The 230,686-nt window shown below is 43.5% G+C and carries 202 protein-coding genes, 36 tRNA genes, 6 rRNA genes, 1 pseudogene, 2 riboswitches and 4 other annotated features (2 of these 251 only partly in view); of the genes and pseudogenes, 167 read left to right on the top strand and 78 right to left on the bottom strand.

The window, feature by feature from the left end; translation table 11 throughout:
- The 3 genes from menA to pplA form a co-directional block, all read right to left on the bottom strand.
- Positions 1-320, bottom strand: the start of a protein-coding gene (menA, locus tag EFB00_RS06360) for a 1,4-dihydroxy-2-naphthoate polyprenyltransferase (protein WP_122646028.1). Its footprint begins 640 nt before the window's first position; the window shows 320 of its 960 coding nt (coding positions 1-320); the start codon lies at positions 318-320; its stop codon lies beyond the left edge, outside the window.
- 10 nt (positions 321-330) lie between these two features.
- A complete protein-coding gene (locus tag EFB00_RS06355; protein WP_122646027.1) occupies positions 331-1,404 on the bottom strand; it encodes an FAD:protein FMN transferase in 1,074 nt (357 codons plus the stop codon).
- A gap of 343 nt (positions 1,405-1,747) precedes the next feature.
- Positions 1,748-2,707 carry an extracellular electron transfer flavoprotein PplA gene (gene pplA, locus EFB00_RS06350; RefSeq protein ID WP_122646026.1) on the bottom strand — a complete coding sequence of 320 codons (960 nt, stop codon included), beginning with the start codon at positions 2,705-2,707 and terminating at the stop codon, positions 1,748-1,750.
- A gap of 254 nt (positions 2,708-2,961) precedes the next feature.
- On the opposite strand from pplA, the gene EFB00_RS06345 reads away from it, so the two are divergent.
- The 4 genes from EFB00_RS06345 to EFB00_RS06330 all read left to right on the top strand — a co-directional run bounded on the left by EFB00_RS06345 (position 2,962) and on the right by EFB00_RS06330 (position 7,087).
- Positions 2,962-5,001 (top strand): NAD(P)/FAD-dependent oxidoreductase, encoded by a 2,040-nt coding sequence (locus EFB00_RS06345; protein WP_122646025.1) that lies wholly within the window; start codon positions 2,962-2,964, stop codon positions 4,999-5,001.
- Positions 5,002-5,098: 97 nt separating this feature from the next.
- Entirely contained in the window at positions 5,099-5,515 is a 417-nt protein-coding gene (locus EFB00_RS06340) for a NusG domain II-containing protein (RefSeq protein ID WP_122646024.1), read from the top strand.
- Positions 5,516-5,530: 15 nt separating this feature from the next.
- Complete coding sequence (locus EFB00_RS06335; protein WP_122646023.1) at positions 5,531-6,079, top strand: Gx transporter family protein; 549 nt, start codon at positions 5,531-5,533, stop codon at positions 6,077-6,079.
- A 21-nt stretch (positions 6,080-6,100) separates the two neighbouring features.
- Positions 6,101-7,087 carry a polyprenyl synthetase family protein gene (locus EFB00_RS06330; protein ID WP_122646022.1) on the top strand — a complete coding sequence of 329 codons (987 nt, stop codon included), beginning with the start codon at positions 6,101-6,103 and terminating at the stop codon, positions 7,085-7,087.
- Positions 7,088-7,189: 102 nt separating this feature from the next.
- On the opposite strand, the gene gor is transcribed toward EFB00_RS06330, so the two are convergent.
- The 18 genes from gor to EFB00_RS06240 form a co-directional block, all read right to left on the bottom strand.
- Positions 7,190-8,533, bottom strand: a complete 1,344-nt coding sequence (gene gor, locus EFB00_RS06325; RefSeq protein ID WP_122646021.1) for a glutathione-disulfide reductase — start codon at positions 8,531-8,533, stop codon at positions 7,190-7,192.
- A 171-nt stretch (positions 8,534-8,704) separates the two neighbouring features.
- Entirely contained in the window at positions 8,705-9,946 is a 1,242-nt protein-coding gene (locus EFB00_RS06320) for a peptidase U32 family protein (protein WP_122646020.1), read from the bottom strand.
- 13 nt (positions 9,947-9,959) lie between these two features.
- Positions 9,960-10,883, bottom strand: coding sequence for a peptidase U32 family protein (locus EFB00_RS06315; protein ID WP_122646019.1), 924 nt, complete (start codon positions 10,881-10,883; stop codon positions 9,960-9,962).
- A gap of 135 nt (positions 10,884-11,018) precedes the next feature.
- A complete protein-coding gene (locus EFB00_RS06310; protein WP_122646018.1) occupies positions 11,019-13,505 on the bottom strand; it encodes an ATP-dependent Clp protease ATP-binding subunit in 2,487 nt (828 codons plus the stop codon).
- A gap of 6 nt (positions 13,506-13,511) precedes the next feature.
- Positions 13,512-13,979: a CtsR family transcriptional regulator gene (locus tag EFB00_RS06305; RefSeq protein ID WP_122646017.1), complete on the bottom strand. Its 468-nt coding sequence runs from the start codon at positions 13,977-13,979 to the stop codon at positions 13,512-13,514.
- 115 nt (positions 13,980-14,094) lie between these two features.
- Positions 14,095-14,168: transfer RNA gene (locus tag EFB00_RS06300), tRNA-Arg, on the bottom strand.
- A 66-nt stretch (positions 14,169-14,234) separates the two neighbouring features.
- A tRNA-Pro gene (locus EFB00_RS06295) sits at positions 14,235-14,308 on the bottom strand.
- Between the two features lie 30 nt (positions 14,309-14,338).
- Positions 14,339-14,412 (bottom strand) — tRNA-Arg (locus EFB00_RS06290).
- 11 nt (positions 14,413-14,423) lie between these two features.
- Positions 14,424-14,509 (bottom strand) — tRNA-Leu (locus EFB00_RS06285).
- 14 nt (positions 14,510-14,523) lie between these two features.
- A tRNA-Gly gene (locus EFB00_RS06280) sits at positions 14,524-14,595 on the bottom strand.
- A 9-nt stretch (positions 14,596-14,604) separates the two neighbouring features.
- Positions 14,605-14,677 (bottom strand) — tRNA-Thr (locus EFB00_RS06275).
- A 9-nt stretch (positions 14,678-14,686) separates the two neighbouring features.
- Positions 14,687-14,768 (bottom strand) — tRNA-Leu (locus tag EFB00_RS06270).
- A 10-nt stretch (positions 14,769-14,778) separates the two neighbouring features.
- Positions 14,779-14,851, bottom strand: a tRNA-Lys gene (locus EFB00_RS06265).
- Between the two features lie 3 nt (positions 14,852-14,854).
- Positions 14,855-14,927 (bottom strand) — tRNA-Val (locus EFB00_RS06260).
- Between the two features lie 15 nt (positions 14,928-14,942).
- Positions 14,943-15,058: ribosomal RNA gene (gene rrf / locus EFB00_RS06255) — 5S ribosomal RNA — on the bottom strand.
- Between the two features lie 74 nt (positions 15,059-15,132).
- Positions 15,133-18,047 (bottom strand): 23S ribosomal RNA (locus EFB00_RS06250).
- A 179-nt stretch (positions 18,048-18,226) separates the two neighbouring features.
- Positions 18,227-18,299 (bottom strand) — tRNA-Ala (locus tag EFB00_RS06245).
- Between the two features lie 80 nt (positions 18,300-18,379).
- A 16S ribosomal RNA gene (locus EFB00_RS06240) occupies positions 18,380-19,939 on the bottom strand.
- 655 nt (positions 19,940-20,594) lie between these two features.
- On the opposite strand from EFB00_RS06240, the gene croR reads away from it, so the two are divergent.
- The 4 genes from croR (at position 20,595) to EFB00_RS06220 (ending at position 25,648) form a co-directional block, all read left to right on the top strand.
- The gene (gene croR / locus EFB00_RS06235) at positions 20,595-21,284 is read left to right on the top strand and encodes a response regulator transcription factor CroR (protein ID WP_122646016.1); all 690 of its coding nucleotides are present in this window, start codon (positions 20,595-20,597) and stop codon (positions 21,282-21,284) included.
- Positions 21,274-22,449 carry a sensor histidine kinase gene (locus tag EFB00_RS06230; protein WP_122646015.1) on the top strand — a complete coding sequence of 392 codons (1,176 nt, stop codon included), beginning with the start codon at positions 21,274-21,276 and terminating at the stop codon, positions 22,447-22,449. The genes croR and EFB00_RS06230 overlap by 11 nt, the downstream gene beginning before the upstream one ends.
- Before the next feature lie 77 nt (positions 22,450-22,526).
- Positions 22,527-22,738: a binding site (T-box leader), on the top strand.
- 56 nt (positions 22,739-22,794) lie between these two features.
- The gene (serS, locus tag EFB00_RS06225; RefSeq protein ID WP_122646014.1) at positions 22,795-24,066 is read left to right on the top strand and encodes a serine--tRNA ligase; all 1,272 of its coding nucleotides are present in this window, start codon (positions 22,795-22,797) and stop codon (positions 24,064-24,066) included.
- A 109-nt stretch (positions 24,067-24,175) separates the two neighbouring features.
- Complete coding sequence (locus EFB00_RS06220; protein WP_122646013.1) at positions 24,176-25,648, top strand: polysaccharide deacetylase family protein; 1,473 nt, start codon at positions 24,176-24,178, stop codon at positions 25,646-25,648.
- Positions 25,649-25,729: 81 nt separating this feature from the next.
- Here EFB00_RS06220 and EFB00_RS06215 read toward each other — a convergent pair whose 3' ends face one another.
- Positions 25,730-26,389, bottom strand: a complete 660-nt coding sequence (locus EFB00_RS06215) for a Crp/Fnr family transcriptional regulator (RefSeq protein ID WP_122646012.1) — start codon at positions 26,387-26,389, stop codon at positions 25,730-25,732.
- A gap of 227 nt (positions 26,390-26,616) precedes the next feature.
- On the opposite strand from EFB00_RS06215, the gene EFB00_RS06210 reads away from it, so the two are divergent.
- Together EFB00_RS06210 and EFB00_RS06205 are read left to right on the top strand one after the other, a co-directional pair.
- On the top strand, positions 26,617-26,949 hold the full coding sequence (locus EFB00_RS06210; protein WP_122646011.1) for a hypothetical protein: 333 nt from the start codon (positions 26,617-26,619) through the stop codon (positions 26,947-26,949).
- A gap of 43 nt (positions 26,950-26,992) precedes the next feature.
- Positions 26,993-28,192 carry an MFS transporter gene (locus EFB00_RS06205; protein ID WP_122646010.1) on the top strand — a complete coding sequence of 400 codons (1,200 nt, stop codon included), beginning with the start codon at positions 26,993-26,995 and terminating at the stop codon, positions 28,190-28,192.
- Positions 28,193-28,387: 195 nt separating this feature from the next.
- On the opposite strand, the gene EFB00_RS06200 is transcribed toward EFB00_RS06205, so the two are convergent.
- The 9 genes from EFB00_RS06200 to rsmG form a co-directional block, all read right to left on the bottom strand.
- Positions 28,388-28,621, bottom strand: coding sequence for a hypothetical protein (locus EFB00_RS06200; RefSeq protein WP_122646009.1), 234 nt, complete (start codon positions 28,619-28,621; stop codon positions 28,388-28,390).
- 247 nt (positions 28,622-28,868) lie between these two features.
- A complete protein-coding gene (guaB, locus tag EFB00_RS06195; protein ID WP_122646008.1) occupies positions 28,869-30,353 on the bottom strand; it encodes an IMP dehydrogenase in 1,485 nt (494 codons plus the stop codon).
- A 105-nt stretch (positions 30,354-30,458) separates the two neighbouring features.
- Positions 30,459-32,201: a DNA helicase RecQ gene (gene recQ / locus EFB00_RS06190; RefSeq protein ID WP_122646007.1), complete on the bottom strand. Its 1,743-nt coding sequence runs from the start codon at positions 32,199-32,201 to the stop codon at positions 30,459-30,461.
- A 130-nt stretch (positions 32,202-32,331) separates the two neighbouring features.
- The gene (locus EFB00_RS06185) at positions 32,332-33,024 is read right to left on the bottom strand and encodes a DUF1129 domain-containing protein (RefSeq protein ID WP_122646006.1); all 693 of its coding nucleotides are present in this window, start codon (positions 33,022-33,024) and stop codon (positions 32,332-32,334) included.
- Between the two features lie 73 nt (positions 33,025-33,097).
- Positions 33,098-34,198 carry a redox-regulated ATPase YchF gene (ychF, locus tag EFB00_RS06180; RefSeq protein ID WP_122646005.1) on the bottom strand — a complete coding sequence of 367 codons (1,101 nt, stop codon included), beginning with the start codon at positions 34,196-34,198 and terminating at the stop codon, positions 33,098-33,100.
- Positions 34,199-34,206: 8 nt separating this feature from the next.
- Positions 34,207-34,389 (bottom strand): DUF951 domain-containing protein, encoded by a 183-nt coding sequence (locus tag EFB00_RS06175; RefSeq protein ID WP_122646004.1) that lies wholly within the window; start codon positions 34,387-34,389, stop codon positions 34,207-34,209.
- A 12-nt stretch (positions 34,390-34,401) separates the two neighbouring features.
- A complete protein-coding gene (locus EFB00_RS06170; RefSeq protein WP_122646003.1) occupies positions 34,402-35,289 on the bottom strand; it encodes a ParB/RepB/Spo0J family partition protein in 888 nt (295 codons plus the stop codon).
- Positions 35,279-36,043 carry a ParA family protein gene (locus tag EFB00_RS06165; RefSeq protein WP_122646002.1) on the bottom strand — a complete coding sequence of 255 codons (765 nt, stop codon included), beginning with the start codon at positions 36,041-36,043 and terminating at the stop codon, positions 35,279-35,281. Before EFB00_RS06165 ends, EFB00_RS06170 begins: the two co-directional genes overlap by 11 nt.
- Before the next feature lie 73 nt (positions 36,044-36,116).
- Positions 36,117-36,833 (bottom strand): 16S rRNA (guanine(527)-N(7))-methyltransferase RsmG, encoded by a 717-nt coding sequence (gene rsmG, locus EFB00_RS06160; RefSeq protein WP_122647053.1) that lies wholly within the window; start codon positions 36,831-36,833, stop codon positions 36,117-36,119.
- 388 nt (positions 36,834-37,221) lie between these two features.
- Here rsmG and EFB00_RS06155 point away from each other — a divergent pair, with 388 nt between their 5' ends.
- The gene (locus EFB00_RS06155; RefSeq protein WP_122646001.1) at positions 37,222-37,419 is read left to right on the top strand and encodes a hypothetical protein; all 198 of its coding nucleotides are present in this window, start codon (positions 37,222-37,224) and stop codon (positions 37,417-37,419) included.
- 90 nt (positions 37,420-37,509) lie between these two features.
- On the opposite strand, the gene EFB00_RS06150 is transcribed toward EFB00_RS06155, so the two are convergent.
- From EFB00_RS06150 to EFB00_RS06140, 3 genes are all read right to left on the bottom strand, one after another.
- Positions 37,510-38,148, bottom strand: coding sequence for a FusB/FusC family EF-G-binding protein (locus EFB00_RS06150; RefSeq protein WP_122646000.1), 639 nt, complete (start codon positions 38,146-38,148; stop codon positions 37,510-37,512).
- Between the two features lie 290 nt (positions 38,149-38,438).
- Complete coding sequence (locus EFB00_RS06145; RefSeq protein ID WP_122645999.1) at positions 38,439-38,846, bottom strand: DUF4809 family protein; 408 nt, start codon at positions 38,844-38,846, stop codon at positions 38,439-38,441.
- A gap of 223 nt (positions 38,847-39,069) precedes the next feature.
- Positions 39,070-39,396, bottom strand: a complete 327-nt coding sequence (locus tag EFB00_RS06140) for a hypothetical protein (protein WP_241153412.1) — start codon at positions 39,394-39,396, stop codon at positions 39,070-39,072.
- Positions 39,397-39,692: 296 nt separating this feature from the next.
- Here EFB00_RS06140 and EFB00_RS13430 point away from each other — a divergent pair, with 296 nt between their 5' ends.
- A complete protein-coding gene (locus tag EFB00_RS13430) occupies positions 39,693-39,857 on the top strand; it encodes a DUF6019 family protein (protein WP_164709401.1) in 165 nt (54 codons plus the stop codon).
- Positions 39,858-39,905: 48 nt separating this feature from the next.
- On the opposite strand, the gene EFB00_RS06135 is transcribed toward EFB00_RS13430, so the two are convergent.
- From EFB00_RS06135 to EFB00_RS06085, 10 genes are all read right to left on the bottom strand, one after another.
- Positions 39,906-40,607 (bottom strand): B3/B4 domain-containing protein, encoded by a 702-nt coding sequence (locus EFB00_RS06135; protein WP_122645998.1) that lies wholly within the window; start codon positions 40,605-40,607, stop codon positions 39,906-39,908.
- The gene (locus EFB00_RS06130) at positions 40,604-41,134 is read right to left on the bottom strand and encodes a GNAT family N-acetyltransferase (RefSeq protein WP_122645997.1); all 531 of its coding nucleotides are present in this window, start codon (positions 41,132-41,134) and stop codon (positions 40,604-40,606) included. The genes EFB00_RS06135 and EFB00_RS06130 overlap by 4 nt, the downstream gene beginning before the upstream one ends.
- A gap of 14 nt (positions 41,135-41,148) precedes the next feature.
- On the bottom strand, positions 41,149-41,601 hold the full coding sequence (locus EFB00_RS06125; RefSeq protein WP_122645996.1) for a MarR family winged helix-turn-helix transcriptional regulator: 453 nt from the start codon (positions 41,599-41,601) through the stop codon (positions 41,149-41,151).
- 195 nt (positions 41,602-41,796) lie between these two features.
- Positions 41,797-42,357, bottom strand: coding sequence for a GNAT family N-acetyltransferase (locus tag EFB00_RS06120; RefSeq protein ID WP_420889750.1), 561 nt, complete (start codon positions 42,355-42,357; stop codon positions 41,797-41,799).
- Between the two features lie 130 nt (positions 42,358-42,487).
- The gene (locus EFB00_RS06115; protein WP_122645994.1) at positions 42,488-42,757 is read right to left on the bottom strand and encodes a hypothetical protein; all 270 of its coding nucleotides are present in this window, start codon (positions 42,755-42,757) and stop codon (positions 42,488-42,490) included.
- Between the two features lie 76 nt (positions 42,758-42,833).
- Positions 42,834-43,100 carry a hypothetical protein gene (locus tag EFB00_RS06110; protein WP_122645993.1) on the bottom strand — a complete coding sequence of 89 codons (267 nt, stop codon included), beginning with the start codon at positions 43,098-43,100 and terminating at the stop codon, positions 42,834-42,836.
- A gap of 655 nt (positions 43,101-43,755) precedes the next feature.
- On the bottom strand, positions 43,756-44,214 hold the full coding sequence (locus EFB00_RS06100) for an SgcJ/EcaC family oxidoreductase (RefSeq protein ID WP_122645991.1): 459 nt from the start codon (positions 44,212-44,214) through the stop codon (positions 43,756-43,758).
- Between the two features lie 224 nt (positions 44,215-44,438).
- Positions 44,439-44,813, bottom strand: a complete 375-nt coding sequence (locus EFB00_RS06095) for a DUF805 domain-containing protein (protein ID WP_164709435.1) — start codon at positions 44,811-44,813, stop codon at positions 44,439-44,441.
- Positions 44,814-45,053: 240 nt separating this feature from the next.
- A complete protein-coding gene (locus EFB00_RS06090; protein WP_122645989.1) occupies positions 45,054-45,419 on the bottom strand; it encodes an HIT family protein in 366 nt (121 codons plus the stop codon).
- A 132-nt stretch (positions 45,420-45,551) separates the two neighbouring features.
- Positions 45,552-46,274, bottom strand: coding sequence for a MerR family DNA-binding transcriptional regulator (locus tag EFB00_RS06085; protein ID WP_122647052.1), 723 nt, complete (start codon positions 46,272-46,274; stop codon positions 45,552-45,554).
- 150 nt (positions 46,275-46,424) lie between these two features.
- Between EFB00_RS06085 and EFB00_RS06080 the strand changes: the two genes are divergently transcribed.
- Complete coding sequence (locus EFB00_RS06080) at positions 46,425-47,300, top strand: alpha/beta fold hydrolase (protein WP_122645988.1); 876 nt, start codon at positions 46,425-46,427, stop codon at positions 47,298-47,300.
- Between the two features lie 493 nt (positions 47,301-47,793).
- Here the strand turns inward: EFB00_RS06080 and EFB00_RS06075 are convergent, their stop codons facing one another.
- From EFB00_RS06075 to rpmH, 11 genes are all read right to left on the bottom strand, one after another.
- The gene (locus EFB00_RS06075) at positions 47,794-48,930 is read right to left on the bottom strand and encodes a 5-methyltetrahydropteroyltriglutamate--homocysteine S-methyltransferase (protein ID WP_122645987.1); all 1,137 of its coding nucleotides are present in this window, start codon (positions 48,928-48,930) and stop codon (positions 47,794-47,796) included.
- 539 nt (positions 48,931-49,469) lie between these two features.
- The gene (mnmG, locus tag EFB00_RS06070) at positions 49,470-51,368 is read right to left on the bottom strand and encodes a tRNA uridine-5-carboxymethylaminomethyl(34) synthesis enzyme MnmG (RefSeq protein ID WP_164709434.1); all 1,899 of its coding nucleotides are present in this window, start codon (positions 51,366-51,368) and stop codon (positions 49,470-49,472) included.
- A 102-nt stretch (positions 51,369-51,470) separates the two neighbouring features.
- Positions 51,471-52,868: a tRNA uridine-5-carboxymethylaminomethyl(34) synthesis GTPase MnmE gene (gene mnmE / locus EFB00_RS06065; protein WP_122645985.1), complete on the bottom strand. Its 1,398-nt coding sequence runs from the start codon at positions 52,866-52,868 to the stop codon at positions 51,471-51,473.
- Positions 52,869-53,131: 263 nt separating this feature from the next.
- Entirely contained in the window at positions 53,132-54,388 is a 1,257-nt protein-coding gene (gene tyrS / locus EFB00_RS06060) for a tyrosine--tRNA ligase (RefSeq protein WP_122645984.1), read from the bottom strand.
- A gap of 97 nt (positions 54,389-54,485) precedes the next feature.
- Positions 54,486-54,687, bottom strand: a binding site (T-box leader).
- A gap of 220 nt (positions 54,688-54,907) precedes the next feature.
- Positions 54,908-56,770, bottom strand: a complete 1,863-nt coding sequence (locus EFB00_RS06055; protein WP_122645983.1) for an ABC transporter ATP-binding protein — start codon at positions 56,768-56,770, stop codon at positions 54,908-54,910.
- Between the two features lie 15 nt (positions 56,771-56,785).
- Positions 56,786-59,194, bottom strand: a complete 2,409-nt coding sequence (locus tag EFB00_RS06050; protein ID WP_122645982.1) for an ABC transporter ATP-binding protein — start codon at positions 59,192-59,194, stop codon at positions 56,786-56,788.
- The gene (locus EFB00_RS06045) at positions 59,181-59,639 is read right to left on the bottom strand and encodes a MarR family winged helix-turn-helix transcriptional regulator (protein WP_122645981.1); all 459 of its coding nucleotides are present in this window, start codon (positions 59,637-59,639) and stop codon (positions 59,181-59,183) included. The genes EFB00_RS06050 and EFB00_RS06045 overlap by 14 nt, the downstream gene beginning before the upstream one ends.
- A gap of 482 nt (positions 59,640-60,121) precedes the next feature.
- Positions 60,122-60,889 (bottom strand): RNA-binding cell elongation regulator Jag/EloR, encoded by a 768-nt coding sequence (gene jag, locus EFB00_RS06040; RefSeq protein ID WP_122645980.1) that lies wholly within the window; start codon positions 60,887-60,889, stop codon positions 60,122-60,124.
- Positions 60,890-60,906: 17 nt separating this feature from the next.
- Entirely contained in the window at positions 60,907-61,734 is an 828-nt protein-coding gene (locus EFB00_RS06035) for a YidC/Oxa1 family membrane protein insertase (protein ID WP_420889759.1), read from the bottom strand.
- A gap of 14 nt (positions 61,735-61,748) precedes the next feature.
- Complete coding sequence (gene rnpA, locus EFB00_RS06030; protein WP_122645978.1) at positions 61,749-62,093, bottom strand: ribonuclease P protein component; 345 nt, start codon at positions 62,091-62,093, stop codon at positions 61,749-61,751.
- 122 nt (positions 62,094-62,215) lie between these two features.
- Complete coding sequence (rpmH, locus tag EFB00_RS06025) at positions 62,216-62,350, bottom strand: 50S ribosomal protein L34 (protein WP_006703104.1); 135 nt, start codon at positions 62,348-62,350, stop codon at positions 62,216-62,218.
- Between the two features lie 522 nt (positions 62,351-62,872).
- On the opposite strand from rpmH, the gene dnaA reads away from it, so the two are divergent.
- The 7 genes from dnaA to EFB00_RS05990 all read left to right on the top strand — a co-directional run bounded on the left by dnaA (position 62,873) and on the right by EFB00_RS05990 (position 72,657).
- On the top strand, positions 62,873-64,207 hold the full coding sequence (gene dnaA, locus EFB00_RS06020) for a chromosomal replication initiator protein DnaA (protein WP_122645977.1): 1,335 nt from the start codon (positions 62,873-62,875) through the stop codon (positions 64,205-64,207).
- A gap of 157 nt (positions 64,208-64,364) precedes the next feature.
- Positions 64,365-65,495: a DNA polymerase III subunit beta gene (gene dnaN / locus EFB00_RS06015; protein ID WP_122645976.1), complete on the top strand. Its 1,131-nt coding sequence runs from the start codon at positions 64,365-64,367 to the stop codon at positions 65,493-65,495.
- A 217-nt stretch (positions 65,496-65,712) separates the two neighbouring features.
- Entirely contained in the window at positions 65,713-65,952 is a 240-nt protein-coding gene (yaaA, locus tag EFB00_RS06010; RefSeq protein WP_122645975.1) for a S4 domain-containing protein YaaA, read from the top strand.
- Complete coding sequence (recF, locus tag EFB00_RS06005; protein WP_122645974.1) at positions 65,939-67,051, top strand: DNA replication/repair protein RecF; 1,113 nt, start codon at positions 65,939-65,941, stop codon at positions 67,049-67,051. Before yaaA ends, recF begins: the two co-directional genes overlap by 14 nt.
- On the top strand, positions 67,052-68,998 hold the full coding sequence (gene gyrB, locus EFB00_RS06000) for a DNA topoisomerase (ATP-hydrolyzing) subunit B (RefSeq protein ID WP_122645973.1): 1,947 nt from the start codon (positions 67,052-67,054) through the stop codon (positions 68,996-68,998).
- 210 nt (positions 68,999-69,208) lie between these two features.
- Positions 69,209-71,662: a DNA gyrase subunit A gene (gene gyrA / locus EFB00_RS05995; protein WP_122645972.1), complete on the top strand. Its 2,454-nt coding sequence runs from the start codon at positions 69,209-69,211 to the stop codon at positions 71,660-71,662.
- 266 nt (positions 71,663-71,928) lie between these two features.
- Positions 71,929-72,657 carry an alpha/beta hydrolase gene (locus EFB00_RS05990; protein ID WP_122645971.1) on the top strand — a complete coding sequence of 243 codons (729 nt, stop codon included), beginning with the start codon at positions 71,929-71,931 and terminating at the stop codon, positions 72,655-72,657.
- A 99-nt stretch (positions 72,658-72,756) separates the two neighbouring features.
- Here the strand turns inward: EFB00_RS05990 and EFB00_RS05985 are convergent.
- Positions 72,757-72,927: pseudogene (locus EFB00_RS05985) on the bottom strand (iron-containing alcohol dehydrogenase family protein); the annotation flags it as partial.
- A gap of 176 nt (positions 72,928-73,103) precedes the next feature.
- Between EFB00_RS05985 and EFB00_RS05980 the strand changes: the two are divergent.
- The 11 genes from EFB00_RS05980 to EFB00_RS05930 all read left to right on the top strand — a co-directional run bounded on the left by EFB00_RS05980 (position 73,104) and on the right by EFB00_RS05930 (position 83,049).
- Positions 73,104-74,117, top strand: coding sequence for a branched-chain amino acid aminotransferase (locus EFB00_RS05980; RefSeq protein WP_122645970.1), 1,014 nt, complete (start codon positions 73,104-73,106; stop codon positions 74,115-74,117).
- A gap of 277 nt (positions 74,118-74,394) precedes the next feature.
- Entirely contained in the window at positions 74,395-74,601 is a 207-nt protein-coding gene (locus tag EFB00_RS05975) for a hypothetical protein (RefSeq protein WP_122645969.1), read from the top strand.
- Positions 74,602-74,609: 8 nt separating this feature from the next.
- Positions 74,610-74,834: a DUF2922 family protein gene (locus tag EFB00_RS05970; protein WP_122645968.1), complete on the top strand. Its 225-nt coding sequence runs from the start codon at positions 74,610-74,612 to the stop codon at positions 74,832-74,834.
- A 307-nt stretch (positions 74,835-75,141) separates the two neighbouring features.
- Complete coding sequence (rpsF, locus tag EFB00_RS05965; protein WP_122645967.1) at positions 75,142-75,441, top strand: 30S ribosomal protein S6; 300 nt, start codon at positions 75,142-75,144, stop codon at positions 75,439-75,441.
- A gap of 47 nt (positions 75,442-75,488) precedes the next feature.
- On the top strand, positions 75,489-76,004 hold the full coding sequence (gene ssb / locus EFB00_RS05960) for a single-stranded DNA-binding protein (protein ID WP_122645966.1): 516 nt from the start codon (positions 75,489-75,491) through the stop codon (positions 76,002-76,004).
- Between the two features lie 26 nt (positions 76,005-76,030).
- A complete protein-coding gene (rpsR, locus tag EFB00_RS05955; protein WP_122645965.1) occupies positions 76,031-76,267 on the top strand; it encodes a 30S ribosomal protein S18 in 237 nt (78 codons plus the stop codon).
- A gap of 293 nt (positions 76,268-76,560) precedes the next feature.
- Positions 76,561-78,516 (top strand): DHH family phosphoesterase, encoded by a 1,956-nt coding sequence (locus EFB00_RS05950; protein WP_122645964.1) that lies wholly within the window; start codon positions 76,561-76,563, stop codon positions 78,514-78,516.
- Entirely contained in the window at positions 78,513-78,965 is a 453-nt protein-coding gene (rplI, locus tag EFB00_RS05945) for a 50S ribosomal protein L9 (RefSeq protein ID WP_122645963.1), read from the top strand. Before EFB00_RS05950 ends, rplI begins: the two co-directional genes overlap by 4 nt.
- Before the next feature lie 220 nt (positions 78,966-79,185).
- Entirely contained in the window at positions 79,186-80,550 is a 1,365-nt protein-coding gene (gene dnaB, locus EFB00_RS05940) for a replicative DNA helicase (RefSeq protein WP_122645962.1), read from the top strand.
- Positions 80,551-80,757: 207 nt separating this feature from the next.
- Complete coding sequence (locus tag EFB00_RS05935; RefSeq protein WP_122645961.1) at positions 80,758-82,050, top strand: adenylosuccinate synthase; 1,293 nt, start codon at positions 80,758-80,760, stop codon at positions 82,048-82,050.
- A 129-nt stretch (positions 82,051-82,179) separates the two neighbouring features.
- The gene (locus tag EFB00_RS05930) at positions 82,180-83,049 is read left to right on the top strand and encodes a DegV family protein (protein WP_122645960.1); all 870 of its coding nucleotides are present in this window, start codon (positions 82,180-82,182) and stop codon (positions 83,047-83,049) included.
- Between the two features lie 103 nt (positions 83,050-83,152).
- On the opposite strand, the gene EFB00_RS05925 is transcribed toward EFB00_RS05930, so the two are convergent.
- On the bottom strand, positions 83,153-84,781 hold the full coding sequence (locus tag EFB00_RS05925; RefSeq protein ID WP_122645959.1) for an ABC-F family ATP-binding cassette domain-containing protein: 1,629 nt from the start codon (positions 84,779-84,781) through the stop codon (positions 83,153-83,155).
- A 377-nt stretch (positions 84,782-85,158) separates the two neighbouring features.
- Here EFB00_RS05925 and EFB00_RS05920 point away from each other — a divergent pair, with 377 nt between their 5' ends.
- Complete coding sequence (locus EFB00_RS05920) at positions 85,159-85,977, top strand: ZIP family metal transporter (RefSeq protein ID WP_122645958.1); 819 nt, start codon at positions 85,159-85,161, stop codon at positions 85,975-85,977.
- A gap of 65 nt (positions 85,978-86,042) precedes the next feature.
- On the opposite strand, the gene EFB00_RS05915 is transcribed toward EFB00_RS05920, so the two are convergent.
- Positions 86,043-86,228: a hypothetical protein gene (locus EFB00_RS05915; protein WP_122645957.1), complete on the bottom strand. Its 186-nt coding sequence runs from the start codon at positions 86,226-86,228 to the stop codon at positions 86,043-86,045.
- Positions 86,229-86,363: 135 nt separating this feature from the next.
- On the opposite strand from EFB00_RS05915, the gene EFB00_RS05910 reads away from it, so the two are divergent.
- Complete coding sequence (locus EFB00_RS05910; RefSeq protein WP_122645956.1) at positions 86,364-86,789, top strand: GNAT family N-acetyltransferase; 426 nt, start codon at positions 86,364-86,366, stop codon at positions 86,787-86,789.
- A gap of 83 nt (positions 86,790-86,872) precedes the next feature.
- On the opposite strand, the gene EFB00_RS05905 is transcribed toward EFB00_RS05910, so the two are convergent.
- Positions 86,873-88,117 carry a glutamate-5-semialdehyde dehydrogenase gene (locus EFB00_RS05905; protein WP_122645955.1) on the bottom strand — a complete coding sequence of 415 codons (1,245 nt, stop codon included), beginning with the start codon at positions 88,115-88,117 and terminating at the stop codon, positions 86,873-86,875.
- Position 88,118: 1 nt separating this feature from the next.
- A complete protein-coding gene (gene proB / locus EFB00_RS05900; RefSeq protein ID WP_122645954.1) occupies positions 88,119-88,934 on the bottom strand; it encodes a glutamate 5-kinase in 816 nt (271 codons plus the stop codon).
- Positions 88,935-89,160: 226 nt separating this feature from the next.
- Between proB and EFB00_RS05895 the strand changes: the two genes are divergently transcribed.
- The 12 genes from EFB00_RS05895 (at position 89,161) to EFB00_RS05840 (ending at position 99,531) form a co-directional block, all read left to right on the top strand.
- Positions 89,161-89,682, top strand: coding sequence for a dCTP deaminase/dUTPase family protein (locus EFB00_RS05895; RefSeq protein ID WP_122645953.1), 522 nt, complete (start codon positions 89,161-89,163; stop codon positions 89,680-89,682).
- 35 nt (positions 89,683-89,717) lie between these two features.
- Positions 89,718-91,088: a DNA repair protein RadA gene (gene radA / locus EFB00_RS05890; RefSeq protein WP_122645952.1), complete on the top strand. Its 1,371-nt coding sequence runs from the start codon at positions 89,718-89,720 to the stop codon at positions 91,086-91,088.
- Between the two features lie 81 nt (positions 91,089-91,169).
- Entirely contained in the window at positions 91,170-92,297 is a 1,128-nt protein-coding gene (locus EFB00_RS05885; RefSeq protein WP_122645951.1) for a PIN/TRAM domain-containing protein, read from the top strand.
- Positions 92,298-92,550: 253 nt separating this feature from the next.
- Complete coding sequence (gene gltX / locus EFB00_RS05880; RefSeq protein WP_122645950.1) at positions 92,551-94,008, top strand: glutamate--tRNA ligase; 1,458 nt, start codon at positions 92,551-92,553, stop codon at positions 94,006-94,008.
- Positions 94,009-94,207: a binding site (T-box leader), on the top strand.
- Positions 94,208-94,348: 141 nt separating this feature from the next.
- A complete protein-coding gene (epsC, locus tag EFB00_RS05875) occupies positions 94,349-94,879 on the top strand; it encodes a serine O-acetyltransferase EpsC (RefSeq protein WP_122645949.1) in 531 nt (176 codons plus the stop codon).
- Positions 94,876-96,285: a cysteine--tRNA ligase gene (gene cysS / locus EFB00_RS05870; RefSeq protein WP_122645948.1), complete on the top strand. Its 1,410-nt coding sequence runs from the start codon at positions 94,876-94,878 to the stop codon at positions 96,283-96,285. Before epsC ends, cysS begins: the two co-directional genes overlap by 4 nt.
- Entirely contained in the window at positions 96,282-96,689 is a 408-nt protein-coding gene (locus EFB00_RS05865; protein ID WP_122645947.1) for a Mini-ribonuclease 3, read from the top strand. Before cysS ends, EFB00_RS05865 begins: the two co-directional genes overlap by 4 nt.
- Positions 96,690-96,726: 37 nt before the next feature.
- Complete coding sequence (rlmB, locus tag EFB00_RS05860) at positions 96,727-97,503, top strand: 23S rRNA (guanosine(2251)-2'-O)-methyltransferase RlmB (protein ID WP_241153446.1); 777 nt, start codon at positions 96,727-96,729, stop codon at positions 97,501-97,503.
- Entirely contained in the window at positions 97,500-98,042 is a 543-nt protein-coding gene (locus tag EFB00_RS05855) for an NYN domain-containing protein (protein WP_122645945.1), read from the top strand. Before rlmB ends, EFB00_RS05855 begins: the two co-directional genes overlap by 4 nt.
- Before the next feature lie 60 nt (positions 98,043-98,102).
- A complete protein-coding gene (locus EFB00_RS05850; protein WP_122645944.1) occupies positions 98,103-98,669 on the top strand; it encodes a sigma-70 family RNA polymerase sigma factor in 567 nt (188 codons plus the stop codon).
- Between the two features lie 110 nt (positions 98,670-98,779).
- A complete protein-coding gene (locus EFB00_RS05845) occupies positions 98,780-99,025 on the top strand; it encodes a Veg family protein (protein WP_122645943.1) in 246 nt (81 codons plus the stop codon).
- 71 nt (positions 99,026-99,096) lie between these two features.
- Positions 99,097-99,531: a GNAT family N-acetyltransferase gene (locus EFB00_RS05840; RefSeq protein WP_122645942.1), complete on the top strand. Its 435-nt coding sequence runs from the start codon at positions 99,097-99,099 to the stop codon at positions 99,529-99,531.
- Positions 99,532-99,663: 132 nt separating this feature from the next.
- Here EFB00_RS05840 and mscL read toward each other — a convergent pair whose 3' ends face one another.
- Positions 99,664-100,104, bottom strand: coding sequence for a large conductance mechanosensitive channel protein MscL (gene mscL, locus EFB00_RS05835; RefSeq protein WP_122645941.1), 441 nt, complete (start codon positions 100,102-100,104; stop codon positions 99,664-99,666).
- Positions 100,105-100,237: 133 nt separating this feature from the next.
- Between mscL and yfmF the strand changes: the two genes are divergently transcribed.
- The 9 genes from yfmF to mprF all read left to right on the top strand — a co-directional run bounded on the left by yfmF (position 100,238) and on the right by mprF (position 112,203).
- On the top strand, positions 100,238-101,506 hold the full coding sequence (gene yfmF / locus EFB00_RS05830) for an EF-P 5-aminopentanol modification-associated protein YfmF (protein WP_122645940.1): 1,269 nt from the start codon (positions 100,238-100,240) through the stop codon (positions 101,504-101,506).
- Complete coding sequence (gene yfmH / locus EFB00_RS05825; protein ID WP_122645939.1) at positions 101,499-102,794, top strand: EF-P 5-aminopentanol modification-associated protein YfmH; 1,296 nt, start codon at positions 101,499-101,501, stop codon at positions 102,792-102,794. Before yfmF ends, yfmH begins: the two co-directional genes overlap by 8 nt.
- Positions 102,795-102,800: 6 nt before the next feature.
- The gene (ymfI, locus tag EFB00_RS05820; RefSeq protein WP_122645938.1) at positions 102,801-103,526 is read left to right on the top strand and encodes an elongation factor P 5-aminopentanone reductase; all 726 of its coding nucleotides are present in this window, start codon (positions 102,801-102,803) and stop codon (positions 103,524-103,526) included.
- A 22-nt stretch (positions 103,527-103,548) separates the two neighbouring features.
- Entirely contained in the window at positions 103,549-104,457 is a 909-nt protein-coding gene (locus EFB00_RS05815) for a helix-turn-helix domain-containing protein (protein ID WP_122645937.1), read from the top strand.
- An 88-nt stretch (positions 104,458-104,545) separates the two neighbouring features.
- Complete coding sequence (gene pgsA / locus EFB00_RS05810; RefSeq protein WP_122645936.1) at positions 104,546-105,124, top strand: CDP-diacylglycerol--glycerol-3-phosphate 3-phosphatidyltransferase; 579 nt, start codon at positions 104,546-104,548, stop codon at positions 105,122-105,124.
- Between the two features lie 97 nt (positions 105,125-105,221).
- Positions 105,222-106,463, top strand: a complete 1,242-nt coding sequence (locus tag EFB00_RS05805) for a competence/damage-inducible protein A (RefSeq protein ID WP_122645935.1) — start codon at positions 105,222-105,224, stop codon at positions 106,461-106,463.
- 117 nt (positions 106,464-106,580) lie between these two features.
- Positions 106,581-107,627, top strand: coding sequence for a recombinase RecA (recA, locus tag EFB00_RS05800; protein ID WP_122645934.1), 1,047 nt, complete (start codon positions 106,581-106,583; stop codon positions 107,625-107,627).
- 313 nt (positions 107,628-107,940) lie between these two features.
- Positions 107,941-109,497, top strand: coding sequence for a ribonuclease Y (rny, locus tag EFB00_RS05795; RefSeq protein ID WP_122645933.1), 1,557 nt, complete (start codon positions 107,941-107,943; stop codon positions 109,495-109,497).
- Positions 109,498-109,641: 144 nt separating this feature from the next.
- Positions 109,642-112,203, top strand: coding sequence for a bifunctional lysylphosphatidylglycerol flippase/synthetase MprF (gene mprF, locus EFB00_RS05790; protein ID WP_122645932.1), 2,562 nt, complete (start codon positions 109,642-109,644; stop codon positions 112,201-112,203).
- Positions 112,204-112,297: 94 nt separating this feature from the next.
- On the opposite strand, the gene treR is transcribed toward mprF, so the two are convergent.
- Genes treR through EFB00_RS05775 form a run of 3 tightly spaced genes read right to left on the bottom strand, consistent with a single transcriptional unit; the run spans position 112,298 to position 116,358 of the window.
- Positions 112,298-113,014, bottom strand: a complete 717-nt coding sequence (gene treR, locus EFB00_RS05785) for a trehalose operon repressor (RefSeq protein WP_122645931.1) — start codon at positions 113,012-113,014, stop codon at positions 112,298-112,300.
- A 54-nt stretch (positions 113,015-113,068) separates the two neighbouring features.
- Complete coding sequence (pgmB, locus tag EFB00_RS05780; RefSeq protein ID WP_122645930.1) at positions 113,069-113,719, bottom strand: beta-phosphoglucomutase; 651 nt, start codon at positions 113,717-113,719, stop codon at positions 113,069-113,071.
- Positions 113,716-116,358 carry a glycoside hydrolase family 65 protein gene (locus EFB00_RS05775; RefSeq protein WP_122645929.1) on the bottom strand — a complete coding sequence of 881 codons (2,643 nt, stop codon included), beginning with the start codon at positions 116,356-116,358 and terminating at the stop codon, positions 113,716-113,718. Before EFB00_RS05775 ends, pgmB begins: the two co-directional genes overlap by 4 nt.
- Before the next feature lie 338 nt (positions 116,359-116,696).
- Here EFB00_RS05775 and treP point away from each other — a divergent pair, with 338 nt between their 5' ends.
- On the top strand, positions 116,697-118,688 hold the full coding sequence (treP, locus tag EFB00_RS05770) for a PTS system trehalose-specific EIIBC component (protein ID WP_122645928.1): 1,992 nt from the start codon (positions 116,697-116,699) through the stop codon (positions 118,686-118,688).
- Between the two features lie 101 nt (positions 118,689-118,789).
- On the opposite strand, the gene EFB00_RS05765 is transcribed toward treP, so the two are convergent.
- Positions 118,790-119,206, bottom strand: a complete 417-nt coding sequence (locus EFB00_RS05765; protein ID WP_122645927.1) for an Hsp20/alpha crystallin family protein — start codon at positions 119,204-119,206, stop codon at positions 118,790-118,792.
- A 174-nt stretch (positions 119,207-119,380) separates the two neighbouring features.
- On the opposite strand from EFB00_RS05765, the gene ispE reads away from it, so the two are divergent.
- The 16 genes from ispE to EFB00_RS05685 all read left to right on the top strand — a co-directional run bounded on the left by ispE (position 119,381) and on the right by EFB00_RS05685 (position 133,136).
- Complete coding sequence (gene ispE / locus EFB00_RS05760) at positions 119,381-120,232, top strand: 4-(cytidine 5'-diphospho)-2-C-methyl-D-erythritol kinase (protein ID WP_122645926.1); 852 nt, start codon at positions 119,381-119,383, stop codon at positions 120,230-120,232.
- Positions 120,233-120,528: 296 nt separating this feature from the next.
- Entirely contained in the window at positions 120,529-121,464 is a 936-nt protein-coding gene (locus EFB00_RS05755; RefSeq protein ID WP_122645925.1) for a metal ABC transporter substrate-binding protein, read from the top strand.
- Between the two features lie 15 nt (positions 121,465-121,479).
- Positions 121,480-122,160 (top strand): metal ABC transporter ATP-binding protein, encoded by a 681-nt coding sequence (locus tag EFB00_RS05750; RefSeq protein WP_122645924.1) that lies wholly within the window; start codon positions 121,480-121,482, stop codon positions 122,158-122,160.
- The gene (locus tag EFB00_RS05745; protein ID WP_122645923.1) at positions 122,133-122,966 is read left to right on the top strand and encodes a metal ABC transporter permease; all 834 of its coding nucleotides are present in this window, start codon (positions 122,133-122,135) and stop codon (positions 122,964-122,966) included. The genes EFB00_RS05750 and EFB00_RS05745 overlap by 28 nt, the downstream gene beginning before the upstream one ends.
- Positions 122,967-123,128: 162 nt before the next feature.
- A complete protein-coding gene (purR, locus tag EFB00_RS05740) occupies positions 123,129-123,947 on the top strand; it encodes a pur operon repressor (RefSeq protein WP_122645922.1) in 819 nt (272 codons plus the stop codon).
- A gap of 140 nt (positions 123,948-124,087) precedes the next feature.
- On the top strand, positions 124,088-125,461 hold the full coding sequence (gene glmU, locus EFB00_RS05735; protein ID WP_122645921.1) for a bifunctional UDP-N-acetylglucosamine diphosphorylase/glucosamine-1-phosphate N-acetyltransferase GlmU: 1,374 nt from the start codon (positions 124,088-124,090) through the stop codon (positions 125,459-125,461).
- Positions 125,462-125,581: 120 nt separating this feature from the next.
- On the top strand, positions 125,582-126,553 hold the full coding sequence (locus EFB00_RS05730) for a ribose-phosphate diphosphokinase (protein WP_122645920.1): 972 nt from the start codon (positions 125,582-125,584) through the stop codon (positions 126,551-126,553).
- 335 nt (positions 126,554-126,888) lie between these two features.
- Positions 126,889-127,830, top strand: a complete 942-nt coding sequence (gene comGA / locus EFB00_RS05725) for a competence type IV pilus ATPase ComGA (protein WP_122645919.1) — start codon at positions 126,889-126,891, stop codon at positions 127,828-127,830.
- Positions 127,802-128,854, top strand: coding sequence for a competence type IV pilus assembly protein ComGB (gene comGB / locus EFB00_RS05720; protein WP_122645918.1), 1,053 nt, complete (start codon positions 127,802-127,804; stop codon positions 128,852-128,854). Before comGA ends, comGB begins: the two co-directional genes overlap by 29 nt.
- Positions 128,851-129,207 carry a competence type IV pilus major pilin ComGC gene (gene comGC / locus EFB00_RS05715; protein ID WP_122645917.1) on the top strand — a complete coding sequence of 119 codons (357 nt, stop codon included), beginning with the start codon at positions 128,851-128,853 and terminating at the stop codon, positions 129,205-129,207. The genes comGB and comGC overlap by 4 nt, the downstream gene beginning before the upstream one ends.
- On the top strand, positions 129,200-129,640 hold the full coding sequence (gene comGD, locus EFB00_RS05710) for a competence type IV pilus minor pilin ComGD (RefSeq protein WP_122645916.1): 441 nt from the start codon (positions 129,200-129,202) through the stop codon (positions 129,638-129,640). The genes comGC and comGD overlap by 8 nt, the downstream gene beginning before the upstream one ends.
- Before the next feature lie 106 nt (positions 129,641-129,746).
- Positions 129,747-129,935 (top strand): hypothetical protein, encoded by a 189-nt coding sequence (locus EFB00_RS05705; RefSeq protein WP_164709433.1) that lies wholly within the window; start codon positions 129,747-129,749, stop codon positions 129,933-129,935.
- Entirely contained in the window at positions 129,925-130,389 is a 465-nt protein-coding gene (gene comGF / locus EFB00_RS05700) for a competence type IV pilus minor pilin ComGF (protein WP_122645914.1), read from the top strand. Before EFB00_RS05705 ends, comGF begins: the two co-directional genes overlap by 11 nt.
- The gene (gene comGG, locus EFB00_RS05695) at positions 130,361-130,720 is read left to right on the top strand and encodes a competence type IV pilus minor pilin ComGG (RefSeq protein WP_122645913.1); all 360 of its coding nucleotides are present in this window, start codon (positions 130,361-130,363) and stop codon (positions 130,718-130,720) included. The genes comGF and comGG overlap by 29 nt, the downstream gene beginning before the upstream one ends.
- A gap of 178 nt (positions 130,721-130,898) precedes the next feature.
- A complete protein-coding gene (locus EFB00_RS05690) occupies positions 130,899-131,903 on the top strand; it encodes a class I SAM-dependent methyltransferase (RefSeq protein ID WP_122645912.1) in 1,005 nt (334 codons plus the stop codon).
- A gap of 27 nt (positions 131,904-131,930) precedes the next feature.
- Complete coding sequence (locus EFB00_RS05685) at positions 131,931-133,136, top strand: acetate/propionate family kinase (protein ID WP_122645911.1); 1,206 nt, start codon at positions 131,931-131,933, stop codon at positions 133,134-133,136.
- Between the two features lie 470 nt (positions 133,137-133,606).
- Here the strand turns inward: EFB00_RS05685 and EFB00_RS05680 are convergent.
- Positions 133,607-133,688, bottom strand: a tRNA-Leu gene (locus EFB00_RS05680).
- Between the two features lie 132 nt (positions 133,689-133,820).
- A complete protein-coding gene (locus EFB00_RS05675; RefSeq protein ID WP_122645910.1) occupies positions 133,821-134,180 on the bottom strand; it encodes a DUF4180 domain-containing protein in 360 nt (119 codons plus the stop codon).
- Positions 134,181-134,458: 278 nt separating this feature from the next.
- Here EFB00_RS05675 and EFB00_RS05670 point away from each other — a divergent pair, with 278 nt between their 5' ends.
- From EFB00_RS05670 to EFB00_RS05655, 4 genes are read left to right on the top strand one after another with little or no spacing between them, the layout of a single operon-like run.
- On the top strand, positions 134,459-134,782 hold the full coding sequence (locus EFB00_RS05670) for a PadR family transcriptional regulator (protein WP_122647051.1): 324 nt from the start codon (positions 134,459-134,461) through the stop codon (positions 134,780-134,782).
- Position 134,783: 1 nt separating this feature from the next.
- On the top strand, positions 134,784-135,119 hold the full coding sequence (locus EFB00_RS05665; RefSeq protein ID WP_122645909.1) for a DUF1048 domain-containing protein: 336 nt from the start codon (positions 134,784-134,786) through the stop codon (positions 135,117-135,119).
- Positions 135,119-136,042 carry an ABC transporter ATP-binding protein gene (locus tag EFB00_RS05660; RefSeq protein ID WP_122645908.1) on the top strand — a complete coding sequence of 308 codons (924 nt, stop codon included), beginning with the start codon at positions 135,119-135,121 and terminating at the stop codon, positions 136,040-136,042. The genes EFB00_RS05665 and EFB00_RS05660 overlap by 1 nt, the downstream gene beginning before the upstream one ends.
- A complete protein-coding gene (locus tag EFB00_RS05655; protein WP_122645907.1) occupies positions 136,039-136,812 on the top strand; it encodes an ABC transporter permease in 774 nt (257 codons plus the stop codon). The genes EFB00_RS05660 and EFB00_RS05655 overlap by 4 nt, the downstream gene beginning before the upstream one ends.
- Positions 136,813-136,878: 66 nt before the next feature.
- On the opposite strand, the gene EFB00_RS05650 is transcribed toward EFB00_RS05655, so the two are convergent.
- A complete protein-coding gene (locus EFB00_RS05650) occupies positions 136,879-139,308 on the bottom strand; it encodes an ATP-binding cassette domain-containing protein (RefSeq protein ID WP_122645906.1) in 2,430 nt (809 codons plus the stop codon).
- Positions 139,309-139,517: 209 nt separating this feature from the next.
- Complete coding sequence (locus tag EFB00_RS05645; protein WP_122645905.1) at positions 139,518-140,378, bottom strand: AraC family transcriptional regulator; 861 nt, start codon at positions 140,376-140,378, stop codon at positions 139,518-139,520.
- Positions 140,379-140,565: 187 nt separating this feature from the next.
- On the opposite strand from EFB00_RS05645, the gene EFB00_RS05640 reads away from it, so the two are divergent.
- The 10 genes from EFB00_RS05640 to EFB00_RS05595 all read left to right on the top strand — a co-directional run bounded on the left by EFB00_RS05640 (position 140,566) and on the right by EFB00_RS05595 (position 152,988).
- Complete coding sequence (locus tag EFB00_RS05640; protein ID WP_122645904.1) at positions 140,566-141,210, top strand: response regulator; 645 nt, start codon at positions 140,566-140,568, stop codon at positions 141,208-141,210.
- Positions 141,197-142,303, top strand: a complete 1,107-nt coding sequence (locus EFB00_RS05635) for a sensor histidine kinase (RefSeq protein ID WP_122645903.1) — start codon at positions 141,197-141,199, stop codon at positions 142,301-142,303. Before EFB00_RS05640 ends, EFB00_RS05635 begins: the two co-directional genes overlap by 14 nt.
- A gap of 93 nt (positions 142,304-142,396) precedes the next feature.
- A complete protein-coding gene (locus EFB00_RS05630) occupies positions 142,397-143,338 on the top strand; it encodes an ABC transporter ATP-binding protein (RefSeq protein WP_122645902.1) in 942 nt (313 codons plus the stop codon).
- 9 nt (positions 143,339-143,347) lie between these two features.
- Entirely contained in the window at positions 143,348-144,439 is a 1,092-nt protein-coding gene (locus tag EFB00_RS05625; RefSeq protein WP_122647050.1) for an ABC transporter permease, read from the top strand.
- Positions 144,440-145,582 (top strand): ABC transporter permease, encoded by a 1,143-nt coding sequence (locus EFB00_RS05620; protein WP_122645901.1) that lies wholly within the window; start codon positions 144,440-144,442, stop codon positions 145,580-145,582.
- 96 nt (positions 145,583-145,678) lie between these two features.
- Positions 145,679-146,701 (top strand): LacI family DNA-binding transcriptional regulator, encoded by a 1,023-nt coding sequence (locus tag EFB00_RS05615; protein WP_122645900.1) that lies wholly within the window; start codon positions 145,679-145,681, stop codon positions 146,699-146,701.
- A 136-nt stretch (positions 146,702-146,837) separates the two neighbouring features.
- Entirely contained in the window at positions 146,838-148,172 is a 1,335-nt protein-coding gene (locus EFB00_RS05610) for a PTS sugar transporter subunit IIC (RefSeq protein WP_122645899.1), read from the top strand.
- A gap of 4 nt (positions 148,173-148,176) precedes the next feature.
- Positions 148,177-148,617, top strand: coding sequence for a DUF3284 domain-containing protein (locus EFB00_RS05605; RefSeq protein WP_122645898.1), 441 nt, complete (start codon positions 148,177-148,179; stop codon positions 148,615-148,617).
- Positions 148,618-148,665: 48 nt separating this feature from the next.
- Positions 148,666-150,885 (top strand): alpha-galactosidase, encoded by a 2,220-nt coding sequence (locus EFB00_RS05600; protein WP_122645897.1) that lies wholly within the window; start codon positions 148,666-148,668, stop codon positions 150,883-150,885.
- 57 nt (positions 150,886-150,942) lie between these two features.
- Positions 150,943-152,988: a beta-galactosidase gene (locus tag EFB00_RS05595; protein WP_122645896.1), complete on the top strand. Its 2,046-nt coding sequence runs from the start codon at positions 150,943-150,945 to the stop codon at positions 152,986-152,988.
- A 61-nt stretch (positions 152,989-153,049) separates the two neighbouring features.
- Here the strand turns inward: EFB00_RS05595 and EFB00_RS05590 are convergent, their stop codons facing one another.
- Positions 153,050-153,892 carry a MurR/RpiR family transcriptional regulator gene (locus tag EFB00_RS05590; protein WP_122645895.1) on the bottom strand — a complete coding sequence of 281 codons (843 nt, stop codon included), beginning with the start codon at positions 153,890-153,892 and terminating at the stop codon, positions 153,050-153,052.
- A gap of 157 nt (positions 153,893-154,049) precedes the next feature.
- On the opposite strand from EFB00_RS05590, the gene gnd reads away from it, so the two are divergent.
- From gnd to thiT, 13 genes are all read left to right on the top strand, one after another.
- Positions 154,050-154,946, top strand: coding sequence for a phosphogluconate dehydrogenase (NAD(+)-dependent, decarboxylating) (gene gnd / locus EFB00_RS05585; protein ID WP_122645894.1), 897 nt, complete (start codon positions 154,050-154,052; stop codon positions 154,944-154,946).
- Between the two features lie 13 nt (positions 154,947-154,959).
- Positions 154,960-155,799 carry a PTS mannose/fructose/sorbose/N-acetylgalactosamine transporter subunit IIC gene (locus tag EFB00_RS05580; RefSeq protein ID WP_122645893.1) on the top strand — a complete coding sequence of 280 codons (840 nt, stop codon included), beginning with the start codon at positions 154,960-154,962 and terminating at the stop codon, positions 155,797-155,799.
- A 14-nt stretch (positions 155,800-155,813) separates the two neighbouring features.
- The gene (locus EFB00_RS05575; protein ID WP_122645892.1) at positions 155,814-156,674 is read left to right on the top strand and encodes a PTS system mannose/fructose/sorbose family transporter subunit IID; all 861 of its coding nucleotides are present in this window, start codon (positions 155,814-155,816) and stop codon (positions 156,672-156,674) included.
- Positions 156,675-156,716: 42 nt separating this feature from the next.
- Positions 156,717-157,211: a PTS sugar transporter subunit IIB gene (locus EFB00_RS05570; protein WP_122645891.1), complete on the top strand. Its 495-nt coding sequence runs from the start codon at positions 156,717-156,719 to the stop codon at positions 157,209-157,211.
- 12 nt (positions 157,212-157,223) lie between these two features.
- Positions 157,224-157,667, top strand: coding sequence for a PTS sugar transporter subunit IIA (locus tag EFB00_RS05565; RefSeq protein WP_122645890.1), 444 nt, complete (start codon positions 157,224-157,226; stop codon positions 157,665-157,667).
- An 18-nt stretch (positions 157,668-157,685) separates the two neighbouring features.
- Complete coding sequence (locus tag EFB00_RS05560) at positions 157,686-158,345, top strand: HAD family hydrolase (RefSeq protein WP_122647049.1); 660 nt, start codon at positions 157,686-157,688, stop codon at positions 158,343-158,345.
- Entirely contained in the window at positions 158,346-159,176 is an 831-nt protein-coding gene (locus EFB00_RS05555; protein ID WP_122645889.1) for a hypothetical protein, read from the top strand.
- A gap of 563 nt (positions 159,177-159,739) precedes the next feature.
- Entirely contained in the window at positions 159,740-159,895 is a 156-nt protein-coding gene (locus EFB00_RS13425; protein WP_164709432.1) for a hypothetical protein, read from the top strand.
- Positions 159,896-160,160: 265 nt separating this feature from the next.
- Positions 160,161-161,135, top strand: a complete 975-nt coding sequence (locus EFB00_RS05550; protein WP_122645888.1) for an AraC family transcriptional regulator — start codon at positions 160,161-160,163, stop codon at positions 161,133-161,135.
- A gap of 198 nt (positions 161,136-161,333) precedes the next feature.
- Positions 161,334-162,653 carry an MFS transporter gene (locus EFB00_RS05545; RefSeq protein ID WP_122645887.1) on the top strand — a complete coding sequence of 440 codons (1,320 nt, stop codon included), beginning with the start codon at positions 161,334-161,336 and terminating at the stop codon, positions 162,651-162,653.
- A gap of 62 nt (positions 162,654-162,715) precedes the next feature.
- Complete coding sequence (locus tag EFB00_RS05540; RefSeq protein ID WP_122645886.1) at positions 162,716-164,296, top strand: alpha-L-rhamnosidase-related protein; 1,581 nt, start codon at positions 162,716-162,718, stop codon at positions 164,294-164,296.
- 18 nt (positions 164,297-164,314) lie between these two features.
- Positions 164,315-165,577, top strand: coding sequence for an MFS transporter (locus tag EFB00_RS05535; RefSeq protein ID WP_122645885.1), 1,263 nt, complete (start codon positions 164,315-164,317; stop codon positions 165,575-165,577).
- Between the two features lie 205 nt (positions 165,578-165,782).
- A riboswitch (TPP riboswitch) is annotated at positions 165,783-165,884 on the top strand.
- A 56-nt stretch (positions 165,885-165,940) separates the two neighbouring features.
- On the top strand, positions 165,941-166,522 hold the full coding sequence (thiT, locus tag EFB00_RS05530) for an energy-coupled thiamine transporter ThiT (protein ID WP_122645884.1): 582 nt from the start codon (positions 165,941-165,943) through the stop codon (positions 166,520-166,522).
- A gap of 49 nt (positions 166,523-166,571) precedes the next feature.
- Here the strand turns inward: thiT and EFB00_RS05525 are convergent, their stop codons facing one another.
- Complete coding sequence (locus EFB00_RS05525; RefSeq protein WP_122645883.1) at positions 166,572-167,345, bottom strand: hypothetical protein; 774 nt, start codon at positions 167,343-167,345, stop codon at positions 166,572-166,574.
- Positions 167,346-167,597: 252 nt separating this feature from the next.
- Between EFB00_RS05525 and EFB00_RS05520 the strand changes: the two genes are divergently transcribed.
- From EFB00_RS05520 to EFB00_RS05425, 20 genes are all read left to right on the top strand, one after another.
- On the top strand, positions 167,598-168,317 hold the full coding sequence (locus EFB00_RS05520; protein ID WP_122645882.1) for a class A sortase: 720 nt from the start codon (positions 167,598-167,600) through the stop codon (positions 168,315-168,317).
- 179 nt (positions 168,318-168,496) lie between these two features.
- Positions 168,497-170,143 (top strand): patatin-like phospholipase family protein, encoded by a 1,647-nt coding sequence (locus tag EFB00_RS05515; protein ID WP_164709431.1) that lies wholly within the window; start codon positions 168,497-168,499, stop codon positions 170,141-170,143.
- 6 nt (positions 170,144-170,149) lie between these two features.
- Positions 170,150-170,365, top strand: coding sequence for a YdbC family protein (locus EFB00_RS05510; RefSeq protein ID WP_122645880.1), 216 nt, complete (start codon positions 170,150-170,152; stop codon positions 170,363-170,365).
- Positions 170,366-170,388: 23 nt separating this feature from the next.
- Positions 170,389-171,273, top strand: a complete 885-nt coding sequence (locus EFB00_RS05505) for a YicC/YloC family endoribonuclease (RefSeq protein ID WP_122645879.1) — start codon at positions 170,389-170,391, stop codon at positions 171,271-171,273.
- Between the two features lie 12 nt (positions 171,274-171,285).
- On the top strand, positions 171,286-171,567 hold the full coding sequence (locus EFB00_RS05500) for a hypothetical protein (protein ID WP_122645878.1): 282 nt from the start codon (positions 171,286-171,288) through the stop codon (positions 171,565-171,567).
- Positions 171,568-171,789: 222 nt separating this feature from the next.
- Entirely contained in the window at positions 171,790-172,404 is a 615-nt protein-coding gene (gmk, locus tag EFB00_RS05495; RefSeq protein ID WP_122645877.1) for a guanylate kinase, read from the top strand.
- A gap of 4 nt (positions 172,405-172,408) precedes the next feature.
- Positions 172,409-172,714: a DNA-directed RNA polymerase subunit omega gene (gene rpoZ, locus EFB00_RS05490; protein WP_122645876.1), complete on the top strand. Its 306-nt coding sequence runs from the start codon at positions 172,409-172,411 to the stop codon at positions 172,712-172,714.
- Positions 172,715-172,904: 190 nt separating this feature from the next.
- Entirely contained in the window at positions 172,905-175,307 is a 2,403-nt protein-coding gene (gene priA / locus EFB00_RS05485; RefSeq protein ID WP_122645875.1) for a primosomal protein N', read from the top strand.
- An 11-nt stretch (positions 175,308-175,318) separates the two neighbouring features.
- A complete protein-coding gene (gene def / locus EFB00_RS05480; protein WP_122645874.1) occupies positions 175,319-175,810 on the top strand; it encodes a peptide deformylase in 492 nt (163 codons plus the stop codon).
- The gene (gene fmt / locus EFB00_RS05475) at positions 175,803-176,756 is read left to right on the top strand and encodes a methionyl-tRNA formyltransferase (RefSeq protein ID WP_122645873.1); all 954 of its coding nucleotides are present in this window, start codon (positions 175,803-175,805) and stop codon (positions 176,754-176,756) included. Before def ends, fmt begins: the two co-directional genes overlap by 8 nt.
- The gene (rsmB, locus tag EFB00_RS05470) at positions 176,749-178,104 is read left to right on the top strand and encodes a 16S rRNA (cytosine(967)-C(5))-methyltransferase RsmB (RefSeq protein WP_122645872.1); all 1,356 of its coding nucleotides are present in this window, start codon (positions 176,749-176,751) and stop codon (positions 178,102-178,104) included. Before fmt ends, rsmB begins: the two co-directional genes overlap by 8 nt.
- Before the next feature lie 15 nt (positions 178,105-178,119).
- Positions 178,120-178,863 (top strand): Stp1/IreP family PP2C-type Ser/Thr phosphatase, encoded by a 744-nt coding sequence (locus EFB00_RS05465; protein ID WP_122645871.1) that lies wholly within the window; start codon positions 178,120-178,122, stop codon positions 178,861-178,863.
- Positions 178,856-181,030, top strand: coding sequence for a Stk1 family PASTA domain-containing Ser/Thr kinase (pknB, locus tag EFB00_RS05460; RefSeq protein ID WP_122645870.1), 2,175 nt, complete (start codon positions 178,856-178,858; stop codon positions 181,028-181,030). The genes EFB00_RS05465 and pknB overlap by 8 nt, the downstream gene beginning before the upstream one ends.
- Positions 181,031-181,428: 398 nt before the next feature.
- Complete coding sequence (locus EFB00_RS05455; protein ID WP_122645869.1) at positions 181,429-182,316, top strand: SDR family oxidoreductase; 888 nt, start codon at positions 181,429-181,431, stop codon at positions 182,314-182,316.
- A gap of 11 nt (positions 182,317-182,327) precedes the next feature.
- On the top strand, positions 182,328-182,885 hold the full coding sequence (amaP, locus tag EFB00_RS05450) for an alkaline shock response membrane anchor protein AmaP (RefSeq protein WP_122645868.1): 558 nt from the start codon (positions 182,328-182,330) through the stop codon (positions 182,883-182,885).
- A 14-nt stretch (positions 182,886-182,899) separates the two neighbouring features.
- On the top strand, positions 182,900-183,085 hold the full coding sequence (locus EFB00_RS05445; protein WP_122645867.1) for a DUF2273 domain-containing protein: 186 nt from the start codon (positions 182,900-182,902) through the stop codon (positions 183,083-183,085).
- A gap of 16 nt (positions 183,086-183,101) precedes the next feature.
- The gene (locus EFB00_RS05440) at positions 183,102-183,638 is read left to right on the top strand and encodes an Asp23/Gls24 family envelope stress response protein (RefSeq protein WP_122645866.1); all 537 of its coding nucleotides are present in this window, start codon (positions 183,102-183,104) and stop codon (positions 183,636-183,638) included.
- Positions 183,639-183,695: 57 nt separating this feature from the next.
- Entirely contained in the window at positions 183,696-183,941 is a 246-nt protein-coding gene (locus EFB00_RS05435) for a GlsB/YeaQ/YmgE family stress response membrane protein (RefSeq protein ID WP_122645865.1), read from the top strand.
- A gap of 40 nt (positions 183,942-183,981) precedes the next feature.
- Entirely contained in the window at positions 183,982-184,479 is a 498-nt protein-coding gene (locus EFB00_RS05430) for an isochorismatase family protein (protein WP_122645864.1), read from the top strand.
- A 32-nt stretch (positions 184,480-184,511) separates the two neighbouring features.
- Positions 184,512-185,351 (top strand): manganese catalase, encoded by an 840-nt coding sequence (locus tag EFB00_RS05425; RefSeq protein ID WP_122645863.1) that lies wholly within the window; start codon positions 184,512-184,514, stop codon positions 185,349-185,351.
- A 119-nt stretch (positions 185,352-185,470) separates the two neighbouring features.
- Here the strand turns inward: EFB00_RS05425 and EFB00_RS05420 are convergent, their stop codons facing one another.
- Positions 185,471-187,273 (bottom strand): M3 family oligoendopeptidase, encoded by a 1,803-nt coding sequence (locus tag EFB00_RS05420; protein WP_122645862.1) that lies wholly within the window; start codon positions 187,271-187,273, stop codon positions 185,471-185,473.
- A gap of 300 nt (positions 187,274-187,573) precedes the next feature.
- On the opposite strand from EFB00_RS05420, the gene EFB00_RS05415 reads away from it, so the two are divergent.
- On the top strand, positions 187,574-188,071 hold the full coding sequence (locus tag EFB00_RS05415) for a VanZ family protein (protein ID WP_122645861.1): 498 nt from the start codon (positions 187,574-187,576) through the stop codon (positions 188,069-188,071).
- A gap of 80 nt (positions 188,072-188,151) precedes the next feature.
- The gene (locus EFB00_RS05410; RefSeq protein ID WP_122645860.1) at positions 188,152-188,877 is read left to right on the top strand and encodes a YebC/PmpR family DNA-binding transcriptional regulator; all 726 of its coding nucleotides are present in this window, start codon (positions 188,152-188,154) and stop codon (positions 188,875-188,877) included.
- Between the two features lie 95 nt (positions 188,878-188,972).
- Here the strand turns inward: EFB00_RS05410 and EFB00_RS05405 are convergent, their stop codons facing one another.
- Complete coding sequence (locus EFB00_RS05405; protein ID WP_122645859.1) at positions 188,973-190,373, bottom strand: L,D-transpeptidase family protein; 1,401 nt, start codon at positions 190,371-190,373, stop codon at positions 188,973-188,975.
- A 212-nt stretch (positions 190,374-190,585) separates the two neighbouring features.
- A complete protein-coding gene (locus EFB00_RS05400) occupies positions 190,586-191,581 on the bottom strand; it encodes an L-lactate dehydrogenase (RefSeq protein ID WP_122645858.1) in 996 nt (331 codons plus the stop codon).
- 320 nt (positions 191,582-191,901) lie between these two features.
- Here EFB00_RS05400 and pth point away from each other — a divergent pair, with 320 nt between their 5' ends.
- The 43 genes from pth to EFB00_RS05185 all read left to right on the top strand — a co-directional run bounded on the left by pth (position 191,902) and on the right by EFB00_RS05185 (position 218,183).
- A complete protein-coding gene (pth, locus tag EFB00_RS05395) occupies positions 191,902-192,462 on the top strand; it encodes an aminoacyl-tRNA hydrolase (protein ID WP_122645857.1) in 561 nt (186 codons plus the stop codon).
- A 12-nt stretch (positions 192,463-192,474) separates the two neighbouring features.
- Entirely contained in the window at positions 192,475-195,993 is a 3,519-nt protein-coding gene (gene mfd, locus EFB00_RS05390) for a transcription-repair coupling factor (RefSeq protein WP_122645856.1), read from the top strand.
- Positions 195,994-196,005: 12 nt separating this feature from the next.
- On the top strand, positions 196,006-197,592 hold the full coding sequence (locus tag EFB00_RS05385) for a putative polysaccharide biosynthesis protein (RefSeq protein ID WP_122645855.1): 1,587 nt from the start codon (positions 196,006-196,008) through the stop codon (positions 197,590-197,592).
- A 4-nt stretch (positions 197,593-197,596) separates the two neighbouring features.
- The gene (locus tag EFB00_RS05380) at positions 197,597-197,866 is read left to right on the top strand and encodes an RNA-binding S4 domain-containing protein (protein WP_122645854.1); all 270 of its coding nucleotides are present in this window, start codon (positions 197,597-197,599) and stop codon (positions 197,864-197,866) included.
- Between the two features lie 68 nt (positions 197,867-197,934).
- The gene (locus EFB00_RS05375) at positions 197,935-198,342 is read left to right on the top strand and encodes an FtsB family cell division protein (RefSeq protein ID WP_122645853.1); all 408 of its coding nucleotides are present in this window, start codon (positions 197,935-197,937) and stop codon (positions 198,340-198,342) included.
- A gap of 45 nt (positions 198,343-198,387) precedes the next feature.
- Complete coding sequence (locus EFB00_RS05370; RefSeq protein ID WP_122645852.1) at positions 198,388-198,834, top strand: S1 domain-containing RNA-binding protein; 447 nt, start codon at positions 198,388-198,390, stop codon at positions 198,832-198,834.
- Between the two features lie 85 nt (positions 198,835-198,919).
- Positions 198,920-200,302 (top strand): tRNA lysidine(34) synthetase TilS, encoded by a 1,383-nt coding sequence (tilS, locus tag EFB00_RS05365; RefSeq protein ID WP_241153411.1) that lies wholly within the window; start codon positions 198,920-198,922, stop codon positions 200,300-200,302.
- 18 nt (positions 200,303-200,320) lie between these two features.
- A complete protein-coding gene (gene hpt / locus EFB00_RS05360) occupies positions 200,321-200,866 on the top strand; it encodes a hypoxanthine phosphoribosyltransferase (protein ID WP_122645851.1) in 546 nt (181 codons plus the stop codon).
- 73 nt (positions 200,867-200,939) lie between these two features.
- A complete protein-coding gene (gene ftsH, locus EFB00_RS05355) occupies positions 200,940-203,024 on the top strand; it encodes an ATP-dependent zinc metalloprotease FtsH (RefSeq protein ID WP_122645850.1) in 2,085 nt (694 codons plus the stop codon).
- A 138-nt stretch (positions 203,025-203,162) separates the two neighbouring features.
- Complete coding sequence (gene hslO, locus EFB00_RS05350) at positions 203,163-204,050, top strand: Hsp33 family molecular chaperone HslO (RefSeq protein WP_122645849.1); 888 nt, start codon at positions 203,163-203,165, stop codon at positions 204,048-204,050.
- Positions 204,050-205,057 (top strand): tRNA dihydrouridine synthase DusB, encoded by a 1,008-nt coding sequence (gene dusB, locus EFB00_RS05345; protein WP_122645848.1) that lies wholly within the window; start codon positions 204,050-204,052, stop codon positions 205,055-205,057. Before hslO ends, dusB begins: the two co-directional genes overlap by 1 nt.
- Before the next feature lie 96 nt (positions 205,058-205,153).
- Positions 205,154-206,647, top strand: coding sequence for a lysine--tRNA ligase (gene lysS / locus EFB00_RS05340; protein WP_164709430.1), 1,494 nt, complete (start codon positions 205,154-205,156; stop codon positions 206,645-206,647).
- 591 nt (positions 206,648-207,238) lie between these two features.
- Positions 207,239-208,798 (top strand): 16S ribosomal RNA (locus EFB00_RS05335).
- A gap of 231 nt (positions 208,799-209,029) precedes the next feature.
- Positions 209,030-211,944: ribosomal RNA gene (locus tag EFB00_RS05330) — 23S ribosomal RNA — on the top strand.
- A gap of 74 nt (positions 211,945-212,018) precedes the next feature.
- Positions 212,019-212,134: ribosomal RNA gene (gene rrf, locus EFB00_RS05325) — 5S ribosomal RNA — on the top strand.
- Between the two features lie 15 nt (positions 212,135-212,149).
- Positions 212,150-212,222, top strand: a tRNA-Val gene (locus EFB00_RS05320).
- A gap of 3 nt (positions 212,223-212,225) precedes the next feature.
- Positions 212,226-212,298, top strand: a tRNA-Lys gene (locus EFB00_RS05315).
- Between the two features lie 10 nt (positions 212,299-212,308).
- Positions 212,309-212,390 (top strand) — tRNA-Leu (locus EFB00_RS05310).
- A gap of 9 nt (positions 212,391-212,399) precedes the next feature.
- Positions 212,400-212,472, top strand: a tRNA-Thr gene (locus EFB00_RS05305).
- A gap of 9 nt (positions 212,473-212,481) precedes the next feature.
- A tRNA-Gly gene (locus EFB00_RS05300) sits at positions 212,482-212,553 on the top strand.
- A gap of 14 nt (positions 212,554-212,567) precedes the next feature.
- A tRNA-Leu gene (locus EFB00_RS05295) sits at positions 212,568-212,653 on the top strand.
- 11 nt (positions 212,654-212,664) lie between these two features.
- Positions 212,665-212,738: transfer RNA gene (locus EFB00_RS05290), tRNA-Arg, on the top strand.
- Positions 212,739-212,748: 10 nt separating this feature from the next.
- A tRNA-Pro gene (locus EFB00_RS05285) sits at positions 212,749-212,822 on the top strand.
- A gap of 15 nt (positions 212,823-212,837) precedes the next feature.
- Positions 212,838-212,910: transfer RNA gene (locus EFB00_RS05280), tRNA-Ala, on the top strand.
- 21 nt (positions 212,911-212,931) lie between these two features.
- Positions 212,932-213,005, top strand: a tRNA-Met gene (locus tag EFB00_RS05275).
- Positions 213,006-213,020: 15 nt separating this feature from the next.
- Positions 213,021-213,094 (top strand) — tRNA-Ile (locus EFB00_RS05270).
- Positions 213,095-213,121: 27 nt separating this feature from the next.
- Positions 213,122-213,211, top strand: a tRNA-Ser gene (locus tag EFB00_RS05265).
- A gap of 12 nt (positions 213,212-213,223) precedes the next feature.
- Positions 213,224-213,297, top strand: a tRNA-Met gene (locus EFB00_RS05260).
- 14 nt (positions 213,298-213,311) lie between these two features.
- Positions 213,312-213,387: transfer RNA gene (locus EFB00_RS05255), tRNA-Asp, on the top strand.
- A 1-nt stretch (position 213,388) separates the two neighbouring features.
- A tRNA-Gly gene (locus EFB00_RS05250) sits at positions 213,389-213,459 on the top strand.
- A gap of 18 nt (positions 213,460-213,477) precedes the next feature.
- Positions 213,478-213,551, top strand: a tRNA-Ile gene (locus EFB00_RS05245).
- Positions 213,552-213,584: 33 nt separating this feature from the next.
- Positions 213,585-213,672 (top strand) — tRNA-Ser (locus tag EFB00_RS05240).
- 8 nt (positions 213,673-213,680) lie between these two features.
- Positions 213,681-213,752, top strand: a tRNA-Glu gene (locus EFB00_RS05235).
- A gap of 11 nt (positions 213,753-213,763) precedes the next feature.
- A tRNA-Ser gene (locus tag EFB00_RS05230) sits at positions 213,764-213,853 on the top strand.
- A gap of 12 nt (positions 213,854-213,865) precedes the next feature.
- Positions 213,866-213,939: transfer RNA gene (locus EFB00_RS05225), tRNA-Met, on the top strand.
- A 14-nt stretch (positions 213,940-213,953) separates the two neighbouring features.
- Positions 213,954-214,026: transfer RNA gene (locus EFB00_RS05220), tRNA-Asp, on the top strand.
- Positions 214,027-214,031: 5 nt separating this feature from the next.
- Positions 214,032-214,104 (top strand) — tRNA-Phe (locus EFB00_RS05215).
- Between the two features lie 5 nt (positions 214,105-214,109).
- Positions 214,110-214,180: transfer RNA gene (locus EFB00_RS05210), tRNA-Gly, on the top strand.
- Between the two features lie 17 nt (positions 214,181-214,197).
- A tRNA-Ile gene (locus tag EFB00_RS05205) sits at positions 214,198-214,271 on the top strand.
- 19 nt (positions 214,272-214,290) lie between these two features.
- Positions 214,291-214,362 (top strand) — tRNA-Glu (locus EFB00_RS05200).
- 106 nt (positions 214,363-214,468) lie between these two features.
- A riboswitch (SMK box riboswitch) is annotated at positions 214,469-214,547 on the top strand.
- Complete coding sequence (gene metK / locus EFB00_RS05195; RefSeq protein ID WP_122645847.1) at positions 214,545-215,750, top strand: methionine adenosyltransferase; 1,206 nt, start codon at positions 214,545-214,547, stop codon at positions 215,748-215,750. (Overlaps the previous riboswitch by 3 nt.)
- Before the next feature lie 151 nt (positions 215,751-215,901).
- Positions 215,902-217,374 carry an MDR family MFS transporter gene (locus EFB00_RS05190; protein ID WP_122645846.1) on the top strand — a complete coding sequence of 491 codons (1,473 nt, stop codon included), beginning with the start codon at positions 215,902-215,904 and terminating at the stop codon, positions 217,372-217,374.
- 26 nt (positions 217,375-217,400) lie between these two features.
- Positions 217,401-218,183: an alpha/beta hydrolase gene (locus tag EFB00_RS05185; RefSeq protein ID WP_122645845.1), complete on the top strand. Its 783-nt coding sequence runs from the start codon at positions 217,401-217,403 to the stop codon at positions 218,181-218,183.
- Between the two features lie 91 nt (positions 218,184-218,274).
- Here the strand turns inward: EFB00_RS05185 and mnmM are convergent, their stop codons facing one another.
- The 3 genes from mnmM to EFB00_RS05170 are packed head-to-tail and all read right to left on the bottom strand — an operon-like array spanning position 218,275 to position 220,462.
- Positions 218,275-218,832, bottom strand: a complete 558-nt coding sequence (gene mnmM, locus EFB00_RS05180) for a tRNA 5-(aminomethyl)-2-thiouridylate-methyltransferase MnmM (protein WP_122645844.1) — start codon at positions 218,830-218,832, stop codon at positions 218,275-218,277.
- Positions 218,832-219,794, bottom strand: coding sequence for a tRNA modification radical SAM protein MnmL/YtqA (mnmL, locus tag EFB00_RS05175; RefSeq protein ID WP_122645843.1), 963 nt, complete (start codon positions 219,792-219,794; stop codon positions 218,832-218,834). Before mnmL ends, mnmM begins: the two co-directional genes overlap by 1 nt.
- A 17-nt stretch (positions 219,795-219,811) precedes the next feature.
- Positions 219,812-220,462, bottom strand: coding sequence for a phosphatase PAP2 family protein (locus tag EFB00_RS05170; protein ID WP_122645842.1), 651 nt, complete (start codon positions 220,460-220,462; stop codon positions 219,812-219,814).
- A gap of 457 nt (positions 220,463-220,919) precedes the next feature.
- Here EFB00_RS05170 and EFB00_RS05165 point away from each other — a divergent pair, with 457 nt between their 5' ends.
- The 3 genes from EFB00_RS05165 to EFB00_RS05155 all read left to right on the top strand — a co-directional run bounded on the left by EFB00_RS05165 (position 220,920) and on the right by EFB00_RS05155 (position 227,704).
- Positions 220,920-222,707, top strand: coding sequence for a muramidase family protein (locus tag EFB00_RS05165; RefSeq protein WP_122645841.1), 1,788 nt, complete (start codon positions 220,920-220,922; stop codon positions 222,705-222,707).
- 50 nt (positions 222,708-222,757) lie between these two features.
- Positions 222,758-222,961 (top strand) — a binding site (T-box leader).
- A gap of 55 nt (positions 222,962-223,016) precedes the next feature.
- The gene (gene leuS, locus EFB00_RS05160; protein ID WP_122645840.1) at positions 223,017-225,431 is read left to right on the top strand and encodes a leucine--tRNA ligase; all 2,415 of its coding nucleotides are present in this window, start codon (positions 223,017-223,019) and stop codon (positions 225,429-225,431) included.
- A 143-nt stretch (positions 225,432-225,574) separates the two neighbouring features.
- The gene (locus EFB00_RS05155) at positions 225,575-227,704 is read left to right on the top strand and encodes a HelD family protein (protein WP_122645839.1); all 2,130 of its coding nucleotides are present in this window, start codon (positions 225,575-225,577) and stop codon (positions 227,702-227,704) included.
- Between the two features lie 46 nt (positions 227,705-227,750).
- On the opposite strand, the gene EFB00_RS05150 is transcribed toward EFB00_RS05155, so the two are convergent.
- Positions 227,751-229,250: a UDP-N-acetylmuramoyl-L-alanyl-D-glutamate--L-lysine ligase gene (locus EFB00_RS05150; protein WP_122645838.1), complete on the bottom strand. Its 1,500-nt coding sequence runs from the start codon at positions 229,248-229,250 to the stop codon at positions 227,751-227,753.
- 199 nt (positions 229,251-229,449) lie between these two features.
- Here EFB00_RS05150 and EFB00_RS05145 point away from each other — a divergent pair, with 199 nt between their 5' ends.
- A protein-coding gene (locus EFB00_RS05145; protein WP_122645837.1) for a putative polysaccharide biosynthesis protein crosses the window boundary here: on the top strand, positions 229,450-230,686 show its 5' portion. 404 nt of this gene lie beyond the right edge of the window; only the first 1,237 of its 1,641 coding nucleotides appear in the window; its start codon is at positions 229,450-229,452; the stop codon falls past the right edge of the window.

Below are 230,686 nucleotides of genomic sequence, written 5' to 3'. Positions count from 1 at the left end.
AACAGAATCCCCATCACCAAGACAAAGGCCAGCATCCCAAGAATCATATTGCGGATCATGCTGGGTTTCAGCCCTTCTCTGCCGATGACATTTTGCTGGAATTTATATTCTTGCGACTTGGCTTTTTCAAAATCCATATAATTGTTGATAGCGGTCGTCGTCAAATCAAAGATCAGCATCCCGATAAAAAACAATACTGTATTCAGCACGTTAATTTGATGAAAGAAATTGATCGAAAACAACACTCCGATCAAAAACGGAAAAAGACTGGCGATTTTCGTCTTGATCTCTACGACTTCTAAAAATACTTTCAGCGACATGCCGCGCCTCCTACTTCAATTCATCCCGGTTACCCATCGTATAACCAGAATTTTTATCTAATTCGAAATTATTTTGGATCCCTTTTGTAACATAGACCTTGTCTTCTTTAGTGATAAAGATCGCGTTGGTACCATCGTCCATGTCTTCAATGTATTCCAGCCCTTCTTTGACTCCCATTGCAAACACTGAAGTAGACAAACCGTCGCCATCGATGGATTTATTCGTAATGATCGAAACACCAGCTATATCATTGTCGTAAGGATAGCCGGTTTTGGAATTGAAAATATGATGATATGTCTTTCCATCGACTTCTAAATAGCGTTCATAAATACCAGAAGTTACCACCGTTTTATTGGTTTCTTTGATGCTGCCGACGATCGAACCTCGTGATTTGTTCGGATCTTGGATACCGATGTTCCAAGGTGTTTTTTCTCCCCGCGGACTGTGACCTAAGACATATACATTACCCCCAAGATCGACGATCGCAGAAGTCACGCCTTCTTTTTTCAAGACTTTAACGACTTCATCTGTGATATATCCTTTAGCGATCGCTCCCAGATCGACGATCATGCCTTTTTCTTTTAGAAAGACTGTCTGATCCTTATCATTGAATTCGATCTTGCGATAATCGATGTGTTTCAATGCCTCATCGATCTCTGCTTGAGACGGTTTGCGGGCATCGTCAAATCCGATCCGCCATAATTGCGTGATGGCACCGATCGCCATATTGAAGGCTTCATCTGTTTCTTCCGTATATTCATAAGCTTCTTTCAGCAAATAGTAAATGTCTTTTGAGACTTTCACCGGCTTGATCCCCGCCTGTGCGTTCAGTTCGTCGATCTCGGATCCTTTTTGATTGATAGTGATCTTGTCGCCGAGTTCTTTGATTCGCGCAAATGCCGGTTTCAGTGCTTCTTCTTTTCCTTCATCATAAACCCGGATACGTGTATAGGTACCTAAAAGAAATTTTTCCTGATAATAAGGTTCCTCCAGCAGCTTGGGCGCTTCTTTCTGTCCACAGGCGCCTAAAACCATCAGTGCCATCATCAATAAGATGCCGACTAAACCAATCTGTTTCTTCATATCGTTCCCCTTTTCATTTCTGTGCTTTTGACCTCCTTATGATAGCTTCTTTTGGTACTGTTGAAAAGCCTTCTCTCTCATTCTTCTGCCTTTTATGTGAAAAAACACGCATAGCTAAAGAGAATCCTCTTGAAAATGAGAAAATTATACGGTAGTTTTTTGTTTTTTTATAAAAAAAAGCCTGAAACATAAGTCTATCACGCTAATCTTTCCGAACCACCTGGAACGCTTCTGCTAGATAACAGCTTCACACTGCATCTTCGTGTGCACTTGCGTATTTTGTGATTCGGATAGTTTGATTAGCGTTGAACTTATGCCCCAGCCTCTTTTAAGCCAGTCGCTTTTATTCAGTTACGAAGTTATCAACTTCGATAACAGCTGTGTCGCCTTTTTCAGCGGCATTCAGCAATTGTTGTGCGTAGATAACGAAAGTATGGAAGCTGTGAGTTGCGCCGGAAACAACATCCATGTTCGCAGGACTGCCTTCTTCTTCACCCATTGCTGCAACTAATTCTTCGTTGAATTTAGGAATGAATTCTTCTGGTGCGATCCCTGCTTTGTCTTTCATGTTTTTATTGTAGTCAGCATCGTCTTTTTTCGATTCGCCGTCTGCATTCACGTTGTCATAGTTTGATTCTGTCACTTTTCCGTCTTTGACAGTGATTGAAAATTCAACATGATAACCGTTTTTATCATTCTTTTCTTTCAATGTGTAAGTGCCGTCTTTAAGTTCTGCACCATTATCGATCTCGATCACATCTGTGTTGCCTGCTTGCGCTGCTTGGATCAATTGTTGTGCGTAGTTTTGGAAAGAATCAAATGAATGAGTTGCGCCAGAAACGACTTCGATAGCAGAAGGATCTTGTTTTGCAACTAATTCTTCGTTGAATTTAGGGATGAACTCTTCTGGTGCGATCCCTGCTTTGTCTTTCATATTTTTATTGTAGTCAGCGTCATCTACTTTCGATTTGCCGTCTGCATTCACGTTGTCATAGTTTGATTCTGTGATCTTGCCGTCTTTGACAGTGATCGAGAATTCTGTATGGTAGCCGTTTTTGTCATTTTTTTCTTTCAATGTGTAAGTACCGTCTTGCATTGGTGCTCCTGCAATGACTTTGGCCGCTGATTCTTCAGTAGCAGCTGATTCTTCAGTAGCAGCTGATTCTTCAGTGTCGGCTGTTTGTGAAGTATTTGTAGTAGTCGCTGCTGTATCGTCTGATGCGTTGTCAGCACCGCACGCTCCCAATAATAATGCTGAGAAAGCCAACGTTGTAACCCCTACCATAAATTTTCTTGATTTCATCTCTATTCCTCTTTTCCTCTAGATAAGTTCGCTCACAAACTTAACATTGTGATACAATTAACATTTTAAATCATATTAAAAATAAGTCAACCGTTTTCTTACAAAAGGTGTCAGCATGGGTGTTTTGCAAGATATGATTGAAAATCCCGCATTTTTTTGCAAAATGAATTAGACAAATGAGTAAGATGTCTATATAATGTAATAGATTGTGTACTAATTATCATAATTCAATATTTCTAAGGAGCGGATTACCAATGGCAAAGAAAAATATTGTCGTTGTCGGTGCTGGTTATGCAGGAGTTTCAGCTACCAAATACATGGCGAAAAAGCTGAAAAAAGACAATGATGTCGAGATAACTTTGATCGATCGTCATTCTTACCACACAATGATGACCGAATTGCATGAAGTAGCTGGCGGACGTGTGGAACCAACAGCAATTCAATATGATCTTCAACATTTATTCTCACGTAAGAAAAACGTGAAACTAGTCACTGATACAGTTACTGGAATCGATAAAGATAAAAAGATCGTCCAAACAAAAAATGGCGCATATCCTTTCGACTATGTCGTGATCGGCATGGGGGGCGAACCTAACGACTTCGGCACACCTGGTGTTAAAGAACACGGCTTCACATTATGGTCTTTCGAAGATTCTGTAAGAATTCGTGAACATATCGAAACAACAGTTGCCAAAGCAGCGTTAGAACCTGACGCAGCAAAACGCAAAGCAATGCTGACATTTGTGGTCTGTGGTTCCGGCTTTACCGGGATCGAAATGATCGGCGAGCTGATCGACTGGAAAGATCGCTTAGCACAAGATTATAAATTAGACCCAAGCGAATTTACATTGAAAGTCGTTGAAGCAATGCCAACGATCTTGAACATGTTAAACCGCAACGATGCAGCAAAAGCTGAACGTTTCATGAAGAAAAAGAACGTTGAGTTGGTATTGAACTCACCGATCGTCGAAGTTGATCACGATCATATCAAATTAAAAGACGGCTCAACGATCCCAACGTATACATTGATCTGGACAGCCGGCGTCAAAGGTACATCTGACGCAGCAGATTTCGGGTTGGAAGCAGCTCGAGGCAATCGTTTAGTTGCTAACGAATTTATGCAAGCAAAAGGCTATGAAGACAAAAATATCTATATCATCGGCGACTTGGTATATTACGAAGAACATCCAAATACACCAACACCGCAAATCGTCCAAGCTGCTGAACAGACTGGACATTGCGCAGCTGCCAATATCGTTTCTCAAGTCAAAGGCGATAACCAAAAACATACATTCAAGAGCAACTATCAAGGTTTCATGGTTTCTGTCGGTTCAAAATGGGGCGTGGCGGAATTATTCGGCAAAATCCATTTAAGCGGATTTTTAGCGATCGTCATGAAACATATCGTCAACTTGAAATACTTCTTTGATATCCGTTCAGGTTATTACATGTTCCAATACATGATGCATGAATTCTTCCATATCAAAGACGACCGCAACGTTACTCGCGGACATTCTTCACGTTACGGCAATGTTTTGTGGAGTGTGCCATTACGTATCTTCTACGGTTTAGTCTGGTTCGTGGAAGCCTTCAAAAAAATCGTCGGCAACGGCGAAGTGTTGAAACCAAGTACTTGGTTTGGTGAAGGTTCATGGTTTACTGGAAACAGCGTCTTCCCTTGGACTTGGGAATATGCGAAAGAAGCAGCTGCAACAGCTTCAAGCGGTGCGGACGCAGTCGGTGGTGCTTCTGCTACAGGTGCCAGCACAGTCGCTTCAAGTGTCGCTGATGCAGTCGGCGGGGCTTCCGCAACAGTTGCCAGCTCTGCTGATGCCGCAGCCGGTGCTAGCGGTGCCGCAGCGTCAGGCGGCGGCGAAGCAGCCGCTCATGCTGCTCACTTCGGTTTAAGTTATGCATACGGTGAAGATCCAATGGTCGTGATCGAAAAATCACCTGATTGGTTCACCAGAATCATGCAAACGATCATGCCGAACAATGATGTCGCAATGTTCTTCCAAAAATTCATGGTCTTCTTCGAGATCGCATTAGCGTTAGCGTTGATGGCTGGATTGTTCACTTGGTTGTCTAGTGCGACAACGATCGTTTTAGTAGCTACTTTCTGTATGTCTGGTATGTTCTACTGGGTCAACATCTGGTTCATTCCTGTCGCATTCGCGTTGATGAATGGTTCCGGACGCGCGATCGGTTTAGATCGTTGGGTGATCCCATGGTTGCAACGTACATTAGGCAAATGGTGGTACGGCACGCCGAAATCGCTGTACGGCCAAAAATAAATCTGACTACTTTTACTTGTCCTAGGTTGCAGAACCTAGGACTTTCTTTTGACCTATGCTAAAATAAGGAGGTCATTAAGTAGAAAGGAGCGCCCTTGTGAAAATCAAAGCGTTCATAAAAGCTAGCCGTTTGAAGCCTTGGGACGTGATCATCATCTTATTGTTGATCGCAGCTTCTTTTATTCCCGTGCTGATTTTCAGCAATCAAAACAGCAGTCAGACCGTTGCGGCCAAAGAAGCTGTTTTAAGGATCGATGGCGTCGAAAAGAAAACTTTTTCTTTAGACGAGGGAGAAAAATACACGTATCGTTATGAAAACGAAGACGGTGATTATAATGTGATCGAAGTCGATAACGGTCGAATTCGGATCACCGAAGCCGATTGCGGCGATCAAATTTGTGTACGACGAGGCTGGGCCTCGGAAAATGGCGAAACGATCGTCTGCCTGCCTCATAAATTAGTCATTGAGATCAAAGCTGCGGATGGAGGTGGAGCTGACGATCTGATCTATTGATCTTTCGTCATTGTTATGAGTCGTTTGCAAAAACTTATCTTCATCTCGTTATTAGTCGCTCAAGGCGTGGTGATCGGTTTAGTAGAAAACATGATCCCTTACCCGTTTGCTTTTGCTCCCGGCGCTAAACTAGGGTTGGCCAATCTGATCACCATCATCGCATTATTCACGCTGCCGAAAAAAGACAGCTTTTTGCTGATCTGGCTGCGGCTGATTTTGACCACTCTGTTAGGCGGAACGATCTCGACGTTTTTATACAGCATGAGCGGTGCGATGCTCAGCTATTTCGGGATGCTGCTGGTGAAACTATTGGGACCTAAACGAGTGAGTATCGTAGGTATCAGTGCTACCGGCGGTTTTATGCATAATGTCGGACAACTGGTCACCGCCTCTTGGATCGCTCAGTCTTGGAGCGTGATGCTTTATCTGCCGGTCTTGTCTTTTTTAGGGATCTTATCAGGGATCGCTATCGGGATCGCCGCTAATTTCTTGTTGCATCGCGTCCAAACGCTGAATAAATTTCAAGCTGATTATGAAAGAAAAACCAAGCAACATTGGCAGTAGTTATTTGAAAAGGAGTTACCCATGAAACTTCATCCAATTTGGAATGATTATCCAACAGTAAAAAAAGAACTGATCGATACGCTGGCTCTAATGGAGAAAACGGTCAAGATCAAAAACAAATCCGTTGAAAAAGCCGTCTTAGAAATGATCCACTCAGGCGGAAAATTACTGCGTCCGGCTTATCAGCTGCTTTTTTCGCAATTCGGGCCAGAACAAGACCGGCAAAAAGCGATCGCATTATCCGCGTCTATCGAGATGCTCCACAACGCGACTTTGATCCACGATGATATCGTCGATCAGGCTGATATCCGCCGCAATCTGCCAACGATCGCCGCTGAATTCGGCAATGATGTAGCGGTATATGCCGGCGATTATCTGTTCGTCTGCTGTTTCAAACTGATGGCAGATTACGCCAGTTCATTACGAAGTCTGCAGATCAATTCCCGCAGCATGGACAAAATCTTATCTGGTGAATTGGGACAAATGGATGACCGCTATGCAATGGACATGTCCATTGACCAATACATTGAAAACATCTCCGGTAAAACCGCTGAATTATTCGCTTTGAGCTGTTCCGTAGGTGCTTTGGAAAGCGGCACGACAGAAAAGTTCGCCAAAAACGCCGCTGAGATCGGCTTGAATATCGGGATCGCTTTTCAAATCATCGATGATATCTTGGATTACAGCCAAGAAGAAAGCCATATCGGCAAGCCTGTCTTAGAAGATGTTCGGCAAGGTGTCTACTCACTGCCGCTGCTTTATGCTTTACAAGATGGACGGCAACAATTGGAACCGCTGCTGACCAAAAAAGACGCTATGACAGACGCTGATACCCAAGCGGTCTATCAATACGTTCAACAGTTCCAAGGTGTCCAAAAAGCGCAGGAATTAGCCGAAAAATATACGAACAAAGCCTTGCGGGCGATCCAAAAATTACCGGAAACACCGCAGCAAACTAAACAACTATTAGAAAAACTCACCCGTGAGATCCTTGCCCGCACCAATTAATAAACAGCAAAAGACATCCGAACATCAGTGAAGCTGCCAAAGCAGTCTTTCCAATGTTCGGATGTCTTTTTATACTATTCTTTTATCTTGGATGCCTGTTGCTCAGCGCATCGTCACGAATTCTTCCGCGCCAGTCGGATGGATCGCAACCGTGTTGTCAAAATCTGCTTTGGTGGCGCCCATCTTGATGGCTACAGCAAAGCCTTGCAGCATCTCATCGACACCGACACCGATGCCGTGCAGACCGATAATCTTTTCTTCTTTGCCTAAGCAGACCAGCTTCATCTCACATTTTTGACGATACTCATTCAATGCAAAATACATTGGTGTAAAGCGGGAACGATAGATCTTCAATTCTTCTTCCGGATAAAGTGCCCGTGCTTTTTCTTCCGACAATCCAATGGTCGCGATCGGCGGATGAGAAAAGAGGACAGTCGGTACCATTTCATAATCCAAATATAAATCTTTACCGTTGAACAAACGCTCGGACAAACGGCGCCCGGCTGCGATCGCTACTGGGGTCAAATCCAGCTTGCCGATCACATCTCCTACCGCATAGATCCCTTGAGCAGTGGTGTTTTGATAACGATCGACTTTGATAAAGCCCCGCTCATCCAGTTCTACTCCGGTATTTTCCAAGCCAAATCCGTCTGTATTCGGTATACGACCGCCGGCAAAAAGGACAAAATCAGCAGAAAGCGTTGAACCATTTTCAAAAAAGACCATGTAATCTTCGCCATTTTTTTCAATTCGCTCAGCTACATATTGCGGATAAACTTCGATCCCCGCTTCTTTATACATCTCCACCAGATTGCGTCCCAGCATCTCGTCAAAAGCCCGTAAAGGTCGTTCATTGCGATACGCCCATGCGACTTCGATCCCCATCTGCTGCGCTAATCCGGAAAATTCAACAGCGATATAACCGGCACCTAGAACCACCATGCGTTTTGGTTTTTCTGTCAAACGGAAAAAGTCATTGGAATCTTTCGCGTATTCGCCGCCGGGGATCTGCAATTTACCAGGACGTCCCCCAGTTGCGATCAAAATATTCGGCGCTGTAAAATGTTCTTCGCCGACTGCTACTGTTTCTTTATCAATAAACTGAGTATATCCGCGGATCACTTCAACATGGTTGCTGTCCAAGCCTCGTTGATAGGCTGTATGCAAGAAATGGATATATTTTTCCCGCCGTGCCACCAATTCAGCAAAATCAAATTCTTTGATCTCCGCATCGATCCCGTAGCTTGGCGCATCCCGCCGAATCATTTCCAGCATTTCGCTGGCTTGCCACATTACTTTTTTCGGTACACAACCGACATTGACACAAGTCCCGCCCAGCTGGTTGCCTTCGATCAGCAATACTTTTTGTCCATACATTCCTGCACGATTAGCAGATGCGATCCCGCCGCTGCCGCCGCCGATTACGATATAATCATATTGTTTCATGTGCGTTTCTCCTTACTTTCGTTTTTCTCTGCGCTATAAGTCCATCAAAACTAGTAAAATATCCGAACGATAGTCCTGCTGCGCCTGTTACATTTGTAACAAGGACCTGTTGGATCGCAGCCTCTAACGTCCGGATATCTCTTTTTTCAAATTTGTTTCTTACATGTTGAATTATTTTCTTTTACGGATCATATCTCCTGGATTGACTGGCTGTGCCACTGGCATCGTAACGATCATCATCGGATTTGGTGCCCGATCGATCATTTCGCCCTCTTCATTATGCATAACTGTTACTTGTTGTTCAAAATGTTGGAATCCAGGACCGTAAAATTCGATCTCATCACCTACTGAAAACAGATTCCGCTGACGGATCGTAGCGATCTGAGTTTCAGGATCATAGGCCATGACTTCACCGACGAATTTATATTGAGGGATCTTACGGCGTGCGCCGAATAATTGTTCATTTTCTGTCGGTGTTTGATAGTAAAATCCTGTGGCCAATTCCCGCTGTGCGACTTTCCATAATTCGTCGATCCATTCTTGTTTGCAGACATAGTTTTCCGGATCTTCCATATAGCTGTCGATCGCTGCTTTGTAAACATTAGAAACGGTTGAAACGTAATGGATGGATTTCATTCGTCCTTCGATCTTCAAGCTGTCTACGCCGTTTTGAATCAAATCAGGGATATGTTCAATCATAGTCATATCCACTGCACTCATAGAAAATTCTTCATTCACTGCGCCTTTGTCGGTCAAGCTTTGATGCTGCTCTGTTCCAAAAGGCATGTCGAACAGATCATATTTCCAACGGCATGATTGAGAACAGCCGCCGCGGTTGGCATCTCTCATGGACATATGATTAGACAGCGTACAACGACCGGAATACGAGATACACATCGCGCCATGGATAAAGGCTTCGATCTCGATATCGGTATTTTTGCGGATCTCCGCTACCTCTGCCATCGAAACTTCCCGTGCCAACACGACACGTTCCAATCCTTCTTCCTTCCAAAATTCCAATGTCTCGAAATTTGTCGCGGAAGCTTGTGTCGATAAATGGATCGGCAGTCCCGGCGCTTCGGTGGCGCAGATCTCGATCAATGCCGGATCGGAAACGATAACTGCTGAGATCCCTACATCCCGCAATTCTCGGAAAAATTCGCCGGCACCGGCTTGATTGCCTTCATGAGTCACCATATTAGCCGCTACATAAACTTTCGCGTTATGAGCTTTCGCATAGGCGACACCTTCTGCCATTTCCTCGTAGCTGAAATTGCCGGCTCGGCTTCTAAGACCATAAGCGTTCCCGCCGATATAAACTGCATCAGCGCCATAATGGATCGCTGTTTTGAGTTTTTCCAACGTCCCGGCTGGTGCCAATACTTCTGGACGTTTTAATTGTTGCTTGCTCACATTCTACACCTTCTTATTTAATCTCATCGGGATCGACATAATAAAATCCTGTGTCTAATCCTCGTTGTTGCGGATGATTGGCGATCACTTGCTGATTCAAGTTCTCCGCGGCTTCTTCTGTCCACTCGCCGGCTTCCAGTAGTGTGCGCGCCTGTTGAAAGGCTTTGGCAATCTCTACAAAGGCCTCTCCCGGACAGAAGATCCCGTCTAATTTCCATGTTTGGAAACGATTAGCCGCTAATTGATCCAATTCCAGCATCAAGTCCACATCGTTATCCGCAAAAATATGCGTACCATGACTGTCTTCATAGATGGAATAATGGGTCTCGTCTTTTTTCGGCTCTGATAAAAAGAGTCCCCGCTGACGGTTGGTTTCTTCTTCCTGCTGGGTATAATTATAGTAATTTTGCAATAATGGCCGTTTTGAATGATGGATGCAGGTAGCACCGTACACTAAGACTTCCACCGGGATCGTTAATTCTTTTGCCATGATCTCCATCTCGCCGAAAGGTACTTCCCGTGCTAAAACAGCGCCCACAGCATTTCTTTTAGCCCAGAAATTGATTTGACGGGCACTGGTCACCAATGTTTCCCCATCATAGATGAAAGGGATCTGCAATTCCGGATTTTTTTTCATCACAAACACGATCCCAGGATCGCCGATCACGATTTGATCCACATTGATGGATTTCAAGAAAGCCAGATAATCAGGGATCAGTTTCATTTTTTCAGGATGCATAATACCATTTACTGCGATGGATGCTTTTTTTCCTGCGGCGTGAGCCAAATCTACTAGTTCTTTTTGTTCTTGACGGCTGAAAGAAGCCGGCAAGCGCAAACCAAACTCTTCTTCCCCGAAAACGATTGTATCTACACCAACAGCCAGTAACGCTTGCGCCTGTGCCAGCGATTCCACTGTTGCGATCAATTCACTCATAATGTACCTCCTTTATAACTCAATAATAGTATCACAGGAATTTCCACTTTCCAAGTAGCAAACGGACGTTATCTTATAGGAAAAAAAGAAAAAGATACCCACCACCGGAGTGATGAGTATCTTCTGTTTTGCTGATCAGACTTTTTGTAATTTTTTCGGTGCTTTCGGTTCTTTGACAGACAATGTGATCTTGCCTTTTTTCGCACCGATCGTTACATGATCGCCTAAGTGGATCATCCCTGAAAGCAATGCTTCACTGAGTCGATCTTCAACTTCTTTTTGCAACGCGCGACGGATAGGCCGTGCACCATATTCCGGATCAAAACCGGCTTTGCCGATCACATCGATAGCGCTTGGCGTGATCTTCAAGTGAATCTCTTGATCTGCCAGACGTTTGATGATCAGCTTGCTCATGATCTTGACGATCTTATGGATCTCGGCTTCGTCTAATGAGCGGAAGACCACTGTTTCATCGATCCGATTCAGAAATTCCGGACGGAAGGCTTTTTTCAATTCTTCCAAGATCCGTTTTTGCATCGCTTTGTGATCTTTCGTCAAATCCGTCACATTGAAGCCGACACTTTTTTCTTCACGGATCTGAGTCGCTCCGATATTAGAGGTCATGATCAAGATCGTATTGCGGAAATCAACTTTTCGGCCTTTCGAGTCAGTCAAATGACCGTCATCCAAAACCTGCAGCAAGATATTGAAAACATCTGGATGGGCTTTTTCCACCTCGTCCAATAAGATCACTGAGTAAGGTTTGGAACGGATCTTTTCAGTCAATTGTCCGCCTTCTTCGTAACCTACATATCCTGGAGGTGAACCGATCAGACGGCTAGTGCTGTATTTCTCCATAAATTCGGACATATCGACACGAACTAATGAATCTTCGCTGCCAAACATCGCTTCTGCCAATGCCTTTGCCAGTTCAGTCTTCCCGACACCAGTAGGTCCCAAGAACATAAATGAACCGATCGGGCGATTCGGATCTTTCAATCCGCTGCGGGCACGACGAATAGCTCGCGCCACTGCTTTGACAGCTTCATCTTGTCCTACTACGCGCTGATGGAGAATCGATTCCAATTCCAACAGACGTTCGCTTTCTTTCTTTTCCATTTGCTGCAGCGGCACACCCGTCCATTGGGAAACTACTGTGGCGACATCTTCTGCCGTCACGCGGTCTGCAAAGCCGGAAGCTTCTTTTGTTTCGGCAAATGAAAGCTCAGCTAAACGTTGACTCAAGCGTTTTTCCCGTTGGCGCAATCGAGAAGCCGTTTCGAAATCTTGATTTTGGATCGCACTTTCTTTTTCATGCATCAAACGAGCGATCTCTTCTCTAAGATTAAGCAGCTCTGATGGTTCATCGGCTTTGTCCAAACGAACTTTTGCCGCTGATTCATCCATCAGATCGATGGCTTTGTCCGGCAATTGTCGGGAGTTGATATAACGTACTGACAATTGGACCGCCGCATGCAGCGCATCATCGGAGATCTCAACACCATGATGTTTTTCATAGCGCGGACGCAAGCCCCGCAAGATCTCTTCAGCTTCTTCCGGTGTCGGTTCATCTACTTGGACTCGAGCAAAACGCCGCTCTAAAGCAGAATCTTTTTCGATATATTTTTGGTATTCATCTAATGTCGTTGCACCGATCGTTTGCAATTCGCCGCGAGCCAATGCCGGCTTCAAGATATTAGAAGCGTCGATGGCACCTTCAGCGCCTCCTGCTCCGATCAATGTATGCAGTTCATCGATAAAGAGAATGATCTGTCCGTCTTGATAGATTTCATCAATGACTTTTTTCATACGGTCTTCAAATTCACCGCGGTATTTCGTACCGGCGACCAATGCTCCCATATCCAGCATCATCAAGCGTTTTTCCCGCATGTCTTCAGGAACTTCCCCGTTGATGATTCGTTGAGCCAAACCTTCAGCGATCGCTGTTTTACCTACACCTGGTTCTCCTACCAGCACGGGATTGTTCTTCGTGCGGCGGCTCAAGATCTGGATCAGACGTTTGACTTCTTTGGCACGACCAACTACAGGATCTAAGCGATTATCGCGAGCAAGCTTCGTCAGGTCACGGGCCAGATTATCCAGTGTCGGAGTTCCCTGGGTCTGCGCTGCTTTATTTTGCATTTGACGACGCCGATTGCCATTGTTTTGATTTTTTTCATTCAATCCAAGTTTCTTTTTCAACGTTTGACGCATCTTAGGCAAACTCAATCCGAGATTTCCCATGATTCGTGAAGCTAGGATCTCTTCATCACGCAATAATCCTAATAACAAATGCTCCGTGCCGATCTGAGGAGCACCTAAACGCTTCGCTTCATCTCCCGCATAAGCAAAGATCTGTTTCGCCCGCGGAGAATAAGGCAGGTAGACACCTTCTGGATAACGAGCAACTGTTCCATAACCTGTTAAATGTTCGATCTCTTCACGGATATCTATTTCACTGGCATGCATTTCCCGCAATGTTTTCCCGGCGATGCCTTCTTGTTCCAACACCAGCGCCAGCAAGAGATGTTCCGAACCGACTGACTGATGCTTAAAATTCTTGGCTTCTTCTTGAGCGATAGCTAATACCGCTTTTGCTCGTTCTGTAAATAATTCATCCATGGAAAATCACTTCCTATCTTTATAACTTAATCGTTTCAATACTGAATGCAGTATGCTTGCCCGAATCGCGTCCTCTTCTTCAAATTCAGTCAGACTGTTTTTAGAGACCGCCGCTAAAAGCAGATTGCCTTCATTTCTGCTGACTATCGCTTCTTCGAACAGCTTTTGAATAATTTCAAAAGCGTCTTTTTCGCTGATTTTCTTATCGAACAATTGATTCACTTGCTCTAAGAAATGGTGTTTATCCGAAATCTTCACTTTTTCAATACGAATATATCCGCCGCCGCCGCGCTTGCTTTCGACTGCATAGCCGCGTTGGATAGTAAAGCGGGTGTTAATAACATAATTGATTTGAGAGGGCACACAATTAAAAAGATTGGCCATTTCAGCTCTTCTAATTTCGATCATTTCGCTGTCTTCGAGAATTTTTTTCAAATAAGCTTCAATCAAATCGGAAGTATTATGATGATTCATCCTTCATTCCTCCCTTGACTAATACTGACCTTAATTATACCTAATTTCGCCTAATAATCAAAGAATCATGTATTTGGATAAACAAAAAAACGAAATCAGTACGATTTCGTTCCAACGCGCCCAAGAGGAGTCGAACCCCTAACCTTTTGATCCGTAGTCAAACACTCTATCCAGTTGAGCTATGGGCGCATAATATTAAGTTAATATTTTCTTAATCTCAGTATAGCCTAAAATAAAAAAGAAATAAAGTAAAAATCGGGAAGACAGGATTCGAACCTGCGACCCCTTGGTCCCAAACCAAGTGCTCTACCAAGCTGAGCTACTTCCCGGAAACTAGTCCTTATATATCAAAAAGACTACGCGCCCAAGAGGAGTCGAACCCCTAACCTTTTGATCCGTAGTCAAACACTCTATCCAGTTGAGCTATGGGCGCATGTTGTGAAATGCCGAGGACCGGAATCGAACCGGTACGGTGATCACTCACCGCAGGATTTTAAGTCCTGTGCGTCTGCCAGTTCCGCCACCCCGGCGCGTTGTGGCAAAAAGCGGAAAACGGGGTTCGAACCCGCGACCCCCACCTTGGCAAGGTGGTGCTCTACCACTGAGCTATTTCCGCATCTTCAGATGCCGGCTAAAGGACTTGAACCCTCGACCCTCTGATTACAAATCAGATGCTCTACCAACTGAGCTAAGCCGGCTTTTTTTAATGCGGGTGAAGGGACTTGAACCCCCACGCCGTAAGGCGCTAGATCCTAAATCTAGTGCGTCTGCCAATTCCGCCACACCCGCATATACGAAATGAGCCGTACAGGGCTCGAACCTGTGACCCTCTGATTAAAAGTCAGATGCTCTACCAACTGAGCTAACGGCTCATATGGAGGTTAACGGGATCGAACCGCTGACCCTCTGCTTGTAAGGCAGATGCTCTCCCAGCTGAGCTAAACCTCCATGATCTATAAAACAGCGTGGCGACGTCCTACTCTCACAAGGGGCAACCCCTCACTACAATCGGCGCTAAGAAGCTTAACTTCTGTGTTCGGCATGGTTACAGGTGTATCCTTCTCGCTATCGCCACCACACTATTTAATTGAGTAAGTCTTGCTCACTCAAAACTGGATTTGAAGAAAGTCTCAAAACTCTTCCGAGTTTCATTTTGGTTAAGTCCTCGATCGATTAGTATCAGTCCGCTCCAACCATCACTGGTCTTCCACTTCTGACCTATCTACCTGATCATCTCTCAGGGATCTTACTTTCTTAAAGAAATGGGAAATCTCATCTTGAGGTGGGCTTCACACTTAGATGCTTTCAGCGTTTATCCCTTCCCTACATAGCTACCCAGCGATGCCTCTGGCGAGACAACTGGTACACCAGCGGTAAGTCCATCCCGGTCCTCTCGTACTAAGGACAGCTCCTCTCAAATTTCCAACGCCCGCGACGGATAGGGACCGAACTGTCTCACGACGTTCTGAACCCAGCTCGCGTGCCGCTTTAATGGGCGAACAGCCCAACCCTTGGGACCGACTACAGCCCCAGGATGCGACGAGCCGACATCGAGGTGCCAAACCTCCCCGTCGATGTGGACTCTTGGGGGAGATAAGCCTGTTATCCCCAGGGTAGCTTTTATCCGTTGAGCGATGGCCCTTCCATGCGGAACCACCGGATCACTAAGCCCGACTTTCGTCCCTGCTCGAGTTGTTGCTCTCGCAGTCAAGCTCCCTTCTGCCTTTACACTCTTCGAATGATTTCCAACCATTCTGAGGGAACCTTTGGGCGCCTCCGTTACCTTTTAGGAGGCGACCGCCCCAGTCAAACTGCCCATCTGACACTGTCTCCCACCACGATTAGTGGTGCGGGTTAGAGTGGCCATAACGCAAGGGTAGTATCCCACCAGCGCCTCCGTCGAAACTAGCGTCCCGACTTCTACGGCTCCTACCTATCCTGTACATGCGGTACAGACACTCAATATCAAACTACAGTAAAGCTCCATGGGGTCTTTCCGTCCTGTCGCGGGTAACCTGCATCTTCACAGGTACTAAAATTTCACCGAGTCTCTCGTTGAGACAGTGCCCAAATCGTTACGCCTTTCGTGCGGGTCGGAACTTACCCGACAAGGAATTTCGCTACCTTAGGACCGTTATAGTTACGGCCGCCGTTTACTGGGGCTTCAATTCGTACCTTCGCTTGCGCTAAGCACTCCTCTTAACCTTCCAGCACCGGGCAGGCGTCAGCCCCTATACGTCATCTTTCGATTTTGCAGAGACCTGTGTTTTTGATAAACAGTCGCTTGGGCCTATTCACTGCGGCTGCTCGTTAGAGCAGCACCCCTTCTCCCGAAGTTACGGGGTCATTTTGCCGAGTTCCTTAACGAGAGTTCTCTCGCTCACCTTAGGATTCTCTCCTCGACTACCTGTGTCGGTTTGCGGTACGGGCCGTTCAATTCTCACTAGAAGCTTTTCTCGGCAGTGTGACATCAGAAGCTTCGGTACTTAAATTTCCCTCCTCATCACAGCTTGTCCTTAACAAAAGCAAGCATTTGACTCACTTTCAGACTTACTGCTTGAACAGACATATCCATCAGTCTGCACTTCTTAGCCTCCTGCGTCCCTCCATTGCTCAAACAAATTGAACGGGTACAGGAATATCAACCTGTTGTCCATCGCCTACGCCTGTCGGCCTCGGCTTAGGTCCCGACTAACCCTGGGCGGACGAGCCTTCCCCAGGAAACCTTAGTCATTCGGTGGACAGGATTCTCACCTGTCTTTCGCTACTCATACCGGCATTCTCACTTCTAAGCGCTCCAGCAGTCCTCACGATCTGCCTTCAACGCCCTTAGAACGCTCTCCTACCATCGTACCAAAGGTACGATCCACAGCTTCGGTAATATGTTTAGCCCCGGTACATTTTCGGCGCAGGGTCACTCGACTAGTGAGCTATTACGCACTCTTTAAATGGTGGCTGCTTCTAAGCCAACATCCTAGTTGTCTGTGCAACCCCACATCCTTTTCCACTTAACATATATTTGGGGACCTTAGCTGGTGGTCTGGGCTGTTTCCCTTTCGACTATGGATCTTATCACTCACAGTCTGACTCCCGGATATGAATGAATGGCATTCGGAGTTTATCTGAATTCGGTAACCCGAGATGGGCCCCTAGTCCAAACAGTGCTCTACCTCCATCATTCTTAATTCCGAGGCTAGCCCTAAAGCTATTTCGGAGAGAACCAGCTATCTCCAAGTTCGTTTGGAATTTCTCCGCTACCCACACCTCATCCCCGCACTTTTCAACGTACGTGGGTTCGGTCCTCCAGTGCGTTTTACCGCACCTTCAACCTGGACATGGGTAGATCACATGGTTTCGGGTCTACGACTACATACTCATTCGCCCTATTCAGACTCGCTTTCGCTGCGGCTCCGTTTCTTCCACTTAACCTCGCATGCAATCGTAACTCGCCGGTTCATTCTACAAAAGGCACGCTATCACCCATTAACGGGCTCTAACTTGTTGTAGGCACACGGTTTCAGGATCTATTTCACTCCCCTTCCGGGGTGCTTTTCACCTTTCCCTCACGGTACTGGTTCACTATCGGTCACTAGGGAGTATTTAGCCTTGGGAGATGGTCCTCCCGGATTCCGACGGAATTCCTCGTGTTCCGCCGTACTCAGGATCCTCCTAGGTGCTTTCCAAATTTCGTCTACGGGGTTTTTACCCTCTTTGACGGACTTTTCCAAGTCCTTCGACTATCTGAAAAAACTACCAGATCGGAGTCCTACAACCCCAAGATGCAAGCATCTTGGTTTGGGCTTTTCCCGTTTCGCTCGCCGCTACTCAGGGAATCGAATTTTCTTTCTCTTCCTGCAGGTACTTAGATGTTTCAGTTCTCTGCGTCTACCTCGAATGTGCTATGTATTCACACAAACGTAACATCCTATCAAAGATGTTGGGTTCCCCCATTCGGAAATCTCTGGATCATAGCTTACTTACAGCTCCCCAAAGCATATCGGTGTTAGTCCCGTCCTTCATCGGCTCCTAGTGCCAAGGCATCCACCGTGCGCCCTTATTCACTTAACCTAATACAACCTTGCGGTTGGGTTTTGAGTCGTTTCTCTAGCGATAGAGGCGTACTCAAGAATAAGCTTTGAAAAAACTTCTTAAAAAACTCTTTTCAACGCGGTGTTCTCGGTTTGTTTTGATTCTTTTCTTCAAATATCCAGTTTTCAATGAACAAGGTTAACGACTAATGTCGTTAATGGAGCCTAGCGGGATCGAACCGCTGACCTCCTGCGTGCAAAGCAGGCGCTCTCCCAGCTGAGCTAAGGCCCCGGGGGTATTTAATTAAGAGTAGACCTCTCAAAACTGAACAAAGGCAAACGATGTGTAAGTTTCCGTAATAATTTCCTTAGAAAGGAGGTGATCCAGCCGCACCTTCCGATACGGCTACCTTGTTACGACTTCACCCCAATCATCTATCCCACCTTAGGCGGCTGGCTCCAAAAAGGTTACCTCACCGACTTCGGGTGTTACAAACTCTCGTGGTGTGACGGGCGGTGTGTACAAGGCCCGGGAACGTATTCACCGCGGCGTGCTGATCCGCGATTACTAGCGATTCCGGCTTCATGTAGGCGAGTTGCAGCCTACAATCCGAACTGAGAGAAGCTTTAAGAGATTAGCTTAGCCTCGCGACTTCGCGACTCGTTGTACTTCCCATTGTAGCACGTGTGTAGCCCAGGTCATAAGGGGCATGATGATTTGACGTCATCCCCACCTTCCTCCGGTTTGTCACCGGCAGTCTCGCTAGAGTGCCCAACTAAATGATGGCAACTAACAATAAGGGTTGCGCTCGTTGCGGGACTTAACCCAACATCTCACGACACGAGCTGACGACAACCATGCACCACCTGTCACTTTGTCCCCGAAGGGAAAGCTCTATCTCTAGAGTGGTCAAAGGATGTCAAGACCTGGTAAGGTTCTTCGCGTTGCTTCGAATTAAACCACATGCTCCACCGCTTGTGCGGGCCCCCGTCAATTCCTTTGAGTTTCAACCTTGCGGTCGTACTCCCCAGGCGGAGTGCTTAATGCGTTTGCTGCAGCACTGAAGGGCGGAAACCCTCCAACACTTAGCACTCATCGTTTACGGCGTGGACTACCAGGGTATCTAATCCTGTTTGCTCCCCACGCTTTCGAGCCTCAGCGTCAGTTACAGACCAGAGAGCCGCCTTCGCCACTGGTGTTCCTCCATATATCTACGCATTTCACCGCTACACATGGAATTCCACTCTCCTCTTCTGCACTCAAGTCTCCCAGTTTCCAATGACCCTCCCCGGTTAAGCCGGGGGCTTTCACATCAGACTTAAGAAACCGCCTGCGCTCGCTTTACGCCCAATAAATCCGGACAACGCTTGCCACCTACGTATTACCGCGGCTGCTGGCACGTAGTTAGCCGTGGCTTTCTGGTTAGATACCGTCAAGGGATGAACATTTTACTCTCATCCTTGTTCTTCTCTAACAACAGAGTTTTACGATCCGAAAACCTTCTTCACTCACGCGGCGTTGCTCGGTCAGACTTTCGTCCATTGCCGAAGATTCCCTACTGCTGCCTCCCGTAGGAGTCTGGGCCGTGTCTCAGTCCCAGTGTGGCCGATCACCCTCTCAGGTCGGCTATGCATCGTGGCCTTGGTGAGCCGTTACCTCACCAACTAGCTAATGCACCGCGGGTCCATCCATCAGTGACGCAAAAGCGCCTTTCAAATATCCTTCATGCGAAGAACATTGTTATACGGTATTAGCACCTGTTTCCAAGTGTTATCCCCTTCTGATGGGCAGGTTACCCACGTGTTACTCACCCGTTCGCCACTCCTCTTTTTCCGATGAGACAAGTCTCGGTGGAAAAAGAAGCGTTCGACTTGCATGTATTAGGCACGCCGCCAGCGTTCGTCCTGAGCCAGGATCAAACTCTCATAAAAAGTTTGGAAACGATCAATTGATCGTTAAGCTCATTGAATTGATTTGCTAGCTATTGCTTGCATGTATTTTGCTTCTTGAAAGAAGCGCCCTACACATTTGGTTCGTTTGCTTGCTTTGTTCAGTTTTCAAAGGTCTACCGTGCTGTTTCAGCAACTTTTTAATCATATCAGAGCGACAAGTGTTTGTCAACTCTTTTTTTGATTTTTTCGCAGGAGCTAGAAACTCAAGAAGCGAAATGTTTAGCTGTCTGACAGCGACTTTGTTATTTTAGCAAGCTTTCGCGTTGCTGTCAATAACTTTTTTAAGTTTTTTTCAAACTTTTTTATTTGTTGTTCTCAAGCGTTGTTTCTCTCTCAGGAACATGTAATAATATACCAAGCATTCAAGTGCAAGTCAACTAAAAATTTGTTGTTCTATCAACTTTTTTGAAAGTCCGTTCGCAAATAAAAGCGACTGATTTTTTATTCGTTTTCCTTGGTTTTTTCAATAGATAAAACCGCTTTTCTTCATTTAAAGTTCGTGTTTTATTTTTGCGTTTTACAAACAGCTTTTGTTTTTTACTATTAAGGTAGCTTTAAGTGTCTACTTTTTCTTTTTTTTGATACTATTAAACTGACAGTTTCATAATTTGTATTATATAGGAGGAATTTATTTATGAAGATATTAGTTGCTGACGATGACAAAGAGATCGTGGAATTATTGAGTATCTACATCCACAACGAAGGATACGAAGTCGTTAAGGCTTATGACGGCAAAGAAGCTCTTTCGAAAATCAGAACGACACCGGATATCGCTTTACTGATCTTGGATATCATGATGCCGGAAAAAGATGGGATGCAAGTTGTTAAAGAACTGCGGAAAGAATCCCAGATCCCGATCATCATGCTGACGGCAAAAACCACTGATATGGATAAGATCAAAGGTTTAGTAGCAGGTGCTGACGACTATGTCACAAAGCCGTTTAATCCTTTAGAAGTCATGGCGCGGGTCAAATCCCTCTTACGCCGGACAAGCATGCAGACAAAACCAGATCAACCGGATATCTTGGAAGTCAGCTCACTGATCATCAACAAAGATTCTCACGAAGTCAAGACTGCTGACGGTAAAGAGATCCAATTGACAGCATTAGAATTTGGTATCTTATACTTGTTAGCTTCTCATCCTAATCGTGTCTTCAGCGCTGACGAGATCTTTGAACGGGTTTGGAAACAAGAGAGTGTCGTTTCTGCTAAAACGGTCATGGTCCATGTCAGTCATTTGCGGGATAAGATCGAAGAAGCGACCGGCGGCGAAAAAGTCATCCAAACAGTATGGGGAGTTGGCTATAAAATAGATGCAAAATAATCCAGAAAAAAAGAAACGAATCACGCTAACTTCCAAAGAAATCAGCGAACTTTTCGCGGAAGGCATCATTACGATCATTTTATTACTTCTATTAAATGTAGCGGTTTTGGTCGTGTTGTCTTCTGTCGTCCACAACTCGCCTTCTTTGAATGATGCGATCTGGGACTCTAAGAACATTTTTGCTCAGCGGCTGGATACGGATATCTTTTGGAATGGGCGCAACTTCATTTTACCGTTGTTTCTGTTTCTAGATTTAGCGGTTTTATATTGGCGCTTGATCCGCCGTTATCATCAAATGCAGCTGCGGCACATCATCAGCGAGCTGCACTACATTGCTAATGGCAATTACGATCATCGTATCCCTTTTGAACTTCGGGGCGATTTAAATCGTGTGGTGACAAGTATCAACGGTTTGGTGGACAGTACAGTAGCAGCCATCGAAGACGAGCGGCAGATCGAAAAATCAAAGGATGAATTGATCACAAACGTCAGTCATGATATCCGGACACCGCTGACTTCTATCATCGGTTATTTGGGACTGATCGAAGACGGCCAATATCGTTCGGAAGAAGATCTGCTGAAGTACACCCATATTGCATACTTGAAAGCCAAGCAGATGAAATCTTTGGTAGATGATCTCTTTGAGTACACCAAAGTCCGCCAGCCTACTGTGCCTATCAATCTTACGAGCTTTGATATGGTCCAGATGATGGAACAGATCGCTGTGGACTTCGAATTGGAGGCCCAGAAAAAAGGGATCCATATCCAAACTGTTGCGGAAACACCGCAGCTGATCATGGACGGTGACACAGAAAAACTGGTGCGTGTCTTCAATAATCTGCTGACCAACGCCTTAAAATATGGAAAAGGCGCAACTAAAATCATCATCGAAGTCCAAAAAGTCGGCACGGAAGTCGTATTGACCGTAAAAAATAATGGCGAGATGATCCCCCGTGAAGCGTTGGATTCTTTATTCGATCGGTTTTATCGGGTGGAAAGTTCTCGCAATCAGGAAACTGGCGGGACTGGATTGGGATTAGCAATCTCACAAAGCATCATCGCTTTGCATGGCGGCTATATCTACGCCAAATCCACGCCGGAGTGGACCTCTTTTATCATCCATTTGCCGATCCAACGAAATAAAAAAGTGGTATCGGAAAGTTGAAAAACTCCCTCAGCTTCCAAAAGAATCGTTTCCCCAGTTGACAATCATGACTGTTTTCAATTAGTATGAGCGTATACTTAATCGGGAAAACTAGTAATTATTTCGTTGTTTTTAGAGAGTTGACGGGTGCTGAAAGTCAACAGCAGCGAATAATGAATCCATTTTCCATTCAACGTATATGACGAAAGCTTATGCCTAAGTCATATCGGCTGACGACCGTTAGAACGTCTACAAGGGCAGTGTTGACACTGAACTTGGGTGGTACCGCGATAAATGATTCGTCCCAAGCATAGCTTTGGGACGATTTTTTTTATAGTTTTTATCAATTAATTAGGAGGATGTATCATGTTAGATGTCAAAATGATCCGTCAAAATTTTGCAGAAGTAAAAAGTAAACTAAGTACGCGTGGTGTACCAGAAGAAACACTGACTCGTTTTTTAGAGTTGGATGAAAACCGCCGCCATCTATTAGTCCAATCAGAAGAATTAAAAAAATACCGTAACGATGTTTCCGGAGAAATCGCGCAATTGAAACGCAACAAAGAAGACGCCGCCGAAAAAATCGCGGAAATGAAAGAAGTCGGCGAAAAAATCAAACACTTCGATGAACAGATCGCTGAAATCGATGAACAACTGCGGACGATCGCTACGACTTTACCGAACTTACCAGCTGATTCAGTACCAGTCGGCAAAGACGAAGATGACAACGTGGAAGTACGTCGTTGGGAAACACCTCGAACATTTGATTTTGAACCAAAACCTCATTGGGAAATCGCAGAAAATCTAGGGATCTTGGACTTCGAACGGGGAGCTAAAGTTTCCGGCAGTCGTTTCGTCTACTATCGCGGTCTAGGTGCTCGTTTGGAGCGGGCATTGTACAACTTTATGTTGGACCAGCATATTTACGAACACGGCTACACAGAAATGATCACTCCGTATATCGTCAACAGCAATTCGATGTTTGGGACTGGACAATTTCCAAAATTCAAAGAAGATGTTTTCCAATTAGCTGATACCGATCTGACATTGATCCCTACTGCTGAAGTACCTTTGACAAACTTTTATAACGGCGAGATCCTAGACGGCAAAGAATTGCCGATCTCAGTCACTGCATTGAGCCCTTCTTTCCGTTCAGAAGCCGGAAGTGCCGGACGGGACACTCGCGGTTTGATCCGTCTGCATCAATTCAACAAAGTCGAAATGGTAAAATTCAGCGATGCGGAACATTCTTATGACGAGTTGGAAAAAATGACCAACAATGCCGAAGATATCCTGCAAAAACTGAATCTGCCTTATCGTGTGATGGCATTATCTACTGGCGATATGGGCTTTTCCGCAGCGAAGACTTATGATTTGGAAGTGTGGATCCCAGCTCAAGATACTTACCGGGAAATCAGCTCTTGCTCTAACTGTGAAGATTTCCAAGCACGCCGCGCTATGATCCGTTACCGGGATGAAAACGGCAAGATCCGTTACGCTCATACATTGAACGGTTCAGGTTTAGCAGTTGGCCGGACAGTAGCCGCTGTTTTAGAAAATTACCAAAATGCAGACGGCAGTGTAACAGTTCCAGAGGTGTTGGTTCCTTACATGGGCGGCGTTACAGTCATTAAATAAGGGTCGCATTTTATAACAAGTATTCTGTGAGTTGCGGTTGTATAATTGTTACATTAATGTTACATTATTATTACAACGATAATAATTATACTTACTGGGAGGCTTAGCAATGAACAAAAGTACTTATGAACCATCCCGTAGTCGACGTCGCAATTCTCAGCCACAAAAGCCCAATCAGTCAAACAAGGGGAAAAATTTATTTACTTTGTTGAGCATCCTTTTTGTTTTAGGTGTCTTTGGCGGTGGTTATTGGATTTTTACTATAAAAAACAACGAAGTCATGGCAACAGAACACTTTGCCGATAATGCGAAGGTCTTGTTGGCAGATATCCAAGAAGAACGCGACCAAAGCGGGTTAGCTAATAAAAAGACCATTGACAGCTCCGATCAGTTAAAAGTAGTAGTTTATACACCGCAAAAAGCCAATCTGCCTTTTGAAGATTTGGAAAAAGACTTGCAAACAATCACTGAAAAAAACAAAGAGCAGACGAAGAAAGATGAAATGGCGGTCATTGTCAGCAAAGTCACACTTCGTCATTTAACAGATCAAATGGACAGATACCAAATCATTTCCGAACGGTATCGGTGGAACGAAGCGAAACGTGAATTTATAAAAGAAGAGACGTTGGAGGATTCCCCTCTTTACGCCTCTCAGCAAACCGGAAAAATGATCACCGCAAAAGATTTGATTCCTTCCGAAGCGGATCTTTTGGGGATCCAGCAAGTGATCCAGCAGAAAATATTGGACCAATCCGATGACAAAACAATGATCGACAAAGTACTGGCACTGCCTGCTATCAGTTTTGACAGTGAATTTACGTATTCACCAGAGAAACTAACAGTAGTATTGCCGAAAAACGATACTGGTGTCGATAAGATCACGTTGGATTACAAAGAGATCGCCGCATTTATCAATACCGAGTTTGTGGACCCGTCTACGATCGAAGGTGCTTTGCCGACTTTAGATCCTAATAAAAAATACGCGGCATTGACTTTTGATGATGGTCCAAATCCTGCAACGACACCGAAATTGCTGGATATTTTAAAAGAAAAAAATGTCAAAGCGACCTTTTTCATGATTGGTGAAAATGTCACAGCCAATAAGGAGATCGCCAAACGAATCCATGAGGAAGGACATGAAGTAGGCAGTCATACTTACACCCACACACCACTGCCGGGATTGTCACAAGAACAAATCCAGACAGAAGTTCGCAAGACCGATAAAGCGATCTTTGAAGCGACTGGTGTATTGCCTCAAAATATTCGCGCGCCATATGGAGCAGTGGATGTCAAAACCGCACGGATCACCGCAAAACCATTTATCGAATGGTCCGTAGATTCCGCGGATTGGCAGACTAAAAACACTGAAAGCATCAAGCGGCAAGTCTTGTCGCAAACCTATAACGGCACACTGATCTTGATGCATGATATCCATCCGGAAACAGTGGACGCTGTACCGGCAATCATTGACGGTCTGCAAAAGGAAGGTTATGAGCTGGTCACAGTCGATACATTGTTAAGCAGCCGGCAAAAACCGCTCCATCAATATTTTGGTGTAGGTGACGAACGCGTTGTTGATTGATACTGCTTAAAACAAAAAATCTCCAACTGACAGTTGAGGAAACTCACTGACAGTTGGAGATTTTTTATGCTCAATTTTTTTCTAAAAAATAATATTCTCTTTAATGATCTCCAGATTCTTGATCCAAATATGGCGATTTTTGACCTCGATAGCGCCCATTTCTTTCAGCTGCTGCATCATGCGATTGACAGAACTGGCAGAAGCGATCCCGCAAAATTTTGCGATCTCTTCGTTTGTCACGATGAAATCGATCAAGATCCCTTTGCCTTCCACTTCTACGCCAAACATATCATATAGTTCATAGATCTGGGTACAGACGGCACCGAATTTACCGTTCATCAGCATCTGCTGCATCTTTTTCATGGAATGGAGCAGACGGATCCGATAATAATCTTTTACATAATTTTGCAGATCAAAATTGCTGTTGATGTGTTTCCAAAATTCCACGCGGTCGATCCGATAGAGCTCCGCTTTCTCCGATTCCACCCGTATATTGAACGGTGCATCGATAAATTGCGAATACTCATCTTTAAGCAATGAGACGATCTCTAACCCATTGATATACTCGATATTAAATTCCCGTCCATCTTTTGAGATGACACTGGTTTTGATCACACCGCTTTTCAAAATGTAGACATGTTTGTCTTGCAACCCTTCATAAATCAAATACTTTTTCTTTCCTTTTACAATAACCGGAAATGAATGATCATTAAGATAATCACTTAAGACCTTACTATCCATTTTTGGCGCACTCCCCTACCCACTTCGTTTCTGACTCCATCATAGCAGATGTATCTTAAAGATACACTAATAATCTTTTCTGAAAATTTACAAAAATCATTAACATATGTTGTTGATTTTCGTTTTTTATTTTTGATAATAACTGAAAATACCGTCAAAGTCGCATTTTTTCTTTTCTGCTCCCTGCTATAGTTAAACACGTAAAAAAAAGAAAAGAGGTTGTTAACATGGAACAATGGACAGATTTATTGATCGAGCGACTTGAGACAGCATACCGGGCACGTTTTGACCGAGAAGCCGCATTGGTTTTTCTTAATGATGCGTACCAAGAATATCTTTTATTGCGTACCCAACAAGATACTCCTTTCAATGAAGAACAAAAAGAGATTTTGCTGCACTTCATGGAAACTCGTGATCTATTTATCCGGCAATTAGTAGATCGTTACCCTTCTAACTATGCTGATGTAGAACAAAAGATCCGCCAATTAAAAGCTGACTGCCATACAGACGAAACCGTCGCAGCAGGATCTTTCAATATGCATCTGCATCCTGCTTTCTAAAAAATTTCATATGAATCATACAATATTGGAGTGGACAATCTGAATGGAAGACAAATTATTCAACAAAGGATTTATTAGTATCACTGTTATCAATTTTATCGTATTTTTGGTTTATTATCTCTTAATGGTCATCATCGCTGTAATCGCCCAAGACCATTTAGGCGCAACTCCTGGACAAGCCGGTTTTGCTTCTGGAATCTACATCATCGGAACACTATTGGCTCGGCTTTATGTTGGTAAAAAAATCGAACTTTTCGGACGTAAAGCGGTCTTGCGTTATGGCGCAGTCTTTTATCTATTGACTACTCTTGCTTACTTATATATGCCAACGATCTATACAATGTATGCTGTCCGTTTCTTGAACGGTTTTGCTTACGGCGCTGTTTCAACTGCGACAAATGCTATCGTTACTGCTTATATTCCCGCATCTAAAAATGGTGAAGGAATCAATTATTACGGATTGAGCACCAGTTTAGCTGCTGCGATCGGACCTTTCATCGGCATGATTTTATTGAATACTACTAATTTTTATTTTATCATCGGTTTTTCAGCAGTTCTTGTAGCATTGACGACGATCGGTTGTTTCTTCATGCCAGTCAAAAATATCACATTGACGGATGAACATCGAGCACTTTTGAACAAATGGACATTGAACAGCTTCGTAGAATATAAAGTATTGTTCATCTCATTTATCGCTTTCTTGATCGGTTTGGCTTATTCCAGCGTATTGGCATTTTTATCTTCTTACGCACAAGTCATCCATTTAGTGACTGCCAGCTCATTCTTCTTTGTCGTTTACGCATCAGTCATCACTGTGACTCGTCCTTTATCTGGTCGGATCTTTGATGCCAAAGGCGAAAACTATGTAATGTATCCTAGCTATCTGTTCTTGACGTTAGGTTTGGTTGTATTAGGTTTCACTTCTTCCAGCTGGATGCTTTTATTAGCTGGTGCCTTCATTGGATTAGGATATGGAACATTTATGTCAAACGGCCAAGCTATCTGTTTGAAAAAAGTCGACAGCCATCGGATCGGTATCGCACTGTCCACTTACTTTATCGGATTAGATCTTGGATTAGGCGTTGGTCCTTATGTCATGGGTGAATTACGCAGCCTGCTGTCATTCTCCGGATTGTATCTATTTTCCGCAGTGATCCCTGTTGTCTGCGCAATTCTTTACAAACTGTTTTACAAAAAAAGCGGACCTAAACCTGAAACAGTTCCCGAATCAGTAGTGGAATAAGTTTTACCTATTCATGTAATAAACATGAGTCAGCTTTTGAGTTAGCTTTTATCATAATGTAACGACTATCAGATTCAGAATTTTTGACTGGATTTTGATAGTCGTTTTTTTGTGTGTTTCTTAATAAAAAGGCAACAGATAAAATGAAAATATTTATCCATTGCCTTTAATATAGATTCATGCCGTGATTTATTTTCAATTTTTACTGGTGATAGAGACCAGTTCAAAGTCGCTGATGAATTTGTTTAGCGAGTAAGCTGCAAATAAAATCGCGACGATGGAAGCAATCAACCCTCCCCAAAACATACTTGTAAACATTTCAGCGAAAATTCCTTCGTTGGAAAGCGTATTGGCGATCGGTGTTGGCAACAAATAAATGAACCACGCCGCACTGATGTTCACCAATAATTTTAATACTGATTTGATCATGATCTTCCTCCTACTCCTATAAGTGATATATTCGACAACAGCCGGTTTGCTATGTATTGGATCAGTTCCAAAAAAAGAATAGCATTTATAGATAACCCTTACAACGCTTTTCAAAATAAATCTGCTGTTTTGTTTAATGGTCTGCCATCAGTCTTACATACTAAAAAACGAGGATCAAAGTCATGTGTGCTGACTGTTGATCCTCGTTTTGTTTTTAGTATTGCTTTATAAGCTTACTCGTCTGATCTTAAGATTCCACTGAGTAGTTTGGTGCTTCTTTAGTGATTTGGACATCATGAGGGTGGGATTCTTTCAAACCGTTGCCGCTCATTTGAACGAATTGGGCATTTTCCCGCAATTGTCCAAGATCAGCTGCGCCAACGTAACCCATACCGGATTTCAATCCACCGATCATTTGGAAGATGATGTCTGACACACTGCCCTTGTAAGCTACTCGTCCTTCGATACCTTCTGGGACTAATTTATTGGCTTCATTGACGCCGCCTTGGAAGTAACGGTCACTAGAACCTTTTTCCATCGCACCTAATGAACCCATACCACGATAAGTTTTGAAACGGCGTCCTTGATAGATTTCAAATTCACCTGGAGATTCATCGGTACCTGCCAGCATGCTTCCCAGCATAACCGCATGTCCACCGGCTGCCAATGCTTTGACGATATCACCGGAATATTTGATCCCGCCGTCTGCGATGATTGCTTTGCCGTATTGACGAGCAACAGACGCAGCGTCATAAATAGCAGTCAATTGAGGGACTCCGACCCCCGCAACGACACGTGTCGTACAGATCGAACCTGGTCCGATCCCGACTTTTACCACGTCAACGCCGACATCATACAATGCTTTCGTTGCTTCAGCGGTCGCCACATTACCGGCGATCAATATTGCTTCTGGGAAAGTTTCGCGAATTTCTTTGATCTTACGGATCACACCAGCACTGTGTCCGTGTGCGGTATCAATGACGATCGCATCCACACCGGCTTCCAATAATGCTTCTGCCCGTTCGAATGTATCGCTGGTCACGCCGACTGCGGCAGCTACCAATAAACGGCCATGTTCATCTTTAGCCGCATTTGGGAATTCGATGACTTTTTCGATATCTTTGATGGTGATCAAACCACTTAGACGTTCGTTTTCGTCTACGATCGGCAGTTTTTCGATTTTGTGTTTTTGCAGGATGTTTTCGGCATCTGCTAATTTTGTACCCACTGGAGCGGTCACTAAGTTGTCTTTGGTCATGACTTCAGCGATAGGAATGCGATAATCTGTAACAAAACGCATATCCCGGTTAGTGATGATCCCCACTAACTTGCGGTTTTCCATCGTTTCTACGATCGGCACGCCGCTGATGCGGTATTTTGCCATCAAGTGTTCTGCATCGGCTACTAGATGTTCCGGTGTCAGGAAAAATGGATCGATGATCACGCCGCTTTCGGAACGTTTTACTTTGCGGACTTCATCTGCCTGCGCTTCGATGCTCATGTTCTTGTGGATCACGCCTAGACCGCCTTGTCTTGCCATCGCGATCGCCATCTTGCTGTCAGTTACTGTATCCATACTGGCACTGATGATAGGGATGTTCAACCGAATATTTTTAGCTAGCTGCACGTGCATATCTACCTCATTCGGCAGAACATGACTTTCTGCTGGTATCAGCAGTACATCATCAAAAGTTAAACCTTTTTTCGCGAATTTTGTTTCCCAGTTGGACATTGTGGGTACCACTCCTCTGTTTTAATTTTATCTATGAAATTAACAGAAAAAAATAAACAAGTCAAACAATTCCATAAAATTCTCATTTTTTCTTCAATAGATGCTTTATTTTTTTAAGATTTCTAAAAAGGCCGCGCCGTATTTTTCTAATTTGCTTTGTCCTACACCTTTGATTTGTAGAAATTCCAGTGTAGTCTGAGGCTGTTTCTCTACCAATTCTTGCAGTGTTTTATCGGAAAAGATCACATAAGGCGGCATATTTTGTTCTTGTGCCAATTCCGAGCGCAATGCCCGCAATTCTTCAAAGAGGGCATCATCTTTAACGATCGTGCGAACTGGCGCTTGCTTGCGAGTGACTGTCCGTTTCCCCAACAATACCTCGATACCTGTTGGCGCGATCTTCAACAGCGGAAATTGTCCTTCCGTCGGTGTCAAAAAGCCGGATGCCGTCAAATAGTCGATCAACTGTGTCACTTCTTTTTGGCTCCAGTCCTTCATCAAGCCGTAAGTCGGCAATTCATCGAAATGCCACTGGCTGATTTTTTGATCTTTGGAGCCGGTCAAGACTTTCCCTATCAATGATTTGCCGAAACGTTCCCCCATCCGTTTGACACAAGATAAAACTTTTTGTGCTTCTATGGTGATGTCGATCACTTCCCGATCATCTAGACAATTGCTGCAGCGGCCGCAATCTGGTCCATCTTCGCCAAAGTAACGTAAAATGTAGCGTTGCAGACACATCTGGGAATGTGCGTATTGACTCATTTCCCGCAGTTTCAAGTATTCGTTTTGTTTGTAATCGATCGCCATTTCCGACTGATCGATAAAAAACTGCTGGATCTGCAGATCGTGAGGCGCAAACAACAGGATCGCTTCACTAGGCAGACCGTCACGTCCGGCCCGGCCGGCTTCTTGATAATAAGATTCCAGATTGCCGGGCACTTGGGCATGGATCACAAAGCGGACGTTGCTTTTGTTGATACCCATACCAAACGCATTGGTAGCTACCATCACTTGGATCCGGTCAAAAAGAAAATCTTCCTGATTCTTTGAACGCTCTTGTTCTCCCATCCCGCCATGGTATTTTCCAACGGAGATATTTTTGCTTTTCAGCAGATGATACAAACGCTCGACTTCTTTGCGGGTACTGGCATAAACGATACCGGCTTGGTTTTGATTGACCCGTAAATATTCCAAAAGATAGGTATCTTTTTGTTCTTTGACCACTTGAAACGCCAGATTTTCTCTGGCAAAACCGGTAGTTACTTGATTTTCTTTCGGAATCAATAGCCGCTGCAGGATATCTTCTGCAACTTGCGGGGTAGCGGTGGCGGTCAATGCCACGATCGACGGTTGCTGATCAAATTGCTGGATGATATCCGCCAGTTTCAAATAACTAGGACGAAAATCGTGCCCCCATTGAGAAATACAGTGAGCCTCATCCACCGCCAATAGTTCGATCGGTACATGCCGCAGTAATTGTTGAAAATCGTAAGACTCTAAACGTTCCGGTGCTACGTATAATAATTTGATCTTGCCGTCTACCGCCAGACGCAAGCGGTCATTGATTTCCGGCATCGTCAACGAGCTGTTGATGAAAGCCGCCGGGATTCCCATCTCATTTAACGCGTCCACTTGGTCTTTCATCAATGAGATCAATGGCGAGATGACCAATGTCAGTCCCTCCAAAACCAGTGCCGGCAATTGATAACAGACAGATTTCCCGCCGCCAGTCGGCATGATCCCTAGTACATTTTGGTGATCCAAGATCTTCTGGATGATCTCCGTTTGTCCCGGCCGAAATTCATCGTATCCGAATTTTTCTTTTAATAATGTCGTTAGTTCCACTTGCTTCCCATCCTTTATCTATCTATTATACGCAAAAATGAAGCGAGGGGAATTTTTCTTTTTATAAAAAAACAGGACATAAGTCTTCTGATCGACAATAGATCGATTCAATAGACTTATGTCTTGATTTCTAATTTCTTGGCACAGATAAACTGCCGATGATATTGTATTTTTTCTTCAAATAGTAACGCACGGCAAACGAAGCGGCACCGATCACGATCAGAATGATTGGATCAACAGTCGGATTGATGGCTGATGGCAGCCATGGTGTACTGCTGAAAATCAAGATCCACAAGAAGAAAGCTGGGACTAAGATCAGCATTGTCTTCCATATCTTCGGACGTTTGCTCTTATCCGCGCCTTTTTGTTCATATTGGTAGATATACTTGTACATCAGGTAGAAGACCCAGCCTCCTGCCATCGACGCCAAGATCAGAGAAAGAAGTCCGTATAGCTGGCCTTGTCCTCTGGAGATAAATGACATCAAGCCTACCATGATCGTCAATAATCCCAGCAATAACAACGTGTTATCCAACCACATCAACACAGGGGTCGATTCTTTGACTTCTTCGGGTTTGTTCAAGATCGCTTCGGTCCGTTCGGAAACTGTTCCGAATAATTGCCGTGCAGTCTTGCCCCCTTTTTGTTCTTTTACTAAAACCGGCAGCATTTCATGCAGCGCGATCGTTTTTTCTTCTTCAGAAAGATTGGCCGCATCTAATGATTTTTTCAAATCAAAAATATACTGCTGATTTCTTTTCGTCAGTGCTTTTTCCAACTCGCGATTTTCTGAAACATACGCGCGCAGAGTTTCTGGTTCCATCGTTTTTCTCCCTTCTGCTCTTGTGTTTCCAGTGGCAATTTTACCATACAGCCTACTGGCATGAACAGTGTTTTTAGACATTAAAACGGAACAACATCACGTCGCCGTCTCGTACTTCGTATTCTTTACCTTCTAAACGCACGCGGCCGGCTTCTTTGGCGGCATGCATGCTGCCGTAGTGATCCAAATCTTCAAAAGAAACGGTTTCGGCACGGATAAAGCCGCGTTCAAAGTCAGTGTGGATGATCCCGGCTGCTTGAGGAGCTTTCATACCTTTGCGGAAAGTCCAGGCCCGCACTTCTTGTTCGCCGGCAGTAAAGTAAGTCGCTAATCCTAACAGATCATACGCCGCACGGATCAATTGATCCAATCCGGATTCTTCGATTCCCATCGCTTCCAAAAATTCCGCTTTGTCTTCGTCATCCAATTCCGCGATCTCTTCTTCAGCACGAGCACAAACCACGATGACTTCCGCGTTTTCGCTGGCAGCAAAATTACGGACTTCTTGGACATATTTGTTATTGTCCGCGTCAGCTACTTCGTCTTCGGCAACGTTGGCAACATATAATACCGGCTTGGTAGTCAACAGGAACAATCCTTTGACGATTTTTTGTTCTTCTTCGGTAAATTCCACAGAACGAGCAGAATGTCCTTCTTCAAGAGCAGCTTTGATTTTTTCCAAAACAGCCAATTCCGCTACAGCTTCTTTGTCTTTGGTTTTGGCAACTTTAGCTACACGGGTATAGCGTTTGTTGATGGACTCAAGGTCAGCTAGAACCAATTCCAGATTGATCGTATCGATATCTTCTAACGGATCTACTCGACCTTCTACGTGGGTGATGTTTTCGTCATCGAAACAGCGGACCACATGACAGATAGCATCCACTTGGCGGATATGGCTTAGAAATTGGTTCCCCAAACCTTCCCCTTTGCTGGCACCTTTAACGATCCCGGCGATATCAGTGAATTCAAAAGTCGTTGGTACGGTTTTTTTCGGATGGACAAGTTCTGTCAAACGCTGTAAGCGCCAATCCGGTACTTCTACCATCCCGACATTCGGATCGATGGTAGCAAATGGATAATTGGCTGCTTCCGCGCCTGCTTTCGTGATTGCATTAAATAGAGTCGATTTGCCGACGTTTGGCAAGCCGACGATTCCGGCAGTTAAAGCCATGGTTTACTTCACACTTTCTTTTCTAGGATTTTTTTCATTTTCTTTTCAAAATCGCGGCGGGTCATCATGACGATGTGTCCGCAATTGGTACATTTTATTTTGATATCAGCACCCATCCGAATGATCTCCCAGCGATTGGCTTGGCAGGCATGGGGCTTTTTCATTTCTACGATATCTCCCAAATCATACATAGGGATTCCTCCTTAGGCTTCATCAAAATGGATGTTCAGGATATCCAAGATCCGTGTCAGATCGTTCTGGGAAAGATATTCGATTTCGATCTTTCCTTTGCCGTCTTTTTCTTGGATCTCGACATTGGTCCCGAATTTATCCATCAAACGCTCTTCGCTTTCTCGCAAGTAGTAAGGTTTAACTTTGGCGATGCGAGGCGTTTTCTTCTCTTCTTTGGCTTCGTTCATTTGCGCGACTAATTGCTCCAATTGGCGGACAGTCAGATTTTCTTTGACACAACGGTTGGCCAGCTTCAAGATCTGGTCTTTCTTTTTCAGACCTAATAATGTCCGAGCTTGTCCCATCGACAGTCGTTCGTCTTGGACCATTTCTTTGACTAATTTCGGCAATGAAAGCAAACGCAGATAATTAGCGATATACGGACGGCTTTTGCCTAGACGTTCCGCGACTTCCGCTTGGGTCAATTTCAGATTTTTCATCAGCATGTCATACGCTTCGGCTTCTTCCAGCGGATTCAGATCTTCCCGCTGCAAGTTTTCCAAAACAGCTACTTGCATCATCGCTTCTTCGTCGAATTCACGGATGATGGCGGGGATCGCTTCTTTAGCTGCTAATTTGGAAGCACGGAAACGACGCTCACCGGCAATGATCTCATAACCTTTGACGGCGGATTTGCGGACGATGATCGGTTGGAACACGCCGGATTGGGCGATAGATGCCGCCAATTCCTGCAAGGAAGCTTCATCGAAAGTTTTCCGCGGTTGATACGGATTAGGGCGCAACTCATTCAACGGGATCTCTACGACGACTTCTTTTTTGACATCAACGTCTTCCAGATTGGCTAAATCCTGGAACAGCGCGTCGATACCGCGGCCTAAGCCCTTGCCTTTATTTTTCACGAGCTAACACTTCCTTTGCTAGAGCTTGATAAACTTCAGCACCTTTAGAACGCAGATCGTAATCAATGATCGACAGTCCGTGGCTTGGTGCTTCGGACAGACGAATGTTCCTTGGGATGATGGTGTCGTAAACTTTTTCTTGGAAATAGCGGCGAACTTCTTCCACCACTTCAGCTCCCAGATTCGTGCGGGCATCATACATGGTCAACAAAACGCCTTCGATCTTCAATGTTGGATTGAAATGCTTTTGGACCAAACGAACGGTATTCAGCAGTTGACTCAATCCTTCCAGCGCATAATACTCGCATTGGACAGGGATCAAGATAGAATCGCTGGCAGTAAAAGCATTGATCGTCAAATGTCCCAGAGAAGGCGGACAATCGATAAAGATATAATCGTAATCATCTTTGACTTCTTCCAACGCTAATTTCAAGCGGGATTCTCTAGCCATCATGGAGGTCAATTCGATTTCGGCACCGGCTAATTGGATCGTTGCCGGTACGATGTCGAGATTTTCACGCGAACTTGGCAAGATCGCGTTTTTGATCGGTTCTTCGTTGACCAATACATCATAGATATCTTTGCTGACATCTGGCTTGCGGATACCGACACCGCTTGTCGCATTACCTTGGGCATCAATATCTACCAGCAAAATCTTTTTGCCGACATATGCCAAACAAGCACCTAGATTTACAGTCGTCGTCGTTTTACCGACGCCGCCTTTTTGATTTGCGACAGAAATTATTCTTCCCATCAAATTTCCTCCTAATTATTCACCTCAACAGACGCGTCTTTTCTTTGAAGAAAAACACATGATCGCCGTCTGTTTATTTGATTGGTTGTTTATTGGGTACACCCGGTTTGCGGGGATATTTTTTGGGCGTTTCTTTTTTCTTTTCGATGACGATAATATGTCGTTCATCGCCGGTGATCGGTAAAAAGATCGCCTTTTCTTCGATAAATTTTCCACCCAGCAGCTTGATAGCTGTTTGAGCTTCTTTTAGTTCTTCTTCGCTCTTGGCTGCTTTCAAAGCAAAAAAGCTGCCGTTTTTCTTCACCAGCGGCAGGCACAGTTCTGCCAATATATTCAGTCGTGCCACGGCTCGCGCAGTCACGTAATCGAATGATTCTCGGAACTGTTTGTTTTGTCCGAAAGTTTCTCCACGGTCATGGTGAAGCTGGACATCTTTCAGATCCAACTCTGTCACTAAGTGGTCAAGGAATGTGATCCGTTTATTCAATGAATCCACGATCGTCACCGAAAGCTCTGGAAAAGCGATCTTCAATGGGATGCTGGGAAATCCAGCACCGGCACCGACATCACAAAGAGATGCTTGCGGTGTAAAATCATCAGTCATCGCCAACGTCAAAGAATCATAAAAATGCTTGAGATAGACTTCTTTTTGCTGAGTGATCGCCGTTAGATTCATTTTTTCGTTCCATTCGACTAAAAGTTCGAAATAACGTTGGAATTGCGCCATTTGTTTATCGTCCAAAACGATATTTTGCTGCGCTAGTTGTTGTCGAAATTCTTCTGGTAACATCTCGTTTTCCTCTCTTTTTTGTGAAACAAATATTTGTTTCACGACTCCTTCTACTTTAACGCAAATGGCGGTTTCTTGCAATGGTTTGAAAGAAAATTTAACAGATAGAGCTGTATTTGAGCCGTTGATATCAAGATTGTTATTCACAAAAATTTTCCTCTTCCATCAAAAGCAGAAACGATCCTTTTCTCAGCCAGTCTGACAACTCGGATTTCATCTAATACCTCAACAAGCTTTCTATAGATAATCACTGTGACTCTTTATCTTCCGTTATGTCTATCGAACTTTGGATGACTATCGCTTATACTTTTTATATAGGGATACGTTGATAAAGAATACATAGTTTTTATAGCAAGTGTTAAAAAATAGATTGGAGTGATGAATAGAAATGCTCAATTTGAAACTGCCTTTTTTGTTACCGCTGCTTGTCCTAGCTGTCGCCAACTTATTTTTGATGTTCCAATTGCCTAGAATAATTAATACACACAGAAAAATGATCGTACCGTCATTGGTGATATCCATCATTATTGAAGCTGTTTTATTGTATTTGATTCTTTTTGTCATGATCTTTGGGTTCAATCGTTAGCCTTAAAGAAAAAATTTAACGTATAGATCCTCTAAGCATAATTACCATCCAACTTAAAAAGCAGCCCCCCAAAGGACTGCTTCTGAAAAACTATTTGACTTGTTCAATGAAATGATCCAGTGTTTCCAAATCATAAAGATTGTGGTTGCATTCTTGGCTGTCGACACAAATATAGTTGCCTTTTTTCGTATAGGTGCCGTCGCCGCCGGATTTAGTAGTCGCTAAAAACATAGCGACTTCTGAAGTATGGTGGCAGATCGCACAGATATTCTTCAAATGATTCGGCGAAAATTGTCCTGAGATCCCTGTTAGTTTATCATCCTGATACAAAAGGATGAACTTTTTCTGACTGCCGGGATCGTTCCAGCCGATATATGAATTTTCCCGCAGGTCCATGCTTTCCCAATTTGGTACCTTCAGCTTTTTCGCTTTGCGGAAAACTTTTTCTACTTGTTTTGCGCTAGGTGCTTTAAATGGGATGACATTTTCTTTGAAATCATCAAAGAAACGCTCAGCTCGGGCTTTGGTCAATGAAGTATCCATGATGAATGCCAGCAATTCTTCTATGATGGCAGTCTTTTCAACAGCGATGGCTTCGATTTTTTCTACAGTCAATGCCTGCATCGTTTCGATCGTTTTCCGGTCATTAACTGATTGATACGCGTTGATCAGTTGATCGACTTGTTTTTTCAGTGCAAAATATTGGTGTGGTTTTATTGTTGGTTGCATATAATATTCCTTTCTTCAAACCTATGACACTTTGAAGAAACCAACAAAGTGTCATACTAACAGACGACACTCAATGATGCAGAAGATACAAGACGTACCATATGACCACCTCCTAAAATTTTTCCGTCCAATTTCTCTGAACAAGATAATAGCCACTTTCTTCTTAAATTGCAATAGAAATGCAACAGAAAAAACGCATCAGCTGATCGAGATGCGTTTTGTGTCTTATTAATACGAACCGTTGATAAAAAAGTTTCACATGAAACAAACTGTCTCCTGTTTCTTGCTGATCAGATCGTCTCTAATTCAAATTCAACGGCCGGAATTTCCAACATTTCTGTCAACACTTGATTCGTGGTTTCATAAATAGTTGGCAACTCACAATCTTTTTTAACAGCGGTGATGGTTTTCATCCCCTTTTTGAAGACTGTCTTGAATGAATCATCAATGATTTGGATCGCTTCTCCTTGTTTCTTCAAGAAAAAGGCTTCTTCTCCAATACCTATAGGCTCGACAGACTGACGCCAGCCATTTTTCAACGCGACGGTCATCACTAAACTTTCGGGATTTAAATCATCTAATGTTTGGCTGTGACTATCAGTAAAATGGGCCGTATACGTGCAGCAGTTCACAAAACCGCAAGCATTGCATCCGCCTTCGATCAAGAACATTTTTGCTGTGATCAATACTTTTTCCATAAGGATTCCTCCTGTTCTTTTGATGCTAGTGTAGCACGTTTTTCCCTAAAAAGACCCTTAAAATCAAAATATCAGCAATAAAATTTTCCTATGGTATCACCTTTAAAAGAAATAAATCACAAGTCCGGCAAATTTTTTCTACTCTTCTGTCTGAAAAAAACATTCTACACTAGAACTCTTCAAAAGCGGTCCAAATTCAAGCGTATTGAAAGACCGCTCAGCTTCATTCCTCCAAACCGCAAGGATCGTCATAGAAACTGTTGGCAAAAACCCTCCGGCGAAATTTTTTCGACAATGGAAATATCAGCATGCAAATCAGACACAGCAATTGGAAGCACCAGATCACTGCCAGACCTGTTCTGTGGAAACGTTCCAGCAGGTATGTATGGCTCAAAAATTCAATGCTGTTGATCATAAATAGATAACAGTAACAGAAATTTTTCAGCTTGATTTTATAAAGTAAACAATAACTGGTAAACCAGTCGATCATCGTGAAAAAAAGCAGCAGGATCTTGCTGATCATCGCCGCATGATCATGGTGTTCCGCCAATCTTTGAAACAGCAATCAAATCGTTGGCAATGGAATGTATATCGTCAACATTGTCAAAAAGAAAAAGACGATAAACGGCATTATTCCCCCCTCCTAATCGCCATTATTATAGCCGCCGCTATTATAAAAAATAAATGACTGATTTAAAATTTTTGATTTTCTTAAAAAAATAAAAAAACATTCTCTATTAATTTTTTTTCGATGATTCAAACAAATCTCTTGCTCTAGAAAGCGGTTGCTAAATAATGGATTTATCAGTACAATTTAGTTATCTTACCAGGAATGAGGAATGAACTATGGGAGACTTTATGATATTTAGTATGTTAGCGATCTATCTTGTATTGCCTTTTTTGTTTTTTGTCGTTTTGTATTTTGTAGTGAAAGCCGCTGTCAAAAACGGCATCAAAGAATCCAACACTGTTTTTATCACAAAAAAACAGCCGACCGATCCAGTCGACTGAAAAACCCTCTATTTTATTGATGATAGCAAAACGCAAGTCTGACTCCTTTTATAATTCTGCTTCCGGCTGATCTTTGGTAAGTATTTCGCTGGTACCTTTTACTTCAAAATAAGTTTCCATCAGTTGTTTCATTTCTTCCATCGCCTGATTGGCACGTGCAGCTTGCTGAGGGTTAATGGACTCGATCACTAGGATCGCTTCGGTCGTTTCTTCCGTCAGCATCGTCCGTTGTGCTTCCCGCCAATTCAGACAACGGCAGATGGCTCCGGCGTCATCATAGTAGATGATCTCTCCCGGCAAAGCAGGCGCGTCTTCTTCAGCTCCTAGAGGCAAGAAATTTTCACCGCCTGTTGCTTGCCCTAAACGCAGATTTCCTTGGATCTTTTCTAGATCTTCACCGCCACAAGGCACCGCATATTTCAGCGAGATACTGTTGTAGATATCCACCAATGGATTGATGGGTGTGAACGCTCTTCCTTGATTGACCCGCTTCAATAATGCTTCGATAGAAGAACGAGCACCTTTTTTTGTTTTAAAACGAGTGAACGCCTCCCGCCATTGCGCTACTACTGGGTTTTGGCTGAATGTTTCTTCTGTTAAGAATTTTTGTGCCTCTTTAGCAGCTTGCTTCAATAAATCACTAAAGTATTCCGTATCTTTCGTCTGATTATTGATATCTTTGATATGCAAAATGTTGATTTGCGCTTCAGGAAAAAGTTCCCAAAATTCCGATTCCACGATTACTTTCATTGTATTTCCTCCTTGATGATTTTTTCCATGATCCAATCCGTCTGTTCGTCTTGCCCTAAAAAGAAAGAGTGAGTGCCGGTTTTGACAAAGTCTCTTTTTTGATAAAAGGCGATCGCTGGTTGATTGAATTCCCAGACCCCCAGCCAGATGACTGTTTTTTGCCGCTGTATGGCAATCTTGATCGCATGTTCCATCAATGCTTTGCCGAGTCCTTGTCCTTTGAAAGATCGTCGTACATAGATCCGTTCGATCTCCAACGCGTTTTCCGCTATCGATTCCGTTTGCGCGTCGCCGCTGTTGATTTTTAAGTAACCCGCTAATTGCTCTTGAACAAAGATAAAATAAAAATCAGACTGCGGATGTTGAAGTTCCCTTGTCAGCTTCTCCAGATCATAGTTTTTCGTTAGGTAATCTTGGAGATCTTTTTCCGTATTCTCCGCACCAAAAGTATCGGTAAAAGTCTCGATGCTGATCTTTTGCAAGTCAGAAAGATCCGCTAATGTACATTTTTTGATTTGAGTCTTCATCTGCATCCCTTTTCTCAATAGTTTCTTTTGTGGCCTTTTTTTACTAGATCCCAATCCACTTCAACATTTTTTCTGATCTTTTCCAGCAACTCGGCGAATTGTTCCGCTTCTTTTGAAGTAAGACCTTTAAGTGCGGTTTGATTGGAATAGTCGTTTTCTTTTAAAATGATCGGTGCTGCCGCTTCGCCTTTTGCCGTTACGAAAAGCCGCTTGATCTTTCGATTTTGTTCATCTGGGCGCTTTTCGATGAATCCGTTTTGCTCCAGCTTCTTGATAGCCCGCGCGGCTGTCGTCCGATCGACTTTGATCATTTCCGCTAATTTATCTTGGATGATCCCGGAATTTTCATAGATCCTCACTAAATAGAGATACTGCCCTCTCGTCAGCATCAATTCCTTGAATTCGATATTAGCGATGGAATCCAACGCTCTGGCAATGATCCCGATGTCCCGCAAAATCTCTGTCATTTTTAGATTCCTCCTATCGGTAAAATCAGTATAAAACCATTTTGTTGTATTTGCAACAAAAAACTTTGTAAAAAAACAGCCGACTATTAAGCCGGCTGTCAAGAGGGGAGAAATGAAAAGTAATGAAAAAAGTTTGGTTAATTGGGTTGAATATAAGATACCGCTCCTAGCTTAAAACAAACTTAACTGAAAAAATCATTTCTTATCCTGTTCCCATGTTTCTCGAGTCAATCTTGTGAAGTGCTCGATCCGCTGTTCTTGAAGTAGCGGTACATCGACTTTTTCCTTACGTTCATAGACAAAGCCGGCTTTTTCTTGTACCCGTTTGGATTTTTCATTGCCTTCGTAATAACCGCACCACATCACTGGGATATCCAGATCCTCAAAGCCGTAACGCAAAATCTCAGCTACCGCTTCCGGTACGATCCCTTGACCCCAATAATCCGCCGCCAGCCAGTAACCGATCTCCGCATCGTGAAATCCCATGAAGGAATGCCGCTGTCCCTGCTCGTTGGTCATAATACCGATACTGCCGATTGCTTTATCAGGCGCATCTTTCAAAGCGATAGCAAACGTCAATTCATCCATCAAAACAGTCTCGATGATCTCACGACTATTTTCCACACTAGTATGTGGGGGCCAGCCCGCCACAGGACCGATCTGCGGATCTGAAGCAAAGCCATATAGATCCTCGGCATCCGTTATTTTCCATGGACGTAAAATCAACCGTTCTGTATAAAGTTCCAAACAGATCACCTTTCTTTTCTATTATCGATCACTTTTTCGCTAAAAATAAAGGAATCGTCCATAAGCCTCGCAGTTCCAAACAACACGCGCTTTTTGGCATTGTCTGTTCAACACTGGCCTATGTCACGATTCCATAGTTTTATTGATTCTTTTCATCAGATTTCCTAGCAAGCTCCTTTTGTGTTTCTGAGAAGTAATTCGCAGTTCCCAGATTCTGCCCTGTAAGATCGATCGTTCCATTTGCCGCTTGACCGCCTTTGTTCAGACCACCAAGGCCTGTATCTACCATTTTGTTCCAGCCCTTCAAAGGATCTTTGCCTTCTGCTCTAAGTTTCGCATTCTTTCTTCGCAGTTCTTCCGCCTTTTTGACTTTCCGTTCAGCTAAATCTTTCTTCACTTCCTCCAACATCTTCATCGCTCCTTCTGCTTTTTAGGGAACCTTTTTAAAAATTATACCATGGTTGCATTTTTATTGACAACGTTTGCTAAGTATTATAGTTCCAATACGCCAGCAATAAAAACCATAAGAAAAATAGCAAATCGCCGAACAACCACCATACCTTTCCATAGAGGGCTTTGGGTATAAAAAAAGCATCGATTACCGCTAGCATCAATACATACAAAACATATAGAATAGCCCAAGAAAAATCTGAGATAACTGCAACCAAAGTAAATAAGAGAATCGTGATCATAAGTACTCTTTTATATAGTTTTTGCAACTTCTCCGGCAATTTTTCGACATTCCTCCACATAAAAATACCCTCCTTTGTAAAAAGAAAATTTCTTGGTAGAACGTAGGTAAGAGAGTGATACAATTAATAAAGTATTTTCTAAAGAAACTGATTAATGAGAAACACACATCCGAAAAAGCCATAACTACGAATAAAGACTTTTTTGATCCCCAAAAGAGCTCTTATATCATTCTTTACACTAGTGTTATGTCAAATTACTATAAAATTAACAAATGTTTTACTTCTCAAATTTTCCAAATAATTACTAATAGATACGCCAAAATCAGTAAAAAATCACTAGTCAGCCAAGATATCTTTCCACCTTCAGCTCTAAAAACAAAGAAAAGATCGATTACGGTCAAAACAATAAAGAATACAAGACTGATGAGCATTTCAGAATGACCTATAAAAAATAAAGCTAAAAAAATAAAATAAATACGGCTGTAAGCAAATTATAATATATATTTTGCAACTTCTCCGGCAGCTTCTTAGTATTTCTCATCATATAAAATACCTTCTTTTTTTAAACGAATTTTCCTTGGCTAAATCATAGCTAAAAAGGATGATACAAGCAAATAAAACGCTTTCCAAAGATCCGTATTCAAATAATTATTTATAGTACAGAAAAAACTCCCAATCAAAAAGATCAGGAGTCGTAAACCCGTTAAGTCCTCTTTCAATGAGGATCAGTATTTTTTTTGAACGCTTGTAAAAGCTCTTGCGTCATTTCTTCAACAAGTTCCGGACGGCCATGAAATTGCGCTGGTGTATTTTGAAAAAGCTGGATCTTCCACTCGTTATTTATTTTGACAGCGACCAACACCTGATGAGCGTTGGCGTCTGTGTTCAACGACTGGTCTTTCCGGATCATCGTAGTAATAGCCCTCAACAAAGCTGTAGTTTCATTCAAAAGAGTGACTTCTTTAACGACGGATAGGTATTTCAATGGCTGATGATGCTGAAAAATTCCGTCAAGATGAACAAAAATCGTTTCCTTCCCGCGGGCAAAACTGCCATCAAAACCAATCATCTCCCCTTCTTCTACAAAACAATCACTGTATGCACGAGCATCCATCTGATCCCAAGCGTCAAGCAGCCGGGTATACAATATTTTGATATCTTCTGTTTCAGTCATTTTCCATCCTCCATTTCCTGAGTTCAAAAATCCGTCAAGCTAAATTATCTTTATTATACTAAGAAAAGCCAAGAAAAATAAGTAACAAACCGCACACATTTCATAGCTTGTAAGATACATGGGATAAGATAAAAAAACATTTTTTTATAGTTAATTAATTAGAATGTTTCACATGAAACATTAACAAATTTCATCGTTAGGGATAAATAGATGTACGCGTAAAATCAAGCATGCAGCATTGCTGTTTCCTTAGACTTAAAAAATAAAAATACTAAAACTACGATATTCACACCTGGGAAAAACCAGCCAATGATCCACCACGGACTGAACCCCGCATCTCTTAAACGCCGAACAATCGCGCTTAAAGACGCTAGAAAATAAAAGATAAACTCAATAACAAACAGAAACACAAAAAAATTTTCGACCGTAGCAACATCAGCATCAAAAAATCCGCCAATAAAAGCTAAAATATAGGACAGGATATAGAAAACAGCGTATAGAATCAACGCATTGGCGATACTTCCCAACCAAAAATTCTTCCGACCGCTTTTTCCTTTATAATCAAACATTTTTCTCCAATAATCAATAATTCCTAACATGGCTTTCCTCATTTCTAGTACTTAAACCCAAAATAAAAAACGTACTATTTATTGTATAACAGGAGTTTATACCACCTATTAACTCATACACAAGAAAAATGCCCATAAAAACGACTGTTCTTCTATAGTGGAAAAACACTTCAGATGAACAGTCATTGATCTTATTAGTAATTACTTTCTAAAACTATTATTTTTTTGTTTAGACACTCCCTAAAAAATCTGAAACAATCAAGATTCATCCTAATAAGACATTTTCCCCGGAATCACTCCCCGCACTCCGCCTTTAGGATCTGGTGTATCGTTGGTATAACGAGGGATCAAGTGGCAATGACAATGAAAGACTGATTGTCCCGCCGCCACACCGCAATTGAATCCAATGTTGTAGCCGTCTGGAGCATACAGATCGTCAAGGTACTCTTTCCCTTTGCGGATCAGCTTATGAGTATCTCTGATCTCAGCTTCTGACAATTCAAAATAGTCCTTCTTATGGGCTTTCGGGATGATCAACAGATGACCCCTAGCGACTGGATTTTTGTCAAAAAAGGCAAAACAAGTACTGTTCTCAAATACGACGTCGTCAATTCTACAAAATAAACAATTTTCCATTGGGATCTGCTCCTTGATGTATAGTTATTTGATAGTTGGATCGTTTTATAGCGCCAAATAAAATCGTTACTATCTCTCAAATCATTATAAGATAACATATAATCTCAATTATGCTCTGCTGTTTTCTGCCGCTCATTTATCGTATCTGTCCAATCCCTCTAAATAAAACCGCAAATACTTCATCAACGCCATGATCCCTTTGAATTGCCGTAATAGCCGCTCATTCAGATTTTCCAGTGCCAGCTGAAAAGAGCCTGCGATTTTGTCATAGTTCTGTTCGTCTAACTCATTCAGCAGTTCCTTCATATTTTCTATATAATAAACGGTTTTTCTCAAGCTGCTGATGACTAGAATTTTACGAAGTTCTGAAATGGAAAATACTCGATAACCGTTTGCGATATTTCTTTTTGAGTGGATCAGTCCTTCTTTTTCCCAGTGACGGATGGCTGAGGTTTTGATCCCGGCTATCTTAGCGGCATCTCCAATAGTCATGAATTTATTTAATTGCACATTTTGGTATTGAGTAAATTCAGTATTTTGGATCATCGTCAAAATCTCTTCCACTCGCTGTTTTTCTGTCTGCATTTGTGCTTGCTGCTGATTTATTAGCCATAGCGCTTCTTCAAATCGGGATTCCTTGATCTCCCTCATAGCTTCATAAACCACAGGTATATCATAGCCTTTCAACAAGACTCTGATAGTCGTAAAAGCTTGTAAATGAATTGCGGTATAGATACGATGACCGCTGTCTGTTCTCGGTACAACAGGTATCAGACCTTGTTCTTCATATCTTCTCAAAGTTGTCGTACTGACATTCAAACGGTTTGCGATCTGCTTTGGGGTATAGGTTTCCATTTCCTGCTCCTTGATTAAAGTAAAACCTTCAAGTGCTACGATAACATATTTCAAATAAAAACACCTATATAAAGAGAAAGCCTGACGAAAAAGCGAAAGATTGCATGAATGTTATATGATAAGAGTAGAAATGATTTAGGAGGAATGAATATGGAGAAGATCATCAGACTGACAGACGGAACAGAATTGAAGGCTGGTCTGACTGGAGATTCAAATGCACCAACATTGATGCTTCCGGTCGCCAAAGAGTCTGTATACGGACAAGAGGCGGAGACCTTAAAATTATGGGGTGTCGATCCTGAATCAGGAAAACATTTTATTGAAGGTCTCGCGGACGATTTTCAAGTTCTTTATTTTGATTACGAAGGACACCGGCTGAAACACCCAAGCCCAGAAAACCTTACTCCAGAACAGTTGGCAAATGATTTTTTGACGATCGCCGATGAGATGGATGTTACGCGATTCAGCTATTACGGTTATTCTTGGTTGGCATTAGCTGGATTGCAGTTAGCCATTCGGACAGATCGTTTGGAAACTTTGATCATGGGCGGTTTCCCCCCGTTAGATGGGCCTTACAAAGAAATGTTGATCGTAACCAATAAAACGCACGAACAGGCTTTGTATAACCAAAAAACACCGAATATTAAAGCCAGTCCTGATGATCCTGAAAAGATCGACTGGGACAATGTACAAGTAAAGATCGATACGGATCAAACAAAACAATTCGTTACGATGTACAAACATTTGATGGACTTTGATGATCGGAACATCCAACAGCAATTAACCATCCCAAGATTGGCATTTGCCGGTGAAAAAGACACGATCGTTTACGGAGAAAACTTTGGCAACGTAACAGTAGATATTGTTGGTCTCCTTCAAAAAAATAAGGACGAGTTAGAAAAACTGGGGTGGGATATAGCGATCCTAAAAGGAACCGACATGGATCACACCAAAGCTATGCAGCCGGCAACAGTCTTGCCGTTGATCAAACCATGGCTGCTCAAAAATGCAGTTTCGAAGAAGTAAAAAATTAGTTGTAAGCATCATGATCGCAAGAAACACCAGATTGACTCCAATGGCGCCAAAAAAGACCGTAACACATGTTCAAGTCCCACAGATTTTTCCTGCGCAGACTTGTAAATCTTTTGTCAATTGGAATGGACGCACTCATCAAATCCATGTTCACCTAGCCAATACCAGCAGCTGCTTAATTTCTGTTCAATCGTTGCCTAGTTTATGGGAATAAATAGGCTATAACAACTGTCTAATAGTAAAAAAAATATCCGAACTATATAGATAATGTTACTGTGTTAAACAGACGCTTTATAATCTATATAATTCGGATATTTCATTTAGATCATCCCTATTTTAGTGCATCGTCATACCGCCAGTAACGTTGATTGCTTGACCGGTCATATAACATGATCTAAAGCTGTGATCGTTCCTTGATTACGTTTGAACGTCACCACGGCATCTTGTAATTCAATTACTGGTCGTTTCTTTGTTTCCATTTTTACCCCTACTTTTCTGTCCAAATCTCTTCTGCGATACTTTTGATCAACGCAATTTTGTTCCATTGTTGTTCTTCTGTTAAGATATTACCTTCTTCAGTTGATGCAAATCCGCATTGTGGGCTTAATGATAAACGATCTAACGGTACGTATTGAGCTGCTTCATGAATCCGGTTGATCACTTGTTGTCGATCTTCTAAGTCGCCATCTTTTGAAGTAATCAAACCTAAGACGACTTTTTTGTCCCCACTGACTTTTGCTAACGGTTCAAAACCGCCAGAACGTTCAGTGTCATATTCTAAATAATAAGCGTGGACATTTTCAGAAGTGAATAATGGATCAGCAACATCGTCATAACCACCAGACGCTGCCCAAGTAGAATGATAATTTCCACGACAAACATGTGTGTTCAAAGTCAAGTCTTCTGGCTGATCCGCTAAGACCGCATTGTTGATCGTTAAATACAGCTGTGCCAATTCTTTTCGAACTTCTTTTTCATCTTTGTCTTCTTCTGCGATGAATCCTTCTGGTAATGGAGCTACTAAAACGCCCCATGTACAATCATCCAGTTGGATCGTCCGCGCGCCAGCAGCATATAAATCAGCAATCACTTGACGGTACGCTTTGACGATGTCTTCAATCAACTGTTCATTCGTTGGGTAAATTTCACGGACTTTTTCGATGATATCTGGGCGTAAGAATTCCACTAGGATCTGTGCTGGTGCTGGAATCGTTTGTTTTACTTCGATCCCTTCACTAGTGTGAGCCCGGGTAAATTTAAAATGCTCTACAAAAGGATGATTCTCACCTGAGATTTTTCCAGTCACGATCACTGTGCCTGGACGCGTTTCTTCTCCATGGAAGAAGTAGCCGTGTTCTGGAACGAAAAATTCCACACCTTGCAGACCCCAGAAGAAATCTAAATGCCACCAACTACGACGGAATTCTCCATCTGTCACAGCTTTCAAACCAATTTTTTCTTGTTTATTGATCAAGTCAATGATGGCTTCATCTTCAACTTTCGTCAATTCTGCTTGGGTGATCTTGCCAGCTTCAAAATCTGTCCGTGCTTCTTTTAATTTATCTGGGCGTAAGAAACTTCCTACGATGTCATAGCTAAATGGCGATGTTGTACGTTTTGTCATAATAAAATTCCTCCATATTTGCTTTGAAAAGATGATGAAACGAAAAAAACATCCATCCCTTTACCTACTGTTTTTACAATAGATAAAGGGACGAATGTTTTCGCGTTACCACCCTCATTTACATTCTTCTCACGAACAATGCCTCAACGGTACCTGTTGATACCCGGTGATATATCGGTCACTTCCCGTTTAGTTTGCGTGAACAAACTAAATTGCTCAGAGCTCATCTTCACTGACTTTTACAATCCCCTTTTTCACCGGCCGGGTTCTCTGTACTCGTTACTTATCAGCTACTCTTCTCTTCAAAGCTTCATTATTTGTTCACTATAATTACATTTAATATTTATCTTGTCAATACTTTTTTCACTTGTTTTTTAAAATAATCATTACTACTCGAATTACATTATAAAAATAGTACTCTCGAAAAATTAGATTTTTTGTCTAACTTTTGGGATACCAAGACCAATTTTTCTCTAATCTCTACACAAATATTAAAAAGGAAACGCCGAAACGTTTCCTCTAAACAAATGATATTACATTTACGCTGATTCCTGTACTTTCGCGATCCGTCCTTGCTCGATATAAACCATCAAGATACTTAGATCAGCTGGGTTGACGCCGCTGATCCGGCTGGCTTGCGCGATAGTTTCCGGTTGGATTTTTTGCAGCTTTTGTTTTGCTTCAGTGGCTAGCCCGTTGATGGCTGCATAGTCGATATTTTCAGGGATTTTTTTCGCTTCCATCCGTTTTAACTTTTCGACTTTTTCCATGGCTTTTTTGATATAGCCTTCGTATTTGATTTGGATCTCGACTTGTTCGATCTCTTTACCTGTCAATTCGCCGTTTTCAGGGATGAATTGCAGCAATTCTTGGTAGCTGACTTCGGGACGGCGCAGGAATTCATTGGCCAACACACCGTCTTTCAGTAAAGCTGAGCCTTTTTCTTGTAAGAAGGCTTGGACTTCTGGTGTTGGTTTGATTCGGATCTTCGACAGCCGTGCGATTTCTTCTTCAACAGCGGCTTTTTTCTTCAAGTACGCTTGGTATTGTTCTTCTTGGACTAAACCGATCCGGTGACCCATTTCCGTCAAACGCAAATCCGCGTTGTCGTGACGCAAGATCAGACGGTATTCCGCCCGTGAAGTCAATAAACGATAAGGTTCATTGGTTCCTTTTGTCACCAAATCATCGATCATTACACCGATATAGCCGTCGCTGCGTTTCAAAATCAGCGGTTCTTTGCCTTGAACTTTTAAACCGGCATTGATTCCGGCGATCAGACCTTGGCCGGCAGCTTCTTCATAACCGCTAGTACCGTTGGTTTGTCCGGCGGTATACAGATTTTCGATGACTTTTGTTTCTAATGTCGGACGCAATTGATGAGGTACTACCACGTCATACTCGATAGCGTAGCCGGTCCGCATCATTTCTACGTTTTCCAGTCCAGCGATGGAATGCAGCATTTTAACCTGTACATCTTCCGGCATGGACGTAGACATTCCTTGTACGTAGACTTCTTCAGTATTCAAGCCTTCTGGTTCCAAGAACAATTGGTGGCGAGGCTTGTCGGAAAAGCGCACGATCTTATCTTCGATCGATGGGCAGTATCTTGCGCCTACGCCTTCAACGATCCCAGTAAACATCGGTGCCCGGTGCAGATTGGCTTGGATGATCTCATGGGTGGTTGGGTTCGTATAGGTCAACCAGCACGGTTCTTGATCCAATTTATAGGCGCTGTCTGGTGTGCTGTAACTGAAATGGTTCGGTTCTTTATCACCAGGCTGGATCTCTGTCACGCTGTAATCAATGGAGCTGGATTTGACCCGCGGCGGTGTTCCTGTTTTAAACCGCGCGATCTCAAAACCAAGTTCCTTCAAATTGTTGGCTAGACCGACAGAGGGTTGTGAATTGTTGGGACCGGAAGAATATTTCAATTCGCCGATGATGATCTCACCGCGAAGTGCGGTCCCGGCAGTGATGACTACCGCTTTGGCACCATAACGAGCGCCGGTATTGGTGACCACACCTTTACAAACGCCGTCTTCTACGATCAGTTTTTCCACCAATCCTTGACGAAGGGTCAGTTTTTCTTCTTTTTCAATAGTGTGCTTCATTTCTTCCGCATACGCGTGTTTGTCCGCTTGTGCCCGTAAAGCCCGGACAGCCGGTCCTTTACCGGTATTCAGCATCCGCATTTGGATGTAGGTTTTGTCGATGTTTTTGCCCATCTCGCCGCCTAACGCATCGATCTCTCTTACTACCACACCTTTGGCTGGTCCGCCGACAGATGGGTTACAGGGCATGAATGCTACCATATCTAAATTGATCGTCAAAAGCAGTGTCTTGTTGCCCATCCGCGCGTTGGCCAATGCGGCTTCTGAACCGGCATGTCCGGCGCCGACGACGATCACGTCATACATTTCTCCTTGATATTCCATGATTTTCTCCTTTGTTTAAAATGCTGAGTAGTTGCAGCTGAAAATTTAATAATGTACTTGCCGATCTCCGTTAAATGACTTGGGAAACTGCTGATATCTTGTTTATTTTCCTAAACAGAATTGGCTGAACAGCTGGGTGATCAATTCGTCCTGTACACTGTCACCGACGATTTCTCCTAAATAATCCCAACAGCGGGTCATGTCGATTTGGACTAGGTCTACCGGCATTCCCAGCGCGATACCGTTGCTGACTTCTCCTAACGATTGGCTGGCTTTTTCTAACAATGCGATATGGCGGGTATTGGAAACGTAAGACGCGTCCTTGTCTCCGGCTTGACCGGCAAAGAACAGATCCGCGATTGCTGTTTCCAATTGATCCAAGCCGTCGTTTTTGACAACTGAGATTTCCAAAATGCTGTCTGAACCAGTATATTCCGTCAATTCTTCCCGATCCAATCGGTTAGGCAGGTCTGTTTTGTTCAGCAAAACGATCCGCTTGCTGTCTTGGGTCAGTGCCAATAATTCACGGTCTTCTTTAGTCAATTCCTCGCTTTGATTCAAGACCAACAGTACCAGATCCGCTTCTTTCAACGCTTTTTTACTGCGTTCCACACCGATTTTTTCAACTTGGTCTTCAGTTTCCCGGATACCAGCTGTATCGATCAGCTTCAAAGGTACGCCTCGAACGTTCACGTATTCTTCGATAACGTCGCGGGTAGTCCCTTCGATGTCTGTCACGATGGCTTTTTCTTCATTCAGCAATAGATTCAGCAAACTGGATTTGCCCACGTTTGGACGACCGATGATAGCGGTGCTCAAGCCTTCTCGCAAGATCTTGCCTTGCTGAGCCGTGATCAGCAGCTGCTGGATCTGAGCCTGTACGTGGTTTGCTTTTTCTTGGAGTAATTTTGTAGTCAGTTCTTCTACATCATCGTATTCCGGATAATCGATATTGACTTCCACTTGCGCCAGTGTTTCCAAGATTTCTTGACGCAATGCCCGGATCAAATGAGACAGATTGCCGTCTAATTGATTCAGCGCCAGATTCATTGCCTTGTCGGTCTTCGCCCGGATCAGATCCATCACCGCTTCTGCCTGTGACAGGTCCACACGACCGTTTAAAAAGGCCCGCTTGGTAAATTCCCCCGGCTCTGCTAAACGCGCGCCTTGGCGCAGCAACAGTTGCAAAATCTGATTAACAACGACGATCCCGCCATGACAGTTGATCTCAACGACATCTTCTCTTGTAAAGGTCTTAGGTGCCCGCATCACAGAAACCATCACTTCATCTAAAAGCTGATCGCCCTTTGGATCAACGATATGTCCGTAATGGATGGTATGAGAAGGGACTTGGTTCAACTGTTTGCTGCCGGAACGATAAACTTCGTCAGCGATCTTCACCGCGTCATCGCCGCTTAAACGAACGATACTAATGGCGCCTTCTCCCGGTGGTGTCGAGATCGCCGCGATCGTATCAAATTCTTTGGTTATTTCAGCCATTTTCTTCTCCTTTGCACAAAAAAAGTGCCTACTCCACCCCTTGAAAAAAAGGGGTGGACTGAGCACTTTGACTGCTAGTCTGATTGAATTCTGGACATAGATTAGCATAATTTTCCGCCTGATGCAAGGGCAGCCGGCGGAAAAGCTGTTTCCCGACAGTAGTTTTAAAAAGAATTTAAACTGTCGGCTGACAGTTTGATTTTAGCTGAAAAGCTCCACGGAAAAACCGCTTTGTCAAACAGCTAAAGGCTATCTGCCGCTGACTATTCAGCTACTTCAGCCAAGAAATATTTTTTCTTACCTTTACGGATCACGACATATTTGCCATCAAACGCCGCAGACGGATCGATAGCAAACGTCAAATCAGTGATCCGGTCGCCGTTGATACTGATAGCGCCGTTTGAGACATCTTCTCGAGCTTGGCGTTTGGATGGTTCGATCTTAGTTGCTACTAACAGCTCTACGATGTTTTCCGGAGTGCTGGAGATAGTAACTTTTGGCATCTTGCCGAAGCCTTGTTGGATCTCTTTGGCAGTCAAGCTCTTGATATCGCCGGAGAACAATGCTTTAGTGATCCGTTGTGCTTCTTGCAGATCCTCTTCACTGTGGACGAAACGAGTGACTTCTTCAGCCAAACGACGTTGCGCTTCTCTTTTTTCCGGTTCTGTTTCGACTTTTTTCGCTAATTCTTCGATCTCTTCTTGTGACAAGAAGGTAAAGTATTTCAAGTATTTCACTACATCCCGGTCATCTTGGTTCAACCAGAATTGGTAAAATTCGTAAGGAGAAGTCTTCTCCGCATCCAACCAAACAGCGCCGCCGGCAGTCTTACCGAATTTCGTGCCGTCTGCTTTTAACATCAATGGGATCGTCAAACCAAACGCTTGGGCTTCCGCTCCTTCGGTTTTTCTGATCAAGTCTAAGCCGGCAGTGATATTGCCCCATTGATCCGCGCCGCCGATCTGCAATTGGACATCGTATGTCTTGTATAAATGTAAAAAGTCGACAGACTGCAGGATCTGATAAGTGAATTCAGTAAATGAGATCCCCACTTCCAAACGGCTGGCAACGATGTCTTTTGCCAGCATCGTGTTGACATTGAAGCTCTTACCGTAATCCCGCAAAAAGTCCAACAATGACATTTTAGACAGCCAGTCGTAGTTGTTGACGAAGCTGATGTTCGCGCCTTCTCCAAATAATTTGCGCATTTGTTGGGTCAATGCATCCACGTTTTGTTGTACTTGTTCCATTGTTTGCAAGACCCGCTCTGTTTTACGGCCGCTTGGATCACCGATCGTTCCAGTACCGCCGCCGATCAAAATATACGGATGATGTCCGGCTAGCTGGAATCGTTTCATCATCATGAACGGGATCAAATGTCCGATATGCATGGAATCGCCGGTAGGATCGACACCGCAATAAAGAGAGATGCTCTTTTCTTCCACCAGTTTGCGCAGCTCTTCTTCATTGGTCTGTTGGTTTATGGCGTCACGCCATGTTAATTCATCAATAATGTTCATTTTTTTGCCCTCCATTTTTTTGAAAGCAGGAATCTTATCACCTGCCGAATACTGATCAGAAAATTTACCAAATAAAAAATCCCTTAGCCAAAAACAGCTAAGGGACGAATAGTCGCGGTACCACCCAAATTGTACACTGCATCTGCAGTCTACCTCTCTAACAGTTAACGCTGTCGCGCGGCGCTGTCGCCGAAGACTCGCAAAATGTACTTCGTTTTAAAGCATGTACTAGTTTGCAGCACCACTAGCTCTCTTTGACATTGGCTTTATCCCTACTTCGTTTTGGTCGTTGTCTTTTCAGTATAATTACCTCTAATCATAGAATCCCCCGTTTCGTTTGTCAACAAATTTCTTTGATCGAAGTCTAAGGGCTGTTTTTAAAAGCGGTTGGTTTTGACCCTGGCTGGCAAGGTCCATAGCAAGAAAAAAATCCCAATGCTGTCAGAGAAAGAACGTTACGTTGTTTCATCTTTAGCATTGGGATATCTATTTTAAAGATAGTTCAAAAGGATCCTGCTTTTATGCTTCAGCAGTTTCTGCGATCGTTTCGAATTGTGAATTGTATAAAGCAGCATAGTAGCCGTTTAAAGCAATCAATTCATCATGTGTTCCTTGTTCCTTGATATCGCCGTCTTGCATGTACAAGATCTTATCGGCGTCTTTGATCGTCGACAGACGGTGAGCGATCACGAAGGATGTCCGGCCTTGCATCAGATTGTTCATCGCTTCTTGGATCATTTCTTCTGTACGAGTATCGACAGAAGAGGTTGCTTCATCCAAGATCAAAATCGGTTTGTCTGCCAAGATCGCCCGTGCGATCGTCAGCAGTTGTTTTTGTCCTTGAGAGATGTTGGAAGATTCTTCGTTCAATTCCATGTTGTAGCCGCCTGGCAATGTCTTGATAAAGTGGTCTACGTGCGCGGCTTTCGCTGCGGCGTAAACTTCTTCATCGGTTGCTTCCAAACGTCCATAACGCAGATTGTCCATGATCGTTCCTTTGAACAACCAAGTATCTTGCAAGACCATCCCGATGTTTTCCCGCAAATCAGAACGGTTGAAATCGCGGATATCATGTCCGTCAATCTTGATAGCTCCTGAATTGACGTCATAAAAACGCATCAGCAGTTTGACCATCGTGGTCTTACCAGCACCCGTTGGTCCAACGATCGCCACCGTTTGTCCAGGTTCTACGTGCGAACTGAAATCATTGATGATGATCTTATCAGGTGTATAACCGAAGTGAACGTGATCGAAATCGACCATTCCTTCTGCTTTACCGATTTTAACTGGATTTTCAACTGTTTGATCTTCTTCCTCTTCTTCCAAGAATTCAAAGACCCGTTCTGCTGCCGCAGCCATTGATTGCAACATGTTGGATACTTGTGCCAACTGAGCGATCGGTTGTGTCAGGTTGCGGACGTATTGGATAAAGGCTTGGATATCACCAACTGTGATCGATCCGTTATACGCCATCACACCACCGACGATCGCTACTGCTACATATCCTAAGTTACCGACAAAGTTCATGATCGGTTGCATCAAACCAGAAAGAAATTGTGATTTCCATGCGGATTTGAAGAGAACATTATTTTGTTCTTTAAATTCTTGCAATGCATTTTCTTCGTCATTGAACAAACGAACGATATTGTGTCCGCCGATCGTTTCTTCCACTTGACCGTTGATGACCCCAAGATATTCTTGTTGGGTCTTAAAGTGTTTTTGCGAATTTTTTACGACGATCGCGATCAAAATGATAGAGATCGGTACGATCAAGATAGCCACACCGGTCATTTTCACAGAGATCGACAGCATCATCACGATAACCCCCACCACTGTAAAGACCGAAGTAATCAATTGGGTGATGGATTGGTTCAAACTTTGTCCTAATGTGTCCACGTCATTGGTTACGCGGGAAAGAACGTCACCGATCGTCCGGCTTTCAAAGTAGTTCATCGGCATGCGGTTGATCTTTTCAGAGATTTCTTTCCGCATCCGATAAGTGACTTTTTGCGAGATTGTTGACATGATCCAGCCTTGGATGATCCCAAACAGGGAAGCCACCAGGTACAAGCCCAGCATAAACAGCAGGATACCGCCGATTTTTTCAAAGTCGATGCCGCCGGTCCCTTGATACTTCGCAACTAATCCTTCAAACAATTCTGTGATTGCTTTAGAAAGGATCTTAGGACCCCAAATGTTGAAAATAGTCGAGGCCATCGCAAAGATGATCACAAAGAAAACAGGAATTTTATAAGCACCGATATAAGATATCAGCTTTTTGACGGTTCCTTTGAAGTCTTTGGCTTTCTGTCCGCTGCCCATACGACCGCCGGGACCGCCGAAGCCGCCACGAGGGCGATTGTTTGTTTGTTTTTCACTCATTTATTTCGCTCCTCCTTACTCAGCTTCTTCTATGCCTAATTCAGAATTACTCAATTGAGATTGAGCGATTTCTTGGTAGACAGTTGATGTTTTGATTAATTCTTCATGAGTTCCTTGCGCTACGACACGTCCTTCGTCTAAAACGATGATGTTGTCGGCATGCAGGATCGTAGAGATTTTTTGCGCTACGATGATCTGTGTAGCACCATGGATATTTTCTGACAAAGCTTTACGCAACGCCACATCGGTTTTATTGTCCAAAGCAGAGAAAGAATCGTCAAAGATCAAGATCTTAGGATTCTTCGCCAATGCACGGGCAATGGAAAGCCGTTGTTTTTGTCCGCCGGAAACATTAGAACCGCCTTGTGAAATAGCACGTTCGTAACCAGCATCATTAGCGTTGATGAATTCTGTTGCTTGCGCGATCTCAGCCGCTTTTTTCATTTGTTCATCAGAGATCTCAGCGTCACCGAACTTGATGTTCGACGCGATATCGCCAGAGAATAAGATCCCTTTTTGCGGTACAAATCCCATCAATTCATGCAATTTATGCAATGAAATGTCGCGGATATCCACACCGTCGATGGTGATCCGTCCGCCGGTCACATCAAAGAAACGAGGGATCAGATTGACGATCGTTGATTTACCGGAACCGGTAGAACCGATGATCGCAGTAGTTTCTCCTGGTTTAGCGGTGAAATTGATGTGATGCAATACATCTTCATCTGCATCGCTGTAACGGAACTGCACCCCTTCAAATTTAACTTCACCTTTGAAGTCTACGTCGTTGTCTTTCACGACTGGTTTGTCTGTGATAGTAGGTTCTGTGCTCAATACTTCATCTACACGTCCTGCGGCAACGTTGGCACGAGGCAAGATGATAGAAACCATCGAAAGCATCATGAAGGCCATAACGATCAGCATCGTATACGTAATGAAGGCCATCATATCCCCTACTTGCAATTGACCGTTGTTCATGTTGTGTCCGCCGACCCAAACGATCAGAACAGAGATTCCGTTCATCATCAGCATCATTACTGGGAACATGATCGACATTGCACGGTTGACGAACATTTGAGTTTTCATCAAATTGGTATTGGCTTCATCAAATCGTTTTTCTTCAAATTTTTCGCGGGAAAAGGCACGGATGACAGACAATCCAGTCAAGATTTCCCGTGACACTAAGTTCACCCGGTCCACCAATGTTTGTAATGCCTTGAATTTCGGCATCGTGAATGTCAACAAAGTAACTACCAGCAGCAAGACTGCGCCGACTGCGACACCGACGATCCAGCCCATACCGGTCCCTGTTTTATAAACTTCATAGATACCGCCGATACCTAAGATCGGTGCGTACAATACCATCCGCATGATCATCACGATACCCATTTGGATCTGTTGGATATCATTGGTGTTTCGTGTGATCAATGAAGCAGGTGAGAATTTTTCCATTTCATTGTTAGAAAATTGCAGTGTACGTTCGTATTGAGCGACCCGTAAGTTACGACCGACAGAAGCCGCCACTAATGAAGCGATCCAGCCGACGATGATTGCTGCCGCTGCGGAAAGGAATGTCAATCCCACCATTTTCGCTCCGGTTTTGATCATATAATCTGTTTGGATTTTTTGCGTGTCCATTTTTAATGCTTTATATTCTGCTAAAACAAATTGCGTACCGACTGTCTTCATTGAATCTGCACCCAGATCCCCTAAAGACTCTTTGGTTTTCTTCCGAGCTTCTGCAACTTTTTCCGGCATCGCATCGTTGGTTTTTTCTAATTCATCAGCGATTTTTTTAGCTTGCGCACCTTTTTCTTGCGCTTGATCTGCTAATTCTTGTGCTTGCTGCCCTTTGGCTTGTGCTTGAGCAGCAGTGGCAGCTGCAGCTTGCGGATCAGTAGCACTGGCAGCCTGTTCGCCGAGTTCTTGCGCTTCCGCGCCGGCTTTTTTCGCTTCTTCACCCAGCTGTTTTGCTTCTTCGCCAAGTTTTTTCGCTTCTTCGCCTTGTTTACCCATTTGAGTGTATTCTTCAAGGATGGTTTTCGCTTCATTGCTGTTGTCTGAATCCTTCATTTGTGAAGACGCCAGCATCATCATCGGTAATTCAAATATTTTGGAAAGTTTTTCTTTCGTTACACCTTTTTGAAGATCTAACGTATACACTTTTCCATCTTTCGATAATTTATAATTATCTTCGATTTTGCTTTTTTCCGATTCCGTCATGAACATTTCAATCGCTTGAAGTGATTCTTTACGGATTTTATCCGGCGTCGCTGTTTCGATACCGCCTTGTTGGATACCGACGTCAACGATATCGGACGTTAAATTTGGTAAGTTCAAATCACTGTTGGCCTGCACTACTAATAATGCGATGACCGCAATGATCGCGTACCAATATTTGCCAAGATGTTTAAAGATCTTCACTAGATGTCACTTCCTCTTCTTTGTTGGTGTCGTGGGAGTATTTTATGAATTTTGCCGCCAGCTCAACAAATTTTTTAGTATCGGCTTCTCCCATGCGTTTAAAGACTCTGATAATTTTATCTTGCATCTTTCGCTTTTCCATCTCTGCCTGTACTTTACCCTTTTTTGTCAAAGTCACTTGGATGCGTCGTCGATCGTCTGGATCTATCGTACGGCTGATCTGTCCTTTTTTCTCTAGATTTCCCAATAAAGCCGCGATCCGTGCACTGGACACGTTCATCGTTTCCGCAAGATGCTTAGGACTTACCGCTGTGTCGATGTGATCCAAATATTTGATCACGATCAATTCACCGCGATTGCTCTTTTCCATCTCACTGAAAGCACCATGTCGATTTTCTAACATCAGCTTCTCTAACTTCCGTTCAGCTTCTTCAGCATAAGACATAAGTTTCCTCCTTCACAATTAATTAACACTATTAGTCACTAACACTATTAGTGATTTTCGCTAATAGATAATAAACCTATTTTTTGGCACTGTCAACGAATTAAAACTATGGTTTCGCTTACACTTAAAATTTTTTTAGCGATTGTTTAATAACTAGCACATTATTTATTGAAAATACTTGGAAAACGCTTGATGTAAACGAATTTAAAATTAATAGTGTTATTTAAAATTCCAAAAAAATCGGCTTGAGACTTTGGCTTCTGTGAAATATCCTCCAAAATCGGATCATGGATCTACCTACACTGATAGGGGAGAAAAAAATAAGCCGATCCCTTCCATTAGAAGAAATCGGCTTATCTTTTGATCAAAATGACATGACTCATCGTCTCTCACCTTGATAAGAATGATATAGTAAAATATACTTGGTTTCCTATTTGTTGTCAATCGCTTTTTGCCCCGCAAGGACACAAGGAGCAGATCCTTTAATAGCGTTTCTTGACAGGTTCTACTACAAGATAGCGATAAGGTTCATCGCCTTCTGAATGAGTTTTGACTTGTTCGTCTTCACTTAATACAGAATGAATCTGTTTGCGTTCAAAGGCCGGCATCGGTTCTAAAAAGACTGGACGACCTGTCCGTTTGACTTTTTCAGCTGTTCGCTCAGCCAATCGCTGCAAGATAGCTTGTCGTTTTTGACGATAGTCGCCGACGTTGATCACCACTGACAATTTGTTTTTGGCGATCCGGTGGATGAAGACTTGTGCTAAATATTGCAACGCGTTCAACATTTTACCGTGTTTGCCGATCAAGATTCCTTGTTTTTCCGTATCAAGATGGAAAACTACCAGTCCTTCTTCTCTTTCGATGCGAACTAGTGCTGGAGCGTTCAACTCTTTGGTGATATTGGTCAGATAAAGCGCCAACTGCGTCAATGCCGCGTCATCTGCTAAATCCGCTACTTCTGCGGCAGCAGACTGCGGTTCTGGAGTCACGTCAATTTCTGTCTCGATCACTTCAGGAGCAGCAGGTTCTTCAGTTATGACATCCGCCACCGTTTCAGCGACGGCTTCAGTGATCTCTTCACTGACTGTTGGTTCAATGGAAACTTTTGCTTCTTTTTTCCCCATTCCCAAGAACCCTTTTTTACCTTCTTCTAAAATTTCGATGGATGCTTCTTCTTTCGTAAGACCTAATGCGGCTAATCCTTTCTGGATCGCTTCTTCCACAGTTGTTCCTTCATAGATCGGCATCTTAGAGACCTCCTTTGTTATTTCTTGCGTTTTTTCTTCGGATTCATCGCTTTTTGCAATGCGCGTTCCCGTTCACGGATCTTGCGGGCTTCTTCTTCCCGCTCTTTACGGATCTTGAAGGGATTATTGATCAGTAATGTTTGTACCACTTGGAAAGCATTGGAAACTACCCAGTATAATGACAACCCGCTGGCTAAATTGACCCCCATCACTAAAATCATGATCGGCATAGCAAAGTTCATGATCTTCATGCTTGGATTAGATTCCAGCTGGCTCATGCTGGATAAATAAGTACTGAAGAATGTAAAGACCGCAGCTAAGATCGGCAAGATGAATGTCGGATCCGCTTCACCAAGGTTCAACCATAAAAAGTGTCCTTGACGCAATTCCGGTACCCGTTGGATCGATTGCCACAATGCCATCAAAATCGGCATTTGTACCAATAATGGCAGACAGCCGGCGTACGGATTGACATTATTTTCCGCATATAAGCGCTGAGTTTCTTCTTTTAACTTGTTTTGTGTCTCGATATCTTTGGATGCATATTTTTTTTGCAGCGCTTTTATTTTTGGCTGAAGCTCTTGGGTCTTGCGCATGCTTTTGGTTTGGAAATGCATCAGCGGCATCAAAATGATCCGGATGATCAATGTGAACAAAATGATCCCGATCCCGGAATTGCCAAAAGATAACCCTTTGATCGCCTGCGCAAAATTATAAACGATGTAACGGTCCCAGACCCCCGTACTTTGTGCGCTGACTTCTCCTGTACCGCAGGCGGATAGGAAAAGTACTAGACCCAGCAAGCTGGCTAGTAAAATGATACGTTTTCTTTTCACGAAACAAATTCCCCTCTACTATATTATTTAGTTTTGATGATCTTTGCGAGTTTCAACACATGCTCCAGATTCGCATAGACTTCTTTGCTGTCCAGACCACTGATCGCTGGTCGAGCAATGATGATAAAATCAATCTCAGGCTCTATTTTCTCTCGCATGTCATACAAGCAAGCGCGAATTTTTCGTTTTACAGCATTTCTTTCCACTGCGTTGCCGATTTTCTTTCCTACTGAAAGTCCTACGCGAAAATGTTTTTGTCCTGGTTTATCCAATCGATAAACGACAAATTTGCGATTGGCGCAAGAAACACCTTTTTGGAAAACTCTTTGAAAATCTTTTTCTTTTTTTACTCGATAGGACTTTCTCATTTCGCTTCCTTCATTTCTTTTAATCTCATTACTCACTCAACAATAATACCATAATTAAACCTCTTACTTCACCCTTTTCCCGTAAAAAAGGGTACAAAAAAAACCACTGTGGTTTCAGTGGTTTACGCTGCAAGAACTTTTCTTCCTTTACGACGACGGCTTGCTAAAACACGACGACCGTTTTTCGTACTCATACGTTTACGGAATCCATGAACTTTTTGACGTTTGCGTTTATTTGGTTGGTAAGTTCTTTTCATTGCTTCCACCTCCATCAAAATGATCTATCTACTACTAGACATACTTTGATAGTATAACGAGAATATCGGGGATTTGTCAATAAGAAAACGTCAATTCTTCTGTCTTTATTTATCCACAATCTGTTTTTCAGCTGGGGGATTTTTGTGAATTATCACCAACTATTTCAGTGTTTTTCCATATTTTCTAGTAAGTTTTCAACAAATAAACAAGCCGAAATAAGTTTTCAACATCTTTTTATTTGTCTGTGGACAATATTCTAAAAATATTATGATATCAAGCTTTAAAATCCACACTTGTCTGTGGATTACTTTGTGGTTATCCCAAAAAATCCCCAGAACTTTCTTTCTTGTGGATAACTTTTTCCCGTTTTGTGTATATCTTTTTTTTAGGTTTTGCACAACTGTGGAAAATGAAAAAAATTTTTTTATTCCTCTGCTTTTTTTCTGTTAATCTGTGGAAAACTTTTCTGATCCATGCTAAATTAGTACTAGTATTCTAAATTAGAAATAGGAGGACATTCTATGTCATCTCTTGCAACTATATGGCAGGAGCTTCAATACAATTTGCGAAAAGAACTCAATCCTCAAAGTTACGAAGTCTGGATCGAGACAGTCAAACCGGTTTCTTTTCAAAATGATCAATTAGTGATCGAAGTTCCTACAGATGTCCATAAAACATATTGGAAGAAAAATCTGGCGTCTAAAGTCGTTGAAATAAGTTTTATGCTGTACGGAAAAGAGATCATTCCGACTTTTGTGACTCCTGACGAAGTGCAAACCATCACCTCCGAAGAAAACAAACCGAAAGAAAAAGCAAAAGAAGAAAACAAACCCAACTCGATGCTGAATCCCAAGTATACTTTTGATACATTTGTCATCGGGAAAGGCAATCAGATGGCCCATGCCGCGGCTCTTGTGGTAGCGGAAGAACCTGGGTCTATTTATAATCCCCTCTTTTTCTATGGCGGTGTCGGTTTAGGGAAGACTCACTTGATGCATGCTATCGGTCATCAAATGCTGCAAAACCGGCCGGATGCCAAGATCAAATATGTCAGCAGTGAAAATTTCACTAATGATTTCATCAATTCGATCCAAAAAAATAAAATGGAAGATTTTCGTAATGAATACCGCAGCGTTGATCTGCTTTTAGTGGATGATATCCAATTTTTGGTGAGCAAAGAGGGAACACAAGAGGAATTTTTCTATACATTTGAAGAATTATATAAGAATAACAAACAAATCGTACTGACCAGCGACCGGTTGCCAAATGAGATCCCAACATTGCCGGAACGGCTGGTTTCCCGTTTCGCATGGGGACTTTCCGTAGACATCACACCGCCGGATCTTGAAACACGGATCGCGATTTTGCGGAAAAAAGCTGAAGCGGAACGTTTAGAGATCCCTGATGATACTTTAAGCTACATCGCAGGCCAGATCGATTCCAATATCCGAGAATTAGAAGGCGCACTGGTACGGGTCCAAGCATTCGCTACCATGAATAATTCCGATATCACCACCAGTTTGGCGGCTGAAGCATTGAAAGCATTGAAGGCCAATCACGGTCTGACACAAGTCTCGATTTTGCAGATCCAAGAAGAAGTCGCGAAATACTATCATATCCAATTGAAAGATCTCAAAGGAAAAAAACGGGTGAAGACCATCGTTGTCCCTCGCCAGATTGCGATGTATCTTTCACGGGAGCTGACGGACCATTCATTGCCGAAGATCGGTGCGGAATTTGGCGGAAAAGACCATACAACTGTCATCCATGCCCACGAAAAAATCGAAAAATTAGTCCAAAGCGATGCGACCATCAAGACAGAAATCAGCGAGATCAAAAATCTCCTGATGAACTAGCATGTGGACAAATGTGGAAATTAAGCAAAACTTATCCACACGTTATGCACAAGGGGAAAACTCTTGTTTCCGGCTTTTTTATAAGTTATCCACTGTTTAAACAGCCCTACTACTACTATTATTTTTTATATAACTATTAATTAAAGGAGAATCAGCTATGAAAGTCACTTTAAACCGAGCTTTATTTATCCAAGAATTGCAAACTGTCCAACGGGCGATTTCCTCTAAAACCACGATTCCCATTCTGACAGGGGTCAAGATCGTTTTGACTTCGGAAGGATTAACACTGACCGGCAGCAACGCCGATATTTCTATTGAAACTTTTCTAGCCGCTGACAATGAAAAAGCGCAGATGCAAATCGAAAAAACCGGAGCTGTTGTATTACAGGCTCGTTTCTTTAGCGAAATCATCAGACGTTTGCCGGAAGATACCTTCACAATGGAAGTTATTGAAAATAATCAAGTAGCGATCAATTCCGGAAAAGCCAACTTTACAGTGAATGGATTGGATGCAGAAAGTTATCCACATCTGCCGATCGTTGAAAGTCAAAACCAAATGAAGATCCCGGTTCATGTCTTGAACCAGCTGATCAATGAAACTGTTTTTGCCGTATCACAACATGAAAGCCGTCCGATCTTGACTGGTGTCCATTTTGTGTTGGAAGACCAAAAATTGTTGGCAGTGGCTACTGACTCTCACCGTTTAAGCCAACGGGTGATCCCCATCGAACAAGCAGCCAGCGACTTCAATATCGTGATCCCAGGCAAAAGTTTGACAGAACTGTCTCGTTCATTGAGTGATGAAGAAGAGATCGTCGAAATCAGCATCATGGAAAATCAAGTACTTTTCAAAACAGAAAACATGCTGTTTTATTCTCGCCTATTGGAAGGAAATTATCCTGACACGAATCGTTTGATCCCAGCCAGCTTCAATACTGAGATCGAATTTACGGTACCGAAATTATTGGCGGCTATCGAACGGGCTTCACTGCTTTCTCATGAAGGCCGCAACAATATCGTTCGTTTGTCCATCCGCAACGACGCGGTGACACTTTACGGAAACTCACCAGAGATCGGTAAAGTAGAAGAAGCATTGAATTATGAAAAAGTAAGCGGCGAACCTTTAGATATCTCCTTCAATCCTGATTACATGAAGGCTGCTTTGCGGGCGTTTGGTGACATGAGTATCACGATCAAATTCATTTCTGCGATCCGACCTTTCACGTTGGAACCGACAGAAGGAGAAGCGGCATTTATCCAATTGATCACCCCAGTTCGTACCAATTGATTTAAAATTAGTTGAAAAACTGCAGAAACTTTCCGAAAATGAATAATTTTAAAAAAAGGGCTTAAAATCGTTTTTAAGCCCTTTTAATTATTTTTGTCTAAAATCCTCGATTTCGCTTAAAACTTCTTAGAAAGAAAATAAACAAGATAAATTTGTTTTATTCCTTAAAAAAAGGTATAATAAGAACATATGTCTGCCATAGAATTGAGGGATGAAAATGAAAGAGAAAATCTTGTTGGAAACAGATTACATGACGTTGGGACAAGTCCTGAAAGAAGTTAATGTAATCAGCAGCGGTGGGCAAGCGAAATGGTACTTGGCGGAAAATACCGTTTTTGTAGACGGCGAACCGGAAAATCGCCGCGGACGGAAACTTTACGCTGGCATGATGATCGAGATACCTGATGCAGGTACTTTTTTTATGACTAAAAAGGAAAATCTGCATGAGGCTGAATGAGCTGCATTTAAAAAATTACCGCAATTATGATGAGCTTTCGTTGAGCTTTTCTAAAAACCTGACGCTTTTTTTAGGAGAAAACGCGCAAGGAAAGACCAATCTGCTGGAAAGCATCTATGTGTTGGCTATGACCCGCAGCCACCGGACCAATAATGAACAAGAATTGATCCAGTGGGGACATGAATTTGCCCATATCAGCGGCATCGTCAATAAAAACACCAGTCAGATCCCGTTAGAGATCACACTTTCAAAAAAAGGCCGCAAGACAAAAGTCAATCATATCGAGCAAAAAAAGCTCAGCAGCTATGTTGGTCAGCTGAATGTGATCTTATTTGCGCCGGAGGATCTTTCATTAGTCAAAGGCAGCCCGCAGTTGCGGCGGAAATTTTTGGATATGGAGATTGGCCAGATCGATCCTATCTATCTGTATGATCTGGTCCAGTATCAGCATGTCCTAAAGCAGCGCAATCAATATTTAAAACAGATGCAAAACAAAGCAGATCCCTTGTACTTGGACATTTTGACGGAGCAGCTTGTCAGTTTCGGCAGCAAAGTACTTTTGGGACGAGCTAAATTTGTCAAACGTCTGGAATATTGGGCCAATGAACTGCACAACAAAATCAGTCATGAAAAAGAAATACTTGCCATCGATTATGTCTCGAGTATCCCTTTTCAACCTTCTATGGAACTGAAAGAAATACAAGCGATTTTTTTCCAAGAAATCGAAAAAAATAAAGAAAAAGAGCGTGTACGTCTATCGACATTAGTAGGTCCTCATCGCGACGACCTTCACTTTTTCATCAATGGAAAAGATGTCCAGACTTACGGGTCGCAAGGCCAGCAGCGGACTACCGCTTTAAGTGTCAAATTAGCCGAGATCGATTTGATGAAAGAAGAGACGGGAGAATATCCGATCCTTTTATTGGATGATGTCATGAGCGAACTGGATGATTCCAGACAACTCCATCTTCTTGAAACCATCGAAGGCAAAGTCCAGACATTTTTGACTACAACTACGTTAGCACACGTGAAAAATAAAATGACTGTTGAACCAGAGATTTTTTATGTTCAGCAAGGCGAATTAAAAGGAGAAAACTAGATGACAGAAGAAGAAAAAAGTTTAGTTGAACGCGCCAAAGAGTATGATGCCAGTCAGATCCAAGTACTAGAAGGCCTAGAAGCCGTTCGTAAACGTCCTGGTATGTATATCGGTTCGACTAGTTCAGAAGGACTCCATCACCTCGTTTGGGAGATCGTTGATAATTCTATCGATGAAGCTTTAGCGGGTTTTGCTACTAAGATCCAAGTAGTGGTAGAAGAAGACAACAGTATCACAGTCACTGATGATGGTCGCGGTATTCCGGTAGATATCCAAGCAAAAACCGGACGTCCAGCGGTGGAAACTGTCTTTACAGTCTTGCATGCCGGCGGGAAGTTCGGCGGCGGCGGATATAAAGTATCCGGGGGACTTCACGGTGTAGGTTCTTCCGTGGTAAATGCATTATCGACGACTTTAGATGTCAAAGTCTTCAAAGACGGCAAGATCTATTATCAAGAATACCGTCGCGGCGCAGTCGTAGATGACTTGAAAGTTATTGGCGAGACTGATCAGCACGGGACTGCGGTCCACTTTGTACCAGATCCTGAGATCTTTACAGAAACCGTTGAATTCAATTTTGATAAATTGGCGACACGGATCCGTGAATTAGCCTTCTTGAATCGCGGTCTGCATATTTCTATCGAAGACCGCCGAGAAGAACCGGTACTTAAAGAATATCATTTTGACGGCGGGATCAAGAGCTACGTTGAGCACTTGAACAGCAACAAGACTGTCTTGTTCCCTGAACCGATCTATCTGGAAGGCACCCAACAAGATATCACTGTGGAAGTATCTCTGCAATATACTGACAGCTACCACACGAATTTGTTGAGTTTTGCCAACAATATCCATACCTATGAAGGCGGGACCCATGAATCCGGCTTTAAAACAGCTTTGACTCGCGTAATAAATGACTACGCCCGCAAACAAAAGCTGATGAAAGAAAATGACGAAAACCTGACCGGTGAAGATGTTCGGGAAGGACTGACAGCTGTCATCTCCATCAAGCATCCGGATCCGCAGTTTGAAGGACAAACCAAAACAAAACTGGGGAACTCCGAAGTACGGACGGTTACTGATCGTTTATTCTCTGAGCATTTCACGAAATTCTTGATGGAAAATCCGACAGTTGGCCGTCAAGTGGTAGAAAAAGGCTTATTAGCCTCAAGAGCCCGCTTAGCCGCAAAACGCGCTCGGGAAGTCACTCGCCGCAAAGGTGCTTTGGAAATCAGCAATCTGCCTGGTAAACTAGCTGACTGCTCCAGCAATGATCCGGAAAAAACTGAATTATTCATCGTCGAAGGAGATTCTGCTGGCGGTTCTGCAAAACAAGGACGTAATCGGGAATTCCAAGCGATCTTGCCGATCCGTGGGAAGATCTTGAACGTAGAAAAAGCCAGCATGGATAAAATCTTGGCTAATGAAGAGATTCGTTCACTATTTACTGCGATGGGAACTGGGTTTGGCGAAGACTTTGATGTATCCAAAGCTCGTTACCATAAGTTAGTCATCATGACCGATGCCGATGTGGATGGCGCTCATATTCGTACATTGCTTTTGACACTGTTTTATCGCTATATGCGGCCGATCGTCGAAGCGGGATATGTTTATATCGCTCAGCCGCCTTTGTATGGTGTCAAGCAAGGGAAGAATATCACGTACGTTCAACCAGGTAAAAACGCCGAAGAAGAACTGCAGCAAGTGATCCAATCATTGCCGGCAACACCAAAACCAAATGTCCAACGATATAAAGGTCTTGGGGAAATGGACGATCATCAGCTATGGGAAACAACGATGGACCCTGAAAACCGCTTGATGTTGCGGGTCAGCGTTGACGACGCCATTGAAGCCGATCAGATTTTTGAAATGCTGATGGGTGATCGCGTAGAACCTCGACGTGCATTTATTGAAGAAAATGCCCACTATGTAAAAAATCTTGATATCTAGATGAAGGATATCCGTTCCGCTTTACACAGTAAGTACAGTGGAACGATTTACGGCGTGATGACGGTAGAATTTTTTAAAATTCTTACCTAACTAGGAACAAGGATGTCAGTTCCACTTTGCAAGGTACATGTAGTGGAATGATATACGGCGTGACGATTAGTAGAATTTTCTCAAAATTCTTCCCCAAATAGGAACAAGGAGGAACAAATCTTGAACGAACCAAGTAAAAATATCCATAATGTCAATCTGACCAGTGAAATGAAAGATTCCTTCATCGATTACGCAATGAGTGTTATCGTTGCCCGGGCCCTTCCTGATGTACGCGATGGTTTGAAACCAGTTCACCGGCGGATCCTTTATGGAATGAATGAGTTGGGAGTCACTCCTGACAAGCCTCACAAAAAATCAGCCCGGATCGTCGGGGATGTTATGGGGAAATATCACCCTCATGGCGATAGTGCGATCTATGAATCGATGGTGCGGATGGCTCAACCTTTCAGCTATCGTTATATGCTGGTAGACGGTCACGGAAACTTCGGATCAGTAGATGGCGACGGTGCGGCGGCGATGCGTTATACCGAAGCTCGGATGAGCAAATTAGCCTTAGAGATGCTGAGAGATATCAATAAAAATACTGTCGATTTTATCAGCAACTATGATGATACCGAAAGAGAACCGGAAGTTTTGCCGGCTCGTTTCCCAAATCTTTTGGTGAACGGTACGACAGGGATTGCTGTTGGTATGGCTACCAATATCCCGCCACATAACTTGAATGAAGTTATCGCGGCTATTGATCTTTTGATGGAAAATCCTGACGTCACCACAAGTGAACTGATGGAAGTTCTGCCTGGACCTGATTTTCCTACCGGCGGTCTAGTTATGGGCAAATCCGGCATCCGCCGGGCTTACGAGACCGGTAAAGGCTCGATCACTGTGCGTGGCCGTGTGGAAGTCACAGAGATGCCAAACGGCAAGGAACGGATCTTAGTTACCGAATTGCCATACATGGTCAATAAAGCGAAACTGATCGAACGGATCTCCGAGCTGCATCGGGACAAACGGATCGAAGGGATCACTGACTTGCGGGATGAATCTTCTCGTGAAGGCATGCGGATCGTGATCGATGTCCGTCGTGATGTCAGCGCGTCAGTCATTTTGAACAATCTTTATAAAATGACTTCATTGCAAACATCATTTGGCTTTAATATGCTGGCCATCGAAAAAGGTGTTCCGAAGATCTTAAGCTTGAAACAGATCTTGGAAAATTATGTGGAACATCAACGAGTAGTCGTGACTCGTCGCACAGAATTCGACAAAAACAAAGCGGAAGCCCGCGCGCACATCTTAGAAGGATTGCGGATCGCATTGGATCATATCGATGAGATCATTGCGATCATTCGTGGATCGAATTCCGATGATGAAGCTAAAACTACCATGATGGAACGGTTTAAATTATCAGATCGGCAAGCACAAGCGATCTTGGATATGCGTCTGCGCCGTTTGACTGGTTTGGAACGGGAAAAGATCGAAAATGAATACCAAGATCTGTTAGCGTTGATCGCTGATTTGAAAGAGATCTTAGCCAATCCAGAACGGGTGAATGCCATCATCCGCACCGAACTAGGAGAAGTTGCCAGCCGTTTCGGTGACAAACGCCGGACTGAATTATTGGTAGGCGAAGTCTTGAGTCTTGAAGACGAAGACTTGATCGAAGAAGAAGATGTGGTCATCACATTGACCAATAACGGCTATATCAAGCGCTTGGCGAAAACCGAATTCAGAGCACAACGACGTGGTGGTCGCGGAATCCAAGGGATGGGCGTCCATGACGAAGATTTCGTCAAGACATTGGTTTCTTGCTCTACCCATGATACATTGCTGTTCTTTACCAATAAAGGGAAGGTCTACAAAGCAAAAGGCTATGAGATCCCAGAATACGGTCGAACAGCGAAAGGGATCCCTGTGATCAACCTGTTAGGGATCGATTCCAGCGAGAAAATCCAAACGATCATTTCAGTAGACAGTGAGCCGAAAGAAGGACGCTATCTGTTCTTCACGACTCGTTTAGGGATCGTCAAACGGACTTCCGTAACTGCTTTTGCGAATATCCGCAGCAACGGTCTGATCGCTATCGGTTTGAAAGACGAAGACGAATTGGTCAATGTATTGGAAACCAACGGCGAAAATGCAGTGATTATCGGTACACACAATGGCTATTCCGTCACGTTCCAAGAAGAAGCAGTTCGGGATATGGGTCGGACAGCTGCCGGTGTCCGCGGAATCCGTCTGCGGGAAAATGATTACGTGGTAGGCGCAGCTGTGATGACTGAGAACCGTGAAGTATTGGTGATCACGGAAAACGGCTACGGAAAACGGACTGCTACTAAAGAATATCCAATCAAAGGCCGCGGCGGTAAAGGGATCAAAACCGCGAATATCACCGCGAAAAACGGTCATTTGGCTGGTTTGACTACAGTCACCGGTGATGAAGATATCCTTCTGATCACAAATCGCGGCGTCATCATCCGCTTCAACGTAGCGACAGTTTCGCAAACCGGTCGGGCAACATTAGGTGTCCGTCTGATGAAGATGGAAGACAATGCCAAAGTCGTTACGATGGCGACTGTCGATCCGGAGATCGAAGAAACTGTGGATAACGAATAAAAGATAAAAAATCCAGCATGTGGATAAATAAAAAAAGCCAGTGAAAGTTTTCCCCAGTGGATAACTTTCACTGGCTTTTTATCTGAGCAAGAATAGAAATCTGCCATTGCTTGATGAAGGTAAAAACTATAGGCTGCTGAAACTGTGAGGGGTATAGTTTGGAAATTATTGAGAAGGCAACTATCTTACAACCTCTAAAGCCTCAGAATCCTTTCAGCTGTGGTATGATCGAAGTGACACAGCAATAGAAAGCGCAGGTAAAAATATTGAGAAAAGCAACAAAGAAGCAGAAAATCTATTACGGCATTTTATTGAGTATTTTGGTGATTTTTCTGGGTGGCTTCTTCTTTTTGAAAAGCAGCACCTATGAAGCGTCAAACCAAGCGATTGAAGCCAGTCAAAGCAGTCAGGAAACAAAGTCCTATTATTATTTTCCGGCAAAAGAAAAAAGCCGGACTAATGTGATTTTTTATCAAGGGGCGTTGGTAGAAGCGGACAGTTACAGTATTTGGGCGAAAAAAGTTGCAGAAGCAGGCTATAACGTCTATTTAATGAAGCAGCCATTGAATCTAGCGGTCTTGGGGGAAAATAAGGCCGCGGAAGTGATTAAAAAAGATCCTGATGCAACAAATATCCTTGCCGGTCATTCATTAGGCGGCGTGATGGCCAGCCGCTTTGCCAGGGAGCATAAACAAGTAGCGGGAATGATTTTTTTAGCCAGCTATCCTGATGAGAAAGGCAGTTTAGCGGATACTTCTTTACCGGTACTTTCGCTCACAGCCAGTGAAGACGGTGTGTTGGACTGGGACAATTACAAACAAGCTAAAAAGTATCTGCCTGCGTCTACCAGTTTTGAAACGATCACAGGCGGCAATCATGCCGGCTTTGGCAGCTATGGCAAACAAAAAGGAGACGATCCGGCAACTATCAAGAACCAAGAGCAGCAGGAACAAGTTGCTGAGCTGATGATCGCTTGGCTGCGAGAGCATTTTTAATAATTAATAATAGAAATAATAGACATAATAAACAACCCCATCAAGCAGAAGCCGTCACGGAAGGCTCTTTGCTTGATGGGGTTTCTTCTATTTGTCTCAGCTGATTTTTTGATAGGCTTGTTGAGATAGTTGTCCTGCGGCGTTGTCTTTCAATGCTTGCGTACCGTAAGTCAAAAGCCGTTCGGTGCACATTTTGCCTATCTGGATCCCTAAGCTGTCGGTATAGCCTAGATCATTGCCGCGGGAAGAAAAGGAGGACTTGATTTCTTTTACAGGAAGAATTCTCGAATATAAAAATCCTTCTTTTTTAACAAAATTGCCCGTCTCCTGATCGTCAGTATGAGCTTTCGTTTAGAATGACCACTTTCAAAATTATATGGATTTTATGCTGAAAGTGGTCTATGATGATAAATAAATTTAAATTTGACATCAAGGGGGCAATCGTTATGGAAAAAATCGACTGGGGCAATCTAGGATTTCAATATCGCAATATGCCATATCGTTTCGTGGCACATTTTAAAAATGGCAACTGGCAGGCTGGAGAAATCCAGGAAAAAAATGAATTGACTATCGGCGAAGCATCCACTGCGCTGCACTATGGACAACAATGTTTTGAGGGATTGAAAGCTTATCGCAGAAAAGACGGGGGCATCCAGCTCTTTCGTCCTGATCAAAACGCACAACGCTTGAACAAAAGCGCACAGCGTTTATTGATGCCGGAAGTTCCTGAAGCGATGTTTATCGATGCTGTAAAGTCGGTGGTGAAAGCCAATCAGGAGTTTGTACCGCCTTACGGTTATGGTGCGACGTTGTACATACGGCCGTTATTGATCGGCGTTGGGAATCTTTTAGGAGTCCAACCTGCGGAGGAATATTTGTTTGTGGTCTTCTGTTCTCCGGTCGGAGCGTATTTCAAAGATGGATTAAAACCTGCGAATTTTATCGTAACGGATTATGATCGCGCCGCGCCTGTGGGAACAGGTTCCAGCAAGGTCGGCGGTAATTACGGCGGCAGTCTGCAGCCGCATTTAGAAGCAGTTGAAGCAGGTTTTGCCGATTGTATTTATTTGGATCCGGCTACCCATACGAAGATCGAAGAAGTCGGCGCGGCAAATTTCTTTGGGATCACTAAAAACAATGAATTTGTAACACCTCTTTCGGATTCCATCTTGCCTTCGATCACGAAATACTCTCTGCTTTATCTTGCCAAAGAGCGGCTGGGAATGCCGACTTTCGAAGAAGATGTCCGTATTGATGATCTAGGGCGTTTCAAAGAAGCTGGCGCTTGCGGAACGGCGGCAGTCATTACTCCGATCGGCGGTATCCAGCATAAAGATGATTTCCATGTCTTTTACAGCGAGACAGAGGTAGGTCCGGTAATCCGCCAGCTTTATGATGAACTTGTAGGTATCCAATTCGGCGACGTTGAAGCACCTGACGGCTGGATCCAAGAAGTTTAGACTAGCTGACAGGCAGTAGTTGATGGTGATTGCAAGCGATCAATGCCAAAATATAGATCAGCGAATACTCCTAAATATGTCTTGTAATAACTAGAAGTTTTATGAGAATGCGGTTGGATGGAACAAGCGATCCTTGTTCTGTTCAACCGCATTTTTTGTGGCGCGAGCAGCGGTCTGGCTGGATCAAGTAATGGCGAGTGCCTTTTTTCCAAAAAATTTTGACAATCCGGCTGTTTTTTTCGTTATAAAGATAAAAGAGAAAAACAGGAGGAAGGATATGAAAACCTATCTTGACACGGAAATAGCGGTGATATTCCAAGACAAAACAAGCGGCGAACTGATCAAACAGCCCTTCAAAAAAATCATCAAAGACCCCTCAGTAGACGAGCTGCGACAATTGGCGCAAATCTGTGAGCGACTGTTTCCAAGGGAATTGAGTCCGTTGGCAATCATTGAGACGACACGCAAGATCCAAAGATTGTGAGGGATAGCATGAAAAAACTCCATTTGATATTCCTTGATGAAGAATGCCGTCCCCACACTTTTGTACCGGTGGTCTGCCGCCAAGACCTTAAAGAAGAAGAGATCCATGAAATCATGACAGACATCACTAAGTTGTCACTTTTTGAAAAGGAGGGTATCCGGTGCTTTCGCTATATGGAAGGAGCAAAGTATGTTTCTACGGTGGAATACCCGCTGTTTTCAAATGATGTATAAATATTCACCGGTGTATATTCGATGAACAGAAAATTTTAAAAAAATAGAGAAAGAATCGCGTATTTATAGGCAAAGAAACAAGCCAAAGGTTGTATATGTAATAAAACATGACATGATTTTCCGGCATAGTTTCTTTTGAGAAATGCCAATATTTCTCACATAGAAGAACCTTTTTACGATTTCAATATTCTTATTGCTTTTTATAGTAATTTCCTGTATAATTTGACTTTGTGAGTAGTCTTTTAAGACGACTCTCCTTGCTCTTAGGGAACACTAAGGGCCAAAGTCCATAGGGAGGTGAAAATCAATGGAAAACACGAAGTATGAAATCTTGTACATCATTCGTCCTAACATTGATGAAGAAGCAAAATCTGCTTTGATCGAACGTTTCGATGCAATCTTGAAAGATAACGGAGCTGAAGTTATCGAATCAAAAGATTGGGAAAAACGCCGTCTAGCGTATGAAATGAATGGATTCCGCGAAGGTATCTATCACATCGTAAAAGTTTCTTCTCCATCAACTGCAGGCGCGATCAACGAATTTGACCGTCTTGCTAAAATCAACGACGATATTCTTCGTCACATGATTGTTAAAGAAGAAGAATAATAATGTTTCACGTGAAACAAATTTTAACGATGAGGAGATGAATCGATTTGATCAATAATGTTGTATTAGTTGGAAGATTGACCAAAGATCCTGATTTACGTTATACTGCCAGCGGATCGGCTGTCGCTACTTTTACTCTTGCTGTAAATCGTAACTTCACTAACCAAAGCGGGGAACGTGAAGCAGATTTCATCAATTGTGTCATTTGGCGGAAACCAGCAGAAACAATGGCAAATTATGCACGCAAAGGTACACTTTTGGGAGTTACTGGACGTATTCAAACACGTTCCTATGAAAACCAACAAGGTCAGCGAGTGTATGTAACTGAAGTCGTTGCTGAAAACTTTCAATTATTAGAATCACGTACTGCGTCTGAACAACGTCGTTCTTCAGAAGGCGGCTATTCCAATAATTCTTTCAACAACTCTAACTCCAATTCATTTGGTAATCAAAATCAATCATCTCAACCATCAACCGGAATGCCGAATTTCGATCGGGATACATCTGATCCATTTGGGACAGATTCCTCCATCGACATTTCAGACGATGATTTACCATTCTAGTAGTTTAGTGATAGGAGGGAAATAGGATGGCACAACAAAGAAGAGGCGGACGCAAACGTCGTAAAGTAGACTATATTGCAGCAAACCATATCGAACACATTGATTATAAAGACGTTGAATTATTAAAACGTTTCATTTCAGAACGCGGCAAAATCTTGCCACGTCGTGTGACAGGTACTGGTGCTAAAAACCAACGTAAATTAACTGTTGCGATCAAACGCGCACGTATCATGGGCTTACTACCATTTGTAGGCGAAGAATAATAAATCCAAAGATGGAATGAAGATCAGCAGATCTCCATTCCATCTTTTTTATGGTTTTTGTTATTTTTAACGTTTTATATCCGTAGGCCAGAAAATTATAAAATAACTGATTTTTTATATTTTGAATGAATCGATGACAAGGGCAAAATTCCTGTCATCGATTTTTTGAAGTGAGGAAACTGATAATTTTTTCAAATAGGATGTTTCACGTGGAACATTTTCTTAAATCGCTATTACATGCCGGTTGTGATAAAATAGAGTATAAAGTGTGAGTGATTGACAAGGAGTTTACTATGAAAAAAGAAACTTTTGGGAAATTTGTTTTACTGGTCTGTATTTTACAGATACTCAGTTTTTTATTTCTAAATAAATGGATCGCAGTCGGCATCCTCATCGTTGCCAACGCGTTTCTTTTCCAAATGTATATCCGCTTGCGACGCTGGCAGAAAATCAGCGATCAAGAAAAGATCCGTATGGCAGCGAGAGTCGCACAAGACAACTCCCAGTATCTATCAGATAAATCGCCTTCAATGATCTTTATCTATAATGAACAGAAGACTGTGGAGTGGATGAACCAAAATGCGCTGCAGCTTTTGGATAAATATGATCAAGATACTTGGCAGAAGTATCTAGTAGGGCTGTTGGATCAGGAAAAAGACCAAGGATTACTGCGTTTGCCTGAAGACACCCTTACCTACTCTTTGGATCGCACGAAAAGAATCCTTTTTCTGTATAACATCACGGATCAAGAAAAAGCGAAAGAAAAACAACGTCAGATCCAGCCTGCGATCGGTATCATTGCTATCGATAACTACACAGATGTTATTGATAAAATGGGTGACAAAGAGATTTCTTATCTCAATTCCCTATTGACCACGATCGTATCTGATTGGATCAATGAGTATCATATTTTTTATAAACGATTGAATGCTGAACGCTATTTCTTCGTAGCTCATGCAGAGGACATCAAGAAGATGGAAGATGAAGAATTTTCCTTAATGGAGCGGGTCCGAAATGCTACTGAAGACCAGCCGCTACCTCTGACTGTCAGCATGGGGATCGCTTATGGTACGGAATCATTGGCCAAAATCGGAGAAGTGGCGCAAAATAATTTGGATATGGCATTGGTGCGAGGTGGGGATCAAACAGTCCTTAAATCCTCCAGTGAAGATACCAAACCTAAATTTTTCGGTGGTACGACTGCCGGCACAGCGAAGAGAACACGTGTTCGCTCTCGTGCTATGAGCACAGCGTTGAAAAATATCTTTAATGAGCATAATGATATCTATATCATGGGGCATCGTTTTCCTGATATGGACGCCATCGGTTCTGCATTTGGTGTCGCTTGTCTAGCTGATTTTCAAGGAAAAACCAACTATATCGTGATCGACGAGAATGAATTGATCCCTGATGTAGAGCGCTGCCTGGAAGAGATCCATAAGCATGAAGAGTTAGAAGCCAAGTTGATCACGGTAGACCAGGCGTTGAAACAAATCACCAAAGAAAGCTTGCTGGTGATGGTGGACTATCATAAACCGTCATTATCTATTTCACAGCCTTTGTATGAAAAATTTGAAAAAGTCGTGATCATCGATCATCACCGCCGTGGAGATGAATTCCCATCGAAACCGCTTTTGACCTATATCGAATCATCGGCTTCGTCAGCTTCGGAATTGGTCAGTGAACTGATCCAATATGAAAGCAGCCGCAAAAAACAAATGGATAAGATCACGGCGACATTGCTGCTTGCCGGCATGATCGTCGATACTAAGAGTTTTACCATACGAACCAGCAGCCGGACGTTCGATGTCGCCAGCTATTTGAAGATCAATGGGGCAGACAGCGGGATCATCCAGTACATGTTGAGTACGGATCTGACATCGTTTCTGGAAATCAGCGAGTTGGTGGCATACAGCGAATTCATCACCAGCAGTATCGTAGTGGCGGCAGGAGCGGAAGGAAAACTCTATGACAGTGTGACTGCCGCAAAAACAGCTGACACGCTGCTGTCCATGAACGGTGTGGAAGCCGCCTTTGTCATTACCAATCGTAAGGACGGCAAGGTGGGGATCAGCGCCCGCAGCAACGGGAAAGTCAATGTCCAGAAAATCATGGAGGCATTGGAAGGCGGCGGACATTTCACCAATGCTGCCACACAAATTGCGGGAAAAACAGTTAACGAAGTGAAAGCAATGTTATATAATGAATTAAATGAGTTAGACCAAGTGAAGGAGAGGACTGCTGAATGAAAGTAATCTTTACATCAGATGTCAAAGGTAAAGGAAAAAAAGGGGAAGTCAAGGAAGTACCGACCGGCTATGCCCAAAATTACCTATTGAAAAACAATTTAGCCAAAGAAGCTACTAAAGAAAGTCTTGCTGAGATGCAAGGAAAGAAAAAAGCGCAAGAAAAACATGACCAAGAGATCTTAAAAGAAGCGACAAAATTGAAAGATTTCTTTGAAAAAGAAGAAACAGTCGTCGAAATAAAAGCCAAAGCCGGTGAGGACGGCCGTTTGTTCGGTTCGATCCCATCTAAACAGATCGCGGAAGCGTTGAAACAGCAATATGATATCAAGATCGACAAACGCAAAATCGAATTGGCAAATCCGATTCGGACATTAGGTTATACGAAAATACCGGTCAAACTTCATACAGAAGTGACAGCTACTTTGAAAGTCCATGTAGCAGAACAATAAGCTGAACTGGAACAAACACATCAAGGTTGGGACATTAGTAAAAGCAAAATAAACATATCCAGATGACATTGGGCGTATGCCTGCTGTTTGAAAACCAGAAGAAAGTTTTCAAAGAGAGCTGTCGGATATCGCCTTTGCCGCTTATGTCCCAGCCTTATATTGACTTTAGCTGAATATCTTGTAGAATTAATAGACTGAAATGAATTTGGGAGAGAATAAGATGGATGAAGTATGGCAAGATCGGATGCCGCCGCAAGATATCGAAGCAGAGCAAGCCGTTTTAGGTGCGATTTTTCTTGAACCGGATGAGTTGATCAATGCAATGGAGTTGATCGAAGCCAAAGATTTTTACCAACGGCGCCATCAGCTCATTTTTCAAGCGATGATCAATCTAAGCGATCGCAATGAAGCCATCGATGTGGTTACAATGAAGGCGGAGATCGAAAAAGGCAATGCCTTGGAAGACATCGGCGGTGTCAGCTATTTAGTAGAATTAAGTCAGATCACACCCTATGCCGGCAGTATCGGTTTTTACGCCAAGATCGTCAGTGACAAGGCGCTATTGCGCAATCTGATCCACGCGGCCAATCAGATCGTTACAGAAGGTTTTGAGCAAAGCGGCGATATCTCAGCGATCGTAGAAAACGCGGAGAAAAAGATCTTGGAGGTCTCCGAACGCCGCAACAGCAGCGGTTTCCAGATGATCTCCGATGTGCTGACCCAGACGATCGAAAATATCGACATGCTGGCGCAAAACAATGAAGAGATCACAGGTCTGCCTACCGGCTATCCAGCGTTGGATAAAATGACGGCGGGACTGCAAGAAGAAGAATTGATCATTTTAGCGGCGCGTCCAGCTGTCGGGAAAACTGCTTTTGCGCTGAATATCGCGCAAAATATCGGCACCAAGACCGATCGTTCCGTGGCGATCTTCAGTTTGGAGATGGGGGCGGAATCCCTTGTACGGCGGATGCTTTGCGCGGAAGGTTCCATCGAGGCCAGCCATCTGCGGACCGGTCAATTGACAGAAGAAGAGTGGCGCAATCTGATCGTTGCGATGGGTAGTTTGTCCAAGGCCAACATCTTTATCGACGATACACCCGGGATCAAGATCTCAGAGATCCGGGCAAGATGTCGTCGTTTGGCGCAAGAAAAGAAAAATCTGGGACTGATCCTGATCGACTATCTGCAACTGATCGAAGGGACCGGACGGGAAAACCGCCAACAAGAAGTTTCTGAGATCTCTCGACAATTGAAAAAATTGGCGAAAGAATTGAAAGTTCCTGTTATCGCGTTGTCCCAGCTGTCTCGGGGTGTGGAACAGCGTCAAGACAAACGGCCGGTGTTGAGTGATATCCGGGAATCGGGTTCTATCGAGCAAGATGCGGATATCGTTGCTTTCTTGTACCGGGATGATTATTACCAACGGGAAAATGATGAAGACGCGGATGAAGAAGTCCACAATGACAACATCGTGGAAGTCATCATCGAAAAAAACCGGAGCGGTGCACGAGGCACTGTCGAATTATTGTTCATTAAAGAATACAACAAATTTTCTTCACTTTCACCAAGGGAAGAATTTTAGTTCCAGAATACTGCCGACGATCTTTTTGTATCGCCGGCAGTTTTTGCTTAACAGAAAAAAACGAACATAAAGAACAATGTTTATATAATGTTCGTGTTTTGCTTTTTAAAAACATAAAAAACAAAATAATATTCGATAATTGGTTGAAGTGCGGTAGAATTACTGGTACAATGATTCAGGATTAATTAAAAAGAATGAGGTGTTCGAATGTCATCAGTAGTTGTAGTAGGAACACAATGGGGCGACGAAGGAAAAGGAAAGATCACAGACTTTTTAAGTGAAAACGCAGAAGTCATCGCTCGTTATCAAGGAGGCGATAACGCTGGCCACACGATCAAATTCGACGGGGTCACTTACAAACTCCATTTGATTCCATCAGGGATTTTTTATAAAGAAAAAATCAGCGTGATCGGAAACGGCGTTGTTGTCAATCCTAAGTCGTTGGTTACTGAACTAGATTATCTGAAACAACACCATATCCATACTGATAATTTACGGATCTCTGACCGTGCCCACGTGATTTTGCCTTACCATATCAAATTGGATCAACTGCAAGAAGATGCAAAAGGTGAGAACAAGATCGGTACGACCATCAAAGGGATCGGACCTGCTTACATGGATAAAGCTGCCCGTGTAGGGATCCGGATCGCAGATCTATTAGATAAAGAGATCTTCGAAGAACGTTTGCGGATCAACTTAGAAGAAAAAAATCGTCAATTCGTGAAAATGTTTGATTCCGAACCGCTTGTTTTTGAAGACATTTTTGAAGAATATTACGAATACGGACAACAAATCAAAAAATACGTAACGGACACTTCTGTTATTTTAAACGATGCGTTGGACGCTGGAAAACGGGTTTTATTTGAAGGCGCGCAAGGAGTCATGCTGGATATCGACCAAGGAACGTATCCATTTGTTACATCCTCTAATCCAGTAGCCGGCGGTGTGACCATCGGCAGCGGTGTAGGACCATCAAAAATCAATAAAGTCGTCGGAGTCTGCAAAGCCTATACTTCTCGTGTCGGGGATGGACCTTTCCCAACAGAACTTTTTGATGAAGTCGGCGAACGCATTCGCGAAGTTGGACGGGAATATGGAACAACAACTGGACGCCCTCGTCGGGTGGGCTGGTTTGATTCTGTTGTGATGCGTCATTCAAAACGTGTTTCCGGGATCACGAATCTTTCATTGAACTCCATTGATGTTTTGAGCGGATTAAAGACCGTCAAAATCTGTACGGCTTATGAATTAGATGGAGAATTGATCTATCATTACCCAGCCAGCTTGAAAGAATTGAACCGCTGCAAACCAGTCTATGAAGAACTTCCAGGATGGGACGAAGACATTACTGGCTGCAAGACATTGAATGAATTGCCGGAAAATGCCCGCAACTATGTTCGCCGCGTTTCTGAACTGGTTGGCGTACGGATCTCGACATTTTCTGTTGGACCAGACCGAAATCAAACAAATATTTTAGAAAGTGTCTGGGCACAAATTTAAACCACCGTTAGTTAAACTGATCAAAAGAGTGGATGATTCTCAGAAACAGTGGAATCATCCACTCTTTGCGTTCTTTTAGAAGGATTCTGTGATAAAATAAAAAATAAATGTGTAAAGGAGGCAAACTTTATGTATCAAATAGTCACTGATTCTTGCTGTGACATTCCTTTTCAACTATTAGAAGAAGCTGGGGTCGCCTATATCCCCATGTTTGTCGAGATGGATGGGAAAGAATATATCGATGATCTCGGAAAAACATTTGATTATGAAAATTTTCTTGAAAAAATAAAGGCCAATCATCAAGCAAAAACCAGTCAGATCAATGTCGGACGCTACGTGGAATTTTTCCGTCCATACGTAGAAAAGAAGATCCCGATTTTATATCTGGCGTTTTCTTCCGGTATGAGCGGCTCTTACAATAGCGCACTGCAAGCCGTAGCTCTTTTAGAAGAAGAATATGAACAACCTCAGATCCGGGTGGTAGATACATTGGCTGCCAGTGCCGGTGAAGGATTATTAGTGATCGAAGCACAAAAACGCCAAGCTGCCGGACAGACATTGGACGAGGTGGCTGAATGGGTAGAAGACGCGAAAATGCGTCTGCATTCTTGGGTGACCGTAGATGACTTGAAACACTTGGAACGCGGCGGACGTATCTCTAAAACAGCAGCCGCAGTGGGCGGACTATTGAATGTCAAACCGATCATCCATGTAGACGAATCCGGCCATCTGCAAAATGTCGACAAAGTCCGCGGCCGCAACAAATCATTGCAGAAAGTCGCAGACGAAACGATCAACCATCTGACTTCAACAGAAGATCAGATCATCTATATCGCTTATTCCGGGGATCGCCAAAGCGCGGAAAAAGTTGCTGAATTATTGAAGCAAAAAATCACTATCAGCGATTTGAAACTTCTGCCACTGGGACCTACCATCGCCAGCCATACCGGTTACGGTTGTATCGCAGTGTTTTCATTTGGGACGGTCCGTAAAGATTAAGCACTTATTTATCATGAAGAAACGTATTATTTGTACAAAAAACAGGCTGTCTTTCTGAAATCGAAAGACAGCCTGTTTCTGTTTTAGCTGAGAAAAAAGTTGTTTAGTTTTGTCCGTATAATACCGCTACTCGTTGTTGGACGTCTTCGTTTGCCAAGAATTCATCATACGTAGTATCCATGCGGTCTACCACGCCTTTGTCGGAAACCGCAATGATGCGATTTGCAAGGGTTTGGATGAATTGGTGGTCATGAGAAGCAAACAATAATGAGCCGGTAAAGGACATCAAGCCGTCATTCAATGCGGTGATGGATTCCAGATCCAAGTGATTGGTAGGATCATCCAAGACTAAGACATTGGCTTTTGAAAGCATGATTTTTGAAAGCATACAGCGGACTTTTTCGCCACCGGAAAGGACGTTCACAGGTTTCAAAACGTCTTCGCCGGAAAACAGCATCCGACCTAAGAAGCTTCGCAAGAATGTGTTGTCGTCTTCTTCTTTTGATGCGTATTGCCGCAACCAGTCGAGGATCGTCAATTCATTAGCGAATTCTTTGGATGTATCTTTTGGAAGATAGGATTGGCTGGTAGTCACGCCCCAACGGACAGTTCCGGTATCAGGTGTCAATTCTCCCATCAATACTTTAAATAGCGTCGTTGTCACGATATCGTTGTTAGCAACAAATGCGACTTTGTCATCTTTGTTCAGTGTAAATGAGATGTTGTCTAAGATCTTCTTACCGTCGATAGTCACACTGACATTTTCCACTTGCAAAAGATCGTTGCCGATCTCCCGTTTCGGTTTGAAACCGACGAATGGATAGCGGCGGGAAGAAGGCTGGATGTCATCCAATGTGATTTTTTCCAGCATTTTTTTACGAGAAGTCGCTTGTTTTGATTTTGACGCATTGGCGCTGAAACGAGCGATAAATTCTTGCAATTCTTTGATCTGTTCTTCTTTTTTCGCGTTTTGCTGTGCTTGCAATTTCGTTGCTAATTGGCTTGATTCCAGCCAAAAGTCGTAGTTGCCGACATAAAGTTTGATCTTGCCGAAGTCTAAGTCCGCCATGTGGGTACATACTTTGTTCAAGAAGTGGCGGTCATGGGAAACGACGATCACGGTATTTTCAAAATTGATCAAAAATTCTTCCAGCCAATTGATGGATTGGATATCCAGTCCATTGGTAGGTTCATCTAAAAGTAACACGTCAGGATGACCGAACAAAGCTTGCGCCAGCAGGACTTTGACCTTTTGTCCGGCAGTCAGTTCGCTCATTTGCATCTGATGCAGGTCTTCTGAGATGTTCAATCCTTGCAGCAAGACAGCCGCTTCCGGTTCAGCTTCCCAACCGTTCAATTCTGCAAATTCGCCTTCTAATTCAGCGGCTTTGATACCGTCTTCATCGCTGAAATCTTCTTTCATGTAGATGGCGTCTTTTTCTTTCATCACGTCATAAAGGCGCTTATGGCCCATAATGACCGTTTCGATCACGGTGTATTCTTCAAAGTCGAAATGATTTTGCTTCAATACGGCCATCCGTTCATCTGGACCGATAGCCACATTTCCGGTAGAAGGTTGGATCTCGCCGGATAAAACTTTTAAAAATGTCGATTTGCCGGCACCGTTCGCACCGATCAAGCCATAACAATTGCCAGGGGTAAACTTAATATTTACGTCATCAAAAAGTTTGCGATCGGAAAACTGCAAACTTACATCACTTACTGTAATCAATGGGAATCCTCACTTTTTATATTATTGTCAAGTCTCCTAGCATTATAACGAGGAAAAATAGAAGTTTCAACAAACTTTAAGGAAATTCACAGATTCTAAAGAAAGAAGAATCATTTCATTTTTTTATAATAGAAAATAGCGAACACTTTCGATTAAAAGACGTTTGTTTTCACAAGTTTACTTTGACAAATAAATTTATTAGGTATACCATAAAAATTATATAATAGAAAAATATTTGATTAGAGAACTTATGCTTTTTTTATAAAAACAACTGATAAATGGAATAAAATCCGTCGCATTTTTTGTGGAAGCAAAAGCGTTAGTATCTCTGAAAGAGCTGTGTTAAAGTGAAAAAAAGCGTTATGGGAGGATAATTGATGATTGATTGGATAATGAGTTTGGATGCTTGGCAACAGGTATTGGTCGGTACTGGATTTACTTATTTTATGACAGCTTTAGGGGCTGCATTGGTCTTTTTCTTCAAAAATATCAAGCGAGATATCTTGAATCTGATGCTGGGATTCGCATCAGGGATCATGATCGCAGCCAGCTTTTGGTCACTTTTAGACCCTGCTATCAGCCGCGCGGAAGAAAATGGCGACATCCCTTGGCTGGTTGTCAGCGTCGGCTTTGCGTTGGGAGGATTGTTCCTGTATCTGGCGGACAAAACGATCCCCCACGTCCATTTTGGACCCAATAAAGAAAAAGAAGGTCTGCCCAGTCACTTGAAACGTACGATCTTGCTGGTTTTTTCTATCACATTGCATAATATTCCGGAAGGTTTAGCGGTGGGTGTAGCCTTTGGTGCCGCAGCCAGTGCGCCTGATCCACGGGCTGCCGTGCTGGCGGCGATCTCGGTAGCGATAGGGATCGGTATCCAAAACTTCCCGGAAGGCGCGGCTGTTTCGATTCCTTTAAGACAAGAAGGACTGAGCCGCCGCAAATCGTTTCTTTATGGACAAGCATCAGGGATCGTGGAACCGATCTCTGGAGTGATCGGCGCGTTGCTAGTTACGCGGGTGACCCCGATCTTGCCTTACGCCTTGGCGTTTGCGGCAGGAGCGATGATCTATGTCGTCGTGGAAGAGTTGATCCCAGAAGCCCAACAAACTACTTCCAGTAAGCGGCATTTCGCTGTTTTTGGAACGATGTTGGGATTTGTAGTGATGATGATGTTAGATGTGGCGTTGGGATAATAAAAAACTAGGAACCGCAGCTGTTGCTGTGTGTCCTAGTTTTTTTGTATATTAGATCCACTAACCTAGTTGCGCTTGCGATCAGACAACCAACGGACAACAAAGTAAATGATGGCCAAAGGAATCCCGAATTTGAAAACTAGCCAGATAAGGGAACCGGCAAGACCTAAAACAATTTTTAATAAAAAACTGGCAATGACTAAAAAGCCGACAAATGCTAAAACTTTATAAAGTGTGGATTGGTTATTCATGGTATTCTCCTCGTTTCCTTTTTTTTAAGCATAACAAAAAAGGCCGGCTCTGCCATCGGTCTGGGGAAGTATTCTGATACCGGGATTTGTCAGACTTTGGTATGATAAGAAAAAGAACTATGAGGAGGCAGGAAAATGAAATTAGTTGTAGGAAAACAACGATGGCAGCGTGCCGCCAGCTGTTTTATTCGGATGCAGGTTTTTGTATTGGAACAAAAGATCCCGCTGGAAGAAGAATTTGATGACAATGATCTGGATGAGACAGTTTATGCCGTTCTTTATGACGACAACAAACCGGTTTCTACCGGGCGGTTTTTACAAGAAGAAGATGCCGCACGTATGACTCGGATCGCCACATTGCCGGAATATCGCGGTCAGCATCTAGGCAGCAAGATCATTTATGCTTTGGAAGACCATGCCAAGGCGCAGGGATTAAAAAAAGTCGTCATCCACGCTGATTTGACGGCATTACCATTCTATCAAAAATTGGGGTATGTGCCTTATGGAGAAGTCTATCTGGAAGACGGCGTACCTTGTCAAAGCTTGAAAAAAACAATTTAAAAAGGAGACCTGAAAGTCCAGCAGAAGTTTGATAGATCCGCTATCAATCATACTTCTGATTCAGACTTGAGGTCTCCTTTTGATCATTCTCTGATCTGTCCATCGCCATAAATAATATATTTTGTAGAGGTCAATGCCTCCAATCCCATTGGCCCGCGAGCGTGGAGTTTTTGAGTAGAGATGCCGATCTCCGCGCCGAAACCAAAGACGAAGCCGTCAGTAAAGCGGGTAGAGGCATTGACATAGACTGCCGCCGCATCGACTTCCTTCAAAAATTTCTGAGAAGCAAAGTAGTTGTCTGTTACGATAGCTTCTGAGTGTTTCGTATTGTAGCGATTGATGTGGGCGATCGCTTCTTCTAGCGAGTCCACGACTCTTACAGCTAATGTATAATCCAAAAATTCTGTTTTCCAATCTGATTCTTGGGCAGGAACCGCTTGATCCAAATAGGTCATGCTGCGTTCATCCGCCCGCAGCTCTACTTGTTGCGCAAGGTCTGCTTCAAGAGCGGCTAAAAACGTTTCCGCAATGTCTTGATGGACTAAAACCGTTTCAGCGGCGTTGCATACAGAAGGGCGCTGTACTTTAGCGTTGCGGACGATTTTCACCGCCATGTCGATCTGCGCATCTTTGTCTACGTAAACATGATTGTTGCCGGTGCCGGTCTCGATGACAGGTACGGTGGCAGTCTCTTTGACCCGGCGGATCAATCCTGCGCCGCCTCGAGGGATCAATACATCTAAATAATCTGTCAGCCGCATCATTTCGTTGGCGACTTCATGGGAAGTATCTTCAATGAATTGGATAGCGTGAGGATCTTCTTGATTTTCTGTCAATGTGTCTTGCAAAATCTGCACCAACGCGAGATTAGAATGAAATGCTTCTTTACCGCCTCGCAGGATCACTGCATTACCTGTTTTGAAACACAGACCCGCTGCATCAGTAGTGACATTTGGACGAGATTCATAAATGATACCGATGACGCCCAGCGGTACTTTTTGCCGACCGATCATCAGTCCATCTGTATTTTTCCACATTTTTTCTACTTCGCCGATAGGATCTGGCAATTGGACGATCTGCCGCAAACCTTCTGCCATGGCGGTGATTCGTTCGGGAGTCAATCGCAGACGATCCTGCATCGTTTCTTTGATGCCGTTTTGCTGCGCTTGAGCGAGATCTTCAGCGTTGGCGGCGATGATTTTGTCGGTATTTTCTTCCAGTGCGGCGGCCATCGCTGTCAAAAGCTGATTTTTTCTTGAGGTGTCCATCAAACCCAAATGATAGGCGCTGTCTTTTGCTTGACGCCCCAAAGTCGTTAAGTCTGTCATGTTAATCCTCCTCTAGTTGTTCAGGTGCAAAAAGCGTCCCGTATTCTTTTCCTGCTAAAAGATCGAAAATGATCGACGGTTTGCGGCCGTTTGCCAAAATCATCGCCTGTTCATTCGCTAAGATCCGTTTAGCTGCTTTGAGCTTGCTGTGCATGCCGCCGGTACCGAATGAACTGCCGCTGCCGCCTGCTTGTGCCATCAAATTTTCATCGATTTCTGTGATTCTTGTGTACCGTTCAGCTTGCGGATTCACCGCAGGGTTTTCTGAATAAAATCCGTCGATATCAGAAAGCATGATCAGCAGATCGGCTTTTAAAATTTGCGCGACGATGGCAGAAAGCTGATCGTTATCGCCGAATTTTGTTAAATGATCCAATTCATCAACCGCTACGGTATCATTTTCATTGATGATTGGAATGACTTCCATAAACAACAGCTCTTCCAGTGTGTTGATCACATTTTTGCGGCTTTCTGGATATTCCACGATATCACGAGTCAGAAGTACTTGGGCGGTCTGCTGGCTGTATGTCGAAAAGCGCTGATTATAAATGTTCATCAATTCTGCTTGCCCCACTGCGGCGATCGCTTGTTGTTTGGGGATCTCTGCCGGTCGTTGGCCGATATGTAATTTATTCATTCCTACACCTACTGCACCGGAAGAAACTAAGACGACTTCTTTTCCTTGGTTGCGCAGATCAGTCAAAACAAAAGCCAGCTGATCGATGCCTGCCAGATTGATATTGCCGTTTGGATAGATCAGTGAACTTGTCCCGATCTTAACGACGATTCGTTGGACCTCTTTTAAAAATTCCCGCATGTTCTCACTCCATGATTTTTTTAAATATCGATAGTTTTTCCTATTGTACCTGTTTTTAACTTTTTTTTCATCTCTAATCATTTGTACTGAGATAGTTTTTCAATGAATTTCGACTTCTAAAAAAAACTTGAAGGAAATGTGCAAATTTACAGAATAATTGGCGGAAATCCCGTAATATATACCGAATTGTGTTAAAATTAATCTATGAAATTTTTAGGAGGTACCCATGAAAAAAAGAGGCTTTGAAGTGATCACCGATTATCAAAACGCAGCGATCACGCTGCCGCAACGGGCGACCCATCACGCGGCCGGCTACGACTTTGAAGCCGCCGAAGAGGTAGTGATCCCCAGTATTTGGAAATCCGGGATCATTGACGCTGTCAAAACGCTGACAGCTTCAGAACAGATCCACAAAAAAATCAAACCAGTCTTAGTACCCACCGGCATTAAAGCTTATATGGGAGAAGATGAATATTTGCAGCTGGCGAACCGTTCCAGCAATCCGCTGAAGCGTTTCTTGATCTTAGCAAACGGGGTTGGGATCATCGACAGCGATTACTATAATAATCCAGATAATGAAGGACATATCATGTTCCAGTTCATCAATTTTGGACTGACAGATGTAACCATCAAAAAAGGCGAACGAATCGGACAAGGCTTGTTCCTGCCGTTTTTAAAAGCGGATCAAGATGTTACGAATGCCGCACGCCAAGGCGGTTTTGGATCTTCAGATCAACCCCAGCAGTAAGAGCTATGTTAGAATGAACCATACGGGAGGCAGAAATGGCAAAAAAACCTAAAGCACAATTTGTCTGCCAAAATTGCGGCTATGTTTCCCCAAGATATTTAGGAAAATGTCCCAATTGCGGCAGTTGGAACTCAATGACTGAAGAGATCATCCAAGATACGACCGATCGTCGTGTCCGAACCACGATCACCGGTCAAAAAATGCAGCCTACTAAAATCGCGGATGTCGTGCCAAAACGAGAACCGCGGGTAGAAACCAAACTTGCGGAATTAAATCGCGTGCTGGGAGGCGGCGTTGTTCCCGGCTCGTTGGTACTGATCGGCGGCGATCCCGGGATCGGGAAGTCGACACTGCTGCTGCAGGTTTCTCAGCAGTTGGCGGAGATCGGCGGCAAGGTCTTGTATGTTTCCGGCGAAGAAAGTGCCGAACAGATCAAGATGCGGGCACAGCGGTTAGGTTCTATCGATACGGAATTTTATCTGTATGCAGAAACCGATATGCAGGAAATCAGCCGTGCCATCGAAAATATCCGTCCTGATTACGTGATCATCGACTCGATCCAGACAATGACACAACCGGATATCACCAGTGTTGCCGGCAGTGTCAGCCAAGTGCGGGAGACCACCGCGGAATTGCTGAAGATCGCCAAAACCAACGGCATCGCCATCTTCATCGTAGGCCACGTTACCAAAGAAGGCTCCATCGCCGGACCGCGGATGCTGGAGCATATGGTAGATACCGTGCTGTATTTTGAAGGCGAGAAGCACCACAGTTTTCGAATTTTGCGGGCGGTGAAAAACCGCTTTGGATCAACCAACGAGATCGGGATCTTCGAGATGCACGAAAACGGGCTGCATGAAGTCGCCAACCCCTCACAAGTCTTTTTGGAAGAGCGCTTGGAAGGCGCCACCGGATCGGCGATCGTGGTGGCAATGGAAGGCAGTCGTCCGATATTAGTAGAGATCCAAGCATTAGTCACACCGACGATGTTCGGTAACGCGAAACGGACTACCACCGGTCTGGATTTCAATCGGGTCTCACTGATCATGGCTGTTTTGGAAAAACGCGCGGGATTGCTTTTGCAAAACCAAGATGCGTACTTGAAAGCAGCCGGCGGTGTCAAATTGAATGAACCGGCGATCGATTTAGCGATCGCAGTCAGCATTGCGTCCAGTTATAAAGAAAAAGGGACCAGCCCGACGGAATGTTTCATCGGCGAGATCGGTTTGACCGGTGAGATCCGCCGCGTCAACGCCATCGAACAGCGGGTCAAAGAAGTCCAAAAATTAGGATTCACCAAAGTCTATCTGCCAAAAAACAATCTGGCGGGTTGGCAGCCGCCAAAAGGGATCGAAGTCGTCGGCGTGACGACATTAGCGGAAACCCTAAAAAAAGTTTTCCGTTGATCTTAATGAAACAAATCATGAGAGGAAAAAGCGGCACATTCCGCGTTTTCCTTTCTTAAAATAAAAACAGGAGGAATGACCATGCAAAAACGCGTTATTATGATTTTAATGGTCGTTGCCGGAGCTAGTCTGGGAATTTCGCTTTTTCCATTGGCTTGGCGGGCGATCGATCAGTATAGCAATCAATGGCTGAATAATCCGTTTACCAACAGTTTGTTAGGTGCCCTTATTTTCTTTTTATTCTCATTAGTGTTGGCTAAACATGTGGCAGCCGGTATCAAAAAAATCGAGGAAAAATTAAGCGAGCTCAGCTTGACCTATCTATTATTCGGAGCGGTAGGAGCGATCATTGGCTTGACGATCAGCGTGATCATTTCGATGGCGCTGTATAATATCCAGATCCCTTTCATCAACAGTGTCGTGCCGATCATTTTAATGATCTTGTGCGGCTATCTGGGATTTCGTATCGGTACGACTCGGATCGATGAATGGAAAAAAATCTTTGCGACAAAAAATAAAAAAACCGAGTCCAGCGAACAGGTCTTAGAGCGTAAAGCCGAAGATCATTTTCGCCGCTATAAGATCTTAGACACCAGCGTGATCATCGACGGACGGATCTATGATATCGCCAAGACCGGTTTTCTGGAAGGTACGATCCTGATCCCTAATTTCGTTCTTTACGAGTTGCAGTATATCGCCGATTCCGGAGATAGTTTGAAACGGGTGCGGGGACGTCGCGGATTGGATATCCTGAACGCATTGCAAAAAGAAGACGGCATCTCTGTTGAAATGTACGATGGTGATTTTGAAGAAATCACTGAAGTAGACAGCAAGCTGATCAAATTGGCAAAATTATTGGATGGGGTAGTCGTAACAAATGACTACAACCTCAACAAAGTATCGGAGTTCCAAAATGTACCGGTACTGAACATCAACGAGTTGGCGAATGCCGTTAAACCAGTGGTGATCCCTGGAGAAGGCATGGAAGTCTTGGTAGTGAAAGCCGGGACGGAACGTCAGCAAGGGGTTGCTTATCTGGATGACGGTACGATGGTCGTCGTGGAAGATGGTCAACATTACATGAATGAACGAATCAAAGTCATCGTGACCAGCGCGTTGCAGACTGCGGCAGGACGGATGATCTTCGCAAAACCAGCCCACTCGGGACGAGGCATTGATAACAAAGACAAAAAAGAAGCCCACGCGTAAAAGGCGGGCTCTTAGGGGACTATGATATAAGCAGGCGTACAAAGCTGAAGGTGCGAACAGATATTTGTTCTATCTATCAGTAAGATCTTTGATCACGCATCACTTATGTTATAGTCCCTACTTTACTATTCGCGGTATTGATTGTACAATTCTAACTGAAGGATTGTATTTTTGAGTTGTTTTCATTTGAAATAACTGAAAAAACAGCGAACGAACATTGTTTGCAAAACGACATCAAAGGAAGAGGAAGAAAATGACAAAAGTACGTGTACGTTATGCACCAAGTCCCACAGGACATCTACACATTGGAAACGCGCGGACAGCTTTATTCAACTATTTGTTTGCCCGTCACAATGATGGCGAATTTATCATTCGCATTGAAGACACTGACCAAAAACGCAACATTACCGATGGCGAAAAAAGCCAGTTGGAAAATTTGGCGTGGTTAGGGATGGACTGGGATGAGTCTCCGCAAAATCCGGGGGAATACGGTCCTTACCGCCAATCAGAACGTAAAGATATCTATCAACCGCTGATTGATCAATTATTGGCCAGCAATCGAGCGTATAAATGCTACTGTACCGAAGAAGAATTAGAAGCAGAACGGGAAGCACAACGAGCACGTGGTGAAATGCCTCATTACGGCGGAAAATGCGCCTTCTTGACACCAGAAGAACAAGCAGAAAAAGAAGCGCAAGGGATGGAAGCAGTAATCCGTTTCCGCGTTCCTAAAAATACTGAATACAAATTCCATGATATGGTCAAAGGCGATATCGTGTTCGAATCTGACAATGTCGGCGGCGATTTTGTCATCCAAAAACGCGATGGTATGCCAACGTATAACTTTGCCGTAGCGGTAGATGATCATTTGATGAAGATCACTCACGTCTTGCGGGGAGACGATCATATCGCCAATACGCCAAAACAATTGATGATCTACGAAGCATTCGGCTGGACACCGCCGCAATTCGGACACATGACATTGATCATCAACAGCGAAACCGGTAAGAAATTGAGCAAACGGGACGAATCGATCCTGCAATTCATCGAACAATACCGAGAATTAGGCTATCTGCCAGAAGCGATGTTCAACTTTATCGCTTTATTGGGCTGGTCACCGGTAGGAGAAGAAGAAATCTTTTCTCAAAAAGAATTGATCGAGATCTTCGATGCCAACCGTTTGAGCAAATCACCAGCGGCTTTTGACGCGAAAAAACTAGAATGGGTCAATAACCACTACATCAAAGAAATGGATCTGGATGTATTGACAGAAATGTGCCTGCCTTATCTTGTAAAAGAAGGATTGGTAGATGCGCAACCAGATGAAGAAAAAATGGCTTGGGTCAAAAAACTTGTTTCCTTGTATCAACCGCAAATGAGTTACGCTGCTGAAATCTTGGAAGTTTCCCAATTGTTCTTCAATGAACATCCAGTCTTGGACGATGCGGAAAAAGAAGTCTTGGCCGGTGAAACAGTTCCGACTGTCTTGCAAGCCTTCAAAGCAAAATTGGAAGCTATGGAAGTCGTAGACGCGCCAAGTGTCAAAGCAGCCATCAAAGAAGTCCAAAAAGAAACGGGCATCAAAGGCAAGAATCTGTTCATGCCGATCCGTGTCGCAGTTTCTGGACAAATGCACGGTCCTGAACTGCCTAATACCATTGAATTGTTAGGGAAAGAAAAAGCATTGGATCATTTGAATAAAGTATTATAATCAAACACAAAGAACAGACGAAGTACCAAATGTTCGTTTTCAGAAAGGCTCCGGTTGCTGTGAGGAGTCAGCGGACCTTGGGAAATGCATCTGGGAGTGGAACCGGCGCAAGTCGGTTACGTAGAATGAACGTTACTCATTTCAAGACAGCCTGATCTGGCTGTAAACAAAAGTGGAACCACGCGCAAGCGTCTTTTGAATAAGGAGACTTATTTGAAAGGCGCTTTTTTGTTAAAAAACTTTCGCAAGCAGTTTCGGCGGTTATTCTTTTGCTTGCCATATCAGAGAAATCTATAACGAGTCCTTTTAAGGGCTACGAGATACATAGGAGGGAATTGCTATGGGGTGGATGAAACGAGCGATCGTGGCCGCCAAGCGAAATGATCCAGCCGCCCGTTCGACACTGGATATCGTATTGACCTATCCAGGTTTTCATGCGTTGTTCTGGCATCGCTGGTCGCATTTTTTATATCGGCATCATTGGTATCTATTAGCTAAAATGAACGCGCAGTTTTGGCGTTTTATAACAGGGATCGAGATCCATCCCGGAGCTGAGATCGGTGAAGGTGTATTCATTGATCATGGTATGGGGGTCGTGATCGGAGAGACCGCTGTGATCGAAGACGATGTGGTTTTGTTCCACGGTGTGACGCTGGGCGGGACCGGCAAACATACCGGTAAACGCCATCCCACCGTTAAAAAAGGTGCAATGCTTTCTACAAACGTCCAAATCTTAGGTCCCATCACGATCGGAGAAAACGCTAAGATCGGCGCCAGCGCAGTCGTTTTGCAAGATGTCCCCGCTAACGCGACGGCAGTCGGGATCCCGGCAAAGGTCGTCAGAATCAATGGAAAGAAGGTTACAGAATGATCAAGATCTACAACACATTAACAAGAGAAAAAGAAGTGTTCAAACCAATCGAAGAACAAAAAGTCCGAATGTATGTCTGCGGACCGACTGTCTATAATTACATCCATATCGGCAATGCCCGCAGCACCATCGCATTTGATACGATCCGCCGCTACTTTGAATATCGCGGTTATCATGTGGACTATGTATCGAATTTTACTGATGTGGACGACAAGATCATCCGGGCTGCAAAGGAATTAGGAATCACGGCACCGGAAGTAGCGGATCGTTTCATCCATGCCTTTGAAGAAGATACTGCCGCACTGAATGTCAAACCGGCGACTCTGCATCCGCGAGTGATGGATCATATCCAAGAGATCATCGCGTTCATCAAGGTATTGATCGAAAAAGGCTATGCTTATGAAGCAGAAGGGGATGTCTATTATCGCACCCGCAAATTCGCTGATTACGGCGCATTAAGCGACCAATCCATCGATGAATTGGAAATCGGCGCCAGCCAGCGTACTGGCGAAGAACAAGCGATCAAAGAAGATCCTCTTGATTTTGCCCTTTGGAAGTCGGCAAAGCCTGATGAGATCTCTTGGACTTCTCCATGGGGCGACGGACGTCCGGGATGGCATATCGAATGTTCCGTGATGGCGACACAGCATCTGGGAGAGACCATCGATATCCACGGCGGCGGTCAAGATCTGGAATTTCCCCATCATGAAAATGAGATCGCCCAAAGCGAGGCGAAGACCGGTCAAAAATTCGCTAATTATTGGATGCACAACGGTTATGTGACTATCGGCGAAAATGACGAAAAAATGAGCAAATCCCTAGGAAACTTTGTGACGGTCCATGATCTGATCAAAGAAGTTGATCCTCAAGTTTTGCGTTTCTTTATGGCCACCACTCAATATCGCCGTCCGATCCGTTACAGCGAAACAACATTGAAAGAAGCGGCAACGAACTTGCAGCGTTTGCGGATCACTTTGGAAAACGCGGAATTCCGCAAACAAAGCGCAGAAGCGCAATTGGCTGACGACGCCGATCGTTTAGCAGAATTGGCAGAATTGGAAACAAGATTCATTGCGGAGATGGATGATGATTTCAATGCCGCAAATGGTATCACCATCGCTTATGAATTGGCAAAATGGCTGAACACTTACAGTGAAGGGGCAGCTTCTGAAGCGGTCCTGACCGCGGCGATCACTAAGCTGACCGACTGGCTGGCGATCTTTGGCATTTATTTCGCACCGGAAGAACTTTTGGATGATGAAGTGGAACAGCTGATCGTAGAACGGGATCAAGCACGCGCGCAACGCAATTTCCAACGCAGCGATGAGATCCGCGACCTATTAAAAGAACAAGGGATCGTTTTGGAAGATACACCGCAAGGCACCCGTTGGAGACGAGAAAAATGAGAGATTACAAACAATTGAACGGACTGGCGCTGGCATATGTCGGTGACGCAGTCTATGAAGTTTATATCCGGGATTATTTGGTATCGCAAGGACAGACCAGACCCAATCAACTGCACAAAATGGCGACCCATTACGTTTCTGCAAAAGCCCAAGCCCAATTGATCCATGAGATGATGGAAGAAGATATTTTGACGGAAGAAGAAGAGCTTTATTATCGGCGAGGGCGCAACAGTAAGAGCTATACCAGCGCAAAAAATGCCGATATCACAACGTATCGGATCTCGACTGGCTTTGAAGCGCTGATGGGGTATCTGCACCTGACCAATCAGGAGGATCGGTTAAACGAGCTGGTGGAGTGGTGTATCAAGAAAGTAGGAGAATTGAATGAAAAAAAAGCAAAATAAATACGACCAGCCCAAAGCCAAACGCAAAGAACGTCTAATGCCTGCAAAGACAAAGAAAACCAGCGAATCAGCGGCTGAGTTAGCAGAAAATTTCGTGTTCGGATTCCACGCGGTCACCGAAGCTTTGAAACAACAGCGAGGCAACAAACTGTTTCTTTGGGAAGACGGCAAAGGCGAGAAGTTCGAACAATTGAAGGAACTGGCACGGGAATCCGCGGTACCTGTGAAATGGGTACCCAAACAAAAATTAGAGACCATGAGCGATCACGGTGTCCATCAAGGGATGGTCTTAGCCATCACTCCTTATGAATATCTTTCTTTAGATGAATTGCTGGCACAAACAGAGAAAAAAGATCCTTTTTATTTGATTTTGGATAATCTTGAAGACCCCCACAATTTCGGTTCGATCTTGCGGACAGCCGATGCTAGCGGTGTGGACGGTGTGATCATTCCGAAACATCGAGCAGTCGGTATCACACCAATCGTCGTCAAAACGTCGACAGGTGCGGTAGAACATGTACCCATCGCCCGGGTGACTAATCTGAGTCAAGCGGTCAAACAATTGAAGGAAGCCGGTTTTTGGGTATTTGGGACGGGTATGTCCGGTACCAACTATCAAAAATGGCAAGCCAAAGGTGCGATCGCATTGATCATCGGCAATGAAGGCAAAGGCATGAGCGCCGGGTTGGTGAAAGAAGTCGACGAATTGTTGACGATCCCGATGGTAGGGCACGTCCAAAGCCTGAACGCCAGTGTTGCGGCAGGACTATTGATGTATGAAGCTTTCCGGCAAAGAAATGACGTGACGCAATGAAAAAAGAATTGCTGATTGTGGATGGGTATAATATGATCGGCGCGTGGCCGGAACTGGTGACACTGAAAAAACAAGACAAATTGGAAGATGCCCGGGAGGAACTGCTGACGATTTTATCCAATTACGCCAAATATGAAGGATTAGATATCATCGTCGTGTTTGACGCGCAGTTTGTGCCAGGGATCACACAGCGGTACACTAAATATCGTTTGCAAGTGGTCTTTACCGAAGAAGGCGAGACTGCTGACAGCTATATTGAACGTGTGGCGGGCGAATTGAACACGCCGTTGACACAGGTGACAGTCGCTACCAGCGATCTGGCGGAACAATGGGTCATCTTCTCCCAAGGGGCACTGCGGACTTCGGCGCGGGAACTTTACAAAGCGGTCAAGAAAACACAGGAGACCATCACCCGCCATCAAGAAGATCTGCGCTATACGAACTTTCGCCGCAACTCTCCTTGGTCTGATTATCAATTGACAGAGTTGGATCGCAAATTAAAAGAGCTCACAAATGGTAAAAAACCGCCTAAAAAATGAATAACAGACGTTTTAGTATTTGCTATGCTCCTCCTATAAACAATTAAGGAGGGGCTTTTCATGTTGTTGCAAGAAGCGAAAAAAGGTTGTGAAGAAGCGTTTATCAAGTTGTTTTATCAATATCGGCCAATCATTTATCGGGTGCAGGGAAAGTATTCCATCAAAGATTTCGACCGAGAAGATTGGATGCAGATCGGACGGATCGTGCTGCAGGAAAGTATCGAAAAGTATCAAGAGACCCGCAGTACGACATTTGGTGTTTTCTTTCGTACGAATTTTGAAAACCGCATCAAAAGTTATTTGCGCTACCAGCATGCTTCAAAACGACAAGCCCATGCAGAGGCCGTTTCTTTGGAAGAAAAGCTGGCTTATGACGGGACTGATTTTTTGAATCAATGGATGAGCCCGTCAGCCGGTGTGCTTTCCCAACTGATGATCGAAGAAGCGGTGGAGGATGTCCGCCTTTATTTCTCTTCTTTTGAGCAGGAAGTACTTTCAGCTTATATCAGAGGCAAAGAATTGAAGGAAATAGCAGAAGAAAAAGAGCTGCCTTTTCGAAAGGTCAGAGGAGCTTATGATCGGGCCAAGACCAAATTGATCAAACATATTCAAGAAAACAGTGTTTAAATGCTTTTGGAAAGGCTGTTATTTGAAAAAGCTATTGAATTAATATTTCTCTTATGATAAACTTGAATATTTCTAATAATAATGTTATAATTATTCTTGAGGTGAATGCGATGCCAACAACTTTAGCTTCAATCAAGAAAGATTTAGAGTGCCGAATCGGCAGCGAAATCATGCTAGTTGCCCAAACAGGTCGAAAACGCCAGACAGAACGTCGCGGTGTGTTAACAGAAACGTACCCATCGGTATTCGTTGTAGATTTAGATCCAGAAGAAAACTCATTTGAACGAGTGTCTTATAGCTATTCAGATGTTTTGACTCGCACCGTAGAAATTGAATTTTTATCAGAAGTAGTTTAAAAAACAAAAGAGTTTCCGCTGAGCAGTGCTGAGCAGAGACTCTTTTTTTAATCAAAATACGGAGGAAATATATGGAATACATCGTAAAAAAATTTGATGAATTGACGACGAAGGAATTTTATCAGCTTGCCAAAGTACGAGTCGCAGTCTTTGTGGTAGAGCAGAATTGTCCCTATCAAGAGATCGATGAGATCGATCCGCAAGCATGGCATACTTATTTGAGAAATGAAGAAGGCGAGATCCTGGCTTATACCAGAGTCTATCAGGAAGGGGAAGCGATCCATTTCGGAAGGGTCTTGGTTTCACCGGATCACCGCAAAGAAGGGCTGGGCAAGAAGATCGTCGGACAAACGCTGGCGTTCATCAAAGAAAAATTCCCGCAAAAATCTGTCGTGATCGGCGCGCAAGCCTATCTGAAAGAATTTTATGGAGGCTTCGGTTTTCAGGCCATCTCAGAGGTCTATCTGGAAGACGATATCCCGCATATGGATATGGAGCTGTCTTAAAGAATCCAATCAACAATGAAAGATAAAAAAACAGCGTCCGTGGTCTTGATCCAGCAAATTTACTTGCCGGATTTAAGTCACAGACGCTGTTTTTTTAGTTGTTCTGACTAGCAAAAAGCGCAGTTGCCTTTATTAAATATCTTGCTGGTTGCGGTTTTCTTTGATGTTTTTCGCGTTCTGCTCTTTCAGCAAATCCCGGATCTCTGCCAAATAGTCTTCCGCAGATGGAGCTGTTTCTTCCACTTCTTCTTTTTTGTGCAGATTTTTCGCATGGTTGACTGCCCGTACGATCAAAAATAAAACAAGTCCTGTGATCAGAAAAGTAATAATGGCACTGATAACATCACCGAAGCTGAAAACAACGCCGTCTCTGACTTTCCAATCAAGAATGGAAAGTGCCCCTTCCAAATCGCTGTCGCCGATAAATAATGAAATGACAAGTCCTACTAATGGTGTGATCAGCCCGTCGACAACTTGTTTGACGATACCGGTAAATGCACTCCCGATGACGACCCCAACGGCTAAGTCTAAAACGTCCCCTTGCATGATAAATTGTTTAAATTCTTTAATCATTTTATCTCCTCCTGCGTTTCAGTATAGCGAAAATAGGAATTATTTTGAAATATTTTGACCAAACAGCTGTGATTTATCCTTAGAAGCGGCTGTGCTATAATTGAGTTTAATGAGAAAGAAAAGAGGAGTATCAATGGCGTTAGAATTGCAAAACGGAGTCCATCTTCATGTGCTTCCCACGAAAAAATACAAAACAAACCGCATCTTTTTGCGTTTTACTGCTCGCCACGAAAAAACTGCCGCGGCGAAACGAACACTTTTGACCAGTTTATTGGAAACCAATAGTAAAAATTATCCTACTCAAACAGCCCTTAGCAGTCGGCTGGCAGAGCTTTACGGCGCAAGCTTCGGCATCAATGTAGGAAAAAGAGGCAATCTGCATCAAGTCAATGTCGGCATGACTATCGTCAACGGCAATTATGTGCAGGATCAACAAGTTTTTAAGGAAGCCGTCGCTTTTCTCAATGAGATCCTGTTTTTCCCAAATGTTCAAGAAGATGCCTTCGATGAAGGGACATTTCGGATCGAAAAGGAAAATATCTTAGCCTACCTTAAAAGTATCGGTGAGGACAAACAGACGTATGCTTCCCTGAAAATCCAACAATTGTTCTTTGGCAGCGATCCCGATCAAAAAACTCCCAGCTTCGGTACGGTCGAGGATCTGGAAAAACTGACTGCCAAAGATTTGTATCAAACTTATCAAAAGATGATGACAGAAGACCAGATCGATATTTTTGTTGTGGGAGACATCACGGAAAACGAAGCGGCTGAAGCCTTCAAACAGCTTACATTTTCAAAGACAGAACGGGTCCATCCGGAGATTTTTTATACACAAGAACGTAAGCAAGTGATCGCAGAAGAAATCGAACGAGAACCTGTCGTACAAGCGAAGTTGAATCTAGGCTATCACGTGCCAATCTATTACGATGACCGCCGTCGTTTTGCATTGATGGTCTTTAATGGCTTATTCGGCGGTTTCCCACATTCCAAGCTATTCATGAATGTACGGGAAAAATCCAGCTTGGCCTATTACGCCTCCAGCAATTTTGATTCCTTCCGAGGTTTGATGACCGTGCAAACAGGGATCGACGGCAAAAATCGTGAACGAGTTCTAGGATTGATCCACCAACAGCTCATCAGTCTGCAAAAAGGTGAGATCACCGAAGAAGAGTTGGCACAAACCAAAGCGATGCTGAAGAACCAATATTTATTATCATTGGACAATCCGCAATCCTTGATCGAGATCAACTATTTGGACAGTTGGCTTCCTCAGACCAAGCTTTCTGAGGAAGAATTTTTGCAGCGCTTGGCCGCAGTAACAAAAGAAGAAGTCCAAGAAGTTGCCGATGAGCTGGAGCTGCAGGCAGTATTCTTTTTGGATGGGGAGAATGAACATGCATAAAAAAGATTATCAAACGATCAATGAAACGTTATATACAGAAGTATTGGACAATGGTCTGACGGTGTATTTGCTGCCGAAAGCCGATTTTCATAAAACCTATGGATTATTCAGCACAGATTATGGTTCTATCGATAATGAGTTTGTTCCCAACGGACAAAAAGACTTTGTAAAAGTACCAGATGGGCTCGCCCACTTTTTGGAACATAAACTATTCGAAAAAGAGACTGGGGATGTCTTCCAAGATTTCGGCAAACAAGGGGCATCTGCGAATGCTTTTACCAGTTTTACCAAAACCAGTTATCTGTTTTCAGCAACCACGAATATCAAAGAAAACCTGCTGACGCTGCTGGATTTTGTCCAAGCACCGTATTTTACGGAAGCGACGGTTGAAAAAGAAAAAGGGATCATCGGTCAAGAGATTCAAATGTACGAAGATGATCCTAATTGGCGGCAATTTTTTGGCATCATCGGCAATCTCTATCCTGAACATCCGCTGCACATCGATATCGCCGGTACCGTAGAAAGTATCGCTGAGATCACAGCAGAAGATCTGTACCTTTGCTACAATACCTTTTATCATCCCGGCAATATGACATTGTTTGTGGTAGGCAACATCGATCCGGAAGAAATGATGACGTGGATTCGCGACAATCAAGAGCAAAAAGAATTCCCGGCGTTTCAACCGATCCAACGAAAGAAGATCGAAGAAAAACAAGCGATCATCCCGCGTTCTGATTTGAAGATGCCTGTCACACGTCCTAAAGCAGTGTTGGGGATCAAAGGATCATTGGATCATCTGCCAGAAAGCGGCAGAGAATTGCTGCGTTTCAAAACAGCGATGGATCTATTGTTCCAACTGCTTTTAGGCAATACGTCACAAAATTATCTGCGCCTTTATAATGATGGGATCATCGATGACACCTTTGATTTTGAGTACAATCTTGATCGCAGCTATCATTTTGCCGATTTTGCCGGCGATACTGATGATCCGGCAAGTTTCTTCCACGAGGTTCAAAAGATCTTACTGGGGTATCAAAAGGATCCGGAGATCAGTCAAGAAAATCTGTCATTGTTGAAGAAAAAAATGCTGGGCAAATATTTCCAATCGTTGAATTCGCTGGAATATATCGCTAACCAATTTACCCAAAATCTATTTGGCGACACTACGCTGTTTGATGTACCGGAGATCATCCAATCCATCGAGCTTGAAGACATCTATAAAGTGGGTGCGGCATTGATCCAAAAAGAGGCCTTCAGCGAGTTCGTGATCGCACCGGAAAGCGAGTGATCATTGATGAAGACCGCTTTAGTGATGGGAGCCAGCGGGGATATCGGCGAAGCGGTCTGCCGGCGTTTAGCGGCAGACGGTTGGTCCCTTTATTGCCACTATCATCAGCATGAAGAAAAAGTATTAAATTTTGTTAGCGACTTACAGAATGGCTATCCTCAGCAAGATTTTTTTATGGTATCCTTAGATATGCTGGATCATCGGAAAATCCCGCCATTTTTACAGCAATTATTTCAAGTAGACGGGATCGTTTTCGCTTCTGGATATACCAAATACGGCTTGCTGACAGAGCATAGTCTGGAAGACATCAGCGGTTTATGGAAAGTCCATATGGAAACACCGCTTTTATTGATCAAAGCTTTGCAGGATAAGCTGCAGCGATCGGAGCACTCGCGGATCGTTTTTGTCGGTTCTGTCTATGGAATCGCCGGCAGCAGTATGGAGACTGTTTACAGTGCAGTCAAAGGCGCGCAGCAGAGTTTTGTCAAAGCCTATGCGAAGGAAGTAGCGACATTGGGGATCACTGTCAATTGTATCGCGCCTGGCGCTGTGGCAACCCAGATGAACCGTTCTTGGACCGAAGCTGAATTGACCGGCTTAAAAGAAGATATACCATTAGGAAGATTAGCAATGACAAAGGAAATCGCAGCAGCTGTGAGTTATTTGTTCTCTGAAGATGCGCAATATACTACAGGGATCACATTACCGATAACAGGCGGCTGGCTGTACTAAATAGACTGGAGAAGATGTGGGAGTGGCCAACGAAGCAACAACTATTGGACAAAGATTACGACAAGCCCGTTTAAATAGAAATATATCTTTAGACGAACTGCAGCAGATCACGAAGATCCAAAAGCGTTATCTGGAAGCAATCGAAAGAGGCGATCTGGATCAATTGCCGGGAGCTTTTTACGTGCGGGCGTTTGTTAAACAATACGCGGCCGTAGTAGGAGAAGACGGCGATAGACTGGTGGCTGTTTTAGATGGGAAAGAGGACATCGTGCCGGATCTGCCGAAACGTCCAAGACCGGAGACAGTGCAAGGTTCTCGTAAATCACTGCACGTGGAAGAACCAAGCAGCCGATGGAAGAAAATGCTGCCGGTGATCGTGATGGGTCTTATCGCATTATTGATCGTCGGTTTTGTCGCTTATATGACTTGGCAAGATCGCAATGCGGATCCGATGATCGTGGAATCGTCGGTGACGGTGGAAGGTTCGCTAGCTGATTCTTCAACAAAAGAAAGCTCCAGCAAAGCCGAAAGCAGTTCTTCAAAAACAGAAGAAAGCACAACAGAAACAACGGAGTCTTCTGAAGAGAAAAAGATGGCTATCAAGATGGACAGCAATACGCAAGCAGAAGCCAATATGTCTATCACTGATGCCGAAAGTCCTATCGAATTGTCCTTTACCGGTACACAAGGACCATGTTGGGTGGGCGTGACTATCAACGGCGGTTATGTCTATCAATATACCGTCCAAGCTGGTGAGACTCAAACAACGACATTACCGGAAAATGCCGAGAATGCTACGATCATTTTGGGAGCCAGCGGCAATATGTCGATTAAAGCCAACGATCAAGATCTTGATTTTACTGATCCTAATCTGGAAGCCTTACGGAAAAATATCAATTTGACGATCCAATACCAACAGGCAGAAGACTAATTTGCAGTTTGTCAAACAAATCTGTAGCGATTAGTGGAAACAACCCTGTTCTTCAAGTAAAATAAAAGAGCAGAGAGGAGAACGTTGTGTGAATTTACCTAATAAATTAACTGTTATCAGAATCATCATGATCCCTATTTTTATTTTGGTCTTGGCAATCCCTTTTGATTGGGGAACACTGACTGCCGGCGATGTTACGCTGCCGGTGACGCATTTGGTGGCGGCGATCATTTTCGCAGTTGCCAGTCTGACAGATTGGCTGGACGGAAAAATCGCTCGTTCCCGCGGATTAGTGACAAACTTTGGGAAGTTTGCCGATCCATTGGCAGACAAGATGCTGGTTATGACCGCATTCATCTTGCTGGTCCAACAAGACAAAGCCCCGGGCTGGGTGGTAGCGATCATCGTCTGTCGTGAATTAGCAGTGACGGGATTGCGTCTGTTGTTAGTAGAGCATGGAGAAGTCATGGCGGCGGCATGGCCTGGAAAAATCAAAACAGCAACACAGATGGTAGCGATCATCTTATTGTTCATCAATAATTTGCCGTTCCAACTGATCGGATTGCCATTGGATCAAATCATGCTGTATGCTTGCTTGATTTTCACTATCTATTCAGGTGTCGATTACTTTGCCAAAAATACTGCAGTGTTCAAAGGATCGATGTAAGATTCAAATTTAGTAAAGTTCAGATTCTATCTGGACTTTTTTCTTTTATTTAAAAATTCTGCGCGGATTTGCGTAGATAGAAGTAGAGGGGATATTCATGAAAGCAGAAATCATTGCTGTCGGAACAGAAATATTGTTGGGGCAGGTGGTCAATACCAACGCGACTTTTTTATCAGAGGAACTGGCGGGATTAGGCATCGAGGTTTATTACCACAGTGTCATCGGGGATAACCGCCAGCGCTTAGAGGAGGCTTTGAAGACCGCTGAACTTCGCAGTGATCTGGTGATCTTATGCGGCGGGTTGGGACCCACTGACGATGACCTCACAAAAGATGTCACAGCGGAGCATCTTGGTCAGCGACTGATCCAAGATGAGAAAGGGTATCAGCAATTATTGGCTTTTTTCCAAAAAGCGCAGCGAGAAATGACGCCTAATAATTTACGTCAGGTATTGGTTTTTGAAGAGGGGATAGCACTGCCGAATGATACCGGGCTTGCCATGGGGATCTTTTATGAAGGGACTACCGACTACTTGTTGTTGCCGGGACCTCCCAGCGAATTGCAGCCGATGTTTTTACGCTATGTCAAACCATTGTTCCAAGAAAAATATCAGCAAAATGGCCGCTTGATCTCCCGCGTGTTGCGTTTTTATGGGATCGGCGAGTCTAACTTAGTGACCAAGCTGGCGGATTTGATCGCGGAACAAACGAATCCTACGATCGCACCTTACGCAAAACCCAATGAAGTCACGATCCGTCTGACAGTCAAAGCAGAGGAGGAACAGACCGCACAACAGCGTCTGGCGGAAGTTGAAGCCAAGATCATGGCACGAGTCGGCGAGTATTTTTATGGATATGGCGAGGAAAATTCACTGGTCGAGGTAGTAGTTTCATTATTGAAAGAACAAAAGCGCACGATCACTGCGGCAGAAAGTCTGACGGCCGGATTGTTCCAAGCGACATTAGGAGATGTTGCCGGTGTATCGACAGTCTTTCCCGGCGGATTCGTCACATATTCGCTAGACACTAAAAGCCGTTTTTTAGCGATTGATCGCAAACTATTGGAAAAATTTGGCACAGTCAGCCGAGAATGTGCGGAAGTGATGGCGGACAACGCTCGGAAAAAAGCTGGAACAGATTATGCGTTGTCCTTTACAGGTGTAGCCGGACCTGATGAATTGGAAGGACAGCCGGCGGGCACCGTGTGGATCGCATTAGCGACTCCTTGGAGTGTGAAAAGTCAACAATATCATTTTACTCGAGATCGCCGCTATGTCCGTCACAGCGCGGTTATGGCGGGATTGGATTTATTGCGCAGGGAATTATTAAGAGAGAAATAAAATGCGAAAATATGTTCGCTTTTTCTTGCTTTTTCTTCTGAGAAAAGATATGATATTCTTACGTAAGAAAGCACATTAGCATTGGACACTGGCTCAATTTTAAGGAGGATAAACAGTTTGGCAGATGAACGTAAAGCGGCGCTGGACGCTGCATTAAAAAAAATAGAGAAAAGTTATGGTAAAGGGGCGATCATGAAGCTGGGAGAAAAAATCGACCAGCAGATCTCAACGATTCCCAGCGGTTCTTTGGCGTTAGACGTGGCTCTTGGTGTAGGTGGTTTCCCTCGCGGCCGGATCGTGGAAGTATACGGTCCTGAAAGCTCAGGGAAAACAACTGTTGCACTGCATGCTATCGCAGAAGTGCAAAAAAATGGCGGGACGGCCGCATTTATCGATGCGGAAAACGCTCTTGATCCTCAATACGCACAAAAATTAGGCGTAAATATCGACGACTTGCTGCTTTCTCAACCAGATACCGGCGAACAAGGGCTAGAAATCGCTGACGCATTGGTTTCTAGCGGTGCCGTAGATATCGTGGTCATCGACTCCGTAGCGGCTCTTGTGCCTCGTGCAGAGATCGACGGTGAAATGGGAGATGCTCACGTTGGTTTGCAAGCTCGTTTGATGTCGCAAGCGTTGCGGAAACTTTCAGGCTCTATCAATAAAACGAAAACGATCGCGATCTTTATCAACCAAATCCGTGAAAAAGTCGGAATCATGTTTGGGAATCCGGAAACGACACCAGGTGGACGAGCATTGAAATTTTATGCAACGATCCGTTTGGAAGTCCGCCGTGCGGAACAATTAAAATCCGGTACCGATATCATCGGTAACCGTACTAAGATCAAAGTCGTGAAAAACAAAGTTGCACCGCCATTTAAAGTAGCGGAAGTCGATATCATGTACGGTCAAGGGATCTCTCAAGAAGGCGAATTGCTGGATATGGCTGTGGAACAAGATATCGTTGATAAAAGCGGGTCTTGGTATTCTTACCATGATGAACGGATCGGCCAAGGTCGTGAAAACGCGAAGAACTACATGAAGGAACATCCGGAAATGATGGCGGAAGTTTCAGCATTGGTTCGGGATGCTTATGGTATCGGTGATGGTTCGACTGTCATTGAAGAAACCGAAGCCCAAGAAGAATTGCCACTAGACGAATAATAGAATAATAAGCTGCTTATGACCGAGTCCTTCTCAAGGGGATTCGGTCATTTTTTGTTCCTAAAGACAGCAAATAGAGCAGAAAAAGACGTTGCCAACTTGTCCTCCTGTACCTTTCTTCAGTAAAAGGGTCGTATTAACAAAAATAGTTTCCATGGGTTTTCTCATTAAAAGTTGACAGTGCTTACGACAAACATTAGAATAAAGTTGTGTGTAAACACACCTATGCAAGTAGGCATATTGATAATTAATTCATTCATGTTTATCAAAAAACTACAGAATAATTTAATAAGATAGTATGGAGGTGGATCTAATGGGACTTACTATTCTCCTCGCTATCATCGGTTTAATTGTCGGCCTTGGATTAGGGTATTTCGCAGCAAAATCTCGTCACGATAGAGAGATTGACAGCGCTAAAAATTCAGCAACCGGAATTTTGGAAGGTGCTCGTAAAGAAGCGGAAACTCTGAAAAAAGAAGCATTGTTAGAAGCTAAGGAAGAAAATCAGAAATATCGGTCAGAAATTGAAAGTGAGTTGAAAGAAAGCAGACTTGAATTAAAATCCCAAGAAAATCGCTTGATTCAAAGAGAGCAATTGCTAGATCGCAAAGATGACTCTATTGAAAAGCGAGAGCACTCACTGGAAGAAAAAGAAGAAAAACTTAGTGCGAAACAACAATTAATTGACGAGCGAGAAAAAGAAGTTGAAAAATTGATCGACGGGCAACAGCAAGAGCTTGAACGAATCGCTGCATTGTCTCGAGATGAAGCAAAAGAAGTGATCATGAAGTCAACAGAAGAAGAATTGAATCACGAGTTGACCATCATGGTGAAAGAATCAGAACAGCGGGCAAAAGAAGAAGCTGACCGTAAAGCGAAAAATCTTTTGTCACTGGCTATTCAACGGTGCGCTGCCGATCAAGTGTCAGAGACGACGGTTTCAGTAGTCACTCTGCCAAATGATGAGATGAAAGGCCGCATCATCGGTCGCGAAGGTCGAAACATCCGCACATTGGAAACTTTGACAGGGATCGATCTGATCATTGATGATACGCCAGAAGCAGTCGTGTTGTCAGGCTTTGATCCGATCCGCCGCGAAATCGCTCGAATGACGTTGGAAAAATTGATCCAAGATGGCCGGATCCATCCAGCTCGTATTGAAGAAATGGTGGAAAAATCCCGGAAAGAAATGGATGAACGTATTCGTGAATACGGAGAGGAAGCGGCTTTCGAAGTTGGCGCTCATACCTTGCATCCTGATCTGATCAAGATTTTAGGACGTCTGCATTTCCGAACAAGTTACGGACAAAATGTGTTGAACCACTCATTGGAAGTGGCGAAACTCTCTGGTGTGTTAGCAGCTGAGTTAGGTGAAGATATCCAGCTGGCCAAAAGAGCCGGTCTGCTTCACGATATCGGTAAAGCACTGGATCACGAGATCGAAGGTTCTCACGTTGAGATCGGTGCGGAATTGGCGGCGAAGTACAAAGAAAACGCGACAGTCGTCAATGCGATCGCTTCTCACCATGGTGATGTCGAAGCAACTTCGATCATCTCAGTATTGGTAGCAGCGGCAGATGCTTTATCAGCAGCCCGCCCAGGAGCGCGTAGTGAATCATTAGAAAATTATATTCGTCGACTTGAAAATCTGGAAAATATCTCCAACAGTTTCGCCGGCGTCGAATCAAGCTTTGCGGTCCAAGCAGGGCGTGAAGTACGGGTAATGGTCAAACCGGAAGAGATTTCTGATTTAGAGGCTGTACGTTTGGTTCGTGATATCCGTAAGAAGATCGAAGACGAACTAGATTATCCTGGTCATATCAAAGTAACGGTCATTCGCGAGACTCGCGCTACCGATTACGCCAAATAAGACAACGATCCCAAATCGAAACTGATTTGGGATTTTTTTCTGGTCTTTTTATTGACGGACAAGGGATCTAAGCCATTGCAAAGCAGTTTATAGTGGCATTAATCTAGTAAGTAAGATAACATTTAGTTAAAGGAGGAATACTGAATGAGAAAATTCACCCAGCAATGTATCCAATGGGTCAAAGCCCATAGTTTCCTCTTGCGCCTGCTCTTTTTTGGCTCGATTTTGATTTTCGTCAGTATCCAAGTAGCCAATATCGCTCACGGCATGAGTTGGGAAGATGTTTTTTCGACGATGAAAGAACAAAACACCAGTACATTGGTATGGATGGCACTGATCGGACTATTGGGCATCCTTCCGATGTTAGGCTATGATTGGATCGCTATTCAGACATTAGAAGCGGCGGGCAAACCCAAAATGCCTCGTAAAGAGTGGCTGATCGCTGCTTGGACTACTAATACCATCAATAATCTGGCAGGTTTCGGCGGGATCATCGGAGCCAGCTTGCGAGCTAACTTTTATGGTAAAGGGATGGATCGCAAAAAGATTTTAGCGACAGTCTCGAAAATCGCTCTTTTCATGCTTAGCGGGTTATCATTACTGGCCCTGATGTTATTGGTGACCTTATTTATATTCCAAGGAGATACCTTTTACCGCAGCTATTGGATCTGGCTGGCGGCAGGAAGTCTCTATACGCCGTTTCTAGTGATTTTCAGTTATTTGCGGCGTAAAAAATTATTTGCTGAATTGTTTCCTAAAAAAGTATTCATATTGATAAGCACCTCATTTTTTCAATGGCTGGCAGCTTTAGCGGTATTTTTAAGTATCGGTTATCTGATGGATCTGCAAGTTTCCCTGAATCATGTGGCGCCGATGTTTTTGATCGCGACATTGATCGGGATGCTGACGATGGTACCTGGCGGGATGGGGACATTCGATGTTCTAATGATCTTAGGAATGAGCCAGATCGGTTTAGCGCAAGATCAAACTGTTGTATGGCTGTTGTATTATCGTCTCTTTTATTATTTAGTCCCGTTTTTAAGCGGACTGGTTTTATTTTTGACTCAAACCAGCGTGAAACTGAACCGTTTTTTCGACAATCTGCCGCGGATCTTTTTACAGCGGATCGCTCATAATATCGTTGTCTTGGCAGTGTACTTTGCCGGTATCATGATGGTGTTGCTGTCGACTGTTACCAATCTATCCAATATCAGCCGTTTTTTTGAATTTATTCTGCCGTTTTCTTTTAACTTTTTGGATCAGTCATTGAACTTATTGGTAGGATTTTTACTGATCGGATTGGCACGGGCGCTTTTTGCTAAAGTCAGACGAGCATATTTTCCCACGATTTTGCTTTTGCTGTTTGGTATCATCAATACTATTTCTCAAACCCGCTCTTTGCGGCTGATGGTGGTTTATTGTTTGATCCTGGCCATCGTTTGGCTGGCGCGGCATGAATTCTATCGGGAAAAATTCGTTTATTCTTGGGGAGCGCTGTTGTTTGACGGCTGCTTGTTCGGCTGTTTGTTCATCGTTTACGCTGTCGCCGGCTATCATAGCGGGCAATGGTGGAACAATCAGATCTTAGGGGAACATTTCTTTTTGTTTCCTTCTGAAGATATCTGGTTCTCAGGTCTAGTGGGACTGGCGGTATCATTAATGACATTATTAGCGTTGTATCGCTATCTGACGACGACAGAAAAAGAGCTGGGTACAGAATGGGACGAGAACCGTTTCTTGACGCTTTTGTCCCGTTATGGCGGTACTCGTTCCAGCCATCGTTTGAGATTGCCGGGGTATCAATATTTCTATTACCAAAAAGAAGGGCAAGATGAACTGGTATTCGGCTATCAGATCAAAGGCAATCGTTGTTTTGTTTTGGGGCGTCCTATTGGTAATGAACGATTATGGGAAGAAGCGACATTGGCGTTTATCAAAGAAGCCGATCTGCTGGGGTATCAATTGGCGTTTTACAAGATCAGTCAACGTTACGCCGTCTTGCTGCATGATTTGGGATTCCAATTCACAAAAATCGGTGAGACAGGAACAGTCATCTTGCGGGATAATTCTTTTGAACAAGAAGCGTGCATCAAACATTTTGAACGTCAGGACTATCATTTTACCTATTATCAAAAATTACCGGAAGAATTGTTTGCTGATGTCAAAGAAATCTCGGAGGATTGGCTGAAAGGCAATAAAGAAAAATATTTCGGCAGCGGTCGTTTTACCAGAGAGTACTTGCTGAAAAGCGGTATCGGTATCGTTCGAAAAAAACAAGAGATTGTCGGATTTATTACTGAACAGCCTATCGATCGCAATTGGGTCTCTTATGATCTGTTACGGATCAAAGAGGGCGAACCGGCTGAGATCTCCAATTATCTAGTGTTGAAGATGCTGACAGAGTGGCAGAATCAAGACTATGAATTGGCTGATTTAGGCATGGCGCCCTTTGCCCATGTGGGAGACAGCCCTTTTGCTTCTATCGAAGAACGGATCATGAATGTCATTTACAAGTACGGTACTTTCTACAGCTTCCAAATGAATGTCGCCGGCAAACAGCGTTATGTGGAACATTGGGAAAGCAGTTATTTTGCTTATATCAAAGGAGGCAGTTTCTATCTGGTCTCCTTGCAGCTGCTGCTTTTGATCGGACGGGGGAAAAATCGCGGTCCGACATTGGTAGAAGATGTGATGCTGGATGTCTGAAAATTAAAGATGAATGCTAAAAAACGAACAACAGTAATGAACCAAATGGTTTCAGCTGTTGTTCGTTTTTTTTGCGGAAAATTTGATTCAGTACTTAGACCTTACGCCGCCGGGCAAAATCTACGAAACGGAATTTATCTAATCGGTGGATCGACTCGGTGTATTCAAAACAACGAGTATCTTCCAGATAGACAAGACTGCGGACCACCACCACATGCTGATCGTCTGGCAGAAGATCCATCAGATCGCGGATCTCTTTTGTCACCGGTTCTACGGTGACTTCTTTTTGCGCATATGCGATCTCCAAGCCCAAATCATTTTCAAAATACTGATAAATGGAATCTTGGGCTTTTTTTTCAGGAAGTTCTTCAATAATCCGAGCATCCAGGTAGTCGATGTCCAAAATCACCACTTCATCGTCGATCTTTCGCTGACGGACCAATTTCCAAGCTTCGGAAGCTACCGGCCAGTCGGTGTTTTGGCTTAATTTTGGTGAAACCGCGATTTTTTTGATCTCTACCACGGTGGTCTCATTTCGGATATGCTGTGTTTCTTGCAACTCTTTAAAGCTCGTCAGTCCAGAGATCGGAAAGTCAAAACGATTTAGATCCAAAACGATAGAGCCTTTGCCTTGTTTCTTTTGGATATAGCCGGCATTGCGCAGCAGATTCAGAGCTTTTCTGACTGTTTCACGTGAAACGCCATAGATTTTTATCAGCTGGCTTTCGCTGGGCAATAATGTTTGGGGAGGGTATTCCTGGGCTAAGATCTTTTGTTCCAAATCAAGAAAAATCTCTTTGAATTTATTCATATCATTTCCTCCTCCCCACTATTATATCGGCTGAAAATTTGAAAAGCAATTTGCTTATAATTGGACCAATTCTGCGACATTCAATTCATCCAGACGTTTGACAGTCAGATCTGCGCCATGAAGCGGTTCGTCACTTAAAACACCTACCGCAAACATCCCGCAAGCTTTGATTCCATCGATCCCGGCTTGCGCATCTTCAAAACCGATCGCTTCTTCCGGCTGGATGTTCAATAATTCTGCCGCTTTGACGAAGATCTCCGGATCGGGTTTGCCTTTGTGTAACGTTGCCGGATCCACGATCCCGTCGAACAAATCAGCGACTTCCAATTTTTTCAAAATGAATGGCGCATTTTTGGAAGCCGAGGCGATAGCGCAAGGGATATTTTGTTGCCGTGCGTCATCCAAAAATTCTTTGACACCAGGTAACAGATCGGCAGGAGACAATGATTGCAAGAGTTCTACGTAATGAGTATTCTTTTTGGCAGCTAACGCTTCTTTTTCTTCTGTCGTGAAGTCATTTGCTCTATTTCCATAAGCCAAAATGCGTTCTAATGAATCCATCCGGCTGATGCCTTTTAATTGTTCATTGAATTTTAAGTCAACTTCGATCCCAATCTCTGCGGCCAGATCCCGCCACGCGATAAAATGAAATTTAGCAGTATCTGTAATAACTCCGTCTAAATCAAAAATAAATCCTTTTTTCATACGAGTAGCTCCTTATAGTAAATGGTTTGTGGTTCGTTTGCTTTTAGTGTAACAGATTTTTCAGCAACCGTTATCATAATTTCACGATTTGCGCAGATTTCTAATTCATCATGAGAAACAGCTACTTGATAAGCGACTCCGCGGATCGTCATAGAGAAACTGATTTTTTGCCATGCTTCCGGCATTTTTGGCTGAAAATGAACGTGTTCTTGTCGAATATCTAAACCTGCAAAAGTAGTCAGCGGGATAAAAAGAGTCGCTGCCATCACGCCGGCATGGATTCCTTCGGCTGTGGTTCCTCCTTGGATATCGCGATAATCGGAATACAAAGCTTCTTGATAAAGCTGCCAAGCCAACTGTTGATCGTCCACCATTGCGGCTAGTTGCGCATGGACGACACGAGATAACGTCGAGCCATGACTGGTCCGCTGTAGATAGTAGTGGAGATTTTTTTCCACGTAATCTTTTGGCAGCTGATACCCTAAATCATCTAAGATCTCCGCGACTTGCGCTTTGGAGAAGTTATAAAAAATCATCAAACTGTCCGCTTGTTTAGCGACCTTGTAGTCATCTGCGGAACGGCCTTCTGCATTCAAGATGCGATCCATTCGGTAGATATTGCCGTAAGTTTCTTTATAGTGATCCCAATCGATCTCCGCCAGATCGAAATAGCCGTCGAACTGGGCGATGATCCCATCCTCATCGATGGATAATGCCAATTGTTTTCTTATCTTCAGCATGTCGGCTAATAACTCATCATCTACACCGGTCTTGTTTTGAGCCTGTTGGAAATCTTCTTCCGGCAGGATCTCCGCTAATTTTGTTATCTCTTCAAAAAGCCAGACCACCATCATATTGGTGTAGGCATTGTTTTTCAAGCCGCCTTTATCAGCATTCGGATAGCCTTCGTGGAACTCGTCCGGCCCCATGACACCGCTGATGGAATAGCGCTGATCTTCTTCATCCCACATTGCCGCGCTTTGCCAAAAATGCGCGATCTCCAATAGCATCTCGATCCCATATTTTTTCATAAAGTCGATGTCACCGGTATTATGCCAATACTGCCAAACATTATAGGCAACAGCCAACGAGACATGACGCTGCAGGCGGCTGTGATCTTCTTTCCATTCGCCGCTGATCGGATTTAAATGCAGTTTTTGAGATTGTTCCGATCCATCCAAACCGGATTGCCAAGGGAACATCGCGCCTTGATAACCGGCTTCTTGTGCCGCTTCTTTTGCTTTGGTCAACCGCTGATAGCGATAAAGCAGGAGTTGTCGGGCAGTTTCGGGGAAATGGATGATGTAAAAAGGCAGAATAAACAACTCATCCCAGAAAATATGTCCCCGATAGGCTTCGCCATGCAGTCCGCGGGCAGTAACAGAAGCGTCCAGCTCATGATTGCCGTTAGGTGAAGCGGAAGTCAGCAGGTGATAGGTGTGGAGATTCAGCATTTTTTGCGACATCAGATCCCCTTCGACAGTGATCCCGGCTTTTTGCCAAAGCTCTTGCCACGCATTGCTAGACTCGGTGTAAAGTTCGTTGAATCTAGGAAGTACCGGCCAACTGTAAGTTTCTGCTTTTGTATTTTGAGGTTGGTGAATAAGTTGGACATCCACTGTTTTTTCTACTTCATACCATTGGTTTTCTTCAGCAGCCAAAGACAAATGTTGGGTTGCCTTTTCTGCTGTTTCAGCAGTCACTATCTGTTCCAGATCCAGCGAATCGCTGAAAAGCTCAGCGCTTTGTCGGATAGTGATTTGAGATTGTTTCGTCACAGCTTCCAAGAAGATACGCTGTTTTTCTGCGATTTTTTTTGTGATAGTCAAATGATGGGCAGTCAAACTGCGGTAACGAGCCACATTTGAATTGAATACACTGCCGTCAGCTTCGGAAACAAGAGTGATTTCTCCAGAGAAATTCAGCGGTGAAAAACGATAAAGGATGCTATATTGGTGGACGTTTTCCATGCTGGCGCTTTTTTTCGTTTGGACAGCAATTCGTTTGCCGCTTTCCAATTGGATCGTCACCCAAGATTGGAACAAACCGGTACGCAGATCCAATTGCCGTTTCATAGAAAGAACTTGATTTGCGGCGATATCGATTTTCTCACCGTCAACGATCAGATAGATTTTCTGCAGGTTCGGCGCATTGACGAAATCTTCATTGTAGATGGTTTGGCCGGAAACTTCTGACGCCGCGGTATTATAAAGACCTGCCAGATAGGTGGCTGGATAATTTTCTTCCGCGATTTCCATTTCCGGTGTAGTGCCTCGAAGACCGAGAAATCCATTTCCGACAGTCAGCAGAGATTCTACAGAATACTCGTCTTTTCCAGGCAGGTAGCCATGATAAGTCAAAAGCCAAGGAATCTCAGCGGCTTTTTCTGAAAAACTTGCTGTATTACCGTAAACAAAAGGCAGATTCAATGTTTCTGTCAGTGTTTGCGCGGCATCAGCTTTACCAGCCGCTGTCGGTATCAAGATCTCCTTTGAGGCAAGGATACCGCCGGATAGTCCTTGTTGCTTCAATTCTTCTGCATAGCTCAATACCTCAGAAAAAGTAGAAAAATCCTGTTCTTCTTCGGCAAACAGCGTCTGCCAATAAGTGTTCTTATAAGTGATAAATAAAAGTGTCATGATTATGCTCCTCTCTACTTGCCTATACATGCAAGTAGATTATAGCGGAATATGTAGGCGATTACAACTAAATAGAAGTGTTTTCTTATTTTTTTAAAAGAACAATCAGAGTGATGGGTTGTTAAAAAATCGCTCTTATATAAGAAGAAGTTTGTGAAATATATTTTTATATTACATGTAATATTTAATTTTGGTATGTGAAATTATAAGGCAAATAAATTTAATTGCAAAAAAAATAAAATCATTTTTATAAAACGCTTGCATAAATTTGTTTTAGAAGTTATTATTATCTTGTCAACAAAACATATATATACAAGTAAGGGAAAGGAGTTTTATTTATGGGTAAGTATCACGAAGATGCTGAGAAGCTTCTGGAATATGTAGGCGGGAAAGAAAATATCGCTGCAGTGACTCATTGTGCCACTAGGATGCGCTTTGTATTGAATGACCCGAAAAAAGCCGATGAAAAATCCATTGAGGATATTTCCAGCGTAAAAGGGATGTTTACAAACGCCGGTCAATTCCAAGTTATCATCGGAAATGATGTACCGACCTTTTTCAATGATTTTAAAGAGGTATCGGGGATCGAAGGGGTTTCCAAAGAACAAAGCAAGACTGCTGCAAAGCAAAATCAAAATCCGATTCAGCGAGCTATCACTGTTTTAGCAGAGATTTTTACACCGATCATTCCAGCGATCATCGTTGGGGGGCTGATTTTAGGTTTCCGGAATGTTTTGGAAGGAATTGATTTTGGTAATGGTACGATCGTCTCTCAATCGGTTTTTTGGAACGGCGTCAATGATTTTCTGTGGCTGCCTGGTGAAGCGATTTTCCACTTCTTGCCAGTTGGTATTACATGGAGTGTTACTCGTAAAATGGGAACCACTCAGATTTTAGGTATTATTCTAGGGATTACGTTAGTTTCTCCGCAATTATTGAATGCGTATGCCGTACCAGGTACCGCAGCTGCAGATATTCCGTTTTGGGATTTCGGGTTTGCGCATATCGACAAGATCGGTTATCAAGCGCAAGTCATTCCAGCGATGTTGGCCGGATTTATGTTGGCTTATCTTGAAATTTTCTTCCGAAAACATATCCCGGAAGCAGTTTCCATGATTTTTGTTCCGCTATTTGCATTATTGCCAACGATTTTAGCCGCTCACGTAGTTTTAGGGCCATTTGGCTGGTGGTTGGGCAGCGGTATTTCTTATATCGTCAATACTGGCCTAACATCTACTTTCAGCTGGCTGTTCAGTGCTGTTTTTGGATTCTTATATGCACCGCTGGTTATTACCGGACTGCATCACATGACCAATGCCATCGACATGCAGCTGATCGCCGATTTTGGTTCGACGAATCTATGGCCAATGATCGCATTATCAAATATCGCGCAAGGTTCTGCCGTTTTAGCGATTATCTTCTTGCATCGCGGCAATGAAAAAGAAGAACAAATCTCGATACCAGCAACGATTTCTTGTTACTTAGGTGTAACAGAACCAGCGATGTTCGGGATCAACTTGAAATATGTTTATCCATTTGTTGCAGCGATGATCGGTTCCGGGGTAGCTAGTATGTTCAGCAACCTGATGGGTGTTCGTGCCAATGCTATCGGTGTCGGCGGCTTGCCTGGGATCTTAGCAATCAATTCTACATTAGGCGGCGGCTGGTTGGCGTTTGTTATTGCCATGGCGATCGCAGTGGTAGTGCCATTTATCTTGACAGTGGTCTTTCGCCGTCAAGGAATCTTCAATAAGATCGATCTTGTGGATGCACCGGCTGATAACTTAGCAGTGGAAGGTTTAGCAACAGCAGGTGTCAGCGTTGGTGATATCGGAGTTGAATCTGTGGCGACCGCAACACCGGATCTAGTCACTGAAGAAGCATTGTTTGCACCAGCAGACGGGGAAGTTGTAGCAATCGGACAAGTCGCTGATCCTGTCTTTTCACAAAAAATGATGGGTGACGGTTTCGCAGTTCGTCCAACGACCAGCAAGATCTATTCACCGGTCAACGGGAAAGTCACAAGTATTTTTGAAACAAAACACGCTATTGGTATTTTGACTAATACAGGTGCAGAAGTCTTGGTTCATATGGGCTTGGATACGGTTGAATTAAAAGGAACGCCTTTTGATGTGAAAGTCCAAGAAGGTCAAGATGTGACACCGAAGACTCTGTTGGCAGTGATGGATCTGAATGCTATCAAAGCAGCCGGCAAACAGACAGATGTTCTGACAGTCATCACGAATGCTGAAAAAGTATCAAGTTTGACACTGGCTAAAACAGGAACGATCCATGCTGGTGAGAACGTAGGAAAAGCAGAGATGTTGTAAGAGGTTGATTTGAAAAGCTAGCGGTAAAAACCGCTAGCTTTTTTTAATGGATTAAAAAAACGCTCCGCAACGGAAAAGTCGTCGCAAAGCGTTTAAAAAGTCTATTCAATTGTGATATTACTGCCGGGTGCGTCTTTGTAGCCGGCTTTTGGCAAGTTCAGCGTCAATACACCATTATCGAATTTTGCTTTGATATTAGCGTCGTCGATATCTTGGATAGTGAAGCTTCGTTGATAGGAACTGCTAGAACGTTCACGGCGCAGGTAGCGTCCGGCATCATCTTTTTCTTCTTTTTCCGCTGATTGTGTCGCGGTGATCGATAAAATATTATTGACGTAACTGACTTTGATGTCGTTTTTATCGACACCTGGAAGATCCGCTTTTACCAGATAATGATCGTCGTATTCTTTGATATCAGTGGAAATCTGCCGTTCTTGCCAAAAATTATTCATCAATTTACCAAACAAATCCTCTGCATTGCCTAGATCTTTGAAATCTCTTGGAATCAAGTTAGCCATTCAATATCTCCCCGCTTTCTATTTTTTATCCATTAATATTGTAAATTGAAAACGGATTTTCGGCAAATTAAACGATTGTTTTTTGGTAAAATTAATAAAAAATCTCTTTCTATACATTTGCTTTCTGCTATGATAGAATACACAACGACTCTTTTCAGGTGAGTAGGTGAGGAAATGGAGATAATCGAGAAAGCACCGGCGAAAATCAATCTTGGATTGGATGTCCTATTCAAACGTCCAGACGGCTATCACGAGCTGGCGATGGTCATGTCCAGTGTGGATCTGGCGGATCGCTTGACTATGGAAGAAATAGCAGAAGATCGCATCATCGTCGAAACCAATAAAGCTTTTTTGCCAGTTGATCAGCGGAACAATGTTTATCAAGCCGCAGCTTTGGTGAAAAAACGTTACAAGATCAAAAAGGGCATTAAAATCAATATCACAAAACAGATCCCGGTAGCGGCAGGTCTTGGCGGCGGCAGTTCCGATACAGCGGCAGTTTTACGAGGAATGAATCGTTTGTGGAATCTGAATCTAACAGATGAAGAATTGATCGAACTTGGGATGGAAGTCGGAACAGATGTCCCTTATTGTTTATATGGTAAAACTTCTCTTGTAGCTGGGAAAGGCGAGATCGTCACAGGGATCGAACCTATGCCGCAATGTTGGGTGATCTTAGTGAAACCCAGGATCAGTGTGTCTACACGGACGGTATTTCCCGAGGTCGATGTAGACAAGATCCATCATCCGGATATCGCCAAATTGACAGAAGCGGTCCGCGCCAATGATTATGAGCAGATGATCCGCTATATGGGCAATGCGTTAGAAGATATCACGATCCAGCGTCATCCCATCATTCAGCAAATCAAAGATCGTATGATGAAATACGGGGCGGATGTTGCATTGATGAGCGGCAGCGGTCCAACAGTTTTTGCCTTGTGCCGACAACATTCCAGAGCACAACGGGTCTACAATGCCTTGAAGGGATTTTGCGATGAGGTCTATCTGGTCCGAACATTGAAATAAGCTTCAAAGACATCGGTCATTTTCAGTCGATGTCTTCTTTTTGTGGAAAATGACTACCCCGAATACGCCGATGAATCAGAAAACAGAAGGTAGTTCAGTAATGTGTTAAATACGCTAACTAAATTGGTACTTATGAACGACCAGTCCTATATCTTCCGATTTAACAATGTTTTTCAACTCTAAATCGGAAGTTTTCCGATTTTGGTTGACGGCTTTTTATTTGTTTGATACATTAGTTCCTGTCAGTAAATCGGAAGTTTTCCGATTTGTATCAAAAAATGAAAAGAGGTAGGAAGATGAAGAAATATTTTATCGGTATCAGTATTTTAGCAACTAGTTTGTTTTTGGCGGCTTGCGGTGCGAGCAATCAATCAGAACAAAGCGGAACATCAGCTTCAACAGAAAAGATCCAAGCGATCGCGACCTTTTATCCGATGTATGAATTTACGAAAGAAGTGTTAGGGGATGAAGGAGAGGTTGAATTGCTGATACCAGCTGGAACTGAACCTCATGATTATGAGCCAAGCGCAAAAGACGTCGCGAAAATTTCCCAAGCGGATGCCTTCGTGTATAATAGTGAAGAGCTGGAAACTTGGGTCGACAGCATCGAAGACAGTTTGGATGATACGACATTGGTCATTGAAGCCAGTGAAAAGATCGATCTGATCGAATCAGCAGACGATCATGACCACGACCACGATCATGATCACGAGAAAGATCCCCATGTTTGGACTGATCCAGTGATGGCGATCAAAGAAGTCGAAACGATCCGTGATCAGCTAAGCGAAAAATATCCGGATAAAAAAGCCGCTTTTGAAAAGAATGCCGCGGCTTATATCGAGAAATTACAAGAATTAGATGATGATTTCAGAGCTGCTTTTGCGGATGCTGAAAACACAACTTTTGTTACGCAACATGCTGCATTCGGCTATTTAGCGAAACAATACGGATTGACGCAAAAATCGATTGCCGGAATCTCGCCAGATCAAGAGCCTTCACCAAGCCGCTTAGCAGAGTTGAAACATTACGTGGAGGACCACGGTGTGAAAGTAATCTACTTTGAAGAAAATGCCAATAAAAAAGTCGCAGAGACTCTGTCAAAGGAAACCGGCGTAAAATTAGCTGTATTGAACCCTCTCGAAAGTTTGACGACCCAACAAATGGAAGATGGAGAAACTTATCTTACCATTATGCGTAAAAATCTCGAAGCGTTAAAAGAAAGTATTCAATAAAAGGAGGCGCCACCGTTGCGCTATATCGATGTAAAAGATTTAACATTTTATTATGATGACGAACCGGTATTGGAAGGCATCAATTATTCCGTAGATGACGGTGAATTCGTCATTTTGACCGGTGAAAATGGTGCCGCCAAATCCACGTTGATCAAAGCGACATTAGGACTGTTGAAGCCGACAAAAGGCGAAGTCACATTGTCCAAAACCAACGCGGCTGGAGGAAAACTCCATATCGGTTATATCCCGCAGCAGATCGCGTCTTTCAACGCCGGTTTTCCCAGTACGGTCTTGGAACTAGTCCGCTCTGGACGTTATCCGAGAGACCGCTGGTTCAAAAAACTGACGGAAAAAGATCATCAACACGTTCAGCGGGCCTTAGAAGCAGTCGGGATGTGGGATGTGCGTCACAAACGCATCGGTGAATTATCAGGTGGACAAAAACAACGAATCAGTTTGGCAAGGGTCTTTGCCGCTGATCCTGACTTATTTATTTTAGATGAGCCGACCACCGGGATGGACGAAGAGTCTCGCAATAAGTTTTATCGCCTGTTGCGTCACAGTGCTCATGTCCACGGCAAATCGATTTTGATGATCACTCATGATCATGAAGACATCAAAGAATATTGTGACCGCCAGATTCGTTTGGTGCGAAAGGAGGATTCCCCATGGCGCTGCTTTCATATGAATTCATGAGGAAAGCTTTTCTAGCAGTGATCTTTATTGCTGGGATCGCGCCGATGTTAGGGGTGTTTCTGGTGATCCGTCGGCAATCGCTGTTGGCGGACACATTGTCTCACGTTTCATTGGCAGGGGTCGCGTTAGGATTTTTCTTTAATTTGAACCCTAATTTGACTACACTGATCGTTGTAGTGATCGCGGCTGTCTTACTGGAATATCTGCAGTCTATGTATCGCAGTTATGCGGAGATCTCGATCGCGATCTTGATGGCAGGGGGACTGGCGTTGGCATTGGTTCTGATGAATCTCAGCGGCGGTAATTCCGCCACCAGCATTCAGTCGTATCTTTTCGGCTCTATCGTAACGATCACAACACAACAAGTCTTTATTTTAGGCGGCTTGTTCATAGTTACGCAGATCCTGTTTCTATTGTTCAAACGACCAATGTATGTCCTGACTTTTGATGAGGATACCGCTCATGTGGATGGACTGCCGATCCATTTGATGTCCACTCTCTTCAATATTTTGACCGGGGTAGCGATCGCGGTGATGATCCCGATTGCCGGAGCATTATTGATTTCAGCGATCATCGTACTGCCGGCTGCCATCAGTATGCGGATCGGCAAAGGCTTTAATGTCGTGATCTTGATCAGTATTTTGATCGGTCTGATCGGAATGCTCAGCGGGCTGACCAGTTCCTTTTATTTAGATACTCCTCCGGGGGCCACCATCACATTAGTCTTCATTGCATTGTTTTTACTTTTGAATCTTGTGAAGCAGATCATCGTATTCATCCAAAGAAAACAACGCATCAATAAGTAAACAGCAAGAAAGTGAAAAGTAAGAGGCGAAAATTATCGCCTCTTTTTTATGTCTAACATTAGAAATTACGAACTATTTTTTAAATTGGCAGGAAAATACTCGAAATATTCCAGCAAAAGCCTTATAATAAAGCGAATGTAAATTATACAAGGAGTGAAGTTTGTGAAAGTGCGTCGTAGTGAACGATTGATCGACATGACACATTATTTATTGGATCATCCCCATGAGTTGATTCCATTGACATTTTTTGCGAAACGTTACGAGTCGGCAAAATCTTCGATCAGTGAAGATCTGGCTATCGCTAAAAAAACCTTTAAAAAAAGAGGAACAGGTATTTTAGAAACGATTCCTGGTGCCGCAGGAGGCGTCGTTTTCATCCCTGAGATTTCTCCAGAAGAAGCTAAACGATACATAGAATCTTTAGCCGCACGTTTATCTGAACAAGACCGATTATTGCCAGGCGGTTATGTTTATTTGTCTGATTTATTAGGAGAACCGGATTTGTTGCGTCAAGTAGGCCGGATCATCGCTTCTAAATATCTTGGACAAAAAATCGATGCCGTGATGACGGTGGCTACAAAAGGTGTGCCCATCGCGCAAGCAGTTTCTTATTATTTGAATGTACCGTTCGTGATCGTTCGTCGGGATTCCAAGATCACTGAAGGTTCGACAGTAAGTGTCAATTATGTGTCGGGTTCATCAGAACGCATTGAAAAAATGGAATTGTCCAAACGCAGCTTGAAACGCGGGTCCCGCGTATTAGTCGTGGATGACTTTATGAAAGGCGGCGGCACCATCAATGGGATGCAAAGCCTGATCGAAGAATTTGAATGTGATCTTGTCGGTGTGACAGTTTTTGCGGAAGCTAAATTCAAAGGCAAACGTGCAGTGAACGATTACACATCACTATTGTTCGTAGAAGATGTCGATACTCAGACAAAAACGATCTCAGTCGTACCAGGAAATTATTTCGACGAATAATTTTGTAATCGATGTTCAGCAAAAGACCCGTTTTCAACGGGTCTTTTTTGATTGGTATGGTCGTTTTTTTACTGATACGGTTGCTAAGAACTAAGAATTGGGCTAAACTAAATTAGATGAAAAAGATGGGAGTGGACTACGTGACAACACGTTTTGCAATTATTTTGGCAGCGGGTAAAGGAACCCGTATGAAATCCAAATTATATAAAGTATTACATCCGGTTTGCGGCAAACCGATGGTAGAGCATATCATGAACCGAGTAATGGAAACACAGCCTCAAGAAATCGTTACTGTTGTTGGCCATGGCGCCGACAAAGTGAAGGAACAACTAGGCGAGCGCAGCCAATACGCACTGCAAGCAGAGCAATTAGGAACAGGACATGCGGTATTGCAAGTAGAGCCGTTTTTAAAAGGTAAAAAAGGCACGACGTTGGTAATCAGCGGCGATACACCTTTGTTGACTACTGAAACGCTGAATAATCTTTTTGAATACCATCAAGGAAAAAACGCCAGCGCAACGATTTTGACTGCCAAAGCAGATGATCCAACCGGTTATGGCCGGATCATCCGCGATCATGTTGGGATCGTGGAAAAAATCGTAGAACAAAAAGACGCGAATCCAGAAGAAGCGAAAGTAACAGAGATCAATACCGGTACCTATTGTTTTGACAATGAATTGCTGTTTGAAGCATTGTCCCATTTAGATACTGATAATGCTCAAGGAGAATACTACCTGACAGATATCATCGAGATCTTGAAAGCAAACGGCAAAACCGTAGCGGCTTATCAAACGGAAGATTTTGAAGAATCTTTAGGTGTCAACGATCGAGTAGCATTAGCCCAAGCCAATCAGATCATGCGCAAACGAATCAACCATCAGCACATGGTCAACGGAGTATCATTGATTGATCCTGCGGCGACTTATATCGATGCCGGAGTCAAGATCGGTGCAGAAACAGTCATCGAACCAGGCGTATATTTGAAAGGTGCTACGGTGATCGGAGAAGAATGCGTGATCACTGCGCAATCACAGATTGTAGATAGTGTGATTGAAGACGGTGTCGTGGTGAAATCTTCAGTCATCGAAGAAAGTCTCGTTAAAAAAGGCGCTGACGTGGGTCCATTCGCTCATTTACGTCCAAAAGCTGAAATCCATGAAAATGCCCATATCGGTAATTTCGTTGAAGTGAAAAATGCTCAGATCGGTGAAGGAACAAAAGTCGGACACCTGACATATGTTGGGGACGCGACACTAGGGAAAGAGATCAATGTGGGCTGTGGCGTCGTTTTTGTCAACTATGACGGCAAGCAAAAATATCACACAACTGTCGGTGATCACAGCTTCATCGGTTCTAACGCCAACTTGGTAGGTCCAGTCAATGTCGCGCAGAATACATCCATCGCGGCAGGGACGACCGTTACTCAAGATATCCCTGAATATGCTATGGCAATCGGTCGTGTTCGCCAAGAAAACAAAGAGAATTACGCAAAAAAATTGCCATTTTTGAATTAAACATTCCCAATTTTATGTGAAATAACTTGATTTATGTAACAAAAATGACTACTATTTATTAGGAAGAGTTGCTAATAAATAGTAGTTTTCTTATTGTATTGAAAGAAAGTGGAGGTTCTCATGTCAAATCAGTATTTTGATCCAAGATTGAAAATTTTTGCGTTGAATTCAAATCGTCCTTTGGCAGAAAAAATCGCGGCAGCAGTTGGTGTAGAATTGGGGAAATGTTCAGTTAATCAATTCAGCGACGGCGAAATCCAAGTAAACATTGAAGAAAGTATCCGCGGTGCCCATGTCTATGTCATCCAATCAACCAGCAGTCCGGTAAATGATAATTTGATGGAATTGTTGATCATGATAGACGCTTTGAAACGAGCAAGCGCAAAAACGATCAACGTAGTAATGCCTTATTACGGCTATGCCCGCCAAGACCGCAAAGCCCGTTCCCGCGAACCGATCACTGCGAAATTGGTTGCTAATATGCTAGAAAAAGCCGGCGCGACTCGGATGGTCACTCTTGACCTGCATGCGGCGCAAATCCAAGGTTTCTTTGATATTCCAGTGGATCATTTGATGGGAGCACCATTGATCGCTAACTATTTCTTAGAAAAAGGGATCCAAGGCGATGATGTCGTAGTTGTTTCACCAGACCATGGTGGCGTAACACGGGCACGTAAATTAGCCGAATTTTTGAAATCACCGATCGCCATCATCGACAAACGTCGTCCAAAAGCAAATGTTGCTGAAGTTATGAATATTATCGGACATGTAGAAGGCAAAATCTGTGTCTTGATCGATGATATGATCGATACTGCCGGTACGATCACATTGGCTGCTAACGCATTGAAAGAAGCCGGTGCGAAAAGTGTCTACGCTTCTTGTACACACCCTGTATTGTCCGGTCCTGCTTTGCAACGTATCCAAGATTCAGCTATCGAACGCTGTGTCGTGACGGATTCTATCTATCTGCCTGAAGACCGCCGCACAGAAAAAATCGATGAAATCAGTGTCAGCGCACTGATGGGAGAAGCAATTAAACGGATTCATGAGAACAAACCTGTAAGTCCACTTTTTGAAACAAAACCAGTTTAAAATCAAACTGAGATATAAACTGTTCTGCTAAAAATATCTGAACGATAAGCGAGCAATGAATGTTTTTGAAACTAGATTTTTCTAAGTTTTGGAAACCGTTCATCGTCTGCTGTCGTTTGGATATTTTTTTTCGTCTCATTTCCTCCTATGACAACTTATTTTTGCGTAATTCACTCCCTGTTTTCTTTCCAATTCCGATTCTTTATAAAGAATAAAATAACAATTATAGCAAAAAATAATTACATCCATTGATAAAAGTCCGAGCATTATATTTTTTCTAAAAAATATTTGGATGGATAGCGTATCTATAAACAGAGAAAGGAAAAGAAGCGAACATGGATATTGAAAAATTCACAGATGAGTTGATTTTCTTTGGGCGACAGGAAAGGATGCAAGATCTAGCGATCCATCCTTACGAAGAACACATGCGGGTCTTGTTTCGGAAAAATACGTCCATCCATCTTTATAAAGAGCTTTCTTTTGAAGATGCACATCAAGTGATCAGCCGTTTCAAATATTTGGGAAAGATGGATATAGGAGAAAAACGCAAAGTCCAGCTAGGTGCCATCACCTATCGGACAAAGGAATTCATTCAGCGTTTGCGTTTGTCGACAGTAGGAGATTATCGTTTGCAGGAGAGTTTGGTAGCACGATTCCTATATCCGTTGTCTGACGATACTCAACACTTTTTTCTGCCTGAACAATTGCTGATCGTTACCCAGCAGACGCGTCCGACCGGGCTGTATTTGTTTAGCGGACCCACTGGCAGCGGCAAAACCACATTGATGTACCATTTGGCAAAAAAGGAGGATGGACAAGTCATCACTATTGAAGATCCGGTCGAGATCGAAGAGCCGCAATTTTTACAACTGCAGACCAATGAAAAGATCCAGCAGACTTATGATCAGCTGATCCAGTTGTCGTTGCGGCATCGACCGGATTTATTGATCATCGGCGAGATACGGGATAAGAAGACGGCAGCGGCAGCGATCCGGGCGGCTCTTACTGGGCACAAAGTATTCGCGACGATCCATGCCCGCGGAGTCGCAGAAACATTGGATCGGATCCGGGACCTGGTAGGCGAGAACCAAGAGCTGGAACATTGTTTGGCAGGAGTCATCTATCAACGGCTCCTATCAGCCACAGATGGAAGGACTGGCGCGCTTTTGGCCTACGAATTTAAAGATAAAGCGGTAATGTCGGATTGGCGAGAAAATCTTACAAAATTAGCGAGGGAAGGAAGGATCGATGAAACGACTTTGCAAATTGAAAGATAAGTGTTTAAAGCTGTTTGTGAAAAAAATTGAAGCCAGAGAGCGTCAGCTTTTTGTCAAGGTGGTTGCTGTTCTGCTGGAAAATGGCTTTAGCTTGCAAGAAGCGTTGGTGGTGATCAGCCGCAGCCGGCGCTTGAAAGGAGGGATAGCTGAAAACTTTCAAAAACAGCTGTCTGTCGGAAAAACGTTGGCACAATGCTTTCAGTCAATCGGTTTTTCTCCACAAGAAATCGCTCAGATCCAATTAGCCGAAGAGCATGGCAGCGTCTGCGACACATTGCACCAAATCGAAAAACAATTGGCATTATTTTTGAAGCAACGGGAAGAATTTCGGAAAGTCGCAATCTATCCACTTTTGTTGATCTTCTTTGTCTTAGCAGTCCTTTTCAGTATGCGTCAATTTTTATTGCCGCAATTATTAGCCACCGGTATGGTAACACCTGAACATGGCGGCATCCGTTTTTTATATTGGTCACCATATATTTTAGGCGGGATAATTTTATTGATTTTTGTTATTTTAATATCGTTTAATTGTTATTTTAAGGAGAAAGACCAACTGACAAAAGCCTGTATTTGGAGTCGGCTGCCGATTATCGGAATCTATTATCGTTTATACACGGCAGCCTATTTTTCGTTGGAATGGGGTAAGCTTTTTGTACAAGGAATCGAGATTTATCAAATTATTCAATTGATGCAAAAAACAGCGGCGGATTCTTTGATGAATGAGTGGGCTCAGGATCTGAACCAGACATTGACACAAGGAAAAGCTTTAGCTGAAAAATTAGCAGAGTATCCCTTTGTGACGGAGGAATTTTCTATTATTGTCTTTCAAGGAGAGGCGAAAGGAAAGTTGGGTGAGGAACTGATCCTTTACAGCCAACTGACGAATCAGCTATTGATCAGACGGATCGAAGGCGTGATGCGTTGGATCCAACCAATCGTTTTTTTGTTCGTTACAGTCTTGATCATCAGTGTCTATGGCGCGATGTTTTTACCGATTTATAGCAATATGGGAGGAATTGGATGAAAAAAGTGAAGAATGGTTTAAAAAAGGATGTAAAAACGGCTGAAAGAGATGCAGACAAATTAGGAAGATCAAAGAGAAAATATTTAGGATTTACGTTGATCGAGATGCTTTTTGTTTTATTGATCATTAGTGTTTTAGTACTGCTTTTTGTGCCAAATCTTGCGAAACATCGCGATACTGCCGATAAGGAAAGTGATACTGCGATCATTGCGGTCGTGGAGACCCAGATGGAGCTTTATCAAATCGAGAATCCAGATAAAGCGAAGCCAGATGCGAAGAAACTTGAAGAGGAAGACTATATCACTGAAGAGCAATTAAAAAAATATCTGGCGGCGAAAGCCAGACATGAGTAAAACGGCGGGGTTTACATTAGCAGAGTCGCTGGCAGTCTTAGCGATCGTCAGCTTTTTTACACTGCTGCCGCTGCTTGCCCTGCAAAGATGGCAAGAGATCCTGAATGTACAACAGTTTTTAGCGCGGTTTGAAAAAAGTATATTGGTCACCCAGCAACTGGCAATCACTGATAAGACCCGCACGCAGTTTTTTCTCACGCCGGATCAGCGAAGTATCTATTTTTCGACCTCTCGGCAGCCGGAAAGTCAGCTGCCGACTCTGATGATTCCTCAAGAGCTGACAGTCAACAAGTTTCCGGCGATCGCATTTGTTGCTCAGACGGGAAACAACAGCAAGATGGAAACCATAACTTTTCAATGGAAAGCACAACGCCAGACTATCCAATACAAATTTCAACTTGGGAGTGGTCATTATCAGAAAGTCATCGACTAGTGGATTTATTTTATTAGAGACGCTTTTTTCATTGTTGCTGCTCAGTAGTTGTTTGCTGTTATATCTTTCTTCGGAAACAAAGATGCTGTCCCAAAGCGCGGAGATGATGGAAAAAGCCCGAACTGCCCGAATCATGTACGAAGAGACCAAAGCTTTTGCTCGTCATGGCGGATCTCTTGAACGAAAGGTGAACTATGAAAATGACTACTACGTAACCATTCAGAAAACTACGCGGATTGAAAAAATAACAGCTCGTTCTCAAGGGCAACAGTTGGTGATCTGTTTTGAAAAATGATCTGGATTCAAATAGCAGAAGAATCGGAAAAGATAGGAATGACTGGAGCAGCGGTTTTACTTTGATCGAATGTCTTTTCACATTACTTATGCTTAGCGGCTTTTTGCTGCTAGCTGCAGCGACGATCCAACATCACAAGCAGATCGAACCGCTTTTGATGCGACGCAATCGACAAGAATTCGAGATTTTTTTGATCCAATTGGAAAACGAGCTTGCTGAAAGAACCTTGCAAAAAACAGAAAACCAGCGGATCACTCTGAAAGGCACGAATGTTACGACGTTTATCAAATATCAGAATCAAAAAATCGTCAAAGAGGAAAATGGCGGACATCATCCTTTATTGATGGATGTCAAAACCGTCTTGTTCCAACAAAAGGATTCGTGTATCGAGATCACTGTCTGGTTCAACAATGGAGATATCAATTATGGGAAATGGATCATCAACGAAACATAAAGGCGGTATCATGCTTTCTGCGGTTTTTCTTGTATTTATCTTCAGTGTCTTGCTGCTGACGGCATTGGAGAATCACCGTTTGGCCACGACATTTGCCATTCGTACGCAAAAATTGTACGTAGCGAAAACCATGAAAGAAATGTTTTGGTATGAGTATCTTCGGCAAAAAGATCCCCAAAGCAGTGGCAGTGTGGCCTTTAACCAAGGTCTCCTTCGTTATCAAAGTCAATCAGAGTTACTACGGATCTGGGTGGATCATGGGGGCGGCACCTTCTATTTTGAAGAAGTACTGAAAAAAGACAAAGATAAAACAGTTTTGAAAGAAAACTAAGACAGAATGCTGGAAAGCTTTGGCATAAGCTTTTCAGTTATTTTTTTAGAAAAGATCTCACCAATTTGAATAGACCGCCGAAAAATTTACCGTGAAACCGATTGATAATTTTACAGGAATCAGCTAGAATTAAACAGGTATAAAAGTTGTTATACCTATCTATGAAATGAGGTGCGAGATGTTTCCAGAAAAAATCGAAAAAAGCTTTGAATTGAACCTTGAAGCCATCCAATTGTTACAAAATGCATTGGATTCATCTTTTCTTGATGCCTATACCGAAAATGTTGAGAACCAAATCGATCATTTTCAAGTCCGTGTAATTGATGGCGTTCCCAACGAGGAAACCACCAAAAAAATCGAAGCTCTTTATCAGCAGCTTCAAGAAATCTCTTTAGAAGATGAAGAGATCCGCAAACTTTCTCAATTGTTGTTATTAAAAGGCGGCAGGACCGAAAAATTGCAGCCTAATCATCAATTGACACCAGACGGGATCGGCTTTTTATTTGTCTATCTGATCGAACAACTCTATCCTCAAAAAGGAAAATTAGCCGTGTTGGATGTTGCTGCAGGCATGGGCAATCTGCTGTTGACAGTTTTGTTGAACTTGCAGTTGGCAAAATATGAACCTAAAGGCTACGGAGTTGATATCGACGAGACACTCTTATCTGTAGCTGCGGCGACAAGTGATTGGACACATGCAGATGTCCAACTGTTCCACCAAGACGGACTGCAGGATCTTTTAGCAGACCCAATGGATGTCGTTATCAGTGATTTACCGGTGGGGTACTATCCTCATGACGAAAAAGCGTCGAAGTTTTTGACCGCGGTGGAAGAAGAGCATAGTTTCGCTCATCATTTATTGATGGAACAAGCGATGAATTATGTTAAAGAAAACAGCTTTGGTCTCTTTTTAGTACCAAGCAATTTCTTAGAGACACAGCAAAGTGCTGCCTTGAAAAAATTATTTGTTGAAAAAGCTTATCTGCAAGCTATCATTCAGTTGCCGGACGAGTTGTTCAAAAATGAAGCGTCACGCAAAAGTATCGTTATTTTACAACAAAAGGGCGAACATGCACAGCAAGCCTCGGAAGTTTTGGTGGCAAAACTTGCTACTTTGAAAGAACCCACGAAAGTTGCTGAATTCTTTAAACAATTTGAGGCATGGAAAGCTTCAAATTTATAATAAATTAATGGAATTAAGGAGATAGTTATGTCTAAAACAATCGCGATCAATGCAGGTAGTTCAAGTTTGAAATGGCAATTGTATCAAATGCCGCAAGAATCAGTCGTTGCGAAAGGAATCGTTGAACGTATCGGTTTGAAAGATTCTATTTTTACCATTAAATACGGAGAAGGCGAAAAATTCGAAACGGTCGTAGACATCGATGATCATGAAATCGCTGTTCAAATGCTTTTAGATCAATTGATCGAATTGAATATTTTAGAGTCGTATGACGAAATTACTGGGGTTGGCCACCGGGTCGTTGCCGGCGGAGAATACTTCAAAGATTCCACGATCATTACTGACGATGTATTAGCAAAAATCGAAGAGTTGGCTGAATTAGCACCATTACATAATCCAGCTAATGCAATGGGGATCAAAGCCTTCAAACATATTTTGCCAGACATCATCAGTGTGGCTGTTTTTGATACTTCTTTCCACACAACGATGCCGAAAGTAAACTACATGTACAGCGTGCCAAAAGAATATTATGAAAAACATGCGGCACGTAAATACGGTGCTCACGGTACTAGTCACCGTTTCGTTTCACAACGCGCAATCGAATTTTTGAACAAACCTGAAGAAGAAACCAAAATCATCACTTGTCATATCGGTAACGGAGCTTCTATCACTGCTGTCAAAGGCGGTAAATCCGTTGATACATCAATGGGCTTCACACCATTAGCTGGCGTTACGATGGGTACTCGTTCTGGTGATATCGACGCTTCATTATTGCCTTATTTGATGCGTAAAGAAGGTATCGAAGACGTTAACGAAATGATCGATATTTTGAATAAAAAATCCGGTATTTTAGGTCTGTCAGGAATTTCCAGTGATATGCGGGATGTTCAAAAAGCGGCAGCCAGCCACAATGAAGACGCCGAATTAGCGATCGAGATCTACGCAGATCGTATCCGTAAATACATCGCACAATATATCGCTGTGATGAATGGCGTTGATGCGATCGTCTTTACTGCCGGTGTTGGTGAAAATGCGGCTTATATCCGTGAAGCAGTCTTGAAACCAATGACTTGGTTTGGTATCAAATTGAACCCAACAGTAAACAACTTGATCCATGGAGAAGAAGCAGAAATCACAGCGCCTGATTCCAAGGTGAAAGTTTTTGTTATCCCAACAGATGAAGAATTAGTGATCGCTCGCGACGTGCAACGTTTAAGCGCGAAATTAAACTAAGTTCTTATAAAAAGCTAAGCTGACTATACAGCGATTTTCAAAGGGTGTTAGGCGATTGCTTGACACTCTTTTTGCTATCTATGGGATCTTTAAAAGCGAGAAACAGATCTTTCGCTGCAGTCAGTGGCCGAAGTGATAATAAAAAAACAAAAATATGTCTTATAAAAAAACACTAGATGACAAAGGTCTGTAACGCCTCGACAATGTCTGGTGTTTTTTGGCAGATAAGGATGTTCCCTGAACTATTTATTGATTTTAATGATCAGCAGTAAGAGTCCCATTGCTGATCGTTGGTTTAAGTATCTGGGATATTATCAGTACGCTCTCGAAACAGAAAAAAGCGAAAATAGCATAAAATTGTTTGTCGCTGATAAATCTGTATAAATCAAAAACCACTCTGATCAATCTTTACCGATTTGGTCAGAGTGGTTTTTTCAGTTTGAGACCGATAAAATCATCAGTCGTATTTATGCGGAAGATGGGAGTTGAACCCACACGAGCTAAGCTCACACGCGCCTGAAGCGTGCGCGTCTGCCATTCCGCCACTTCCGCAGAAAGTCTTTATCGACTCAAGACTACATGTTATAGGATAATCGAAAGCGGCGGATTTTGCAAAGTTTTTTTGTAAAATCCGGCAAAAAATTTAGATTCGTCATGAAGTCAATTTCAAGTTTATCTGTAAACTTATTGGTTTTTCAAACGAGCGATTCCTTTTTCTTCTGTGCCGACAAAAAAGAAATGACTGCCTTGATTACATTCATAAATAAAGTCTTTTAGCGCATTGCTTTGATACTGACTAAAGTCACCTACGATCGCTAAACGGATTTGATATTGGACAAATTTCTGCAAGATTTCGCCAGCTAATTTACTCCGCAGATCAAAGAATGCCTCTGAAAAAGCTTCTTTACTGACAACGATATCATTTGTATCGTATTCGATGGCAAGAGAGAAGGCAAAATCTAATGCTTCTTGTGCATCTTGGATTTTTTGAGGAGTTTCAGCGAGAATTATTTTGTGCTGATGGTCTTGGTAAAGTCTGGACATTGATTTTAGTTCCTTTCGTATAATTTCAAATAAACAGCAAAACTGATACAATATGGCAGAATCACCGCTATTTTTTCCAATTATAGCATTTCCTCTTAATAAATTCTTAATTTTTATAAACAATGCTCTTGACCATTTTGCTACTTAGTAATATTATATAGCAGAACCTAGTGATAGTGAGTACCTAGGAAGGATTGCTTGTAAATGATTGTAACGTTCGTCAACTACATAGTATTACTATATAGCAGACGACAGAACGAAAAAGAAAGGAACAAATGATGAAAGGACTAACAGAATTACTCAAAGGTGTGTTGGAAGGCATTGTGCTTCAAAAGATCGCTAAAGGAGAGACATATGGTTATGAGATCACCAATTATTTAGTTGATCTTGGATTTGAAGACATTGTCGAAGGAACAGTCTACACAGTACTGTTGCGTTTAGAGAAAAAGGGGCTTTTAAATGTCGAAAAGCGTAAATCAGAATTAGGACCGCCGCGAAAATTTTATTCGTTGAACGTAGCCGGCGAAAAATATCTAGATGAGTTTTGGGAAAAATGGTTGTTTTTAGAAGATCGATTGCATGAATTAAAAGGAGAGAAATAAAATGACAAATTGGTATACAAATATGCGAAGTGAGAAAAAGAGATATAAAGACTATCAAAAGGCAAAAGCGCAACTGCCAGACGAGTATAAAAAAGCATTGACTGCATTGGATCATTACATGATGAATTTTTTTGGTAGCGGTGAATTCATGGTGATCTTTGAAGATCTGCTGCAACTGTTCGCTGATGCAGCAGCGGAAGGCAGACCGATCAAAGAGATCGTTGGGGAAGATCCGGTGCAATTCGCAGATGAGATCATGGCGGAATATCCAGAAGTATTGTGGATCAACAAGACCCGTAAAAAACTAAGAGATGAATTTGAAAGGATCGAAAAATAATGAAAACAATCCAATCACAACCCATAATCACCATAGAACATGTCAAAAAACAATTCGGGGATGTCAAAGTGTTGAAAGATATCTCCATGTCTGTTGAGAAAGGCGCGATCTACACATTACTAGGAGAAAACGGTGCTGGTAAAACTACGCTGATCAAAATGATGACTACCTTATTGCTGCCAGACAGCGGTACGATCACTATCAAAGGACTTTCTGTTCAGAAACAGCCTAATGACGTTCGTGAGTTGATCAGTCTGAACTCCCAAGAAGCAACTGTCGACATGTTTTTCACCGGCTATGAAAATCTGCGCCTGATCGCCCGTTTGCGCAATGTAAAAAATGAAAAAACAACCATTGCTCAATTAGCAAAACGATTGGGGTTAGAAGAATTTATCAATCGTCGGGTGGCGGAATATTCTGGCGGGATGCGTCGTCGTTTGGATATCGCCATGTCTTTAGTTGGTGATCCTGAGATCATTTTCTTGGATGAACCGACCACCGGTGTCGATCCAAAAAATCGTTTGGAAATCTGGCGTATCATCCAAGAATTGCGAGAAGAAGGCAAGACGATCTTCCTTACCACACAGTATTTGGATGAAGCGGATCGCCTGTCGGATCGAATCTATTTTCTCCATCACGGTGAGATCGTATTGGAAGGGACACCTGCTGAATTGAAGAAAAATACCAATCAGAAAATCGGAATCACTATCGAACCTTCGCAGCAGGAATTAGCAAATGAGTTATTAAACCAGCTGGCGATCGAGTATCAAGTAAAAGATACTGCCTACACCGTCAACGAGGCGGATCGACAAGCTGTATTGAAATTACTGGTAGACAATCATATAGCGATCACTGGGCTAAAAGCAGAAGAAGTTAGTTTGGAAACGATCTTTTTGACAATCACGAAGGAGCAAGAAAAATGAAAACTTTTAAACAATTATCTGCGTTAACAACGCGGATCTTAAGACAGAATCTAACCAATCCAGATACACTGATCACCGTTTTTGGTACACCGATCTTTATGCTGCTGTTCTTTGTCTATGTATTTGGCGGCAGCATCAGCTTGAACGGGACTGAGACCTCGACGGCTGATTATTTAAATTACGCGTTGCCAGGATTTATGCTGATCACGATGACGATGGGTTCAGCGTATACATCATTAAGAATCAATATGGACAAATCAAGCGGCTTCTTGGATCGCCTCCACACGATGCCCATACGCCGCTGGATCGTTTTAGGCTCTCACGTGGTCGCTTCGGTAATCTTTATGCTGCTGTCTGAGCTGACGACATTTGTTGTTGGTATGATCATGGGCTTCCGTCCAGAGTTCTCAGCCGGCAACATGCTGCTGTTTTTGGCGATCTCGATTCTCTTCGCATTTGCCATGACGTTGATCGCGATCCCATTTTCTATCACCGCCAAAAGCTGGGAAAGTGCGGGTAGTTTCTCTTACTTGCTGCTGATGTTATTGTTTGTCAGCTCCGCGTTCGTACCAACTGCCGGGATGGCAAAACCGATCGCTGTTTTTGCGAAACATCAGCCGATGACACCGATCGTTGAAGCAGCCCGCAATCTGTTGTTGGAAAACAACGGTATCCACAGCGGCGATCTATCCTTAGCATTCATCTGGTTGGCCGCAATCGTGGTTGTTTTCGGTATCTTCTCTTATCAAAGATACCAAAAAGTATTCTAAAAAAATCAGGAGCAGTGAAGATCTATCCGCACCAATTCGCAAGGAGATCTTCACTGCTCCTGTTTTTTAGTTCAAATGTTTGGCGGTTTGGGTTGTGCTGGTGAGGAATTCACCGATCGGACCGCTAAATGTTACATGTCCGCCGTCTTTTCCGCCTATCGGACCTAATTCGATAACGTAGTCTGCTTGTCGGATAACATCCAGATTGTGTTCGATAAAGATAAATGTGTTGCCTTCGTTCGTTAATTGTTGGATCAGCTCCATAAAATGATAGACATCGATTTTATGCATCCCAGTCGTAGGCTCGTCCATCAAGAAGAGGTTTTTATTTTGTTTTTCTTTGGCAATGGCAGCGGCTAGACGCAGGCGCTGCATTTCTCCACCGGATAATGTGTCCGTCGACTGACCCAACGTCACATAATCCAAATTGGTTTTTTGCAATAAGACCAGCGGCTTGGTGTCTATTTTTTGCCGGCTTAAAAATTCAATAGCAGTAGGTATATCCATCATTAAAACATCATAGATGGAACGGCCGTCTACTTTGATTGCTAAGACTTCTTCCTTATACCGAGTACCATGGCATTCAGGACAGGTGATCTCGATGTTTTGGAAGAAGAGCTGATTGCTTTCGATGGTCCCTAATCCTTGGCAGTTGGGGCAGCGGCCTTCACCAGAATTAAATGAGAAATCACTGCTTTTCAAATTTTTCCCTTGTTGTTTTGCAGCATCAGCAAATAATGCTCGGATCTTATCAAAAAGATCCAAATAAGTAGCAATGATCGAGCGGCGATTGCGGGCGGGGCGCTTTTGACTGATGGTGATCAGATGTCGGAAATCACTTTCCCAACGAACAGTATCAGAATCATTCAGTTCTGTTTCGGCGATTTCATTGAAAACCAGACTAGATTTTCCTGAACCTGAAACACCGGTCACCACCGTCAAACATTGCGCAGGGATCGTCAATGAGATATCTTTCAGATTATTGGTTCGTGCGTGATCTACCGTTAACGCCGGGGTATTAGTTGAGCGTGTTTGACTGTCCTGCTGATATTTTTTTTGCTGTGATCGATAAAGCAGGGAATGGGTGTCTTGCCGCAAGTGGTCATAAGTCCCTGAAGCTAAGATTTCGCCGCCTTTTACACCGGATTTTGGTCCGATCTCGATGACCCAATCAGCCTGTTGGATCACTGATTCATCATGTTCGATGACCACCACGGTATTTTGCCGATCACAGATATTTTTGATCATCTTGATCACGCCATCGGTATCATTGGGATGAAGACCGATAGTTGGTTCGTCCAATAGATAGATCAGTTCAGTCATAGGCGAATCCAAGACTGCCGCTAATTTGATCCGCTGTGCTTCTCCTCCAGACAATGTGGCATAAGAGCGATTCAATGAAAGGTAGGCTAGTCCTACTTGATCGATCCGCTTGATTTTTGTCAATATATCTTGCAGATAGTCTCGAACAAAAACAGCTTGTTTCTCAGTCATTTTCGCGGCGATTTCTTCTAACCACTCTTTCAATTGCAGCAGATCCCAGCTTTCGATTTCGGGAAGCGGCTGTTGGAAGACAGTTGCGGAACGGCTCAATGGATTGAGCTTTGCGCCATGGCAATCAGGACAGACAGTTTCCCCAACATATGGCGCAAAGGCCGCCGGTACGCCGCTGCTTTCGGAGATTTTTTGCCAGATTTTCGTATCAATGCCGTCAAAGCGGCCGTCTTGGACTTTTTTCGGCATTTTTATTTCTTGCACAAAATCAGCGTTGATCCCTTTTTTTAACAATAGCCATTGTTCTTCTGTAAATTCTGTCAACGGCTTTTGTTCAGGCACCGGCAGTTTTAAGTGGCGCAACAGATTATAGTAGATACCGGTTTGATAATCACGATATCCTTTCGCCCAGATAGTGACTGCGCCTTCTTCCAAGGATTTTGCGGAATCATAGATTTTTGATTCTTTAAGTGCCAGTGTTTTTCCTAATCCGTGGCAAGTAGGGCAGGCGCCTTCTTTGGTATTGAAAGAAAAATGAGAACGGGTCAGTTTGTCCATTCGATAATTGCAATTTGGGCAATACATGTAAACATGAAATTGACCGGCGATTTTTTCCGTTTCTTCTTTGGCGTCACTGGCGGCGATTTGTTGCTGACAATTCGGACATTGTCGTGTATGGAGTTTTTCAAAGATCATGCGCAAATCAGTGAAGATGTCAGTCTGGGTGCCTAAAGTAGAACGGGGATTTTCGTTGCGGTCTTCTTGGTCGATCAAGATCGCCGGCGACAAGTGTCGGATCTCGTCAACTTTCGGTTTTTGGATGCCTTGGTAATTCATCGCTTCCAAATATTGCCGCTGGGCTTCCATATAAAGAGTATCTTTCACCAATGTCGTTTTTCCTGAACCAGATAAACCGGTGATCACGGTGAACTGATTACGGGGAATATCTAAATCGATATGTTTCAAATTTTTTTCGTGGGCATTGCGGATCTCAATCTTCATTTTTCTCACCTCGTTACCAGTTTACTAGATTACGGCGTTACTCGATAGCAGAAAGTTATTTTATTGTTATATATAGAAAATAAATATTCTCACAATACTTGCCAAACTGTTTCACGTGAAACGTTTTTAGAAAGTGTTCAAAAAACTTTGAAATCAATGAATTGGAAAGAAAAAAACAGCGGCATAGCATAATGTCGCTGTTTTTAAACTTATTTCTTGCGAACAGGTACCCAGACTTCGCTATATGCATAGTCGCCTGTTTCAGATAGATGGGTGAATGAAAAAGATGGCGCTTTGATGACTTCATAGTCGGAAGAAGGCAGCCATTCCGAATAGATTCTTGCCATTGTATCTTGCAGCGTGAATGGGAATGGACCTTCATTTGGGAAAATCGCCCATGTAGCAGCTGCGACCGGTACTTTTGTCAATTGATCGCTGATTTCTTCTTTGGTACTCAAGACACCGATCAAATGAGTCAGTTCTCCACCTTCAATTAAAAAGTCAGTATCAGAATCAAAAGAAGCATTGACTACTTCCATTGGTTCGATATCTTGCAGGCGATGCATTTCTTCTCGTTGTGCCTGAGTGATGCTTTGTGCTAATTTGACGATTTCTTGATTGACCCCTTCAAATTGCAACGGGATACGTTTGCTGACACCCACTAAGTTAAATGCCGGTTTGTCTTCAATTCTAAATTCCATACTAGTTCCTCCTTTAACGGCTATAACAAATGAAAGTTTTGGGAACATTTTGCTGACCCGCAGCTTTATGACGTCTGACGGCAGAAATCCGCTCCATTTTTTGAATGCGCGAGTAAAGCCGTCTAATGATTGATAGCCGTATTTAAACGCGACATCAGTGACTTTTTGCCCTTGCAGCAGTTCTTTATTGGCTTCTGATAATCTGCGGTTTTTGATGTATTCGCTGAGGGTCATTCCTGACAGGTAGAAGAATATTTTTCTGAAATGATAATCAGATTCTCCGGCGTATTCAGAGATTTTTTCCAGCGACAAGTCATCGGTCAGATGTTCTTCGATATAATCAATGACGTGGTTCAATTCTTTTAGCAATCGTTGTTCCCCCTTTCTGAATCTTATCTTACTAAAAGCTGTCGATGGCTACTCGACATTTCTTGTATAAAAAATGTCGGAACCCAGACATAGAACAGTTCTTTCGATCCTGCGGTTTTCTTTCCAAAGCATTGGCAAACAAGAGCCGCTCGTTTACAATTAAAATAAAAAAGACAGGAAAAAAATTATGATCAAGATTTTATTAGTAGACGATAGCGAGATCATCACTGGCGGTTTGGCGATTTTATTAGGAACCGAACCCTCATTTGAAATCATAGATTGTGTAAATGATGGTTCATCCGCCGTTATTTATTGCCAAAATAATCCTGTAGATGTCGTATTGATGGACGTTCGGATGCCGGGAATGAGCGGAGTTGAAGCTACTAAAATCATTACCGAGACATCTTCTGCAAAGGTGATCATTTTGACGACATTCGATGAAGATAATTATATCATTGAAGGAATCAAAAATGGAGCTTCCGGTTATTTGCTGAAAAATACAGAGCCTAAGCAGCTGATCCAAGCGATCCATAGCGTGATGAACGGGCAGAGTATGTTATCTGAAGATGTATTGAAAAAGGCCGGCCGCCAATTTCAACCGCAGTTTGCACATCCAGAGCTGTCAGAATTGACGCCTCGAGAAAGCGAGATCGCGCGGTTGGTAGCGGAAGGCCTCAGCAACAAGCAGATCGCCAATAAACTTTTTCTGACGGAAGGGACAGTCAACAACAGTCTGTCTAATATTTTGCACAAGTTGGAACTGGAGCATCGAACACAGCTGGCGATCTATTATCTGACCGGCAAAAGTGGAGGGACAGATGGACACTTTTAAAATTTTTTTGAATGTTCTATCTTTGTCGGCCGTCGTTTGTCTTTTATTTTTACAATCCGATACATTAGCTGTTCCTATTATTTTACTGCTTTTTTGGTTGAGTCTGGTATTGCTGAGTATCAGTTTTACGAAACAGCAGGGGATTTTTCTGTTGTTGCAACTTTTGACGGCATTAGCGATGCCGTTTGTCCAACCGCTATTGTTTTATCTGTTGCCGAATGCGTTAGGCTGCTGTGTGGAATACCGGATCAATGGCTATACGTTGTCGGGCAGTTTAGCCATATTGTTACTATACGGTGCCTACCTGCCTTCTCATTATCTGCAATTGGCCGCTATTTTTTGGAGTATGCTGATTTTAGGTTTTTTCATTTTTATAGAAAAGTTGGAGAAAGAATATCATGGATTGAATGTTTCATCAGAACTATTGCGAGTGGAACGCAATCGTTTATCTACACTGTTTTCTCAAAGTGTCATGAACAGCGAAGCGCGGGAAAAAGAAGCTGCCCTTTCAGAAAGACAGCGTCTGGTCCATCAGATCCATGATGAATTAGGACATAAGCTCACTGGCGGTCTGATCCAAATGGAGGCTGCCAAAGCGGTATATCAAAAAAATCCAAAGCAGGCGGCGGATTTGTTGGATCAGGCGATCGCCACTACGCGCAATGGGATTGATGACATCCGTCACTTGTTGCATACGCAAGCACCGGCGACGGAGTCGTTGAATTTGAATCGCATCAAAAAAGAACTTCAGCATTTTTCCGAACGGTATCAAATCGCGGCGTCCTTTCAATATTTCGGCAAAGTCGATCAATTGGATCCTTCCCAATGGCAAGTATTATTGGGCAATCTAAAAGAGAGTCTGACCAATACGCTGAAGTACGCCAATGCCAGCGAGGTCATTGTAAGGCTTCATGTTTACAAAGGATTCCTGCGTTTTCAGATCAGCAACAATGGCCGCTCTGCCAAAGTCTATCATAAGGGACTTGGGATTATCGGAATGGAAGAACGCACGGCCATGCTGGATGGTCAGCTATTGATCGACAGCTCTGATGGTTTTACTGTCACTACGATTTTGCCGATCAGTCAGACATGAGAAATCTCATAGGATATTGATGAGAAACTACACTAGTGTGGTTTCTCTTTTTTATTTATGATGGATGTAACATAGGGTTTGGAGGGAGAAAACATGGAACGAATTGTAGAGGTCAAGCATTTAACGAAGAAATTCGGTTCGTCGATCGCGGTGGATGATATTTCCTTTTCGGTTGAAAAGGGGACGATCGTCGGTTTGCTGGGTCCCAATGGCGCTGGAAAATCTACTACGATCAATATGATCACTGGTTTATTGAAAAAGACATCAGGGGAAATCAATTTATTTGGTAAGGCGGTCACGGAAAAAAATCGCGAACTGCGGAAAAAAATCGGAGTCGTCCCTCAGGATTTGGCGATTTATTATGATTTAAGTGCGGAAGAAAATGTTCGTTATTTCGGCGGATTATACGGTCTGCGAGGAGCCAAATTGAAGGACGCCGTAGAACAAGCGCTAAAACTGGTAGGACTGTGGGAGCGTAAAAAAGACAAACCGGCGACTTTTTCCGGCGGGATGCAGCGGCGTTTGAATATCGCTATGGCGATCGTACATCAACCGGAATTCGTCATCATGGATGAGCCGACTGTAGGGATCGATCCGCAATCCCGCAATTACATCATGGAAACGATCGAGAAGATGCGGCAAGCGGGTAAGACATTGATCTATACAAGTCATTATATGGAAGAAGTTGAACGTTTAGCTGATACGATTATCATTATCGATCATGGCAAAGTGATCGCTCAAGGAACCGCAACAGAGCTGGTGAATCTGATCACGGATCAAAAGAATATCATGATCACCGTTGCTAATCCTCAAGATATCGTTTTAGAAGAATTGCAACAGCAAAACGGAGTCATTCAAGCGCAGCTTGCTGAACAGCTTTTGACAGTGACAGTGGCAAACGAAAGCAGTGTACTGAATCAACTACTGATGCACTTGATCCAGCAAGGTGTAGAGGTCGATCGGGTTCATCAGCAGGAAATCGATCTGGAAACGGTCTTCTTGAATCTGACCGGCCGCAATCTAAGGGATAGGTAGGTGAATGAGATGAATTTACCCATTGTGATTCGAACGCTTGTCCAACAATTACGGGATAAGGCGACATATATTTATTTTTTGATTTTTCCATTGTTATTGATGGTAATCTTAGGATCAGTTCTGCAAGGCGCATTCGGTGTGGAAATTGCCGATCGAGTAGAAAAGATCAATGTTCAATATGTGATCAAAGATCAAGAAACCGGTGCACAATTTGAGGCACTGCAGCAAGAACTGGATATTAAAAATATCGATTTCAAAAATGGAAAAAACGAATCCAGCGCGATAAAAGCGCTGAAAGAGCAAGAGGCGGACGTCTATTTTACGATTGGTGATAAAATCACGGTCCATACCGATAATCTGTCAGACATCCAATTTACTTTGCTGAAAAGTTATTTAGTAGAGATCTTTCAGTCTATGCGTTTGATGCAAGGTGCGGCGCAATTTGACGTTTCACCTCAAGATATCATGCTCCAGCCCTCGGAGTTGAATCAAGTAGTAAAAGAAGACCGAACGAATCTGAAGAAACCGGCAACTTCTTATCAATATTACGCGGTAGCGATGATCGGTCTGTTTATCTTATATATGGCGGAAAATGGATTGGATATGTTCGGCAAAGGACGCCGCATGAAAACATTGCAGCGAGAATTGATCAGTCCGGTCAGTCGTCAACAAATCTTCCATTCGACATTTTTAGGACATGTATTGTTGGGTTTATTGGTAGTCGGTGTTCAGATGCTGATCACCCAAGTAGTCTTTGATGTTCCTTGGCAGCAGCAATTCGGTTTTTCGTTTATCAACTTGTCTTCATTGATGGTGTTGTTTTTAGTGATCGGTGTCTTCTTGGAAATGATCGGTCAAGGAGTTGGAATGGGGATCACGCAAGTCATCATTCAAGTAGCGGCATTTTTAGGCGGCGGCTACTTTCCGGTGGATGAGCGTATGATGGCTTTTTCACCATTAGGTTGGGTGATGGGACCGATCCGCGAAGCCTTTTGGACGAGCAATCCACTGCGCTGGCACGGTGTCATATTGAATTTAGTCATTGCCGCTGTTCTATATCTGGGGACGATGCTGGCGTTGACGCGTAGGGAGGAATTCTAAATGAAAGAAATGTTATGGGTCATCCGCGAGCGGTTTATCATTTGGAAAAATCATCCTCTGCAGGTCTTGTTTCTTTTAGGAGTACCCTTTTTGAGTATCTTCATATACTTTTTCGCTTACAGCAGCGGCGATGGCGTAGCAGATTCATTGACTATCGGGATCGTGGATCAAGATCAGTCTGTTTACAGCGAGTATTTCATTTCCTCTATCGACAAACGGATCAATGTCAAAGAAATCGATGACCAGCAAGAATCAGACAAAGAGCTTGCGGCCCAAAATACGATGGTGAACCTAGTGATCCCTGCGGACTTTTCTCAAAAGATCCGAGCAGGAGAAGCAGCTGAGCTATCACTGCGAACCTTTCAAACCGGTGAAGTCATCGACACTGTCCAAACGGCAGTAAAGACCACTTACAATGAAGTACTGGTTTTTGCCGGCTTTGCGAAAAAAGCCAACGAAAAAGCTGCCGCTGATTTCCTAGCAGAAACACCGACGATCGAATTTAAATCATTTGATCAAGATTCTCGCGGGAAATCAATGAGCATACAGATTCTCGGTTTTATGTTGATGATGCTTCTGTATCAAGCAGGGAATTTCGGCGCCAATACCATCCAAAATGAACGGCGCAATAAAATCTATCATCGCCTGATGACTACACCTGTTTCTAAAACCGCCTATTTTGGCGGCACAGCGATTTTTGCTTTTTCAGCAATGCTGTTTGAAGTCATTTTTACAGTCTTGCTGATGACTCGTGTTTTTCGTATCGGCATTGGTTTGCCGGAAAGTCAGCTGATTTTTATTCTAGCAATCTTCGGATTGGTAGCTGTCGCTTGGTCTACAGCGATCGGTGTCAATTCACCAAGCTCGGGATTTGCCAGCGGTGTTCAAAGTATCCTCTTTACCGTTACCAGTCTGCTTTCCGGGGCATTGATCCCCAGCGAGGTCATGCCAAATATTATGCAGCAAATCGCACGGATCACTCCACAGTATTGGGTATTGGATACCATCAAACGATTGCAGTCCAACGCTTCTTTCTCGTCGATCTTGATCAATATCGTCGTACTGCTGGCGTTTACATTGCTGTTTCTCAGCATCTCCACTTATGGCTTTGCCAAAAAGCAAAGTATGGAAGTTTTTGATTAAGATAGATAATGGATATAGATGCTTGACTTACCAGATAAAACAGCTTACTCTGAAACAAATAAGATGTAAACAGTAAACAATATGGAGTTGTTTTAAATGGCAAGTATTCGTGATATAGCTAAAATGGCAGGAGTCTCGGCCGCAAGTGTTTCCAGAATCTTAAATAATGATCAAACCTTCAGTATCAATGAACATACCCGTCAGCGAGTGATCGAGATCGCAAACCAAGTCAACTATTCTAAAGAAAAAAACAAGCGGGGCTCTCGGAATACAGGAGATGATCTGGCAATCGCCTTGATCGTGCGGCATAGTGCAGAAAGTGAACTGGATGATCCGTATTTCCAACATATTCGCCAAGGTATCGAAAAAGAAGCAGCCAAATGGCGTTTGAAAGTAGTGCGGGTCTTTCGAATGCGGGATAAACAAAAGGACTGGCAACAGTTGCAAAAATACGGTGCAGTCATCATGATCGGGGAAATGACCACCGACGCGTTGGAAGAAGTGATGAAGTATAATCAAAAGCTCATTCTAGTGGACAACTATCAAAATGATGCTCAATATGATTGTATCCGCACTGATTTTGCGTCAAAGACGTTCGAGATCTTGGATACGCTATATGCTAAAGGTCATCGTAATATCGCATTTATCGGCGGGATTGCCAGTAAGGTAGATAAAGACGGAGAAGTACATTTCTACAAAGAAGAAGTTCGAGCGGAGCAGTATCGACAATGGATGAAGCTGAAGGATCTGGAACAGTTCAGCCACAGTTTTCAAAAAGACTGGTCTCCTGAGAGCGGTCTGCAGATGGCAGAAGAGATGTTGGCATTAAATCCGCGTCCTACTGCGGTGGTGGTCGCCAGTGACCCGATGTCAGTAGGTGTCTATCGCGCCATCAATGTCCGAGGTTTGCGAATACCGGAAGATATCTCTGTTATCAGCTTTGATGATATCGAAATGGCAAGATACATGAACCCAGCGCTGTCCAGTGTTCGGATGGAGGCCCAAGAAATGGGACGATTGGCTGTGAATATGGCGAAAGAACGAATCTTAGAAACGCGGACAATGCCGATCACTGTTATCTGTGCCAGTCAGTTGATCATCAGAGAATCAGTCGATTGAAGAAAAAAATATAAAAAAGTTTGCAAAAAAATCGTCATTTTGCAAACTTTTTTTATTTAACTATTGTGTAAACATTAACTAAGCAAATATAATAATAACCGTAAACGTTTGCAAAAAATGAAAAGGAGAATTCTATATGAAATTTGTAGATAAATTATCAGAAAAAATGGTTCCTTTCGCACAGATCATCGCCAACAACAAATATCTTTTGAGCTTGCGTGATGGATTTATGATGGCGTTTCCAGCGACGATGTTCGCATCCATCATGATCATTATCCAGAACTTGCCGACGACGTTTGGTTTTGCTAAGTATTTACCGGAGGCATTGAATACTTTTTTGAATGACTTTTTTGGACCTATCGGAAATGCCACAATGAGTATCTCGGCTGTTTTTATCGTTTACGGGATCGGTTATCATCTGGCTGGTCACTATAAACAATCGCAGCTCTTTGCCGGTGCTATTTCGCTATCATCATTCATCATGTTATTGCCGTTCGGACAAGATAAAGCGATGGGAGGATTCATCCCGATTTCAAAATTAGGTGCTGAAGGAATGTTCGTGGGAATTTTGACTGCGATCATTGCAACAGAAATTTATTGCCGGATCAGTGCAGCCGGTCTGACCATCAAGATGCCGGATTCTGTACCGCCAATGATCTCGGAATCTTTTGTAGCTATTATCCCAGGTGCAGCACCATTGTTTCTCTTCAACGTGATCCGCTACTTGTTTACTTTTACTTCATGGGGCAACGCAGTCGATTTTGTTTATGAAATCTTGCAAAAACCTTTGATGGGCTTAGGGGGCACATTGCCAGCCGTTTTGATAGCTGTTTTCTTCACACAATTTTTCTGGTGGTTCGGGATCCACGGTACATTGGTAGTCAATGCAGTGATCGATCCGATCATGAGTGCCTTGGCTATTGAAAACTACGAAGCCTATAAAGATGGCGCAGCACAATTACCTCATATCATCAATACGACGTTCATGGGTGTTTTCGTCAATCAAGGTTTGCAATTAGGGATTTCTATCACGATGGCCTTTTTTATCGCTCGTTCGATTCGTATGAAAAAACTGATGAAAACCATTATTGCACCAGCTATCTTCAACGTTTCTGAACCATTGACATTTGGTCTGCCGATCGTTTTGAACCCTATTGCGTTCATCCCATGGATCATCAGTCCATTAGTTAGTACGACGATCTCTTATTTTGCGATTGCGATCGGCTTAGTACCACGTCCGATCGGTGCCACGGTCGTTTGGACAACGCCAGTCTTCTTATCTGGATGGTTGGGAACAGGATCAGTTGCCGGTGCCATTTTGCAATTGGTCACAGTAGTAGTTATGACATTGATCTGGATCCCATTCTTGTTAGTGATGGATCGTGAATATTTGAAAGAAGAAAAAGCACAAGCAATAGAAAATCAAGAAGAACAAAACGCACAAGCAGAAACGATCCAACCGCGGAGTTAAGCAGATGAGGATAGACACATTAAGCTATAAATACCGGTCTCGGCAAAGTGCAGCGGCAATGTATCAGTCGTTGATTTCAGAGCAGCAGAAATTTTTTCAAAGCAAAGATCCTGAGATCACTCAACTGCAAGAAGGCACTGTCATTCACTATGAGATTTTTACGAAAACAGAAAGGCTGCCGGTGCCGGCGACATTGACGATCACAAAACTGAGACCAAACGAATGCTTTCAAATGCAAACTGAACATACAAAAGGCATTATTTTACAAACCTATCACTTCTCACAAGAAACAAAAACAGAGGTTCTCTATTCTGAACGAAATACGTTTGATGAGATGAGAGACCAATTTGGTTTTCTATTTATCGGTTTTTTCTACAAAATTTTGTACAACCACGGCATCAAAAAACGGATGCGCTATATTGAGCAGCTCTGTCAAGAAACGTAAAGACCTTGACCGTTGTTTGCTACTAAACATAGGGACGAGGGAAAAACAATGATTAATGTAATCGACAATCAATACTTTCATTTACAAAACAATAAAATCAGCTATTTGTTCTATGTAATGCCTAACCAGCAATTGGGACATCTTTACTATGGTCAGCCATTAGGGGATCTTTCCAACAAGGATTTAGAATATTTAGCACGAAAAGTGAATAAATCAGCGGGGACCGTGAAATTTTCAGCGGATACCGGACAATTTACATTGGCAGATCGTGGGCAAGAATATCCAGTTTACGGCAGCAGTGATTTTAAAGCCGGCGCGTTGGAGATTACAGAGGGAACTACACCTTTATACACGGATTTTCGCTATAAAAGCTACCGAATAACCAAAGGAAAGCCCCGCCGTTTGCATCAGCCGACAACATTCGGCGACGATGGCGAGACCTTGAGTATCCAATTGACAGATGAAGAGCATCAATTGGCTTTGACGCTGAATTATACGATTTTTAATGATCACAGTGTCATCGTCCGTAATCAAAGCATCACCAATCTTGGAACGGTCCCAAGAACGGTCCAAAAAATGATGAGCGGTGTACTGGAACTGGCAACAGACGACTATGAATTTTTGCATTTGTCCGGGGCTTGGTTAAAGGAACGGCATATCACCCGTCATGCGTTAGCTCAAGGAACAGTTTCCATCTCTTCATTGAAAGGAGCATCCGGGCATCAGCATAACCCATTTGTGGCGTTGCAGGAAAAAAATGGGACTATCGATCATGGTCAAGTGTATGGCGCCCAACTGATCTATTCAGGAAATTTCATCGGGCAGGCAGAAGTTGATGAGTGGTCTCATACCCGTGTGTTGATGGGCATCCATCCAGATTATTTTACCTGGGAAATAGGTGAAGGAGAAAGCTTTGAAACACCGGAAATTTTATTGGCTTATTCAGCACAAGGATTGAACGGCTTTGCCCAAGAAACAGCCTCCTTTATTGAAAAACACATTATTGATCCTCAGTGGCAAAATAAGCCTCGTCCGATCGTTTTCAATAATTGGGAAGCGACATATTTTGATTTTGATCATCAAAAGCTGATCGAGTTGGCTAAAAGCGGCAAAGAATTGGGGATGGAATGTTTTGTAGTGGATGACGGCTGGTTCGGCAAACGAGACGACGACCGCAGTTCTCTTGGGGATTGGACTGTGGATGAACGGAAATTTCCAAAAGGCATCAAAGTTTTCGCCCAAGAAATCCACCAGCTTGGACTTCAACTGGGTATTTGGTTTGAACCGGAAATGGTTTCTCCGGACAGTCAATTTTATCGTGCTCATCCGGAATGGGTGGTTCGCCATCCTTTTTCACGGATCTCCATCGGTCGAGGGCAATATGTGTTGGACTTTGCCAATCCACAAGTGGTGGATGCGATCTATGAACAAATGAAAAAAATCATTCAAGAAACTGAGCTGGATTATATAAAATGGGATATGAACCGCAATATCACAGAAGCCTATTCTGCCTATTTGAACGAAGTGGGGATCGATCAGACAGAATTTTTCCATCGCTATATCTTGGGTGTCTATCGGCTGTATGAAAAAATACTGACAGATTTCCCAACGATTTTGATCGAAGGCTGTGCAGGCGGCGGCGGACGCTATGACCTGGGTATCCTTTTTTACAGTCCACAAATTTGGCCCAGTGATGACAGCGACGCCATCGAGCGCTTGGCTATCCAAACAGGGACCTTGCTGGCATACCCCTTATCGACCTTCAGCAACCACGTATCTGCAAGTCCAAATCATCAAGTATGGCGACAGACTTCGTTAAAGATCCGCCAAGACGTGGCGATGTTTGGTCCATTAGGGTATGAATTGGATCTTAATCAGCTGACAGAGACTGAAAAAACTGCGATTCAAGAGAGAATCGCCTTTTATCAAGAAAACCGTCAGCTGCTGACATTCGGCCGCTTTTACCAACTGGCAACCGGTACTGATAATGAAGTCGCTTGGGCGGTCTATGATGAGACTGAACAAAAAGCGATCGTCGGTTTTTATCGAATCTTGTCGAAACCTAATTCAGCTGCTGATGAGTTTTTGCCATTATCATTCTTATCAGCAGATCAAACCTATCAAGTCAATGATGAAATACTTAGCGGAAAAATCTTGCGGCAAATTGGGATTCGCAAGCCATATCAATTTAATGGAGCCAATCCGGATCAAGCACAAGTGCAGGGTGATTTCCAATCCTATATTTATCAAATCGCTCTAGCCGATTGAAGTTAGACAATAAATCATTTTGTGAACAGGTAATGAATTGAAAGGAAGAATTTGAAAATGGTAAGATTTGATCTAGACCGCCGTTTTTTACACGGTGGAGACTATAATCCTGATCAGTGGCTGGATTATCCGGAGATCTTGCAAAAAGACATCCAGCTGATGAAGCAAGCCAATATCAATACGGTAACGCTAGGTGTCTTTGCGTGGAGCGCGTTAGAGCCTCGTGAAGGCGAATATCATTTTGACTGGTTGGATGATATTTTCGATCAAGTTGCGGCATTCGACGGGAACGTGATCTTAGCCACTCCTAGCGGTGGACGTCCTCAATGGTTAAGCCAGCATTATCCTGAAGTGAATCGGACCGATGCTTTGGGACAAAAGCACGTCCATGGCTTTCGCCACAACCATTGCTATTCTTCGCCTATCTACCGGGCAAAAGTCCAAGAGATCAATCGGAAATTAGCGGAGCGTTACGGCAAACATCCGGCACTTTCTATGTGGCATGTTTCCAATGAATACTCCGGCGAATGTTTCTGTGATTATTGCCAAGAAAATTGGCGCAAATGGCTGAAGAAAAAGTACGGGAGTTTGGAAGCTATCAATCAAGCATGGCTGATGAGCTTTTGGGGCAGTACTTATTCTGACTGGCGGCAGGTTTTACCACCGTCACCGCTAGGAGAACACAAGGTTCATGGGATGGATCTAGATTGGAAACGATTCGTCACTGATATGACGATCGATTTTTATCAAGCAGAAATCGAACCGTTGCGGGAAATAACGCCGGATGTGCCAGTCACCACAAATTTTATGGCAGAAGGACAAGCTAATCACGACTTTATTCCGTTAGAAGGGATCGATTATGGCAAGTTTTCTAAATACGTTGATATCGTCAGCTGGGACAGCTATCCCGATTGGAACAATAACTATGAAACGATTGCTGAAACGGCAATGAAATCAGCCTATGTTCACGATCAGTATTGGTCTTTGAAACAGCAGCCGTTTCTCGTGATGGAATCCACGCCCAGTGTGGTCAACTGGGATCAGTTCAACAAGTCGAAACGACCAGGTGTCCACATCCTGAGTTCCATGCAGCAGATCGCTCATGGTTCTGACAGCACGTTGTATTTCCAATGGCGCCAATCGCGAGGCAACTCGGAAAAATTCCATGGTGCCGTAGTCGGTCACGATGGTTCCACTAACAACAGAGTCTTTCGTGAAGTCGCTGAGTACGGTCGACGTTTAGCCAAGCTCAATGAAATCAAGGGGACGATCAAAAAAACGAAAGTCGCGATTTTATTTGATTGGGAAAGTAATTGGGCATTGAAGCGAGGCGGCGGCTTTGGCAGACCGACACGTCGTTATCCGCAAACTTTACAGGAACATTATGCTGTATTTTGGGAAAATGATATACCGGTAGATATCATTACAGTAGACCAGGATTTTTCTAAATATGATCTATTGATCGCACCGATGCTTTATCTGATGACAGAAGCTACGATGGACAAGCTGCAAGCCTATACGACAAACGGCGGCACCTTGATTTCCAGCTATTTTACCGGTATGGTGAATGAAACAGATTTATTGTATCTAGGCGGATTGCCCAAAAAACTGCAGGAGCTCTTTGGAATAGATGTCTTAGAATTGGATACATTGTATGAAGACGAGCACAATATGATTACATTTCAAGATAAAGAATTTGCGACAAAGGATTATTCTGCGATTCTTTCGGTAAAAGACGCTGAGATCCTAGGAAATTATCAGCAGGAATTTTACGCAGGTACTCCGGCAGTCGTGGGTAAAAAGTTCGGCAATGGGCAAACTTATTATTTAGCGGCGCGGACTGCTATTGATTTTCTGCGGGAATTTTATCAGGGAATCATTGAAACATTAGGGCTGAAAAATCCGTTGGTGAAAAATGGTTCACCAGCAGTTTCTATCCAGATACGTTACGACAAAAATGACAGCTATATTTTCTTGATGAATTTTTCTGAGACAGAACAAACTATCGAATTGAATCAAGCACTGACTGATGTCGAAAATCAAGGGGAGATTCCGGCACAGCTAACCTTGAAACCTTACGAAGTTCGGATCGGCAAAATATAAAACACAAAAAACTCCGAGATCAAATCAGATCTCGGAGTTTTTAGCGTTTCAAGGAGATTCTTCACAGTCGGGTCTCCTGAATGATTTCCCGAACTTTATCAATGGATTTTTGTGCTTTGGTTTTCATTTTGATGCCATAAATCAGAAAAAGCGTGTCGATGATACTCAGTTGGGAAACGACAGAAGAGATTGCTTCAGGTCGATAAAAGGTCTCTTCGGAAATAGAGATCAAAGCGATATCACTGGCTTGTGCCAGCGGTGAACCGGCGTAGCTGGTGATGCCGATGATCGGCACGTCGTTTTTCTTTAATACATTGATCAATTCCATCGTGTCTTTGTTGCGTCCGGTGTGGGAAATCACGAATGCGCAATCTTTAGCTGTCATTTTCGCCGCCTGCATCAGTTGAATATGGAAATCTTCATGGTGGAAGCAATGGATCGGCATCCGTAAAAATTTATGGTATGCATTCAACGCTACTACTGCGGATCCTCCCATCCCGAAAAAACCGCAAGTGGTTGATCCAAGCAATATGTCGATGGTCTTTTGTAAATCTTTTTCAGTGAGCATCGCTTGAGTTGCTTGGATGGAATGGATATTGATCTGACAGGTTTTTTCGGCGATCGTTAAATAATCGTCGTTATCGTTGAGGGACAGGAAAAAATCATTTGTTTCATCACTAACCTGATTGAGTGTCAATTTTAGTTCTTGGAAATTGCGGTAGCCGACTTTTTTTGCGAATCGAGAAATTGTAGCTGTTGATAATCCAGTATTTTCAGCAAGTTCTTGTATAGAATAGCGACTGGCTTCTTTAGAGTTCTCTAAAAGAAAGTCGGCTAGACGCTGGTCGCCTTTACTTAAATCCTCATAATAACTTCGAATGCGGCTGCGGAATGTGGTACTCATTTTTCTACCTCCCAATTTGTCTTGGTAACGCTATCATACCACTATTTTTCAAGAAAACAAATTTTTTTATGTAAAAAATATTACAAAAAAACTATTGTAATTTGTAAAAAAATTACATATAATGTAAACGTATTCAAAAACAAAAGGGGGAGACACAATGAAAATCGGCATGATCGGTTTGGGAAAAATGGGTTTGCATCTGACTAAAAATATGTTGGATCATCAAATTGAAGTAGCAGCGTACGATGTCTCAGAAGAAGCCGTCAATGAAGCGGTAAAATTCGGTGCTGAAGCCGCAAAGGATCTGGCAGATTTAGTGGCTAAATTGCCGACACCTAAGATCGTCTGGACGATGATCCCAGCAGGGGCGCCTACACAGGAAACTTTGCAAGCTCTTAGCAGATATTTAGAAGCAGGAGATATTCTGATCGACGGCGGCAACTCGTTTTACGAAGATTCGGTCAAAAACAGCAGAGAACTGGCGAAGAAAGGCATTCACTTTTTTGATGTCGGCTCATCAGGGGGAATGGAAGGGGCGCTGAAAGGCGGCAACTTTATGATCGGTGGTCCAAGCGAGGTTTTCTCTACGATCGAACCATTGTTTGAAAAAATCGCGGCACCTAATGGCTATCTTTATACCGGACCTGCCGGCAGCGGCCATTATCTGAAAATGGTCCACAACGGGATCGAATACGGCATGATGCAAGCGATCGGTGAAGGCTTTGATCTGTTGATGCACAGTCCGTATGATTATGATAACGAAAAAGTGGCGGAAATGTGGAACCATGGCTCAGTGGTCCGCAGTTGGCTGATGGAATTGGCTGCGAATGCTTTTCGCAAAGACAATCAGCTAGAAAGTATCAAAGGTATTATGTATTCTTCCGGCGAAGGACGCTGGACGGTTGAAGAAGCATTGAAACGACAAGTACCAATGCCGGTGATCGCGACTTCATTGATGATGCGCTATCGTTCATTAGAAGATGATACATTTACCGGCAAAGTCGTGGCTGCACTTAGAAATGAATTTGGCGGACACGCGACATCTAAAAAATAGGAGGGGTCAAAATATGTCAGAAATTACGGTTTTTCAAGCATTAGCGATCGCGATCTGGGTTGCTTTGGTTATGTCACGTTCGTTTTTTGGCGGAGCTACAACGACACTGCGTTTTACACCGATGGTCACAGGTTTAGTGGTGGGGATCGTGTTTGGGCGAGTTGCTGATGCAATGGTCATCGTAGCAGCCATCCAATTGATCTATATGGGTGTTTTCTCTCCCGGTGGACAAATGCCGTCGGAACCGGCGATTGCCGCAGCGATCGCAGTACCTGTGGCGTTGATGGGGAATATGAAACCGGAAGCCGCTATCGGGATCGCGGTACCAGTTGGACTGTTAGGGGCTTATTTATATCAATTCCGTTTCTTCATCAATACATTCGTTATGCAGAAGTATGGTGAGAAATACGCGGCGGAAGCAAACGATCGCGGGTTGACTACTGCAATTATCATTATTCCGATCATTGTCGCTTTTGTGATCTTTGTTCCGTTCATGTTTGTCGCACTTTACTTTGGTGCCCCAGTGATCGCAGACGTGGTTTCTTCCAATTCCGGTAGTATCGTTTTCCACGTTTTAGAAGTAATTGGCGGCGGTTTGGCAGCAATCGGGATCGCGGTGACGGTATATGTTATCGGTAAGAAAAACTATATCGCCTTCTTCCTGATCGCTTATTTTATGGCAACGATGCTAAAAGAATTGAACATCACGATGGTAACTTACGCGATCGTCGGCGCGTTGATCGCCTTTGTTTACATCTTAGCGAAAAATGAATCCGCTTCATCAGCTTTAGCAAATATGGGCGGGATGTTAAATGGCGGCAGCACCTTCGATGAAGACGATGACGACTATTAAAAGGAGGAAATAAAATGAATAAAGTTGTGCAAACAAGTGTGGATCTTCAGCCGGAAGAAATCACAAAAAAAGATATCGGAATTGCTTGGCTTCGCTGGTATTTCGCTAACGAGATCCCACATACTTTTGATAAATATTTGGCTCCTTCTCTTATGTGGGCGTTGATGCCGATCTTGAAAAAACTCTATAAAGATAAAAAAGATCTTGGAGAAGCTTACCAACGGCATTTGTTGTTCTTCAACACTCAGATCACATGGGGCGGCGGTACATTGACTGGGATCATGGCTTCCTTGGAACAAGCCAGAGCGCAAGAAGTTTATCACGACGCACCGATCACGATTGACGACGATTTGATCTACAATACCAAATCTGGTTTGATGGGGGCTTTAGCAGGAATCGGTGATTCTATCGATTCTGGGACCGTACAATATATTTTTATCGCGATCGCATTGCCTTGGGCGCAAAGCGGCAATCCATTAGGCGCATTGTTCCCATTCTTTGCATTTGTGATCTATCAATTGTTCCTTGGATATTATTTTGCAAACTTAGGCTTCAAAATGGGGCGGACAGCCGCTTCTGAGATCGTTGGTTCAAAAATGGAAGGGATCATCGAAGGGTTATCGATTTTGGGTCTGTTCATGATGGGGATCTTAGCGGCAAACTATGTCAAAGTGTCTTCCTCTCTGAAATTCTCCTTATCAGGAAAAGAATTTGTCATTCAAGATATGCTGGATCAGATCATGCCGGGGATCTTGCCGTTAGTTACAGTAGCCGCAGTTTATTTCTTCTTTGTGAAGAAGGGAATGAACGTTACTCGGGCATTGATCGGACTGACCGTGATCTTAGGTCTGTTGGCAGCAGTAGGTATTTTGTAAAGAAAGCGTTATACTAAAAGAAAAGCATTTGGAGGTTTTATTATGGGAAAAGTAGTAATCGCACGGGTGGACGCTCGTTTGATCCACGGACAAGTTATGACTAATCTATCAAAATCAGCAGGAGCCAACGCGATCTTTGTGGCAGACGATCCTTCTGCTCATGACGCATTTACCAAAAACATCATTTTAGGAGCAGGCGGCCGGACTGGATTGAAGGTACGGGTCTTAAAAGAAGACGGTGCGGTCCGTTATTGGAATGATCGGCAATACGATGATTACAGTGTTATTCTTTTAACAAAAAGCATCGAAGTGATGGCAAAAATCATCAAAGGCGGCGTACCTATCAAAGAATTGAATCTTGGTGGACTGCCTCAGCGTCCAGGTCTGACACCGATCATCAAAGAAGTTTCTATCAATGAAGAACAGTTGAAGCTATTGCAAGAATTACATGATGACTATGATGTAGATGTTTATTTCCAAGCGATCCCGTCTTCGAAAAAAGTATCATTAGCAGATGCGGCGAAAGAATTTAAATAAGGAGTAAAAATCATGATCGGATTATTATTAGTAAGCCACGGAAAAATGGCAGAAGGCATTTTAGACAGTATGGCATTGATCACCGGCGAACCAGAAAACACGGATTTTTCTTCTTTAGTTGCCGGGCAAGATTATGAAGTCTTCAAAAAAGATGTCGCGGAAAAAATCAAAAAACTGGATCAAGGACAAGGAGTACTGGTTTTTGTCGATCTATATGGCGCTTCTCCTTATAATGCAGCCATGATGTCCCTACAAGAATTGACGCAAGAAGGGTATAATTATCGTGTGATCACCGGTTTCAACTTGCCGATGGTTTTAGAGATCTCGGCTATGCGTGTGACGGATATGGCTTTAGAGGAATTGGCAGCACTTGCTGAAAATACCGGCAGAGAAGGAATCCAAAATCCGGTAGCAGAACTGTTGACTGCTGAAGCAGAAGACGAAGATGAATATTAGAAAGTAGGATATCAGATGATAAAAGGCGTCATTTTTGACTTAGATGGATTGTTAGTAGACACGGAGAAAACCTATCGGGACGGTTGGCTATGGACCTTCGATCAATACGGGTTGCCGATCTCAGAAAAAGAAGTCGATTCTTGGGGCGGCAGAAGCTGGTTGCAGACCGCCGACTACATCGCATCCATTGCAGGAAAAGAAAAGGTCGCGGAACTTCGCGCAAAACGCGAAGAATTCATTTATCATCAATTAGCCAACGGAGAATTACAGGCAAAACCATTTGCCAAAGAAACGTTGGAATTTTGTAAAGAGCGAGGGCTGACTGTCGGTCTGGCAACGTCGACTGTCAAAAAACGTGCGACAGATTTATTGGAACATTTCAAGCTGGCGGATTATTTTGACGCAATGACGTTTGGAGATGAGATCATGGATCACAAACCAGCGCCAACGGTTTATCTGACCGCATTGTCTAAAGCAGATTTAATGCCGACAGAAGCGGCGGCTGTCGAGGACTCCATTACAGGGGCCACGGCAGCGACCCGCGCGGGGATGGGTGTCTTTTTGATCCCTGACAGCAGCTTTACGCGTCCTGCCTCAGATCAAAAAGAAAAGCTGAACCTGATTGCAGAAGGTCCTACATTGCAAACGGTCATTGACTACTTGCAGGAGGTACAATAGATGACACAATTGCAGGATTGGCCGCTGCGTTATGGAGTGATTCTAGGCAAACGATTCACGGAAAAACAAAAAATCGCATTTTTACGGTCGTTAACCAAAGACTTTCAGGAACTGGGCTATGCCGTAGACACTACCAAAAGCTATCTGCGTTTAGGAAAAAACGAACGGCAGGTTTATTACAATCTCTACGCTGGTGATTTCAAAAAGGCCAAACAAATCATTGCTGTGTCTTACGAAACACCAGCAAAAACATTCGGACTGATCAAGAAGCGTCCCTTTCATTTGCCGACTGCTTCTCAGCAATTTATTCAAATACTGCCGGCTATTTTGCTGACAGTCATAGCGGCTATACTTTTTTGGCAACTAGTACCAAGCATCCAAGCGCATGGTTTTGTCAGTCTTTGGGGTGTATTAGCACTTATTTTGTTAGCAGGTGTCTTTTTCTTCATCGCCCGCTATCGCAGTGGCATCCCCAATCGGGTCAACTTTTCACAAAATTCAGCGGCGATCTTGGCCGCGTTGTCTTTAGCGAAAAAAAATCCTGCATTGGCATTTGTCTTTTTTGACGGCGGCGCGACAAACGGGTATGGACTTCAATTACTGGAAGATTACCTGGAAGGAAAGAAGAAGGTGGTCTTTTTAGAAGGATTGACAGATACAGAACTGACAGAAACAAAAGCAGGAAAATCATATCCTGAAACCGCCCGCTATTTTACAACAAAAGGAGCGGAAACATCATCATTGAAATTGGCAGGGACCCGCAAAGATGCTGCTTTTGATGAAGCATTGTTGGAAAAACATGTAGAAACATTACTGACTTATCTGCATTGATCAGAGAAGTTGGCGGATCATAGCGATCTTATACATAACGCTGTATGACAGCGATGTGTATGAGGTCGTTATTTTTTTGTTGGGATCAAGGAATTTTTGTGCCGGCTCGGTGTTCAAAAAATTGTTGTTCAGTTGGAAAAATCCAATAGAGCGAATTGTCTGTCGACCACTGATTCGAGTCGTTTTACGAGGTATCGACAGATGGTAAAAATACTTATATGGAGCGGTTTTTATTAGGAGTTAGCGGAAATTTGTCACAATGGGCGAAGCAAATACAATCGGCCGACAGAAAGGGCTTGCATTTCGTTGATAAATAGGGGTATTTTTATATTGGGGAATGAATCTAAAATAGTGGAATGTAAATGGGATCGGCATGGGAACACCCGGCAGCGTCGATCGTGAGTCAAAATCTAAAAATAGTGGAATGTAAATTTGATGTTAATACTAAAATGATATATAACTAATTATTTTTTTTAATGCTATATTAATTGTTTTTATGATTATACAAATAACAAAAATGCTACAATATAAGTATCAATTCTATCTACAGGAGGCGAAACAGCATGAAAAACATACTAAAAAAGATCGCTGCCATTTTTAGAAATCTGTCCTTTTTGAACGGGGATTCGTTTAATCGAGGAGCAAATTCCGAACTGTATTTGCGAGAACAAAAGCTCAAACGCCTTGAAAAAGAACGAGAACAGGAAAAAGATAATTAAATTTTGTAGATACTTTGTTTCAGAAAGAGCGGATTTATGATATATATTGTAAAATAGCTTTTTTATCAACGGATAATCGTCATACGTAGGAGTATAATTCCGAGTGAGATTTTATATTTATTATAAAACTTAAACGTCATATAAGTTATGATGTTTGTTAGTCGAGTACATAAGAGTCATAGGTAAAAACGAGAATCTAAGCGATAAAAAGCACAGTCATTTCTGATTCTGTCGACGAATTAGAATTGGAAAGAAGAGAGGTTTTATGGATTTTGAAGAATTAAAAGAACTGTTTTTTAAAGAAACAGAGATCGAACGTATTCAACGTTTGGAAGGAATCAATATAAACGATCAGCATCTTCCCTTTAACAAAGTCTTAGTTCCTAAAATGCCAAGTAAGAATTTTTTCAAAGAAGGAAATATATTTATCAATAAACATCATCGGTATTCTGCTATGCCGGCACATACTCATGAATTTGTTGAGTTCAACTATATGCTTTCTGGTCAATGCACACAATACATCAATGATGAAAAAATCACCCTAAAGCAAGGCGAGTTGTTATTGATTGATAAAGATATCGTGCAACGTATTGATCCAATAGGGTATGAAGATATTCTTATCAATATTCTTCTTAAAGACGATTCGATCACCACAGAGTTATTGACGAATATGGTGAAGGCGAATAGTTTAGTTAATGAATTTATATTGAATGCTTCCAAGAAGAATAGTGAACATAACGCCTTTATTCATTTTCAATGTGGAGGGGTAGCAGAGGTCCAGTCATTGTTGGAACGTATATTGATTGAATACTTTAAAAAAGAAAAATTTTATGAGCGGGCCTTGAATTTGATGTTGTCTCTTTTACTGATTGAGTTGACACGTCATTTAGAAGAAGAAAACCTAGAAGATTTTCGAGCTTCAGACGCCCAACTGCTTCATATATTGCAGTATATCGATATAAATTTTACAACATTGACTTTGGCGGATTTATCCAAGCATTTTGGCTATAATCCCAATTATATATCGAACAAATTGAAACAAAGTTTTGGCTATTCTTTTCAGGAAATAGTTAACCAGAAACGCTATGAATACGCATGTGAATTGATACGGGAATCAGATAAATCGTTAGAAGAAATTTCATTTGAGATTGGTTTTCAGTCGGTCCCGTCTTTGTATAAACTGTTTGCGAAATTTACAAAAGAAACACCTAAAGAATACAGAAAACGAGCAGATGCTTAAAAAGCATCTGCTTTTTTGTATGCAACCAATCTGTAATTTGGATAAGAAAAGACTGTTGTTTTGCTATAGCGAAAATGCTTTCTAGCGACTATCATATATTTTGTTAGTTGTGAAAGGGTTTTACACAAGGAGAACAGCTATGTGATACCGCTTTTAGTTAACTGATAATTTTATAGAGAAATTAGGAGGAAATAGGAAATGGCAAAAGATTCGTCAAACTTAGTAAAAGAATACCGTCCTTTAGCTACAGCTGCCGGCATTGGATCAATGCTAGGATCTGGTTGTATTGTTGGATTGTCTGCTACGATTCCGGTATGGGCTAATGGTTTGGATATGTCTGCCGGACAGGTGGGAATAGTATCAGGGGGCTTGACTTTCGCGATCGCGTTTGGGTCCTTATTAGCCGGGTATATCACAAAAGGTTTTGGATTATATAAATCATTTAATTGGTTGAACTTATTCTATGCAATTGGTGCTGGACTGTGCATGTTGTCAAATTCATTCGTCATGCTGCTGATTGGAGCAATCATAATGGGCTTTGCTTCTGGCGCAGATTTGCCAATCTCACTTACAGTTGTCTCAACAGATTCACCTGATGAAACAACTTCGGCTAAATTAGTATCATCTACACAAATTTATTGGCAAATCGGTGTTTTTATTTCTTACATTTGTTCATTCTTATTGTCAGGGATTCAAGGTGTACTTGGTGCTCGCATTGTTATGGCGATCCTCTTTACGTTCGCGGTATTCACATGGGCATGGCGCACACTTTCTAAGAAATTCGCAGCGTTTCATGAAGCAGCTGAACATCGTAATATGGAACAGCAAGCCACTCATGCGGAAGATGTGAAAAATGTCAATTTCCGTACTGTCCTTTTTGGTAAAAATAAAAATAAATATGCTGGTATGTTTGCAGTTATTTTAGTCTTTTATGTCTGCTGGAATCTGTTAGCCAATACTTGGGGACAATTCCAAACCTATGCATTAACTAATGCTGGCGCATCACAAGCACAAGCAACAGGTTTAGGAATCGTACTAAATGTTGTTTCGTTGATTACAACGATTGCATTTTCATCAGTAGCTGGTGGGAAATACCGTAATAAAGCGTTCGTCATCGGGGCACTTGTTCAGTTTGCAGCCATGATGGGTATGGCACTTTTAGGCGGTGGAGCTGGCTTCATTGCTTTGGCAATTACGATCGCCTTTTATAATTTTGGGAATCCACTTGCTGGCGAAGCAATGTATAAAGTATGGACCCAAGAGTCGTTTCCGGTTGAAGCTCGTGCTTCAATGCAAGGATTCATCAATGGTTTTTCACGGTTATGCTGCGGTCTCTTTGCTTTTGTAACCCCATTCTTGGTGGCTCCAGGTCGCATTACCACTTCGATGTACGGTTTTGCAGGAATCGTTGTGCTGGCCTTTATTTCCGGAATGATCATGATCAACCTTCAAAAAAAATACGGAACCTCTGAAACTGACGTAGAAGAAGCTCCCGTTTCTCACACAAGCAATGTATAGAACACAAATAGCCCAAAAGCTACGGCTGGCGGGCTTTTTATTAAAAGAAAAGGGTGGAAAAAATGGCATTTACTTTCCAAATCAACAATGATGTAGTATGGAATCATGATGAAAAACTTTTAAAAAAGGCGATCACTAATACACCTAAGATTTTGAAAACATTGGTCAAACCAATCGCATTAGGAATAGTGGAAAAAGATGACCAATACTTGAATGGTTACAAGGTTGTACCAAGCAGCCAATCGATCGAGAAGCTTCCTGAACAAACATTGGGACGTGATGAATCACTGATTTTAGATCTGGGGAATCATTATGTGGGAACATTCAATATTTCTATCGATTCTGTTGGTTCTCCCATGGATGCTCCATTATACTTGAAGATGAAATTCGCAGAAGTACCCGCTGAGCTTCCGGCAAATGCTGCCGATTATGATGGTTGGTTGTCACGTTCGTGGATTCAGGAAGAATATGTTCATATTGACGTTCTTCCGGCAGTCCTAGAATTACCTCGGCGGTACTCATGCCGATATATCGAACTTACAGTAATTGATTCTTCTCCTAAATGGAAAGCGTCATTTTCTAATCCTGAATTTCTTGCTGAAAGTTGTGTGTCCATGTCGCAGCTTCCAGAATTCGATATTACCGATGAAGAACTAAAAACAATTTACGACACTTCAGTGAAAACATTGCTGGACTGTATGCAGGAAGTATTTGAAGATGGACCGAAGCGGGATCGCCGTTTATGGATTGGGGATCTGCGTCTCCAAGCATTAGCAAACTACTATACATTTAATGATCTTTCTTTGGTGAAACGCTGCTTATATCTTTTTGGCGGAATGACAACAGATGAAGGGAAGATCCCGGCAAATGTTTTTACTGCTCCTAATTTGATACCTGATGATACGTTTTTATTTGATTACAGTCTGTTTTTTGCAGCAATACTTTCGGATTTTGTTGAACATACAGGAGATACCGGTGTACTGGAAGATTTGTACAGTGTAGCGAAGAAACAAATAGATTATGCGAAAAATTTAGTAGATTCAGAAGGACGATTGCAACTTACAGAAGATTATCCAGTGTTTATTGATTGGTCAAATGAATTTAATAAAGAGACAGCAGGTCAAGCTGTGTTTATTTACAGTCTTAAACGCTTCATTTCCCTTGCTGAAAAAATGGGCGAGGAAGAGCTCCCAGAATATCGCGATTTGCTTGATCGCATGATTGCTTTTTCACGCCAAACGTTATTTGATAAAGCAGCTGGGCAGTTTATCGTGGAAGAAAATGGCGAGATAAACACAGCAAGTCAAGTATGGATGGTGCTTGCCGAGGTAATGACGCCGGAAGAAAACAAAAAAATCATGCAGGAAATGATCCGTACGCAGTTCCCAATTACTGGCATTGCAACGCCGTATATGTATCACCATATCGTTGAAGCACTTTTTGTGGCTGATCTTCAAGAAGAGGCAGTTCAATTGATGAAAGATTATTGGGGAAAGATGATTTCTCTAGGAGCAGATACTTTCTGGGAAGCCTTCAAACCCGAAGAACAAGACTTTTCTCCTTATGGAAGTCCGATTGTTTCTTCATATTGTCATGCTTGGTCATGTACGCCGGCTTATTTGATACCTAAGTATCTAAGCTAAAAATCGGAGGGATATACGATGAATTTTTTGAAAAGTAAATTTCAGGATTCTTCTTCTCTGCCATTAGTTGTCGTTGCAGGGATTGCGTCTTACCTAGACTCCGCTCTGCTAGTCTCTACAGGTGTCGCGTTGCCATTATGGACCGCGAAGTTTTCTCTTAATCCGTGGATCGTTGGATTGATATCGACCCTTTTAACAGCGGCTGTTGCCCTTGGGTCGTTTGCCGGCGGATGGTTATCTGATAAATTTGGTCGTGTGCGTGTCTTCAATGTAGATATCTTTTTCGTAGCGCTCGGTTCGGTGATTTTAGCTCTTGCCCAGTCACTTCCAATGATTCTTATAGGCGTTGTTATTGCAGGGTTTGCCTCCGGAGCAGATTTACCCACATCACTTGCGGTGATTTCTGAACGAATGACAAAAGATGATTATGGAAAAGCAATTGCGGGTACTCAGCTTTTTTGGACGATTGGTATCTTGCTGTCACAATTGATCGGTTCTCTGACAGGAGGATTAGGTAATCATGCTACATTTGTGATTTTTGGAGTGATAGCAGTCATTGCCTTTATTAATTGGACTGTTCGCATGTTTTCTTCTTCTTTTAAAAATATCGAAGAAGAACTTGCTGCTAAACAACAGAAGGACCAGATTTATTCACAAGAAAAGATCCCTCTGCGTACGTTGTTCAAAGAACGTAAATATGTAGTTTCAATCCTACTGCTGACACTTTTTTATTTAGCATGGAATCTTCCAGCAAATACTTGGGGTTCATTTATCAATTATTTTCTCGTAACAGTCTCGGGAAAAACTGTTGCTACCGCATCATTGATTGCATTACTTGCTAATATTTTATGTTTTTTAGTTAATGTGTGGTATTTAAAAATAGCTGATACTAAACGACGGTATCCAATGATGTATATTGGTATTTTTGTCGCGTTTGTTTCCTTTGTAGTAGCGGGGATCTTTACGAAACAGTGGCTTATTTTTGCAGTAGCCTATATTTTTTATTCCATGTCCACTGTTTTATGCGGAGAATCTCTTTATAAAACATGGAGCCAACTTTTTTATCCAATGCATACTCGTGCATCGATGACTGGTTTTTCTTATGGTTTAGTACGCGGATGTACAGCAGTCTTTTCACTAGTTACCCCCACAGTCATGGCTATTTCGCCTAAAATGCTCATGTGGATCTTGGTAGGCTGTGTTGTGATTTTTGGGAGTTGTGGGGTGCAGATCGTCAAGTTGATAAAAAAATACAACATAGAAGATCCAACTATGATTTGAATCAGAATCATAGTATGGTAGGCATCTGGACTAGTTAATCAAGGCTGCTCAGTGGTTATTTTCATATCGTGGTTCTTAAAGAGAAAGTTACACGTGAAACATAGAAGAAATATACTAGGGTTATAAAACCCACTCAACCAAACAAATCCCTTCCATTTTCCCAAAAATGTGGTATTCTTGGTTCGTATCAAAAATTAAATAGAACGCGCTCACAAAGGGGAGTCCATTCGGGCTGAGATTGAGGAAACTCTAAACCCTTCGTACCTGTTTCGATCATTCGAACGTAGGAATTGTGACGGAGCTAGAAGTAGATGATGCTTCTCCTTTGTGAATTGTGACGGTTCTAAAAGGAGGAGCTTTTTTATGAACAAAACGATCAGGATCTGGGTGGAAGGAACGATCATCGCGGCGTTGGCGATGGTTTTATCGATGATCCCGCTAGATATAGGAGCCAGTTTTTCGATTTCGTTAGGACAGATCCCATTGACGATCTTTGCTTTGCGGCGAGGATGGAAACCAGGTCTGGCAGCAGGCGCGATCTGGGGGCTGCTGCATTTTCCTTTGGGCAAAGTGTGGTATCTTAGTGTGATCCAAGTTTTGATCGAATATCCGATCGCATTTACATTTGCCGGTTTTGCGGGGCTGTATGCTTGGAAGTTGAAGCAGGCGATTTCTGAAGGAAAAACCACCAAGGTCAAAGTAACCTTGATCCAAGGGGCATTTGTCGGCGCGCTGGCGCGATATATTTGGCACTTTATTGCCGGATGGGTCTTTTGGGGCTCTTATGCCCAGTGGGGGATGAAGCCGTGGCTGTACTCGCTTGTAATGAACAGTGCCTCAGGCTTAGCAACCGCTGTGGTGACTGCCGTGGTAGTAGTTGTCGTTTATACGATCACACCGCAATTATTTACACCTAAAACAGGAACGTCATTAACAGCCAAATAAAAAAACGTTTCTTCTGTGCTGGCACGTCGCAGCAGTGGAAGAAACGTTTTTAATTTGGCAAAAAGATCAGATCTTCATCTTCGTAGTCGATTTTCCAAGTCCGTTTGACAGTATGATAAGTCAAAGTAGCTACACGCATATCTTCAAGATACTGACTTTCCTGTTTGCGCAGACCGGCATCTTCTACGATGTAGATCGGTATACGGTACTCCTTGTCGACTAACTCGGTATGCTCAAAACAAAAGAGGATTCCTTCTTGAAACAATCCTTTTAATCCTCTCAGCAGTTCGATATCCAATTTGTCAACAGAAGTCGCTTTGCGGAAGAAAGAGCGGCGCTCATTGATCCGTTCTAATACGATCCGTGTCAATTTATCCGCTAAAATCCGGTAAAATTCATCTAAATAACGATAATAGATCCGTGTCAGATCATCTTTCAAATCGAAATAAACGAAATTATTTTGTAATTTATAGAAAAAGGGCGAATGAAGATGTGTTTTCATATGTCCAAAATACAATAGCTCTGAAATTTCCAAAGGTGTCAATTCTTTGATCATGGAGTTGTCATTGAAATCAATCCACTTGATCTCTTCTTGCACACGGCCGCGATTGATCGCATTGAAAAAATCGCCGATCGCTTCGCTGCCTCGCAAAATCTTCATACCTGTGTGGGATTCGTATTCGCCATAATCACTGGAAGGATCTAAAAGCAGGAGGTTTTTGGGTTGGTGGATGATTCCTCGCGTAAAATCTGAGGTAGTGATGCTCCTTGACAAAACGGCATTACTTGTAGTATCGATATGAACATAAACCATTTTTGTCATTTTAACCTACCCCTCCAATTCCCTGTGTGTTTTTATTTTACAACAAACCGGCGCTAAAAGCTTGTTTCTTTTCCTTTAAAATTTTATTACAAAGGTGCTATTTTCTAAAGTTCGCTGTTTTTGACAAAATATCACTGAAAAAGATGAAAGATGAACGTTTCAATGGCTAAAATAGGAAATTTGATGGCTTTTAAACGTGAAATAGAGGCGGATATGGTATAGTAAACCTATTAAAGAAATGGAGAAAAGCGTATGGCAACGAAAAAAAAATCTCGTCTTAAAAATTGGTTGATCAATTTCCTGTTATTTCTTTTGTTAGTGGTAGGATTAGCACTTATTTTCAGTGACCAGATCAAAAATTATTTGATCAAATCCAATGGAGAAAAATATGCAGTTGCGACCATCACTCATGAAGAAATACAAAAAAATCTCAAAGCCGATGAGCCTTTTGATTTTGATGCGGTCAAATCTGCCAGTCCTGAGGCTGTATTAAGAGCGCAGTTCAGCAATAAACGCTTGCCGGTGATTGGCGGTGTCTCAGTTCCTAGCGTCAAAATCAATCTGCCGATCTTTAAAGGACTCTCCAACGAAGCGCTTTTGTGGGGGGCAGGGACATTGGATCCTAATCAAAAAATGGGAGAAGGCAACTACGCGCTTGCCAGCCACCGTGCACTAGAAGAAGGCTTGTTATTTAGGCCATTGGAAGATGTCAAAGTTGGGGACCTCTTTTATTTGACCGATCTGGCTCATATATATACCTATAAAACACAGGTCAAAAAAGTGGTGCCGCCAACAGCGGTAGAATGGATCGATGTAGTTCCCGGGAAAAAATTATCCACATTGATCACCTGTAATGATGATGCCGGTACAGATCGGATCGTTGTACAAGGAGAACTGCAGGAAGTGACGCCTATCGACAAAGCAACAAAAGCGATGCAAGATGCTTTCAATTTGGAACAAAAAACGTATTGATTATTTTATGAACGGTGATAAATAAAAGCCGCGGGCAAACAAGCAGACCGCGACAGATGTACAGCTATCAGCCAAGCATCTGTCGCGGCTTTTTTGTCTTACAAGAAGTATGGTCCCCAGTCCTGTCTTTTCTCACTCTTCCTCTTTTTTGTTATACTGGAAAAGAGGGTGGTGAAGACATGATCGTTGAACAGCTATATCCTTCTGAGTTTATCGAATATCAACCGGATTTTCAAAGAAGTCAATTGATTCTTCCTTTTTTTGACAGCCATGAACAAGGACGCAGAGAATTTTTACAAGCAATCAAACGTCAAGAAGCATGGTGGATCAAAACCGGTTCACATCAGTTTTTTTTACAGTGTATTGTGGAAGCGGAAACACTGATGCTTAAAAATCTGTTGTTTTTTGGGGAGTCAGTGACATGGAAGGAAGCAAGCAATGCAGTTGAAGTCTTTGCCAAGAAGCGTTTTTTACAGAAGATCCATTTGCCTGTCGAATTGGATCGAGCCTTTCAGCAATGGTTGCAGGCTGAAGGCTATATTTCAAATTCTGACGGCATGACAAAACAATGCCGTTACCATACAGCGCTGGTATTGGGGGGCGGCGGTGCTCACGGGGCTTATCAAATCGGTGTCTGGCAAGCTTTAGAAGAAGAAGGACTTACGTTTGAACTGATTACAGGCACTTCTGTTGGGGCGTTGAATGGGGGATTGATCCTGCAAGGAGACTGGGAGGCAGCAAAAAATCTTTGGCTGCAGATCAACACGGGATCTGTTTTGCAATTTCCGGCCGCTGCGATCGAAAATCAGTCGCTGTCAGCGCTGCTGAGCCAGATCCGCTCCCTGACCCTGACAGCTTTAAAAGAAAACGGCGCGAGTACAGAGCCTTTAAAAGAATTGATCCAGCAAAATTTTTCAGCGGATAAATGTCAAGAAAATCCACCGCGTCTGCTTGTTTGCAGTACGCGCTTAACTGATTTCAAAGAAGTGGTGCAAGAGATCGATCTGCAGGATCTAAGCACAAGTATTGATTGGCTGATCGCTTCCGCTTCCTTCTATCCAGCGATGAAAACCAAGGAGATCGCCGGGGAGCTCTATATGGATGGCGGTTATCGCAATAATTTGCCGATCGATGTGGCGATTCAAGAAGGAGCGACAGAATGTATCGTTGTGGATGTTCAGAGTCCTGGTCCGGCGAAAAAAATGGAGGTACCGGAAAATATTCCTATCATCCACCTGCATTCTAAATGGACATTGGGCAGTTTTTTGGTGTTTGACGCTGAACGATCCCAGCGCAATTACCAATTAGGATATTATGAAACCAAAAAGTATTTTGCCCATTATCAAGGCGGCTGGTATACTTTCTTTAAAGAAGAGACGATCAACGAGGACTGGCAGGCGTTTTGCCGAAAGATTCGTAACGAACCGCAATTGTGGCAAATCATCAAAGGAAAAGATTTTTGGCAAAGAATGCGTAAATCCTATAAGGATAAAGTTACTTATGAAACAGCCGGGATCGCTCTGATGGAATGGGCAGGCGTGACGTTGTCATTGGACCCGACCAGAGTTTACACCAAAGCAGGATTCTGTCGGGAGATCATAGCGGCGATCGAACATCACGAGCCCATGACCGGCGCTTATTCAGTTCCCGAATGGCTGAAAATGTATCGTGAACGCTGGTTCGTTTTATCAGATGTCAATTTATTAAGCTATTGTTATCGTTTATTCGATACAGAAAACGCAGAAATGCCGTACATTCTATTTGAGCGATCGCTGATTCCACTGATCGCCGCTCGTTTTATGATCTATTTAATCAAAGGAGAATAAGTATCTATGCAAGAGTTTAGTTATGAGATTTTAGAAGAGATCGCTGTTTTATCTGAAAATCCAAAAGGCTGGCGGAAAGAATTCAATCTGATCAGCTGGAACGGACGTCCGCCGAAATTTGATTTACGGGATTGGAGTCCGGGTCACGAGAAAATGGGCAAAGGGATCACATTGAGCAACGAAGAATTCGCAGAGTTAAAAAAAGCAATCCAAGCAATGTAATGTAGAAAGGGAGTAACTTATCCATGAAAAGTATGACCGGCTTTGGCAGAGCGATCAGTGAATCAGCGAATTATCAAATCGAGGTAGAGATCAAAAGCGTCAATCATCGCTTTTTAGATATCCAGCTGCGGCTTCCCAAATCGTTAAACAGTTTCGAAGGAGCGATCCGGCAAAAAGTCAAACAATACCTGCAGCGCGGACGGACAGAGATCTATTTGACGGTGACGGAAAAGCAGGATACCGGCAAAGAGATCCATATTCAGTGGCCATTGATCCAACAGCTTGTTGATGAATTGAAAACCGGTATGAAGGAACGTTTCGGCGAGACGGATTTTTCCGCTGCCGCAATTGTAGAAAAATTGATCACACTTCCTGATTTTATCGAAGTCCAGCAAAAAAGCATCTCGGAAGATACCTTGGCAGAAGCCGTCTTGCAGACGATCGAAGAAGCATTGCAGGCAAATCTAGAGGTGCGAATGACAGAGGGCGCGGAACTGCAGCAGGTCTTAGCGGATTACGGAAAGGAATTGAGCAGATGCATCGCAGAACTTTCCCGCTTCACTGAAGAATACGAAGCGGATTTTCGTGACCGGTTCGAAAAAAGATTGCAGGAATATCTCGGCGAGACAGTGGACCAAGATCGCTTACTAACGGAAATGGTGCTATTATTGGAACGAGGAGACATCCACGAAGAGATCGATCGGATGACGATCCATTTGAAAAAATTCGCTGTTCTGCTGGAATCTGAAACGCCGGTGGGACGGGAATTGGATTTCTTGATCCAAGAAATGAATCGGGAGATCAATACCATCGGGTCAAAATCAAGCCCTATCGAGATCAAAGAATGGGTCGTCCAAATGAAGACCATCGTGGAAAAGATCCGGGAACAAGTACAAAATATCGAATAGGGAGTGAGTATTTTGAAATATTATGACGTAACATTCCACGGGCTTAGCGGACGCGGCATCATCAAACGGACCATCCCTTCGGAAAAAGAACCCTTTGATGTGTGGCAAGATGCTTGTGTCAAAATCACTGAAGACGAGTTGCAACTCTTGGTGAACGAGACCTATATCATTGTCAACAGACATCACCTGGCACGGATCGATATTGAAGAAGTCACTGATCCTACCGATGAAGCAATGAAACGCAAAGATGAATTGACAGAAGTCATCAGCGCGTTGACCAATATGGGATTTTAATTAAATGCCTCCTTTTTGATGCATGCACGCAAAATTTACGAGTCATAGCTACTGACTGCGGTGCAATGGATCAGAAACGAGGCTTTTTATTGTTCTTCATTTTTCTAAGGTAGCATTTTAACAAAAATACCGCTATAATGATAAAGTGACTTAACTATTGAAACTTACAGAAAAAAAGTGCAAAATAGACGTTAAGCAAAAGATCAGTGAAAGGACGTCCTTATGTCAGATCGAGGTTTATTAATCGTATTGTCCGGACCTTCCGGAGTTGGAAAAGGGACAGTACGCAAAGCGATTTTTGAAAGTAATGATAATGATTTTCAGTATTCTGTTTCCATGACCACCCGTAAAAAGCGGGAAGGCGAAGTCGAAGGCGTGGATTATTTTTTTCGCTCAAGAGAAGAATTTGAACAATTGATCGAAACCGGAGAAATGCTGGAGTACGCTGAATATGTCGGCAACTACTATGGAACGCCATTGTCTTATGTCCAACAAACATTGGATGCCGGCAAAGATGTCTTTTTGGAAATCGAAGTTCAAGGCGCCCGCCAGGTAAAAGAGAAAGTGCCGGACGGTGTTTTTATTTTTCTGACCCCGCCGGATCTTCAAGAATTGAAATCGCGGATCGTAGGACGAGGAACAGATGCGCCTGATGTGATCGAAGAACGAATGAAAGTTGCTCGCGAAGAAATCGAGATGATGGCGTTGTATGATTACGCAGTAGTCAATGACGAAGTACCAAATGCTGTGGAACGTATCAAAAAAATCATTGAGAGCGAACATTATCGCGTAGATCGTGTGATCGGAAAATATATCAGAATGTTAAAGGAGATGTAGTCTTATGATGTTGAAACCTTCTATCGACTCATTATTAAATCAAGTAAATTCTAAGTATTCATTAGTGATCCTTGCCAGCAAACGTGCCCATGAATTGGATGCCGGTGCGCAAGCTACCTTGGATTCATTTGAATCAGTAAAAAGCGTCGGTCAAGCGTTGGAAGAGATCGATGCGCAAATGGTGATCAATGATCCTCATCCAGAGGTCAAACGTGCTCGCTTGCAAATGGAAAAAGAAGAACAAGCAGCTATGAAGGATCGCGAGAAAAAAGAATTGGAAGCTCGGATCCAAGAAGAACAAAAACTTTAATCTGACTTTTTCAAGGTGAAAGCTGAAACTGGCTTTCATCTTTCTTTTTTGTACATAAACAGCGGCGCAAAGCAGGGCGATTCAAGCATTTTAATGAAAAAAACGTAAATTAAGTTTTTATTTCAGCTTCGTCAACTTACAGACAAATACGTTTTTCTTTAGTAAAATATAGCGAGAAGGAGGGCGTTCCATGCATGAATTAGCGGAAGTTATCGTTGATGTACCAACGATGCAGACCGATCAGCCATTTACTTATTACATTCCAGATGAACTAGCGGATGTCGTGACAGTAGGCATGCGTGTGGAGGTCCCATTTGGCAACGGTAATCGACACATCCAAGGATTTGTCGTCAACAAAATATCTGGTCAACAAGAATCACTAAAACCGATCATCCGTGTGCTGGATCTGGCACCGGTTTTAAATACTGAACTGCTGCAACTGGCAGACTATATGAAGGCATCCACATTCGCCTTCAAGATCACCTGCCTGCAAACGATGCTGCCCAGCGTCATGAAGGCAGAGTATCAAAAACAGATCGTCTTATTGGATGAGAGCAATCAGCAAGCACGTTTATTTTTTAAAAACAGTACGGAAATTACTTGGCAACAAGCAGAAGAGGACGGGAATTTACCGGCATTGATGCGTTTGCGAAAAGAGCAAGTCGTCGATGTGCGCTACCTTGTGAAAAATAAAAACCGCGTCAAGACCAAGCGGATGGTCCGCAGTTTAGTGGATCAGACAAAGGCTGCAACGTTGCAAGAAACATTGCGTTCGACGGCCAAACGCCAACAACAGTTGTTGGTGCTTTTAGCTGAACAAAACGATCTGCAGCCAGTCGCTTTTTTCACAGAGCTCGGCATTTCCACGGCTTCCTTGAACCAAGCCCAGAAAAACGGCTGGCTGGCTTTTGAAGAAGTCGAGGAGTATCGGGATCCTTTTGCGGATTATGATTTTCAAAAAACGACTGCCTTACAGCTGAACCACGAACAAGAGCAGGCGGTCGCGGCGATCTTGAATGCCGAAGAACAGCAGCAAGCTAAAACATTTTTATTAGAAGGGATCACCGGCAGCGGCAAAACCGAAGTTTATTTGCAAGCTATCGCTGCTGTTTTACAAAAAGGCAAGACCGCTATTATGCTGGTACCGGAGATCGCTTTGACACCCCAGATGGTCCACCGGTTCAAGAGCCGTCTGGGAGATGCGGTAGCTGTGCTTCACAGCGGGCTGTCTCAAGGAGAGAAATATGATGAATGGCGCAAAATCGAGCGAGGGGAAGCCCAAGTCGTAGTAGGCGCACGTTCAGCGGTCTTTGCACCATTGGAAAATATTGGTGTGATTATCGTAGACGAAGAGCATGAAGCTACTTATAAGCAAGAAGAGACTCCCCGTTATCACGCGCGGGATCTGGCCATCTGGCGGGGCAATTATCATCATTGCCCAGTAGTTTTAGGCAGTGCCACTCCTTCATTGGAGTCAAGAGCCAGAGCGCAGAAAAACGTCTATCAATTGCTGTCTTTGACTCATCGTGCGAATCCGTCAGCACAACTGCCGGCAGTTGAGATCGTTGACATGCGGGATGAATTTGCGAAGAAGAATACCAGCTCATTTTCTACACAACTGAAAGAAAAGATCGAGGAACGGTTGCGAAATCAGGAACAAGTGATCCTGCTGCTGAACCGCCGCGGCTATTCTTCCTTTATCATGTGCCGGGATTGCGGCTTTGTCTTGCCTTGTCCTAACTGCGATATTTCTTTGACATTGCACATGGATACCAAAACCATGCGCTGTCATTATTGCGGTCATGAAGAACGGATCCCTCATCGTTGCCCTAATTGCGGAGAAGATAAGATCCGCTATTACGGAACGGGAACGCAAAAAGTTGAAGAAGAACTGCGGGAAGTCTTTCCTGACGCCCGTATTTTGCGGATGGATGTGGATACTACCCGGCGCAAAGGCGCTCACGAGAAGATTTTGGAAACTTTCAGCGAAAAGAAAGCCGATATTTTACTAGGTACGCAAATGATCGCGAAAGGACTGGATTTTCCTGATGTGACATTGGTGGGTGTATTGAATGCCGATACTGCGTTGAATCTGCCGGATTTTCGTTCCAGCGAGCGGACATTCCAACTTCTGACACAGGTCAGCGGACGAGCAGGCCGAGCCCATAAACCGGGAGAAGTGATCATCCAGACTTTCAACCCTGAGCATTACGCGGTACAACTGGCCCAAGCCCAAGATTATGAAGCCTTTTATCAAAAAGAAATGATCGTGCGGCATCGCGGCGGCTATCCGCCTTATTATTTCACTGTTAAGATCACTGCCAGTCATGAAGAAGAACAGATGGCTGCGCAAAAAATGTTTCAAATCACTCGCGAGATCCAGCAGGCGATCAGTCCCCAAAGTATTTTATTAGGGCCTGCCCCCAGCGCGATCTTGCGGGTCAAGAACCGTTATTATTATCAAGTGATCATCAAATACAAAAATGAACCGAATTTGGCAAAAGTATTGCAAGAAATTTTAACTGCCAGTCAAAAAGAGCAGCGTCAAGGACTGCTGGTGACGATCGACAAAGAACCCCTAAACTTTATTTAAAGGAGCGGCAAATGCGTTATCCAATTATTCTTAATCCAGATGAACGTTTACACAGAACCAATCGTCCGGTCGAAATGATCACTGATGAAGTGATCGATCTTTTGGAGGGCTTGCGAGAAACGATGATCGCTCATGACGGCATCGGTATCGCTGCCCCTCAGATCGGAAAAAACATCCAAGTCGCTATCGTCGAAGTCGAAGAAGGGGAGTATCTTGAACTGATCAATCCAGAGATCATCGACACAAAAGGCGCAAATCGCGATGTAGAAGGCTGTTTGAGTATCCCTCATGTCTATGGCGTGGTGGAACGAGCATCAGAGATCACTGTGCGTTACTACGACCGGGAAGGCGATGAGATGGAGATCCAGGCATTTGATTACCTGGCACGAGCGATCCAACACGAGATCGATCATCTCCACGGTATTTTATTTACAGAAAAAATGATCGAACAGATTCCTGAAGATCAACTAGAAAACTATATGGAGGAGCATGAAAATGACTAAAATCGTATTTATGGGCACGCCGGCATTCTCAGTGCCGATTTTAGACGGCTTGGTGGAGCAAGGCTACGAAGTTCAAGCAGTGGTTACGCAACCGGACCGTCCTGTGGGTCGTAAGAAGACCATCACACCGCCCCCAGTCAAAGTTGCTGCATTGAAACATGATATCCCTGTTTTACAGCCGGAAAAAATCTCGGGATCGCCGGAAATGGCAGAAATCGAAAAATTACAGCCGGATCTGATCGTGACGGCGGCTTTCGGACAGTTTTTACCTGAGAAATTATTGCAGATCCCTCGATTAGGCGCGATCAACGTCCATGCGTCACTACTGCCTAAATATCGCGGCGGTGCACCGGTCCACTATTCCATCATCAATGGCGAAGAAAAAACCGGTGTCACGATCATGGAAATGATCAAAAAAATGGATGCCGGTGCGATCTACGCGCAGGCGGAAGTCCCTATCACGAAAAGCGATGATGTGGGCACGATGTTTGAAAAGCTTAGTCTGGTAGGAAGAGATCTGCTGTTACAGACATTACCGCAATTGATCGAAGGACAGTTGGAGAAAGTACCGCAGGATGAAGAGCAAGTGACATTTTCTCCTAATATCACAAGAGAGCAAGAAGAAATCAACTGGCATAAAATCGCGACAGAAATCGATCAGCAAGTGCGGGGGATGCGTCCTTGGCCGATCGCTTTCACTACCTTTGAAGGCACTCGCTGGAAGATCTGGGAAGTAACGCCATTGGATGAAACCACTGATGAAGCACCTGGTACGATCATTTATCGAGATAAAAAACAATTATGGATCGCCTGCGGTCAACAGACCGTTTTAGCTATCGATGTTTTGCAGCCGGCCGGAAAAAGCAAACAGACGATCCAAGCCTTTTTGAATGGTGTGGGACAATCTGCGACAGTTGGAAAAAAAGTAGGCGACGCCAATGGATAAATCTGCGAAAGTCCGTCATTCCGTGCGCTATGCGGCGCTTGAAGTATTGGAAAGAGTAGAAAAAGGCGGTGCCTATTCGAATCTCTTGATCAATGAATGGAATCAAAAAGGCAAGCTGAACGAAAAAGACAGCCGTTTATTGACGGAGATGGTCTATGGTACGATCAGTCGTCAATTATTGCTGGACTTTTATCTGGAAAATTTCATCAAAAACGCGAAAAAAGTCGAGCAATGGGTACGACTGCTTTTGCGGCTGTCTCTTTATCAAATGCTCTTTTTAGATAAGGTGCCTACGCATGCCATCTTGAATGAGGCAGTTGAGATCGCCAAAGCTCGCGGCAATATCGGAACCAGTAAATTCGTCAACGGCGTACTGCGGAACATTCAGCGGCAGGGAGTCGCTGACATCTCAGAGATCAGTGATCCGGCGAAACGCTTAGCGGTTGAGTTGAGTATGCCGGAATGGCTGGTGGAGAAATTCATCCAGCAAATCGGCGAAGAAGAAACCCGCCGTTTAGGTCTTTCCCTGTTTACGCCCAGCCATGTGAGTGCTCGGGTGGATCTGCGGAAGATCTCTCGGGAAGAAGCCATCGCTGTCTTGCAAAAAGAAGGGATCGAAGCCCGTATAAGTGAGGTCTCACCTTACGGCATTATTGCAGAAAAAGGCTTTTTAGCGGGCAGCTCTCTATTTAAAAAAGGGGAGCTGACGATCCAAGATGAAAGCTCGATGTTAGTGGCACCAGCTTTACAGATCGAGCCTCATCATAAAGTCTTGGATGCTTGTGCGGCGCCTGGAGGTAAAACGACGCATATCGCGACATTTTTAGAAAAAGCAGCCGGCGGTCAAGTAGTGGCGCTGGATATCCATCAGCATAAAGTACAGCTGATCGAAGAAAATGCCCAGCGTTTAGGAGTGGAAGATGTCGTCTGGGGTGAAAAAATGGACGCGCGGCAAGTCCGCGAAAACTTCCCAGCGGAATCTTTTGATCGAATCTTGGTGGATGCACCTTGTTCCGGACTGGGACTGATGCGCCGCAAGCCGGACATCAAGTATCATAAAAAACCAGAAGATTTCCAACAGCTGCCTAAAATCCAGTTAGCGATCTTAGAGAGTGTCGCCGCCGTCTTGAAGCAGGAGGGCATTTTAGTATATAGTACATGTACAGTGACCGAAGAAGAAAATCAACAAGTGGTCGCGGCATTTTTAGAAAAACACCCTGAATTTGAGCAATTGCCTGTAGCAGCGAATGAACTCGTTTCGCAAAATCTCCACGAGAAGATGCTGACGATTTATCCGCAGGAATTTATGACAGACGGCTTTTTCATCAGTTGTCTGCGAAAAAAGTAACGAAAGGTGAACATAATGGAAATTCGATTTCACAGCGATGTCGGTAAAAAGCGCAATACGAACCAAGATTACGCCGCAGTTTTCAAAAATGAAAAGGGCTATACTTTGGCATTATTGGCAGACGGTATGGGAGGACATCTGGCAGGTGACGTTGCCAGCCAGCAGGCAGTTCACGATTTAGGAGCTGCATGGGAACAATCAGCGGTCAGCGAACCGGAAACAGCCGCTCAATGGCTGATCCAGCAGATCCAAACAGAGAACGAGGTCATTTTCGAAAAAGGTCAGTTGGATATCAAATTGACTGGCATGGGCACAACGATCGTGGCAGTTGTTCTTTTTGAAGAACAGTTCACATTGGGACATGTGGGGGACAGCCGCGGATATCTGTTTCGCGAAGGCGAGCTGATCCAACTGACCGAGGATCATTCTTTGGTGAATGAATTAGTCAAAACCGGTGAGATCACACAGGAAATGGCCGCTAATCACCCTCGACGTAATGTTTTGACCAGATCGGTAGGCATGCCGGGAACAGTCGAAGTAGATGTGGACTCTCATTTTTTAGCGGCAGATGACTATTTGTTACTGGCCTCTGACGGTCTGACAAACATGGTAAGTGATGAAGAGATCGCGGCTGTCCTCAGCTCGGATCTATCATTGGATGAAAAAGTAACACTGTTGATCGAAAAAGCCAATACAGCTGGCGGTGTCGATAACATCACGGTTTTATTGATCGAGATCGGGGGACAGATCCATGATTGAGATCGGAAAAAAGTTGAGCGGACGCTATCGGATTCTTGGTAATATCGGCAGCGGCGGGATGGCGAATGTCTTTTTGGCTCGAGATCTGATTCTTGATCGGGAAGTCGCCGTTAAAGTATTGCGTTATGATTTCCAGGATAATCAGACAGCGATCCGTCGTTTCCAGCGGGAAGCATTGGCCGCCACTGAACTGGTCCATCCGAATATCGTCACCGTTTATGATGTTGGCGAAGAAGACGGCATGCAATATCTGGTGATGGAGTATGTCAAAGGGATGGATCTGAAGCGTTATATCCAAGCCCATTATCCGATCCCATATTTGACGGTCGTAGAGATCATGCAGCAGATTCTGTCGGCTATCGGTCTGGCGCATCAGCATCGGATCATTCACCGAGATTTGAAGCCGCAGAACATACTGATCAATGAAGACGGTGTGATCAAAATCGCAGACTTTGGGATCGCTATCGCATTATCTGAGACTTCTATTACTCAGACGAATTCGATGTTGGGTTCGGTGCATTATCTTTCACCGGAACAAGCTCGAGGCAGCATGGCTACCAAACAATCGGATATCTACGCGATCGGGATCATTTCATATGAGATGTTGACAGGCTCGGTGCCTTTTGATGGAGAATCAGCGGTTACGATCGCTTTGAAGCATTTTCAAGATGAGATTCCTTCGGTGAGGATGTATGATTCGAATATCCCTCAATCTTTGGAGAATATCGTTTTACATGCAACAGCTAAGGAACCTGCTGATCGTTACAAGAACGCCGAAGAAATGAGCGCGGATCTTGATACGGTATTGTCCCCTGAACGCTTGAATGAACCTCGATGGCAGCCCCACAGTATGGACGATGCGACCCGCGTTTTGACGCCGATCCCGGAAGAAGCTGTCAACAAAACGCCTACACCAATAGTTGAAGAAAAAGCGGACACTAAAGTCGAAGAGGAAAAACCAAAGAAACAGAAAAAGTCAAAAAAGCGGAAAAAGTGGTGGCTGATTTTATTAGTTTTATTCGTTTTGGCTTTAGCCGGCGGATTGGTGGCATATCTTTCCAGCGGTGGGCAGCGTGAGGTGACTGTACCCGATCTTGCCGGTATCACAGAAGCTGCTGCTCGGGACAAATTAAGAGAGAGCGGTTTGAGTGCCGCCACAGATACTGAGGAAATCGCCAGCGATGAAATCGCCGAGGGTCGGGTGGTCAAAACAGATCCTGTTAGCGGAAATGTCGTTAAAAAAGGCAGCGAAGTCACGATCTATCTTAGCTCCGGCAGTAAAACGATCGAGATGAAGGATTACAGTGATTGGGAATATGAAAGTGCACTGCAAGATCTGAAGAATCTGGATTTTCCGGAGAACCATATTCAACCAAAATATGAGTACAGCGACACAGTTGATAAAGACAAGATCATTCGGCAAACACCAGAGGCCGGCGAAAAAACATCTCCTAAAGAAGATACAGTCACACTGGTCGTCAGTAAAGGTGTAGAGCCGATCGAGATGCCAGACTTTACAAATCAAAGCTACGAAGATGCTGTCAGTACATTGACGACAGCAGGGATCGAAACGAGTCAGATCCAACGTGCTGAAGATCAATTCAGCAATGAGATCGCCAGCGGATTGATCATGGAACAATCACCAAATGCCGGCAGCGAAGTGATTGCTGGAAAAACCCAGATCACTCTGACAGTCAGCAAAGGTGTCGAACCTCCTAAACCGATCAAATTGCCGGATTATGTAGGCTCCTCTTATGAAGAAACTGTGGAAAGTCTGACTGCTAAAGGAATAGAAAAGAGTCAGATCACCCGCAAAGAAGAGTACAGTGATGAAGAAGCTGGTACCATCATCAAACAATCGCCTGATTCTGGCAGCGATGTAGTGATCGGCGATACCCAGATCACATTTACTGTCAGTCGGGGACCAAGAGAAACAGAATCCAGTGAACAATCTACTGACAGTACTACTGAAACAACATTACAAGATCTCAGCGGCTATTCGCAAAAGGACGCAGAGAACTATTTAAAGAATCTAGGAGTACAATATACAGAAGCAACGGAAAAAAATGATTCTGTCCAAAAAAACACGGTCATCCGTACCGAACCAGCAGCCGGAAAAGCCCTTAAAGCTGGTAATACTGTAAAAATAATCCTTTCAGCTGGATAATAGATAGACTGAGACGTAAATTGATACTGATGAAATACTCGAAAAGCGCCTATTCGCAAGTGAACTTCACTTGCAAATAGGCGCTTTTTCTATATATTCGGGTTAGCTATGTTGTATCAATGTCTATCTTAGATATTTTTGTATATGGAATGAGATTTAATTGTGCGGATCAAAACCATCCTTTTTTAAAAAACGTTTTTTTATATTGGAAATGTCCTCAAGTAAGAAGAGCTGAAAACTGCTGAAAGTATACCCTTAAACCATTTATTATTGATGATTCGGATACAAATGTCAAAAATAATAAATTATTTTTTTGAAAAAGATGAAAAAGAGCGTTTTGTTTTGAAAGAACTTAGATATGCTATATGCTTGTATTTAGAAAAAGGAGGGGTGAAAAAATGGGAGAACCAGTTTTGCAAGATCCGCGTTATCTTTATCAGAAAAACGCTGAAGACGATCAGCAGGAGCAGATAGATTATTCAAAATGGGCTGCTACTCCAGAGTGCGGTGAAGAAAGCTATGAGGGAAATCATAAACTTGAAAATCGACGAGTGCTGATCACAGGAGCCGATTCAGGAATCGGACGAGCGGTAGCGATCGCCTTCGCAAGAGAAGGAGCCGATATTGCTTTGCATTTTTTACCAGGGGAAGAAGATGAAGCTCAGGAAGTGGCTGAGTGCATCGAAAAAGCTGGTCGCAAAGCGTTGTTGCTGCCTTACGATTTCCGAGACGAGACAGCGCCGGCAGAACTTATCCAAAAAACTGTCGCAGCATTTGGAGGATTGGATACTCTGGTACTGAACGCAGCCCAGCAAGTTTCTCATCCGTCCATTGAAACGATCTCGATCCAGCAAGTCAAAGATACCTTTATGGTGAATATCATCTCAATGTTCGCATTAGTCAAAGAAGCAGTACCGCATTTGCCTCCTGGAAGCAGTATTATTACGACGACTTCTTTACAGGCCTACGAGCCAAGTACTAATTTCTTGGATTATGCGGCGACGAAATCTGCGATCGGAAACTTTACGATCAATTTAGCGAAACAGTTGGCAGACAAAGGGATCCGAGTAAATGGTATTGCTCCGGGACCGATCTGGACACCATTGCAGTTAGGGGATGGGCAGCCAAAAGACGGTTTATCTAAATTTGGTCAGGATTGTCTGTTAGAACGGGCTGGACAGCCAATGGAGCTGGCACCTGTTTATGTTTTTTTAGCTTCAAATGACGCTAGTTATGTAACAGCGCAAATTTATGGCGTGACCGGCGGCGCGGCAATCAATTTATAGGAGGACAAAAAATGAATCGATTGATGAAAACATTGCTTATTATTTGTTCTCTTATTCTGATAGTACTTTTTGGTGCGTTGGCGGTACTGTTCTGGCCTTGGTCAGATCCTGCTTCTCCGCTGCCTGCTGTCAGACGCTTTTTATATGATCCGAATATCCAGCAAACTATTTTCTGGATCTCGGCATTTTTACTGCTTGCTGCTTTGATAGCGATTATTGTGATCGCGGTATTTCCCAAACAAACAGGAACGTTTACTCTGAAGGAGAAACGTGGGAAATTATCTATCCACAAAAAAGCGATCGAAGGGTTTGTTCGGGAGTCTCTCCGGGAAAAAGAATTTGTTGGTACACCGAAAATATTGGTCCGTTCGTCAAACAATCAGATCAATGTCAAAGTCAGAGGCGAACTCAAACGTACATCTTCACTGATCGGAAAAACCGAACAGTGGGCGGCAAGTGTCCAAGAACAGCTGCAGCAGTTGCTTGGTGAAAAGAACCGGGTCAAAGTCAATGTAGATTTTGAGTATTGGGAAAAATCTGCTGAAAAAAGTCCGGCACGGGTAGTATAAAGGAGGCGGTTCATATGCAGGAATGGCTAAACAGATACAAAGTACCCCTTATTTTTGGGCTGTTAGGCTTTATCTTAGCTGTATTATTGGTAACGATCGGATTTTTCAAAACCCTTTTAATAATTATATTAACAGGGTTGGGTATGGTGATCGGACAATATATCGATAACAATGATCTATTAAAAAAGTATTTTAACTAACTAAGGAGGAACAAACATGGATAACCAATCATGGAATACAACAAACGCAAATGAAGGAAAAAATGTCCGAGGAGAATTGACTTACGATGACAAAGTGATCCAAAAAATCGTAGGAATCGCCTTGGAAGAAATCGACGGTCTGTTGACAGTTGACGGCGGCTTCTTCTCCAATATGAAAGACAAATTGGTGAACAGTGATGATGTGACTTCCGGTATCAATACTGAAGTCGGGAAAAAACAAGTAGCTGTCGATATGGATATCGTAGCAGAATACGGCAAAGATGTAGAAGCGATCTTTGAACAAATCAAAGAAGTCGTTACACGTGAAGTCAAAGCCATGACTCACTTGGACGTGATCGAAGTCAATGTCAATGTGTCAGATATCAAGACTCGTGCAGAATATGAAGCTGACAGCGAAACCGTCCAAGATAAAGTGACGAGCGCTGCAGAAACAACTGGCGATTTTGCTTCTAGACAAACAAATCGTGCGAAACGCGCAATGAATAAAGGCAAAAACAGAATCGAAGAAGATAGAAAACCGCGCGTGGAATAAGCGTGTGGAATAATTGAAACAAACAAGTAAAACAATATTACGAAAAGAGGAATAAATATGGGTTTAATTTGGTCATTAATTGTAGGCGGAGTAATCGGAGCGATCGCAGGTGCGATCACTAAAAAAGGTTCTTCTATGGGTATCATTGCAAATGTAATCGCTGGGTTGGTAGGATCAGCCATCGGTCAAAGTCTATTAGGACACTGGGGACCGACCGTTGCGGGAATGGCAGTCATTCCTTCGATCATCGGTGCGGTGATCTTAGTTGCGATCGTTTCATTCTTTTTCGGCAGAAATCAATAATAAATTATCCAGACCGGTTTGATAAAAAGGAGATAGCATTATGTTGGTAGTAATCGATATGCAAAATCATATTCTTGATCCTGACAGCGAATCTTATATCCCGGGTTGCGAAGCGTTGATCCCCAATATAAAAAAGCGCATCACAAAAGCCAGAACCAATAATGAGATCATTCTTTACACAAGAGACATTCCGGTGGAGATGAAAGATACGCCGAAGGAAGAAGCAGAGGAGCTGCAAATCATTTCTGACATCGCTCCGCAAGCTGATGAGATCGTCGTAAAAAAATATTATTTCACGATTCCGCCAGACAAACTTCTAGAGATCTGCAAGTCTGTGGAAGATGACTTCAAACAAAGCGAAAAGCTGGAAGTTATCGGTGTTGAAACAAGTTTATGTGTGCTTTCCAATGCGTTGGCGTTGCAAAGTGCTTTTCCGGAAGCGGATATCTTTATCGATCCGAATTTAGTCTGCGGACGCAAGCATAATGATTGTGCGCTGGCTCTTTTCAAACAATTTAATATCGAAGTCTTGAATTAGGTTTTATTATATTATTTTATAGGAGGAGCATTATGTTTAGACATCAAAAAGAATTGCAGTTTGAGGCAAAACCAGAACGGACCAATCCCCTGATCGCGAAATATCTTCAAGAATTGATTGGTGGTCAATATGGTGAAATGAGTGTGGCTATGCAGTATCTTTTCCAAGGCTGGAGCTGCCGCGGTGAAGAGAAATACAAAGACATGCTGATGGACATCGCAACAGAAGAATTGGGTCATGTGGAAATGTTGGCGACAATGGTTGCTAGACTGTTGGAAGATGCACCGGTAGAAGATCAAGAAGCAGCAATGAAAAAAGATCCGACGATCGGTGCCATCATCTCAGGTATGAATCCGCAACATGCCATCGTTGCCGGCTTAGGACCTCGTCCGGCTGACAGCGTAGGAAATCCTTGGAATGGCGGCTATATCGTAGCCAGCGGAAATCTATTGGCAGATTTTCGTGCCAATCTGAATGCGGAATCGCAAGGACGTCTGCAGGTTGCTCGTATCTATGAAATGATCGATGACCGAGGTGTTAAAGATCTGTTATCTGTTTTATTGGCACGCGACAGCTATCATCAAAACTTATGGGCTTGTGCGGTCAAAGAATTGGAAGAAAAAGAAGGGACTATTTTAGTACCAAGTACCTTCCCGCGGGACAATGAACGCTTTGATATCGCTTATGATTTTTACAATTTTTCAGAAGGCGAGCAAAGTAAAGAAGGTTCATGGGCGCAAGGCAAAGCCTTAGACGGTCAAGGGGAATATCAATGGTTGAAAGAACCTAAGATCGAAGGAAAAGCGCCAAAACTTGATCCAGTGACCCCGAAAATGTACGGCACACCGCCAATGCCGAAAAAAGAAAAATAAAAAATAAGATGATGGGACTGTGACTTGAGTCAAAAGCAAAAAATACCCGAATCTATCCGCTTTTGCGACAGATAGATTCAGGTATGATCTGCTGGACTTTAGGCACAGTCCTTTTTATTCTATTTTACATATTCTTCTGTCAAATCCATAAAGGTTTGGACATCTTTCAAGACCATATCGATCCCTGCTTGCCAGAAGTCTGGTTTAGTCAAGTCGACTTGCAGATGTTTTTCCGCCAATTCTTCTGTCGTCATGGACGCGGTATCCCGCAGCAATGCGATATAGTCATCTTCAAAGCTGGTTCCTTGTTTTGAAGCGTAGGCGTAGATCCCCATACTGAACAAGTAGCCGAATGTATAAGGGAAGTTGTAAAACGGCACATCATCAATAAAGAAGTGCAATTTCGCAGCCCAGAAATGTGGATGGTAACTAGCCAATCCATCTTGGTAGCTTTCTTTTTGAGCGGCAGTCATCATTTCGGTGATCTCTTCTGTGGAGACTAATCCTTTTTGACGTGCTTGATAGAAATTGTTTTCAAAGATATAACGAGCGTGGATATTCATGAACATCGCGATCGCGTTTTGCATCTTGGTATCCAGCAGGTTGATCTTTTCTTCTTTTGTTGTAGCTTCTTTTAAGGTAGCGTCGGCCACGATCAATTCCGCAAAGGTGCTGGCGGTTTCGGCAACGTTCATTGCATAATCCCGATTTAATGCCGGCAGATCCCACATTACGCCGCTGTGGAAGGCATGACCCAATTCATGAGCTAATGTTGCCACTTCGTTGACTGAATTAGAATAAGTCATAAAGATCCGTGATTCTTGGGTTTCCGGCAGTTCGGTACAGTAGCCGCCAGGACGTTTGCCAGGACGGTCTTCGGCTTCGATCCAGCTTTTTTCAAAGGCTTTTTTCGCGAAAGTCGCCATTTTCGGACTGAATTTATGGAAGTTTTCCAAGATAAATTCTGCCGCTTCATCAAAGGTGAAAGTCCGTTCTTCCATATCTCCTAAAATGATCGGTGCGTCTTGATCCTGCCAAGCCATTTTTTTATTTCCGAACAGTTGTGCTTTGCGGGTCAAATAGTCTACGATAGGTTGTTTGTTTTTTTGAATCGTTTCCCACATCACATCAAGGGTTTCTTTTTTCAAACGATTGTATTCCAATGGTTTTTTCAAGTAATCTTCGACACCGTGCAATTTGTAAGTCGCCAAGCGGAAGCCGTCTAAGTGGTTCAAGGTATCGCTGAAAAGTTCCGCTTTTTCGCCCCAGACTTTTTCCCATGTGTCAAACAACTGTTGACGGACAGCTTTGTCAGGATCTCCCATCATTTTATTGAAGGCTTGACCGGCAGAAAGAGTGACCTTAGTACCATCTGCTTGAGTGAATGGGATCTCGATGGTCGCTACAAGCGTATCATAGTGCTGACTCCAAGCTTCTAATCCATCCAAGGAAAGTGTGTTGATGATGTTTTCTTCGGCTTCTGATAATTGTTCTTTTCCTTCGCGGCGGATTTCTGCTAAACGAAACGCGATAGGCTGCAAGGAAGCTGTTTTCAGCAATGTTTGCCAATCATCATCAGAAATTTCTGTCAATTTTTTTGCTAAAATCGTCGCGGTCAACTGGAAACCAGGACGCAATTCGGATAATTGCCCCATCAGCAGTTTCGCTTTGGTATCATTGACATCTGCTGAAAGCAGTGCGTTGATGAAGGAACCGCATTGTGAAAAACCGTTAGTGATGGTTTCTTGGCGGTGGAAGATAGCTGACAGTGCATCCGCATCAGCCGTTGTTTGGAACGCATCAACTTGATGGTGGAATTCCGCTAATTCTTCTTTTAATTTTTCTAAACGTTGTTGCAGTTGCGGCGAATTGCTGCCGCCTGGAAAAATGGAATCAAGATCCCAATTTAGTGCATACTTCATAAAACAATCCCCTTTCGATTCTTATCTTTTTTAGTATAGCACAATTAAAAGTAGATGGAGGCAAAGAAATCTGCCGCTGTTTCGTTGGGAAAAATAGCAAGGCTGGGTTCTTTTCCAATTTAAAAGAATCAAAATCCGATCTATGCCCCGCAATATTTTTATTTGCTGACTTTTACGATGATCACTGACAACGATAAAGCAACGTAAATGGGTAATGCGGCAGCTTATTTTGATCAGTAAAATGATTTTTTCAAAAAATACGAAACATGGTAAGATAGAGCAAGAGAAGGAGCGAAGCACATGCGTATTTGGAAAAATCCTAATTTTTATTTGATCGTCGGTCTGTTAGTGATGGCGGTCTTGTTTTACAGTTCATACCAAACCTACGAGCAGCAGTCTCAGATCGGATTGTTGGAAAATGTTTTAAAAGGGGAGCCCTTTAAAGATAAATTGATGAATGTTCGATTTATGTACGCTGGCAGTGAAGTCAGCATCCAAGCAAAAGGCTATTTTTCTTTTGTGGAATTTTTTATCCGCAAAGCCGCCCACTTTATGACGTATTTTCTTTTAGGCGGTACATTTTGTTTGGCATTGTTTTATAAGCTGAAAAACATTTGGTGGAGCGCCTTTTTCGCATTATTAGCGGCTGCGGGATATGCAGGCATGGATGAATTCCATCAGATGCTGACTGGCGGTCGTACGCCGTTGTTTCAAGATGTGATGCTGGATGCCGCCGGTGCTTTGACGGCTATCTTGCTGGTCATAGTAGTGACAAGTATCAAAAAAGCCCGCCGATGAATATTGAGCGAGCTTAACTTCATTCATTGAAAAATCTCGGAGAAGTTATACAATAGAGACAGAATCAAGGAGGAATTTATATGTCAGGACATTCTAAATGGAACAATATCCAAGGTCGAAAAAACGCTCAAGATGCTAAACGAGGAAAGATCTTCCAAAAGCTTTCTCGGGAGATCTATATGGCGGCGAAAGCCGGTGGTCCTGACCCGTCAATGAATCCGTCATTGCGCTTAGTAGTAGACAAAGCCAAAGCAGCCAATATGCCTAATGACAATGTGGATCGCGCAATCAAAAAAGCGACAAGTTCCACAGAAAGCGCCAATTATGATGAAGTAACTTACGAAGGTTATGGCCCCGGCGGTGTCGCCATCTTGGTCCATGCCTTGACGGACAACCGCAATCGGACAGCTACCAATGTCCGGGTAGCTTTTACCCGTAACGGCGGCAATCTGGGAGAGACCGGTTCGGTAAATTATCTTTTTGATCGCAAAGGCTACATTGCTATCGAACGAGAAGGTCTGTCAGTCGATGAGGAGACGATGTTTGAGGATGTCTTAGAAGCCGGAGGAGAGGATCTGATCACTTCGCCGGAAGTCTTTGAGATCTATACAGCACCGGAAGATTTTACAGCGGTTAGAGATCAACTGGAAAAAGATGGATTTGTTTTAGCGCAAGCTGAATTGACGATGGTACCGCAAAACACGGTTCCTTTGACGGAAGAACAAAAAGCTCAATTGGAACAATTGGTGGAAAAATTAGAAGACGACGATGACGTGTCGGAAGTCTTCACGTCAGCCGAGGACTAAAATTTTTCAAACGAATAAAGAAAAGATCCGAATGACAACTAATGTACGCTTATACAAACGTACCAGTTGTCATTCGGATCTTTTTAGTCAACCTGTTAGAAGATAATGACTGGAGTTTTTTCTGAAACCATTTTGTAAAGTTCAGACATCACTTTTGGCGGAGTATTGACACAACCGTGGGATCCTCGCGTCTTCCAAAGATCGCCGCCGTATGCCGGTTGCCAAGGTGAATCATGGATACCGACGCCTGTCCAATCAATAGGCAGCCAGTAATCAACTGGGCTTTCGTAATCAGAACCGTCATCATTTTGACCTGTCAATGTCGCGTCTCGCTGTTTGTCCCAAATATAGAACACGCCAGCCGGAGTTGGTGTCGAAGGTTTACCGGTAACGACATCTGTTTCAAGAGCGACTTTACCGTCTTTGTAATACCACATATGCTGATTTTTCAAATCAACTTCGATATACGTATCGCCGATCAGAGGCTGATCAGCAGAAGTGCTTCCTTGTACGATCGGTGAACGGGTAAAGTTTTCGCCAGTAAGGATCGCTTGTGCCAAGGCTTCCGTTTCCGCATCTGTTTGGATCGTCCAGCTCCAAGTACCAGCCGGCACATCTACTTCGCCGCGTTTAGTACTTTGGAATTTTGAAGAAACTTTGCTGGTGTTGTATTGTTTTCCTAAATCAGCGACATAGTCACGTACTTTTTCATTATCAAGATTTGCTTTATCATCTTTATAGACTAGCCAATCCATGATTGTTTCTGTTGGAATCTGGAATGTTTCGCCATTGATAGAATAGTTCGCTTGTATTTGCGCGATTTTGTTAAGAGAAGACATCTCTTTGTTGAGATTCTCATCGTCTGAGGTCACTTTTGGTTTTTCAATGTAGTCTGCCAATTCTAAAGCGTCTTTTTGGGAAGTAACAGCAGTCTTTAATTCGGTGCTGACTTTTTCGGCGTCGATGGTATCCCCCTGGACTTCCGGGGTGATTTTGAAACCGTCTTTGTCTTTGGTTAATTTCGCGTCCTCTGTGGCAGTACGCGTCTTGTTCAGCTCACTGATCTCTGTATTCAATGCAGTCAGCTCTTGATCTAGTTTTTTCTCGTCGACTGCCACACCGTCCAGAGAGTCATTTTCAGCGGCGAAGACGTAAGCGACGCCCCATTTCCACTGGTTTTGGGAAGCAAGGATCTTTTGCAGCTCATCTGTGTAGTCTGTTTTCAATCCCAACTCGGTTTTCTTCATGGTTTTCCAAGGTTTGCCGTTGTCTGTGATGGAGAATTCCTGCTGATCGGCATTTCCTTTCAGCTTTTTATTTGCTTCAGCCACGGAAAGATTACTGATATTGATGTCATTGATCTTTGTATTAGGCAAAAAACGGTCGGCATAATGGTTTCCACGAATGGAATAGCCGGCAAATAAAGCGACAAATAGACCTAGAATTACCCAAAGGATGACTTTGGTATGAGATTTATGTCGAGATGATCGAGTCATGAGCTGTACTCCTTAAATTTTTTAATAGTTTTTATACAAAATTATGATAGCATACAAAATAACAAAAGCGAATATCATGCTCGAATCTAAAGATAAACTTAGAAAAAACTTTTAATTAATCGTTGCTTTTGTGAATGGATAAGCTGCAATCAAAAAAGAACCAAGGAACCTCAAATGAGGATCACTTGGTTCTTTTCTAAATCAAATAGTTTTTATTTACCAGCTTCTTCAGCTTCAAGTTGTTCGAAAGCTTGTGTCAAGATTTCTTTCAATTGAGAAGCGGAAGCGTTCATCCGATCTTGTTCAGAATCAGTCAATGGGATTTCAATGACTTGTTGGATACCTTGTGCGTTGATCACAGCTGGTGCCCCGATATAGATATCTTTTTGGTCATATTGGCCGTCTAAGTAAACAGACAATGGGAAGACCGCATTTTCATCATTTAAGATCGCGCGTGTAATACGTGCCAAGGCTGTAGCGATACCGTAGAATGTCGCACCTTTTTTCTCAATGATCTTATAAGCTGCGTCACGAACGCCAAAGAAGATGTTGACCATTTCTTCTTCATCAACGTCTGGATTGTTTTTGATCCATTCATAGATTTGCAATCCGGCAACGTTAGCATGAGACCAAACAGGGAATTCTGAGTCGCCGTGTTCACCCAAGATATACGCGTGAACGTTACGAGCATCAACGTTGACCAATTCAGCGATTTTTTGACGGAAACGTGCTGAGTCAAGGGATGTTCCTGAACCGATAACACGTTCTTTAGGGAATCCTGAGAATTTCCAAGTTGAGTAAGTCAAAATATCAACAGGGTTTGCTGCTACTAAGAAGATTCCGTTAAAACCAGAATCAACGATTTGAGTAACAACATCGCGGTTGATCTTCAAGTTTTTATGAACCAAATCCAAACGAGTTTCACCTGGTTTTTGAGGTGCACCCGCAGTGATCACTACTAAGTCTGCATCATGAGCATCAGCATAAGTTGCTGCATAGATTTTTTTAGGTGAAGTCCATGCAAGCGCGTCTGTTAGATCAAGCGCGTCTCCTTCTGTTTTAGCTACATTAATATCAACGATCCCAACTTCTTGAGCAATATTTTGAGTTACTAAAGCAAATGCATAACTAGAACCTACTGCGCCATCACCGACAAGGATTACTTTTTGGTGGTCTTTAAGATATTCTTTTTTTTCAACGTCTGTCATTGTTGTACCAATCCTTTCTCACATTTGTTCTATCCTACACAATCGTACCACTTCTGGTTGGCACTGTCACCCGATATGCTCTTGAATATAACAGTTTTTTAATCTGTTATATTGTGTAAAAGCTTACAATGTTAACCTGATGGGATTATCATTTTTTGCTTTTTTTAACTTTTCTCCAAGTTTAATAGAAATTTAGAATATTTTGAGTAACAGCAAGCTTTAGGACTATGTTATAATCTCTTAGAATTAGTAAAAAACGCAACTGGGTGGTAATTTTACCGTCCAGCCTTTTGTGTTTGCAGGGAAGAGTGATTAAAACAATGAAGATGATCGTTGGATTAGGAAATCCAGGGAGAAAATATGAGAATACACGACACAATGTTGGATTTATGGCTGTCGACCAGCTGGCTTCGGCGTATCAAACGAATTTTAAAGCTAATCCGTTTGAAGCAGAAGTAGCGGATTTTTTTGTTGCAGGAGAAAAAATTCTTCTTGTGAAGCCGCAAACGTTTATGAACGACTCCGGACGAGCTGTAGGCCCTTTGATGACGTATTATGGTATAGAAAAAGACGAGCTTCTGGTGATCTATGATGATTTGGATCTGGCTTTAGGTAAGATCCGTCTGCGGCAAAAAGGCAGCGCTGGAGGACATAACGGCATGAAGAGCATTATTTCCCACTTAGGAACAGACGCATTCAAACGGATCAAGATTGGGATCGATCGGCCGAAACCGGGGATGACAGTGGTAAATCATGTCCTGAATCCTTTTGCGAAAGAAGATCAGCCGGTGATTTTGGCAAGTATCGACAAAGCGGCAGATGCCTGCAAATTTTATTTAGAAAATCAAGATTTTATAGCAACGATGAATCGATTCAATTAAGGAGGAAACAAGATGAATTTGGTGGAAGCAGTCAGCCAAACGCCATTGATCAAAGAATGGCAGCAGCTGATCCAGCAACAGACGAAGCGGCAGTTGCTGACCGGTTTGTCCGGTTCGGCAAAAACACTGGCGATCGTCAGTACTTATCGTAAATTTCAAAAACAGATCATTCTTGTCACTCCCAATCTGTATTATGCCAATCAATTGACGGAAGATCTGCGGAATATCGAAGAAGATGTTTTCCTGTTTCCGGTAGATGAAGTTTTATCTGCTGAAATGGCATTTTCTTCACCAGAAGCCCGGGCAGAACGCATCGAAACACTGAATGCGGTCAGTCAGCATAAAAAAGGAATCTATGTCATACCGGTAGCTGGTTTGCGCAAACTGCTGCCTGATCCTGAGACTTGGCGGCAATATCAACTTACTTGGCAAATAGGCGACGAATTAGAACTAGAAGACCTTCCGCAAAAATTAGTATCAATGGGGTACGAGCGGCAATCCATGATCGGCAAACCCGGAGAGTTCAGTGTCCGGGGCAGTATTGTCGATGTCTATCCTATTACTTCTGAATATCCGATCCGTATAGAATTGTTCGATGTAGAGATCGATTCTATGCGTTATTTTGATGTGGAAACGCAGCGGTCAGTGGGAAATGCAGAAGAAGTGACCGTAACGCCTACGACCGAACTGGTTTTTTCTCCGGCGGATATGGAACATGGGCGCCAACGTCTGGAAGAAGCGTTGCAAAAACGCTTGGCTGTTACAAAAGAAGCGACAGACAAAGCATTTTTGCAGGATTATTTTGGTCAGCTCCTATCTTCTTGGCAAGAAGGCATACCGGGAGAAAATGCAAACTATTATGCGGATCTCTTGTTCCAAAAAGATCATACCATCGCCGATTATTTCTTGTCGGACAGTTTGTTGTTTGTTGATGACTATGCCCGGATCATGGATACGAACCGTGAGATCGAACGAGAAGAAGCAGAATGGCAGACTCAAAGGATCGAAGAGCTGCGAGTCTTTTCAGATCAGCATTTTGGCGTGGAAGTCTATCCATTTTTCAAAAAAGAACACTTTAACGCCAGCTTTTTTGCCTTGTTCCAAAAAGGGATGGGAAATCTGCGCTTCCAAGCGATCCATAACTTTCAATATCGTCCGATGCAGCAGTTTTTCAGTCAATTAGGATTATTGAAAGCCGAGATCGATCGGTGGGAAAAACAGCAGCAGACAGTAGTTTTCGTTGTTGCTGACGCTGAACGGGCGCAAAAAATGGAAAATGATTTTCGCGACCATGAGATCTATGCGGTCCAAACCGCTTCGGAAAAAATCATTTCCGGGCGGACCCAGATCATTCAAGGTGCGCTGCAAAGCGGCTTTGAATTGCCTCAAGACCGATTAGTAGTCGTTACGGAAAAAGAGATCTTCCAAAAGGTCAAGAAAAAACGAGCACGGCGCCAAACGATCTCTAATGCGGAACGGCTGAAAAGCTACAATGAATTGAAACCGGGAGATTTTGTCGTCCATGCCAATCACGGGATCGGGAAATTTATCGGGATGCAGACGCTAGAAGTCGATGGTGTTCACCAAGATTATCTGACGATCTTGTATCAAAACGAAGACAAATTGTTTATTCCTGTGACCCAGCTTAATCTGATCCAAAAATATGTTGCTTCGGAATCGAAAACTCCTAAGATCAATAAATTAGGCGGCAGCGAATGGAGCAAGACCAAGCGGAAAGTCTCCAGTAAGATCGAAGACATCGCGGATGACCTGATCTTGCTTTATGCCAAACGGGAATCGGAAAAAGGCTATGCCTTTGCGCCGGATGACGCCTATCAAAAAGAATTTGAAGATGCTTTTCCTTATACAGAAACAGACGATCAACTGCGAAGTACAGCGGAGATCAAGCATGATATGGAAAAAGCCAAGCCGATGGATCGTTTGCTAGTAGGAGATGTGGGCTTCGGTAAGACGGAAGTGGCTCTGCGGGCGGCATTCAAAGCAATCAAAGAAAGCAAACAAGTGGCTTTCTTAGTACCGACTACGATCTTGGCGCAACAGCACTATGAAACAATGATGGATCGTTTTGAAGGATTTCCTGTAAATATCGGTCTATTGAGCCGTTTTCGGACAAAGAAACAGCAAAATGAAACCATTGAACAATTACGTACGGGACAAGTGGATATCGTAGTAGGTACGCATCGCTTGCTTTCTCAAGATGTACAATTTGCGGATCTGGGATTGTTGGTGATCGACGAAGAGCAGCGTTTTGGCGTGAAACATAAAGAACGCTTGAAACAACTGCGCTCGCAAGTAGATGTACTGACGTTGACGGCAACACCGATTCCTCGAACATTGCACATGTCTATGCTGGGGGTACGGGATCTGTCGGTTATCGAAACACCGCCGGAAAATCGTTATCCTATCCAGACATACGTGATGGAGACCAATCCAGGAGCGATCCGGGAAGCGATCATGCGGGAAATGGCTCGTGGCGGTCAGGTATTCTATCTTTACAATCGTGTAGCTACCATCGAACAAAAAGTCGCAGAGATCCAAGCATTGGTTCCGGATGCGCGCATCGGTTTTGCTCATGGACAGATGACTGAGATCCAGCTGGAAAACACATTGTTTGATTTTATCGAAGGACAATACGATGTGCTGATCACTACAACGATCATTGAAACCGGGGTAGATATCCCCAACGCCAATACACTATTTGTTGAAAACGCCGATTACATGGGCTTATCGACTCTTTATCAACTGCGGGGGCGTGTCGGTCGTTCCAATCGTGTGGCGTATGCGTATTTCATGTACGAGCCGCAAAAGGTTTTGAACGAAGTCAGTGAAAAGCGCCTGCAAGCCATCAAAGATTTTACCGAATTGGGATCCGGCTTTAAGATCGCGATGCGGGATCTATCCATTCGCGGTGCCGGTAATCTATTAGGAGCCCAACAGCATGGCTTTATCGATGCAGTCGGTTTCGACATGTATTCGCAAATGCTGTCTGAAGCGGTGGCACGCAAACAAGGCAAGAATACCCAGACAGAAAAAACTTCTGTGGAGATCGATCTGGGGATCGATGCCTATCTGCCGGGATCATATATCGAAGACGAACGGCAAAAAATCGAAATCTACAAACGGATCCGCGAATTGGAAACAGAAGAGATGCTGGACGAGATCCAAGACGACTTGCTGGATCGCTTTGGTGAGTATCCAGACGAAGTGGCACATCTGCTGACAGTCGGCCAGATCAAAATGGATGGAGATCGGGCATTACTAGAATCCATCCGCAAGATCGATCAGAAGATCCGTTTTGTTTTAAGCAAGGTCGGGACGAAGACCTACTCTGTGGAACAAATATTTGAAGCATTGAGTGCAACAAAATTAAAAGCGGGGATGGGTGTCGAAAAAGAAAAGATGCAGATCACATTGACATTGCCGAAAAATATGTCGGAGATCGTTTGGCTGCAAGAAGTCCAAAACTTCGTCAAAGCGCTGCGGGCGGAGAAATATAAAACGAAAAAATAAGGAGGCGCTGGCATGGGACAAAATCAGATGAAGACCATCATGCAAGGCGCGTTTATCCTGACGCTGGCCTCTTTTGTCGCCAAACTTCTGAGTGCCGTTTACCGGGTCCCTTTTCAAAATTTAGTCGGTGATGAAGGGTTCTACGTCTACCAACAAGTCTATCCTATCTACGGGATGGCGATGACCTTGGCATTGTCGGGGCTGCCGCAGTTTATTTCAAAATATATCGCTGAAAGATCTACTCCTAAAGCGCAGCGGGAAGGTTTGTCACAACTTTATCCCCTCGTCTTATGGACATCGCTTGTTTTATGGGGCGGAACCTTTTTCGGTGCGTATATCATCGCTTACCTGATGGGAAATATGAGTCTGGTCCCGTTAGTGCGGGTAGTTTCATTTGCGTTCATTCTGGTTCCCCCTTTGTCTTTTTATCGCGGTTATTTTCAAGGAAATCTGCGAATGGTGCCGACAGCAGTCTCACAAGTGGCAGAACAACTGTTGCGAGTAAGTGTGATCTTGCTGGCGGCTGGCGCCTTTCATTTATGGCAAATGTCTGTCTATCAAACGGGAACGATAGCAATGGCAGGAGCGATCGTCGGCGGCGGGACTGCTTGGCTGATCTTGAGATATTATGATCGGCGGATCTATGGCGGACAGCTGGATCTTACCCAATTTCCGTTGCTTGGCCGTTATGATTCGGTCTTATTCAGACGTTTTTTAGTAGAGGGAGGATTGCTGTTTATCTACAGCGGTCTGTTGATTTTATTCCAACTGGTGGATTCGTTTTTGATTGCCAATTCATTGGAAAGTTACGGTATGACCCAGCAGGCGGCTCGAATCGCTAAAGGGGTCTATGATCGCGGTCAGCCGCTGGTCCAACTAGGGCTGGTAGCGGCGACTGCATTGAGTTCGACTTTTTTGCCGGCTCTGACGAATTATCTGCACCAACGAAATCAACAGCTTTTTCTCCGTTCGGCTAAGATCTATCTGCGGCTGACCGCCAGTATCGCTTTGGCGGCAACTGCCGGTCTGATCCTGCTGTTGCCGTACATCAACTTTGCTCTATTCAAAGATTTTGCCGGCAATGATACATTGGTACTGTTCGTCTTTTCTGTCTTTTTGATGGCGATGATCCAAGCGTATCAAAGCATCGCGCAGAGTCAGAATCGTTTCCGTTCTTCTATCAGAGGTGCTGGGATCGGTCTGTTAGTAAAGATTTTTGCTACGTGGATATTGACTCGGTGGTGGGGAACAGTGGGTGCCAGTTTAGCGACACTTTTAGGACTGGCAGTCATTTTGAGATTTCTAGTACGAAAAGAAGTATCAGCGATCAATGCATTTTGGCGAGAGCGAAAATTCGGCAGAACATTGCTTTTCTGTATCGGGATCATGATTTGTAGTATATTGGTATATTATAGTGGGATCACACTGCTGTTTGGAGTGATCCAGCATCGGTTGTCGGCATTATTGACAAGCGTTGGAGGCGTGGCTGTCGGGATAATATTTTTTATCAGCAGCGCGATACGGCTCCGTTTATTTACAATCAGAGAATGGCTTTTACTGCCGTTTGGCAAAAAAATACTACGTTTTAAGAGGAGATGAAACAATGCGTTTAGACAAATTTTTAAAAATCGCCCGGATCATCAAGCGTCGGACTGTCGCAAAAGAAGTGGCGGACAAAGGACGGATCCAAATCAACGGCAAGCTGGCGAAATCCAGCAGCACCGTCAAAATCGGCGATATCGTAAAGATCCAGTTCGGCAATAAGATTTTAGAGATCAAAGTCTTGGAATTACACGAATCCACGAAAAAAGAAGATGCGGCAAAAATGTACGAGATTCTTTCGGAAACAAGACAAGATACTCTTGAGAAATAGATTAGACAAGCTATCTTGATGTTGGTATAATGAAAACGACAATCACAAGAAGATGGAGCGAGTACGGGATGAAAAATGAAAACAACATTACGACACTTGACACAGCTTATGCAAAAGCGCAGTATGCGAAATACAAAGAACAGCATCAACAGGTCGTTTTTCGACGAAGACGTCTAGGCGCGATTTTTGTTGCGGCCATCGTTGTTTTTGTGTTTGTCGGCATTCAGTTATTCAACGATCATCAACGATTGCAGGAACTGAGTGAAATCAAGCAAGAAGCGATCGCTGAAAAAAAAGCAGCTGAAAAAAATGTAGCTCAATTGGAGCATGACGTTTCTTTATTAAAAGATGAAGATTATGTCGCAAAATTAGCACGCAGCCGCTTTTTCTATTCAAAAGAAGGCGAGAGCGTTTATCCTTTGCCGGAAGAAACGCAATCCAGCAATTCAACATCATCTACTACTACTGATGAGTAGTAAAAATATATATTTGGGAAAAATATTAGGAGGAACAATCTTTATATGTCAATCGAAGTAGGAGCTAAGCTGCAAGGAAAAGTGTCTGGTATCACAAATTTTGGTGCGTTTATTGATCTAGGAGATAAAAAAACAGGGTTGGTTCATATCAGCGAAGTATCCAATGGCTTTGTCAAAGACATCAACGACGTATTGAAAGTCGGCGATGAAGTGACAGTACTGGTAACTTCTGTCGGTAACGATGGAAAGATCGGCTTGTCGATCCGCAAAGCCCAAGAACAGCCGCAAGAAAAGCGTGAATTTGCAAAAAAAGAAACGCGTAATCGTCCAGCGCAAAAAAAATCATTTTCTCGTGGTCAAAGCTCTGCAAACAATAAACAAGACTTCGATACATTGATGAGTTCATTTTTGAAAGACAGCGATGACCGTCTTTCATCTTTGAAACGCAATACAGAAGGAAAACGCGGAGGCCGCGGCGGTCGTCGCAACTAATAGACGAAAAGGCGGGAACAGCTGTTTTGGACAGTGTTCCCGCCTTTTTCCTATTGAATGCTAATGAAGAAAGAAGGTGTGCAGCGTGGATTTGGAGACGGTATTTTGCAAGCAGGGTGTCGAACAGGGGTGGTGGCAACCGCAAAAAAATATTTTGATTGCTGTTTCGACAGGTGTCGATTCCATGGTTTTACTGACTCTGATGGAAAAAATCCGTGAAAAAATTGGCTGTAAGATCGCAGTGGCCCATATCAACCATCAGATAAGAGATGCCTCGATTCAAGAAGAAGCTTTTTTAGCTGAATATTGTCAAAGCCGCCAGATTCCTTTTTATCACAAGCGTTGGGAAAATCCGCCGACTGTTGGGATGGAAAATGCCGCCCGCAAATTCCGCTATGCTTTTTTTCAGGAAGTGATGGAACAAGGAAGCTTTGATTTGTTGCTGACTGCCCATCACAGCGATGATCAAATGGAAACGATGCTCATGAAGATCCTGCGAGACGGTACAATCAAAAACAGCATGGGGATTCGGGATCAACAGTCTTTTGGCGGCGGCAAACTGGTTCGTCCGCTGCTGCAATTCAGCAAAGAAACAATCCGCAACTATGCCAAAGAACATAGGATCGAATACTTTGAAGACGCTACGAATGCATTGTTGGATGTCCAACGCAATCGGCTGCGTCATCAAGTCGTACCTTTGCTGAAAAAAGAAAATGCCCAAGCTGCCGTGCACTTCCAAAAATTATCGCAACAGCTGATCTGGGCGGATGAATTGTTGACGGAACAGCAAAAAAATTGGTTTGATAAATATGTATCCGTCAACGATCAATGGCAATTTGCAGTTAGTGATTTTATGAGACAATCAGAAGCGGCCCGCTATTTTTCACTGCAGTATTTTTTTTCTGAAAGCCGGCATCGTCTGGGTGTGGAAACCAGCGAAGCACAACTGAAAAAGATTTTATACTTGTTGGCTGACGGGAAAGCACAATGGTCATTGGATTTTTCGGAAAACTGGCAAGCCGTCAAGTCCTATGACACTTTTGCATTGAAAAAAATCCAGCAGACAAATACGGTTTCTCATCAAATATTGAAAGTGGGAGAAAGCCTGTTTTTATCAGAAAATGAATGGCTGGCTATTTGGCCTATTGACCAAGAAGAGAAAATTCCCGAAAAAGTCAAACTTTGGTCAGAATTCAGTCAACTTTTGTCGATAGACTTTCCTAGAATGGTGATGATTCGCAAACGGGAAAGTGGCGACCGCATTCAGCTGACACCGACTTTAAGAAAAAAAGTCAATCGGATTTTTATCGATAAAAAGATTTCTAATGATCAACGAGAACGGGCTTGGGTGATCGAAGATGAAAAAAAACAAATACTGGGCATCTTACCAATTGTCTTTTCTTATTTGAGTATTGCTCAGGAAACTGATAAAATACACTACAGACTTCTTTATAAATATCGGGAGTAACATTGGAAGGAGAAAAAAATGTTAGAAAAGGATATCGAAAAAATCTTAATCACCGAAGAAGAAATAGCTGCGCGTTGTGTAGAGTTGGGAAAACAGCTAACAGAAGAATATCAAGATAAAAATCCACTGGTCATCGGGATTTTAAAAGGATCGATCCACTTTATGGCAGATATCGTCCGCACGATGGACTGCTATTTGGAGATGGATTTCATGGCGGTCTCCAGTTATGGAAAAGCGACTGTATCATCAGGAGAAGTGAAAATTCTGAAAGATCTGGATACAAATGTGGAAGGCCGAGATCTGCTGATCGTGGAAGATATCATCGACAGCGGCCGTACGTTAGCGTACTTAGTCGATCTATTCAAATATCGCAAAGCAAATTCTGTAAAAATCGCTACATTATTAGACAAACCGGAAGGTCGTGTTGTAGATATTGAAGCAGATTATATCGGTTTTGACGTACCAAACGAGTTTGTTGTCGGATATGGATTGGATTATATCGAACAATACCGCAACCTTCCTTATGTAGGTGTGTTAAAACCTTCAGTATATCAATCAAATTAATGCTGGAATTTGCTTTAATTATGATACAATATAAAGGTCAGGATTGATAAAATAATAGCCAAGGAGGGCAAGCATGAACAAGAAAAATAACGGTATGTTAAAAAATACCTTATACTATGTACTCGTGCTCCTTGCGATGGTCATGGTCGTCTATTTCATTTTTGGAAACGGCAATCAGCAATCGCCAGATATAGAGTACTCTAAATTCACTGAGCAATTAAAAGACGGCAAGATCAAAGAATTTACCATTCAGCCGACAAATGGCGTCTATAAAATCACCGGTGAATATAACGAAGAACAAAAAGTCAGCAACAGCAACGGTCTATCGGTCTGGGGCGATACCAGCACACCGACGACGACCTTCTCAACAGTCGTGCTACCTAACGATTCGACATTGAACGAGGTAACACAACTGGCAAACGAAAATGATGTTGCCACCACTGTGAAGGAACAATCCAACAGCGGCGTGTGGATCTCATTGTTGATGAGCTTTCTTCCGTTAGTCATCATCATCTTTTTCTTCTATATGATGATGGGCCAACAAGGAGGCGGCGGTGGCGGCGGTGGCCGAGTGATGAATTTCGGCAAATCCAAAGCCAAAGAGGCTGACAAAAAAGCCAACCGCATCCGCTTCTCAGATGTAGCGGGAGCAGAAGAAGAAAAACAAGAACTTGTCGAAGTTGTTGAGTTCTTGAAAGATCCGCGGCGTTTCGTGGAACTGGGCGCACGTATCCCAGCCGGTGTTCTTTTAGAAGGACCTCCCGGGACTGGTAAAACGTTATTGGCAAAAGCTGTTGCCGGTGAAGCTGGCGTACCGTTTTATTCTATCTCCGGTTCCGACTTTGTAGAAATGTTCGTCGGTGTCGGTGCCAGTCGTGTACGTGATCTTTTTGAAACCGCGAAGAAAAATGCACCAGCTATCATCTTCATCGATGAAATCGATGCGGTCGGTCGTCAACGGGGAGCCGGTATGGGCGGCGGACACGATGAACGGGAACAAACATTGAACCAATTGCTTGTTGAAATGGATGGTTTCGATGGCAACGAAGGCGTGATCGTCATTGCCGCTACCAACCGTTCTGATGTATTAGATCCTGCGCTATTGCGTCCAGGCCGTTTTGACCGCCAAATCTTGGTAGGTCGTCCTGACGTGAAAGGTCGTGAAGCGATCTTGCGAGTACATGCTCGGAACAAACCGTTAGCAGATGATGTCGATTTGAAAGTCGTTGCCCAACAAACACCTGGTTTTGCCGGTGCGGATCTGGAAAACGTCTTGAACGAAGCAGCATTAGTTGCTGCGCGCCGCAATAAAAAGAAAATCGATGCTTCCGATATCGATGAAGCAGAAGATCGCGTGATCGCCGGTCCAGCGAAAAAAGACCGTGTCATCAGCAAACGGGAACGAGAAATGGTGGCTTACCACGAAGCAGGACATACGATCGTTGGTTTGGTCTTGAGCCGTGCTCGTGTGGTACACAAAGTTACGATCATCCCTCGCGGACGAGCTGGCGGATATATGATCGCATTACCGAAAGAAGACCAAATGCTAATGACCAAAGACGATATGTTCGAACAAATCGTCGGCTTGCTTGGTGGACGAACAGCAGAAGAAATCATTTTCGATGTTCAATCTACCGGCGCTTCTAATGACTTTGAACAAGCAACAGCATTGGCCCGCAGCATGGTCACTGAATACGGAATGAGTGAAAAACTGGGACCTGTTCAATATGAAGGGAACCATCAAGTCTTTATCGGTCGCGATTATGGACAAACCAAAGCATATTCTGAACAAATCGCATTTGAGATTGATCAAGAAGTACGCAATATCTTGAACCAAGCACATCAAAAAGCACGGGAAATCATCGAAGCTCACCGCGAGCAGCATAAACTGATTGCTGAAAAATTATTGCAATATGAAACATTAGATGCAAAAGCAATCAAGTCGCTGTTTGAAACAGGCAAGATGCCAGAAGGAACAGCTGATGAATATCCTAGTGAAAAAGCACAAACTTTTGAAGAAGCAAAACGTGCTTTAGAAGAAAAAGATGCGGAAAAACAAGCCGCAGAAAAATCAGATTTTGAAGAAGCGAAAGATTACTTCGAAAAAGAAGCCAAAGAAGCTCGCTCCGATCATGATGAATCTGATGAAGACAAATAACCGCAAGACTAAGACACAAGCATATGCTTGTGTCTTTTTTTAAGTTTTTTATTTATTTTGGTTAGGCAAAGTTGAAAAAAAAGATGGTTGCTAGTATGATTCACTAATGACAGCTTACAAAAGGAGCGATAATACCCCATGAAGGATTATTTAGTAAAAGCATTGGCATACGACGGACTTGTAAGAGCATATGCCGTCAGTGCAACAGAAGCCGTAGCGGAAGCGCAACAACGGCACGATACTTGGAATACCGCTTCTGCGGCTTTAGGACGGGCACTAGTCGGCGGATTACTGCTGGGAGCGACACTGAAAGGCGACGACAAGATGACCGTCAAGATCCAAGGTGATGGACCTGCCGGCGCGATCGTTGTAGACAGCAACGGACATGGAGACGTAAAAGGCTACATCAAGAATCCTCATTTGAGCTTGCCGCTGAATCCTCAAGGAAAAATCGATGTACGAGGGGCAGTAGGAACACAAGGAATGTTTACTGTCATCAAAGATCTTGGGTTGAAAGAACCATTTTCCGGACAAACGCCGCTTGTTTCCGGTGAACTGGGAGAAGATTTTACTTATTATCTAGCAGTTTCAGAACAAGTCCCTTCTGCAGTAGGATTGAGCGTTTTAGTAGATACGGATGACTCCATCAAAACAGCGGGCGGGTTTATGATTCAGATCATGCCGGGCGCAGATGATCAAATCATTGAAGCAATCGAAACTGCTTTGAAAGAAACACCCCGTATCTCAACGTTGTTAGATGAAGGGAAAAAGCCGGAAGACATCTTGAAAGGTCTTTTGCCAGACACAAATGTCGATATCTTGGAAACATCACCAGTCCAATTCAAATGCGACTGTACCAAAGAGAAATTTGCGGAAGCCATCATTGCGTTAGGACCGGATGAGATCCAAGCAATGATCGATGAAGACCATGGTGCGGAAGCTGTTTGCGCGTTTTGCAACAATAAATATCAGTATACAGAAGAAGAACTTACAGCATTGAAAGCAGAAGCGGGAGGCGCTAAGTAATGGATCAATCGTGGAAAATCGGCGATGTTGAGATCCCCAACCGCGTCGTCGTCGCTCCGATGGCAGGCATCACCAACGCTGCTTTTCGAGTGACGGTCAAAGAATTTGGTGCCGGACTGGTAGTCTGCGAAATGATCAGCGACCAAGGGATCCATTTCCGCAACAAAAAGACTCTGGAGATGCTTTATATCGACGAACGGGAACATCCGTTAAGTCTGCAGATCTTTGGCGGCAATAAGGAATCCTTGGTAGAAGCGGCGCAATTTGTCCAAGAAAATACAGAAGCTGACATCATCGATATCAATATGGGCTGTCCGGTAAACAAGATCATCAAGGCGGAAGCCGGTGCGAAATGGTTATTGGATCCTGATAAAGTTTATGAGATGGTCCGGGCAGTGTCTTCGGCTGTCGATATTCCTGTGACAGTCAAGATGCGGATCGGGTGGGACGATCAGCATGTCTTCGCGGTCCAAAACGCACAAGCAGCAGAAACAGCCGGTGCATCAGCGATCGCCATGCATGGCCGGACACGGGTCCAAATGTATGAAGGCGTAGCGAATTGGGACGTCTTGAAAGAAGTCAAACAGCATATCTCCATCCCGTTCATGGGCAATGGGGATGTCAAAACCCCAGAAGACGCCAAACGGATGTTGGAAGAAGTCGGCGCTGACGGTGTGATGATCGGACGGGCGGCGTTAGGCAATCCTTGGATGATCCATCGTACACAGCATTATTTGGAAACTGGGGAATTGATTGCAGAGCCAACGCCTCGTGAAAAAATCGCCACCGCCAAGCTTCATTTGCAACGATTGGTTGATTTGAAAGGGGAAAAAGTCGCAACTCGCGAATTCCGTCAGCACGCTGCTTACTATCTAAAGGGAATCTCCCGCGCAGCCAAAGTCAAAGTAGCGATCAATCAGGCGGAAGAGCAACAAACCATTAACGATTTGCTGGATGTTTTTGTTGAAAAGACAGAACAACAACCCATCCAACGTATCGCGCAATAAGAATAAAAATCAAGACGAAAGTACTAAATCGTCTTGCTTTTTTTCGATATCATTGGCATTATAAGAAAGAACATAGATCAGAATGGAGGAACACTCGTGACAGAGGAACAACACACGCAAGAAGAACTAAACGATCAAATGCTGGTTCGTCGTCAGAAGATGGAACAGTTGCGAGAAGAAGGAATCGATCCTTTTGGTAAACGATTTGAACGTAGCCATAATTCTGCCGAGTTGCATGAATTATTTGACCAAAGAACCAAAGAAGAATTGGCTGAAATGAGTCTTTCAGCAAGTATCGCCGGACGCGTGATCACAAAACGCGGGAAAGGGAAAGCTGGCTTTGCTCATTTACAAGATCGTGAAGGACAGATCCAAATCTATGTCCGTAAAGATCAAGTCGGAGATGAAGCTTATGAAGTATTCAAACACGCTGACTTAGGAGATTTCTTTGGTGTAACTGGTGAAATCATGAAAACTGATACCGGTGAAGTGACTATAAAAGCAAAAGAAATCACGATTTTATCAAAAGCATTGCGTCCTTTGCCAGATAAATACCATGGTTTGACAAATATCGAGCAACGGTATCGCCAACGTTATTTGGATTTGATCAGTAATCGCGAAAGCTTTGACCGTTTTACCAAACGCAGCCAAATCATCAGTGAGATTCGTCGTTACTTAGATGGACTGGGCTATTTAGAAGTTGAAACGCCTGTGTTGCATAATCAAGCAGGGGGCGCGGCGGCTCGACCATTTATCACTCACCATAACGCGTTAGATATGGATCTGTATTTACGTATCGCACTGGAATTGCACTTGAAACGCTTGATCGTAGGCGGGATGGAGAAAGTGTATGAAATCGGTCGTGTCTTCCGTAATGAAGGGATCGATACTACCCACAACCCAGAATTTACGATGATCGAAGTGTATACTGCTTATACAGACTACCAAGATGTGATGGACCTAACAGAAGGTATCATCCGCAATGCAGCCCAAAAAGCATTGGGCAGTGCCGTTATTTCATATGACGGACAACAAGTGGATTTAGAAGCTGAATTCAAACGCGTTCACATGGTAGATGCTATCAAAGAAAAAACCGGTGTCGATTTCTGGAAAGAAATGACTATCGAAGAAGCACGTCAATTAGCTGATGAGCATCATGTGGAAATCACAGAAGCAATGGCTGTGGGCCATATCATCAATGAATTCTTCGAAACATTCGTTGAAGATACTCTGCAACAACCGACATTTGTTTACGGACATCCAGTAGAAGTATCGCCATTAGCCAAGAAAAATCCTGAAGACGGCCGTTTCACAGACCGCTTTGAATTGTTTATCGTAGGGCGTGAATTTGCCAATGCCTTTACTGAGTTGAATGACCCGATCGATCAACGGGAACGTTTCGAAGCACAGGAAAAAGAACGTGAACAAGGAAATGACGAAGCACACGGTGTCGACGAAGACTTCTTGGAAGCTTTGGAATATGGTATGCCGCCAACCGGTGGACTGGGGATCGGTATCGACCGTTTAGTCATGCTTTTAACAGACGCGCAATCAATTCGCGATGTTCTTTTGTTCCCAACAATGCGTTAAAAAGTATATTAATAATGAAAAAGAACCAAAATCATATGATTTTGGTTCTTTTTCTTTTGTGTAGAAGTCAATCAAGCGAAGCATTTTCTTCCTTGTTTTAAAATGTAAAAGCTTAAATAACGAATGATTTATTAGTGGTTATAAATAAACAATCGGAAATGAAAAAAAGTTGAAAAAAGTACAATAAATTCATTGACCTTAAGGCGTTTAGTTGGTATATTATTACATGTTCCTGAGAGAGAAACAACGCTTGAGAACAACAAATAAAAAAGTTTGAAAAAAACTTAAAAAAGTTATTGACAGCAACGCGAAAGCTTGCTAAAATAACAAAGTCGCTGTCAGACAGCTAAACATTTCGCTTCTTGAGTTTCTAACTCTTGCGAAAAAAATCAAAAAAAGAGTTGACAAACACTTGTCGCTCTGATATGATTAAAAAGTTGCTGAAACAGCATGGTAGACCTTTGAAAACTGAACAAAGCAAGCAAACGAACCAAATGTGTAGGGCGCTTCTTTCGAGAAGCAAAATACATGCAAGCAATAGCTAGCAAATCAATTCAATGAGCTTAACGATCAATTGATCGTTTCCAAACTTTTTATGAGAGTTTGATCCTGGCTCAGGACGAACGCTGGCGGCGTGCCTAATACATGCAAGTCGAACGCTTCTTTTTCCACCGAGACTTGTCTCATCGGAAAAAGAGGAGTGGCGAACGGGTGAGTAACACGTGGGTAACCTGCCCATCAGAAGGGGATAACACTTGGAAACAGGTGCTAATACCGTATAACAATGTTCTTCGCATGAAGGATATTTGAAAGGCGCTTTTGCGTCACTGATGGATGGACCCGCGGTGCATTAGCTAGTTGGTGAGGTAACGGCTCACCAAGGCCACGATGCATAGCCGACCTGAGAGGGTGATCGGCCACACTGGGACTGAGACACGGCCCAGACTCCTACGGGAGGCAGCAGTAGGGAATCTTCGGCAATGGACGAAAGTCTGACCGAGCAACGCCGCGTGAGTGAAGAAGGTTTTCGGATCGTAAAACTCTGTTGTTAGAGAAGAACAAGGATGAGAGTAAAATGTTCATCCCTTGACGGTATCTAACCAGAAAGCCACGGCTAACTACGTGCCAGCAGCCGCGGTAATACGTAGGTGGCAAGCGTTGTCCGGATTTATTGGGCGTAAAGCGAGCGCAGGCGGTTTCTTAAGTCTGATGTGAAAGCCCCCGGCTTAACCGGGGAGGGTCATTGGAAACTGGGAGACTTGAGTGCAGAAGAGGAGAGTGGAATTCCATGTGTAGCGGTGAAATGCGTAGATATATGGAGGAACACCAGTGGCGAAGGCGGCTCTCTGGTCTGTAACTGACGCTGAGGCTCGAAAGCGTGGGGAGCAAACAGGATTAGATACCCTGGTAGTCCACGCCGTAAACGATGAGTGCTAAGTGTTGGAGGGTTTCCGCCCTTCAGTGCTGCAGCAAACGCATTAAGCACTCCGCCTGGGGAGTACGACCGCAAGGTTGAAACTCAAAGGAATTGACGGGGGCCCGCACAAGCGGTGGAGCATGTGGTTTAATTCGAAGCAACGCGAAGAACCTTACCAGGTCTTGACATCCTTTGACCACTCTAGAGATAGAGCTTTCCCTTCGGGGACAAAGTGACAGGTGGTGCATGGTTGTCGTCAGCTCGTGTCGTGAGATGTTGGGTTAAGTCCCGCAACGAGCGCAACCCTTATTGTTAGTTGCCATCATTTAGTTGGGCACTCTAGCGAGACTGCCGGTGACAAACCGGAGGAAGGTGGGGATGACGTCAAATCATCATGCCCCTTATGACCTGGGCTACACACGTGCTACAATGGGAAGTACAACGAGTCGCGAAGTCGCGAGGCTAAGCTAATCTCTTAAAGCTTCTCTCAGTTCGGATTGTAGGCTGCAACTCGCCTACATGAAGCCGGAATCGCTAGTAATCGCGGATCAGCACGCCGCGGTGAATACGTTCCCGGGCCTTGTACACACCGCCCGTCACACCACGAGAGTTTGTAACACCCGAAGTCGGTGAGGTAACCTTTTTGGAGCCAGCCGCCTAAGGTGGGATAGATGATTGGGGTGAAGTCGTAACAAGGTAGCCGTATCGGAAGGTGCGGCTGGATCACCTCCTTTCTAAGGAAATTATTACGGAAACTTACACATCGTTTGCCTTTGTTCAGTTTTGAGAGGTTTACTCTCAAAAAGATTTGTTCATTGAAAACTGGATATTTGAAGAAAAGAATCAAAACAAACCGAGAACACCGCGTTGAAAAGAGTTTTTTAAGAAGTTTTTTCAAAGCTTATTCTTGAGTACGCCTCTATCGCTAGAGAAACGACTCAAAACCCAACCGCAAGGTTGTATTAGGTTAAGTGAATAAGGGCGCACGGTGGATGCCTTGGCACTAGGAGCCGATGAAGGACGGGACTAACACCGATATGCTTTGGGGAGCTGTAAGTAAGCTATGATCCAGAGATTTCCGAATGGGGGAACCCAACATCTTTGATAGGATGTTACGTTTGTGTGAATACATAGCACATTCGAGGTAGACGCAGAGAACTGAAACATCTAAGTACCTGCAGGAAGAGAAAGAAAATTCGATTCCCTGAGTAGCGGCGAGCGAAACGGGAAAAGCCCAAACCAAGATGCTTGCATCTTGGGGTTGTAGGACTCCGATCTGGTAGTTTTTTCAGATAGTCGAAGGACTTGGAAAAGTCCGTCAAAGAGGGTAAAAACCCCGTAGACGAAATTTGGAAAGCACCTAGGAGGATCCTGAGTACGGCGGAACACGAGGAATTCCGTCGGAATCCGGGAGGACCATCTCCCAAGGCTAAATACTCCCTAGTGACCGATAGTGAACCAGTACCGTGAGGGAAAGGTGAAAAGCACCCCGGAAGGGGAGTGAAATAGATCCTGAAACCGTGTGCCTACAACAAGTTAGAGCCCGTTAATGGGTGATAGCGTGCCTTTTGTAGAATGAACCGGCGAGTTACGATTGCATGCGAGGTTAAGTGGAAGAAACGGAGCCGCAGCGAAAGCGAGTCTGAATAGGGCGAATGAGTATGTAGTCGTAGACCCGAAACCATGTGATCTACCCATGTCCAGGTTGAAGGTGCGGTAAAACGCACTGGAGGACCGAACCCACGTACGTTGAAAAGTGCGGGGATGAGGTGTGGGTAGCGGAGAAATTCCAAACGAACTTGGAGATAGCTGGTTCTCTCCGAAATAGCTTTAGGGCTAGCCTCGGAATTAAGAATGATGGAGGTAGAGCACTGTTTGGACTAGGGGCCCATCTCGGGTTACCGAATTCAGATAAACTCCGAATGCCATTCATTCATATCCGGGAGTCAGACTGTGAGTGATAAGATCCATAGTCGAAAGGGAAACAGCCCAGACCACCAGCTAAGGTCCCCAAATATATGTTAAGTGGAAAAGGATGTGGGGTTGCACAGACAACTAGGATGTTGGCTTAGAAGCAGCCACCATTTAAAGAGTGCGTAATAGCTCACTAGTCGAGTGACCCTGCGCCGAAAATGTACCGGGGCTAAACATATTACCGAAGCTGTGGATCGTACCTTTGGTACGATGGTAGGAGAGCGTTCTAAGGGCGTTGAAGGCAGATCGTGAGGACTGCTGGAGCGCTTAGAAGTGAGAATGCCGGTATGAGTAGCGAAAGACAGGTGAGAATCCTGTCCACCGAATGACTAAGGTTTCCTGGGGAAGGCTCGTCCGCCCAGGGTTAGTCGGGACCTAAGCCGAGGCCGACAGGCGTAGGCGATGGACAACAGGTTGATATTCCTGTACCCGTTCAATTTGTTTGAGCAATGGAGGGACGCAGGAGGCTAAGAAGTGCAGACTGATGGATATGTCTGTTCAAGCAGTAAGTCTGAAAGTGAGTCAAATGCTTGCTTTTGTTAAGGACAAGCTGTGATGAGGAGGGAAATTTAAGTACCGAAGCTTCTGATGTCACACTGCCGAGAAAAGCTTCTAGTGAGAATTGAACGGCCCGTACCGCAAACCGACACAGGTAGTCGAGGAGAGAATCCTAAGGTGAGCGAGAGAACTCTCGTTAAGGAACTCGGCAAAATGACCCCGTAACTTCGGGAGAAGGGGTGCTGCTCTAACGAGCAGCCGCAGTGAATAGGCCCAAGCGACTGTTTATCAAAAACACAGGTCTCTGCAAAATCGAAAGATGACGTATAGGGGCTGACGCCTGCCCGGTGCTGGAAGGTTAAGAGGAGTGCTTAGCGCAAGCGAAGGTACGAATTGAAGCCCCAGTAAACGGCGGCCGTAACTATAACGGTCCTAAGGTAGCGAAATTCCTTGTCGGGTAAGTTCCGACCCGCACGAAAGGCGTAACGATTTGGGCACTGTCTCAACGAGAGACTCGGTGAAATTTTAGTACCTGTGAAGATGCAGGTTACCCGCGACAGGACGGAAAGACCCCATGGAGCTTTACTGTAGTTTGATATTGAGTGTCTGTACCGCATGTACAGGATAGGTAGGAGCCGTAGAAGTCGGGACGCTAGTTTCGACGGAGGCGCTGGTGGGATACTACCCTTGCGTTATGGCCACTCTAACCCGCACCACTAATCGTGGTGGGAGACAGTGTCAGATGGGCAGTTTGACTGGGGCGGTCGCCTCCTAAAAGGTAACGGAGGCGCCCAAAGGTTCCCTCAGAATGGTTGGAAATCATTCGAAGAGTGTAAAGGCAGAAGGGAGCTTGACTGCGAGAGCAACAACTCGAGCAGGGACGAAAGTCGGGCTTAGTGATCCGGTGGTTCCGCATGGAAGGGCCATCGCTCAACGGATAAAAGCTACCCTGGGGATAACAGGCTTATCTCCCCCAAGAGTCCACATCGACGGGGAGGTTTGGCACCTCGATGTCGGCTCGTCGCATCCTGGGGCTGTAGTCGGTCCCAAGGGTTGGGCTGTTCGCCCATTAAAGCGGCACGCGAGCTGGGTTCAGAACGTCGTGAGACAGTTCGGTCCCTATCCGTCGCGGGCGTTGGAAATTTGAGAGGAGCTGTCCTTAGTACGAGAGGACCGGGATGGACTTACCGCTGGTGTACCAGTTGTCTCGCCAGAGGCATCGCTGGGTAGCTATGTAGGGAAGGGATAAACGCTGAAAGCATCTAAGTGTGAAGCCCACCTCAAGATGAGATTTCCCATTTCTTTAAGAAAGTAAGATCCCTGAGAGATGATCAGGTAGATAGGTCAGAAGTGGAAGACCAGTGATGGTTGGAGCGGACTGATACTAATCGATCGAGGACTTAACCAAAATGAAACTCGGAAGAGTTTTGAGACTTTCTTCAAATCCAGTTTTGAGTGAGCAAGACTTACTCAATTAAATAGTGTGGTGGCGATAGCGAGAAGGATACACCTGTAACCATGCCGAACACAGAAGTTAAGCTTCTTAGCGCCGATTGTAGTGAGGGGTTGCCCCTTGTGAGAGTAGGACGTCGCCACGCTGTTTTATAGATCATGGAGGTTTAGCTCAGCTGGCAGAGCATCTGCCTTACAAGCAGAGGGTCAGCGGTTCGATCCCGTTAACCTCCATATGAGCCGTTAGCTCAGTTGGTAGAGCATCTGACTTTTAATCAGAGGGTCACAGGTTCGAGCCCTGTACGGCTCATTTCGTATATGCGGGTGTGGCGGAATTGGCAGACGCACTAGATTTAGGATCTAGCGCCTTACGGCGTGGGGGTTCAAGTCCCTTCACCCGCATTAAAAAAAGCCGGCTTAGCTCAGGTGGGAGAGCATCTGATTTGTAATCAGAGGGTCGAGGGGTCAAGTCCTTTAGCCGGCATCTGAAGATGCGGAAATAGCTCAGTGGTAGAGCACCACCTTGCCAAGGTGGGGGTCGCGGGTTCGAACCCCGTTTTCCGCTTTTTGCCACAACGCGCCGGGGTGGCGGAACTGGCAGACGCACAGGACTTAAAATCCTGCGGTGAGTGATCACCGTACCGGTTCGATTCCGGTCCTCGGCATTTCACAACATGCGCCCATAGCTCAACTGGATAGAGTGTTTGACTACGGATCAAAAGGTTAGGGGTTCGACTCCTCTTGGGCGCGTTAGTAACAACGGGAAGTAGCTCAGCTTGGTAGAGCACTTGGTTTGGGACCAAGGGGTCGCAGGTTCGAATCCTGTCTTCCCGATAAAAAAGCAACAATGGGGCCTTAGCTCAGCTGGGAGAGCGCCTGCTTTGCACGCAGGAGGTCAGCGGTTCGATCCCGCTAGGCTCCATATCATTTTAATAATGATTTTCGCGGTGTAGCTCAGCTGGCTAGAGCGTCCGGTTCATACCCGGGAGGTCGGGGGTTCGATCCCCTCCGCCGCGATTTTTTTAAGAGCCTGGACCTTTAGCTCAGTTGGTTAGAGCAGACGGCTCATAACCGTCCGGTCGTAGGTTCGAGTCCTACAAGGTCCATAGTTGGCATTGTAGTCTTGTTTTTTTGGAGGATTACCCAAGTCCGGCTGAAGGGAACGGTCTTGAAAACCGTCAGGCGGGTAAAACCGTGCAAGGGTTCGAATCCCTTATCCTCCTTTTTAATATTATCGCGGGATGGAGCAGTCTGGTAGCTCGTCGGGCTCATAACCCGAAGGTCGTAGGTTCAAATCCTGCTCCCGCAATTAAAAACTAAATTGGTTCCGTGGTGTAGGGGTTAACATGCCTGCCTGTCACGCAGGAGATCGCGGGTTCGATTCCCGTCGGAACCGCCATGCGGGTGTAGTTTAGTGGTAAAACCACAGCCTTCCAAGCTGTTGTCGCGAGTTCGATTCTCGTCACCCGCTTTAGTTTTTTATTATTATGGGCCTATAGCTCAGCTGGTTAGAGCGCACGCCTGATAAGCGTGAGGTCGATGGTTCGAGTCCATTTAGGCCCATTAAAAAATCAAAACAACACATTTTTGGTTTTTGGGGAAGTACTCAAGTGGCTGAAGAGGCGCCCCTGCTAAGGGTGTAGGTCGGGAAACCGGCGCGAGGGTTCAAATCCCTCCTTCTCCGTTTAGCACGGTCCGTTGGTCAAGTGGTTAAGACACCGCCCTTTCACGGCGGTAACACGGGTTCGAATCCCGTACGGATCATTTTTTATTTTGGAGGATTACCCAAGTCCGGCTGAAGGGAACGGTCTTGAAAACCGTCAGGCGGGTAAAACCGTGCAAGGGTTCGAATCCCTTATCCTCCTTTTTAATATTATCGCGGGATGGAGCAGTCTGGTAGCTCGTCGGGCTCATAACCCGAAGGTCGTAGGTTCAAATCCTGCTCCCGCAATTAAAAACTAAATTGGTTCCGTGGTGTAGGGGTTAACATGCCTGCCTGTCACGCAGGAGATCGCGGGTTCGATTCCCGTCGGAACCGCTTTTGGCTCGGTAGCTCAGTTGGTAGAGCAATGGATTGAAGCTCCATGTGTCGGCAGTTCGATTCTGTCCCGCGCCATAAATGCGGGTGTAGTTTAGTGGTAAAACCACAGCCTTCCAAGCTGTTGTCGCGAGTTCGATTCTCGTCACCCGCTTTAGTTTTTGTTATTATGGGCCTATAGCTCAGCTGGTTAGAGCGCACGCCTGATAAGCGTGAGGTCGATGGTTCGAGTCCATTTAGGCCCATTTCTTTTTAATAATTGTTGGTCCGTTGGTCAAGTGGTTAAGACACCGCCCTTTCACGGCGGTAACACGGGTTCGAATCCCGTACGGATCATGTCCTTGAAAGATACTGAACAGTATCTTTTTTTTTGTGCGCTGATTTTTTAATAGAAAGTTTTCATTAAAGACGAGCAAAACCTATGAAAATCTGCTATACTAGCTTACGTTGCAAGTTCCCGAAAGGATTCGTCACTACGAAGATGCCTTGTAACCGAAAATCAATTAGGGGGAATCACCATGACAAGAGAAAGACATTTATTTACTTCAGAATCTGTTTCAGAAGGACATCCAGATAAAATCGCCGATCAAATCAGCGATGCGATTTTAGATGCGCTTTTAGAAAAAGATCCAATGGCGCGTGTTGCCTGCGAAACATCAGTAACTACTGGTCTTGTGCTGGTTTTTGGAGAAATATCGACGACAGCTTATGTCGATATCCAAAAAATCGTGCGCAATACCATCAAAGAAATCGGCTATACTCGTGCTAAATTTGGATTTGACGGAGATACGGTAGCAGTATTGGTAGCTATCGATGAACAATCACCGGATATCGCCCAAGGTGTTGATACAGCATTGGAAGCCCGCGAGGATCAAGAAGATGTTAAAGACGACGTTTTGGATGAGATCGGTGCCGGCGACCAAGGTTTGATGTTTGGGTTTGCGGTAGACGAAACACCGGAATTGATGCCTTTGCCAATTTCTTTGAGTCACCGTTTGGTTCGTCGTTTGGCTAAATTGCGTAAAAATGACGAACTGACTTATTTGCGTCCTGACGCGAAGTCCCAAGTAACAGTTGAATACGATGATAATGGACAACCTGTGCGTGTTGATACGGTCGTGATCAGTACACAGCATGATGCTGCAGTCACCAATGAAACCATCCATCAAGATGTCATCGAAAAAGTCATCAAACAGGTTATTCCTGCTGACTTATTGGACGAAGATACAAAATATTATATCAATCCGACAGGACGATTTGTGATCGGCGGGCCTCAAGGAGATGCCGGCTTAACAGGACGTAAGATCATCGTTGATACTTACGGCGGTTATGCCCGTCATGGCGGCGGAGCCTTTTCCGGAAAAGATGCGACAAAAGTCGATCGTTCTGCTAGTTATGCCGCACGTTATATCGCGAAAAACATCGTAGCTGCTCAATTAGCGAAAAAAGTCGAAGTACAACTGGCTTATGCTATCGGAGTTGCTCAACCGGTTTCTATTTCTGTAAATACATTCGGAACCGGAAAAATTTCAGAAGAAAAATTGATCGAAGCAATCCGCAAGAATTTTGATCTGCGGCCTGCGGGTATCATTGAAATGCTTGATCTGCGCCGTCCGATCTATCGGCAAACAGCAGCTTACGGGCATTTCGGTCGTACAGATATCGATTTGCCATGGGAACGCACTGATAAAGTAGATGCGTTATTGGCAAGTGTGAAAGAGTAAAGAGGCGGCCTCTATTGACGATTTGTTGATAGAGGTTCTTTTTTTTGGCGTGTTAAGTTTCAAGGCGTGTGGATGAAAAGTATCAATTTGACAGAAAACAGCACTGGTCGCAGTTAAAGGATCAGATGACAACATGAATCAGGAGGAAACTATGGAGAAAAAAACAAATGTGACATTAGTGACGATCGCGGTTTTTGTGGCGACATTTATGACAGCCATCGAAGGAACGATCGTCACTACAGCAATGCCGACGATCGTAGGTTCGCTGCATGGCATCGAGATCATGAACTGGGTATTTTCGATTTATTTATTAACAAATGCGATGCTGACGCCTATCTATGGAAAATTAGCAGATAAGATAGGGCGTCGTCCGATTTTTATTTTAGGGACATTCTTGTTCATCGTAGGTTCCGCACTGTGTGGACTTTCCAATACGATGCTGACGTTGATCATCTCCAGAGGGATTCAAGGGATGGGTGCCGGTGCGATGATGCCGGTAGCTTTGACGATCATTGCGGATCTATATACGATGGAAAAACGCGCCAAAGTTTTAGGACTGAATAGTACAGCCTGGGGTATTGCCAGTGTAGTGGGTCCTTTAGCCGGCGGGATGATCGTAGATACTATCGGTTGGCACTGGATCTTTTTTATCAATGTACCGATCGGACTGATCTTGATCGGCATGATCTGGTATTTCCTAGTGGAACCAAAACATCAAGTAGAAGCCAAGAAAATGGATATTGGCGGCAGTTTTTCTTTGATGATGGTGTTGCTGACGCTATTGTTGGCGTTCCAATTACTAAGCGACAATGGATTCAGCCTGCTGGTATTGGGGTTATTGGCACTGACAGTGATCAGTTTTGGATTGTTTCTATGGGCAGAAAAACGAGCAGAAGATCCAGTGATCTCCCTGTCGCTTTTCCATAGTCCGCTTTTTGTCGTTGTCAATTTAGTAGCGGCATTGATCAGCGGCTTTTTGATGGGGATCGATGTCTATATCCCCATGTGGATGCAAGGTGTTCTGGGATTGAATGCCGGTATCGGCGGATTGGTCTTGGCACCGTTGTCTCTGCTTTGGATGGTGGGTTCCTTCCTAGCCAGCCGTTGGATGAGTCAATATTCTATTAGAAAAACATTACTGCTGGGGTTAGTCATCACATTGATCGGTGCTGTCTGGCAATTTTTGATCCCAATGGGCAGCAGTTGGCTGTGGTTTTTCGGGATTTCTTCGATCATCGGAATCGGTCTGGGAGCCACGACGGTAACTTGTACCGTTAGTGCTCAAAGCAGTGTTCCTCAAGAAATGCTGGGAGTAGCGACTTCTTTCAATACATTGGTCCGTACGATCGGCCAAACGATCATGGTTTCTGTTTTCGGGATCTTATTGAACACGATCTCCGCGAATGGTCTCCAACAAGCAAAATTGACTTCTGATCCGGATATCATGAACAAACTGGTCAATCCACAGACGGCCAAGTTGTTGTCTGCCGACTTATTAGAGCCTTTGCGAAAAATCTTATACGATAGTCTGCATGGCGTATTCGGCGCTGGATTGTTGTTAGTTGTGATCGCTGTCGTATTGACACTTCTAGTAAAAGAAAAATCTGGTAGAATAGTAGAATAGAAGAAAAAGGATAAGGTGATGTGGGGATGGCTTTTTTACAGGCAAATATTTACTCTAATGTATTAGAAATGGAAGTAGGCTTGAACGTTATCTTGCCTCAGAAAACGGAAAAAGCGGTTGGCACCAGCACCGCGGGAAATTCCCAAGATGTTCCGGTTTTGTATCTGCTGCATGGTATGGGCGGAAATCAATCTGTCTGGCAACGGCGAACATCGATTGAACGTTATGTAGCTGATTTAGGGTTGGCAGTGATCATGCCCTCTACTGACTTGGCTTGGTATACCGATACACGTTATGATATGAAATACTGGACATTTATCTCAGAAGAATTACCGTTGATCTGTCATGAACTTTTTCCGCAGCTTACACAAAAACGGGAAAAAACATTTGCCGCTGGTCTTTCGATGGGGGGCTACGGCGCGGTGAAACTGGGCTTGAAGAAACCGCAGAATTTTGCGGCGATTGCTTCTCTTTCTGGCGCGGTGGCATTGGCAGAGGATAATGATTCCTTGCTTTCTATGCGCAGTCAGGCCTATTGGGAAGGGATCTTCGGACCGATGGATCAAATCAAGGGCTCTGAAAACGATCCGCTGAAAATGTTGGATGAATGCCCGGTAGAAAATGCGCCCAAATTTTTTATCGCTTGCGGAACAGAAGATTTTCTTTATACTTCCAATCAGTATTTTGTGCAATTGGCGCAAGATAAAGGAATTGATGTTACTTATGAAGAAGGACCCGGCGAGCATAATTGGATCTTTTGGGATCACTGGATCCAAAGAGTCTTGGAATGGCTCCCGCTAGAAAAATAGTCCCGATCTTTAAGTGAGGAAAGCCATATAATAAAAACGTTCTTGAATAACCCAGCTGTTTTTACAAACAAAGGGATTATTCAGGAACGTTTTATTTTTTTTCAATACAAAAGAGGACCGGCGGCTGATTTTTTTGATTGATAAATTGATATTGCAAAACATTATATTCTGCTTGAGGAAGAGATCGGCAAAATGTGTTGACTGCTGCCAATTCCTCTTGACCGCCGGGATGTCCGTAATAAGCGACGATCACTAAACGACCGGAAGGAACCAATCGAGACAATAGTTGATCGAACGCTTGCTGGGTCGTTTGGGGCAGTGTGATAATAGTTTTGTCGCTGTTGGGAAGGTAGCCAAGATTGAATACAGCAGCCTTGATAGGCTGATCTACATAGTTTTCAATATACTGATGTCCGTCTAAAATCAACTCGCTTTGGGCAGTTAAGGATCTTTCCGTTAATTTTTGACGGGTGGCGTCTAAGGCTTGTTCTTGGATATCAAAAGCATAGACTTTACCGGATGTCCCTACCAATTCAGCTAAAAAACACGTATCATTGCCGTTGCCCATGGTAGCGTCCACGACTGTATCGCCTGGTTGGACGATTTCTTTTAAAAGGGTATGACTAAAACGCAAAGCTGTCAGCAACATCAGCAACTGACCTTCTTTCGAACATCGAACTTTCCTTGATAAGAATCACGACGGATCATTTCTTGATCGATAGCATTCAAAACTTCCCATTTCTTTAAGCTCCACATAGGTCCTACCAGTGAGTCCCAAGGAGCATCGCCGGTCAAACGATGGATGATGATCTCAGATGGGATCATTTCCAGCTGGTCACAGATCACTTGGACATATTCCTCGCGAGTCATCAGTTGCAGCCGCCCTTCATGATAATCCCGCAGCATACGTGTATTACGCATCAGATGCAACAGGTGAAGTTTGATTCCTTGGATATCAGAGTCAAGGATCGTACGGCGGACGTTTTCCAGCATCATTTCCGGTGTCTCGCCTGGCAGACCATTGATCAGATGCGTGCAAACACGAATGCCGTGGGCCCGTAATTTAGCTACGCCTTCTACATACGTTGCATAGTCATGGGCACGGTTGATCTGACGACTGGTTTGTTCAAAGGTAGTTTGTAAACCTAACTCTACCCACAGATACAAGCGCTGATTCAATTCAGCTAAATACTCTACGACGTCATCAGGCAGACAATCCGGGCGCGTACCGACAGATAAGCCGACGACACCAGGCAAATTGATCACTTGCTCAAACCGTTCTTTAATGACTTTAATGGGAGCATGGGTATTGGTGAAATTTTGAAAATAAACGATGTACTGATCGACATGGGGCCATTTTTGATGCATCATGTCGATCTCTTTTTGAAACTGGACAGGCAGCGGTTCTTCAGGAGCGACGATCATATCACCTGAACCGGACACACTGCAAAAGGTACAGCCGCCATGGGCAACCGTGCCATCACGATTGGGGCAGTCAAAACCGCCATCAACAGGGACTTTGAAAATTTTTCCGCCAAATTCTTGCCGCAAAGCATAATTCCAAGAATGATAACGTTTTGTTGGATCTTCTGTATAAATAAATGCGGACATGAAAAAACCCTTCTTTCTTAACGCTGCCGCCTTTTGAACAGCCACACAACTTTTTGTTTTTGATACAATGGATAACTTAGACAAAGCCAACCAAGACCCAACGTGTATCCTCCCAAGACATCGCTGGGAAAGTGGACCCCAAGATAGATCCGGCTGATGCCGATGGACAAGATCAAGAAACCTAAAACGATTCGAGCTGCCCACTGACCGACAGTGTTGTGGAAAAATACCGGAACCAAGAACAGCAATGTACCGAATAAAACCATGCTGCCAGTTGAATGACCGCTAGGAAAACTGTAGCTGTGTTCTGTCACCAGATGCTCCAGAGTTGGCCGTTCCCGCAAAAAAACGAATTTGATAAGGGGATTAAGAACGCCGGCGATCCCCAACACACCGACACCCAACCAGACAGTTTCGGCGTAATGCTTACCAGCAACTAAAACGACTAAAAAAGCCAAAGCGAGGATCACCACGCTGCTGGGATTACCAAATTTAGTGATCCAGAGGTAAAAACTATTCCATGCAGGATAGGGCATCCGCACAAAAGAGGTGATAGTATTATCGAAACCTGCCAGCCACTTAGGATAGAATTTCACGACATAACCGAGAAAAACGAAAATCAGTAAAAAACAACTGCCGGCAAATTGGATATATAATTTATTTTTCATAACTTCTCCTTTACTCATAGTGCTATTATTATAGCATTCACAAGTTTTCCATTAAAGTAGCGTCGGCAAAAAACAAAATATGGTCAACAACTGACGTCTATTATAGATGTTTTCTCATCACCTATTGAAAAGATAACATTTCTGCTTGCTGAGTGGATTTTTTCAGAAAACACTCTTAATCGGTAAAAAGAGAGAGGAGACGTGGGGCGGCTTAGGATAACTGCTGTCTTCTTTCGTAATCTAATTGTAATCTTATAACTATGATTAAATAACGAAAATTTATAATAATTAAGATACATGTCTTGATTATTTCGTAAAATAAGTTTAAAAGATAACCAAAAAAACATAAGGTTACAGTCGTTTTACAAATTGCGGAAATCATCTTAAATAACTTTTAATAAAACTTAAGAAACGGTATACTTAAAGTACTATATGACTGTTTTGGAGGAGTGACACAATGGAGATTATCTCAAGAAAAGAGCGACGGAAAGCGGAAAAATCTGGTGGCAAATATCACCAGTTGAAAAAGGGTGCCGCACTTATGGGAACAACATTAACAGCTTGTTCTGTTGTGACACCTTTCATGACCCCGCTATCAGCAGAAGCAACAAGCGTTACTGACACAGGCGCTCAGGTGAGTTTGTACAGCAGTAATGCCAGTGCATTCATTACTGAGATCGCGGCTCATGCGCAACCGATAGCTAATGCCAATGATTTATATGCGTCTGTGATGATCGCTCAGGCGATCATTGAAAGTGGATGGGGAGGCAGTACCTTATCCAAAGCACCTTATTATAATTTATTCGGTATCAAAGGAAGTTATAACGGCAACACTGTATACATGGATACGATGGAATTTTTGAACGGTAAATGGGTGACCATGAAAGAACCGTTCCGCCAATACCCATCTTTCAAAGAATCATTTGCGGACAATGCCTATACTCTACGCAATGTCTTTTTAGGCGGCGATTATTACTATCGCGGTGCGTGGAAGAGCAATACGCAGTCTTATCGTGATGCAACTGCTTGGCTGACAGGCCGCTATGCGACAGCACCGCATTATGGAGCATCTTTGAATAATGTGATCGAGACTTACAATCTGACTCGTTTTGATACACCAGCCAGCGGCAGTGCCGGAGGCGGAGCGTCAGCTGGAAGTTCTTCAAACAATTCAAATTCCAGTGGAGGAACAAATTCAGGTTCTTCATCACAATCGCAATACTATACAGTAAAATCCGGCGATTCTGTTTGGCTGATCGCCAATAAATACGGTATTTCCATGAGCCAGCTTTGCCAATGGAACAATATCAAAAATAATTTCATTTACCCAGGCCAACGTCTGATCGTCAGAAACGGCGGCTCAAGTTCGACTGGCTCAAGCAGTTCCAACAGCAATTCAAATTCAGGCTCAAGCAGCTCGAACTTAGGTTCAAACAGCAATAACAGCAGTTCAACAGGCACACATTATACAGTAAAAGCTGGGGATTCTGTTTGGCTGATTGCTAATAAATACGGCATTTCCATGAGCCAGCTTTGTCAATGGAACAATATCAAAAACAACTTCATTTATCCAGGTCAGCGTTTGATCGTCAGAAACGGCGGCTCAATTTCTGCTGGCTCAAGCAGTTCTAGCAGTTCAAATTCTGGCTCAAGCAGTTCAAACTCGGGATCAAGCAGCAACAGCAGTTCAACAAGCTCGCATTATACAGTAAAAGCTGGGGATTCTGTTTGGCTGATCGCTAATAAATACGGTATTTCCATGAACCAGCTTTGCCAATGGAACAATATCAAAAACAATTTTATTTACCCAGGTCAACGTCTGATCGTCAGAAACGGCTCAAGTTCGACTGGCTCAAGCAGTTCTGCCAGCAGTACAAATACAGGGAATTCAAGTACCGGCTCCAGCAGTACAAATACTTCTGGAAGTTATACAGTAAAAGCCGGGGATTCTGTCTGGTCTATTGCCAACAAACACGGCATCACCATGAGTCAATTCCGTCAATGGAACAACATCAAAAATGATTTTGTTTATCCAGGCCAAAAAGTGATCGTAAGAAAAGGAGCTAGTGCTTCATCAAATACCGGCTCTTCTACAAGCAGTTCCAGCAAGACCTATACCGTCAAAAGCGGCGACAGTCTTTGGACGATCGCGCAAAGATACAATCTGTCAGTCAATCAATTGAAATCTTTGAATAATCTGACCTCTGATATCGTTCTTATCGGACAAGTTTTAAAAGTAAAATAGTGAAATAATATTTGAATTTATTCGTGTTTTTTGATAGTATAACTATCAATAGCAACACGTTTGAGAAGGAATAGTAGAAAGTCATTCGGTAAAGAGAGCACATGGCTGGTGGAAATGTGTCCGAAACCTTTTGAACTCGCCTTTGAGTGATATCTGCTGAAGACAGTAGGCAGATACGGCAGCGGCCGATATCCCGCAAGAGGCTTGCAATCGCAAGTAAAATTAGGTGGTACCGCGTAGATTACGTCCTATAAAAAGCACTCGCTTTTTATAGGATTTTTTTATTATTTTTTAGGAGGAGTCAGTAAAATGAATTACGATCATAAAGTAATCGAAAAAAAATGGCAAAAATTCTGGGCAAAAAACAATGTCTTCAATACCCATGACGATGGCGACAAGCCAAAATTTTATGCCTTAGACATGTTCCCTTATCCATCAGGACAGGGTCTGCATGTAGGGCATCCGGAAGGGTATACAGCAACTGATATCTTGTCACGGATGAAACGCAGCCAAGGCTATAATGTATTGCATCCAATGGGTTGGGACGCGTTTGGTCTGCCAGCAGAACAATATGCCATCGATACCGGGAATGATCCTGCGGAATTTACGAAAAAAAATATCGAGACATTCCGCCGTCAAATCAATTCATTAGGCTTTAGTTATGATTGGAACCGGGAAATCAATACGACGGATCCGGAATACTATAAATGGACACAATGGATCTTCACAAAACTTTATGAAAAAGGACTGGCATATGAAGCAGAAGTCGCAGTCAACTGGGTACCGGAATTAGGAACGGTCATTTCAAACGAAGAAGTGATCGACGGCAAAAGCGAACGGGGCGGTTATGATGTCGTTCGCAAACCGATGCGCCAATGGATGCTGAAGATCACCGCTTATGCAGATCGTTTGTTGGATGATCTGGATCTAGTGGATTGGCCAGAAAGCATCAAAGAAATGCAGCGAAACTGGATCGGCCGTTCAGTAGGTGCGAATGTAACCTTTAACGTAGCCGGAACAGACGAGCAGTTCACTGTCTTCACGACACGTCCTGATACGCTGTATGGTGCGACTTATACGGTGTTGGCGCCAGAACTTGAGCTGGTCAAAAAAATCACTACCCCGGAACAGCAAGCAGCTGTCGAAGCTTATATCGAAGAAGCGGCTAAAAAATCTGATCTGAACCGTACTGATCTGTCGAAAGAAAAAACTGGTGTCTTCACTGGTGCCTATGCGATCAATCCAGTCAACGGCAAAGAAATCCCTATCTGGATCGCTGATTACGTGCTGGCTTCTTACGGAACAGGTGCCATCATGGCAGTACCAGCTCATGATGAACGGGATTATGAATTCGCTAAGACCTTTGATCTGGAGATCATCCCAGTCTTAGAAGGCGGCAATGTGGAAGAAGCGGCCTTTACTGAAGATGGACCGCACATCAATTCTGATTTCTTGAACGGATTGAACAAAGAAGACGCGATCGCTAAAATCGTTGAATGGTTGGAAGAAAAAGGTATCGGTAAAAAAGAAGTCAGCTACCGTCTGCGGGATTGGCTGTTCTCTCGTCAACGCTATTGGGGTGAACCGATCCCTGTGATCCATTGGGAAGATGGGACAACGACGACGGTTCCTGAAGAAGAACTGCCGTTGACACTGCCGATCACAGATAACATCAAACCAAGCGGAACCGGTGAATCGCCACTGGCCAACATCGAAGATTGGATCAATGTCATTGACCCAGTCACCGGTAAAAAAGGCCGTCGTGAAACCAACACGATGCCGCAATGGGCAGGCAGCTCATGGTATCACTTGCGTTATATCGATCCTCATAACAAAAAATCATTGGCGGATTACGAAAAATTGAAACGCTGGCTGCCGGTGGATATTTATATCGGCGGTGCGGAACATGCCGTATTGCATCTGCTGTATGCGCGTTTCTGGCATAAATTCTTGTACGATCTAGGTGTGGTGCCAACAAAAGAACCATATCAAAAACTATTCAATCAAGGGATGATCCTTGGGGAAAACAACGAAAAAATGTCGAAATCCCGCGGCAATGTCGTCAATCCTGATGTCGTGGTGGAAGCTTATGGCGCTGATACGCTGCGTTTGTATGAAATGTTCATGGGACCATTGGATTCTTCTATCGCTTGGAGCGAAAACGGGTTGGAAGGCAGCCGCAAATTCTTGGATCGGGTATGGCGTCTGATCGCAGATGAAAACGGCAAAATGCGCGATCGGATCACTACTTTCAATGACGGAAAATTGACGAAAGTGTATAATCAAACCGTCAAAAAAGTCACGGAAGACTATGACCAACTGCATTTCAATACAGCGATCTCACAACTGATGGTTTTTGTGAATGAAGCCTATAAAGTCGATGCACTGCCTTATGCATATATCGAAGGATTCGTGCAGTTGTTGGCACCGATCACACCGCATCTTGCGGAAGAACTTTGGGTGATCTTGGGCAATGAAGAAGGCATTTCTTATGTTCCTTGGCCAACTTATGACGAAACAGCGTTAGTTGAAGACGAGATCGAAGTCGTATTCCAAGTAAACGGTAAAGTTCGAGCAAAAGTCAATGTACCAGTAGACGCTGACAAAGCAGCGCTGGAAGAATTGGCGAAAAACAACGAATTGATCCAAGAACATATCGCTGGTAAAACGATCCGTAAAGTCATCGTAGTACCAAATAAACTTGTCAATATCGTTGCAAATTGATCATAAACCAGATAAATCGCGGTACAAGTCCGATAAGACTTGTGCCGCTTTTTTTGCGGAGAATATCGGTTAAAAAGATTGAAACTTTTTTTAGTTAAGCGTATAATCCATAACCTATCCTTTACAAACAGGGGGAAAATGGTATGGTCAACCACAAAGAAGAAACGTATTTGCAGCAGGTTTATGAAGAGATGCTGGCAAAAGAAGTCGAATTGGCAGATTATCTGGATCAGTCGAAACAAAGCGGATTATCGGCTTTGCAGGAGATGCAAAAAGATGTCCGCTTGAATTTTGACAATATCTCCGATAATTTGGATACTTTTGCTCAGCTGGAAATGAAAAATCGCGAGATCGATCAAATGAACATCAAGATGCAGACGGCGGAACAGGAATTATCACAGGTTCGACGCTCGCTGGAGAGTCCGTATTTTGGTAAGGTAGCGGTGGATTTTTTGGATGATGACGAAGAAGATTTTTATATCGGTGTCAACGGCTTTCGCAATCTGACAGGAGATACTCGGGTCTACGACTGGCGTTCACCGATCGCGGAATTGTTTTACAACAATGAATTGGGCCGCTCCAGTTATCAAGTGGACACCCGCCAGATAGAAGTAGACATCCGTACTCGGCGTCAATTCATCATTGAACGGGATCATTTGATCAAGTATTTTGATACGTCTGTTGCGATCCAAGATGATGTACTCTTGGAAGCACTGGAAAACGATACTAGCGGCTTCATGAAAGATATCACCGCGACGATCCAAAAGGAACAAAACAAAATCATCCGGGATACTGCCAGCCGTCATATTTTAGTCAACGGGATCGCCGGCAGTGGAAAAACGTCTACGATCATGCAGCGGATCGCGTATCTGTTGTACTCGATGCGGCAAAAGATCACTTCTGATGATATCCTGATTTTGTCGCCTAATACCCAATTTATCGATTATATCGGTAATGTCCTGCCGGCTTTAGGAGAAAGAAATCCTTGGAATCTTACGATGCGGGCTTTTGTGGAAGAATACGGCGATTGGCCGGTAGAAACAGAAGCGGACTATTTCCAACGGTTGAATGAAGCAGAGTCAGACTATATGCATGTCTTGCGCAGTGCGGAGTTCATCGCTTATATCAAGAAGTCTGACGCATTGCTGCAAGATATCCCGGATCTTTTCCAATCCATCGATTACAAGGGAAAGCCTCTGATCTCAGTAGAGTTTTTAGAGCAGTTGTACCAAGCAACGCCCAATCATCCCAAAATGATCGACAAGATCCAAGCTATGAAAAAACAACTGATCAGTTATTGGGAACAACGGATCATCCGTCAAGCCCGCAGCAGCAAGATCCATGATCAGCTCCTAGGACTTTCAGAAGATATGCAGATGCGCTATTTCGGAGAGCTGATCAGCGATGAATCGGCAGAAAGTCTGTTTTATTACAGCAAAAAACTATTGAAGAAGAAATATCACCGCATCACTCGGGCTTTGGCAGAAAATCAATGGCTGAAAACTGAAAAGCTGTTTGAAAAAATCTATCAGACCTTTACGGATCAGCCTTTGCCAAAAACAACACAGGCTACACTGGACGAAGCGGTCATTCGTCTTTTGATCCAGCATTTATTTGTGGAAGCAATCGAAGTGCCGCAGCTGCGCTTTATTTTGATCGATGAGGTACAAGATTATACGTACGCCCAGCTGTCGTTGCTGTTGGCGCTGTTTCCGCGAGCACAATTTACGATGGTAGGGGATGAGAACCAAGCTATCTTCAATTCCCAGATCCCGTTTGCTGATATCCAACAGTTGTTTGATAAAAATCAGCTGCCCTTGACTCGTTACGACCTTTTGAACAGCTATCGTTCCAGCGGCGCGATTACCAAGCTGTTCCGTCAATTAGTCACTGTTCCTATGGAGATCGTACCGATCCGCTCTGACGGCGCACCGGTAGTCTATCAAAAGACGCAAAATGAAGAAGACTTCCGTCGATTCGTCGAAGGATTACTAACTGATGAGAAGATCCATCAATTGACGATCTTGACGAAAACTGAAGCACAGGCTGTAGACCTTAGAACAGCGCTTGAAGATCTGCTGACTGAAAAGATCCAGATCCTTTCTCTCAGTCTGTCAAAAGGTTTGGAATTCGATCAGGTCCTGTTGTATGATGTTTCCCCAGAAAATTATCATTCAGATCAAGATCAGAAACGGTTGTATACAGCGATCTCCCGCGGGATGCAGGAGCTGTTTATCACTTATAAAGAGGAACTTTCACCGCTGCTTGATTAAAAAAACGTTCACTAAGCCTGGTTTTCCAGTGCTTAGTGAACGTTTTTTACGCTTCGATCAGATGTTTGGCGATCTGGTAGTCTCCTTCATAAGGGGTATCTTCGCCGTTGATCTTTTGATACAGGTCTTGCCCTTTGCCGGCTAAGATCACGGAATCTTCCGCTTTCGCCAAAGCGATAGCCTGAGCGATGGCTTGACTTCGATTCATCTCATAATGGATCTCTAGACTGGGCTCAGTGATGGCTGCGGAAATTTCTTCAGCGATTTTTTGCGGATCTTCAAAGGCTGGATCGTCAGCAGTCAGGATCGCAATATCTGCCTGTTCTGACAAGATCTTGCCGAAATCCTGCCGCCGGGAAAGTGCTTTGCCGCCGGGACTCCCTAAGACGACGATCACACGACCATTGGGATGTTCGTTTTTAGCAAATTCCAAAAGTGTTTTTAGACTTAAATAATTATGGGCATAATCTACATAGATCGCGGCGCCGTTTTGGCTTTGCAGCTGTTCCATCCGTCCGGGAACGCGGGCTTGAGATAATCCATTTTGACCATCTTGAGCGGTTGCACCTACAAGGGCTGATGCAATCAATGCGCTGGCGGCGTTTTCTTGATTGAATCCCCCTGCTAATAAAATTTCATACGTACTGTTCAAAGTTAATGGATCATTTGTATTTTTCAATGTAAATGCTTGTCGTTTTTCCGTCGTTGTCACCAGATAGTCGGCTTCTGACCGTCCATATGTCCATAAAGGAATCTGGTGCAGTTGACAAGTTTCTTCCAACAAATCGTAATAATCGCTGTCATGATTGACAACTGCTTGTTTGGAATTGATCAACAGCTGGCGTTTGCAGTAGAAATAGTCGTCAAATGTTGGGTGTTCGATGGGACTGATATGATCTGGAGAAATATTCAAAAAGATCCCGACATCATAGTGAAGCCCGTAAACCCGCTGTGTCTTGTAGGCTTGCGAGGAAACTTCCATTACAAGATGGGTCATACCGTTTTCCACTGCTTGAGCCATCATACGATAAAGATCCAGCGATTCTGGTGTTGTTAAATGGGATTTGAAATAAGTGACCCCGTCCAGCGTCGTATTCATAGTTGACAGTAATGCAGTCTTTTTATTTGTAGTCACATCCAAGATCGCTTTCGTGAAATACGCGGCGGTGGTTTTTCCTTTTGTCCCGGTAAATGCGACTAGTTTTAATTTTTCTTGGGGGTAATCGTAAAAAGCCATCGACAAGACTGCCATTGCTTTGCGGATATCTGTGACGATGATCCCCAGTTTAGCAGAAACTTCGTAGGGTTCTTCTGCAACGTAGACTTCCAGACCGTTTTCCAGTGCGGAAATCAGGTATTCCGTTTTAAAGTTCAATCCTTTACAGAAAAAAAGCGTCTGAGAGTTTACTGAACGAGAGTCGTAGGAAAGAGCGGTAAAGCTTTTTTCCAAATCAGTCGTCAGATGCCAACCATCTGCAGAGACAAATTCTTTCAATAGATTTTCTTTAAGCAACAAGGTACGAATCGTTTCAATGGAGAAAGACATAATTATAATCCTCTTTTGATTTTTTCATTATTATAGCATAATTCTCCAGCAACACTAAAAAAATTTCGGGAAAGCGAAAAAACGCCGACAAAATATTGCATTCCCGTTAAATTTCCTAAAAGTAATTGCGACTTTGTCTGTTTACAATTAAAATAGAGAATATGCCTTGATACATAAGAAAGTTGGAGAATGTGGACAAATGGAGAAAAAAGCACAACCGACAGAATTAACTAATGAAGAACGGATGGCCCGCGGTTCTGCGTGGATGACCGTCGGCAACATCGGCTCTCGTTTGTTGGGAGCGATTTATATTTTGCCTTGGTATGCTTGGATGGGTGAAAATGCCAAAGCTGCCAATGCATTGTTCAATATGGGCTATAATATTTATGCGCTGTTTTTGATGATCTCGACAGCAGGGATACCTGCCGCCATCGCTAAGCAAACAGCCCACTATAATTCCCTGAATGAATACAGCACCAGTCGAAAATTGTTTATCCGTGCATTGCAGGTGATGGGGATCTTTGGATTGATCACGGCTGGTATCATGTATCTGCTGGCACCGTTTCTTGCGGAAGCTTCCGGCGGTGGAGCAGAGTTGGTACCTACGATGCGTTCGCTTAGTGTTGCGATCCTGGTTTTTCCTTGTATGAGCGTGATCCGCGGATATTTCCAAGGGTTCAAAGATATGCGGCCGTTTGCTATCTCTCAGATCGCAGAGCAAGTCGCTCGCGTCGCTTATATGCTGTTAGCGACCTTCATCATTATGAAAGTGATGAAAGGAGAATACACACAAGCCGTTACACAATCGACCTTCGCCGCATTTATCGGTGTACTGGCGAGTTTTGCGGTATTGGGCTATTTCCTCAAAAAAGAAAAAGTCCGGATGGATACACTTGTTGAATACAGCGAAAAAGAAGCTAAGATCCATACGAAAGAACTACTACTGGATACCATCAAAGAAGCGATTCCTTTTATCATCATCGGTTCGGGGATCACAATCTTCAAGCTGGTGGATCAATTTACTTTTATTCGTGTAATGCAGCAGTTTACCGAATATTCCAGTCAGCAGTTGAAGGATCTGTTTTCAATCTTCAGCGCAAATCCTGACAAACTGACGATGGTGGTGATCGGTTTAGCTACCTCCATGTCATTGACGGGTCTGCCATTGATCACAGAAGCCAAAACCGTGGGAGACCATCGCGGTTTGGCAAAACTGATCAGCAATAACTTACAGTTGTTTTCATTTGTGATGCTGCCAGCCAGTTTTGGTATGATGCTTTTAGCCTATCCTTTGAATACGCTGTTCTATGAACCAGACGCATTAGGAACAAAAGTCCTGATCCAAGCCTGTATCACCGGATTATTCTTGGGGCTCTTCATGATGACTTCCAGTATGCTGCAAGGATTGTATGAAAACGGCGCTGCCATCAAATATT

Origin of the sequence: Enterococcus mediterraneensis (assembly GCF_900604485.1) — a bacterium.
In the GTDB taxonomy this organism is placed as follows: Bacteria; Bacillota; Bacilli; order Lactobacillales; family Enterococcaceae; genus Enterococcus_C; species Enterococcus_C mediterraneensis.
Note: the sequence above shows the minus strand (reverse complement) of the source record. Positions and strands in the feature narration are given on the sequence as shown.

Excerpts from the sequence above, each read along its gene's own strand:
- EFB00_RS05980 (WP_122645970.1), top strand. The coding sequence starts at position 73,104 with ATGGAAAAAATCGACTGGGGCAATCTAGGATTTCAATATCGCAATATG.
- EFB00_RS05590 (WP_122645895.1), bottom strand. The coding sequence starts at position 153,892 with ATGAGTACCACATTCCGCAGCCGCATTCGAAGTTATTATGAGGATTTA.
- EFB00_RS06080 (WP_122645988.1), top strand. The coding sequence starts at position 46,425 with ATGGAGAAGATCATCAGACTGACAGACGGAACAGAATTGAAGGCTGGT.
- EFB00_RS05865 (WP_122645947.1), top strand. The coding sequence starts at position 96,282 with ATGAGAGATTACAAACAATTGAACGGACTGGCGCTGGCATATGTCGGT.
- EFB00_RS05730 (WP_122645920.1), top strand. The coding sequence starts at position 125,582 with ATGTCAAATCAGTATTTTGATCCAAGATTGAAAATTTTTGCGTTGAAT.
- comGB (WP_122645918.1), top strand. The coding sequence starts at position 127,802 with ATGAAACGACTTTGCAAATTGAAAGATAAGTGTTTAAAGCTGTTTGTG.
- hslO (WP_122645849.1), top strand. The coding sequence starts at position 203,163 with ATGAAGGATTATTTAGTAAAAGCATTGGCATACGACGGACTTGTAAGA.
- EFB00_RS06220 (WP_122646013.1), top strand. The coding sequence starts at position 24,176 with ATGAACAAAAGTACTTATGAACCATCCCGTAGTCGACGTCGCAATTCT.
- gmk (WP_122645877.1), top strand. The coding sequence starts at position 171,790 with ATGTCAGATCGAGGTTTATTAATCGTATTGTCCGGACCTTCCGGAGTT.
- EFB00_RS05375 (WP_122645853.1), top strand. The coding sequence starts at position 197,935 with ATGAAAAATGAAAACAACATTACGACACTTGACACAGCTTATGCAAAA.
- EFB00_RS05600 (WP_122645897.1), top strand. The coding sequence starts at position 148,666 with ATGATTAATGTAATCGACAATCAATACTTTCATTTACAAAACAATAAA.
- EFB00_RS06055 (WP_122645983.1), bottom strand. The coding sequence starts at position 56,770 with ATGAGTGAAAAACAAACAAACAATCGCCCTCGTGGCGGCTTCGGCGGT.
- EFB00_RS06115 (WP_122645994.1), bottom strand. The coding sequence starts at position 42,757 with ATGTTGGAGGAAGTGAAGAAAGATTTAGCTGAACGGAAAGTCAAAAAG.
- EFB00_RS05665 (WP_122645909.1), top strand. The coding sequence starts at position 134,784 with ATGACAAATTGGTATACAAATATGCGAAGTGAGAAAAAGAGATATAAA.
- EFB00_RS05895 (WP_122645953.1), top strand. The coding sequence starts at position 89,161 with ATGAAAAAAAGAGGCTTTGAAGTGATCACCGATTATCAAAACGCAGCG.
- EFB00_RS06085 (WP_122647052.1), bottom strand. The coding sequence starts at position 46,274 with ATGGAAACCTATACCCCAAAGCAGATCGCAAACCGTTTGAATGTCAGT.
- EFB00_RS05630 (WP_122645902.1), top strand. The coding sequence starts at position 142,397 with ATGGAACGAATTGTAGAGGTCAAGCATTTAACGAAGAAATTCGGTTCG.
- gyrB (WP_122645973.1), top strand. The coding sequence starts at position 67,052 with ATGACAGAAGAAGAAAAAAGTTTAGTTGAACGCGCCAAAGAGTATGAT.
- EFB00_RS06155 (WP_122646001.1), top strand. The coding sequence starts at position 37,222 with ATGCTCAATTTGAAACTGCCTTTTTTGTTACCGCTGCTTGTCCTAGCT.
- rsmG (WP_122647053.1), bottom strand. The coding sequence starts at position 36,833 with ATGTTACCAGAAGAATTTCGACAACAACTAGCGCAGCAAAATATCGTT.
- yfmF (WP_122645940.1), top strand. The coding sequence starts at position 100,238 with ATGGCGTTAGAATTGCAAAACGGAGTCCATCTTCATGTGCTTCCCACG.
- EFB00_RS05420 (WP_122645862.1), bottom strand. The coding sequence starts at position 187,273 with ATGAAGTATGCACTAAATTGGGATCTTGATTCCATTTTTCCAGGCGGC.
- EFB00_RS06185 (WP_122646006.1), bottom strand. The coding sequence starts at position 33,024 with ATGGAACCAGAAACTCTGCGCGCGTATGTTTCAGAAAATCGCGAGTTG.
- EFB00_RS05515 (WP_164709431.1), top strand. The coding sequence starts at position 168,497 with ATGATCGTTGAACAGCTATATCCTTCTGAGTTTATCGAATATCAACCG.
- treP (WP_122645928.1), top strand. The coding sequence starts at position 116,697 with ATGGGTAAGTATCACGAAGATGCTGAGAAGCTTCTGGAATATGTAGGC.
- EFB00_RS05555 (WP_122645889.1), top strand. The coding sequence starts at position 158,346 with ATGACACAATTGCAGGATTGGCCGCTGCGTTATGGAGTGATTCTAGGC.
- EFB00_RS06215 (WP_122646012.1), bottom strand. The coding sequence starts at position 26,389 with ATGGATAGTAAGGTCTTAAGTGATTATCTTAATGATCATTCATTTCCG.
- guaB (WP_122646008.1), bottom strand. The coding sequence starts at position 30,353 with ATGTCCAACTGGGAAACAAAATTCGCGAAAAAAGGTTTAACTTTTGAT.
- comGA (WP_122645919.1), top strand. The coding sequence starts at position 126,889 with ATGGATATTGAAAAATTCACAGATGAGTTGATTTTCTTTGGGCGACAG.
- treR (WP_122645931.1), bottom strand. The coding sequence starts at position 113,014 with ATGAATAAATTCAAAGAGATTTTTCTTGATTTGGAACAAAAGATCTTA.
- rsmB (WP_122645872.1), top strand. The coding sequence starts at position 176,749 with ATGGATAAATCTGCGAAAGTCCGTCATTCCGTGCGCTATGCGGCGCTT.
- EFB00_RS05745 (WP_122645923.1), top strand. The coding sequence starts at position 122,133 with ATGGCGCTGCTTTCATATGAATTCATGAGGAAAGCTTTTCTAGCAGTG.
- EFB00_RS06330 (WP_122646022.1), top strand. The coding sequence starts at position 6,101 with ATGAAACTTCATCCAATTTGGAATGATTATCCAACAGTAAAAAAAGAA.
- EFB00_RS05520 (WP_122645882.1), top strand. The coding sequence starts at position 167,598 with ATGGCAACGAAAAAAAAATCTCGTCTTAAAAATTGGTTGATCAATTTC.
- dnaN (WP_122645976.1), top strand. The coding sequence starts at position 64,365 with ATGAAAGTCACTTTAAACCGAGCTTTATTTATCCAAGAATTGCAAACT.
- recF (WP_122645974.1), top strand. The coding sequence starts at position 65,939 with ATGAGGCTGAATGAGCTGCATTTAAAAAATTACCGCAATTATGATGAG.
- yaaA (WP_122645975.1), top strand. The coding sequence starts at position 65,713 with ATGAAAGAGAAAATCTTGTTGGAAACAGATTACATGACGTTGGGACAA.
- mnmE (WP_122645985.1), bottom strand. The coding sequence starts at position 52,868 with ATGGCTGAAATAACCAAAGAATTTGATACGATCGCGGCGATCTCGACA.
- EFB00_RS05975 (WP_122645969.1), top strand. The coding sequence starts at position 74,395 with ATGAAAACCTATCTTGACACGGAAATAGCGGTGATATTCCAAGACAAA.
- radA (WP_122645952.1), top strand. The coding sequence starts at position 89,718 with ATGGCAAAAAAACCTAAAGCACAATTTGTCTGCCAAAATTGCGGCTAT.
- EFB00_RS05970 (WP_122645968.1), top strand. The coding sequence starts at position 74,610 with ATGAAAAAACTCCATTTGATATTCCTTGATGAAGAATGCCGTCCCCAC.
- EFB00_RS05930 (WP_122645960.1), top strand. The coding sequence starts at position 82,180 with ATGTATCAAATAGTCACTGATTCTTGCTGTGACATTCCTTTTCAACTA.
- amaP (WP_122645868.1), top strand. The coding sequence starts at position 182,328 with ATGAATCGATTGATGAAAACATTGCTTATTATTTGTTCTCTTATTCTG.
- cysS (WP_122645948.1), top strand. The coding sequence starts at position 94,876 with ATGATCAAGATCTACAACACATTAACAAGAGAAAAAGAAGTGTTCAAA.
- EFB00_RS05935 (WP_122645961.1), top strand. The coding sequence starts at position 80,758 with ATGTCATCAGTAGTTGTAGTAGGAACACAATGGGGCGACGAAGGAAAA.
- ftsH (WP_122645850.1), top strand. The coding sequence starts at position 200,940 with ATGAACAAGAAAAATAACGGTATGTTAAAAAATACCTTATACTATGTA.
- rpsR (WP_122645965.1), top strand. The coding sequence starts at position 76,031 with ATGGCACAACAAAGAAGAGGCGGACGCAAACGTCGTAAAGTAGACTAT.
- fmt (WP_122645873.1), top strand. The coding sequence starts at position 175,803 with ATGACTAAAATCGTATTTATGGGCACGCCGGCATTCTCAGTGCCGATT.
- tyrS (WP_122645984.1), bottom strand. The coding sequence starts at position 54,388 with ATGAACATTATTGATGAATTAACATGGCGTGACGCCATAAACCAACAG.
- rplI (WP_122645963.1), top strand. The coding sequence starts at position 78,513 with ATGAAAGTAATCTTTACATCAGATGTCAAAGGTAAAGGAAAAAAAGGG.
- epsC (WP_122645949.1), top strand. The coding sequence starts at position 94,349 with ATGGGGTGGATGAAACGAGCGATCGTGGCCGCCAAGCGAAATGATCCA.
- gltX (WP_122645950.1), top strand. The coding sequence starts at position 92,551 with ATGACAAAAGTACGTGTACGTTATGCACCAAGTCCCACAGGACATCTA.
- EFB00_RS05755 (WP_122645925.1), top strand. The coding sequence starts at position 120,529 with ATGAAGAAATATTTTATCGGTATCAGTATTTTAGCAACTAGTTTGTTT.
- EFB00_RS06095 (WP_164709435.1), bottom strand. The coding sequence starts at position 44,813 with ATGTTAGGAATTATTGATTATTGGAGAAAAATGTTTGATTATAAAGGA.
- pplA (WP_122646026.1), bottom strand. The coding sequence starts at position 2,707 with ATGAAATCAAGAAAATTTATGGTAGGGGTTACAACGTTGGCTTTCTCA.
- dnaA (WP_122645977.1), top strand. The coding sequence starts at position 62,873 with ATGTCATCTCTTGCAACTATATGGCAGGAGCTTCAATACAATTTGCGA.
- mfd (WP_122645856.1), top strand. The coding sequence starts at position 192,475 with ATGAATTTGGTGGAAGCAGTCAGCCAAACGCCATTGATCAAAGAATGG.
- proB (WP_122645954.1), bottom strand. The coding sequence starts at position 88,934 with ATGCGGGAATTTTTAAAAGAGGTCCAACGAATCGTCGTTAAGATCGGG.
- EFB00_RS05415 (WP_122645861.1), top strand. The coding sequence starts at position 187,574 with ATGCGTATTTGGAAAAATCCTAATTTTTATTTGATCGTCGGTCTGTTA.
- EFB00_RS05625 (WP_122647050.1), top strand. The coding sequence starts at position 143,348 with ATGAATTTACCCATTGTGATTCGAACGCTTGTCCAACAATTACGGGAT.
- EFB00_RS05685 (WP_122645911.1), top strand. The coding sequence starts at position 131,931 with ATGTCTAAAACAATCGCGATCAATGCAGGTAGTTCAAGTTTGAAATGG.
- EFB00_RS05655 (WP_122645907.1), top strand. The coding sequence starts at position 136,039 with ATGAAAACTTTTAAACAATTATCTGCGTTAACAACGCGGATCTTAAGA.
- dusB (WP_122645848.1), top strand. The coding sequence starts at position 204,050 with ATGGATCAATCGTGGAAAATCGGCGATGTTGAGATCCCCAACCGCGTC.
- EFB00_RS05435 (WP_122645865.1), top strand. The coding sequence starts at position 183,696 with ATGGGTTTAATTTGGTCATTAATTGTAGGCGGAGTAATCGGAGCGATC.
- EFB00_RS05670 (WP_122647051.1), top strand. The coding sequence starts at position 134,459 with ATGAAAGGACTAACAGAATTACTCAAAGGTGTGTTGGAAGGCATTGTG.
- EFB00_RS05155 (WP_122645839.1), top strand. The coding sequence starts at position 225,575 with ATGGTCAACCACAAAGAAGAAACGTATTTGCAGCAGGTTTATGAAGAG.
- EFB00_RS05385 (WP_122645855.1), top strand. The coding sequence starts at position 196,006 with ATGGGACAAAATCAGATGAAGACCATCATGCAAGGCGCGTTTATCCTG.
- EFB00_RS05540 (WP_122645886.1), top strand. The coding sequence starts at position 162,716 with ATGGCATTTACTTTCCAAATCAACAATGATGTAGTATGGAATCATGAT.
- mnmG (WP_164709434.1), bottom strand. The coding sequence starts at position 51,368 with ATGGAATATCAAGGAGAAATGTATGACGTGATCGTCGTCGGCGCCGGA.
- EFB00_RS05370 (WP_122645852.1), top strand. The coding sequence starts at position 198,388 with ATGTCAATCGAAGTAGGAGCTAAGCTGCAAGGAAAAGTGTCTGGTATC.
- ychF (WP_122646005.1), bottom strand. The coding sequence starts at position 34,198 with ATGGCTTTAACTGCCGGAATCGTCGGCTTGCCAAACGTCGGCAAATCG.
- gor (WP_122646021.1), bottom strand. The coding sequence starts at position 8,533 with ATGAAACAATATGATTATATCGTAATCGGCGGCGGCAGCGGCGGGATC.
- yfmH (WP_122645939.1), top strand. The coding sequence starts at position 101,499 with ATGCATAAAAAAGATTATCAAACGATCAATGAAACGTTATATACAGAA.
- EFB00_RS05575 (WP_122645892.1), top strand. The coding sequence starts at position 155,814 with ATGAATAAAGTTGTGCAAACAAGTGTGGATCTTCAGCCGGAAGAAATC.
- EFB00_RS06125 (WP_122645996.1), bottom strand. The coding sequence starts at position 41,601 with ATGACAGAGATTTTGCGGGACATCGGGATCATTGCCAGAGCGTTGGAT.
- pth (WP_122645857.1), top strand. The coding sequence starts at position 191,902 with ATGAAGATGATCGTTGGATTAGGAAATCCAGGGAGAAAATATGAGAAT.
- EFB00_RS05845 (WP_122645943.1), top strand. The coding sequence starts at position 98,780 with ATGCCAACAACTTTAGCTTCAATCAAGAAAGATTTAGAGTGCCGAATC.
- EFB00_RS05565 (WP_122645890.1), top strand. The coding sequence starts at position 157,224 with ATGATCGGATTATTATTAGTAAGCCACGGAAAAATGGCAGAAGGCATT.
- EFB00_RS05400 (WP_122645858.1), bottom strand. The coding sequence starts at position 191,581 with ATGACAGACGTTGAAAAAAAAGAATATCTTAAAGACCACCAAAAAGTA.
- EFB00_RS13430 (WP_164709401.1), top strand. The coding sequence starts at position 39,693 with ATGGGAGACTTTATGATATTTAGTATGTTAGCGATCTATCTTGTATTG.
- EFB00_RS05885 (WP_122645951.1), top strand. The coding sequence starts at position 91,170 with ATGCAAAAACGCGTTATTATGATTTTAATGGTCGTTGCCGGAGCTAGT.
- EFB00_RS05595 (WP_122645896.1), top strand. The coding sequence starts at position 150,943 with ATGGTAAGATTTGATCTAGACCGCCGTTTTTTACACGGTGGAGACTAT.
- comGC (WP_122645917.1), top strand. The coding sequence starts at position 128,851 with ATGAAAAAAGTGAAGAATGGTTTAAAAAAGGATGTAAAAACGGCTGAA.
- EFB00_RS05650 (WP_122645906.1), bottom strand. The coding sequence starts at position 139,308 with ATGAAGATTGAGATCCGCAATGCCCACGAAAAAAATTTGAAACATATC.
- EFB00_RS05185 (WP_122645845.1), top strand. The coding sequence starts at position 217,401 with ATGGCTTTTTTACAGGCAAATATTTACTCTAATGTATTAGAAATGGAA.
- EFB00_RS05660 (WP_122645908.1), top strand. The coding sequence starts at position 135,119 with ATGAAAACAATCCAATCACAACCCATAATCACCATAGAACATGTCAAA.
- pknB (WP_122645870.1), top strand. The coding sequence starts at position 178,856 with ATGATTGAGATCGGAAAAAAGTTGAGCGGACGCTATCGGATTCTTGGT.
- EFB00_RS05170 (WP_122645842.1), bottom strand. The coding sequence starts at position 220,462 with ATGAAAAATAAATTATATATCCAATTTGCCGGCAGTTGTTTTTTACTG.
- ispE (WP_122645926.1), top strand. The coding sequence starts at position 119,381 with ATGGAGATAATCGAGAAAGCACCGGCGAAAATCAATCTTGGATTGGAT.
- EFB00_RS06345 (WP_122646025.1), top strand. The coding sequence starts at position 2,962 with ATGGCAAAGAAAAATATTGTCGTTGTCGGTGCTGGTTATGCAGGAGTT.
- EFB00_RS05605 (WP_122645898.1), top strand. The coding sequence starts at position 148,177 with ATGAGGATAGACACATTAAGCTATAAATACCGGTCTCGGCAAAGTGCA.
- EFB00_RS06110 (WP_122645993.1), bottom strand. The coding sequence starts at position 43,100 with ATGTGGAGGAATGTCGAAAAATTGCCGGAGAAGTTGCAAAAACTATAT.
- EFB00_RS06045 (WP_122645981.1), bottom strand. The coding sequence starts at position 59,639 with ATGTCTTATGCTGAAGAAGCTGAACGGAAGTTAGAGAAGCTGATGTTA.
- leuS (WP_122645840.1), top strand. The coding sequence starts at position 223,017 with ATGAATTACGATCATAAAGTAATCGAAAAAAAATGGCAAAAATTCTGG.
- mscL (WP_122645941.1), bottom strand. The coding sequence starts at position 100,104 with ATGATTAAAGAATTTAAACAATTTATCATGCAAGGGGACGTTTTAGAC.
- mnmL (WP_122645843.1), bottom strand. The coding sequence starts at position 219,794 with ATGTCCGCATTTATTTATACAGAAGATCCAACAAAACGTTATCATTCT.
- EFB00_RS06075 (WP_122645987.1), bottom strand. The coding sequence starts at position 48,930 with ATGACAAAACGTACAACATCGCCATTTAGCTATGACATCGTAGGAAGT.
- EFB00_RS05580 (WP_122645893.1), top strand. The coding sequence starts at position 154,960 with ATGTCAGAAATTACGGTTTTTCAAGCATTAGCGATCGCGATCTGGGTT.
- EFB00_RS05380 (WP_122645854.1), top strand. The coding sequence starts at position 197,597 with ATGCGTTTAGACAAATTTTTAAAAATCGCCCGGATCATCAAGCGTCGG.
- EFB00_RS06310 (WP_122646018.1), bottom strand. The coding sequence starts at position 13,505 with ATGGATGAATTATTTACAGAACGAGCAAAAGCGGTATTAGCTATCGCT.
- EFB00_RS06200 (WP_122646009.1), bottom strand. The coding sequence starts at position 28,621 with ATGATCAAATCAGTATTAAAATTATTGGTGAACATCAGTGCGGCGTGG.
- EFB00_RS05950 (WP_122645964.1), top strand. The coding sequence starts at position 76,561 with ATGAAAAAAGAAACTTTTGGGAAATTTGTTTTACTGGTCTGTATTTTA.
- EFB00_RS05675 (WP_122645910.1), bottom strand. The coding sequence starts at position 134,180 with ATGTCCAGACTTTACCAAGACCATCAGCACAAAATAATTCTCGCTGAA.
- EFB00_RS06210 (WP_122646011.1), top strand. The coding sequence starts at position 26,617 with ATGGAACAATGGACAGATTTATTGATCGAGCGACTTGAGACAGCATAC.
- thiT (WP_122645884.1), top strand. The coding sequence starts at position 165,941 with ATGAACAAAACGATCAGGATCTGGGTGGAAGGAACGATCATCGCGGCG.
- EFB00_RS06090 (WP_122645989.1), bottom strand. The coding sequence starts at position 45,419 with ATGGAAAATTGTTTATTTTGTAGAATTGACGACGTCGTATTTGAGAAC.
- EFB00_RS05150 (WP_122645838.1), bottom strand. The coding sequence starts at position 229,250 with ATGTCTTTCTCCATTGAAACGATTCGTACCTTGTTGCTTAAAGAAAAT.
- EFB00_RS05455 (WP_122645869.1), top strand. The coding sequence starts at position 181,429 with ATGGGAGAACCAGTTTTGCAAGATCCGCGTTATCTTTATCAGAAAAAC.
- EFB00_RS06175 (WP_122646004.1), bottom strand. The coding sequence starts at position 34,389 with ATGTATGATTTGGGAGATATCGTAGAAATGAAAAAGCCCCATGCCTGC.
- rpoZ (WP_122645876.1), top strand. The coding sequence starts at position 172,409 with ATGATGTTGAAACCTTCTATCGACTCATTATTAAATCAAGTAAATTCT.
- rny (WP_122645933.1), top strand. The coding sequence starts at position 107,941 with ATGGGACTTACTATTCTCCTCGCTATCATCGGTTTAATTGTCGGCCTT.
- EFB00_RS06150 (WP_122646000.1), bottom strand. The coding sequence starts at position 38,148 with ATGCAACCAACAATAAAACCACACCAATATTTTGCACTGAAAAAACAA.
- EFB00_RS05905 (WP_122645955.1), bottom strand. The coding sequence starts at position 88,117 with ATGACAGACTTAACGACTTTGGGGCGTCAAGCAAAAGACAGCGCCTAT.
- pgmB (WP_122645930.1), bottom strand. The coding sequence starts at position 113,719 with ATGAAAAAAGGATTTATTTTTGATTTAGACGGAGTTATTACAGATACT.
- mprF (WP_122645932.1), top strand. The coding sequence starts at position 109,642 with ATGAGAAAATTCACCCAGCAATGTATCCAATGGGTCAAAGCCCATAGT.
- EFB00_RS05765 (WP_122645927.1), bottom strand. The coding sequence starts at position 119,206 with ATGGCTAACTTGATTCCAAGAGATTTCAAAGATCTAGGCAATGCAGAG.
- comGD (WP_122645916.1), top strand. The coding sequence starts at position 129,200 with ATGAGTAAAACGGCGGGGTTTACATTAGCAGAGTCGCTGGCAGTCTTA.
- EFB00_RS13425 (WP_164709432.1), top strand. The coding sequence starts at position 159,740 with ATGAAAAACATACTAAAAAAGATCGCTGCCATTTTTAGAAATCTGTCC.
- EFB00_RS05640 (WP_122645904.1), top strand. The coding sequence starts at position 140,566 with ATGATCAAGATTTTATTAGTAGACGATAGCGAGATCATCACTGGCGGT.
- rnpA (WP_122645978.1), bottom strand. The coding sequence starts at position 62,093 with ATGAGAAAGTCCTATCGAGTAAAAAAAGAAAAAGATTTTCAAAGAGTT.
- EFB00_RS05445 (WP_122645867.1), top strand. The coding sequence starts at position 182,900 with ATGCAGGAATGGCTAAACAGATACAAAGTACCCCTTATTTTTGGGCTG.
- comGG (WP_122645913.1), top strand. The coding sequence starts at position 130,361 with ATGGGAAATGGATCATCAACGAAACATAAAGGCGGTATCATGCTTTCT.
- EFB00_RS05705 (WP_164709433.1), top strand. The coding sequence starts at position 129,747 with ATGGAAAAAGCCCGAACTGCCCGAATCATGTACGAAGAGACCAAAGCT.
- EFB00_RS06165 (WP_122646002.1), bottom strand. The coding sequence starts at position 36,043 with ATGGGAAGAATAATTTCTGTCGCAAATCAAAAAGGCGGCGTCGGTAAA.
- def (WP_122645874.1), top strand. The coding sequence starts at position 175,319 with ATGCGTTATCCAATTATTCTTAATCCAGATGAACGTTTACACAGAACC.
- mnmM (WP_122645844.1), bottom strand. The coding sequence starts at position 218,832 with ATGTTGCTGACAGCTTTGCGTTTTAGTCATACCCTTTTAAAAGAAATC.
- gnd (WP_122645894.1), top strand. The coding sequence starts at position 154,050 with ATGAAAATCGGCATGATCGGTTTGGGAAAAATGGGTTTGCATCTGACT.
- EFB00_RS05615 (WP_122645900.1), top strand. The coding sequence starts at position 145,679 with ATGGCAAGTATTCGTGATATAGCTAAAATGGCAGGAGTCTCGGCCGCA.
- EFB00_RS06100 (WP_122645991.1), bottom strand. The coding sequence starts at position 44,214 with ATGACTGAAACAGAAGATATCAAAATATTGTATACCCGGCTGCTTGAC.
- EFB00_RS05620 (WP_122645901.1), top strand. The coding sequence starts at position 144,440 with ATGAAAGAAATGTTATGGGTCATCCGCGAGCGGTTTATCATTTGGAAA.
- EFB00_RS06315 (WP_122646019.1), bottom strand. The coding sequence starts at position 10,883 with ATGAGTGAATTGATCGCAACAGTGGAATCGCTGGCACAGGCGCAAGCG.
- EFB00_RS06305 (WP_122646017.1), bottom strand. The coding sequence starts at position 13,979 with ATGAATCATCATAATACTTCCGATTTGATTGAAGCTTATTTGAAAAAA.
- EFB00_RS05840 (WP_122645942.1), top strand. The coding sequence starts at position 99,097 with ATGGAATACATCGTAAAAAAATTTGATGAATTGACGACGAAGGAATTT.
- EFB00_RS05550 (WP_122645888.1), top strand. The coding sequence starts at position 160,161 with ATGGATTTTGAAGAATTAAAAGAACTGTTTTTTAAAGAAACAGAGATC.
- ymfI (WP_122645938.1), top strand. The coding sequence starts at position 102,801 with ATGAAGACCGCTTTAGTGATGGGAGCCAGCGGGGATATCGGCGAAGCG.
- EFB00_RS06355 (WP_122646027.1), bottom strand. The coding sequence starts at position 1,404 with ATGAAGAAACAGATTGGTTTAGTCGGCATCTTATTGATGATGGCACTG.
- EFB00_RS05410 (WP_122645860.1), top strand. The coding sequence starts at position 188,152 with ATGTCAGGACATTCTAAATGGAACAATATCCAAGGTCGAAAAAACGCT.
- EFB00_RS05505 (WP_122645879.1), top strand. The coding sequence starts at position 170,389 with ATGAAAAGTATGACCGGCTTTGGCAGAGCGATCAGTGAATCAGCGAAT.
- EFB00_RS05635 (WP_122645903.1), top strand. The coding sequence starts at position 141,197 with ATGGACACTTTTAAAATTTTTTTGAATGTTCTATCTTTGTCGGCCGTC.
- EFB00_RS06135 (WP_122645998.1), bottom strand. The coding sequence starts at position 40,607 with ATGAAAGTAATCGTGGAATCGGAATTTTGGGAACTTTTTCCTGAAGCG.
- rlmB (WP_241153446.1), top strand. The coding sequence starts at position 96,727 with ATGCCTGCAAAGACAAAGAAAACCAGCGAATCAGCGGCTGAGTTAGCA.
- EFB00_RS05915 (WP_122645957.1), bottom strand. The coding sequence starts at position 86,228 with ATGAATAACCAATCCACACTTTATAAAGTTTTAGCATTTGTCGGCTTT.
- EFB00_RS06145 (WP_122645999.1), bottom strand. The coding sequence starts at position 38,846 with ATGGAAAAAGTATTGATCACAGCAAAAATGTTCTTGATCGAAGGCGGA.
- EFB00_RS05690 (WP_122645912.1), top strand. The coding sequence starts at position 130,899 with ATGTTTCCAGAAAAAATCGAAAAAAGCTTTGAATTGAACCTTGAAGCC.
- EFB00_RS05570 (WP_122645891.1), top strand. The coding sequence starts at position 156,717 with ATGGGAAAAGTAGTAATCGCACGGGTGGACGCTCGTTTGATCCACGGA.
- EFB00_RS06205 (WP_122646010.1), top strand. The coding sequence starts at position 26,993 with ATGGAAGACAAATTATTCAACAAAGGATTTATTAGTATCACTGTTATC.
- EFB00_RS05535 (WP_122645885.1), top strand. The coding sequence starts at position 164,315 with ATGAATTTTTTGAAAAGTAAATTTCAGGATTCTTCTTCTCTGCCATTA.
- EFB00_RS05465 (WP_122645871.1), top strand. The coding sequence starts at position 178,120 with ATGGAAATTCGATTTCACAGCGATGTCGGTAAAAAGCGCAATACGAAC.
- EFB00_RS05775 (WP_122645929.1), bottom strand. The coding sequence starts at position 116,358 with ATGACACTTTTATTTATCACTTATAAGAACACTTATTGGCAGACGCTG.
- dnaB (WP_122645962.1), top strand. The coding sequence starts at position 79,186 with ATGGATGAAGTATGGCAAGATCGGATGCCGCCGCAAGATATCGAAGCA.
- EFB00_RS05405 (WP_122645859.1), bottom strand. The coding sequence starts at position 190,373 with ATGACTCGATCATCTCGACATAAATCTCATACCAAAGTCATCCTTTGG.
- rpmH (WP_006703104.1), bottom strand. The coding sequence starts at position 62,350 with ATGAAAAGAACTTACCAACCAAATAAACGCAAACGTCAAAAAGTTCAT.
- EFB00_RS05850 (WP_122645944.1), top strand. The coding sequence starts at position 98,103 with ATGTTGTTGCAAGAAGCGAAAAAAGGTTGTGAAGAAGCGTTTATCAAG.
- EFB00_RS05165 (WP_122645841.1), top strand. The coding sequence starts at position 220,920 with ATGGAGATTATCTCAAGAAAAGAGCGACGGAAAGCGGAAAAATCTGGT.
- serS (WP_122646014.1), top strand. The coding sequence starts at position 22,795 with ATGTTAGATGTCAAAATGATCCGTCAAAATTTTGCAGAAGTAAAAAGT.
- EFB00_RS05545 (WP_122645887.1), top strand. The coding sequence starts at position 161,334 with ATGGCAAAAGATTCGTCAAACTTAGTAAAAGAATACCGTCCTTTAGCT.
- jag (WP_122645980.1), bottom strand. The coding sequence starts at position 60,889 with ATGCCGATCTATGAAGGAACAACTGTGGAAGAAGCGATCCAGAAAGGA.
- EFB00_RS05525 (WP_122645883.1), bottom strand. The coding sequence starts at position 167,345 with ATGACAAAAATGGTTTATGTTCATATCGATACTACAAGTAATGCCGTT.
- EFB00_RS05805 (WP_122645935.1), top strand. The coding sequence starts at position 105,222 with ATGAAAGCAGAAATCATTGCTGTCGGAACAGAAATATTGTTGGGGCAG.
- EFB00_RS05920 (WP_122645958.1), top strand. The coding sequence starts at position 85,159 with ATGATTGATTGGATAATGAGTTTGGATGCTTGGCAACAGGTATTGGTC.
- croR (WP_122646016.1), top strand. The coding sequence starts at position 20,595 with ATGAAGATATTAGTTGCTGACGATGACAAAGAGATCGTGGAATTATTG.
- EFB00_RS06335 (WP_122646023.1), top strand. The coding sequence starts at position 5,531 with ATGAGTCGTTTGCAAAAACTTATCTTCATCTCGTTATTAGTCGCTCAA.
- EFB00_RS05855 (WP_122645945.1), top strand. The coding sequence starts at position 97,500 with ATGAAAAAAGAATTGCTGATTGTGGATGGGTATAATATGATCGGCGCG.
- EFB00_RS05910 (WP_122645956.1), top strand. The coding sequence starts at position 86,364 with ATGAAATTAGTTGTAGGAAAACAACGATGGCAGCGTGCCGCCAGCTGT.
- EFB00_RS05425 (WP_122645863.1), top strand. The coding sequence starts at position 184,512 with ATGTTTAGACATCAAAAAGAATTGCAGTTTGAGGCAAAACCAGAACGG.
- EFB00_RS05440 (WP_122645866.1), top strand. The coding sequence starts at position 183,102 with ATGGATAACCAATCATGGAATACAACAAACGCAAATGAAGGAAAAAAT.
- EFB00_RS05610 (WP_122645899.1), top strand. The coding sequence starts at position 146,838 with ATGAAATTTGTAGATAAATTATCAGAAAAAATGGTTCCTTTCGCACAG.
- metK (WP_122645847.1), top strand. The coding sequence starts at position 214,545 with ATGACAAGAGAAAGACATTTATTTACTTCAGAATCTGTTTCAGAAGGA.
- EFB00_RS05430 (WP_122645864.1), top strand. The coding sequence starts at position 183,982 with ATGTTGGTAGTAATCGATATGCAAAATCATATTCTTGATCCTGACAGC.
- rpsF (WP_122645967.1), top strand. The coding sequence starts at position 75,142 with ATGGAAAACACGAAGTATGAAATCTTGTACATCATTCGTCCTAACATT.
- EFB00_RS05190 (WP_122645846.1), top strand. The coding sequence starts at position 215,902 with ATGGAGAAAAAAACAAATGTGACATTAGTGACGATCGCGGTTTTTGTG.
- hpt (WP_122645851.1), top strand. The coding sequence starts at position 200,321 with ATGTTAGAAAAGGATATCGAAAAAATCTTAATCACCGAAGAAGAAATA.
- EFB00_RS06230 (WP_122646015.1), top strand. The coding sequence starts at position 21,274 with ATGCAAAATAATCCAGAAAAAAAGAAACGAATCACGCTAACTTCCAAA.
- EFB00_RS06130 (WP_122645997.1), bottom strand. The coding sequence starts at position 41,134 with ATGAAGACTCAAATCAAAAAATGTACATTAGCGGATCTTTCTGACTTG.
- EFB00_RS05510 (WP_122645880.1), top strand. The coding sequence starts at position 170,150 with ATGCAAGAGTTTAGTTATGAGATTTTAGAAGAGATCGCTGTTTTATCT.
- priA (WP_122645875.1), top strand. The coding sequence starts at position 172,905 with ATGCATGAATTAGCGGAAGTTATCGTTGATGTACCAACGATGCAGACC.